At 68.2% G+C, this 230,686-nt stretch carries 193 protein-coding genes and 2 pseudogenes (2 of these 195 running past the window's edge); 101 read left to right on the plus strand and 94 right to left on the minus strand.

All coding sequences use genetic code 11. From position 1 onward, the window contains the following. From ACQ3HB_RS01755 to ACQ3HB_RS01765, 3 genes are all read left to right on the plus strand, one after another. Positions 1–680, plus strand: partial view of an ABC transporter ATP-binding protein gene (locus ACQ3HB_RS01755; protein WP_430917167.1) — the 3' portion only. Its footprint begins 301 nt before the window's first position; 680 of the gene's 981 nt are visible here — the last part of the coding sequence; its start codon lies beyond the left edge, outside the window; its stop codon occupies positions 678–680. Beyond that, on the plus strand, positions 677–1,513 hold the full coding sequence (locus ACQ3HB_RS01760; RefSeq protein WP_430917169.1) for an ABC transporter permease: 837 nt from the start codon (positions 677–679) through the stop codon (positions 1,511–1,513). Before ACQ3HB_RS01755 ends, ACQ3HB_RS01760 begins: the two co-directional genes overlap by 4 nt. Before the next feature lie 83 nt (positions 1,514–1,596). Then, positions 1,597–2,598: an MDR family oxidoreductase gene (locus tag ACQ3HB_RS01765; protein WP_430917171.1), complete on the plus strand. Its 1,002-nt coding sequence runs from the start codon at positions 1,597–1,599 to the stop codon at positions 2,596–2,598. 84 nt (positions 2,599–2,682) lie between these two features. Here the strand turns inward: ACQ3HB_RS01765 and ACQ3HB_RS01770 are convergent, their stop codons facing one another. The 8 genes from ACQ3HB_RS01770 to hemQ form a co-directional block, all read right to left on the minus strand. After that, positions 2,683–2,973 carry a hypothetical protein gene (locus ACQ3HB_RS01770; protein WP_430917172.1) on the minus strand — a complete coding sequence of 97 codons (291 nt, stop codon included), beginning with the start codon at positions 2,971–2,973 and terminating at the stop codon, positions 2,683–2,685. A 352-nt stretch (positions 2,974–3,325) separates the two neighbouring features. Further along, a complete protein-coding gene (locus tag ACQ3HB_RS01775; protein ID WP_430917174.1) occupies positions 3,326–3,673 on the minus strand; it encodes a hypothetical protein in 348 nt (115 codons plus the stop codon). 256 nt (positions 3,674–3,929) lie between these two features. Then, on the minus strand, positions 3,930–5,327 hold the full coding sequence (locus ACQ3HB_RS01780) for a glutamate-1-semialdehyde 2,1-aminomutase (protein WP_430917175.1): 1,398 nt from the start codon (positions 5,325–5,327) through the stop codon (positions 3,930–3,932). Beyond that, positions 5,324–6,337, minus strand: a complete 1,014-nt coding sequence (gene hemB / locus ACQ3HB_RS01785) for a porphobilinogen synthase (RefSeq protein WP_430917177.1) — start codon at positions 6,335–6,337, stop codon at positions 5,324–5,326. Before hemB ends, ACQ3HB_RS01780 begins: the two co-directional genes overlap by 4 nt. Before the next feature lie 224 nt (positions 6,338–6,561). Next, complete coding sequence (locus ACQ3HB_RS01790) at positions 6,562–7,356, minus strand: uroporphyrinogen-III synthase (RefSeq protein ID WP_430917179.1); 795 nt, start codon at positions 7,354–7,356, stop codon at positions 6,562–6,564. Then, a complete protein-coding gene (gene hemC / locus ACQ3HB_RS01795; protein ID WP_430917181.1) occupies positions 7,353–8,303 on the minus strand; it encodes a hydroxymethylbilane synthase in 951 nt (316 codons plus the stop codon). The genes ACQ3HB_RS01790 and hemC overlap by 4 nt, the downstream gene beginning before the upstream one ends. Continuing rightward, positions 8,300–9,553, minus strand: a complete 1,254-nt coding sequence (locus tag ACQ3HB_RS01800) for a ferrochelatase (protein WP_430917183.1) — start codon at positions 9,551–9,553, stop codon at positions 8,300–8,302. The genes hemC and ACQ3HB_RS01800 overlap by 4 nt, the downstream gene beginning before the upstream one ends. Beyond that, positions 9,553–10,287, minus strand: a complete 735-nt coding sequence (gene hemQ / locus ACQ3HB_RS01805; RefSeq protein WP_430917184.1) for a hydrogen peroxide-dependent heme synthase — start codon at positions 10,285–10,287, stop codon at positions 9,553–9,555. Before hemQ ends, ACQ3HB_RS01800 begins: the two co-directional genes overlap by 1 nt. A gap of 104 nt (positions 10,288–10,391) precedes the next feature. Here hemQ and ACQ3HB_RS01810 point away from each other — a divergent pair, with 104 nt between their 5' ends. Then, positions 10,392–10,844: a GNAT family N-acetyltransferase gene (locus ACQ3HB_RS01810; protein ID WP_430917186.1), complete on the plus strand. Its 453-nt coding sequence runs from the start codon at positions 10,392–10,394 to the stop codon at positions 10,842–10,844. Positions 10,845–10,903: 59 nt separating this feature from the next. On the opposite strand, the gene ACQ3HB_RS01815 is transcribed toward ACQ3HB_RS01810, so the two are convergent. The 9 genes and pseudogenes from ACQ3HB_RS01815 to ACQ3HB_RS01855 form a co-directional block, all read right to left on the minus strand. Beyond that, positions 10,904–11,260, minus strand: coding sequence for a DUF5655 domain-containing protein (locus tag ACQ3HB_RS01815; protein ID WP_430917187.1), 357 nt, complete (start codon positions 11,258–11,260; stop codon positions 10,904–10,906). A gap of 200 nt (positions 11,261–11,460) precedes the next feature. Beyond that, positions 11,461–11,706, minus strand: coding sequence for a DUF3618 domain-containing protein (locus ACQ3HB_RS01820; protein WP_430917189.1), 246 nt, complete (start codon positions 11,704–11,706; stop codon positions 11,461–11,463). Continuing rightward, positions 11,696–12,106 (minus strand): phage holin family protein, encoded by a 411-nt coding sequence (locus tag ACQ3HB_RS01825; RefSeq protein ID WP_430917191.1) that lies wholly within the window; start codon positions 12,104–12,106, stop codon positions 11,696–11,698. The genes ACQ3HB_RS01820 and ACQ3HB_RS01825 overlap by 11 nt, the downstream gene beginning before the upstream one ends. A gap of 13 nt (positions 12,107–12,119) precedes the next feature. Next, a complete protein-coding gene (locus ACQ3HB_RS01830) occupies positions 12,120–12,557 on the minus strand; it encodes a hypothetical protein (protein ID WP_430917193.1) in 438 nt (145 codons plus the stop codon). A gap of 233 nt (positions 12,558–12,790) precedes the next feature. Further along, positions 12,791–14,506 (minus strand): annotated as a pseudogene (locus ACQ3HB_RS01835) (protoporphyrinogen/coproporphyrinogen oxidase); the annotation flags it as partial. Continuing rightward, on the minus strand, positions 14,488–15,579 hold the full coding sequence (gene hemE, locus ACQ3HB_RS01840; RefSeq protein ID WP_430917195.1) for a uroporphyrinogen decarboxylase: 1,092 nt from the start codon (positions 15,577–15,579) through the stop codon (positions 14,488–14,490). The pseudogene ACQ3HB_RS01835 and the gene hemE, both read right to left, overlap by 19 nt. A 159-nt stretch (positions 15,580–15,738) precedes the next feature. Further along, positions 15,739–16,359, minus strand: a complete 621-nt coding sequence (locus tag ACQ3HB_RS01845; protein ID WP_430917197.1) for a hypothetical protein — start codon at positions 16,357–16,359, stop codon at positions 15,739–15,741. A 309-nt stretch (positions 16,360–16,668) separates the two neighbouring features. Next, on the minus strand, positions 16,669–23,004 hold the full coding sequence (locus ACQ3HB_RS01850) for a ThuA domain-containing protein (protein ID WP_430917199.1): 6,336 nt from the start codon (positions 23,002–23,004) through the stop codon (positions 16,669–16,671). A gap of 535 nt (positions 23,005–23,539) precedes the next feature. Continuing rightward, complete coding sequence (locus tag ACQ3HB_RS01855) at positions 23,540–24,898, minus strand: ROK family protein (RefSeq protein ID WP_430917201.1); 1,359 nt, start codon at positions 24,896–24,898, stop codon at positions 23,540–23,542. A 392-nt stretch (positions 24,899–25,290) separates the two neighbouring features. Here ACQ3HB_RS01855 and ACQ3HB_RS01860 point away from each other — a divergent pair, with 392 nt between their 5' ends. After that, entirely contained in the window at positions 25,291–26,739 is a 1,449-nt protein-coding gene (locus tag ACQ3HB_RS01860; RefSeq protein ID WP_430917203.1) for a glutamyl-tRNA reductase, read from the plus strand. 288 nt (positions 26,740–27,027) lie between these two features. Here ACQ3HB_RS01860 and ACQ3HB_RS01865 read toward each other — a convergent pair whose 3' ends face one another. Beyond that, the gene (locus ACQ3HB_RS01865; protein ID WP_430917205.1) at positions 27,028–27,606 is read right to left on the minus strand and encodes a DUF4190 domain-containing protein; all 579 of its coding nucleotides are present in this window, start codon (positions 27,604–27,606) and stop codon (positions 27,028–27,030) included. Between the two features lie 185 nt (positions 27,607–27,791). Between ACQ3HB_RS01865 and ACQ3HB_RS01870 the strand changes: the two genes are divergently transcribed. From ACQ3HB_RS01870 to ACQ3HB_RS01880, 3 genes are all read left to right on the plus strand, one after another. Next, positions 27,792–28,541, plus strand: coding sequence for an alpha/beta fold hydrolase (locus ACQ3HB_RS01870; protein ID WP_430917207.1), 750 nt, complete (start codon positions 27,792–27,794; stop codon positions 28,539–28,541). A 100-nt stretch (positions 28,542–28,641) separates the two neighbouring features. Then, entirely contained in the window at positions 28,642–29,406 is a 765-nt protein-coding gene (locus tag ACQ3HB_RS01875; protein ID WP_430917208.1) for a lipase family protein, read from the plus strand. Between the two features lie 138 nt (positions 29,407–29,544). Then, positions 29,545–29,988: an NUDIX hydrolase gene (locus ACQ3HB_RS01880; protein ID WP_430917210.1), complete on the plus strand. Its 444-nt coding sequence runs from the start codon at positions 29,545–29,547 to the stop codon at positions 29,986–29,988. Between the two features lie 214 nt (positions 29,989–30,202). On the opposite strand, the gene ACQ3HB_RS01885 is transcribed toward ACQ3HB_RS01880, so the two are convergent. Then, positions 30,203–31,108 (minus strand): serine hydrolase, encoded by a 906-nt coding sequence (locus ACQ3HB_RS01885; protein WP_430917212.1) that lies wholly within the window; start codon positions 31,106–31,108, stop codon positions 30,203–30,205. A 408-nt stretch (positions 31,109–31,516) separates the two neighbouring features. Here ACQ3HB_RS01885 and ACQ3HB_RS01890 point away from each other — a divergent pair, with 408 nt between their 5' ends. The 13 genes from ACQ3HB_RS01890 (at position 31,517) to ACQ3HB_RS01950 (ending at position 46,033) form a co-directional block, all read left to right on the plus strand. Continuing rightward, positions 31,517–32,806: a sugar ABC transporter substrate-binding protein gene (locus ACQ3HB_RS01890; protein WP_430917214.1), complete on the plus strand. Its 1,290-nt coding sequence runs from the start codon at positions 31,517–31,519 to the stop codon at positions 32,804–32,806. A 6-nt stretch (positions 32,807–32,812) separates the two neighbouring features. Further along, positions 32,813–33,790, plus strand: a complete 978-nt coding sequence (locus ACQ3HB_RS01895; RefSeq protein ID WP_430917216.1) for a carbohydrate ABC transporter permease — start codon at positions 32,813–32,815, stop codon at positions 33,788–33,790. A gap of 92 nt (positions 33,791–33,882) precedes the next feature. Beyond that, positions 33,883–34,725, plus strand: coding sequence for a carbohydrate ABC transporter permease (locus ACQ3HB_RS01900; protein WP_430917751.1), 843 nt, complete (start codon positions 33,883–33,885; stop codon positions 34,723–34,725). A gap of 5 nt (positions 34,726–34,730) precedes the next feature. Then, entirely contained in the window at positions 34,731–36,335 is a 1,605-nt protein-coding gene (locus ACQ3HB_RS01905; protein ID WP_430917218.1) for a glycoside hydrolase family 3 protein, read from the plus strand. 131 nt (positions 36,336–36,466) lie between these two features. Continuing rightward, on the plus strand, positions 36,467–37,408 hold the full coding sequence (locus ACQ3HB_RS01910) for an N-acetylglucosamine kinase (protein WP_430917219.1): 942 nt from the start codon (positions 36,467–36,469) through the stop codon (positions 37,406–37,408). Between the two features lie 52 nt (positions 37,409–37,460). Continuing rightward, positions 37,461–38,456 carry an N-acetylmuramic acid 6-phosphate etherase gene (gene murQ, locus ACQ3HB_RS01915; protein WP_430917221.1) on the plus strand — a complete coding sequence of 332 codons (996 nt, stop codon included), beginning with the start codon at positions 37,461–37,463 and terminating at the stop codon, positions 38,454–38,456. After that, a complete protein-coding gene (locus ACQ3HB_RS01920) occupies positions 38,446–39,339 on the plus strand; it encodes a MurR/RpiR family transcriptional regulator (protein ID WP_430917223.1) in 894 nt (297 codons plus the stop codon). Before murQ ends, ACQ3HB_RS01920 begins: the two co-directional genes overlap by 11 nt. Before the next feature lie 373 nt (positions 39,340–39,712). Then, complete coding sequence (locus ACQ3HB_RS01925) at positions 39,713–40,069, plus strand: hypothetical protein (protein ID WP_430917225.1); 357 nt, start codon at positions 39,713–39,715, stop codon at positions 40,067–40,069. Positions 40,070–40,263: 194 nt separating this feature from the next. Beyond that, a complete protein-coding gene (locus ACQ3HB_RS01930) occupies positions 40,264–41,907 on the plus strand; it encodes a beta-N-acetylhexosaminidase (RefSeq protein ID WP_430917227.1) in 1,644 nt (547 codons plus the stop codon). A 224-nt stretch (positions 41,908–42,131) separates the two neighbouring features. Then, positions 42,132–43,364 carry a rhamnosyltransferase WsaF family glycosyltransferase gene (locus ACQ3HB_RS01935; RefSeq protein WP_430917229.1) on the plus strand — a complete coding sequence of 411 codons (1,233 nt, stop codon included), beginning with the start codon at positions 42,132–42,134 and terminating at the stop codon, positions 43,362–43,364. A 93-nt stretch (positions 43,365–43,457) separates the two neighbouring features. Continuing rightward, entirely contained in the window at positions 43,458–44,330 is an 873-nt protein-coding gene (locus ACQ3HB_RS01940) for a polysaccharide deacetylase family protein (protein WP_430917231.1), read from the plus strand. A gap of 80 nt (positions 44,331–44,410) precedes the next feature. Further along, positions 44,411–45,154: a dienelactone hydrolase family protein gene (locus ACQ3HB_RS01945; protein ID WP_430917233.1), complete on the plus strand. Its 744-nt coding sequence runs from the start codon at positions 44,411–44,413 to the stop codon at positions 45,152–45,154. A gap of 267 nt (positions 45,155–45,421) precedes the next feature. Then, a complete protein-coding gene (locus ACQ3HB_RS01950; RefSeq protein WP_430917235.1) occupies positions 45,422–46,033 on the plus strand; it encodes a dihydrofolate reductase family protein in 612 nt (203 codons plus the stop codon). Positions 46,034–46,322: 289 nt separating this feature from the next. Here the strand turns inward: ACQ3HB_RS01950 and ACQ3HB_RS01955 are convergent, their stop codons facing one another. After that, the gene (locus ACQ3HB_RS01955; protein WP_430917237.1) at positions 46,323–47,714 is read right to left on the minus strand and encodes a glycine--tRNA ligase; all 1,392 of its coding nucleotides are present in this window, start codon (positions 47,712–47,714) and stop codon (positions 46,323–46,325) included. Between the two features lie 213 nt (positions 47,715–47,927). Between ACQ3HB_RS01955 and ACQ3HB_RS01960 the strand changes: the two genes are divergently transcribed. Beyond that, a complete protein-coding gene (locus ACQ3HB_RS01960) occupies positions 47,928–49,241 on the plus strand; it encodes an alpha/beta hydrolase (RefSeq protein ID WP_430917239.1) in 1,314 nt (437 codons plus the stop codon). 75 nt (positions 49,242–49,316) lie between these two features. Further along, complete coding sequence (locus ACQ3HB_RS01965) at positions 49,317–50,063, plus strand: YoaK family protein (RefSeq protein WP_430917240.1); 747 nt, start codon at positions 49,317–49,319, stop codon at positions 50,061–50,063. A 69-nt stretch (positions 50,064–50,132) separates the two neighbouring features. Here ACQ3HB_RS01965 and ACQ3HB_RS01970 read toward each other — a convergent pair whose 3' ends face one another. Beyond that, on the minus strand, positions 50,133–51,092 hold the full coding sequence (locus ACQ3HB_RS01970) for a helix-turn-helix transcriptional regulator (protein WP_430917242.1): 960 nt from the start codon (positions 51,090–51,092) through the stop codon (positions 50,133–50,135). Between the two features lie 394 nt (positions 51,093–51,486). On the opposite strand from ACQ3HB_RS01970, the gene ACQ3HB_RS01975 reads away from it, so the two are divergent. From ACQ3HB_RS01975 to ACQ3HB_RS01985, 3 genes are all read left to right on the plus strand, one after another. Next, the gene (locus ACQ3HB_RS01975; protein ID WP_430917244.1) at positions 51,487–51,864 is read left to right on the plus strand and encodes a PLDc N-terminal domain-containing protein; all 378 of its coding nucleotides are present in this window, start codon (positions 51,487–51,489) and stop codon (positions 51,862–51,864) included. A 280-nt stretch (positions 51,865–52,144) separates the two neighbouring features. Then, positions 52,145–53,812: an MFS transporter gene (locus tag ACQ3HB_RS01980; protein WP_430917245.1), complete on the plus strand. Its 1,668-nt coding sequence runs from the start codon at positions 52,145–52,147 to the stop codon at positions 53,810–53,812. A gap of 109 nt (positions 53,813–53,921) precedes the next feature. After that, complete coding sequence (locus ACQ3HB_RS01985) at positions 53,922–55,454, plus strand: leucyl aminopeptidase (RefSeq protein ID WP_430917246.1); 1,533 nt, start codon at positions 53,922–53,924, stop codon at positions 55,452–55,454. Between the two features lie 101 nt (positions 55,455–55,555). Here ACQ3HB_RS01985 and argG read toward each other — a convergent pair whose 3' ends face one another. Beyond that, entirely contained in the window at positions 55,556–56,995 is a 1,440-nt protein-coding gene (gene argG / locus ACQ3HB_RS01990; RefSeq protein ID WP_430917248.1) for an argininosuccinate synthase, read from the minus strand. 241 nt (positions 56,996–57,236) lie between these two features. On the opposite strand from argG, the gene ACQ3HB_RS01995 reads away from it, so the two are divergent. Next, a complete protein-coding gene (locus tag ACQ3HB_RS01995; RefSeq protein WP_430917250.1) occupies positions 57,237–59,045 on the plus strand; it encodes a carboxylesterase/lipase family protein in 1,809 nt (602 codons plus the stop codon). Positions 59,046–59,353: 308 nt separating this feature from the next. Here the strand turns inward: ACQ3HB_RS01995 and ACQ3HB_RS02000 are convergent, their stop codons facing one another. Then, positions 59,354–61,333, minus strand: a complete 1,980-nt coding sequence (locus ACQ3HB_RS02000; RefSeq protein ID WP_430917252.1) for a M13 family metallopeptidase — start codon at positions 61,331–61,333, stop codon at positions 59,354–59,356. Positions 61,334–61,427: 94 nt separating this feature from the next. On the opposite strand from ACQ3HB_RS02000, the gene ACQ3HB_RS02005 reads away from it, so the two are divergent. The 7 genes from ACQ3HB_RS02005 to ACQ3HB_RS02035 all read left to right on the plus strand — a co-directional run bounded on the left by ACQ3HB_RS02005 (position 61,428) and on the right by ACQ3HB_RS02035 (position 71,071). Further along, on the plus strand, positions 61,428–61,859 hold the full coding sequence (locus ACQ3HB_RS02005; RefSeq protein ID WP_430917254.1) for a DUF1801 domain-containing protein: 432 nt from the start codon (positions 61,428–61,430) through the stop codon (positions 61,857–61,859). 107 nt (positions 61,860–61,966) lie between these two features. Continuing rightward, on the plus strand, positions 61,967–65,056 hold the full coding sequence (locus ACQ3HB_RS02010; protein WP_430917256.1) for a VTT domain-containing protein: 3,090 nt from the start codon (positions 61,967–61,969) through the stop codon (positions 65,054–65,056). A gap of 150 nt (positions 65,057–65,206) precedes the next feature. Continuing rightward, positions 65,207–66,520, plus strand: coding sequence for an MATE family efflux transporter (locus ACQ3HB_RS02015; RefSeq protein WP_430917258.1), 1,314 nt, complete (start codon positions 65,207–65,209; stop codon positions 66,518–66,520). Between the two features lie 176 nt (positions 66,521–66,696). Then, entirely contained in the window at positions 66,697–67,701 is a 1,005-nt protein-coding gene (locus ACQ3HB_RS02020) for an ABC transporter ATP-binding protein (RefSeq protein ID WP_430917260.1), read from the plus strand. Beyond that, positions 67,698–68,573 (plus strand): ABC transporter permease, encoded by an 876-nt coding sequence (locus ACQ3HB_RS02025; RefSeq protein ID WP_430917261.1) that lies wholly within the window; start codon positions 67,698–67,700, stop codon positions 68,571–68,573. The genes ACQ3HB_RS02020 and ACQ3HB_RS02025 overlap by 4 nt, the downstream gene beginning before the upstream one ends. Positions 68,574–68,726: 153 nt before the next feature. Next, a complete protein-coding gene (locus ACQ3HB_RS02030) occupies positions 68,727–70,358 on the plus strand; it encodes a histidine kinase (protein WP_430917263.1) in 1,632 nt (543 codons plus the stop codon). Then, positions 70,355–71,071: a response regulator gene (locus ACQ3HB_RS02035; RefSeq protein ID WP_430917264.1), complete on the plus strand. Its 717-nt coding sequence runs from the start codon at positions 70,355–70,357 to the stop codon at positions 71,069–71,071. The genes ACQ3HB_RS02030 and ACQ3HB_RS02035 overlap by 4 nt, the downstream gene beginning before the upstream one ends. Positions 71,072–71,159: 88 nt before the next feature. Here ACQ3HB_RS02035 and ACQ3HB_RS02040 read toward each other — a convergent pair whose 3' ends face one another. Both ACQ3HB_RS02040 and ACQ3HB_RS02045 read right to left on the minus strand, forming a co-directional pair. Then, complete coding sequence (locus ACQ3HB_RS02040) at positions 71,160–72,431, minus strand: amidohydrolase (RefSeq protein WP_430917266.1); 1,272 nt, start codon at positions 72,429–72,431, stop codon at positions 71,160–71,162. 212 nt (positions 72,432–72,643) lie between these two features. Continuing rightward, positions 72,644–73,705, minus strand: coding sequence for a LacI family DNA-binding transcriptional regulator (locus ACQ3HB_RS02045; RefSeq protein WP_430917752.1), 1,062 nt, complete (start codon positions 73,703–73,705; stop codon positions 72,644–72,646). A 75-nt stretch (positions 73,706–73,780) separates the two neighbouring features. On the opposite strand from ACQ3HB_RS02045, the gene ACQ3HB_RS02050 reads away from it, so the two are divergent. Together ACQ3HB_RS02050 and nucS are read left to right on the plus strand one after the other, a co-directional pair. Further along, positions 73,781–75,037 (plus strand): MFS transporter, encoded by a 1,257-nt coding sequence (locus tag ACQ3HB_RS02050; protein ID WP_430917268.1) that lies wholly within the window; start codon positions 73,781–73,783, stop codon positions 75,035–75,037. Between the two features lie 318 nt (positions 75,038–75,355). Beyond that, complete coding sequence (gene nucS / locus ACQ3HB_RS02055) at positions 75,356–76,051, plus strand: endonuclease NucS (protein ID WP_430917269.1); 696 nt, start codon at positions 75,356–75,358, stop codon at positions 76,049–76,051. A 426-nt stretch (positions 76,052–76,477) separates the two neighbouring features. On the opposite strand, the gene ACQ3HB_RS02060 is transcribed toward nucS, so the two are convergent. From ACQ3HB_RS02060 to ACQ3HB_RS02070, 3 genes are all read right to left on the minus strand, one after another. Beyond that, positions 76,478–78,154 carry an N-acyl-D-amino-acid deacylase family protein gene (locus tag ACQ3HB_RS02060; protein ID WP_430917271.1) on the minus strand — a complete coding sequence of 559 codons (1,677 nt, stop codon included), beginning with the start codon at positions 78,152–78,154 and terminating at the stop codon, positions 76,478–76,480. After that, entirely contained in the window at positions 78,151–78,831 is a 681-nt protein-coding gene (locus ACQ3HB_RS02065; RefSeq protein ID WP_430917272.1) for a bifunctional 4-hydroxy-2-oxoglutarate aldolase/2-dehydro-3-deoxy-phosphogluconate aldolase, read from the minus strand. The genes ACQ3HB_RS02060 and ACQ3HB_RS02065 overlap by 4 nt, the downstream gene beginning before the upstream one ends. 142 nt (positions 78,832–78,973) lie before the next feature. Next, a complete protein-coding gene (locus ACQ3HB_RS02070; protein ID WP_430917273.1) occupies positions 78,974–80,275 on the minus strand; it encodes an alanine racemase in 1,302 nt (433 codons plus the stop codon). 246 nt (positions 80,276–80,521) lie between these two features. Between ACQ3HB_RS02070 and ACQ3HB_RS02075 the strand changes: the two genes are divergently transcribed. The 3 genes from ACQ3HB_RS02075 (at position 80,522) to ACQ3HB_RS02085 (ending at position 83,019) form a co-directional block, all read left to right on the plus strand. Beyond that, positions 80,522–81,616: a sugar kinase gene (locus ACQ3HB_RS02075; RefSeq protein ID WP_430917274.1), complete on the plus strand. Its 1,095-nt coding sequence runs from the start codon at positions 80,522–80,524 to the stop codon at positions 81,614–81,616. Then, a complete protein-coding gene (locus ACQ3HB_RS02080; protein ID WP_430917275.1) occupies positions 81,613–82,440 on the plus strand; it encodes an IclR family transcriptional regulator in 828 nt (275 codons plus the stop codon). The genes ACQ3HB_RS02075 and ACQ3HB_RS02080 overlap by 4 nt, the downstream gene beginning before the upstream one ends. Before the next feature lie 174 nt (positions 82,441–82,614). Next, positions 82,615–83,019 carry a RidA family protein gene (locus ACQ3HB_RS02085; protein ID WP_430917276.1) on the plus strand — a complete coding sequence of 135 codons (405 nt, stop codon included), beginning with the start codon at positions 82,615–82,617 and terminating at the stop codon, positions 83,017–83,019. Between the two features lie 233 nt (positions 83,020–83,252). On the opposite strand, the gene ACQ3HB_RS02090 is transcribed toward ACQ3HB_RS02085, so the two are convergent. Then, positions 83,253–90,419 (minus strand): DUF5979 domain-containing protein, encoded by a 7,167-nt coding sequence (locus tag ACQ3HB_RS02090; RefSeq protein ID WP_430917277.1) that lies wholly within the window; start codon positions 90,417–90,419, stop codon positions 83,253–83,255. Between the two features lie 474 nt (positions 90,420–90,893). Here ACQ3HB_RS02090 and ACQ3HB_RS02095 point away from each other — a divergent pair, with 474 nt between their 5' ends. Further along, positions 90,894–91,583, plus strand: coding sequence for an HAD hydrolase-like protein (locus ACQ3HB_RS02095; RefSeq protein ID WP_430917279.1), 690 nt, complete (start codon positions 90,894–90,896; stop codon positions 91,581–91,583). Positions 91,584–91,690: 107 nt separating this feature from the next. Here ACQ3HB_RS02095 and ACQ3HB_RS02100 read toward each other — a convergent pair whose 3' ends face one another. From ACQ3HB_RS02100 to ACQ3HB_RS02110, 3 genes are all read right to left on the minus strand, one after another. Then, a complete protein-coding gene (locus ACQ3HB_RS02100; RefSeq protein WP_430917281.1) occupies positions 91,691–92,776 on the minus strand; it encodes a hypothetical protein in 1,086 nt (361 codons plus the stop codon). Between the two features lie 128 nt (positions 92,777–92,904). Continuing rightward, positions 92,905–93,438 (minus strand): NUDIX hydrolase, encoded by a 534-nt coding sequence (locus tag ACQ3HB_RS02105; protein ID WP_430917282.1) that lies wholly within the window; start codon positions 93,436–93,438, stop codon positions 92,905–92,907. Between the two features lie 184 nt (positions 93,439–93,622). Next, positions 93,623–97,171, minus strand: a complete 3,549-nt coding sequence (locus ACQ3HB_RS02110) for a bifunctional proline dehydrogenase/L-glutamate gamma-semialdehyde dehydrogenase (RefSeq protein WP_430917283.1) — start codon at positions 97,169–97,171, stop codon at positions 93,623–93,625. Positions 97,172–97,310: 139 nt separating this feature from the next. Between ACQ3HB_RS02110 and ACQ3HB_RS02115 the strand changes: the two genes are divergently transcribed. Then, on the plus strand, positions 97,311–98,219 hold the full coding sequence (locus ACQ3HB_RS02115; protein ID WP_430917285.1) for a LysR substrate-binding domain-containing protein: 909 nt from the start codon (positions 97,311–97,313) through the stop codon (positions 98,217–98,219). 163 nt (positions 98,220–98,382) lie between these two features. Beyond that, entirely contained in the window at positions 98,383–98,637 is a 255-nt protein-coding gene (locus tag ACQ3HB_RS02120; RefSeq protein ID WP_430917287.1) for a hypothetical protein, read from the plus strand. A gap of 84 nt (positions 98,638–98,721) precedes the next feature. Here the strand turns inward: ACQ3HB_RS02120 and ACQ3HB_RS02125 are convergent, their stop codons facing one another. The 3 genes from ACQ3HB_RS02125 to ACQ3HB_RS02135 form a co-directional block, all read right to left on the minus strand. After that, entirely contained in the window at positions 98,722–99,246 is a 525-nt protein-coding gene (locus tag ACQ3HB_RS02125; RefSeq protein ID WP_430917288.1) for an NUDIX hydrolase, read from the minus strand. A 142-nt stretch (positions 99,247–99,388) separates the two neighbouring features. Further along, positions 99,389–101,893 (minus strand): glycoside hydrolase family 2 protein, encoded by a 2,505-nt coding sequence (locus ACQ3HB_RS02130; protein WP_430917289.1) that lies wholly within the window; start codon positions 101,891–101,893, stop codon positions 99,389–99,391. Positions 101,894–101,987: 94 nt separating this feature from the next. Continuing rightward, a complete protein-coding gene (locus ACQ3HB_RS02135) occupies positions 101,988–103,085 on the minus strand; it encodes a LacI family DNA-binding transcriptional regulator (RefSeq protein WP_430917291.1) in 1,098 nt (365 codons plus the stop codon). 200 nt (positions 103,086–103,285) lie between these two features. Here ACQ3HB_RS02135 and ACQ3HB_RS02140 point away from each other — a divergent pair, with 200 nt between their 5' ends. After that, on the plus strand, positions 103,286–104,086 hold the full coding sequence (locus tag ACQ3HB_RS02140; protein WP_430917293.1) for a DeoR/GlpR family DNA-binding transcription regulator: 801 nt from the start codon (positions 103,286–103,288) through the stop codon (positions 104,084–104,086). 480 nt (positions 104,087–104,566) lie between these two features. Here the strand turns inward: ACQ3HB_RS02140 and ACQ3HB_RS02145 are convergent, their stop codons facing one another. The 5 genes from ACQ3HB_RS02145 to ACQ3HB_RS02165 all read right to left on the minus strand — a co-directional run bounded on the left by ACQ3HB_RS02145 (position 104,567) and on the right by ACQ3HB_RS02165 (position 110,916). After that, positions 104,567–106,747: a DUF2264 domain-containing protein gene (locus ACQ3HB_RS02145; protein WP_430917294.1), complete on the minus strand. Its 2,181-nt coding sequence runs from the start codon at positions 106,745–106,747 to the stop codon at positions 104,567–104,569. Next, positions 106,744–107,640, minus strand: a complete 897-nt coding sequence (locus tag ACQ3HB_RS02150; protein WP_430917296.1) for a sugar phosphate isomerase/epimerase family protein — start codon at positions 107,638–107,640, stop codon at positions 106,744–106,746. The genes ACQ3HB_RS02145 and ACQ3HB_RS02150 overlap by 4 nt, the downstream gene beginning before the upstream one ends. Beyond that, positions 107,637–108,590, minus strand: coding sequence for a carbohydrate ABC transporter permease (locus ACQ3HB_RS02155; RefSeq protein WP_430917298.1), 954 nt, complete (start codon positions 108,588–108,590; stop codon positions 107,637–107,639). Before ACQ3HB_RS02155 ends, ACQ3HB_RS02150 begins: the two co-directional genes overlap by 4 nt. Continuing rightward, the gene (locus ACQ3HB_RS02160) at positions 108,590–109,522 is read right to left on the minus strand and encodes a carbohydrate ABC transporter permease (RefSeq protein WP_430917300.1); all 933 of its coding nucleotides are present in this window, start codon (positions 109,520–109,522) and stop codon (positions 108,590–108,592) included. Before ACQ3HB_RS02160 ends, ACQ3HB_RS02155 begins: the two co-directional genes overlap by 1 nt. 119 nt (positions 109,523–109,641) lie before the next feature. Continuing rightward, complete coding sequence (locus ACQ3HB_RS02165; protein ID WP_430917302.1) at positions 109,642–110,916, minus strand: extracellular solute-binding protein; 1,275 nt, start codon at positions 110,914–110,916, stop codon at positions 109,642–109,644. 228 nt (positions 110,917–111,144) lie between these two features. On the opposite strand from ACQ3HB_RS02165, the gene ACQ3HB_RS02170 reads away from it, so the two are divergent. Further along, positions 111,145–111,726, plus strand: a complete 582-nt coding sequence (locus ACQ3HB_RS02170) for a hypothetical protein (RefSeq protein ID WP_430917304.1) — start codon at positions 111,145–111,147, stop codon at positions 111,724–111,726. A 206-nt stretch (positions 111,727–111,932) separates the two neighbouring features. Here ACQ3HB_RS02170 and ACQ3HB_RS02175 read toward each other — a convergent pair whose 3' ends face one another. Next, on the minus strand, positions 111,933–112,916 hold the full coding sequence (locus ACQ3HB_RS02175; RefSeq protein ID WP_430917306.1) for a hydroxyacid dehydrogenase: 984 nt from the start codon (positions 112,914–112,916) through the stop codon (positions 111,933–111,935). A gap of 266 nt (positions 112,917–113,182) precedes the next feature. Here ACQ3HB_RS02175 and ACQ3HB_RS02180 point away from each other — a divergent pair, with 266 nt between their 5' ends. After that, positions 113,183–113,872: an NUDIX domain-containing protein gene (locus tag ACQ3HB_RS02180; protein ID WP_430917308.1), complete on the plus strand. Its 690-nt coding sequence runs from the start codon at positions 113,183–113,185 to the stop codon at positions 113,870–113,872. A gap of 106 nt (positions 113,873–113,978) precedes the next feature. Then, the gene (locus ACQ3HB_RS02185) at positions 113,979–115,334 is read left to right on the plus strand and encodes an FAD-binding oxidoreductase (RefSeq protein WP_430917310.1); all 1,356 of its coding nucleotides are present in this window, start codon (positions 113,979–113,981) and stop codon (positions 115,332–115,334) included. 229 nt (positions 115,335–115,563) lie between these two features. Here ACQ3HB_RS02185 and ACQ3HB_RS02190 read toward each other — a convergent pair whose 3' ends face one another. The 3 genes from ACQ3HB_RS02190 to ACQ3HB_RS02200 form a co-directional block, all read right to left on the minus strand. Next, a complete protein-coding gene (locus ACQ3HB_RS02190; RefSeq protein WP_430917312.1) occupies positions 115,564–115,941 on the minus strand; it encodes a YciI family protein in 378 nt (125 codons plus the stop codon). Positions 115,942–116,227: 286 nt separating this feature from the next. After that, positions 116,228–116,614 carry a GntR family transcriptional regulator gene (locus tag ACQ3HB_RS02195; RefSeq protein WP_430917314.1) on the minus strand — a complete coding sequence of 129 codons (387 nt, stop codon included), beginning with the start codon at positions 116,612–116,614 and terminating at the stop codon, positions 116,228–116,230. Then, positions 116,611–117,564 (minus strand): hypothetical protein, encoded by a 954-nt coding sequence (locus ACQ3HB_RS02200; RefSeq protein ID WP_430917316.1) that lies wholly within the window; start codon positions 117,562–117,564, stop codon positions 116,611–116,613. The genes ACQ3HB_RS02195 and ACQ3HB_RS02200 overlap by 4 nt, the downstream gene beginning before the upstream one ends. A 244-nt stretch (positions 117,565–117,808) precedes the next feature. Between ACQ3HB_RS02200 and ACQ3HB_RS02205 the strand changes: the two genes are divergently transcribed. Beyond that, complete coding sequence (locus tag ACQ3HB_RS02205) at positions 117,809–118,642, plus strand: hypothetical protein (RefSeq protein WP_430917318.1); 834 nt, start codon at positions 117,809–117,811, stop codon at positions 118,640–118,642. 164 nt (positions 118,643–118,806) lie between these two features. Here ACQ3HB_RS02205 and ACQ3HB_RS02210 read toward each other — a convergent pair whose 3' ends face one another. Continuing rightward, on the minus strand, positions 118,807–119,265 hold the full coding sequence (locus ACQ3HB_RS02210) for a MarR family winged helix-turn-helix transcriptional regulator (RefSeq protein WP_430917320.1): 459 nt from the start codon (positions 119,263–119,265) through the stop codon (positions 118,807–118,809). 316 nt (positions 119,266–119,581) lie between these two features. On the opposite strand from ACQ3HB_RS02210, the gene ACQ3HB_RS02215 reads away from it, so the two are divergent. The 3 genes from ACQ3HB_RS02215 to ACQ3HB_RS02225 all read left to right on the plus strand — a co-directional run bounded on the left by ACQ3HB_RS02215 (position 119,582) and on the right by ACQ3HB_RS02225 (position 123,829). Next, on the plus strand, positions 119,582–120,841 hold the full coding sequence (locus ACQ3HB_RS02215) for an MFS transporter (protein ID WP_430917321.1): 1,260 nt from the start codon (positions 119,582–119,584) through the stop codon (positions 120,839–120,841). A gap of 127 nt (positions 120,842–120,968) precedes the next feature. Further along, positions 120,969–121,889, plus strand: a complete 921-nt coding sequence (locus ACQ3HB_RS02220) for an aldo/keto reductase (RefSeq protein WP_430917323.1) — start codon at positions 120,969–120,971, stop codon at positions 121,887–121,889. A 251-nt stretch (positions 121,890–122,140) separates the two neighbouring features. Then, entirely contained in the window at positions 122,141–123,829 is a 1,689-nt protein-coding gene (locus tag ACQ3HB_RS02225; protein ID WP_430917325.1) for an ABC-F family ATP-binding cassette domain-containing protein, read from the plus strand. Between the two features lie 126 nt (positions 123,830–123,955). Here the strand turns inward: ACQ3HB_RS02225 and ACQ3HB_RS02230 are convergent, their stop codons facing one another. From ACQ3HB_RS02230 to ACQ3HB_RS02245, 4 genes are all read right to left on the minus strand, one after another. Beyond that, on the minus strand, positions 123,956–125,200 hold the full coding sequence (locus tag ACQ3HB_RS02230; protein ID WP_430917327.1) for an ROK family transcriptional regulator: 1,245 nt from the start codon (positions 125,198–125,200) through the stop codon (positions 123,956–123,958). 91 nt (positions 125,201–125,291) lie between these two features. Further along, positions 125,292–126,632 (minus strand): ABC transporter substrate-binding protein, encoded by a 1,341-nt coding sequence (locus ACQ3HB_RS02235; protein WP_430917328.1) that lies wholly within the window; start codon positions 126,630–126,632, stop codon positions 125,292–125,294. A gap of 157 nt (positions 126,633–126,789) precedes the next feature. After that, positions 126,790–127,755: a carbohydrate ABC transporter permease gene (locus ACQ3HB_RS02240; protein ID WP_430917330.1), complete on the minus strand. Its 966-nt coding sequence runs from the start codon at positions 127,753–127,755 to the stop codon at positions 126,790–126,792. Then, complete coding sequence (locus ACQ3HB_RS02245; protein WP_430917332.1) at positions 127,755–128,717, minus strand: carbohydrate ABC transporter permease; 963 nt, start codon at positions 128,715–128,717, stop codon at positions 127,755–127,757. Before ACQ3HB_RS02245 ends, ACQ3HB_RS02240 begins: the two co-directional genes overlap by 1 nt. 204 nt (positions 128,718–128,921) lie before the next feature. Here ACQ3HB_RS02245 and ACQ3HB_RS02250 point away from each other — a divergent pair, with 204 nt between their 5' ends. Then, positions 128,922–129,569: an SGNH/GDSL hydrolase family protein gene (locus tag ACQ3HB_RS02250; RefSeq protein WP_430917334.1), complete on the plus strand. Its 648-nt coding sequence runs from the start codon at positions 128,922–128,924 to the stop codon at positions 129,567–129,569. A gap of 109 nt (positions 129,570–129,678) precedes the next feature. Further along, positions 129,679–130,128, plus strand: a complete 450-nt coding sequence (locus ACQ3HB_RS02255) for a hypothetical protein (protein ID WP_430917336.1) — start codon at positions 129,679–129,681, stop codon at positions 130,126–130,128. Between the two features lie 92 nt (positions 130,129–130,220). On the opposite strand, the gene ACQ3HB_RS02260 is transcribed toward ACQ3HB_RS02255, so the two are convergent. Then, positions 130,221–131,219: a hypothetical protein gene (locus tag ACQ3HB_RS02260; protein ID WP_430917338.1), complete on the minus strand. Its 999-nt coding sequence runs from the start codon at positions 131,217–131,219 to the stop codon at positions 130,221–130,223. Between the two features lie 262 nt (positions 131,220–131,481). On the opposite strand from ACQ3HB_RS02260, the gene ACQ3HB_RS02265 reads away from it, so the two are divergent. Continuing rightward, positions 131,482–132,546 (plus strand): patatin-like phospholipase family protein, encoded by a 1,065-nt coding sequence (locus ACQ3HB_RS02265; protein WP_430917340.1) that lies wholly within the window; start codon positions 131,482–131,484, stop codon positions 132,544–132,546. Between the two features lie 82 nt (positions 132,547–132,628). Here the strand turns inward: ACQ3HB_RS02265 and ACQ3HB_RS02270 are convergent, their stop codons facing one another. The 3 genes from ACQ3HB_RS02270 to pdhA are packed head-to-tail and all read right to left on the minus strand — an operon-like array spanning position 132,629 to position 136,223. Further along, positions 132,629–134,074: a dihydrolipoamide acetyltransferase family protein gene (locus tag ACQ3HB_RS02270; protein WP_430917342.1), complete on the minus strand. Its 1,446-nt coding sequence runs from the start codon at positions 134,072–134,074 to the stop codon at positions 132,629–132,631. Next, a complete protein-coding gene (locus ACQ3HB_RS02275; protein WP_430917343.1) occupies positions 134,071–135,084 on the minus strand; it encodes an alpha-ketoacid dehydrogenase subunit beta in 1,014 nt (337 codons plus the stop codon). Before ACQ3HB_RS02275 ends, ACQ3HB_RS02270 begins: the two co-directional genes overlap by 4 nt. After that, positions 135,081–136,223, minus strand: a complete 1,143-nt coding sequence (pdhA, locus tag ACQ3HB_RS02280; RefSeq protein WP_430917345.1) for a pyruvate dehydrogenase (acetyl-transferring) E1 component subunit alpha — start codon at positions 136,221–136,223, stop codon at positions 135,081–135,083. Before pdhA ends, ACQ3HB_RS02275 begins: the two co-directional genes overlap by 4 nt. 128 nt (positions 136,224–136,351) lie before the next feature. Here pdhA and ACQ3HB_RS02285 point away from each other — a divergent pair, with 128 nt between their 5' ends. Then, on the plus strand, positions 136,352–137,044 hold the full coding sequence (locus tag ACQ3HB_RS02285) for a TetR/AcrR family transcriptional regulator (RefSeq protein ID WP_430917347.1): 693 nt from the start codon (positions 136,352–136,354) through the stop codon (positions 137,042–137,044). Positions 137,045–137,200: 156 nt separating this feature from the next. On the opposite strand, the gene ACQ3HB_RS02290 is transcribed toward ACQ3HB_RS02285, so the two are convergent. Beyond that, complete coding sequence (locus tag ACQ3HB_RS02290; RefSeq protein WP_430917349.1) at positions 137,201–137,524, minus strand: helix-turn-helix transcriptional regulator; 324 nt, start codon at positions 137,522–137,524, stop codon at positions 137,201–137,203. 66 nt (positions 137,525–137,590) lie between these two features. Here ACQ3HB_RS02290 and map point away from each other — a divergent pair, with 66 nt between their 5' ends. Beyond that, a complete protein-coding gene (gene map / locus ACQ3HB_RS02295) occupies positions 137,591–138,361 on the plus strand; it encodes a type I methionyl aminopeptidase (protein ID WP_430917350.1) in 771 nt (256 codons plus the stop codon). A gap of 119 nt (positions 138,362–138,480) precedes the next feature. Here map and ACQ3HB_RS02300 read toward each other — a convergent pair whose 3' ends face one another. Beyond that, complete coding sequence (locus ACQ3HB_RS02300) at positions 138,481–139,059, minus strand: TetR family transcriptional regulator (protein WP_430917352.1); 579 nt, start codon at positions 139,057–139,059, stop codon at positions 138,481–138,483. A gap of 103 nt (positions 139,060–139,162) precedes the next feature. Between ACQ3HB_RS02300 and ACQ3HB_RS02305 the strand changes: the two genes are divergently transcribed. Next, positions 139,163–140,194 carry an NAD(P)-dependent alcohol dehydrogenase gene (locus ACQ3HB_RS02305; RefSeq protein ID WP_430917353.1) on the plus strand — a complete coding sequence of 344 codons (1,032 nt, stop codon included), beginning with the start codon at positions 139,163–139,165 and terminating at the stop codon, positions 140,192–140,194. Positions 140,195–140,355: 161 nt separating this feature from the next. Here the strand turns inward: ACQ3HB_RS02305 and ACQ3HB_RS02310 are convergent, their stop codons facing one another. Together ACQ3HB_RS02310 and ACQ3HB_RS02315 are read right to left on the minus strand one after the other, a co-directional pair. Then, complete coding sequence (locus ACQ3HB_RS02310; protein ID WP_430917355.1) at positions 140,356–141,672, minus strand: LLM class flavin-dependent oxidoreductase; 1,317 nt, start codon at positions 141,670–141,672, stop codon at positions 140,356–140,358. Next, positions 141,669–143,159: an O-acetylhomoserine aminocarboxypropyltransferase/cysteine synthase family protein gene (locus ACQ3HB_RS02315; protein ID WP_430917357.1), complete on the minus strand. Its 1,491-nt coding sequence runs from the start codon at positions 143,157–143,159 to the stop codon at positions 141,669–141,671. Before ACQ3HB_RS02315 ends, ACQ3HB_RS02310 begins: the two co-directional genes overlap by 4 nt. A 323-nt stretch (positions 143,160–143,482) precedes the next feature. Between ACQ3HB_RS02315 and ACQ3HB_RS02320 the strand changes: the two genes are divergently transcribed. Both ACQ3HB_RS02320 and ACQ3HB_RS02325 read left to right on the plus strand, forming a co-directional pair. Then, positions 143,483–144,721: a hypothetical protein gene (locus ACQ3HB_RS02320; protein ID WP_430917358.1), complete on the plus strand. Its 1,239-nt coding sequence runs from the start codon at positions 143,483–143,485 to the stop codon at positions 144,719–144,721. Positions 144,722–144,873: 152 nt separating this feature from the next. Further along, the gene (locus tag ACQ3HB_RS02325) at positions 144,874–145,443 is read left to right on the plus strand and encodes an NUDIX hydrolase (RefSeq protein ID WP_430917360.1); all 570 of its coding nucleotides are present in this window, start codon (positions 144,874–144,876) and stop codon (positions 145,441–145,443) included. An 88-nt stretch (positions 145,444–145,531) separates the two neighbouring features. Here the strand turns inward: ACQ3HB_RS02325 and ACQ3HB_RS02330 are convergent, their stop codons facing one another. After that, positions 145,532–146,722 carry an MFS transporter gene (locus ACQ3HB_RS02330; RefSeq protein WP_430917362.1) on the minus strand — a complete coding sequence of 397 codons (1,191 nt, stop codon included), beginning with the start codon at positions 146,720–146,722 and terminating at the stop codon, positions 145,532–145,534. Positions 146,723–146,830: 108 nt separating this feature from the next. Here ACQ3HB_RS02330 and ACQ3HB_RS02335 point away from each other — a divergent pair, with 108 nt between their 5' ends. Beyond that, positions 146,831–147,424 carry a TetR/AcrR family transcriptional regulator gene (locus ACQ3HB_RS02335; RefSeq protein WP_430917363.1) on the plus strand — a complete coding sequence of 198 codons (594 nt, stop codon included), beginning with the start codon at positions 146,831–146,833 and terminating at the stop codon, positions 147,422–147,424. Here ACQ3HB_RS02335 and ACQ3HB_RS02340 read toward each other — a convergent pair. The 7 genes from ACQ3HB_RS02340 to ACQ3HB_RS02370 all read right to left on the minus strand — a co-directional run bounded on the left by ACQ3HB_RS02340 (position 147,390) and on the right by ACQ3HB_RS02370 (position 156,162). Continuing rightward, positions 147,390–148,088, minus strand: a complete 699-nt coding sequence (locus tag ACQ3HB_RS02340) for a DUF624 domain-containing protein (protein WP_430917365.1) — start codon at positions 148,086–148,088, stop codon at positions 147,390–147,392. The two genes, ACQ3HB_RS02335 and ACQ3HB_RS02340, sit on opposite strands and share 35 nt — an antisense overlap. 5 nt (positions 148,089–148,093) lie before the next feature. Then, complete coding sequence (locus ACQ3HB_RS02345) at positions 148,094–150,133, minus strand: DUF4962 domain-containing protein (protein ID WP_430917367.1); 2,040 nt, start codon at positions 150,131–150,133, stop codon at positions 148,094–148,096. Further along, positions 150,130–152,103, minus strand: coding sequence for a heparinase II/III domain-containing protein (locus tag ACQ3HB_RS02350; protein WP_430917369.1), 1,974 nt, complete (start codon positions 152,101–152,103; stop codon positions 150,130–150,132). Before ACQ3HB_RS02350 ends, ACQ3HB_RS02345 begins: the two co-directional genes overlap by 4 nt. Next, the gene (locus ACQ3HB_RS02355) at positions 152,100–152,864 is read right to left on the minus strand and encodes an SDR family NAD(P)-dependent oxidoreductase (protein WP_430917371.1); all 765 of its coding nucleotides are present in this window, start codon (positions 152,862–152,864) and stop codon (positions 152,100–152,102) included. Before ACQ3HB_RS02355 ends, ACQ3HB_RS02350 begins: the two co-directional genes overlap by 4 nt. Before the next feature lie 93 nt (positions 152,865–152,957). Next, positions 152,958–153,911 carry a carbohydrate ABC transporter permease gene (locus ACQ3HB_RS02360; RefSeq protein ID WP_430917373.1) on the minus strand — a complete coding sequence of 318 codons (954 nt, stop codon included), beginning with the start codon at positions 153,909–153,911 and terminating at the stop codon, positions 152,958–152,960. Then, positions 153,908–154,849, minus strand: a complete 942-nt coding sequence (locus tag ACQ3HB_RS02365) for a carbohydrate ABC transporter permease (protein WP_430917375.1) — start codon at positions 154,847–154,849, stop codon at positions 153,908–153,910. The genes ACQ3HB_RS02360 and ACQ3HB_RS02365 overlap by 4 nt, the downstream gene beginning before the upstream one ends. Positions 154,850–154,851: 2 nt before the next feature. Further along, entirely contained in the window at positions 154,852–156,162 is a 1,311-nt protein-coding gene (locus tag ACQ3HB_RS02370; RefSeq protein ID WP_430917377.1) for an extracellular solute-binding protein, read from the minus strand. 278 nt (positions 156,163–156,440) lie between these two features. On the opposite strand from ACQ3HB_RS02370, the gene ACQ3HB_RS02375 reads away from it, so the two are divergent. Both ACQ3HB_RS02375 and ACQ3HB_RS02380 read left to right on the plus strand, forming a co-directional pair. After that, entirely contained in the window at positions 156,441–157,517 is a 1,077-nt protein-coding gene (locus ACQ3HB_RS02375) for a LacI family DNA-binding transcriptional regulator (RefSeq protein WP_430917379.1), read from the plus strand. A gap of 342 nt (positions 157,518–157,859) precedes the next feature. Then, positions 157,860–160,529, plus strand: coding sequence for a X2-like carbohydrate binding domain-containing protein (locus ACQ3HB_RS02380; RefSeq protein WP_430917381.1), 2,670 nt, complete (start codon positions 157,860–157,862; stop codon positions 160,527–160,529). 123 nt (positions 160,530–160,652) lie between these two features. On the opposite strand, the gene ACQ3HB_RS02385 is transcribed toward ACQ3HB_RS02380, so the two are convergent. Then, entirely contained in the window at positions 160,653–161,792 is a 1,140-nt protein-coding gene (locus ACQ3HB_RS02385) for a PrsW family intramembrane metalloprotease (protein WP_430917382.1), read from the minus strand. A gap of 205 nt (positions 161,793–161,997) precedes the next feature. On the opposite strand from ACQ3HB_RS02385, the gene ACQ3HB_RS02390 reads away from it, so the two are divergent. Continuing rightward, positions 161,998–162,723: a MerR family transcriptional regulator gene (locus tag ACQ3HB_RS02390; RefSeq protein ID WP_430917384.1), complete on the plus strand. Its 726-nt coding sequence runs from the start codon at positions 161,998–162,000 to the stop codon at positions 162,721–162,723. Between the two features lie 71 nt (positions 162,724–162,794). Here the strand turns inward: ACQ3HB_RS02390 and ACQ3HB_RS02395 are convergent, their stop codons facing one another. From ACQ3HB_RS02395 to ACQ3HB_RS02410, 4 genes are read right to left on the minus strand one after another with little or no spacing between them, the layout of a single operon-like run. Next, positions 162,795–163,724, minus strand: coding sequence for a carbohydrate ABC transporter permease (locus tag ACQ3HB_RS02395; protein ID WP_430917386.1), 930 nt, complete (start codon positions 163,722–163,724; stop codon positions 162,795–162,797). Continuing rightward, positions 163,717–164,661, minus strand: a complete 945-nt coding sequence (locus ACQ3HB_RS02400) for a carbohydrate ABC transporter permease (protein WP_430917388.1) — start codon at positions 164,659–164,661, stop codon at positions 163,717–163,719. Before ACQ3HB_RS02400 ends, ACQ3HB_RS02395 begins: the two co-directional genes overlap by 8 nt. Next, positions 164,661–165,977 (minus strand): ABC transporter substrate-binding protein, encoded by a 1,317-nt coding sequence (locus tag ACQ3HB_RS02405; protein ID WP_430917390.1) that lies wholly within the window; start codon positions 165,975–165,977, stop codon positions 164,661–164,663. Before ACQ3HB_RS02405 ends, ACQ3HB_RS02400 begins: the two co-directional genes overlap by 1 nt. 19 nt (positions 165,978–165,996) lie before the next feature. Beyond that, a complete protein-coding gene (locus ACQ3HB_RS02410) occupies positions 165,997–167,319 on the minus strand; it encodes a Gfo/Idh/MocA family protein (RefSeq protein WP_430917392.1) in 1,323 nt (440 codons plus the stop codon). Between the two features lie 369 nt (positions 167,320–167,688). Here ACQ3HB_RS02410 and ACQ3HB_RS02415 point away from each other — a divergent pair, with 369 nt between their 5' ends. Beyond that, positions 167,689–168,009 carry a ribbon-helix-helix protein, CopG family gene (locus ACQ3HB_RS02415; RefSeq protein ID WP_430917393.1) on the plus strand — a complete coding sequence of 107 codons (321 nt, stop codon included), beginning with the start codon at positions 167,689–167,691 and terminating at the stop codon, positions 168,007–168,009. Between the two features lie 90 nt (positions 168,010–168,099). Here the strand turns inward: ACQ3HB_RS02415 and ACQ3HB_RS02420 are convergent, their stop codons facing one another. Continuing rightward, the gene (locus ACQ3HB_RS02420) at positions 168,100–168,993 is read right to left on the minus strand and encodes a LysR family transcriptional regulator (protein WP_430917394.1); all 894 of its coding nucleotides are present in this window, start codon (positions 168,991–168,993) and stop codon (positions 168,100–168,102) included. Between the two features lie 105 nt (positions 168,994–169,098). Between ACQ3HB_RS02420 and ACQ3HB_RS02425 the strand changes: the two genes are divergently transcribed. Further along, complete coding sequence (locus ACQ3HB_RS02425) at positions 169,099–169,932, plus strand: inositol monophosphatase family protein (RefSeq protein WP_430917395.1); 834 nt, start codon at positions 169,099–169,101, stop codon at positions 169,930–169,932. A 25-nt stretch (positions 169,933–169,957) separates the two neighbouring features. On the opposite strand, the gene ACQ3HB_RS02430 is transcribed toward ACQ3HB_RS02425, so the two are convergent. Continuing rightward, positions 169,958–170,743: a DeoR/GlpR family DNA-binding transcription regulator gene (locus ACQ3HB_RS02430; protein WP_430917397.1), complete on the minus strand. Its 786-nt coding sequence runs from the start codon at positions 170,741–170,743 to the stop codon at positions 169,958–169,960. A 164-nt stretch (positions 170,744–170,907) separates the two neighbouring features. Here ACQ3HB_RS02430 and ACQ3HB_RS02435 point away from each other — a divergent pair, with 164 nt between their 5' ends. The 6 genes from ACQ3HB_RS02435 to ACQ3HB_RS02460 all read left to right on the plus strand — a co-directional run bounded on the left by ACQ3HB_RS02435 (position 170,908) and on the right by ACQ3HB_RS02460 (position 175,431). Then, positions 170,908–171,789: an SIS domain-containing protein gene (locus ACQ3HB_RS02435; protein ID WP_430917398.1), complete on the plus strand. Its 882-nt coding sequence runs from the start codon at positions 170,908–170,910 to the stop codon at positions 171,787–171,789. After that, complete coding sequence (locus ACQ3HB_RS02440) at positions 171,786–172,709, plus strand: ROK family protein (protein ID WP_430917399.1); 924 nt, start codon at positions 171,786–171,788, stop codon at positions 172,707–172,709. The genes ACQ3HB_RS02435 and ACQ3HB_RS02440 overlap by 4 nt, the downstream gene beginning before the upstream one ends. Next, positions 172,706–173,755 carry a 1-phosphofructokinase family hexose kinase gene (locus ACQ3HB_RS02445; protein WP_430917401.1) on the plus strand — a complete coding sequence of 350 codons (1,050 nt, stop codon included), beginning with the start codon at positions 172,706–172,708 and terminating at the stop codon, positions 173,753–173,755. The genes ACQ3HB_RS02440 and ACQ3HB_RS02445 overlap by 4 nt, the downstream gene beginning before the upstream one ends. Next, a complete protein-coding gene (locus ACQ3HB_RS02450; protein ID WP_430917403.1) occupies positions 173,752–174,588 on the plus strand; it encodes a class II fructose-bisphosphate aldolase in 837 nt (278 codons plus the stop codon). The genes ACQ3HB_RS02445 and ACQ3HB_RS02450 overlap by 4 nt, the downstream gene beginning before the upstream one ends. Before the next feature lie 226 nt (positions 174,589–174,814). Then, positions 174,815–175,027: a hypothetical protein gene (locus tag ACQ3HB_RS02455; RefSeq protein ID WP_430917405.1), complete on the plus strand. Its 213-nt coding sequence runs from the start codon at positions 174,815–174,817 to the stop codon at positions 175,025–175,027. Then, entirely contained in the window at positions 175,024–175,431 is a 408-nt protein-coding gene (locus ACQ3HB_RS02460; protein WP_430917407.1) for a ribbon-helix-helix protein, CopG family, read from the plus strand. The genes ACQ3HB_RS02455 and ACQ3HB_RS02460 overlap by 4 nt, the downstream gene beginning before the upstream one ends. A gap of 80 nt (positions 175,432–175,511) precedes the next feature. On the opposite strand, the gene ACQ3HB_RS02465 is transcribed toward ACQ3HB_RS02460, so the two are convergent. From ACQ3HB_RS02465 to melA, 5 genes are all read right to left on the minus strand, one after another. Then, positions 175,512–176,456 carry a carbohydrate kinase family protein gene (locus ACQ3HB_RS02465; protein ID WP_430917409.1) on the minus strand — a complete coding sequence of 315 codons (945 nt, stop codon included), beginning with the start codon at positions 176,454–176,456 and terminating at the stop codon, positions 175,512–175,514. Next, a complete protein-coding gene (locus ACQ3HB_RS02470) occupies positions 176,453–177,346 on the minus strand; it encodes a carbohydrate ABC transporter permease (RefSeq protein WP_430917411.1) in 894 nt (297 codons plus the stop codon). Before ACQ3HB_RS02470 ends, ACQ3HB_RS02465 begins: the two co-directional genes overlap by 4 nt. Next, complete coding sequence (locus ACQ3HB_RS02475) at positions 177,346–178,380, minus strand: carbohydrate ABC transporter permease (RefSeq protein WP_430917413.1); 1,035 nt, start codon at positions 178,378–178,380, stop codon at positions 177,346–177,348. The genes ACQ3HB_RS02470 and ACQ3HB_RS02475 overlap by 1 nt, the downstream gene beginning before the upstream one ends. Before the next feature lie 9 nt (positions 178,381–178,389). Further along, complete coding sequence (locus ACQ3HB_RS02480) at positions 178,390–179,706, minus strand: ABC transporter substrate-binding protein (protein ID WP_430917415.1); 1,317 nt, start codon at positions 179,704–179,706, stop codon at positions 178,390–178,392. Between the two features lie 178 nt (positions 179,707–179,884). Then, positions 179,885–181,225 carry an alpha-glucosidase/alpha-galactosidase gene (gene melA, locus ACQ3HB_RS02485; protein ID WP_430917417.1) on the minus strand — a complete coding sequence of 447 codons (1,341 nt, stop codon included), beginning with the start codon at positions 181,223–181,225 and terminating at the stop codon, positions 179,885–179,887. Positions 181,226–181,343: 118 nt separating this feature from the next. Here melA and ACQ3HB_RS02490 point away from each other — a divergent pair, with 118 nt between their 5' ends. Next, the gene (locus ACQ3HB_RS02490; protein WP_430917419.1) at positions 181,344–182,168 is read left to right on the plus strand and encodes a DeoR/GlpR family DNA-binding transcription regulator; all 825 of its coding nucleotides are present in this window, start codon (positions 181,344–181,346) and stop codon (positions 182,166–182,168) included. A gap of 121 nt (positions 182,169–182,289) precedes the next feature. On the opposite strand, the gene ACQ3HB_RS02495 is transcribed toward ACQ3HB_RS02490, so the two are convergent. Beyond that, positions 182,290–182,667, minus strand: a complete 378-nt coding sequence (locus ACQ3HB_RS02495; RefSeq protein ID WP_430917421.1) for a VOC family protein — start codon at positions 182,665–182,667, stop codon at positions 182,290–182,292. Between the two features lie 156 nt (positions 182,668–182,823). Then, the gene (locus ACQ3HB_RS02500) at positions 182,824–183,573 is read right to left on the minus strand and encodes a helix-turn-helix transcriptional regulator (RefSeq protein WP_430917423.1); all 750 of its coding nucleotides are present in this window, start codon (positions 183,571–183,573) and stop codon (positions 182,824–182,826) included. A 236-nt stretch (positions 183,574–183,809) separates the two neighbouring features. Between ACQ3HB_RS02500 and ACQ3HB_RS02505 the strand changes: the two genes are divergently transcribed. Beyond that, complete coding sequence (locus tag ACQ3HB_RS02505) at positions 183,810–185,576, plus strand: sigma-70 family RNA polymerase sigma factor (protein WP_430917424.1); 1,767 nt, start codon at positions 183,810–183,812, stop codon at positions 185,574–185,576. Positions 185,577–185,757: 181 nt separating this feature from the next. On the opposite strand, the gene ACQ3HB_RS02510 is transcribed toward ACQ3HB_RS02505, so the two are convergent. Continuing rightward, positions 185,758–185,979 (minus strand): hypothetical protein, encoded by a 222-nt coding sequence (locus ACQ3HB_RS02510; RefSeq protein WP_430917426.1) that lies wholly within the window; start codon positions 185,977–185,979, stop codon positions 185,758–185,760. A 325-nt stretch (positions 185,980–186,304) separates the two neighbouring features. Here ACQ3HB_RS02510 and ACQ3HB_RS02515 point away from each other — a divergent pair, with 325 nt between their 5' ends. From ACQ3HB_RS02515 to ACQ3HB_RS02530, 4 genes are all read left to right on the plus strand, one after another. Then, entirely contained in the window at positions 186,305–187,861 is a 1,557-nt protein-coding gene (locus tag ACQ3HB_RS02515; protein WP_430917754.1) for an Ig-like domain-containing protein, read from the plus strand. 216 nt (positions 187,862–188,077) lie between these two features. Continuing rightward, positions 188,078–188,995 (plus strand): hypothetical protein, encoded by a 918-nt coding sequence (locus ACQ3HB_RS02520; protein WP_430917428.1) that lies wholly within the window; start codon positions 188,078–188,080, stop codon positions 188,993–188,995. Further along, entirely contained in the window at positions 188,992–189,411 is a 420-nt protein-coding gene (locus ACQ3HB_RS02525) for a GntR family transcriptional regulator (RefSeq protein ID WP_430917430.1), read from the plus strand. Before ACQ3HB_RS02520 ends, ACQ3HB_RS02525 begins: the two co-directional genes overlap by 4 nt. A gap of 122 nt (positions 189,412–189,533) precedes the next feature. After that, a complete protein-coding gene (locus tag ACQ3HB_RS02530; RefSeq protein WP_430917432.1) occupies positions 189,534–190,337 on the plus strand; it encodes a tyrosine-protein phosphatase in 804 nt (267 codons plus the stop codon). Positions 190,338–190,435: 98 nt separating this feature from the next. Here ACQ3HB_RS02530 and ACQ3HB_RS02535 read toward each other — a convergent pair whose 3' ends face one another. Both ACQ3HB_RS02535 and ACQ3HB_RS02540 read right to left on the minus strand, forming a co-directional pair. Continuing rightward, positions 190,436–191,938 (minus strand): DUF4127 family protein, encoded by a 1,503-nt coding sequence (locus ACQ3HB_RS02535; protein WP_430917434.1) that lies wholly within the window; start codon positions 191,936–191,938, stop codon positions 190,436–190,438. Between the two features lie 42 nt (positions 191,939–191,980). After that, complete coding sequence (locus ACQ3HB_RS02540; protein WP_430917436.1) at positions 191,981–192,694, minus strand: GntR family transcriptional regulator; 714 nt, start codon at positions 192,692–192,694, stop codon at positions 191,981–191,983. Between the two features lie 172 nt (positions 192,695–192,866). Between ACQ3HB_RS02540 and ACQ3HB_RS02545 the strand changes: the two genes are divergently transcribed. Genes ACQ3HB_RS02545 through ACQ3HB_RS02565 form a run of 5 tightly spaced genes read left to right on the plus strand, consistent with a single transcriptional unit; the run spans position 192,867 to position 197,644 of the window. Then, positions 192,867–194,162, plus strand: coding sequence for an ABC transporter substrate-binding protein (locus tag ACQ3HB_RS02545; protein WP_430917437.1), 1,296 nt, complete (start codon positions 192,867–192,869; stop codon positions 194,160–194,162). Continuing rightward, on the plus strand, positions 194,152–195,075 hold the full coding sequence (locus ACQ3HB_RS02550) for a carbohydrate ABC transporter permease (RefSeq protein WP_430917439.1): 924 nt from the start codon (positions 194,152–194,154) through the stop codon (positions 195,073–195,075). The genes ACQ3HB_RS02545 and ACQ3HB_RS02550 overlap by 11 nt, the downstream gene beginning before the upstream one ends. After that, entirely contained in the window at positions 195,056–195,967 is a 912-nt protein-coding gene (locus tag ACQ3HB_RS02555; RefSeq protein WP_430917441.1) for a carbohydrate ABC transporter permease, read from the plus strand. The genes ACQ3HB_RS02550 and ACQ3HB_RS02555 overlap by 20 nt, the downstream gene beginning before the upstream one ends. After that, positions 195,948–196,655 (plus strand): N-acetylmannosamine-6-phosphate 2-epimerase, encoded by a 708-nt coding sequence (locus ACQ3HB_RS02560; protein ID WP_430917443.1) that lies wholly within the window; start codon positions 195,948–195,950, stop codon positions 196,653–196,655. Before ACQ3HB_RS02555 ends, ACQ3HB_RS02560 begins: the two co-directional genes overlap by 20 nt. Positions 196,656–196,678: 23 nt before the next feature. Further along, the gene (locus ACQ3HB_RS02565; protein WP_430917445.1) at positions 196,679–197,644 is read left to right on the plus strand and encodes an ROK family protein; all 966 of its coding nucleotides are present in this window, start codon (positions 196,679–196,681) and stop codon (positions 197,642–197,644) included. A gap of 163 nt (positions 197,645–197,807) precedes the next feature. Here the strand turns inward: ACQ3HB_RS02565 and ACQ3HB_RS02570 are convergent, their stop codons facing one another. Together ACQ3HB_RS02570 and ACQ3HB_RS02575 are read right to left on the minus strand one after the other, a co-directional pair. Further along, positions 197,808–198,611, minus strand: coding sequence for a zeta toxin family protein (locus ACQ3HB_RS02570; protein WP_430917446.1), 804 nt, complete (start codon positions 198,609–198,611; stop codon positions 197,808–197,810). Continuing rightward, positions 198,608–199,387, minus strand: a complete 780-nt coding sequence (locus tag ACQ3HB_RS02575) for a hypothetical protein (protein WP_430917448.1) — start codon at positions 199,385–199,387, stop codon at positions 198,608–198,610. The genes ACQ3HB_RS02570 and ACQ3HB_RS02575 overlap by 4 nt, the downstream gene beginning before the upstream one ends. A gap of 170 nt (positions 199,388–199,557) precedes the next feature. Here ACQ3HB_RS02575 and ACQ3HB_RS02580 point away from each other — a divergent pair, with 170 nt between their 5' ends. Further along, positions 199,558–200,427 (plus strand): HEAT repeat domain-containing protein, encoded by an 870-nt coding sequence (locus tag ACQ3HB_RS02580; protein WP_430917450.1) that lies wholly within the window; start codon positions 199,558–199,560, stop codon positions 200,425–200,427. Positions 200,428–200,580: 153 nt separating this feature from the next. On the opposite strand, the gene ACQ3HB_RS02585 is transcribed toward ACQ3HB_RS02580, so the two are convergent. The 3 genes from ACQ3HB_RS02585 to ACQ3HB_RS02595 form a co-directional block, all read right to left on the minus strand. Further along, the gene (locus ACQ3HB_RS02585) at positions 200,581–201,123 is read right to left on the minus strand and encodes an HAAS signaling domain-containing protein (RefSeq protein ID WP_430917452.1); all 543 of its coding nucleotides are present in this window, start codon (positions 201,121–201,123) and stop codon (positions 200,581–200,583) included. Further along, positions 201,120–201,470 carry a PadR family transcriptional regulator gene (locus tag ACQ3HB_RS02590; RefSeq protein WP_430917454.1) on the minus strand — a complete coding sequence of 117 codons (351 nt, stop codon included), beginning with the start codon at positions 201,468–201,470 and terminating at the stop codon, positions 201,120–201,122. The genes ACQ3HB_RS02585 and ACQ3HB_RS02590 overlap by 4 nt, the downstream gene beginning before the upstream one ends. A 314-nt stretch (positions 201,471–201,784) precedes the next feature. Beyond that, positions 201,785–203,149, minus strand: a complete 1,365-nt coding sequence (locus tag ACQ3HB_RS02595; protein WP_430917456.1) for an LLM class flavin-dependent oxidoreductase — start codon at positions 203,147–203,149, stop codon at positions 201,785–201,787. A gap of 90 nt (positions 203,150–203,239) precedes the next feature. Between ACQ3HB_RS02595 and ACQ3HB_RS02600 the strand changes: the two genes are divergently transcribed. The 5 genes from ACQ3HB_RS02600 to ACQ3HB_RS02620 all read left to right on the plus strand — a co-directional run bounded on the left by ACQ3HB_RS02600 (position 203,240) and on the right by ACQ3HB_RS02620 (position 208,075). Next, positions 203,240–204,133, plus strand: coding sequence for a LysR family transcriptional regulator (locus ACQ3HB_RS02600; RefSeq protein ID WP_430917458.1), 894 nt, complete (start codon positions 203,240–203,242; stop codon positions 204,131–204,133). Between the two features lie 71 nt (positions 204,134–204,204). Continuing rightward, a complete protein-coding gene (locus ACQ3HB_RS02605; protein ID WP_430917460.1) occupies positions 204,205–204,927 on the plus strand; it encodes an SDR family oxidoreductase in 723 nt (240 codons plus the stop codon). Between the two features lie 222 nt (positions 204,928–205,149). After that, the gene (locus tag ACQ3HB_RS02610; protein ID WP_430917462.1) at positions 205,150–205,719 is read left to right on the plus strand and encodes a TetR/AcrR family transcriptional regulator; all 570 of its coding nucleotides are present in this window, start codon (positions 205,150–205,152) and stop codon (positions 205,717–205,719) included. A 46-nt stretch (positions 205,720–205,765) separates the two neighbouring features. Next, positions 205,766–206,947, plus strand: a complete 1,182-nt coding sequence (locus ACQ3HB_RS02615) for an SGNH/GDSL hydrolase family protein (protein ID WP_430917464.1) — start codon at positions 205,766–205,768, stop codon at positions 206,945–206,947. Between the two features lie 249 nt (positions 206,948–207,196). Then, positions 207,197–208,075 (plus strand): CPBP family intramembrane glutamic endopeptidase, encoded by an 879-nt coding sequence (locus ACQ3HB_RS02620; protein ID WP_430917465.1) that lies wholly within the window; start codon positions 207,197–207,199, stop codon positions 208,073–208,075. Positions 208,076–208,313: 238 nt separating this feature from the next. Here ACQ3HB_RS02620 and ACQ3HB_RS02625 read toward each other — a convergent pair whose 3' ends face one another. Continuing rightward, positions 208,314–209,468, minus strand: coding sequence for an LPXTG cell wall anchor domain-containing protein (locus ACQ3HB_RS02625; RefSeq protein WP_430917467.1), 1,155 nt, complete (start codon positions 209,466–209,468; stop codon positions 208,314–208,316). 496 nt (positions 209,469–209,964) lie between these two features. Between ACQ3HB_RS02625 and ACQ3HB_RS02630 the strand changes: the two genes are divergently transcribed. From ACQ3HB_RS02630 to ACQ3HB_RS02670, 9 genes and pseudogenes are all read left to right on the plus strand, one after another. After that, positions 209,965–211,761, plus strand: coding sequence for an FG-GAP and VCBS repeat-containing protein (locus ACQ3HB_RS02630; protein ID WP_430917469.1), 1,797 nt, complete (start codon positions 209,965–209,967; stop codon positions 211,759–211,761). A 177-nt stretch (positions 211,762–211,938) separates the two neighbouring features. Continuing rightward, a complete protein-coding gene (gene fdxA, locus ACQ3HB_RS02635) occupies positions 211,939–212,265 on the plus strand; it encodes a ferredoxin (protein ID WP_430917471.1) in 327 nt (108 codons plus the stop codon). A gap of 753 nt (positions 212,266–213,018) precedes the next feature. Then, positions 213,019–214,803, plus strand: coding sequence for an AIPR family protein (locus tag ACQ3HB_RS02640; RefSeq protein WP_430917472.1), 1,785 nt, complete (start codon positions 213,019–213,021; stop codon positions 214,801–214,803). A 272-nt stretch (positions 214,804–215,075) separates the two neighbouring features. Beyond that, a pseudogene (locus ACQ3HB_RS02645) lies at positions 215,076–215,684 on the plus strand (recombinase family protein). Between the two features lie 425 nt (positions 215,685–216,109). Then, positions 216,110–216,418 carry a lactococcin 972 family bacteriocin gene (locus tag ACQ3HB_RS02650; RefSeq protein WP_430917474.1) on the plus strand — a complete coding sequence of 103 codons (309 nt, stop codon included), beginning with the start codon at positions 216,110–216,112 and terminating at the stop codon, positions 216,416–216,418. Between the two features lie 102 nt (positions 216,419–216,520). Next, positions 216,521–217,141, plus strand: coding sequence for a hypothetical protein (locus tag ACQ3HB_RS02655; protein ID WP_430917476.1), 621 nt, complete (start codon positions 216,521–216,523; stop codon positions 217,139–217,141). Positions 217,142–217,495: 354 nt separating this feature from the next. Then, complete coding sequence (locus ACQ3HB_RS02660) at positions 217,496–218,218, plus strand: peptidoglycan-binding domain-containing protein (RefSeq protein WP_430917478.1); 723 nt, start codon at positions 217,496–217,498, stop codon at positions 218,216–218,218. Further along, positions 218,209–218,817 (plus strand): ATP-binding cassette domain-containing protein, encoded by a 609-nt coding sequence (locus tag ACQ3HB_RS02665; protein WP_430917479.1) that lies wholly within the window; start codon positions 218,209–218,211, stop codon positions 218,815–218,817. Before ACQ3HB_RS02660 ends, ACQ3HB_RS02665 begins: the two co-directional genes overlap by 10 nt. Then, positions 218,814–219,887 (plus strand): hypothetical protein, encoded by a 1,074-nt coding sequence (locus ACQ3HB_RS02670; RefSeq protein WP_430917481.1) that lies wholly within the window; start codon positions 218,814–218,816, stop codon positions 219,885–219,887. Before ACQ3HB_RS02665 ends, ACQ3HB_RS02670 begins: the two co-directional genes overlap by 4 nt. A 515-nt stretch (positions 219,888–220,402) precedes the next feature. Here the strand turns inward: ACQ3HB_RS02670 and ACQ3HB_RS02675 are convergent. Continuing rightward, the gene (locus tag ACQ3HB_RS02675) at positions 220,403–221,290 is read right to left on the minus strand and encodes a hypothetical protein (protein WP_430917483.1); all 888 of its coding nucleotides are present in this window, start codon (positions 221,288–221,290) and stop codon (positions 220,403–220,405) included. A gap of 141 nt (positions 221,291–221,431) precedes the next feature. Next, positions 221,432–222,067: a hypothetical protein gene (locus ACQ3HB_RS02680; RefSeq protein WP_430917485.1), complete on the minus strand. Its 636-nt coding sequence runs from the start codon at positions 222,065–222,067 to the stop codon at positions 221,432–221,434. A 957-nt stretch (positions 222,068–223,024) separates the two neighbouring features. On the opposite strand from ACQ3HB_RS02680, the gene ACQ3HB_RS02685 reads away from it, so the two are divergent. The 3 genes from ACQ3HB_RS02685 (at position 223,025) to ACQ3HB_RS02695 (ending at position 224,779) form a co-directional block, all read left to right on the plus strand. After that, positions 223,025–223,396, plus strand: coding sequence for a hypothetical protein (locus ACQ3HB_RS02685; RefSeq protein WP_430917487.1), 372 nt, complete (start codon positions 223,025–223,027; stop codon positions 223,394–223,396). Between the two features lie 221 nt (positions 223,397–223,617). After that, the gene (locus ACQ3HB_RS02690) at positions 223,618–223,917 is read left to right on the plus strand and encodes a hypothetical protein (protein ID WP_430917488.1); all 300 of its coding nucleotides are present in this window, start codon (positions 223,618–223,620) and stop codon (positions 223,915–223,917) included. A 433-nt stretch (positions 223,918–224,350) separates the two neighbouring features. Further along, complete coding sequence (locus tag ACQ3HB_RS02695) at positions 224,351–224,779, plus strand: GNAT family N-acetyltransferase (protein ID WP_430917490.1); 429 nt, start codon at positions 224,351–224,353, stop codon at positions 224,777–224,779. Between the two features lie 107 nt (positions 224,780–224,886). On the opposite strand, the gene ACQ3HB_RS02700 is transcribed toward ACQ3HB_RS02695, so the two are convergent. The 4 genes from ACQ3HB_RS02700 to ACQ3HB_RS02715 form a co-directional block, all read right to left on the minus strand. Next, a complete protein-coding gene (locus ACQ3HB_RS02700; protein WP_430917492.1) occupies positions 224,887–225,117 on the minus strand; it encodes a hypothetical protein in 231 nt (76 codons plus the stop codon). Between the two features lie 439 nt (positions 225,118–225,556). Next, complete coding sequence (gene guaB / locus ACQ3HB_RS02705) at positions 225,557–226,747, minus strand: IMP dehydrogenase (RefSeq protein ID WP_430917493.1); 1,191 nt, start codon at positions 226,745–226,747, stop codon at positions 225,557–225,559. A 56-nt stretch (positions 226,748–226,803) separates the two neighbouring features. Further along, positions 226,804–227,226 (minus strand): MarR family winged helix-turn-helix transcriptional regulator, encoded by a 423-nt coding sequence (locus ACQ3HB_RS02710; RefSeq protein WP_430917495.1) that lies wholly within the window; start codon positions 227,224–227,226, stop codon positions 226,804–226,806. 132 nt (positions 227,227–227,358) lie between these two features. Further along, positions 227,359–228,612 carry an amidohydrolase family protein gene (locus ACQ3HB_RS02715; RefSeq protein ID WP_430917497.1) on the minus strand — a complete coding sequence of 418 codons (1,254 nt, stop codon included), beginning with the start codon at positions 228,610–228,612 and terminating at the stop codon, positions 227,359–227,361. Between the two features lie 118 nt (positions 228,613–228,730). Between ACQ3HB_RS02715 and ACQ3HB_RS02720 the strand changes: the two genes are divergently transcribed. Together ACQ3HB_RS02720 and ACQ3HB_RS02725 are read left to right on the plus strand one after the other, a co-directional pair. Then, positions 228,731–229,297 carry a TetR/AcrR family transcriptional regulator gene (locus ACQ3HB_RS02720; RefSeq protein ID WP_430917499.1) on the plus strand — a complete coding sequence of 189 codons (567 nt, stop codon included), beginning with the start codon at positions 228,731–228,733 and terminating at the stop codon, positions 229,295–229,297. Positions 229,298–229,721: 424 nt separating this feature from the next. After that, positions 229,722–230,686, plus strand: partial view of a sulfatase-like hydrolase/transferase gene (locus ACQ3HB_RS02725; protein WP_430917501.1) — the 5' portion only. Its footprint extends 1,396 nt past the window's final position; 965 of the gene's 2,361 nt are visible here — the first part of the coding sequence; its start codon is at positions 229,722–229,724; its stop codon lies off the right edge, out of view.

A 230,686-nucleotide genomic window follows, 5' to 3' on the forward strand; every position in this document is an offset into this window, starting at 1 on the left:
TGCACGCGACCGCGGCCCGCCTCCCCCTCGAACGCGTCGATGTCGCCCTCGCGCAGGTCGGTCTGACCGAGGTCGCGGACCGCAGGGTCAGCGGGTTCTCGATGGGGATGCGCCAGCGCCTCGGCCTCGCCACGGCCCTCCTCGGCGATCCCGGCGTGCTCGTCCTCGACGAACCGATCAACGGCCTGGACCCCGAGGGCATCAAGTGGATCCGCGGCTTCCTCACGGCCCTCGCGGCCGAGGGGCGAACGATCCTCATCAGCTCGCACCTCCTGAGCGAGGTGCAGCAGTCGGTCGACGAGGTGGTCATCATCGCCGGCGGCAAGCTCGCGCATGTCGGCACGCTCGCGAGCCTCGACGCCGCCGACACGCTGCGGGTCGTCGTGAACTCTCCCGAGGACGGACCGCTCGCCGACGCGCTCACCGCGGCCGGGTACACCTTCGAACGGATGCGGTCCGGACTCGTCGTCCACGACGTCGAACCGATCGCCATCGGGCGGGTCGCCCTCGCCGCCGGCATCCCGCTGAGCGCGTTGACCAGGCATCGATCCGGACTCGAGGAGTCGTTCCTCGCCCTCGTGAGCGGTGATCCGACGCACGATGCGGGGCACGACCCGGCCGCGGCATCGGCTCAGTCGCAGCCCTTGCCCCCGACGACACGAGCGGAGGGCACCCGATGAGTTCCTTCCTCGCCGCCGTCCGATCCGAGTTCCTCAAGGTCTTCACCACGCGCGTGTGGTGGGGGCTCGCGATCATCCTGTTCGGCTACGTCGCCTTCACTGCCGTCGGCGCCGTCTTCCTCTTCTCGAACCTGCCGACGAGCGGCTCGGACGGCTCCGCTGGCTCGGGCGGCTCCGGTGCCGGAGCCGGCTCGCTCCTCGCCTCCCCGGAGCTCGTCTACGGCTTCGCGACGAGCATCGGCTACGTCTTCCCCGTCCTCCTCGGCGCGCTCGCGACCACGGGCGAGTTCCGACACCAGAGCCTCACCCCCACGTTCCTCGCCAACCCCCGCCGCGGCCAGGTGCTCGCCGGGAAGGTCATCGCGCTCACGGGCGTCGGCGCGCTCTACGGCGTGATCGGGCTCATCGCCTCCGCCGGGCTCGGCGGCGCAGCGCTCGCGATCAACGACGTGAACCCGGCGTTCGACGACTCCGGAACGTGGGCGCTCCTCGGACGCGCGGTCATCGCGATGGCGTTGTGGGGCGCCATCGGTGTCGGCCTCGGCGCGATCCTCCCGAGCCAGGTGGGCGCCATCATCGTCGTCCTCGCGTTCACCCAGTTCGTCGAACCGCTCCTGCGCCTGGCCGCGGGCCTCTCCGAGGTGACGGCGAGCATCGCGCGGTTTCTCCCCGGCTCCGCCACCGACGCGCTCGTCGGGCCGAGCTTCTATTCCGCCGCCACACCGAACGCGCAGATCCTCGACTGGTGGCAGGGCGGCCTCGTACTCCTCGCCATCGCACTCCTCGTCGCGTTCATCGGCTTCGCGACCACCTGGCGCCGCGACGTCACCTGAACTCACCCGGCCTGAGCATCCCCAACCCCGAAAGCCCGCTTCCTGAGCATCGAGCCAACGACCACCACCCGAACGGAGCCACCATGCCACGTGCATACGTCATCGAACAGGCCGAGCAGGCCGACGGGAAGAAGTCACGAACGGTCGAGTTGCGCGACATCGAGGACGACTTCCTGCAACCGGGTGCCGTGACGGTCGACGTCGAGTACTCGAGCATCAACTACAAGGACGCGCTCGCGCTCTCCGGCCGGGCCGGGATCGTTCGCGAGTTCCCGATGATCGCCGGCATCGATCTCGTGGGAACCGTTGCGGCGTCGGACGATCCGGCGTGGCAGCAGGGGGATCGGGTCGCACTCTTCGGGGACGGCCTGAGCGAGACCAGGTTCGGCGGGTTGGCCGAGCGCGCACGGGTTCGGCCGGACGCGCTCGTCCGGATCCCCCACGACGTCACGGCGGAGCGCGCGGCGGCGATCGGGACGGCGGGCTTCACGGCATCACTGTGCGTGCTCGCCCTCGAACGGAACGGCGTCGTCCCCGGTGGCCTGCCCATCCTCGTGACGGGTGCGGGCGGCGGAGTCGGGTCGATCGTCATCGCCCTGCTCTCGGCTGCGGGCTACGAGGTCACGGCGTCGACGGGTCGGGTGGACGAACTCGGCGACGAACTCCGACGCCTCGGGGCGAGCGATGTGGTCGACCGGGCGCAGTTCTCCGAAGCGGGCAAGCCGCTCGAAACGCAGCGATGGGCCGGCGCTGTCGACTCCGTGGGCGGGCAGACCCTCGCGACCGTCCTCTCCCAGATCGAGTACGGCGGCGCCGTGGCCGCCTGCGGGCTCGCGGGTGGTGCGGACCTCCCGGCGACCGTGATGCCCTTCATCCTCCGGGCGGTCACACTCGCCGGCGTCAACTCGGTGGAAGCGCCGCACGAGCTGCGCGAGGAGGCGTGGCGACGGGTGACGGTCGGACTCGATCCGGACCTGCTCGACTCCATCACGGAGACCGTGCCGTTGGCCGACGCGGTCGATGCTGCGGGCCGGGTGCTCGCGGGCGGCGTCCACGGGCGCATCGTGGTGGACGTCAGGGCCTGAGCGGTCAGGGCGTTCGGAGCGCCCCGGAGACGGCGAACGCCCGCCCACCCTGCATCGGGTGGACGGGCGTTCGAGCGGAACGACTCAGTAGCTGGTGATTCCGGACGAAGCTGCACCGATACCGATGACGATCGAGATGATGACCGAGATGATGCCGAGCGCGGTGAGGATCGCACCGATGATGACGCCGACCTTGGCGAGGGTGTTCGGGACGCCGGCCTTCTTGGACTGCGACTGGGCGACGAGGCTCAGGATGAGGCCGACGAGCGGGAGGATGATCGCGAGGATGAGGCCGACGAGGCCGAGCGTCTTGCCGGGGTAGTCGGCGGGCGCTGCGGGCTGGTACTGGGGTTGCTGCGGTGCGGGGTTGGTCATAGTGGTGTTCCTCTCGAAAGGGTTGGTACGAGTCGATGCGACGTGGCGCTAGCCCACAGTAGTGGGATAGTCGGCACTCCGACATGGGGAGGACTCCCCAAGTCCGTCTCGATCGGCCGGACTCATGTACGGACGAATGGAGCGGACCCAGAATACCGGTGTGTCAGTATTTCGCAACCACTGTGACGAGTGAATTCTTGGGGGTGGACAGACCGTCCACGGACCGGCAAGACTGGTCGATTCGCACAGCATCGCCGCAGATCAGCGCGAAAAACGCGCGGATGAGCATCACCTGCTCCTCTGAGCGCATCGGCCGATTCCGGAGCGATGCAGTTTCGAGTCGGTCTCCGACTCAGGAGAGCTTGAGCGCCTCGATGAGATCCGCCCCGTGACGCGTCGTGACGATGAGCCTGGAGAACTCGGCGCCCTCGAGGTCGATGACGACGGACGGCTTCGTTCCCTTGATGACGAGGAAGTCCTTGCCGCCGTGGAACTTCCATGCGCCGAGCGCGAGTGTGAGCGGGATGGCTGCGCCGGGAGCCCGGATGCCACGCACCCAGATCCACGGGTCCTCGGTGATCGTTGCCGACCGGATGCTATCGCGCGGGACCACGACGTTGTCCTTGCGGAGCGCCAGCGCCTTCTCGGCCGTGGTCAGCCTGATCTCCAAACGGTCGGGGTGCACGTGGAGAGAAGCCATGCCCCTAGTCTGCCAAGCCCCGCTGACGTTCGCCTGGACTGAACCTCACAAAGCCGTAACGCCTCCCTTGTGCGGTGTGATCATCGACCCGGTCCGCGTCCGGTCACTGAGCCCGTCGAAGTGCCACACGACCCGGTCACTGAGCCTGTCGAAGTGCCACACGACCCGGTCACTGAGCCTGTCGAAGTGCCCTTCGACAGGCTCAGGGACCGGCGGTGCACTCAGGGACCGGAGGTGCACTCAGGGAGCGGAGGACTCAGGGGACGGCGGCAGCGGCAGCGCGGGCCGCAGCCGGGAGTGCGTCGATGATCCGCCCGATGACGGCATCGTCGAAGGCGGCTGAGACGAACCACGACTCGAAGACGCTCGGCGGCAACGAGACGCCCGCGTCGAGCATCGTGTGGAAGAACGCCGGGTAGCGGAACGCCTCCTGGTCGAGGACCTCGGCGTAGTCGAGCGGCGACTGCTCGCGGAAGGCGAAGCTGAACAGGTTGCCGGCGCGCTGGACGACGTGCGTCACACCGGCCTGCGTGAACGCTTCCGAAACGGCCTCGGACACGGTCGTCGCTGCGGCGTCGACCGCGCGGTACACGGACTGGTCCGCGAGGCGCAGGGTCTCGATGCCGGCTGCGAGGGCGACCGGGTTCCCCGAGAGCGTGCCGGCCTGGTAGACCGGGCCGGTGGGTGCGAGGAGGTCCATGAGCTCGGCACTGCCGCCGAGCGCCGCGAGCGGCATGCCGCCGCCGATGACCTTGCCGAAGGTGAAGAGGTCCGGCTGGTAGACGCCGCGCGGGATGCTGATCGCGCCCGTCGAGGTGGCGACGGCGTGGTTGTCGGCCTCCCAGTCCTGCTCCCCGATGGTCGTCTGCCCGAGTCCGCGGTTCTCAAGGCCCCACCAACCTGCCGAGGACACCCGGAAGCCCGTGAGGACCTCGTCCATGATCACGAGCGCGCCGTGCTCGTGCGCGAGCCGGACGAGCGCCGCATTGAACCCGGTCGCCGGCGCGACGACGCCCATGTTCGCTGCGGCGGCCTCGGTGATGACCGCGGCGATGTCCGCACCGCGTTCGGCGAACACCGCACGGAGCGCACGCAGATCGTTGTACGGGACGACGATCGTCTGCGCCGCGGTCTCCGGCGTGACGCCCGCCGAACCGGGCAGGGCGAGGGTCGCGACGCCGGAACCCGCCTCGGCGAGGAGGCCGTCGGAGTGCCCGTGGTAGTGGCCGGCGAACTTCACGATGAGGCTGCGCCCCGTCGCGCCGCGTGCCAGACGGATGGCCGTCATCGTCGCCTCGGTGCCCGTGGACACCATCCGGACCTTCTCGACGGGGGCGACGCCTGAAGCCTGGACGCGTTCCTTCACGCGCTCGGCGAGTTCCGTCTCGGCGGGCGTGGACGCCCCGAACGACAGCCCGCGAGCCGCCGCGGCCTGAACGGCTTCGACGACCTCCGGGTGCGCGTGGCCGAGGAGTGCGGGACCCCACGCGTTCACGAGGTCGACGTACTCGAAGCCCTCGGAGTCCGTGATGAAGGCGCCGCGCGCGGACACCATGAAGCGAGGCGTGCCGCCGACGGATCGGAAGGCGCGGACGGGCGAGTTGACGCCGCCCGGGATGGAGCGCTGAGCGCGGGCGAAAGCGGCGTCGTTCATCGTGTGGTCCCGTTTCGGTCGGTGCGGTTTCGGTCGGTCTGCAGCCAGTCGGCGAGTTCGACCGCCCAGTAGGTGAGGACGGCTTCTGCGCCCGCCCGCTTGATGGCCAAGACCGATTCCTCGATGGCCCGGCGGCGGTCGATCCAGCCCTGTTGCGCGGCCGCTTCGATCATCGCGTACTCGCCCGACACCTGATATGCCCACACGGGAATGTTCACCGATGCGGAGACGTCGGCGAGGACGTCGAGGTAGCTGCCGGCCGGCTTCACCATGACGATGTCGGCGCCCTCGGCCTCATCGATGAGCGCCTCACGGACGCCTTCGCGACGGTTCCCCGCGTCGAGCTGGTACGTTCGGCGGTCGCCCTGGAGCTGCGAGTCGACGGCCTCGCGGAACGGGCCGTAGAAGGCGGAGGCGTACTTCGCGGAGTAGGCGAGGACGATGGTGTCCTCGAACCCCGCACCGTCGAGCGTCTCGCGCACTGCGGCGACCTGACCGTCCATCATGCCTGACAGACCCACCATCGCGGATCCGGCCTGCGCCTGCGCGAGCGCCATGTCACGGTAGCGGACCAGGGTGGCGTCGTTGTCGACGCGGCCCTTCGCGTCGAGCACGCCGCAGTGGCCGTGGTCGGTGAACTCGTCGAGGCAGAGGTCGGTCTGGACCACGAGGGCGTCGCCCACCTCGGCGACGAGCTCACGAGTGGCGACGTTGAGGATGCCGTCCGGGTCCGTCGCTCCGGATCCGACGGCATCGCGGGTGGTGGGGACGCCGAAGAGCATCACACCGCCGATGCCCGCTGCGGCGGCTTCCGCGGCCGCGCGCCTCGCGCTGTCCAGCGAGTGCTGGACGACGCCGGGCATCGAGGAGATCGGCACCGGTTCCGTCACGCCCTCGCGCACGAACATCGGCAGCACGAGCTCCGCCGGGTCGAGTCGCGTCTCAGCGACGAGTCGGCGGATGGCCGGATTCTGTCGAAGACGGCGGGGACGGGTCTCTGGAATGCTCACCAGTCCAGCCTACGCGCGCCCGGCCGGTCGTCGGGCCTGCGGCGGTCCGGGCGCCGGTCACCGAGCCCGACCACCGGTCACCGAACCCGACCACCGGTCACTGAGCCTGTCGAAGTGCCATCGCCGAACACACCCTTCGACAAGCTCAGGGACCGGGGAACCGAAGTCCGACCATCACCGAACCACACCCATCGACAAGCTCAGGGGCCGAAGGGTGCGAAACGCTACGCGCGCTCCTGGGCGACGCGCACGATCGCATCGATGAGCGAGTCCACCGTCTGCTGCTCGGCGACGACATCGACCCGGAGGCCGTATCCGCGCGCGTCACGTGCGGTCCGGGGACCGATCGCGGCGATGACGGTGTCGTCGGGGATCTCGGGGAACTGGGTGCGGACCTGCTCCGCGACGCTGCCCGAGGTGACGAGGATGGCGCGGACCTTGCCGCTCGCGACATCCGCGACGATCTTGTCCGTGACGGCGACGCCGACGGTCCGGTACGCGACGACGGACTGCACGTCGTGGCCGGCGGTGATGAGGCCCTGCGTGAGGAGGGGCTTGGCGATCGCGGAACGGAGCGTGAGGAAGCGGCGCGGCTCCGGCTCGAGCGCGGTGAGCTCCTGGACCATGCCCTTGGCCGAGTTGTCCTTCGCAGGGACGAGGTCGACCTGGTAGCCGACGGCGATGAGCGCCGCCGCGGTCGTCTCGCCGACGGCTGCGACCTTCGTGTTCTCGGGGATGCGGATGCGCTGCGAGGAGAGGACGTCGACCGTCGTGGCGCTCGTGACGGTGAGCCAGTCGAACTCGCCCGCTTCGAGTGCTGTGAGAGCGGCCGTGAGCGATTCGGGGTCGTCGGTGTTCGCGAAGTTGATCATGGGCGCGACGACGGGCGAGCCGCCCTTGCCACGAACGGTTCCGGCGACGCTGTCGCCCCAGGGGCCGCCGCGCGGCACGAGGACGCGCCACCCGCCGAGCGGCTTGGCCGCGGTGGGGATGTTGATGGGCGTCGTCCAGTCGTTCACTTCGCGCCTCCCAGTGGTGCGAGTTCTGCTGCTCCGGCTTCGAGGAGTTCGTCCGCGAGGGCGACGCCGAGGGCGTCGGCGGCGTGCAGGAGTTCGCGGCCGTGTCCGTCGCCGTCGAAGCCCTCCGCTCGGCTCTCCTTGCGGATGGAGGTGGTGCCGTCGAGCGAGTAGACGGCGCTCTGCAGGACGAGGACGTCGCCGTCGAGCCATGCCGCTGCACCGACGGGAGCCGCGCATCCGGCTTCGAGGCGGCGAAGGACGGCCCGCTCGGCCGAGATCTGCCAGCGGCTCGGAGCGTGTTCGAGCGTTGAGACTGCTCCGACGACCGACGAGTCCTCACGGTCGAGGCACTCGATCGCGAGCGCGCCCTGGCCGGGGGCGGTGGGCCACGAGTCGATGTCGAACAGGCCGGTGACCGCGTCGAGGCGGTCGATGCGGGTGAGGCCGGCCGCGGCGAGGACGATCGCGTCGAGCTCGCCCTCCTCCACCCGACGGAGACGCGAATCGATGTTGCCGCGCAGGTCCACGACGTCGAGATCCGGTCGGGCGGCACGCAACTGGGCGATGCGTCGCGGGGATCCGGTGCCGACGCGGGCGCCGATCGGCAGCTCGTCGATGCCGCGGCCGTCCGAAGCGCACAGGGCGTCGCGCGGGTCCTCGCGCGGCGGGACCGCGGCGATCGTGAAGCCTTCGAGCGGAGCGGTGGGGAGGTCCTTCAGGGAGTGGACGACGAGGTCGCACACGTCATCGAGGAGGGCGTCGCGAAGGGCGTTGACGAACACGCCGGTGCCGCCGATCGTCGACAACGATTCACGGCTCGTGTCGCCGTGCGTCGTGATGGTGATGAGCTCGACGCCCTCACCCGTCGCGGCCGACAGGGCGTCGGCCACGTGACCGGTCTGTGCGAGCGCGAGGGTGCTGCCGCGGGTTCCGATGCGAAGGGTCACGGTGCCAACCCGGCCAGCGCGGGTTTGAACCCGAGCCTCGCGTTCTCGCAGCAACCCGGTCGACACACGTCGTACCAGGGGCCGAGGTCGGTCATGGCGGGGCGGTCCTCGACGGGCACGCCGTCACGACGCTCGAGGACGAGGTCGACGAGGCCCTTCACGTACGCGGCGGCCGTTCCCGGCGTCGGCACGCGGACCGCGGACAGACCGTGCTCGCCAGCCGTCTCGATCGCTTCGTTGTCGAGGTCCCACATGACTTCCATGTGGTCGCTCACGAATCCGAGCGGGACGATCACGATGGCCTTGCGGCCCTTCGCGGGGAGCTCGGCGATCGCATCGTTGATGTCCGGTTCGAGCCACGGCATGCTGGGCGGGCCGGAACGGGACTGGTAGACGAGCTGCCACGGGACCGTGACATCGCTGCCGAGCCCGAGGTCGCGGACGGCCGCCTCCATGACGACCTCTGCGACGGCGAGGTGCTGAGCCTCGTACGCGCCGTGATCGCCGAATCCGCGGAAGTCGGGACCCGACTTGGCGGCATCGCCCGTCGGGATCGAGTGCGTCGCGAACAGCACCTCGATCTCGGTGGCCGCGTCGAGCTCGGGCTGCTCGCGGAGGTAGGTGGCGATGGCGTCGCGGACACCGTCGATGAACGGCGTCACGAATCCGGGGTGGTCGAAGAACTGACGCACCTTGTCGATCTGGATCTTGCCCGCGAGGCCCGTCTCGTCGAGCGCGATCGCGAAGTCCTCGCGGTACTGACGGCAGCTCGAATAGGAGGAGTACGCGCTCGTGGCGATCGCGATGAGCTTCGTGTATCCGGCCTCGTCCGCCTCGCGCAGGGCATCGCGGAGGTACGGGTCCCAGTTGCGGTTGCCCCAGAGGACGGGCAGGTCGATGCCGCGCGAGGCGAGCTCGAGTTCCAGTGCGGCCTTGAGGGCACGGTTCTGGTCATTGATGGGGCTCACGCCGCCGAAGTGGCGGTAGTGGTGAGCGACCTCTTCGAGGCGTTCCTCGGGGATGCCTCGGCCACGCGTGACGTTGCGGAGGAAGGGGATGACATCGTCCTGACCCTCCGGTCCGCCGAAGCCTGCGAGCAGGATGGCGTCGTACGCGACGGGCTCGGTGACGTGCGCGGCGCCGGACGCTGCGGCATCGGTCGCGCCACGGACGACGCGGTCGGCGCTCGGGACGCGATCAGCGCTCGTCGCGCCGTCGATGCCGGTCGAACCCAAATTCATCGCCGCCATCAGCGGACCACCTCGATCGCTTCTGCTGCTGTGATGCGGCGGCCCGTGAAGAACGGGACCTCCTCACGGACGTGACGGCGCGCCTCCGTGTTGCGGAGTTCGCGCATGAGGTCGACGAGGTCCACGACGTCGTCGGCTTCGAGCGGAAGCATCCACTCGTAGTCGCCGAGCGCGAACGACGCGACCGTGTTGGCGAGGACGCCCGTGAACGCCGCGCCCTTCCGACCGTGGTCGGCGAGCATCGCACGACGCTCCGCCTCGGGGAGCAGGTACCACTCGTAGCTGCGCACGAAGGGGTACAGGCAGAGCCAGCCCTTCGGCTCGATGCCGCGGAGGAAACCGGGCACGTGCTGGCGGTTGAACTCGGCGTCGCGGTGCACGGCCATCGCGTTCCACGTGGGCAGCAGGCCGCGCAGGGCGGTCGTGCGGCGCAGTTCGCGGAGGGCGGCCTGGAGGCCTTCGGCGGTGTCGCCGTGGATCCAGATCATGAGGTCGGCGTCGGCGCGCATGCCGGACACGTCGTAGAGGCCGCGGAGGGTCACGCCCTGCGCGGTGATGGAGGCGATCGAGGCCTCGAGCTCCGTCGTCAGCTCGTCCGGCGGCGACACCCCCGGGCTCGCTGCTGCAACCGGGTCGCGGCGCAGAACAGCCCACAGGGTGAAACCTGACGGGCCAGTCGAGTTGTCGGGTTCGGACGAATGGTGCGATGCCTCGGCAGAGGCCGGGTGAGTCATACCTTCTATCCTCTCCCACTCCTGGCAAGAGAGCAAAAGCGCGGAGCGGGGTTGACCTCCCAGGAACGGGATCCGAGGGGTCCGCGCGGCGCTACAGTCGGAGGATGAGCACCGGTTCCGACACGATCAGCTACCACGAGGCGCCGGCACGGGACATCGACCCGATCACGCTCTACCGGATCCTGCGACTGCGCGTCGACACCTTCGTCATCGAGCAGACCGCCCTGTTCTCCGACCTCGACGGTCGTGACATCGAGGACGAGACCCTGCTCGCGTGGGCGGACGAGGCCGGCGAGGTCGTCGCGACCCTCCGCGTGCTCACCGATCCCGATGTCATCGTCATCGGTCGTGTCGCGACGGCGCCTTCCGCGCGTGGCCGCGGCATCGGCGGGTCCCTCATGCAGCGGGCGGTCGATGCGAACCGTGACCGTCCGATCCGCATCGAGGCGCAGGAGCGCCTGTCCGGTTGGTACGCGGGATTCGGCTTCGAGCCGTGCGGCCCCACCTACGTTGAGGACGACATCCTGCACGTGCCGATGCTCCGTCCCGCGGGCTGACGCGGCCCCTGCGCCCGGTCCCTGAACCCCGCCCGGTCCCTGAGCCTGTCGAAGGGCGCTCAGCGCGTACCGGGGCCGACCGTCGCCCATGCCTCGTCGAGGAGAGCTGCGATCGAGTCGTCCAACTGATCCGGATCACTGATCGTCAACCGATGCGTGACGACCTTCTTCGTCGTGGGGAACGCCTGCAGGAGGAGCGGATGCGAGGCCTCCCGCAGGAGGTCGATCGCGATCTCCAGTCGACCGGACTTCAGGAACGCCGCCGCGAACACGCGTCTGCGCGCCCATGCGACCTCGGTCGGATGCACGCGTTCCTCGGATTCGCCAGCGGCCAGGACCAGGTCACGGAACCCGCGGAACATCGCGACGGCACCCTGGGGCTCGCCGCTGAGGAACTCCTCGAGCGTCATCGTCATCCGCCCATGATGCTCCTGCGTCCCTCGTATTTCCACAATTCAGGAACATCGGCACAATTCAGGACGATGCCACCCGAAACGCCGCACAGGCGTCCTGAATTCTGGAAATGATCCTGAATTCTGAAACGCCTGTGGGGATGGTACGAGGCCGCGCGGGCGGTGCCGGCGGGCGGGCTGCGCGGGGTGCGCGAGGCGCGGGACTAGCGCGTGAAGGAACGGACGATGCCCCATACGGCGAGGCCGACGAGCGCCGCAGCACCCGCGACACCGGCGATGAACACGGCCGGCTGCTCCTCCTTGACGGTCTGCACCTTCGCGGTCACCTTGTCGGTGGCGCGACGCACCTGCTTGGGCACGTTGAGCTTGTCCTCGATGGCGTTGAGCGTCGCAACGAGCTCGGCACGAGCCTCTTCAGGCGTCGGGACGCCGTTCGAATCAGCGGTCATACTCGCCAACCCCCTTCACCGCTTTGATGTCTTCCTTCACGTTGTCGATCGGGCTCGGATCTTCGTTGATCTTCTTGAAGAACCGAAGACCGATGAGGACCAGGATGCCCGCGATCACGACGAACAGGACGAAGACGATGAGCGCCGCGAGCCACGCGGGCAGCACGAGCGCAAGAGCCAGGATGGCGACGGCGACGAGGACGCCGACCGCGAAGAACAGGAACACGGCGGCGCCGGCGACGAACGCCGCACCGATGCCCGCGTATTTGCCCTTGTGGGCGAGCTGCGTCTTCGCGTTGGCGATCTCCGCCTTGACGAGGTTGCTCAGGATGCCCGGCAGCTGACCGACGAGCGTCAGAAGCGACTCGTCGTTCTTGTCCGTTGGTCTGCGATCTCTCACGAGGATGCTCCGCCTACTGTTCGTTCTTCGGCTTGGCAGCCGCGCTCGGCTTCCGCGCAGCAGGCTTCTTCGCTGCAGCGGAGGACGAAGACGACTTCGTGGAAGCGGCCGGCTTCGACTTCTCGGCGACCGCGTCGTCGATGGCGTCCTGGACGTCCTCGACCGTGCTCTCGGCCTTGTCGATGGCGCGATCCAGCTTCTGACCGGGGGTGCCGGAGGGCTGCGCGACGATGTTCGCGACACCCTTGACGCCGGTCCAGAGCGCTGCCGGGATCTCGCTGACGCGGGCCTTCGCGAAGTCTTCGACCTTGCTCACCTGAGCCTGGACGGGCTTCGCGTTCCACACCTTCAGCCACTGCTTCTTGATCTGCTCGTACCGCTCACGCCCGGCCCTCGTCCCGAGCACATAGCCCGTGAGTCCGCCGACGACGAAAAGGATCTTGCCCTTCATGGAGCCTCCATCCGTTCATGATGCATCGGAACGTTGCAACTGTTCCAGCGTAGTCCGCGATGCGTTTCGCGCCACCTTCTGTGTCCGGGGTTGACAGAAATGCATGTCGCGCACGGCATATGATGCACGTTCCCTCCCCTCTTTCCGCCGAGGTGAGGCTTCCGGTCGTTCAGAACGATCTGGAACAACCGGAAGCCTCACCTCGGCAGCCCAGGCACGCGGGGCCGGTCGAGTCAGAGGGTCAGGGCGGCGTGACGGATGCGCTTCGCCGCGACGTGCGCATCGGGCACGACCGATGCGAGCCCCGTCCCGGACAGCCACCCACCCGTCACGGCGAGGTCCGGGACCTCGTCGACGAGGGCGCGGACGGCCTCAGCACGTTCCTTCTGACCACGAGCGGCCGCCGGCTGGGTCCCGGTCCACGACACACGATCGAAGCCCTGGACGCTCTCACGACGGAGCTCGAGCCCGAGCATCGCGGAGGCATCCGCGAGCGCGATCGTGAGGAGTTCCTCATCGCCGAGCGCACCCGTCGCGTTGGCCTCGCCCTGACGGCCGAACGACACCCGGACGACGTGCCGATGCGGGCCGGCCTGCTCGGCGAGCCACGACCACTTGGCCGTCGCATGCGTGAGCGCTTTCGCGTGCAGCTGCGACCCGGGGACCACGAGCAGCCCGGAACCGCGGGGAGCACTGTCGAGCGCGGGCTCGTCGATGACGATGGTGACGAGTTCGACGGGCGCGGGTTCCGGGGCTGGAGCGATGGCCGCGAGGTCCGCGGCGCCGAGCGCGACGTCATCGGCTCCCGAAGCGGCAACCTGGCGAACAGCCGCCGACTGCGATCCGGCGCCGTGCTCATCGTCCGCCGCGAGGAGGGCGAGGGACGGATCCGCGTCGGCGAGCAGATTGCGGGCGAGCGGTTCCGGCGTCGCGACGATCACGAGATCCGCCTCGAGGATGCGACCGTCGGTGAGCGCGACGTACCAGGCCGGGCCGTTCCCGGCAGACGAAGCAGACGAAGCGGACGAAGCGGCCGACGGTGCTGACGGCGCCGACGGAGCTGACGGAGTCCCTGCGACACGCGATGCAGCGCGCTCAGCCATCGACGGCAGACCGACATCGCCTTCACCCACGCCTTCGCCGTCCGCGTCGATGTCGAATGGCGTGCGCGAGATCCCGGTGACCGCGACGCCCGTGACGAGCGTCGCGCCCTTCTCGGTGAGCGCTTCGGCGAGCGCGTCGACGAGGACCGTCATCCCGCCGCGGAGGCCGCCGACGGCCGCACCAGCGGGAACGTTCTCACGCAGATCGGCGACCGCGAGCGACAACGCGCCCGTTCTCGTCATCGCCGCGTTCAGGCCGGGGGCTGCGCGTTCGACGTCGAGGTCGTCCGGCATCGCCGAATACACGCCGGAGGTGACGGGCGCGACGAGCAGGTCGTGCACCGCATCGCCCATCCGTTTGCGGACGAGTGCACCCAGATTGCGTTCCGTGCCGATCGTCAGAACCGGACGGACACGGTCCATGTACGCGCGGACGGCTCCGCCCCAGCCGATGATGCGGCGCACGTCATCGGCGAGCGGGTTGCTCGGGATGCCGAGGATGCCGGCCTTCGGGAGCGGCAGGGTGCGCGGCGTCTCGCCTGGACGGGCCGAGTGCAGCCACGCGCCGGACGGGTTCGGGCGGACCACCCGATCGCTGAGCCCCAATTGTTCGATGAGTTCCGCGACGGAACCGCCGCGGGTCGCGAAGCTCTCGGCGCCGACGTCGACCTTCAGGCCGGCGATCTCGGCGCTCGAGACGGCGCCTCCGAGGCGGGGACGGGCCTCCACCACGGTGACATCGATGCCGACGGATGCGCAATCGAAGGCGGCGACGAGCCCGCCGATGCCGCCGCCGATGACGACGAGACGCTTCGCGGGAGCCATCGTCAGCGCCAGTCCCACTCGTGGACGAGTTCGACGATGCGTGTGAGCACTGTCGGATCCGTCTCCGGGGGGACGCCGTGACCGAGGTTCAGCACGTGTGACGGGGCCGCCTTGCCGCGTTCGAGGACGTCGAGGACGTGCGCTTCGAGGATCGGCCACGGTGCGGCGAGGAGGGCGGGATCGACGTTGCCCTGCACCGGAACGTTCCCACCGAGACGGCGGATGCCCTCATCGAGGCCGAGCCGATAGTCGATGCCGACCACGTCGGCGCCGATGCCGTGCATCGCACCGAGGAGCTCGCCCGTTCCGACACCGAAGTGGACCTTCGGGACCGGCAGATCGGCGACGTGCGCGAGGGCACGAGCGGAGGCGGGAGCGACGTAGCGCTCGTAGTCCTCGAGCGAGAGCGCACCGGCCCACGAGTCGAACAGCTGAGCCGCGGAAGCCCCCGCGAGGACCTGTGCTCGAAGGAATCGGCCCGTCACATCGGCGGTCCACTCCATGAGCTTCGCCCAGGACGCCGGGTCGGAGTGCATGAGCGTGCGAGCGGCGAGGTGGTCCTTGGACGGACCGCCCTCGACGAGGTACGCGGCGAGGGTGAACGGCGCCCCGGCGAACCCGATGAGCGGTGTGCGGCCGTCACCGATCTCGCGGAGGCCTGCGACCGTGAGGGCGACGCCTTCACGGATGGATGCGAGACCGTCGTCGAGGGCTGCGGGGTCGAGGGCGGTGAGCGCGTCGACCTCGGCGGCTGTGCGGACGGCGGTTCCCATGACGGGGCCGCGGCCGGGGACGATCTCGACCTCGACGCCGACCTGCTTGAGGGGGACGACGATGTCGCTGAAGAAGATGGCGGCGTCAACGCCGTGACGGCGGACCGGCTGCAGGGTGATCTCGCTCGCCATGGCCGGGTCGAGGCAGGCGTCGAGCATCGCGGTGCCGATGCGCAGCTCACGGTACTCGGGGAGCGAACGGCCTGCCTGGCGCATGAACCAGACGGGGGTCACATCGGGGCGCGTGCCGCGGTAGGCGGTGATGAGGCGGGTGTCGGCGGTCAGGCCGGACTGGAGCGGGTGTTCGGTGGGGAGGGTCACCCCTCCATCCTTCCAGACCCCGCTGAGCACTCCCCTCCCCTGCTTCCTCCCTCCCCCTTTCACAATTCCGGAAGTCCTGTGACAGGAGTGACGTGGCAACCGCTATCCGGACACACCAAGCGCTTTCCGGCCCAAGAGTTCCGGAATTGTGAAAACGGGTCAGGAGGCGGGGGTGGCCGGGACGCGACGGAGGGCGCGGACGACGACGGCGGCGAGCACCGACAGGGCGACGGCGATCGCGGCGATCCACAACCACATCGTGAGCGCGGAGCCGGACGCGGCGGCGGCATCGGCGGTGGAAGCGATCGTCTCCCCCGGCTCGATCGGCGCGGCGAGTGCCGTGACGGTCATGTCCACGGTGACGGTTGCGGAGCTCGGAAGGGTCGTGGCGACGGTGACCGCCCACTGGCCCTCCGGCAGGAAGGGTTCGGCGGAGACCCACAGTCCCTCGCCCTCCGCCGAGGAGATGAGCGGAACGGGACCGACGGTGGTGCCGTCGGGCGAGACGGCCGTCGCGACCGGATCGATGATCTCGGTCACGGCGTGGTGATCAGCGATGTACGCGGCACTCACGACGACGCCGCCGGCACCGTCCGGAGCGACGTCGAGTTGGAACGGACCGCCGTGGGCCGATGCCGCGCCGGCGGCCCCGAACACCCCGCCGAAGACGACGACGAGGCCGAAGAGCATCGCGAGGAGTATCCGGACGGCGCGCGCCGGGACGCGAATGGATGGAAGGAGCGCCGATGAGACGGCGAGGGATGCGGAGGTGCCGGACATGATGCGCCTTTCCGAAGGGGTGCTCCGGGGCCGTCGCCGACCCCGGAACACCGGAGATTCAGGTGGAATAGGTTCTGATGGAGCTGGGTCGAGCTGGTGGAACCGTGGATCCGATGCTGCCGACTGTTCACAACTCAGGAGAGGTGCGGCGTGTCGTGCCGCTCAGGCGGCGTGTCGTGAGCGACTCGCCGGAGGCGTCCTGAGTTGTGAACGCCCGCCCTTCGACAGGCTCAGGGACCGGGAGCCGGCCACCGGGCCACCGGGAGGTGACCCAGCGGCCCAGCGGCCCGGTGGCCCGAGGCCCGAGGCCTACTCGACGGAACCGGCCGCGTCGACTCCGTCCTCCCGACGACGACGGACGAGGAGGAGACCTCCGAGCCCGCCGAACAGCAGGATGATCGCGAGCGGCACGAGGGTGTCGACCCCGTTCGCTCCCGTCACGGAGAGCGAACCGGAGCCCGATCCGCCGGAACCGGAGCCCGAGCCCGATCCGGAACCGGAACCGGAGCCCCCGTTCCCCGTACCAGGACCGGGATCCACCGCGGCTGCGGTGATCGTGATGGCCTGGCTCTCGGCGAGCACGACGTCACCGTCGCGCACCACCACATGGTGTTCACCCGGGGTGAAGCCGATCGGGACCTGCACGGCGGTCTGGAACCCGCCCTGCTCGCCGACGGTCACGGTCGCGAGCTGCGTCGGGTCGGAGTAGAGCCAGACGCTGAGCGTCTTGCCCGCTTCGAACCCGGTGCCGCTCACCTGGATGAGCCCGCCCTGGACCACGTTCGTGGCGTTGACCACGATCGTGGGCACGGGTTCCGGCTGCTCCGTCGCGGTGATCGCGACGGTTCCGGTGGCGCCGATGTTGCCGGCGACGTCGACCGCGCGGTAGCTGACGGTCTCCGCTGCGGTTCCTCCGACGGTGAAGACGTCGGCGTAGGTGCGCCAGACGTCCGGTGCGTCGCCGCTCAGCCGGTACTCGATGCGGTCGAGGCCGCTCGAGGCGTCCTCACCGGTGATCGAGACCGTCCGGTCGGTTGCGGATCCGGTCGCGGTGGGGACGACCGTGTCGATCCTGAGCGTCCGTTCGGCGACGGGCGAGACGTGCCCGTCGTCGTCGATCGCTCGGACCCGCACCGTCGACTCGCCCTCGGTCGAGATGACCGTGGACGTTCCGAGCGGCGCCCAGGTGGTGCCGTCGGTCGAGACCTCGACCGTCACGACGCCGTCCTCGTCGGTGGTGGCACCGGTCGCGGTCACGGCGACCGCTTTCGTGTACCAGCCGCCGAGGCCGTTGGGCAGCGCGGGGTCGAGGGCGACCGACACCGTGAGCGTCGGTTCCTCTGGGTCGACGGGAGCTGCCGGGACCTCGAGGGCTCCGACGGCGCTCACGTTGCCGGCGCCGTCGGTGGCCCGGTAGGACACCGTCTGCGCCGTGCCGTCGACGGTGATCGCTGCCGTGTAGGCCAGCCATTCGCCATCGCCGATGCGGTATTCGATGCCGGCGACCGTGCTCGTCGCATCGCTCGCGGTGACGGTCACCGTGCGCTCCGCTCCGTTCACGGCGAGCGCGGCGTTCGCCAGCGGCACCGTCTTGTCGATCTTGAACGACACCGAGTCCGTGTCCGTCGTCTGGCCGGGAGCGGATGCACGGTACTGGACCGTGTGCTCGCCGTCGGTCGTGACGATGACGGGGCTCGTGTACTCGAGCCACCCTGCGCCGTCGAGGTTGAACTCGCGGTACACGGTGCTCGTGCCGCCACCCTCGTACGTCACCGCGACGGTGACGTTCTGGGTGTACCAGGAGCCGGTGCCGTTCGGGGTGACGGGTGCGACGGTCGCACCCACCGAGATCGGCGTCTCCGGTTCCTCCGCGCCGACCACGTGGAAGTAGTCGAACGCGGCGGTGTTGGAGACCTGGCCCTGCGCGGAGTTGCCGAGTGCGTACAGGCCCACCCGTGCTCCGCCGAGACCCGCGTTGGTCACTGTTTCAGTGATCTGGGTCCAGACGGTGCCGTCGGCCGAGTACCAGCCCGTGTAGGTGTTCCCCGACTTCGCGAGGCGCAGCCACACCTTGCCGTCGGCCGGGGCCGGGGCGTTGGGTTGCGGGTTCTGCACGGTTCCACCGATCTCGTTGCGGAGTTCGAGGTTGCGTGCGATCGGCGATCCTGCCTGGTTGGTGGCGACGAGGTCGAGCTTCACGTAGTTGTCGTCGTCTCCGTAGAGGATGAGCCCGCCCTGCTGGTACTGGCGGTCGAACTCGGAAGCGTCGAGCTTCGTCTCGATGACCCACTCGTCACCCTCGGGCTGCGCCTGCACGATGAAGTTCGGCACTCCGGTGTCGCCACCGTAGATGTCGCTCGGGGTCGTGTCGATGCGCAGGGCGCCGTCGGAGACGCGGTAGCCGGCTGGCTGCTCGTTGACGACGGACCAACGGCAGGCGTTGAGCGCCGTCCCGGTGAATTCGTCGTTGGGAGAGTCGGCCACGGCCGTGTCGTCCGGCGTGATCTGGAACCAGTCGAACTTCGCGTCGATCACCGGTGCCGGGGATCCGTCGTTGGCGAATGCCAGGAGACCGATCTTCGGGTTGGTGATGCCGGCGAGCTGCTTCGTCTCCGGCATCGACATGTAGGTGCTGCCGTCAGCCGAGTACGAGGCGTTGAGGTTGGTTCCGTCGCTCGTCATGCGGACGAAGAAGGTGTCCGGGAACGCCGCGCCGAGGTTGGCGGTGTTCGACGCCGCGACCTCGTTCGGTGTGCCGCCTTCTTCGCGGATGAACTGGAAGATGCGTTGTGCGGCGTCCGAACCGGTTCCCCGACCCTGGAGGACGAACTTCGCGTAGTTGTCGTCATCGCCGTACACGACGAGACCGGCCTGCTGGTACTGCGTGCGGGCTTCGAAGGTCACCTTGGTGGTGGCCTGCCAAGCGCCGTTCGGCAGGTCCTGCAGGGTGATGTTCGGCACGGTGCCGGGTCCACCACCGTAGATGTCGGTCTTCGACGCCGGGATCACGAGGCTGCCGCCCTGGACGCGTGCGTCCTGCGACGGGCGCACGATGCGGTTCCAGCGACCCGTGTCGAGCACGGTGCCGTCGAAGCCGTCGGAACGGCCGTTCAGGCACATCGAGTCGCCGGGGATCGTGACCGTGATGGTCTGGCGCTGCTCCGTGTAGGCCCCTTGGGCGTCCGCGACCCTGACGCGCAGCTCGTAGCTGCCCGGCTGGGTGTAGGTCACCTGCTGGGTGGAGGTCCCGTCGACGAATCCGCCGCCGAGTCCCGTGTCCCACTTGTAGCTGAGCGCTTCGCCTTCCGGGTCCGTCGCATCGACCGTGGCGTCCACGACGAGTGGGGCGGTTCCGGTCTTCGGGGTCGCCGTCAGTTTCACGACGGGCGGCGAGTTGGAGTCGACTCCGGTGCCGTTCCAGTTCATGTAGTTGACGTTGACGCCGCCGGAGGTGAGCACGAAGTAGACCGTGCCCGTCTCAGCGGGGAGCGGCTTGTCGAACTCGACGGTGAAGTCGGAGTACGTCTGCCAGTCAGGCGAACCGTTCTTGAGCGTCGGTGTGAAGGGCAGGTTGCCGAGGAGCTGGCCCGTCGCCGGGTCGTTCCACCTGACAGCGATGTTGCCGGGTCCGGCGAAGCCCTTCGCGAGCCGCATCGTGACGCTGTCCATCCCCTTCAGGTTGACGGGCGAGTAGGACCACCAGTCGTTCGTCTCGATGTTGCCGATGTTCTTGCCACCGCCGGCGACGTCGCTCGTGTTCTCGATCTTCACACCGTCGTCGGGTCCGCCCGTGCCGCCGACTCGACCGGTCTGGTCGAAGTACTCGGCCTCCATGTGCGTGGAGTTGAGGACGGTCGTCGCGTAGCCGGTCTGCGGCACGCCGACGGCTCCACCGTCGTCGGTGTAGTTGGCGTTGACGACCCAGAAGAGGTTCGCTTCGAGGCCGTGTCCGGCGTCACGCGCGGTCGGGAAGGAGCCCTCGCACCCGTGGATCTCACCGAAGTCGTGGTTGTGGGAGTCGTGTCCGAGCGCCGGGATGAGCTTGACGTTTTCGCAGTCGATCGGCCCGGACGCGTCCGGGTCGTTCACGGTGACCTTGTAGGCGACGTCGTCACCCCAGGTGAAGAAGCCACCGTTCTCGGGGAAGTCGATCGTGACCGTCGGGGTGGCGTTGCCGACGACGATGCGCACGTTCGCGATCGCCGTCTTGCCGTCCTCGTCGGTCACGGTCAGCCGTGCCGTGTAGTCGCCGTTCGTGGCGTAGGTGTGCGCCGGGTTGGGCGTCGTGGTGGTCGCCGATCCGTCGCCGAAGTCCCACTCGATCGTGAACGGCTTGGCGATGGGGTGACGGGTGCCCTCCGAGGAGAACTGCACGTCGAGACTCGGGCCGGGGCCGTTCGTCACATCGGCCGATGCCCGCGCGATGGGCGAGGGGTTGGCCTGCACGTAGTCGACGCGGTAGACGCCGGAGTCGGCGGTGTTGCCGCCGAAGTCGGAGCCCCAGTCGATGACGTACAGCGCACCGTCCGGACCGAACTCGAAGTCCATGGACTTCGAGAAGCCCTTCGCCGGGTCGAAGATGTCCGGGAGGATGCGGTTGATGTCCTGGATCTTCGAGTGGCGCGGGGTGTTGTCATCGGTGTCCTCGTTGAGTTGGAACGAGAACATGCGTCCCGTGTTCCACTCGGCGAAGATCGCCTTGCCGTCCCAGTAGGCCGGCCACTTCGTCTCGGACGGGTTGTCCTTGTCGTACTGGTACACCGGACCGCCCATGGGCGCGCCGCTGTTGCCGATCTCCTTGTAGATGGCCTCGGTGCCGTTCTCGGTCCACCATTCTGGGACGATGACGGGCGGGAGGTTCGTGAGTCCCGTGTTGTTGGGGCTCGTGTTTTGCAGGGAGGCCGGGTCGAATGCCGCACCGGACTGCTGCGTGCTGAAGTTGTAGTCCTTGTAGCACTTGATGCCAACGCAGTACGGCCAGCCGTAGTTGCCCGGCTTCTTCAGGATGTTCCACTCCACCGTGCCGCCGGGGCCGCGCTCGGCTTTCGCCTGGCCGGCGTCCGGGCCGTAGTCCGCGACGAGCAGGTTGTTCGTGTACGGGTCGAGGCCGATGCGGAACGGGTTGCGGAAGCCCATCGCGAAGATCTCCGGACGGGTCTTGCCGCTCTGGTCGTTCGCCGGGAACAGGTTGCCCTCCGGGATCGTGTACGAGCCGTCGGCGGTGGGCTTGATCTTGAGGACCTTGCCGCGGAGGTCGTTGGTGTTCGCGGAGCTGCGCTGGGCGTCGTAGTCCTGACGTCCGGCCCGCTCGTCGATGGGTGCGTAGCCGTCGGACTCGAACGGGTTCGTGTTGTCGCCGAGGGCGAGCACGAGGTTGCCGTCGTTGTCGAACAGCATGTCGCCGCCCGCGTGGCAGCAGGTGTTGCGCTGCGTGGTGACCTTCAGGAGGTCCTTCTCACTCGACGGGTCGAAGGTCTTCGTTCCCGGGTTGTAGGTGAAGCGCGAGATGCGGTTGTGCGGTCCGTCCGAGCCGACGTTCGCCGGAGCCCAGTAGGTGTAGACCCAGTTGTTCGTGGCGAAGTCCGGATCGAGCACGATGCCGAGGAGGCCGTCCTCGTTCGCCTGCGTCACGTTCAGCGAGAGGGCCGTTGTGGTCTCCTGCGACGCGGGGTCGATGCGCTGGACGCGACCGTTGCGCTCGGCGTAGAAGACCGTCGAGTCCGGCGCGATGTCCATCGCCATCGGGTTGCCCGTGTTGGTGTCGAGCGGGACGAGTTCGTAGCTGTCGCTCTGGGTGGCGTTGCAATCGGCGTTCTCGGCGCCGGCCGCGGTCGTGATGCCGCCGAGGAGGTGCTTCAGGAACGTCGGGTCCGTGTACGAGGCGTCGGTGTGCCCACCGCCGGTGTACCAGGAGCGTCCGCCGTCGTAGTTCTGGCACCACGAGGTGGGGTGGTCGATGCCCATGGTGCCGCCCGTGTACGACTTCTCGTCGAGGGACATGAGCACGTGGACGTCGTTCCGCGGGTTGGTCTTGAAGTTGTACCACTCGTCGTACCGGTCCCACGTGTCGTTCAGGAACTCGGAGGCGGGGTGGGCGTGATCCTCGACCTTGATCGTGGCGTTCTGCTCCTGCGGGTGTCCGCTGAAGTAGGCGCCGACGAGCTCGCCGTACCAGGGCCAGTCGTATTCGGTGTCGGATGCAGCGTGGACGCCTGCGTAGCCGCCGCCGTTCTCGATGTACTTCTCGAAGGCGGCCTGCTGCTCCTCATTGAGCACGTCACCTGTGGTGGACATCCAGACGACGACGTCGTATTGGGCGAGGTTCTCCTCGGTGAACGAGGAGCCGTCCTCTGTCGTGTCGACGGAGAAGTCGTTCTCGAGGCCGAGCTTCTCGACGGCTGCGATGCCCGCGGGGATCGCGCCGTGCCTGAAGCCTGCGGTCTTGGAGAACACGAGGACTTTGAAGTCCGGTTCGGGCGCAGCTTGCACCACAGGTGCGGCTTGCGCTTGGGCTGGCGCTTGGCCAGGGCTGGCGAACGCTGGTCCCGCCGAAGCCAGAACGCCCGTGGCGATCATGGCAACGGCGGCGAAGGAGGCGACGATGCGCTTCCTCAGCGTTCGTTGGGGTTGGAGAGCTTGGTTCAACGTGGTTCCACTCCTCGATACCGAGCGCGTCTGCGACACGCGGATGTGATTGCTCCGCCTGATCGGACCCTCGGACGCACGCGAGGCGTGCATCGGTCGACGCTGACCAGACAACTGCCGCCGATCGTATGGTGCCGGTTTGTTGCAAGTCAAGCGAAAAGGACGAATCGATATCAATCGCGATGCCCCCTGCTGCGCTGGCTCTGGCTAATCCGATCGATGTGCCCGCAAAATCAGGGGAATCAGGGACATCTCGGCAAAGTCGGTGGCGCGACCGGGTTTGTTGACCGAAAAGAAATACCGGCACGGGAGTACTCTCCGGATCCTGTGCAACCTGACCTAGGTCACTTCAGTCGGATCTTCGGCTTTATCTGGGAAAACGCATCCCTGGTGCGCCTGGAGGTGGTTGCCGTCGGGAATAGGTGCGCGTATCGCGATTCCGCGCTGTCGCCCGAATCGCCCCGAGACCGCCCAGGACACTGGCCGAGAGGCAGGCGGCGACAGGAGCAGGGCAGCTCACCGAAGAGCCGGGCGCTCAGGCGACGGGCACCATCGATCCAGCGGGATCCCGCAGCACGGGGGCGAACGCGAGCTCTGCGGCGCCCACGACGAGCAGGTCCGCGCCGAGCGACGAACGCGCGATGCGCACGGGCTCCCGCGAACCGAACATGACCGATCGGCTCACCGCCTGCTCCAGTCGATCCGACACGACCGCCGACACCGACCCGAGGAAACCGCCGAGCACGATGAGCGACGGGTTGAAGACGTTGACGGCGTTCCGGATCGTGATCGCGAGGAAATCGGCCTGTGCCTCCACGAGCTCCCGCAGCGCCGGGTCGAGGTGCTCCGGATCGGCGAACCGCTCGAGGAGGACGGCGTCGAGCTCCTCGGCGCGGGCATCGGTCAGGCCGACGGCGTCGAGCAGCGGGCCGCGCCGCACCTCGGTCTCCAAACACCCGGAGGAGCCGCAATGACAGCGCGCACCGTTCGTGTTGACGAGCGTGTGCCCGAGCTCCCCCGCATACCCGTTCTCCCCGGTCAGCAGGGTGCCGTTGCTGACGACTCCCCCGCCGATGCCGCTCGCACCGCCGTTCAGGTAGACGAGGTTCCGGATCCCGGCGCCCGCACCGAAGATGTGCTCCGCCAGAGCTCCGGCGGCCGCGTCGTTCGCCGCGAACACGGGCATCCCGAGCGCCTGCTGCAGCATCTCGGCGAGCGGTTCATCGCGCCAGTCGAGGTGCGGGGCGAGTTGGACGAGGCCGTCCGATGCCCGCACGAGACCGGGCACGGCGAGGCCGACGCCGACCGTCCGATAGGAGGCGTCGAGTTCGTCGCGCATGCCGGCGACGACGGCCGACACGATGTTCACGACCTCCTCCGCCGACGGCACGCGGAGGGTCTCGAAGCGGATGCGCTTGATGACCTGGCCACCGAGAGCGACGAGGCCGATCGTCACCGCGTCGAGCTCCGGGTTCACGGCGAGCGACACGACCTTGCGACCCGGGACGATCACGAGGCTGGGACGGCCGACGTGCCCGGCGGTGTCCGGCTCCGCCTCATCGACCAGTTCCAGCGCGACGAGTTCGCCCACCAGGGCGCCGATCGTCGACCGGTTGAGTCCGGTCTCCGCGGTCAGCTGCGCACGGCTGATGGAACCACGCGTGTGCACGAGTCGGAGCACCGCGGAGAGGTTGTTGCGGCGGACGTCGTCGAGGTTGTTGCCCCGAGTGCTCGTGCGCTGCGATGGCAGCTGCTGCGACTGCCGCTTCGACTGCGGTTGCGGTGGCTGCGGTTGCGGTTGCGGTTGCTGCGGTTGCGGTTGCGGTTGCTGCGGTGATTCCGGAGTTCGGGGAGCCTTCGACGGCTGCGGGTCGGAGACGCTGGTCTCGAGCACGCTGCACCACCTCCACCGGTTTCCGCTGCCGATGACGAGCATCGGGATCGTCGAGGTCGACGAACGATCGATATTATCAGCGGACCCACAACAAATTCGGCGGCTGCTCATCTGTGCAGCGAGCGCACAGGAAACCGGCAGCCTTCGGTCTGCTTCCCCGCCCCGTCGCATCGGGCCACTGCGCCCTACCCCTCTGCACCCGCCCCTCCTCGCCCCACCGGGGTGTGCACAATTCAGGACGATTTTCACAATTCAGGATGAACCGGCGGCGAGTCGCGCCGAAACCTCCTGAATTGTGCGGAAGTTCCTGAATTGTGGAAGTGATTCGGGCAGGGGCGGGCGAGGAATGGGCGGAGGGCATTCCGACAGTTGTCGGCGGGTAGACTCGACAGGTGCTCATGTGTGTGACGGCGAGCCATAAGAACGCCAGTTTCGACCTCCTCGAACGACTCTCTGTCGGCGCGGAGGGCGTTGCCGCGCGCCTGATCGAGCACCACGAGTGCATCTCCGGCGCAGTCGTCGTCGCGACCTGCAACCGCTTCGAGGCGTACATCGACCTCGACGACCCCGTCACGGCAGCAGCATCCGTCGCCTTCGAAGCGGCAGCCGATGCGATCAGCGAGACCACCGGCATCCCGTCGGCTGAACTCCGCGACGTCTTCGGCCTCTCCATCGGAACCGATGCGGCAGAGCACCTCTTCTCCGTCTCCGCCGGGCTCGAATCCGTCGTCGTCGGCGAGGGCGAGATCGCCGGTCAGGTGCGCCGCTCACTCGAAGCGGCCCGCGCGAACGGCACGACGAGCTCGGAGCTCGAACGGCTCTTCCAGCGCGCATCCCAAACCTCCCGCGGCGTCAAGAACCGTACGCCCCTCGGCCGGGCGGGCCGCTCCATCGTCCGCCTCGCACTCGATCTCGCCGAGAGTCGCGTGAACGACTGGGCCGAACAGCGCGTCCTCCTCGTCGGCACCGGCGCCTACGCGGGCGCGAGCCTGGCAGCCCTCCGCGACCGCGGCGTGACCGACGTCCGCGTCTTCTCACCGTCGGGCCGCGCAGAGCGCTTCGCCCGCTCGCACGACCTGTCGTGGGTCGATGCCGCGGAGTTCGCAGGCGAGACGGCGCGCGCCGACCTCATCGTCACGTGCACCACGGCCGACCACCACGTCGTCGATGCCGCGATCCTCCAGGCAGGCCGCGACCAGTTCGCCGCGCACGGTGCAGCGATCGCCGCATCACGGGCAATCGATGCTGCGGCGACGGCTGCCGAGGCGGCCCCGCTCTCCGCGGAGGAACGTCTCGCGGCGGTGCCGCACCCCGCGGTCGAGTGCCCCGTGGACCACACGTCATCGCAGCTCGTCATCGACCTCGGCCTCCCCCGTAACGTCGATCCGGACGTCGCGAGCGTCGCAGGCATCGAACTCCTCGATCTCGAGACCATCCGCATCCACGCACCGCTCGAAGAGCTCCAGGCCACGGAGGTCGCACGCTCCATCGTGAGCAACGCCGCCCGGAAGTTCGCGGCCGTCGCCGAAGAGCGCAGCCTGGAGCCGGCGGTCGTCGCGCTCCGGAGCCACGTGCACGCGATCGTCGACGCCGAGATCAGCCGCGCCGCAGCTCGCGGGGACGACGGCACGACCGCTCAGGCCCTCCGCCACCTCGCGGGCGTCCTCCTCCACGAGCCGACCGTGCGCGCACGCGAACTCGCCCGCAACGGCGATCAGATCGCGTACACCTCCGCGCTCTCCGCACTCTTCGGCATCGACGTCGATCCCGCCGCGGGTTCCGTCGCATCGGCCGATGCCTCCGACGACGTCGACGCGGCTGCGGGCTCCGCGGCCTCCTGATCCGCCCGGCCCTCCCGCGTCGTAGCGCAGCATCGCCGCGCACCCCCCCGCCCCTGGTGTGTTCACAACTCAGGACGGCCCCGGCGTGTCACGCCCGACTCGCCGTGGGCGAGGGCCGACACGCCGCGTCGCTCCTGAGTTGTGAACACCCGAGGGTGGACGGGCAGGCAGGGGCAGGCGGACAGCGGCAGGCGGCAAGGCTCAAGCGGCAAGGCTCAGGCACAACACAGAAGGGCACCGGCCGAAGCCGATGCCCTCCCGTCACGGCCGCGTGAACGGCCCTGGAACTCAGAAGTCGCTGTAGTACGAGCCGCTGCTCGCGAGCGACGCGACGAAGATGATCCAGAAGATCACGGCGATGATGCTGAGCAGCACGAACACACCGCTCACGATCGTGCCGGCGAGGGCGAGGCCGCGGCCCTGCTCACCCGTCTTCTTGATCTGGTTGAGGCCGATGATGCCGAGCACGAGGCCGACGAGCGAGAAACCGACGAACGGAGCGATGATCGACAGGATCGCCATCAGGTTCGTCTTCTGCGTCGCGGGCTGCGCGTAGCCGTAGGGCTGCTGGCCGTACGGGGCTGCGGGCTGTCCGTAGGCGGCGGGCTGACCGTACGGTGCGGCGGGCTGACCGTAGGGGTCTGCGGGCTGCTGGCCGTACGGAGCTGCGGGCTGGCCGTACTGGTCCTGCTGCGGAGCCTGCGCGGGCTGCTCGCCGTACTGCGGAGCCTGGGGCGCCTGCTCACCGTACTGGGGCGCGGGCGGAACCGGCGCCTCGTACGGAGCCGAGGGCGCTGCCGGCGGCTGCTGGCCGTAGGTCTCGTCGGGTTGGCCGGGGTTCTGCTGGCCGGAGTTGGGATCGGTCATTCTGGGCACCTCTGCACGTCTGGAGTCGTCGATTCGGGACTCATGGTCGCAACCGCTGAGCCATCATGTCAACTCACCCTACTCCGCATGACCAGCGGCTGACCGGGAGAACTCGGGGAGCGGCGCCGTCCTGCGTCCCCAGGCCGCCCAGCGGCACGTCCACAGCCGCCGATACACTGGCCCCCATGGCAGCTTCCGCGACCCGTGAATACCACGACCAGCAGCGGGTGACCATCATCACGGAGAGCGGCCTGCACACCGGGCCCGGCTTCGTGCTCGTCCACGGCATCGGGATGGGCCATCGCTACTGGTCGGAGCTCGCCGACGAACTCGACAAGCACGGCCGCGTCTACGCCCTCGACCTCCCCGGCTTCGGGGACGCCCCCGAACCGGCCGAAGCACTCGACATGCCTGCATCCGGCGATCTCCTCGCGAGACTCGTCCAGCATGAGCGCATCGCCCGCCCCATCCTCATCGGGCACTCGATGGGCACGCAGATCGTCGCGGAGGCGCTCGCCCGCCACCCGGACCTGTTCGACTGCGCCGTCCTCATCGCGCCGACCGTGAACGCCGATGAACGGTCACTCCACATGCAGGCGTGGCGGATGATTCAGGACCTCATGCACGCGAAACCGAAGGTCTGGTTCGTCGGCGCGGTCTACTACGTGAAGACGGGACCGCGCTGGTATCTGAAGAAGCTGCGCACGATGCTCGACCATCACATCGAACGGGTGCTCCCCCGCATCCGCGCGAACGTGCTCGTCATCCGCGGCGCGAACGACCGCGTCTGCCCGGAGGGCTGGACGAAACGGGTGGCGACGATCATCCCGCACTCGCGCTACGTGGAGGTGCAGGGTCGCGGGCACGAGACGATGATCACCGCCGCGTCGGATGTCGCCGGGTACATCGTGCGGCACGTGTCCGGCCGGCTGTGACGGGGCCGGCCCGGCGATCGACGAGGCAGACCGTTCCTAGTCCGCTCACGGCCGCGAACGACCCGGCGAGGTGCACAATGGACGAGGTGGAGGGGGATGCATGGACGAGCAGCCGTTGATCGAGGCCGATGACGTCACCACGACGGAGGAACCGCCCGTCGGCACCCGTCCGTCGCCGCTCACGATCGCGTGGGTCGTCATCGCCGACTACGCGTACGCGGCCGTCTGGCACGCTCGTGCCCTGTTCACGCGGGAGACGCCGAAAGCCTACGCTCGCGGCGATCGCGACAAGCCGTCGATCATCCTCATCCCCGGCGTGTACGAGACGTGGATGTTCCTGAAACCCGTCGCAGACCGACTCAACGCGGACGGCTACCGCATCAAGGTCGCTCGAGGCCTCGGCTACAACCGTCGTCCCATCCGCGACACCTCCGCGAGGCTCGCTCGCGCCCTCGCCCGCCTGTCCGCGAACCCGGCCGGCAGCATCGTCGTCGCCCACAGCAAGGGCGGACTCATCGGCAAGGACCTCCTCGTCACGGGCCGGGGGCACTCAGGCATCCGAGGCGTCGTGGCCGTGTGCTCGCCGTTCTCCGGCTCGCGTCTCGCACGCTATGTGCTGCTCGACCGCAGCCTGCGCGAGTTCGACCCGCAGGACGAGACGATCGTCGCCCTCAGCAGTGAGAACGGCGTGAACGGCGACATCGTCTCCATCTACGGCGAATTCGATCCTCATGTGCCGGACGGCAGCGTCCTCCACGGAGCGACGAACGTGCTCCTCCCCGTGTCCGGACACTTCCGGATCCTCGGCAGCCCCGAGCTCGTCGACGCCGTGCAGCACGCGGTCGACGGCTTCGCCGCAGAGTGACGACGAAGAGGCCACTCGGCTCGGCCGCCGAGGGCCGGAGCCTGTGGGCGCCGAGCGCGCGGGCGCCGAGCGCGCGGGCGCCGAGCTGATGGGCACGCGCCGGGTCGTGGAACGCGAGATGATCAAGGGGTGAGCACCATGCCAGACCAGCCCCTTCCGGATCAGCCCGTTCCGTCCACCGCGCTGCCGGACATCGAGGTGTCCGCGCTCGCATCGATCCGAGACCGTCGTGTGCTCATGGTGACGGCTCGCGGTCGCGACGTCCTCTACATGCCCGGCGGCAAGATCGATGCGGGTGAGACGCCCGCGGAGGCCGTCATCCGCGAGTCGCGCGAGGAGATCGCGGTCGAACTCGAGCCGGCGAGCCTCGAGGAGCTGTTCACAGTCGTGACGCAGGCGCACGGCGAGCCGGACGGACGGCTCGTGCGCATGCGGGTGTTCAGCGGGACGACCGCCGACGAGCCGATGCCGTCGGCCGAGGTGAGCGAGCTGCACTGGGCGTCGACCGCGGACCTGCACCGCTGCCCGCCCGCCGGTGGCGAGGTGCTGCGGCGTCTGGCTGCCGCGGGCCTCATCGACTGACCCGTGCCGTTTCACAATTCCGGAACTCCTCGTCCGGAAGGCGTGAAGGCCGAGCGGGATGTTCACAACTCAGGAGCAGTACGGCGTGTCGAGGCGGGGACGCGGCGTGTCGAGCGCGACACGCCGGGACGCTCCTGAGTTGTGAACAGGCACACCCGCCGAGAGGCCCAGGGACCGGGCCGGCGGGCTGGCGGGGCGGCGCCGCGGAACTCGACTAGTGGACGTACTCGAGGAGGTCCTGGCCGAGGACACGGAGCGCATCGACGACGCCGAGGCGCGTGCCGAGCTCCGTGTCGTCGAAGGTCGTGCACACGGCGTAGCTGACGGCGCCGCGCGGACCGCGGAGGATGCCGGCCTCGGCACGCACGCCCGCGCTCGCACCGGTCTTGTTGAACAGCTGGATGCCGTGATCCGGTTCACGATGCGCGAGCGGGTCGAGCCCGAAGCCGGAGGCGACGAGCGACAGGTCGGTGTTGAGCGACAGCCAGCCGAGGACGCGTCGGCTCGTCGTGGAGTCGACGATGTCGCCCGTCGCGAGCTGCTGGAAGAGCCAGGCGAGCTCCCGGGCGGAACCGACGGAGAGCTGCGGGGCGTCGTCGAGGCCGCGGTTGTCGCGAACGATGTCGAGGAGGGCGGTGCGCTTGAGGCCGATGGCTTCCGCACGCTCCCGAACGGCGTCGAGGCCGACGAGACGGAGCAGGACGTTGGTGGCGAGGTTGTCACTCGTGGCGCCGATGAGCGCGGCGAGGTCGGCGACGGGGAGCGCGGGGGCCTGGAGGTGCTGCCAGATGCCGGAGTCGGCGACGGCGTCGAGCGGTTCGCGGTCGAGGACGGTGAGGCCGCTGAAGTCGGGGTCGCCGAGACGGGCGGCGACCTCGATGAGGAGGAGCACCTTGCCGACGGAGGCCGTGGGGACGACGACGTGGTCGTCGACGGACATGAGGGCTTCGTCCGTGGTGATGTCGTTGATGCGGAGTGAGACCTGGACTCCGCCGGCGGCGAGTTCGCCGAGTGCGGAGAATCCGCGTGTGAACGGTTCGAGCTGCTCAGCAGCGCGATGACGCCCTCGGCGCGCGTTGCGCGACCGCCGACGCTCTGACTCTTGAACGCGTGATGCCACGGGTCGACCGAGCTCCTCTGCCTGTGGTGGTGTGCAGTGAGCTCACCCCCGGGACGCCCACCTGACGCTGCTGAGCGGACCCGTTTGCGAGGGCCCGATCCGTCGTCTCCACGGTATCGTAAGCGCCCTTCGAGCTTCCTGCCAATTCGGCCTGAGCGACACCCCGGGACACCCCGAATACCCCACGAATGACGGGCTTTTTCGGCGTTACTGATGGCCCCCTGATGACCCCCTGTGGGGTTCCTGTGGCGGCTCCCGTGAAACGGCCGGAGGTCCGGGAAGTAACAGCCATGTTTCGTTTCTGGAAAAAATTTGCACAGATCCCTAACTTATTGAATACTGTTTTCACAATCACCCATCAGGAAGCCAATGACGGTTCCTGACCATCCCCCATCGAGGAGACGCACCATGCAGAAGCGCACCCTCCCGCTCGCCATCCTGGCCACCGCAGCACTCGGGCTCACCGCCTGTGCCGGTGGAGGGACCGCAGGCGGGGACACCGTTGACGGCAAGGGCCAGACACTGAACGTCTGGATCATGCAGGGCACCAACCCCGACTCGGAGAAGTTCTTCTCCCAGGTCGGCGACGACTTCAAGAAAGAGACCGGCGCAACGCTCAAGGTCGAATACGTGCAGTGGGCCGACGCCCACGACCGCTTCGTGACCTCGATCGCCGGTGGCACCACCCCCGACGTCGCAGAGACCGGCACCACCTGGACCGCCGAGTTCGCCGACGCCGGCGCGCTCGCCCCCATCGGCGACCTCGTCGACAAGGCCGGCCTCAGCAAGGACCTCGTCAAGGGCCTCGTCCAGTCGGGCACCTACGACGGAGAGATGTACGGCATGCCCTGGTACGCCGGCGTCCGCTCCATCATCTACCGCACCGACGTGTTCGACGAGCTCGGCCTCAAGGCGCCGACCAACTGGGACGAGATCGTCGCGGACGTCGCGGCCATCAAGGCGGCCAAGCCCGACATGATCCCCTTCCCCGTTCCCGGCGACGCCGAGTTCGACACCTACCCGTGGGTGTGGGGCGCCGGTGGAGAGATCTCCGAGAAGAAGGGCGACAAGTGGGTCTCGCAGCTCGCGAGCGACAAGTCGCGCGCCGGCCTGCAGTGGTGGACCGACCTCGCCCTGAAGCACAACTCCTCCTCCGCAGGTGCGACCACCTGGAAGGAGACGGACGTCATGGACAACTTCCTCCAGGGCAACGTCGCCATGGCCGTCATGGGTTCCTGGACCCCCGCGACCATCGACCAGAAGGCTCCGGACCTCAAGGGCAAGTTCGCCGCCATCCCGATCCCCGGCGAGACGGGCGGCATCTCGCCCTCCGTCCTCGGCGGTTCGCACCTGTCGATGTTCGAGACCGCGAAGAACAAGGACCTCGCGTTCAAGTTCATCGAGCTCATGACCACGGGCAAGTACGCCAGCCAGTGGGCTGACGAGACCGGGTACTTCCCCGGCCAGACCTCGCTCCTCGACGAAGCCGTGAAGAGCGACGACCCGCTGGTCCAGCCCTTCGCGAAGCAGATGGTCGACGGCGGCGCCTCCGTGCCGGTCACGCCGAAGTTCGGTGCGGTCCAGGCGAAGAAGACCACCAACGCGATGATCCAGGCCATTCTCTCCGGAGCGAAGTCGGTCGACGAGGCGACGACCGACGCCGCCAAGGAGATGGACTCCATCATGAACGGCAAGTAGTCACCCGTGACCAAGTTGAACACCCCTGTTGCCACCCGCGAAGCTCCGGCTTCGCGGGTGGCCGCGGGCCCCTCCCCCTCAGCCAAGCGGCTCACGGTGCTCATCCGCACCCGGCCGTGGCTGCTGCTCGCGCCGGCGCTCGTCATCCTCGCGGTCCTCCTCCTGTGGCCGCTCCTCCGTGTCGTTCTCTTCTCTCTGCAGGACTACGGCCTGCGCCAGATCGTCAGCGGCAAACCCAACTTCATCGGCTTCGGCAACTACGCAGAGGTCTTCGGCAATGCGACGCTGTGGACCACGGTCCTCCCCAACACCGTCATCTTCGCCGCAGCGTCCGTCATCGGCACCGTCGTCCTGGGCACGCTCGTCGCCCTCCTGATGGCGTCCCTCGGCAACTTCTGGCGCACGATCGTCGGCAGCGCCATCATGGTCGCGTGGGCCATGCCCGCCGTCACCGGCACCTACGTCTGGGTGTGGATCTTCGACGCCGACCGCGGCATCGTGAACCAGACCCTCATGGGCCTCGGCCTCATGGACGAGCCGTACAACTGGTTCACGAACCAGTTCTCCTTCTACGGCATCGCCCTCATCAACGTCATCCACCACGGCTTCCCGTTCGTGGCGATCACCGTCCTCGCCGGTCTGCTGGGCGTCTCCAAGGAGATGCTCGAAGCCGCCGAGATGGACGGGGCCGGCGCGTTCCGCCGCTTCTTCCAGATCACCTTCCCGTCGCTCAAGCAGGTCTTCTCGGTCGTCATCATCCTGTCGATCATCTGGGACTTCAAAGTGTTCGCGCAGGTCTACCTGATGCCTGGCGGCGCAGGGTCCAACCGCGACGTCCTGAACCTCGGCGTGTGGTCGTACGTGGAGTCGTTCGGTCAGAACCGCTACGGCTTCGGCTCGGCGATCGCGGTCCTCCTGACCCTGCTCCTGCTCGTCGTCACCATCATCTACATCCGTGTCCTGATGAAGGAGGAGAAGCTGTGAGCGCCCCCACCCAGAACGGCACCGCACCGGCAGACGCCACCCGCACCATCACCACGAAGGCGTCGTCGGCCACCGACAAGCCGCTCGTGCCGATGCACCGCAAGGCGAGTGCACGGACCAAGCGGATCAACACGGGCAAGGCGATCGCGGTCGTCTTCCTCCTCGTCTTCACGCTCTTCCCCGCGTACTGGATGATCTCGAGCGCGTTCGATGCGAAGGCGTCGAGCGGCGGTCAGTCCTTCATCCCGAAGGAGTTCTCGTTCAAGAACTTCGAGTACGTCCTCACCACGGGCGGATTCGACATCTTCCTGCGGAACTCGGCCATCGTGGCCGGCGCGACGGTCCTCCTGTCCGCGATCGTCGCACTGCTCGCCTCGGTCGCCGTGGCGCGGTTCAAGTTCAAGTTCCGCACGACGGTGCTCCTGATGATCCTCGTGGTCCAGATGGTGCCGCTCGAAGCCCTCGTGATCCCGCTGTTTGTCCAGGTGCGCGACCTGCAGCTCCTCAACACGCTGCTCGGCCTCATCGTCGTCTACGTGGCGCTCTCCCTCCCGTTCGGGATCTGGATGCTGCGCGGCTTCGTCGCCGCCGTCCCGGTCGAACTCGAGGAGGCCGCGTTCATCGACGGCGCCAGCTGGTGGCGCATGTTCCGTTCGGTGCTCCTGCCCCTCGTGGCGCCCGGACTCGTCGCGACGAGCGTGTTCAGCTTCATCACAGCGTGGAACGAGTTCATCTTCGCGATGACGCTCCTCGGCGGTTCGACGGAGAACTACACGGTGGCGATCGGCCTCAAGCAGTTCTTCGGGCTCCACTCGAACGACTGGGGCTCGGTCATGGCCGCGTCCACGATCATCACCATCCCGGTCATGATCTTCTTCATCCTCGTGCAGCGTCGCCTCTCGGGCGGCCTCGTGGCCGGAGCGGTCAAGGGATGAGCGCCGTGGACGAGAACACCCTTGTGGACGACAGCACGCTCGATCCGGACGTCGCGCGTCTCGTGCGCGGAGTGCTGTGGCCGGGGTTCCTCGGCCGCAGCGCCCCCGAGTGGCTGCTGCGCGAGCTCGACGGCGGCCTGGCCGGCGTCGTGTACTTCGGCCAGAACATCGGGCCGGACGCCGCTGAGACGGCTGCCCTGTCGGCGACGCTCCGCGAGCACCGCCCCGGCATCCTCATCGGCGTCGACGAGGAGGGCGGCAACGTCACCCGCCTCGAGACCCGGACGGGTTCGACGCTGCCAGGGCACGCGCAGCTCGGCGCGCTCGACGACGTCGAGGTCACGAAGGCCGTCGGAGTGGAGATCGCTCGCCGACTCCGCGAGGTCGGCACGAACGTGGCGCTCGCACCCGTCGCCGACGTCAACACGAACGCGCTGAACCCCGTCATCGGGAACCGCTCGTTCGGGTCGACGGGCGCACTCGTCGCGCGGCACACGGCCGCCCTCGTCGAGGGCCTGCAGTCGGCCGGCGTCGCGGCGTGCGTGAAGCACTACCCCGGCCACGGTGACACCGCGAGCGACTCGCACCTGTCGCTGCCGCGCATCGAACTGCCGCTCGAGGACATCGAACGCGAGCACCAGCCGCCGTTCCAGGCCGCGATCGATGCGGGCGTGGCGAGCGTCATGACCGCGCACATCGTGGTTCCCGCCCTTCGACAGGCTCAGGGACCGGACGAATCGGTCACTGAGCTTGTCGCCCTTCGACAGGCTCAGGGACCGGACGAATCGGTCACTGAGCTTGTCGAAGTGCCGGCCACGCTCAACCCGGTCGCCCTCGACCGCCTCCGCGCGAGCGGCTTCGACGGCGCGATCATCTCCGACGCACTCGACATGGCCGCCATCCGCAGCACCGTCGGTTCCGGTCACGGCGGCGTCCTCGCCCTGCGCGCCGGCGTCGACCTGCTCTGCATCGGCAATCCGTCGAACCTCGGACCCAAGATGGGTGCGACGACCGATGAGGACGACTACCGCGAGGTCTTCGACGCCGTCTACGAGGCGATCCTGGACGGGTCGCTCGACCGGGCGATCGTCGAGCGGGCGGCTGACCGCGTCCGGGTCCTCTCCGCAGGCCTCGCCGACGTGCCGCTGCCGGAGGCGCAGTCGTTCTCGGGAACGATCGACGACGTCATCACGGTCACGGGCGATGTCACGATCGACGCGGATTCCGTGACGCTCCTCGATCTCCGCAACCGGCCGACCTTCGCGGTCGCCTCGGCCGCGGATCCGTTCGTCGACGCGCTCTCCGAACGGTTCACGGTCATCCGCGTCCCCGTCGGCGAATCGCTCGCGGACGGTGTAGCCACCGCCCTCGACTCCGCACTCGATGCGCTGGACGCGGCCGACGGCCTCGTCGTCGTGACGGACCAGCGCAGCATCGCCGGACCCCAGGGCGACGCGGTCGGTCGCATCGCCGAACGTCGCCCTGACGCAGTGCTCGTCGGCGTCGGGCTCCCGGCGACCCTCCCCACCGAGCTCGCCTCGATCGACTGCCTCGCCGCTTCCCGGCTCTCCGCCGATCGGGTCCGCGACCTCGTCGGCGGCACGGCGTGAACACCATCGTGACCGCTCCGGTCCTCCGGTCCGTCGCACCGTCGACGGACCGGACGACGGCGGCAGGGAACACAGGCCTTGACGGGGCCACCGGAACTACAGCACCATCAGCACCACAGACGGAACGGAACATGACGAACGACGAACTCGCGGTACTGGCCATCGACCTGGGGAAGACCTCCTGTCGGGCCCGGGTGACGATCGGAACGGGTGAAGCCGCGACGGTCCTCGCCGAAGCGCACGGCGCCGGCGCCCCCGGCCTCGCCGATCACGAGGGCGCAGAGCTCTCCGCGCGTGCCGTCCTCGACACGGTCGCCCACATCCCCGCCGACGTGCTCGCACGCGTCCGGCGCGTCGGCATCGGCGCTGCCGGCGTCGAAGCCGCACCGGAGGAGGTGGCCGCGTTCACCGCGGAACTCCACCGTGAGCTCGATGCGACGATCGCCGTCGTCAACGACGCCCTCGCCGCGCATGCCGGAGCATTCGCCGGCGGACCCGGCACCGTCCTCATCGCGGGCACCGGCGCCGTCGTCTTCGACGTCGATCGGCTCGGCGGCGTCCGCCAGATCGACGGCTGGGGCCCCTGGCTCGGCGACGAGGGAAGCGGCCGTTGGATCGGCCAGCAGGGCCTCGAAGCGGCGCTGCGTGCTGCGGACGGCCGCGGACCGGCCACACTGCTCGCGGCCGATGCGGAAGCCCTCGCCGGCTCCTTCGCCGCCCTCCCCCTGTGGGTCTCGCAGACGGGCGCCCCCGCCCGCCAGCTCGGCACCTTCGCCCCCACCGTCATCGCACGCGCCGAACAGGGCGATGCGGTCGCGGCGGACATCATCGACCAGGCGTGCACGCACCTCGCCGTGAGCGCCAACGCGGCATCGACGGGCTCCGTGTGCGTCGTGGGCGGCATCGCCTCCCAGCCGTACTTCGCCGCACACCTCCGCACGGCGATGGAGCGCATCGGCGTGGAACTCGTCGCACCGCTCGGAGACGCCCTCGACGGCGCACGGCTCGTGGCACTCGACCACGGCATCACCTACGACGGAAGGGTCGTCCGCGATGACGTCCGAGCGGCCTGAGCGCCAGTCGCTGCCCGAAAGCGCAGCGCGGCCTGAGCGGCCTGAGCACTCTGTGCTGCCCGAACACACTGCTCGGCCTGAAAGCCCAGCGCAGCCCGATCGCACGGCCCTCCGCGCCGAGCTCGCCACGCTCTCCACCGAGCAGGTCGGCGAGCAGTACCCCGACCTCGACGCGCTCGACACCGCGGAGCTCGTCGCGGCGATGAACGACGGCAACCGGTCCGTGCCAGACGCCATCGCTGCGGTCGAACCACAGATCAGCGCGGCGATCGACGGCATCGTCGAACGCCTCCGCCGCGGCGGACGACTCATCTACATCGGCGCGGGCACCGCGGGTCGCATGGGCATCCTCGACGCGAGCGAGGCCCCGCCGACCTTCGGTACCGACCCCGGCCTCATCGTCGGCATCATCGCGGGCGGCCCCGGAGCCATCCAGCAGGCCGTCGAGGACGCGGAGGACCACGCGCACGTCGGCCGCAGCGACCTCGAAGCGATCGGCGTCGGCCCGGACGACTGCGTCGTGGGCGTCTCCGCCTCCGGCCGCACCCCGTACGTCCTCGGCGCGATCGAGTACGCGAAGAGCGTCGGCGCCCTCACCGTCGGCATGTCCTGCAACGGCGGCTCGCCGCTCGGCTCTGGCGCGGACATCGGCATCGAGACCGTCGTCGGACCGGAACTCCTGACGGGCTCCACCCGCCTCAAGGCCGGAACCGCCCAGAAGCTCGTCCTCAACATGCTCTCCACCATCTCGATGGTGCGCCTCGGCAAGACCTACCGGAACCTCATGGTCGACCTCCGTGCGACCAACGAGAAACTCCGAGCCAGGTCCGAACGAACCGTTATGCTGGCGACGGGCACCGACGCCACGACGGCGTCGAGGGTCCTCGATGAGGTCGGAGGCTGGGTGAAAGCGGCGATCCTCGTGCTGTCCACCGGGCTGAGCGCCGCCGATGCGGTCACCACGCTCCGCGAGGGCGACGGCTCGCTGCGCACCGCCATCGAACACGCGACCGGCACCACCCCAGGCACCGGCGGTCATGTCGACTGACGCGCTCCTCGCGCTCCGGCAGGCCCTCCCCCGGCTGAGCGCAGCGGAGACGAGGGTGGCCGAGACGATCATCGAGACGCCGTCGCTCGTCGTCGAACTCACCATCACGGAGCTCGCGAAGGCGTGCGGCACGTCCCAGGCGACCGTCGCACGGTTCTGCCAGACCGTCGGTTACACCGGCTACCGCGAGTTCCGCGTCGCTATCGCCACCTCGACGAGCCGGGAACAGGCGGAGCGCGATCGGTTCGACGTGCACGAAGCCGACATCGACCCGGACGACAGCGTCGAAGCGGTCGTGGCGAAGGTCGCGTACCAGGAGGTGCAGGCGATCGAGCTGACCGCGAAGTCGCTCGACCTCACGGCGCTCGACGCCGTCGTGGACGCGGTCATCGCGGCGCCGCGCATCGACCTCGTCGGCTTCGGCTCGTCCGGTCTCACGGCCCAGGACCTGCACCAGAAGTTGTACCGCATCGGCATGGTGGCCAACTGCTTCACCGACGTGCACTTCGCGCTGCCCTCGGCCGCATTGCTCGGCGAGGGCGGCGTCGCGATCGGGTTCTCCCACTCCGGCGAGACGATCGAGACGGCGCACGCCCTCGAGGTCGCGAAGTCGTCCGGCGCGACGACCGTCTGCATCACGAACTTCCCCGACTCCCCCATCGCGCACGCCTGCGACCTCGTGCTCACGACGCAGGCGCGCGAGAGCCGATACCGGTCGGGGGCGATGTCCAGTCGCATCGCGCAGCTCGCGCTCGTCGACCTCCTGTTCATCCGGGTGGCGCAGCGGCGCTTCGACGCCGTCGCCGAGCCGCTCCGAGTGACGTTCGACGCCGTGCAGTCGCACCGCATCACGCCGGAGCCGCGGCGCGCCCACCGAGCGTAGGCGCCCGGCCTCTCCGCCGTACCCGTTCCCTGAGCATGTCGAAGCGCCCTGGTCACGGAGCCGCACCCGGTCACTGAGCCTGTCGAAGTGCCTGGTCACGGGGCCGGACCCGGTCACTGAGCCTGTCGAAGTGCCACCCATCGCGCATAACTCCTTCGATTCGCACCGGAGGCATCGCCGCGGCCGCAGAATTCCGGGCTTTCGGATTCGCCGACGTCCGAATCGAAGGAGTTGCGCGCAACGAGCGGAGGGACCGGCGGAGCGCACGTTGACAGTGCCCCCGCGCCAGGATTACTGTGAGTGCGGGGATTTGCAACGGGCGTTGCGTAGTTTGCAACCTGAGGCGAAACGCAGGGTGATGAGAGCAGCAACGATGAGCATGCACGCCGGTGGATCCGACCACGCCACGACGCATCCGTTCCGTGACGGCCGCCATGCCCCCGCGACCCTCGCATCGCTCCTCCCGGCCTGGATCCGCGACGAGGACGACAGCACGATGCTCGACCGTCTCCGCGACCAGCGCACCACGACGCGTCTCGAACTCGAGCACACGACCGTCGACTGGTCCGGGGTCTGGATCGCCGCCGTCTCCCATCCAGATCTCGCGGAACTCGTCGGCCGGAACGTCGCCGAACTCGCGAGCGAAGCCGGTCAGACGGCCGCCGAGGTCGTGACCGACACGCTCATCGCTGACCGGCTCTCGACGAAAGTACTCACCGAGCTCCACTGAGCACGTCGCCCTCGATCTGCGACTGTCGGGGCCCTTCGACAGGCTCAGGGACCGGGCCACCGCTCCCAGAGCGTCCGGACCCAGAGCGTCTGGTCCCTGAGCCTGTCGAAGGGCACGACACCGCCCCACCCGAACCACCCGCCCCACCCGAACCGCAAGCCCCACCCGCATCCACCACTCGAGGAAGACTCCGCATGCTCCCCCAGCCAACCTCCGTCCGACCGCTCGACGGATCGTTCACCCTCGCCGAGGAGACCGCCCTGGGCGGCGACGTCCGCTTCACTTCGGCGATGCGCTGGCTTCGCGGCGTCCTGCAGGCGTCGACCGGCTTCGAGTTCGCAGCACCCGATGCGGGCAGCACCCCCACGGGGACCGCACCTGCCGGCATCGACTTCGCGTTCGAGGACGGCCTCGACGCCGAGGAGTACCGCATCAGGGTCGACGCGTCCGGCGTGCACATCACGGCCTCCGAGCCCGCCGGCGCGTTCTGCGCGGCCGTGACCGTGACCCAGCTGCTCCCGGCGGCGGTCAACCGCCGCGGACGCATCGGCGTCCAGGACTGGCGCATCGAGGGCGTTTCGATCGAGGACGCCCCGCGCTTCGGCTGGCGCGGCGTGATGCTCGACGTCGCCCGCCACTTCATGCCGAAGTCCGACGTGATGCGCTTCATCGACCTCGCCGCCCGCCACAAGCTCAACGTGCTCCACTTCCACCTGACCGACGATCAGGGCTGGCGCATCGAGATCAAGCGCTACCCGCGGCTCACCGAGGTCGGCGGATGGCGCACCGAGAGCCAGGACGGCGCAGCGCGCGAGGTCGGCGGAGACGGGCGCCCGCACGGCGGCTTCTACACGCAGGACGACCTCCGCGAGATCGTCGCCTACGCCGCCGACCGCTTCGTCACGGTCGTCCCGGAGATCGACATCCCCGGCCACGCGCGCGCCATCGTCACCGCCTACCCGGAACTCGCCGTCTCGGACGTCGAGGACGAGGAGCACGCCGTCTGGACCCGCTGGGGCATCAACGAGACAGTCCTCAACATCGAGGAGTCGACGGTCCAGTTCTTCCGGAACGTGTTCGACGAGGTCATGGACGTCTTCCCCGCCGCATACATCGGCGTCGGCGGCGACGAGGCGAAGAAGGTCCAGTGGGAGCAGAGCGCCTCCACGGCCGCGCGGATGACCGAGCTGGGGCTCGCGAACGCCGACGAGGTGCAGTCCTGGTTCATCCACCAGCTGGACGACCACCTGACGGCCGCCGGACGCCGACTGTTCGGCTGGGACGAGATCCTCGAGGGCGGGCTCGCTCCCGGCGCCACGATCGCGTCCTGGCGCGGCCTGCGCGGTGCGGTCGCCGCTGCGAAGTCGGGTCACGACGTGGTCGCCTGCCCGGACGACAAGGTGTACCTCGACTACCGCGAGTCCGAGCACCCGGGCGAGCCGACCCCCGTCGGCCCGGTCCTGACGGTCGAGGACGTCTATGCGTTCGAGCCCGTCCCCGAATCGCTCACCCCCGAGGAGGCGCTCCACGTCATCGGCGGTCAGGCGAACATCTGGACCGAGCACATGGACACCGCCCGCGTCGTCGACTACCACGCGTTCCCGCGCCTGTGCGCCCTCGCCGAGGTCGTCTGGCATCGGGGGGAGCGCGACTTCACTGCGTTCTCGGAGCGCCTCGAAGCCCACCTGCCGGTCCTTGAGGCGCTCGGCGTCGAGTACCGACGCGCCGACGGCCCCCGCCCGTGGCAGGAACGCCCGGACGCCCCCGGCCGCCCGACGACGCTCGAAGCCCGCCTCGCCCTCGTCGCCGCGATGACCGAGAACATCGCCGTCGAGTAGCGTCCGCGCCCTCCCGTCAGCATCGCCCGTCCAGCCCGCGGACTGCGGTCGTCGCTGCGCCGGTTCCGTCCCGGCCAGCAGCGACCGACAGTTCGCGGGCTGTTCAGATATGGTCCTTCCGGTTGACGTTTTCGTTATCCGCCGGGCGCTATCGTTGCGATGACATTGGATATCGCGCGGTCTCCCCCGAAGGGGCCGTGTGTGCGAATCACGGGGGAATCACCATGGGTGCACTCAACGACGGCCTGCGCGCGGTCAAGGCGGAGGGCATCCGCTCAACGCTCTGGCGCACCGGGAACTATCTCAACGGCCGGTTCAATCCGATGCGGAAGAACCACGTCGACCTGTATCCGAGCGATGCGATCGCCGCCGACTGGACGATCCCCCGGAACTTCAACGCGGAAGCGTTGCCGGCTCGCCCGTACGACATCGCCTGGTTGATCTCACCGCCCAGCCGCACCTCGGGCGGGCACCAGAACGCGTTCCGGTTCATGGAGTTCCTCGAGCAGGCCGGGCACCGGCTGACGGTGTACCTGTACCAGGCGTCGCCGATGCCGGCGGTGGACATCGACGGCATCCGGGCGATGATGCGCGCCTCGAGCGCCTACCCGGACCTGCAGGCCGAGTTCGTCCGCTACGACCCGGCCACGGGCATCGCCCCGGGCGCGGACGTCGTGGTGTCCTCGGACTGGCAGACCGCGTACCCGGCCTACCGCTACGCGGGTCCCGCGAAGCGGTTCTCGTTCGTGCAGGACTTCGAGCCCTGGTTCTATCCCGCGAGCAGCCAGTACGTCCTCTCGGAGAACACCTACCGGTTCGGCTTCCACGGGTTCTCCGCCGGGCGCTGGCTGGCGCAGAAGGTCACCGACGAGTACGGGATGAGCTGCGACCACTACGACTACTCCGTCGACAAACAGCACTACTCCCACACCAACGATGCACCCCGCACGGAGATCCTCTTCTACGCGCGCCCGCCGACCCCGCGCCGCGGGTGGGAGATCGGTGAGCTCGCGCTGACCGAGTTCCACCGGCTCCGCCCGGACGTGACGATCAACCTCGTCGGCTGGGACATGTCCGGGTACGACGTGGCCTTCCCGTTCGTGAACCGGTCGGCCATGGACATCGATCAGCTCAATGCCGTCTACAACCGGTGCGCGGCCGGCCTCGTCCTGTCCCTGACCGACATGTCCCTGCTGCCGCTGGAAGTCATGTCCTCCGGGGTCGTGCCCGTCGTGAACGACAGCGAGAACACCCGCGGCGTCCTCGACAGCGAACACATCGAGTACGTTCCCCTCTCCCCCGCCGCGATCGCCCGGAAACTCGTCGAGATCATCGAACGACCAGATGCCGTCGAGCACTCCCGCACGATCGCCGCATCGATCACCGCGAAGGACTGGTCCGACCCGGGTCGGGTCTTCGTCGAGCGCTTCGAACACGCGATGCAGACCTCCCTCTGAGCCGGGACAGACGAGCGAGGCGACATGGGGGCGCATCATCCGGGGCCACGGCACGCGCGGCAGGACCGGCAGGGCGTTCGCAGACGTGTGTTCATGGGCGCCGCGTTCGGTGCGTTGGGTGTCGCCGCCCTCGGAGCCGGGGCTGCGGCACTCACCGACGACGGCCTGACCACGCTGCTCGGAGGTGCCGCCCCGACGAGCACCGCCGCAGCAGGGGGACGACCGGCGCCAACGGGCCCGGCGTCGGCGCCTCCGTCCGAGACGCCGGTTCCCACGCCGACGCCGACGCCCACGCCCACGCCGACCGGCGTCAGGTCCGTCGCGCCCGCCATCGAGCGGGTGGCGCTCCCCGGCCCCGGGCACGGCATCTCCAGCCTGCCGGTCGCCGGCCCCTACATCGCCTGGACGGTGGACGACGGAGCCGACGCGAACGTCATCCACGCCTACGCGACGTTCGCCAAGGAGACAGGCACCAGACTGACGTTCTTCCCCAACGCCAAGTACGAGGGGTGGACGACGCACGCCGGGCTCATCCGGCCGCTCGTCGAATCCGGCCAGATCACGATCGGCAACCACACCTACGACCACACCGACCTCACCTCGCTGAGCGATCAAGGCATCATCGACGAACTCACCCGCAACGAGGCGGCGCTCGTCGCGCTCTACGGGGCGGACCCGAAACCGTTCTACCGGCCACCGTTCGGGTACCGGAACGACCGGACGGACGCCGTCGCAGCCAGCATCGGCTACACGACACCGGTCATGTGGTACGGATCGATCGCGGACTCCAGCTTGATCTCCCCCGACCAGCTCCTCGGCTTCGCGGACACGTGGTTCCAGCCCGGGAGCATCGTCATCGGCCACGCGAACTTCCCAACGGTCACGACCGTGTTCCCGCAACTGCGCAAACTGCTCCTCGACCGAGGCCTGCAGACGGTGACCCTCCGGGACGTCTTCCTCACCTGACGCCCCGCCACGCGGCCCGTCCCGAGTCGCGCACCGGACGGGTTCAGCGAACCGGGAGCCGGCGCTGAAACACTGGCGACATGACGACCATCACGCTGTCCAGGGACCTCACCGCCTATCGCGCCGACCCGCCGAAGGGCGTCGAGCTCCGCGGCGCCATCGTGCTCATCCACGAGATCTGGGGGCTCGTCCCGCACATCACCGATGTCGCGGACCGCCTGGCTGCGGAAGGGTACCTGGTCGTCGCACCCGACCTGCTGAGCGGCGTCGGCGTGACCCCGGACGTCGGCGAGGAGCTGCAGGCGGTGCTGTTCAGCGGCGATGAGGCGACGCGCACCGCCGCCCAGCCGCGACTCCGCGAGCTGACCGCACCCGTCCACGCTCCCGAGTTCGCCGCCGAGGCCGTCCCCGCCCTCGGGAAGGTCGTCGACCTGCTGTTCGACGAGCCTGGCGTGGACGGTCGCATCGCCGTCATGGGCTTCTGCTTCGGTGGCGGCTACAGTTTCGCCCTCGCCGCGGCGGATCGTCGCATCCGCGCCGCCGTCCCGTTCTACGGCTACCCGCCCGAACCGGCCGCTGTCACCGCAATCGCCTGCCCTGTCCTCGCGTTCTACGGCGATGAGGACGAACGCCTCATGAAGACGCTCCCCGAGCTCACCGAGACGATGGAGGATGCGCGCGTCGAGTTCACCGCGACGGTCTACCCCGGCGCAGGACACGCGTTCTTCAACGACTCGAACTCCATCACCTACCGGGAGGACGCTGCGGCCGACGCCTGGGCGAAGACCCTGGCCTTCCTCGACGGGGCGCTCGGCAACGCCTGAGGTCCCTTGCCGTCGACTCATTCCGGCGTCTGGCCGTTCACAACTCAGGAGCGTCCCGGCGTGACGCGGCGGTCGGACGGCGTGTCGCGCGCGACACGCCGCGGCCGTCCTGAGTTGTGAACAGGGAGCCGGGCTCGGAGGTGGGCGGATGGTGCCGGCAACGAGGGCAGCAGCGGGCACGATGGCGGCGGACGCACGTCGGCCTGGCGGGGAGCGGACGGCATCGATACGCTCTCCGCATCGGCGATGCCACGAGGAGGCACGGCAATGAAGCTCACACTGACGGAGTTCGTCTCGCTCGACGGCGTCGCCCAGGGCCCAGGATCACCGGACGAGGACACGAGCGACGGGTTCAGTCGCGGCGGCTGGTTCGTCCCGTACATCGACGAGTCCTTCATCGGCATCGTCACCGGATGGTTGGAGGAGGCCGACGGGCTCCTGCTCGGCCGCCGCACGTACACGGCGTTCGCTCGCGACTGGCCGCCGATGCTCGACCCGGACGACCCCGTCTCCGTGATGATGAACGGACTGCCGAAGTACGTCGCGACGAACACGCTCATCGAGGCCGGCTGGGCGCCGTCGACGATCCTGTCGGGCGATGTGGTCGCACAGGTCGCAGAGCTGAAGAAGCGGCCAGGACGCGAACTGCAGATCCACGGCAGCGCGCGGCTCGCCCACTCGTTGCTCACCGCGGGCCTCGTCGACGAGGTGCGGCTCGTCATCGCACCGGTCGTCGTCGGAGCGGGTCGACGGCTGTTCCCGGACGGCGCGGCACCCGTCGGCTTCGAACCGCTCAGCAGCCGGACGACCCCTGGCGGCTTCACGATCCTGCACCTGGCGGCGACCGGGGAACCCGCGTTCGACACCTACGGGACGTGAGCATCCGGCCCTGCGATCCCGGAGTTCCTGTTCACAACTCAGGAGCGCCGCGGCGTGGCGGGATGATCGCGCGGCGTGTCACGGCCGACACGCCGCAGTGCTCCTGAGTTCTGAACACGTGCACTTCGACAGGCTCAGCGAACGGGTGCAGGCCCAGCGAACGGGTGCAGGCCCAGCGAACGGGTGCAGGCCCAGCGAACGGGCGCAGGCCCAGCGAACGGGGCGCGGACGACGACGGCCCACGGGAGCACCGTGGGCCGTCGTCGTGCGGGATGCGTCGTGCGCGGGGCTAGGCGCCCTTGAGGCGTTCCGCGAGGTACGCGCTCAGTTCGTCGATCGGGACGCGCTCCTGGAGCATCGTGTCGCGGTCGCGGACGGTGACCGCGTTGTCCTCGAGCGAGTCGAAGTCGACCGTGACGCAGTACGGCGTACCGATCTCGTCCTGGCGGCGGTAGCGGCGGCCGATCGCGCCCGAGTCGTCGAAGTCGATGTTCCACTGCTTGCGGAGGTCGTCACCGATCTGACGAGCGAGCGGCGACAGGGCCTCGTTGCGCGACAGCGGCAGCACGGCGGCCTTGACCGGAGCCAGACGCGGGTCGAGGTGCAGGACCGTGCGGGTCTCGACCTTGCCCTTGGCGTTCGGCGGGAGCTCCTGCTCCTCGTACGCGTCGACGAGGAACGCCATGAGCGCACGCGTCAGACCGAACGACGGCTCGATGACATACGGCACCCAGCGTTCGTTCTTGGCCTGGTCGAAGAAGGAGAGGTCCTTGCCGGAGTTCTCGGCGTGGGTCGCGAGGTCGTAGTCGGTGCGGTTCGCGACGCCCATGAGCTCGCCCCACTCACTGCCTGCGAACCCGAACTGGTACTCGATGTCGACGGTGCGCTTGGAGTAGTGGGCGAGCTTCTCCTGCGGGTGCTCGAACCAGCGGATGTGCTCCGGCGTCATCCCGAGATCGATGAACCACTCCCAGCACAGGTCCATCCAGGTCTGCTGCCACTCGTCGTCCGTGCCCGGCTCGACGAAGAACTCGATCTCCATCTGCTCGAACTCGCGCGTGCGGAAGATGAAGTTGCCCGGCGTGATCTCGTTGCGGAACGCCTTACCGATCTGGCCGATGCCGAACGGCGGCTTCTTGCGTGACGTCTGGAGGACGTTCGCGAAGTTCGTGAAGATGCCCTGCGCGGTCTCCGGACGGAGGTAGTGCAGTCCGGTCTCGTCATCGACGACGCCGAGGAATGTCTTCAGCAGACCCGACATCTGACGGATCTCGGTCCACTGACCGACCTTCTCGGGGTGCTCGGGGTCCGGGATGTCGGCGAGCCCGTTGACGGGCGGGTGTCCGTGCTCGGCCTCATACGCTTCGAAGAGGTGATCGGCACGGTAGCGCTTGTGCGTGATGAGGGACTCGGTGAGCGGGTCGCTGAACACCTTGACGTGACCGGACGCCTCCCAGACGGGCGTCGGCAGGATGACGGCGGAGTCGAGGCCCACCATGTCGCCGCGGCCGCGCACGAACGCGTTCCACCACTGCTTCTTGATGTTCTCCTTGAGCTCGACGCCGAGCGGCCCGTAGTCCCACGCCGACCTCGTACCGCCGTAGATGTCTCCGGACGGGAAGACGAAACCTCGGTGCTGGGCCAGGGTGATGACCGAATCGAGGCGGGACTGCTCTGCCATGGTGCTCCTCTGCGCCGCTGGGGATGCGGCTTGTGCTGCGTGGTGCTGACGCCTGGCTGGCGCCCGCTCCCAAACGCCTCTCATCCTACGGGCGCGTGGGCGGAGGATGCGAAACGAGCGCCCGCCGCCGAATCACGCCGATCCACGGCTCATCTTCAGGATTGAATGACCCTCCTGTGTGATTCTCATGAAGGCCTTTCTGAACGGAGTCGGATGAACTGGTTGTGGCGCATCGATGTGGTGGACGGTCCCGTGGTCTGGGGACTGCGGATCGCCAGCATCGCGGCACTCGCGTACGTGTTCTTCCGGCGGCGGGGTGGTCGCGTCTGGTACCTCAGCGCGATCGGAGCGCTGGCGGTCGGCGCGCTCATCGGCCTGGGGGTCGTGTGGCTGCTCTTCGACGTGTTGAACACCTTCAACAGCCCGCTCATCAGCGGGGTCAGGCGATGGGCGGTACTCACGTTCGCCGGTGTCGCACTCGCCCTGCTCGGGGTGTTCTGGCGCGGACGGTGGTGGAGGCGCCTGCTCTCGGCGCTCGCGATCATCGTGTTCCTGCTCACGGGGTTCGTGGGGATCAACCGTGCGTACGGGCTGCAGACGACGATCGGGGCCGTGTTCCACATCAACACCGATGAGACGGTGAACGTCATCCATCCTCCGAAGGAAAGTGCATCCGTCGAACCGAAGTCACCCCTCTACACGAGGTGGAAACCGCCGGCAGACATGCCGTCCGTCGGGCAGCACGGACCGTTGCCCATCGACCAACAGGTGCCGAACACCGCCTCAGGGTTCCCCGCCAGGCCTGCGGAGGTCTACTACCCGCCTGCCGCGCTGGTGCAGAATCCTCCAGCCCTGCCGTTCGTCCTGATGATGATGGGCCAGCCGGGCGATCCGGACTCCAAGTGGATCGGCGCCGCCCTCGACAAGATCTCCGCCGAGCACGACGGGCTCGCCCCGATCGTCCTCGTGGTGGACCAATTGGGCGACCCGGCCCAGGACCCGCTGTGCATCGATGGGAAGCTCGGCAACGTCGAGACGTACGTGATGCAGGACGTGGTGCCGTGGGTGCAACAGAACCTGCACGTGATGAAGCATCGGGATGCCTGGACCGTCGCGGGGTATTCGGCCGGCGGCGGCTGCGCCCTTTATTTCGGCGCGAAGTACCCGAAGACGTTCGGCAACATCGTCAGCATCTCCGGTGAGGTCTACTCCGGTGCTGAATCGGCTGAGGCCAACCTGCAGTCGATGTTCGACGGCGACCAGGCAGCGTACGACGCGATCAAACCGACGACGATCTACCAGACCACGTCCTACCCGGACACGCATGCGTACTTCTCGGCGGGGTCGGCGGATCCCGCGTACGTCGAGTACATGAACGAGGCCGCTGCATCCGCCTCGACAGCCGGCATCCACGCGGAGACGTTCGTGGTCCCGGGAGGCGACCACGTCATCGGCGGCCTGACCGGCGGTCTCGACCTGACCCTCCGCGCCCTCTATCCCCGGCTCGGCCTCGCCCCTCCTCCCTAACCCGCCCTTCCCGAGGCACGTGTGAGAATGGGCGATGCCGCGGCGGCGGCAGGCGCGAGCGGGAGGCAGGACCGGATGGCAGAACCGAACGCAGGAACCCGCGCATCGCTGCGGCTGCTCGCCGGGTCGAAGCACGGTGCGGCGCTCCCCTACCTGCTGCTCGCGCTGACCTTCGTGACCGGACTCGTCGACGCCGTGAGCGTCCTCGAACTCGGCCGGGTCTTCGTCGCGAACATGACGGGCAACGTCGTCTCGATCGGCTTCGCGATCGCCGGCGCTCCCGGCTTCTCGCTCTGGGGCTCTGCGCTCGCGTTGGCAGGCTTCGTTGCCGGGGCGACGATCGGAGGCGGGATCGTCGCTCGGGTGTCCGTACCGCGCCGGACGATGCTCCGGAACGTCCTCCTGATCGTCGTGCTCTTCTTCATCGCGTCGACCGTCATCGCGTGGACGACCGATGACGCCGCGGGGCCGCTCGCGCAGAACGCGATCGTCGTCCTCACGTCATTCGCACTCGGCCTGCAGAACGCCGCCGTCCGACACCTCGCGGTCCCCGACCTCACCACGACGGTGCTGACCATGACGATCACGGGCATCGCGGCCGACATCCGTTCCGGTGATCGCATCGCCGTCACGCGACGTGCGTTCGCCATCGTGTCGATGCTCCTCGGCGCGACCGCGGGCGGCTTCATCGTGCTGCACCTCGGTGTGACGGTCGCCCTCGCCGTCATCGTCGTCGTCCAGCTCGTGGTGGCGGCGTTCCTCGCGTTCCTCCCACCCGACCCCGGCGCTCCCGCTGCCGAGGGGTCGCGAACTGCGGGTTGAGGACGCCGGCACCCACACGATGGGACCCCTCGGCAGAGATGGGTGGGCACGGGGCCGGGGAGACAGAAGCTAGGGACGGGCTGGGGACGACGCGGCGGCGCGGTAGGCGCTGGGGAGCATGCCGTAGCGGGACTTGAACGCGGTGCGGAGCTCGAACGCGGACCCGAAGCCCGCACGGGCGGCGAGCTCGCCCATCGTGATCGTCGCAGCGCCGGGGCCCGCGAGGTAGAGGGCGGCGGTCTCGGCACGACGCGCGGCGATCTCCCCGGCGATCGACGTCTCGCTGTCCTGGAACGCGCGCTGCAGATGCCGCAGCGACACCCCGAGCGGAGCGGCCACGGTCTTCGGCGACAACGCGGGATCCCGATGCCGTTCGGCGATGTACGTCATCGCCCGGCTGCGCAATCCCACGCGCAGGTCCTCGCTGTCCATCGCGTACCCGCCCGCTTCGAGCAGCATCCCGACGACGAGGTCCTCGACCGCACGGCCCGCGACGAGCAGTCCTGGTTTCGTCGGATTCCACGCGGCGTCCGCGATGGCGAGTCCCAACTCCCGCAGCGGCGCACCGAGCGATGTCGGCGGCCCGCCGAACCGGAATCGATGCGCACTCAGCTGGATGCCGCGCTCGCGAAGGCGACTCTCCGGCATCCGGATGTTCAGCGCCCGGGTGCTCTCGAGCGCTGACAGGTTGTAGCCGGAGAGGTCGGTCGCGACGAAGACACCGCCGCGGTTGAGCGTCGCCTCGGTGCCGCCGTTGGGGCCGAAGTCGCACGTGCCGTCGAGCACGAATCCCACGTGCACGGTACCGGTGGACTGCGCATCCTCACCACGGATGCGGATGGCGGACTGTGTGGTCCGCATCACAACCGTGTCGCCGAGGATGCGAGACTGAGCGGAGAAGTGGAAGACGGAGTCGGAGCGGGTCCAGAAGCCCCTCGCGACCCGCTCGACCCGCTCCTCGGGAACCGGGAACGGCGAGGTCTGCTCGATGATGTGGCGCATCGCGCGTTTCGAGATGGGCTTCCACATGGGTTGGTCCTTGCTCGGCGTCCCTGGGCGGTTCGACCCGGCCGCCGAGTCGCGCTCAGGCCGTCCTGAATTCCGTTGCGGGATCGTCATGAACCGCGATCCCTCCCGGAGCGTACCGCGAGCGAACGGGTCCGGGTGAAATCCCTCGGAGAGCCGGGAGGCGTGTCGCAGAACTGCTTCGGACGAGCGATGCAGGTTCTCGCGCCACCGTCACAGCACTTCTGCGTCACAACACGTGGCGGATATCTGAGACGGTCCTACAGTCGAGCCAACAGACGACGCAGACTGCCCGAGTCCGGCCGTCACGCACGGGGCGACCCGGGCTGATGCGCCGCCTCTCCTCCGATGCCGGCATCCCGGCCGGCTCTGCAGCGCTCGAAAGGCGATAACGCACGTGAACTTCCTCGACGCCCTCTGGCTCATCATCGTGGCCTTTTTCTTCATCTCCTACATCGGCATCCTCTTCGCGATCATCCGCGACCTCTTCCGCGACGGCAGCCACAACGGCTGGTGGAAGGCCGTCTGGATCGTCTTCCTCCTCTTCGTCCCGCTCCTCACCTCGCTCGTGTACCTCATCGTGAACTCGCGCGGCATGGCCGAACGCGAGGCCGCCTCCGTGCAGCACCACCGCGCCGAAGCAGAGACCTACCTCAAGGACGTCGTCGGCCGCAGCGCCGCAACCGAGATCGCGGACGCCGCAGCACTCCTGCAGGCCGGAACGATCACCGAGGCCGAGTTCCAGACGCTCAAGGCGAAGGCCATCGCGGCCTGACCAGCGCTCCGGGCAGCCGGTCGTTCGCCTCCTGAACGGCCGGCCCCGGAATCACCCTCCCACCGGGGAAACAGCTCCGCTACGGTGATCTCAGATCAGCACCACAGCACCACAGGCACCACAGCACCACAGCACCACAGCACCACAGCACCACAGCACCACAGCACCACAGCGCCACCGGCACCACAGCGCCGCACCGCCGAAAGCGCCACCGGCGTCACAGCAGTACGCGGGCCCTGAGCACACAGGACCTGAGCAGACAGAGCACAAGGAGCGGTCGATGAGCGCGAGCACAGTCCCAGCCGGAATCCAGACCACCGAGAAGGCCTCGTGGCTTCCGCTCATCGTTGTGGTCCTCACCCAGATCCAGGCATCGTTCGCAGTCAACGCGCTCACGGTGTCGATGGGCGGCATCACGACCGACCTCGACACCCCGGCGACGACGATCGGCACCGCCATCACGGCAGGCACCTTCGCCATGGCGGCGTTCATCCTGCTCGGCGCGAAGATCGGCGCCAAGTTCGGTACGCGACGGGTCTTCCAGATCGCGGTGGTCATCCACGGCGTCGCGATGGCGCTCGTCGCACTGAGCGTCAGCCCCGCCATGCTCTTCATCGCGCAGGCCGCGTCCGGCGCCGTCATCGCCCTCATCGCACCCGCGCTCACGGTGTTCATCGCCTCGAACTTCCGCGGTGAGCAGCAGGGCAAGGCAATCGGCTTCCTCGCGGCGGCCATCCCCGCGGCGGGTGTGCTCGCCCTCCTCATCGCCGGCACCTTCGCGTCGACGATCGGGTGGCGGTACTCCTTCGCGCTCGTCGCCGCCCTCGCCGTCGTCAACCTGCTGCTGAGCTTCAAACTCAACGTCGTCCCTGCACACCCCGCCCTCACGATCGACTGGGTCGGCGCGATGCTCGCAGCAGTGACGATCATCCTGTTGAGCTTCGGCTTCAGCGGCCTCGGCTCCTGGGGGCTCTGGCTCGCCGAGCCCGGCGCGCCGTTCTCCATCCTCGGCGTCTCGCCTGCCCCGATCCTCATCATCCTGGGCGTCATCGGCGGCCAGGTCTTCTTCTCCTGGCTCAGGAAAGGCAAGGCGCAGGGCGCCCCGCGCATCTTCGACCTCGACGTCCTGAAGACCGGAGCAGAACGGGCGGTCACGCTGTGCATGGCGATCATGCTCTTCGTCGGCACCGCAGGGAACTTCCTGATCCCGCTCTACATCCAGGTCGTGCAAGGCCGGTCGAGCTTCGAGACGTCGATCGCGATCATCCCCTACACGCTCTCCATCTTCATCGCGAGCACCGTCGTCGCGACCCTCTACACACGGTTCAGCCCGCGACAGATCGCACGCTTCGGATTCATCGTCGTGGCGCTCGGGCTCATCATCCTCGCGCTCACGATCCGCAACGAGTGGGAGCAGGCCCTCGTCATCATCGGTCTCATCACGCTCGGCCTCGGCCAGGGCTCGATCGTCGCGCTCGTCTTCAACACGCTGCTCTCCGCCGCCCCCAACCGTCTCGCGGGCGACGTCGGCGCCTGGCGCGGTCTCGTGCACAATCTCTCGGGCAGCGTCGGCATCGCAGTCGCGTCCGTCTTCGCGGTCGGCCTCCTCAGCTCGATGGTCCTCACGGGCGTGTCCGACAGCCCGGAGCTGAACGAGGAGCTCACCTCGCAGGTCAACCTCTACGACATCAACTTCGTCTCCAACGACCACCTCCACGACGTGCTCGCCGGAACGGACGCGACGCCGTCGCAGGTCGACGCCGCGGTCGCCCTGAACGAGGAATCGCGCCTCCGAGCACTGCACCTCTCACTCCTAGCCCTCGCCTCCCTGTCGCTGCTCGCGATCATCCCCGCGGGGCGCATGCCTGGCCGGATGACCGGGGAACTGCCCGAGGACATCGATGCGCCCGCCGCCGGTGGGGTTGATACGGTCGATACCGTCGAGTGACCAGAGCCGCCGGAGACGAGCAGCTTCGACATGCCCCTCGCGTTCTTCGCCTGCTCGCCTCCAGCGCCTCCCCTCCACACACCGACATCGACAGGAAAGCAGTCAGACGATGAACCCTCGGCCACACAAGCTGATCCCACCGAGCTTCAGCCCGACCCCATCCCGCGCACCCGAGAACGCCGTCGGCATCCTCGTGGTGAACGCGCTCTCGACGAGCCTCGACGTGGTCGGCGTCGCCGTCGAACCGGACGGCTCCGTTCCAGCAGCGGTGGGCGTCGACTTCGCGACGCTCGCGGCAGCCGGGTTCCACGGCGAAGTGGGCCAGACCTTCCTCCTGCCGCAGCAGAACGGGCCCGCGCACCTCGTGTTCGGAGTCGGGGCAGCCGATGCTCGCTCCGCTTCCGTCCTCCGCGACGTCTCCGCGTCGTTCGCGCGCGGGGCCGGCGCGTACGCACGCATCGGGATCGACCTGCGCGAGACGTTCGCCCTCGGTCCAGCCGTCATCGGCCAGATGGTCGCCGAGGGAGCGCTCCTCGCCCGCTACCGCTACACGCCGCTCAAGGCCGACCCGAAGCACGTGCCCCTCGTCTCGCTCGATGTCCTCGCGGCCGCCGGCGACGCCCAGGAGGTGACCGCGGGCACCCGTCGCGGCGAGATCCTCGCCCGCGCCACCAACCTCGCGCGCGACCTCGCAAACACGCCCCCCGGACACCTGACGGCAACAGACATGGGCGACGTCGCGCTCGAGGTCGGCGAGGCGCACGGCCTCGACGTCGAAGTGTTCGACAAGCAGCAGCTCATCGAACTCGGCTGCGGCGGCCTGCTCGGCGTCAACGCCGGCAGCGTCGAGGAACCGCGCATGATCCAGCTGCGCTACACGCCGAAAGCGGAGAACGGAGCCACGATCGAGCCGACGGGTCACCTCGCCCTCGTCGGCAAGGGCATCATGTACGACTCTGGCGGCATCTCCCTCAAGCCGTCCGATCCCATGCACCTGGCCATGAAGATGGACATGGCCGGCGCAGCTGCGGTTCTCGGAGCGATGACGGCCCTCGCGGACCTCTCCTGCCCCACTGCGGTCACGGCGTTCCTCATGTGCACCGACAACATGCCGTCCGGCTCGGCGACCGTCCTCGGCGACGTCCTCACCCTGCGCGGCGGAACGACCGTCGAGGTCAAGAACACCGATGCGGAAGGTCGGCTCGTCCTGTCCGACGCGCTCGTCCTCGCGAGCGAGGAGCACCCGGACGCGATCGTCGACATCGCGACCCTCACAGGGGCGGCGCTCATGGCGCTCGGCACGAAGACCGCGGCCGTCATCGGCAACGACCAGGGTGTCATCGACCGCGCCGTCGCCTCCTCGAAGACGACCGACGAGGGCATCTGGCAGCTACCGCTCGAACGCAGCTACCGGAAGCAGCTCGACTCGGACGTCGCCGACATCTCGAACATGGGCGGCAAGTACGCGGGCGCGACGATCGCCGCCCTCTTCCTCGCCGACTTCGTGGGCGACACCCCCTGGGCACACCTCGACATCGCCGGCACGATGCAGGTCGAAGCCGACGAGTCGTGGCGTCCCAAGGGTGCGACGGGCTTCGGCACGCGCCTGCTCGTCGACCTCGCGGAGACCTTCACGAAGTAGCTCGTGGTCGGCGCACCACGCACCGCAGCGACGTGAAACGGCTCCGACCCTGCTGGGTCGGAGCCGTTTCACATGACGCAGAGCGCCGAGCAGAGCAACCGTCAGTCGGTGCCGGAGTCGAACGCAGCACCCTCGGACGCCAGGTCCGTCGCGCGGTCGAGGGCGTCGGTGGAAGCATCGATCGCCTCGCCGCCGAGGATCTCCTCGGCCTCGCCGACCTGCAGCTCACCGACGAGCTCGGCCGTCGGACCACCGACGAGACCTGCCGCAGCGTACTGCTCCAGGCGCGAACGCGAATCCGCGATGTCCAGGTTCCGCATCGTGAGCTGACCGATCCGGTCGTCCGGGCCGAACGCCGCATCGCCGACGCGCTCCATCGAGAGCTTGTCGGGGTGGTAGCTGAGGCTCGGACCCGTGGTGTCGAGGATCGTGTAGTCGTCGCCGCGACGCAGACGGATCGTGACCTCGCCGGTGACGGCGGAACCGACCCAGCGCTGGATGGACTCGCGCAGCATGAGCGACTGCGGGTCGAGCCAACGGCCCTCGTACATCAGGCGGCCGAGACGGCGACCCTCGTTGTGGTAATTCGCGACCGTGTCCTCATTGTGGATCGCGTTGATGAGCCGCTCGTACGCGATGTGGAGGAGCGCCATGCCGGGAGCCTCGTAGATGCCGCGGCTCTTCGCCTCGATGATGCGGTTCTCGATCTGGTCGGACATGCCGAGCCCGTGACGGCCGCCGATCGCGTTCGCTTCCAGGACGAGCGCGACGGCATCGGTGTATTCGACGCCATTGAGGGCGACGGGACGGCCGCCTTCGAAGCGGACCGTGACGACCTCGGAGGCGATCGCGACGTCTTCACGCCAGAACGGGACGCCCATGATCGGTTCGACGATCTCGATGCCGGAGCTGAGCTCCTCGAGGCGCTTGGCCTCGTGCGTCGCGCCCCAGATGTTGGCGTCGGTGCTGTACGCCTTCTCCGTGGAGTCGCGGTACGGGAAGTCGCGGGCGACGAGCCACTCGCTCATCTCCTTGCGGCCGCCGAGCTCGTTCACGAAGTCGACGTCGAGCCACGGCTTGTAGATGCGCAGGCGCGGGTTGGCGAGCAGTCCGTAGCGGTAGAAGCGCTCGATGTCGTTGCCCTTGTAGGTGGATCCGTCGCCCCAGATGTCGACGCCGTCCTCCTTCATGGCGCGCACGAGGAGGGTGCCGGTGACGGCGCGGCCGAGCGGCGTGGTGTTGAAGTACGTCTTGCCGGCGTTGCGGATGTGGAATGCACCGCACTGGAGGGCGACGAGGCCCTCTTCGACGAGTGCGCTCTTCGCGTCGACGAGGCGGGCGATCTCCGCACCGTACTCTTTCGCGCGGTCCGGAACGGCGCCGATGTTGGGCTCGTCGGCCTGCCCGATGTCGGCGGTGTAGGTGCACGGAACGGCACCCTTCTCGCGCATCCAGGCGACGGCGACGGAGGTGTCGAGGCCTCCGGAGAAGGCGATGCCGACACGCTCGCCGACGGGGAGACTGCTCAAGACTTTGGACATAAGGAAAACTCTACGGTTTCCGGGCGATCCCCACGAATCTGGGGTGGTTCCGATCGGGTGGGGCAGCGCGATGCGCTCGCGCCGGCGCGGGTCTCCGCCGCGAGCGCGGGGTGGGTACGGCCCGCGCTCACGGCACCGGGTAGCGGGTGCGCGAGCGCATCGCTCTGACCGAGCAGGCAGGCGGCTGGCTGGCTGGCGCAAGCCCCTTCCGCGAAGAGGCGTGACGGCGCACGCTGACAGCATGACGGATCGAGGGGCGGCGAACGGCGAACGCCGCCTCACGCTCCCGGCACGGTTCCGCCGAACCGAACCGACGGGCGACGGCCTCGAGGTCCGCGTCACCGGGGGGCGCATCCGCGGAGTGCGCGAAGGCCCGATGCGCGTCTGGCGCGGCGTCCCGTACGCGGCGCCACCGATCGGACCATTGCGGTTCAGGGCGCCGCAACCGGTCGTCCGCTGGAACGGCGTCCGCGACGCCGGCTCGTACGGCGACATCGCGACCCAAGCACTCCACGGCCAGTTCCGCGGCATCGGCCCGGGCGTCCCGTCAGGAGAGGACTGCCTCACGGTCAACGTCGTCTCCGCGGCGAAGCCGAGCAGGCGCGGGCGCCGACCCGTTCTGGTCTTCATCCACGGCGGCGGCTACAGCGCGGGATCGTCGCGCGACTTCTCGGGGCAGGGCCGCGGATTCGTCCGCACGGGCGACGTCGTCTACGTGAGCTTCAACTACCGGCTCGGCGCCCTCGGCTACCTCGACCTCTCCCGCTACTCGACCTCGCGGAGGCCGATCGACAGCAACCTCGGCCTCCGCGACCAGGTCGCGCTCCTCCGTTGGGTGCGCGCCAACATCGCTGCGTTCGGCGGCGACCCGCACAACGTCACGCTCTTCGGGGAGTCCGCGGGAGGCAACGCCGTGACGACCCTCATGACGCTCCCGTCCACGCGGCATCTGTTCGCCAGGGCGATCGCGCAGAGCGCTCCCCCGAACGCCGTGTACCCGGCGGCGCTCACGGCGGAGTGGGCGGAGGAGTTCGTCGAACTCGTGCGGGAGCAGGCGCACGGCGGGCGCAGGCGGTTCGGCACCGGGAGGGCGGGTGGCGGCGATGCGCGGGCGGGTGCGGTCGATGGGCGGACAGGCGACACCACTGCGCGGCGGAGCGACGGCAGGAGTGGCTCCGACGGCAACGCACGCGCCGGAGACGGTGCCGGAACCGCTGCTGGAGCCAGTGCTGGGGCCAGTGCACCCACGCGCGAGGATCGCTCCGAGGACATCGCCGCGATGCTCGATCGCACCTCTGCGACCGACCTCGTGACCGCTTGCCTCACCCTCCAGGAGCGGACTCCCGACCGATTCCCGGGCACGTTCCCGCTCGCCCCCGTCGTCGACGGCTCGTTCGTGCGAGAGCATCCGATGCGTGCGTTCGCGGCCGGGCGGGCGCATCGCATCCCGCTCATCATCGGCACGAACGATCGCGAGGGCACCCTGTTCCGTGGGCGGATCGACATCCTGCCCCGGTCCGCCGGACGGATCAGGGCCGTGTTCGAGAACGCGCCGGAGGCCGCACGATCGCCGATGCGGGACGCGTACCCCAGCCTGCCGGCACGCGCGGCGGCCGCGGACTTCGCCGGCGACTACGCGTTCTGGTACCCGAGCGTCCGCGTCGCAGACCTCCACTCACGCTATGCGCCCGTCCATGCCTACCGCTTCGATGTCGCACCGCGCCTGTTGCGGATCGTGGGACTCGATGCGACTCACGGCATCGAGATGCACGCCCTCTTCGACGAGGTCGACAGCACCTTCGGGCGCACGATGACCGCGCTCGGCGGACGTGAGTCGTACTCGGCGGCGGGGAGCCGGATGCGCGATGCGTGGCTGCGCTTCGCTGTGGGACGGCCGCCGGCGGACGACTGGCCGAGGTACACGGAGGACGAACGGCGGACGCTCATCATCGGCGCGGTCGACCGGGTCGAGGCCGATCCGCGGAGCGGCCGCCGGCGCGCCTGGTCCGCCTTCCTGCCGCTGCCGGCTCCGGGCGGCACCGGTCCCTGAGGCCGTCGGCACCCGGTCCCTGAGATCGTCGGCACCCGGTCCCTGAGATCGTCGGCACCCGGTCCCTGAGCCTGTCGAAGGGCGCACTTCGACGGGCTCAGTAGCCGGGAAAGCGCCCTTCGACAGGCCAAGCGACCGAGCACAACTCCTTCGATCGGCACGGTCACCGCCGTCGAAACCCCGGTTTTCTGCGGAAGTCGACGGCGGGCCTGTCCGGATCGAAGGAGTTGTGCTCGATGACGCTTCGACAGGCTCAGCGACCGGGACACAGGCTCAGTGACCGGCCGGGGCTCAGCGACCGGAACGGGCTACCAGATGGTGACGCGGTCCTCCTCGGGGAGCCACAGCGCATCGGTCTCGGTCACATCGAACGCCTCGTAGAAGGCATCGATGTTGCGCACGATCTGGTTGCATCGGAACTCGTTCGGCGAGTGCGGATCGATCGACAGGAGACGGATGACCTCCTCGTCGCGGCCCTTCTGCTGCCACGCCTGCGCCCAGGAGATGAAGAACCGCTCAGCGCCCGTCAGGCCGTCGACGACCGGCGGCTCCTCACCGTCCAGCGAGATCAGGTACGCCTTCCACGCGATGCCGAGTCCGCCGAGGTCGCCGATGTTCTCGCCGATCGTGAGCGCACCGTTCACGTGATGGTCGGGCGTCTGCTCGGGGGCGAGCGCGTCGTACTGCTCGATGAGCGAGGCGGTCCGTGCCTCGAACGCCGCACGGTCCGCTTCCGTCCACCAGTCCGTGAGACGACCGTCGCCGTCGAACTTGGAACCCTGGTCGTCGAAGCCGTGCCCGATCTCATGACCGATGACCGCGCCGATCGCACCGTAGTTGGCGGCATCGTCACGCGTCGCCTCGAAGAACGGGAACTGCAGGATCGCAGCGGGGAACACGATCTCGTTGAATCCGGGGTTGTAGTACGCGTTGATGGTCTGCGGCGTCATGAACCATTCGTCGCGGTCGAGCGGCTTGCCGATCTTGCCGAGCTCACGGTTGAGCTCGAACCGGCTGGCCCGACGCAGGTTGCCCGTGAGGTCGTCTGCCGAGAGTTCGAGCGCTGAGTAGTCGCGCCACTTCGCCGGGAAGCCGATCTTGGGCGTGAACTTGTCGAGCTTGTCAAGGGCGCGCGTGCGGGTCTCCGGGCTCATCCACTCGAGCTTCTCGATGCTCTGGCGGTACGCCTCGACGAGGTTCGCGACGAGCACGTCCATCGAGTCCTTCGCGGCCGGCGGGAAGTGGCGCTCCACATAGACACGGCCGACGGCCTCGCCGAGGAGGCCCTCGACGAGCGAAACGCCGCGCTTCCACCGTTCGCGCTGCTGCGGCGTGCCCGTGAGGGTCTTGCCGTAGAAGTCGAAGTTCGCGGCGCTGAACGCCTCGGACAGGTACGGAGCTGCGCCGTGGACGACCTTCCAGAACAGCCAGTCCTTCCAGTCCGCGAGGCGCTCCTCCGTGAGGAGCTCGCCGAGGCCCTCGATGAAGCTCGGCTCACGCACCACGATCTCGTCGAACGCTCCTGCGGGGGCGCCGACGGCGTCGCGCCACACGTTGAGGTCCGGACCGCTGCCGTCCTCACCGGCGGCGAGCGCCGCGGCATCGGCCCAGCTGTAGAGGTTGTAGGTCTTCTCGCTGTCGCGCGTGGCGACCTTGTCCCAGTGCTTCGAGGCGATGTCGGTCTCGAGGGCGAACACCCGATCGGCGCGGGCGGCGGCATCGTCGATGCCGGCGAGTTCGAAGATCGTCTGGATGTGCGCGCGGTACGCCTCACGGATGGCTGCGAAGGAGTCCTCGCGGAAGTAGCTCTCGTCGGGGAGGGTGATGCCGCCCTGCTCCGCGAACACGAGGTAGCGCTCCGGGTTGCCGGGGTCGTTGTCGACGAAGAGCTGCAGGAACCCGCCGACGCCCTCAGCCTCGAACTCGCCGGACAGCTGCAGGAACTCCTCGACCGAGCCGACCGCGGCGACGCGTTCGAGCTGCTCCGCGAGCGGCTGGGCGCCGAGGCTGTTGGCGCGGTCGACGTCCATGAAGCTCGCGTAGAGCGCACCGATCTGGCGGCCTTCGAGGCCGTCTGGCGAGGACTGCGACTCCTCGATGATCGTGCGGACGTTGTTCTCCGCTTCCTCCGCGAGCTGGTGGAACGAACCCCATCGCGCCTTGTCGTCGGGGATCTCGGTGCGAGCCATCCACTTGCCCGTCACATGGCGGAAGAGGTCGTCCTGGGGACGCACCGCCTCGTCCAGTTCGTCGATTCGGATGCCGGATTCGAGAGGGGCGTCAGTCATGCAGTTCAGCCTAATCCCCGCGTCCCCGGGAGCGGCCTGAACATGTCCTGAAAGGTCTCGGACGGTCGCCGGAAGGACGCTGGGATACTGGAGCATGGACATCGATGCCGGCGTCGCGGAGCTGCTCGCCACCGTCACCCACCGCGGACGCAGACGGGACGCGGACACGCTCCTCGAGCTGTTCGGGCGGGTCACGGGCGAGGAACCGCGGATCTGGTACAAGACGATCATCGGGTACGGCCAGTACCACTACCGGTACGCCAGCGGGCGCGAGGGCGATGCCGGAGCCGCGGGATTCTCACCGCGGAAAGCGGCGACGTCGATCTACCTCCCGGACGGCGTCGGCGCGCACACGGGACGGCTCGCGAAGCTCGGCCCGCACACGACCGGCGTCGGCTGCCTCTACCTCAAGAACCTCGAACAGAACGACGTCGCTGTGCTCGAACGGATCGTGACCGACAGCTATCGGACGGTCACCTCGGGCGTCTACGAGCTCCGCGCCCGCGACGGCGGAACAGGCGAGTAAGGACGAGCCGAAGGCGTTCCGACCACCTCCTGGCGGATTCCGGTGCCCGCACCCCGCCAGGAGGACTAGCGTTGAGCCACCATCGTCGGGTACGGAAGGGGTGACGCTTGGACTGGTTGGCCGCCATCCCGCCCGCCGCGCTCCTCGGCGTCGTCTTCGTCGTCGTCGCCGTCGAAAGCCTCGGAGTCCCACTTCCCGGCGAAACCGTCCTCATCACGACGACCCTCCTCGCGGCGACGAGCGGACTCAGCCCCGTGTGGGTCGCAGCAGCGGCGGCTGCGGGAGCGATCATCGGCGATTCCGTCGGGTACTTCATCGGCAGTCGGTACGGGAGACGCATCATCTCCGTCCTCAACCGGAAGTTCCCCAAACACGTCGGCCCGAAACGCCTCGGGGTGGCCGTGCACCTCATGCGGCGATGGGGGCCGTGGGCCGTGTTCTTCGGCCGGTTCGTCGCCGTCCTCCGCATCTTCTCCGGGCCGCTCGCGGGCATGTTCCGGATGCCGTACCCGATCTTCCTCGCGGCGAACGCGGCCGGCGGCATCATCTGGGCTTCCCTCGTCGTGACCGTCGTCACCCTCCTCGGCAAAGCCGCGACCGAGATCCTGCACCGCTTCTCCTGGGCGGCGCTCGCCATCGCGGGAGTCGTCGCCATCGTCATCGCGATCGTCGTCGTCTACCGGGCGAGACGCCGTGCCGCCAGCGGTCAGGCCCCTGAACCCGTCGTCTCACTCACCAAGGAAGAGCTCGACGAGCTGCTGTCGCCAGAAGGCGCGGTCTCGCTCCGAGCCGCCTCGGACGAACGGGTGCGCGATGTCGCGGGTGCGGCGGACGCCGTCGCGGGCAGCGGCGTGATCGCGCGCGGCGGGTCCACAGCGCCAGGCAGCACGTCCGGATCCGTCAGCGGCACCACGCCGACGAGCGGCATCGAGATCGGCGTCCCTGTACCACCCGCACGACCGGCCGCCGATCTGCGAGCCGCCGTCCGCTACGTCTTCACCCCGCTCCGTTGGGCGTTCACGAACGCCCCCGCGACCTCCGGCTTCCTCATCGTCTTCATCGCTCTCGGCGTCGTCACGGAGGGCCTCTGGCGTCCGATCCACATCGCGAGCTGGTACTCGTCGGTCGCCTTCGGCGTGCCGAGCTTCCAGGACGGCCACTGGTGGACGATCTTCACGGGCATGTTCCTGACGACCGGGCCGGCCGCGTACGTCATCGCGATCCTCGGCATCGGCGTCTTCGGCGGCTGGGTCGAGGTCCGGTTCGGCACGCTGCGGGCGGCGGCGATCTTCGTCGGCGGGCACCTCATCGGCATCCTCGGCGCCGTCGGATTCGCGCTCCTCTTCGCGCCGACCGGCTGGGAGTGGGCACAGACGCTCACCACGACCCTCGACGTGGGACCCAGCTGCGGCATCCTCGCGTGCATCGCCACCGCGACGGCGTTCATGCGCTCCCCGTACCGCCTCCGCTGGCGGCTGCTCCTCATCGCGTGGGTGTCGATCGCGGTCCTCTACGTCGGCCACATCAGCGACCTCGAGCACTTCATCAGCGTCATCGTGTTCGTCATCGTCGCCCGGGTGATGGTCCGCGAGCACCGCAGCACGAGCCGGCCGACGGAACGCGACTGGCGGCTGTACGCGGTGGCCGGCCTCGTCATCCTCGGCGTCGTCCAGATCCTCATCACCCTCGTTCCGCTCGAAGGCCCGCTCGGCCCGACGACGCTCACGCAGGGCACCTGGACAGACGTCCTGTTCGACACGATCGCGATCATCGTCATCGTCAACTGGCTGCGCCGCGGGCACCGCTGGGCGTGGTGGGCGGCGATGGCGCTGACGGTCGTGAACCTGCTCGTGACGGCGCTGCTCGTGACGCTCATCCTGGTCGCCGGCGTGACCCTCGACTTCGCCGCGGTGTGGCTGTCGACGACCGTGCTGTGGATCGCGGAAGCGGCCCTCCTCATCGGCTCGCGGCACGCGTTCCGGGTGAGTTCGAACCAGACGCGGCGGAGGCTCCCCGATGCCATCGGGCCGGGCGCGCGCCGCTCCCGTCGCATCGCTTCCGGCCTCCTCGCCGAGCACGGTGGCGGGCCCCTCGCGACCGTCGCCCTCCGGCCCCAGAACCGCGTGTTCCTGACGCCAGACGAGCAGCACGCGATCGGCTACCAGCAGCACGGCGGGGTCGCGTTGGCGATCGGTGATCCGATCGGCGCTGCGGCGGGTCGGGCCGAGGCGATCGCAGCATTCGCGGATGCGGCGGAGCGCGTGGGGCTCACGCCGTCGGTGTTCGCCGCGACCGACCCCGCCGATGCGCCGGAAGGATGGCGGGTGTCGCCGCTCGGACGGGATCTCGTGGTTCGGCCCGCCGACATCGACGGCTCCGGCATCAGCTCTGACTCGGGCTCTGGCTCGGGCTCCGGCTCGGGCTCCGGCTCGGGCTCCGGCTCGGGCTCCGGCTCGGGCTCCGGAATCAGCTCCAGCTCCGCAGTGCGTGCGCTTGATGCGGCCGTGCGGGACTACGGGCTGCGCACGGTGGTGCGACCGCTCGCCGACCAGACGTGGGAGATCCGCAGCCAGGCTCGCGCGCTCGACTCCGTCTGGACGACGGACAAGCACGTGCCGGAACTCGGTCTGACGGTCGGCGGGAGCAGCGGGAGTCTGCGCGAGGTCGCACGGACGTCAGCCGTTCTCGACCGCACCGGGACACTGCTCGCCGCCGTGACGTGGTTGCCCGTCGACGGTCCTGGAGGAGTCGTGACCGGGTGGTCGCTCGATCTCGTGGTTCGGGCGATCGACGGTGGCGATGAGCACTCCGGGGCGGCAGCCGGGGACCTCGTCGGTCGCCCGTCTCTGGACGACGCGGTTCGGATCGCCGTGCTCGCGGCCTGTCGTGCCTTCGCGGCCGAGGGCGCGCAGACCGTGTCGCTCGCCCCGTCGGGACTCGGACAGGACCACACGGAACCCGATGGCGTCGCCGTCCGGGCGATCGCCGGCATCGCATCGAGGGTGGAACCGCGGTACGGCGCAGAGGATCTCGCAGCGTTCGCTGCAGAGCTCGGCGCCGAGACCGTGCCGCTGTACCTGTTCTGCCGTGAGGACACCGATCAGCCGCGCGTCTCCTACGCGATCGCGCGAGGGTTCCTCCCCGCAAGTCGGCTCGGTGATCTCGCGAACCTGAGCGGCGCCCTCCTGACGAGGTAGTCGGCCCCCGTGCGCGTTCTGCGGGCAGCGCGATGCGCTCGCGCGTCCGCGGTGCGGCGCCGTGAGCGCGGGTCGGATCCGGCCCGCGCTCACGGCGGAGGCTCGCGCTCACGTCAGCGCGATGCGGGCGGCTGCCCCTAGGCTCGACGGGTGACTGCTGTGGACCGCGACATCCTCCGGCTGGCGGTGCCCGCGCTCGGGGCACTCGTGGCGGAACCGTTGTTCCTCCTCGCGGACTCGGCCATGATCGGCCACCTCGGCGTCGTGCCCCTCGCTGGACTCGGCGTCGCGAGCGCCGTCCTGCAGACGATCATCGGCCTCATGATCTTCCTCGCCTACGCGACGACGCCCGCGGTCGCACGACGCCTCGGCCACGGCGACGAACGGGGAGCCGTCTCCGTCGGCGTCGACGGCCTGTGGCTCTCACTGAGCCTCGGAGCCGTCATCGCCGCCGCCGGCTGGTTCCTCTCACCCACACTCGTCGGGCTCTTCGGAGCATCCGATGCCGTCGCTCACCAGGCCGACGCGTATCTGGGCATCTCGATGCTCGGCATCCCCGCCATGCTCTTCGTCTTCGCCGCAACCGGTCTCCTCCGCGGCCTGCAGGACACGAAGACGCCGCTGTACGTTGCCGGCGCGGGTTTCGCGGCGAACATCGGGCTCAACTTCCTGTTCATCTACGGCCTGGGGCTCGGCATCGCGGGATCCGCCGTCGGCACCGTCATCGCGCAGTGGGGCATGGTCGTCGCGTACATCGTGGTGATCCTGCGGCACGTCGCGCGCACCGGGGCGAGTCTGCGGCCGCATCGCGCCGGCATCGGCGGGGCTGCCCGATCCGGCATCTGGCTGTTCTTCCGGACGGCGTGGATGCGGGTCGCGATGCTGCTCGCGGTCTTCGTCGCGACGTCGCTCGGCACCGACGAACTCGCCGGATTCCAGGTCGTCATGACGCTCTTCGCGACCCTCGCATTCGCCCTCGACGCACTCGCGATCGCGGCTCAAGCGCTCGTCGGGAAAGGCCTCGGCGCGGGCGATGTCGTAGGCGTGCGCGCCGTCCTCGTCCGCTGCCTCCAGTGGGGCGTCGGCGCCGGCATCGTGCTCGGGGCGGTCGTGGCCGCGACGAGCGGGGTGGTCGGCCTGCTGTTCACGAGCGACCCGGCCATCGCATCGCTCATCCTCCCGAGCGTCCTCGTCCTCGCCGTCTCGACGCCGCTCGCCGGGTTCGTCTTCGTGCTCGACGGGGTGCTCATCGGCGCAGGCGATGCGAGGTACCTCGCGATCACGGGTTTCCTCAACATGGCCGTCTTCATCCCGATGGCCCTCGCCGTCCTCACCTGGGCATCACCCGATGCCGCGGGCCTGGCGTGGCTGAGCGTGGCGTTCCTCTTCGGCTACATCGGCGCCCGTGCCCTGACCCTCGGCCTCCGCGCCCGCACGACGGCCTGGATGCGCACCGGCGTCTAGTCTCACCCTCCCCTTCCCCGCCATCTTCTGCCGAGGGGTCGCAAACTGCGGGTGTCAGACCGCCGGACCCGCAATTTGGGGCCCCTCGGCAGAGGAGAAGGGTCAACCGATCGGTTGATGGGGGATCGGCCGGATGGAGGCTACCGGGGACGGGGCTGGCGGACGACGATAGGGGCATGAGCACAGCACCCATCGTCGAGGTCAGAGACCTCCGCAAGATCTACGCCGGAACACCGGCCGTCGACGGCGTCAGCTTCGACATCGAAGCGGGCGAGACGTTCGCCCTCCTCGGGCCCAACGGCGCCGGCAAGAGCACCACGATCGAGATCCTCGAGGGCTACCGAAGCCGCGACGGCGGCGACGTCCACGTCCTCGGCGTCGATCCGGCCCACGGGGGCCTCGCATGGAAAGCACAGCTCGGCATCGTCCTCCAGTCGAGCGCGGAGGCCGCCAACGTCACCGTCCACGAACAGCTGACCCAGTTCGCCCGCTACTACGCCGACCCCCGCAACGTCGACGAGGTCATCGATGCCGTCGGCCTCACTGCCAAAGCTGGGACCCGCATCGGCAAGCTGTCGGGTGGGCAACGCCGACGCGTCGACGTGGCGCTCGGCGTCATCGGCCGACCGAAACTCCTCTTCCTCGACGAACCGACCACGGGATTCGACCCCGAAGCACGCCGCCAGTTCTGGGACCTCATCCGCGACCTCAAACACCACGGGACCGCGATCCTCCTCACCACCCATTACCTCGACGAGGCCGCGCAACTCGCCGACCGCGCCGGCGTGATCGCCGGCGGACGACTGGTGGAGATCGGAGCGGTCGACGAGATCGGCGGGTCCGATGCGCGGGTGCCGGTCGTGCGATGGCGCGATGCGGACGGCGTGCATGAGGAGCGGACGGCGGAACCCGCGTTGCGCGTTGCCGAACTGGTCCGCGAGGCGGGCGGCGAACCGCGCGACCTCGAAGTGATCCGGCCGAGCCTGGAGGACGTATACCTCGGGCTCGTCGCTCGGGCCGGCGGGGGCGCTGGCCCTTCGACAGGCTCAGGGACCGAGTCGGTCAGTCCCGATGACGGCCCTTCGACAAGCTCAGGGATCGGGTCTGGAAGCGCTGACACCGGGACGACAGACTCCGCGAGAACACCGACGAACGCACCGACCACAGGAGCACGATCATGACCACCACCCGCCCACCGGCACCGGCTCCCGGGAGCGCCACGCTCATCCCCGCGCTGCCCGCAGGTCGCACGCTCTCGCTCGGCGTCAGCCGCATCGCCTACGAGACCCGGATCTACTTCCGCTCCGGCGACCAGGTCTTCTTCACCTTCCTCTTCCCCGTCGTGATGCTCGCGATCTTCTCGACGGCGTTCAGCGCGGTCGGCAAGGTCGGCGCAGCACCCGACGGCACCGGAGGCATCACCCAGGCCGCCTACTACCTGCCCGGGATGATCGCCGCGGGCATCCTCCTCTCCGGCGTCCAGAACCTGGCGACCGACATCGCAACGGAGAAGAGCGACGGCACGCTCAAACGGCTCGGCGGCAGCCCACTGCCCGTCTTCAGCTACTTCCTCGGCAAGATGGGTCAGGTCTTCGTGACGTCGATCCTGCAGATCGCCCTGCTACTGCTCGTCGCGCACGTCGCGTTCGACGTCGCTCTGCCGACAGAACCCGAGAAATGGCTGACGTTCGCGTGGATCTACCTGCTGAGCATCGTGACGTCGGCGGTCCTCGGCATCGCCCTCTCCTCGCTCCCCCGCAGCGGCAAGAGCGCGACGGCCGTGGTGATCCCGATCGTCCTCGTCCTGCAATTCATCTCGGGCGTCTACCTGTCGTTCACGATGCTGCCGACGTGGCTGCAGAACGTGGCAAGCGTGTTCCCGCTCAAGTGGATCGCCCAGGGCATGCGGTCGGTGTTCCTGCCGGAGACCTTCGCGGCTCAGGAGCAGAACGGCGTGTGGGACCTCGGCTGGGTCGGGCTCGTCCTCGCGGTCTGGTGCGTTGCCGGCCTGGTCCTCTGCCGTCTCACCTTCCGCTGGATCCGTCGCCAGTAACGGTCCCATCCCCCATCCCCCATCCCCCATCCTTCTGCCGAGGGGTCGAAAAGTGTGGGTATGGAGCGGGCGACACCCACACTTTGCGACCCCTCGGCAGAAGTGGGTGAGAGAGTGGGGGCGGCAATGACGGCAGTGAAGGGTGCGTGCAGGATGGACGGACGACGATGGTGGGACGCCGCGTTCGGCGGAACAGCGATCGTGGTGGGCGTGGTCGTCTGGCTGAGCGAAGCCGATGACTCCGCCGGGACGATCGGCCGCCTCGGCGCGTGGGCCGTCCTCCTGCTCCTGTGCGCCTGCTACTACACCTTCGGCCGCCGCCAACTCGAGCGCGCATCGTCCGGTTACCTCTTCCAGATCGTCCTCATCGTCGGCGTGGCCGTCGGGGCAGCGTTCTCCCCCAACATGCTCACGATGCAGGTCGTGATGATCCCGCTCCTCTGGGTGCTCACGCATGACACCCGCACCGCGGTGATCCTCAACATCGTGAGCGCCGTCGCCCTCGCGATCGGCTTCACCGTCGGCATCCACGGGTATGAGGGCGCGCTCGCCCAGGCCGCGTTCATCCAGGGCATCAGCCTGGTGTTCAGCATCGCACTCGGCCTCTGGATCTCGCGCATACACGACTACGGCGCGGAGCGGGCACGACTGCTGCAACAGCTGCAGAACGCTCAAGCAGAGACGGAACGGGCCAGTCGCGATGCCGGCGCCGCGGCTGAACGGGAACGCATGGCCCTCGACATCCACGACACGATCGCGCAGAGCTTGACGAGCGTCGTGATGCTGGCGCAACGGGCTCGAGCCGAGTCGCCGGTCGCCCCGGACACGATCGACCTCATCGAGACCACTGCACGCGAGGCCCTCGGGGAGGCCAGGGCGCTCGTCGCGACGAACGCAGGTTTCCCCGCGTCGGATGTCGGACTGCGCGACAGTCTGCTGCGCCTCGCCACACGCTTCCAACGAGAGACGGGCATCGCCGTCACGGTGGAGGCGGGCACGACGCCGCTCCCCCGTCCGATAGAGGTCGTCCTGCTCCGCACCGCGCAAGAGGGGCTGGCGAACGTTCGGAAGCATGCCCGCGCTGCTCGTGTCGTGGTCACGCTGAGCGTCGGATCGGTATATGCCGCTGCCGGAATGTCGGCGATGGACCCGGAGCGAGCAGCGCTGCCCAACGGTGGGAAGGCGAACGATCGTCCGAGCGATGCGCGATCGATGGTGTCGCTCACCGTGCGCGATGACGGCGTCGGGTTCCCGGCGGACGGCGCGACAGGCCGTGGCTTCGGCATCGAGGGGATGCAGAGCCGCGTGGAACTCCTCGGCGGTGGGGTCACGACATCGAATCCGGCAGAAGGAGGTGCGCTCCTGCGGGTGGACGTCCCGTTGATCGGCCACGACGGGACCGCCGCCGGCGCACCGAGCGACGACCGTTCCATCGCCGTGCCCATGCCCATGCCCGTGCCTGTGTCCATGCCCGTGCCCGTGCCGAACGGCAGCGCTCCACCGATCGGATCGGTAAGCGGGCGGGCTGAGGCCGAGACCAGCGATCGGACGAACGCGCGGCTGCTCGCCGCGTCGGTCGCCGAGCACCTCCGCACGGCGCGGTCGACCCGTGTTCCCCACGAACCAGACCCACGCGGTCCCGCCATCGATCCCGGTCCCCTCGGACGCCTCGGGCGCATCTCAGATCCGAACGGGCGAGTGGATCCAGCACCGAACGTCCACGCGGAACCCGCGTCGACACCCGGCGACGCCCACATCCCCGACCCTGAAAGCACCACACCATGAGCGACATCGGCAGGCCGTCGACAGCGGCAGACGCGGCGATCGATCCGTCCGGGGCGCCTGACCCCGCCCCCATCCGCGTCCTCGTGGCGGACGACCACCCCATCGTGCGGGGCGGGATCGTCGGCCTTCTGGGCCGGGCGGACGACATCGACGTGATCGCCGAGGCATCGGACGGCGCAGAAGCGGTCCGGCTCGCGACCGAGCTCCGACCCGACCTCGTCCTCATGGATCTGCGGATGCCGCTGCTGTCGGGCGCCGAGGCGACCGCGCGCATCATCGCATCGCTGCCCGACGTTCGCGTCCTGATCCTCACGACGTACGAGACGGACGATGACATCCTCGGCGCGATCGAAGCGGGTGCGAGCGGCTATCTGTTAAAGGCGGCGCCGCAGGAGGAGATCCTCGCGGGCATCCGGTCCGTCGTCGGCGGTCGGACCGTCCTGGCGCCGGAGATCGCGGCGAAGCTCGTCGACCGAATGCGCTCCGGAGCCGGAAGCGCGGCCTCTGCGACGCCCGAGCGACCGCTGCTGAGCGCGCGGGAGCTGGAAGTCCTCCGGCTCGTCGCCGCGGGGACGAGCAACCCGAAGATCGCCCGGGCGCTGTTCATCTCGGAGGCGACCGTGAAGACGCATCTGCTGCACGTCTTCGAGAAGCTGGGCGTCAACGATCGCACCCGCGCCGTCACCCTCGCGCTCGAGCGAGGCATCCTGTAGTCCTGCTCTTCTGCCGAGGTGTCGCAACGTGCGGGTGCTGTCGGCGCTGACCCACACGTTGCGCCCCCTCGGCAGAAGAGTGGTGGAGTCAGGAAGCTGCGAGGGCGGCTGGGGTGAGGTGCTCCAGGGCGGCGACGGCGAGCGCGGCGATGCCCGTGTCGAGCGTCGGGCGGATGAGCGGCGCGAACTTCGAGGAGTGGTTGCCCGGGATGTCCTGCTCCATCCGACCGGACGCGAACGCACGCTCGAAGACGACGGGATCGGCGCCACCGAGGATCCAGTAGACGAGCGGCGCGCCGGCCGCGGTCGACAGGTTCCCGACGTCCTCACTGCCCGTCACGAGACCGGGATCGACGATGCGCTGCGTACCGAACTCGGTGACGAACGCCGCGGTCACACTCGCGGTCGCCTCCGGATCGTTCACGAGCACGGGATACGACTCGACCGACACGATCTCCGGTTCCCGCTCCGCCCCCGACGCCTCAGCCTCAGCACGCACGATCCGCTCGACCGACCCCATGACGCGATCACGCACATGCGTCTCGTAGCTGCGGATGCTGAGACCGAGGACGGCGGTGTCCGCGATGATGTTGCTCTTCGTGCCCGCGTGCAGCGTGCCGACGCTCACGACGGCGGTGTCCGTCCCGGCGACCTCTCGCGACACGATCGTCTGCAAGCGCATGACGGTCGCGGCCGCCATCACGATCGGATCGATCGTCGACTGCGGACGCGAACCGTGCCCGCCCTTGCCGTGCAGGGTGATCTCAAGGGCGTCTGCCGCCGCGAACGACGGACCCGAGTGGGTCCCGATGACACCGGCCGGGAGCGGCCCGACATGCTGGCCGAGCACGATGTCCGGCTTCGGGATACGGCCGTAGAGACCGTCATCGACCATCTCCTGCGCCCCGCCGCCGTGCTCCTCGGCCGGCTGGAAGAGCACGACGAGGGTTCCGGACCAGGTGTCGGCGCGCTCCACGAGCAGTCGAGCCGCGCCGATCAGACAGGTCACGTGGACGTCGTGTCCGCACGCGTGCATCACCCCGACGTCGTTGCCGTCCGGATCGATGCCGCGAACGACACTCGCGTAGTCGAGCCCCGTGTCCTCGACGACGGGCAGGCCGTCCATGTCGGCGCGCAGCAGGACCGTCGGCCCCTCACCGTTCTCGAGGACGCCGACGACACCCGTGCGACCGATCCCGGTGGTGACCGTGTAGCCGAGGGCGCCGATGCGGTCCGCGACGATGCCGGCGGTCCGATGCTCCTCGAACGACAACTCCGGATTGGCGTGCAGATCTCGGTACAGCGCTTCGACATCGGTAGCGATCGCGGATGCGGCGGCTGAGACGGACTGGGACGGCATTGATCCTCCTTGCGACGGTTCGACCAGCTTAGGCCGGGCGTCCGCGGAAGTCTCGGGTGGGCGTGGTCCGTCGTCCCCGCCCTCCCTGGGTGCACAATTCCGGAGAAGGTGTGACAGGAGTGACGATTGAGGCCGAATTCGGCCGATTTCGTCACTCGTGTCACACGAATTCCGGAATTGTGCTCAATCGAGGGAGGTAGACCGGGGCAGGATCAGCGGGCGGGCGGAGCCGTCGTCGCGCCACGGTGGAATCGCACGCCGAAGGACTCTGGAGCGGGATCGCGGCCGTCGAGCATCGCGATGACCGCACGGCCCGCCGCAGCGCCCTTCTCGCGGGACGGCTGCCAGACGGTCGTGAGGTCGTCGTCCAAGCCGTCGACGCGGATCCCGTCGAACCCGACGACGCTCAACTCCTCCGGGATCGCGATGCCGAGCTCCCCGGCAGCGCGGATCACGCCAGCGGCGAGCAGGTCGCTCTGCGCGATGATCGCCGTGGGTCGCAGATCCGGGGCGACGTCGAGCAGTTCGTGGGCGGCCGTCCGCCCCTCCTCGAGGGAGCTCCCGGCGGTCACGAAAACGGGGACGTCCGGGTAGACGTCGCGCGCACCGGCCAGGCGGTCGATCGTGGGGACGGTCGTGGCGGTGGCCTCACCCTCCGCCGTGATCGGCCCGCGGATGCGCGACTCGTCCAGGTGCAGCGCGACGACCGCGACGTCACGATGGCCGAGGTCGGCCAGATGCTGCGCGATCTCGCGTGATCCGCCCCGGTTGTCGACGCCGACGTCCGGCACCCCGAGCCCCTCGTGCCCCTCGATCGAGACGACGGGCATGCCGCGGCGGGTGAGGATGTGGACGGTCGTGTCGAGGACCGGACTGCACCCGATGAGGACGACGCCGTCCATGGGTGCGTTGGACAGCTTCGCGACGCCGTCCTCGGCATCGTTCAGGAGGAGGAGTCCTGCGCCGGCCTCACCGAGCTCTTCGGCCAGGCCGTCGAGCAGTTGGACCATCACGGGATCACGGAACGAGTCGCGGATGCGGCCACCGACGACGGCGCCGACGATGCCGCTGCGCCCGCGCCTCAGCGAGGCCGCCCGGGGATCGGGGCCCGCGTAGTCCAGCTCGGCGGCGGCGGCGAGCACCCGCTCGCGCGTCGCATCGGACACGGGACCGGAGCCGCTGAAGGCGAGCGACGCCGTCGATGGCGAGACGCCTGCGCGTTCGGCGACATCGGCCAGCGTCGGGCGTCCTGCACGTGTTTCCGGGTCCACGATCTGCTAGCTTAGTCGACGGAATCGAATCGATTCGATTCCGCCTCCACCCTCCCGAACCCGAGCGCCAGGATCCACGTGTCAGAGCCGACTCCCACCAGCCCGACCACCGTGCGACCACGCCGCGAACTCATCGCGTGGCGCAACGCCGTCTTCGTGGTGTTCACGCTCAGCGGGCTGAGCATCGCGACCTGGGTGTCCCGGCTCCCCGCCATCCGCGACAGCCTCGGATTCAGCACCGGCGAGATCGGCCTCCTCATCCTCGGGATGTCGATCGGTTCCATCCTCGGTCTCATCGCATCCCCGCCGCTCCTCGCGCGCCTCGGCCCGCGCCGCGGCATGGCGACGGCACTCTGCATCGTCGCGGTCGGGCTCCTCTTCATCGGCTTCGGGTCCTCCGTGATCCCCGCCGCAGGTGTCGTCCTCATCGGCCTGATCCTCTTCGGCTTCGGCAACGGCAGCGTCGACGTCATGATGAACGTCGAAGGCGCCGCCGCCGAGAAGGAACTCGGCAAGACCGTCATGCCGCTCATGCACGCGTGCTTCAGCCTCGGCACGGTCATCGGCGCCGGCATCGGCGCGTTCGCCGCGGCGATCGCCCTGCCCGTCTTCTGGCACACGGTCGTGATGGCCGCGCTCATCGCCGGAACGGTCATCGTCACCGTGCGGTTCGTCCCGATCCGCGAAGGCCTCGGCGACGAGGACCGCGAGCACTCGCACCGCAGCGACTGGAAGCAGCGGCTGAAGGCGAACCTCGCCGTGTGGGCGGACGTCCGCCTCATCTTCATCGGCGTGATCATGCTCGGGATGGCGTTTGCCGAAGGCAGCGCGAACGACTGGATGACGCTCGCCGTCGTCGACGGTCACGACCAGGCCGATGCCGTCGGCGCCCTCGTGTTCGGAGCATTCGTGAGTGCGATGACCGCTGGTCGCGTGCTCGGCGGACCGCTCATCGACCGGTTCGGGCGCGTCATCGTGCTGCAGGTGTCGGCGGGAACGGCGATCGTCGGCCTCCTCATGTTCATCCTCGCCGAACCGACCTGGCTCATGATCGTCGGCGCCGTCCTCTGGGGCGTCGGCTGCTCGCTCGGGTTCCCGGTGGGCATGTCGGCCGCGGCCGACGACTCGCGCAACGCTGCCGCTCGGGTCAGCGCCGTCGCGATGATCGGCTACTGCGCGTTCCTCGTCGGCCCGCCGCTCATCGGCATGCTCGGCGACCACATCGGCATCCTCAACGCGCTGTTCGTCGTGCTCGGACTCATCGTGCTCGCCGGGCTCGCGTCCCCCGCCGCGCGTGAGGCGTCCCGTCGGCGTTCCGCCGCCCCCACCTCCTAGCCTGCTTCCCGGACCGGGCTCTCGGTGATTGCACAATTCAGGAACTTCTGCACAATTCAGGATGATCCAGCCCGACACGCCGATCGATCGTCCTGAATCCTGCAATTCCTCCTGAATTGTGCAACCGCCGAGGGGCGGGTCGGTCCGGGGGCGGTCGGGGTGCGCGAAGGCAGACACGATCGACCGATGGGACGACGGGCGTCGAGCACCGAACAACGGATGACGGATCGCAAGCATCGAACGCAAGACGACGGATGACGGATCGCGCTGCGGCAGTGGACGGAACGCGCGGCGAGCACGGGACGGTAGGCTCGACGCGTGCGTTTGGTGATTGCAGAGTGCTCGGTCGATTACGCGGGACGGCTCAGCGCCCACCTCCCGCTGGCGCGTCGACTCCTGATGGTGAAGAACGACGGCAGCCTGCTCGTCCACTCCGACGGCGGCTCCTACAAGCCACTCAACTGGATGAGCCCGCCCTGCACCCTCACCGAGCTCGAGCCGGACGATGACCAGGCCGCCGCGGGCATCACGCAGCTGTGGAAGGTCACGCACAAGAAGACCGGCGATGCGCTCGTCGTCTCCATCCACGAAGTGCACCACGACAGCGCGCACGAACTCGGCGTCGACCCCGGTCTCCAGAAGGACGGCGTCGAAGCGCACCTGCAGAAGCTCCTCGCCGAGCAGATCGAACTCCTCGGCGACGGCTACCGGCTGATCCGCCGTGAGTACATGACGGCGATCGGGCCCGTCGACATCCTCGCGACCGACGAGAACGGCGCATCGGTCGCCGTCGAGCTGAAGCGCCGAGGCGACATCGACGGCGTCGAACAGCTGACGCGGTACCTCGAGCTCATGAACCGCGATCCGCTGCTCGCGCCCGTCCAGGGCGTCTTCGCAGCGCAGGAGATCAAGCCGCAGGCGCGCACGCTCGCGAAGGATCGCGGCATCCGATGCGTCACGCTCGACTACGACGCGATGCGCGGCCTCGACGACAGCGAGTCCCGACTCTTCTAGCGCCGCGGGGCGATCGAGCCCCGTCGCCGTCGGGCTGCTGCACGCCCGGCCCCGGTGTGCACAATTCCGGAAAACGTGTGACAGGAGTGACGATTTCGGCGGTTTTCGGCCGTTTTCGTCACATCAGCCCCACCTTCTCCGGAATTCCGAACAACGGGGCGTGCAGAATTCAGGAGGATTTGCAGAATTCAGGATCGATGGACGGCGCGCCGCCCGAGATCATCCTGAATTGTGCAGAAGTTCCTGAATTGTGAAAGCAAGCGGGGCGGGTGCGCAGTGCGGGTACTGGCCGGCGGAGCAGGCCCGGGCAGGACAGGACAGACGGGGCAGACGGGGCAGACGGGGCAGACGGGGCAGGACAGGACAGACGGGGCAGACGGGACAGACGGGTCAGACGGGACAGACGGGTCAGACGGGTCAGACGGGTCAAGAGGCGACCGGGCGATGCCGGAGGGCGCGTCCGGGCGTCGCCGCGGTACGGACGCCGTTCGCGATGACGGGCACGCCACCGACGAACACCCACGGAATACCGGCCGCCTGTTGGCGAGGTTCGGCGAACGTCGCACGATCGGCAACGGTTGACGGGTCGAACAGCACGAGGTCCGCGACTGCACCGACGCGCAGGACCCCACGATCGGCCAGGCCGAGACGCGCGGCCGGACGCGACGTGAAGTGCGCCACGGCGTCCTCCAGCCCGAGCACCCCCTCCTCGCGGACGTAGTGCCCGAGGAACCGCGGGAACGTGCCCCACGAACGCGGATGCGGCTTCGCGCCGACGAGGATGCCGTCACTGCCGCCCGTGTGCCGAGGGTGGTCCATCATCGTCCGCACGTTCGCCTCGTCGCCCACGTGCTGCAGGATGCCCGTCGCCAGGCGGTCCTGCTGGAGGATCGCGAAGAAGACACCGGTCGGATCGTCGATGGGCCACGACGACGCGACCGATGCAGAGACGCCAGCAGGCACGGAAGCGGCGAGGTCCGCGATGGTCCGACCCACGATGCCGGCGAGCGCAGGAGTCTGCACGCCGGAGATCTCGATCGTCGCCCAGTCGGTCACGACGCCGTGGCAGCCGTCGGTGCCGGTGACCTCGAGTTCGTGCCGGACGAGCGCCTGGATCGCGGGGTCGCGGAGGCGTTCGAGGGTCGCGTCGGGCCCGTCGGCGGCAGCCCAGCTGGGCAGCAGCGCGGAGAGCGTCGTGGAGCCGGGGAGGTAGGGGTAGGTGTCGAAGGTGATGTCGATGCCGTCGGCGGCCGCGTCATCGATCAACCGCACGAGTTCCGCCGCGCGGCCGGCATTGACCCCGAAGTTCATGGTCGCGTGCGTGAGGTGGAGGGCCGCGCCCGAACGGCGACTGACCTCCACCATCTCCGCGTACGCCTCGAGCGCGCCGCGACCGTACGAGCGCTGATGCGGCGCGTAGAAGCCGTCGAACTCGGCGACCGTCTCGCACAGCGCGACGAGCTCGGCCGTGTCGGCGAACATCCCGGGCACGTAGGTGAGCCCGGACGACATGCCGAACGCGCCCTCTCGCATCCCATCGGCGACGAGGCCGCGCATCCGTTCGATCTCGTCCGGCGTCGCGGCCCGATCCTCGTTGCCGACGACCGCCATCCGCACACTGCCCTGCGGCACGAGGTACGCGACGTTGAGCGCGGCCCCGCGGTCGATGCGGTCGAGGTACTCGCCGACGCTCCGCCACGCGAAGTCGACATCGTCCGGAGCGCCGTTCCATCCGGTGATCTGGCGGCGGAGGACCGCCATCGTCTCGTCCGTCGTCGGCGCGTAGGACAGCCCGTCCTGCCCGAGGACCTCGGTCGTGATCCCCTGTGAGACCTTGGCGATGTGGGCGGGATCACGCAGAACGGCGAGGTCCGAGTGGGCGTGCATGTCGATGAACCCGGGCGCGATCGCGAGACCGGCCGCGTCGAGCACGAGGATGTCGGCACCGGCGGCACGCGCGTCGGCACGCTCCACCGGCACGTCGATCCGGCCTCCGATCGCGGTGATGCGCCCGTCCTCCACGAGCACGTCGCCCACGGTGCTCGGCGCGCCCGTGCCGTCGATGATGCTGGCGTCGCGGATGAGCACCGTGTGCGTGGTCATCGTGCTGTCGAACCGGTCCCGACGGACCGCCCCGTCCCGACGGCCTGTTCTGACCCCAGCGCCGCAGCGGTGAACTCGGCGGCGGCGGCGCGGATGCCGTCCCAGTCCGCGGCGGCGACCGCTGCGGCCCCGACGACACTGGACCCGGCCGTCACGGCGGAGGCGCCGGCATCGATGTACTCACGGGCGTTGCCGGCGTGCAGGCCTCCCGACGGGACGAGTGTGACGTTCGGGAACGGCCCGCGCAGGTCCTTCAGGAACCCGGATCCCATCGTGCCGGCGGGGAAGATCTTGACGGCCTCAGAACCGAGGTCGAGTGCCTGCATGAGTTCACTCGGCGTCATCGCACCGAGGAGGAACGGGATCCCGGCGGCCGTAGCGACATCAGCGACCGCGGCGCTCAGGCCAGGCGTCACGATGAACTGGGCGCCTGCGTCGATGGCGCGGCGGGCGGTGTCCGCATCGGTCACGGTCCCCGCTCCGATGATCGCGCCGTGCTCGGACGCAGCATCGGCCGCTTCCCGGATGAGCGCTTCGACGCCGGGCGTCGTGAAGGTGAACTCGACGCTGCGGATGCCGCCCTCGGCGAGCGCCCGGCAGAGCTCCACCGGGCTGGGGATCTGCGGGACGCGCACGACGGCGATCGCGCGGTCTTCGTACAGTTCGCTGAGGGTCACGGTGTTCTCCTGGTTTCCAGCCCGATGCGATGGGGCGGACGGTTGGCGGGGCGGTCGGGGTGGAGCGGGCGAGGCGGGATGGAGCGGGTCGGGTCGACGGAGCGGGTTGCCGGGATGGAGCGGGCGGTCGGGCACGACCCCGCTAGCCGAAGGTGGTCGTGAGCGCGTCGACCGCGCTCGGCGACGGCAGGCGGACGTCGTCGATCACGATGAGCGCACGCCACTTGTCGAACGTCGTGCAGGGGTGCGAGAGGCCGAGGCGGACGACATCGCCCACCTGGAGCTCGCTGTCGGCGGGGAGGGCGACGAAGCTGTGCTGGTCGTTCATCGCCGTGATGGTCGCGCCGTCGAGGGGTTCGAGGTCAGCGCTGCCGAAGCGGCGGAAGCCCTGCACCTCCGGCAGTCCTTCGTCGAACGGGAAGTCGCGCTTGCCTCCGTCGACGAGGGCGAGCCCCGGTTCTGGACGCGAGACGACGGTCGCCCAGCCGTGGATCGCGGACCGGAATTCGCCTCTGCCGTCGCGGCCGAGCGGCGTGATCCCGCGGTAGAAGCCGTCGTCGTGGGTGATGTACGCGCCGGAGCGGAGGATGACGTCGGTTGCGATGCCACGTGCGCCGGCCAGGTCGCGGCGGGGTGCGAGGACCTCCGCGACGACGTCGAAGTACGCGCTGCCGCCGGCTGTGACGATGACGGTTCCGACGCGCTGGTCGTAGAGTCCCTCGGCACGGAGGGTGTCGTCGAAGTCGCCGAGTGCGATGAGGTACTCGCGGACGATCTGGAGGGATGCGTCGTCGCCGTGGTGCGCGAGGGCTCCCTCGTAGCCGCTGACGCCGGCCAGCGCGAGCGACGGCCGGGCAGCGACGGCCCGAGCGATCTCGAGAGCCGCTTCCTGGGTGCGGGCGCCGGTCCGTCCGCCGGTCGCGCCGAGCTCGACGAGCACGTGGAGCGGGCGGCGGTGTGCGCCGGCCTCCAGCACGGACGCCGTGATCTCGACCGCACGGAGGGAGTCCGCCCACACGACGATCTCGGCGTCACCTGCGTCGAGCGCTGCGCCGACGAGCCGCAGGTACTCGGGCTGGACGAGCGCATTCGCGAGCATGATGCGCGGGATGCCCCAGTCGAGCGCGATGCTCAGCTGCCACGGCGTCGCGACCGTGATCCCCCACGCGCCCGCATCGAGCTGCCGCTGCCAGAGCGCGCGGTTCATCGTCGTCTTGCCGTGGGGCGCGATGCCGACGCCCGCCTGCGCGCACCAGGCCCGCATCGTCTCCACGTTGTCCGTCACGGCGGCGCGGTCGACGGTCACGAGCGGCGTCGTGAAGGTCGCGAGCGCCGGCTGCTCGGCGAGGAACTCGGCCGCGTCGCGCGCGAAGGCGACCGGAGGGAAGCCTTTGAGGGATCCGCCGGTGACGCCGAGGGCTGCTGCATCGAATGCTTCGGTCATGATCTCCTCGAGCTGGTCCTCGGGCCGGGTCGCCCTCGGTGAACGGGACCCCTCCGTGGGTTCGGGGACCGATTCACGCATGTTGCGCTATTCGCAACGCATGTTGCGCTTGATGCTACGTATGTTCTAGCATCGTGGGCGGAAGCCGTCAACCTGCCGGCGACCGGAGCGCGACGGACTCGCGCCGCAGAACGACAGGTGAGTACAGTGCCGTCCACCCCCGCTCAGCCGACACACGTCGCCACCGTGAGCACCATCGGGGAAGCCATGGTCGTGCTCCTCCCCGAAGGCCAACGGCCCCTCGTCGAGACGCGCCGCTTCGACACGGCCATCGGCGGCGCCGAATTCAACGTCGCCTCCAGCCTGGCACGCCTCGGCGCCCCCGCACACTGGTTGTCGAGACTCGGCGATGACGGCTTCGGCGAGTACATCCTCGAAGTCGCCAGAGAGGCCGGAGTCGCCGTCGACGCCGTCGAGATCGATGCGGCCCGCTCCACCGGGATCTACGTGAAGGAGACCGTCACCGACGCGGACGGCTCCCGCAGCCCGCGCATGCACTACTACCGGACCGGCTCCGCGGCGTCGGTCATCACCAGCGGGTACTTCGATCGGGCGGAGTCACGCGCCGTCTTCGCCGCCTCGGCGATCGTCCACACCTCCGGCATCACCCCTGCGCTCTCCGACGACACCGCCGAAGCCGTCCGGGACCTCCGCGCGCACCTCGCCCCGCAGAGTTCCCTGAGCGTCGACCTCAACTACCGCCCGCGACTCTGGACGGACCAGTCCACGGATCCCCTCCTCCGTCTCATCGGACAGGCCGACCTCCTCTTCCTCGGCGTCGACGAATCCGAGGCGTTCTTCGGACACGCCGACGCCGCACGCCTGTTCGCCGACTACCCGCGACTCACCCGCATCGTCTTCAAGAACGATGCGACGAGCGCGATCACCGTCCACCGGGACGGCCCGACCCACGAGGTGCCGTGCCTCACGGTCGACGTCGTCGAGACGGTCGGAGCGGGCGATGCGTTCGCGGCCGGCTACCTCTACGGGGTGGCGGCGGGGCTCGACGACGTGGCGGCAACTCGTATCGGCCATGCGACCGCCGCCAGCACCCTCATCTGCCACGGCGACCGTCCGGACCACGTCCCGGCCCCCCACGAGCTGCGGACCGTCATCGCCGCCTCCGACGACGAGTGGGCGGGATGGCGCGTGTCCGCGGACCGACCGTTCCCGTGGGCCGCGGGCGGGGCAGGCGAGGCCGACGGCAGCGTCCGGGGATCCAACGACGGCGCCGCCGGACGCGGGACAATCGCGGTGGAGCAGAGGACAATGGGCGCATGAGCCAGTCCCTCTCTCGCGCCCTCGACCTCCTCGGCGAGATCGTCTCGGGCAACAACTCGCTCGACGGCATGTCGACGGTCGCCGGCGTGCACAAGACCACGGTCCTGCGTCTGCTCAACACGCTCGAGGAGCACGGCTTCGTGACGCGCGACGGCTCGTTCCGCTACCACCTCGGGCGCGCGATGTTCGACCTGACGCAGACGGCGCTCGAGGACCAGGACGTCCGCCGGGTCGCCTCACCACACCTCCGTGCGCTCGGCGGGACGACCGGCCAGACCGTGCACCTCGCCGCCTACGACGGCGGGTCCGTCTTCTACATCGACAAGGTCGAGTCCCGTCAGCCGTTGCGCATGTACTCGCGCGTCGGGCTCCCCGCATCGCTCTACGCGACGGGTGTGGCCAAGGTCCTGCTCGGCGGGCTCGATCCGGTCGAGCGTCGGCGCATCGTCGACGGCATCACCTTCGAGGCGTACACGGAGAAGACGATCGTGACCGCCGAGGACCTCCTCGCCGAGATCGATCGCTCCGCAGCACGCGGATGGGCGGAGGACCACGAGGAGCACGAGAGCTTCATGAACTGCATCGCCGCTCCCGTGTTCGGGCCGGACGGGCGCATCGCTGCAGCCGTGTCGATCTCCGTGCCGACCGCTGTCCTCCCCCACAGCGGCGTACGTGCGCTCCTGCCGCAACTGTTGGAGGCGACCGCGGCGATCTCCGCCGACCTCGGGTACTCGCCTGCGCCCGTCGCGTCGCCCACCCCGCTCGCGTCGCCCAACCCGCTGGCGTCGCCCACCCGTGCCGCATCGCCGACTTCCGCCCACTGAGCCCGTACCCGGTCACTGAGCCTGTCGCCCTTCGACAAGCTCAGGAACCGGCTCCCAGAGCTTCATCACCCGGACACTGAGCCTGTCGAAGTGCCCTTCGACTCACCCAGGGTCCGGCCCGCACCTGCATCACGACCCAGATCCATCGCAACCCAACGTCCCGAAAGGACCCCCATGTCAGAACGTATCGCCATCTCGACGACCGACGCCCCGGCCCCCGCCCACACCTTCTCGCAGGGCGTGCGCAAGGGTTCGTTCGTGCAGGTCTCCGGTCAGGGCCCGGTCGACCCGGCGACCAACGAGTACCTCTTCCCCGGTGACGTCGCGGCGCAGACCACGCGCACGCTGCAGAACGTCGAGGCGATCCTGAAGGCCGGCGGCGCGACGTTCGACGACGTCATGATGCTGCGCGTGTACCTCACGAAGCGCGAGGACTTCCCGATCATGAACGACGCGTACGGCGAGTTCGTCTCCGCGCGCGTCACCTCCGGCGTGCTGCCTTCGCGTACCACGGTCTTCACGGGCCTGCCGCGTGAGGAGATGCTCGTCGAGATCGACGCGATCGCCATCGTCGACTAGTCCTCTCCGCCCCTCCCTCCTCCACCTGCCTGTTCACAATTCCGGAGAAGGTGTGACAGGAGTGACGAAGGAAGCGCTTACCGGCGCGACCAAGCGCTTTCCGGTGGAAGAGTTCCGGAATTGTGCACCACCCAGGGGCGGTGGAGCAGGAGCGCGAGAGGCCCGGCACTCGAATGAGTGCCGGGCCTCTCCGCGTCAGCCTGGCCGGTCAGCGACCGGCCTCCCCCACAGCCCTACGCGGAAGCCGACCGACGACGCAGCCACAGGGCAACGCCCAGCAGCAGCGCACCCAGCGCGGCGAGCCCGCCACCGAGCGTCCACGGCAGCATCGCGTCGACACCCGTGCTCGTCAGGCCACCGGACTTCGGCGGGATCGGCGTGGGATCGAAGTCGTTCACGACCGTGATCGCCACGGCCTCACCGGACGCGACCGTCACGGAACCGACCTGGGCGTCGCCCGCGTTCGGCGTGATCGTCGTCCGCGCGGCACCGCCCTTCGCCGTCTCCACGAGCTCGCACTCGGCGCCGACCGGCAGCTGCTCGAACGTCGCCGTCAGCCCATCGGCCTTCGACAGCTTCCGCTCGCCGCCGCCGGGGACGACGACCGAGACCCGCTCGCCGTCGATGTCCGCAGCACACGTCAGCAGGACGGTGAACGTCTTGTCGGCGTTGTCGCCGGCGCCGAGGCCGATGATCTGCTTCGTGACCGTGATCGAACCGACCGCGAAGGTGTTCGTGAGCGAGACCGTGACGGTGTCGCCGGCCGCGACCGCGAGGTCGATGCCGTCGGTGCCGATGCCGGTCACCGCGTTCTCGCCGTCGCCGGAGGAGATGACGGAGGTCGTCGCTCCACCGGTCTCCGACTCGAGGATGCGGCACTCGGCGCGGGCCGGGAGGCCCTCGTAGTCGGCGGCGTAGCCGTTCTCGGCGGTGAGGGCGCGTGTGGCGCCGCCCGGCACGTCGAACGCGACCGATTCGCCATCGATGTCACGCACACAGCTGAGGGCGACCTGGAAGGGGCCGGCGCCGTACAGCTCCGCACCCTCACCGTCGATCGTCTTCTGCACGTGCAGTGCGCCGAGGAGGAACTCGTTGACCACGGAGACCTCCGCGGTCGTGCCGTCGCCGACCGTCACCGTTCCCGGCGTCACGGTCGAACCGTCCGCGCCACCGGTCTTCGTCTCGGTCACCTCGCACGTGGCATCGGCCGCGATGTGCTCGATGGTCGCGGTGAGCGAGGCTTCGCCGCCCAGGACGACATCGCCGTCCCAGACGATGCGCGTGCCGCTCGGGTCGGTGAGCGTGCAGGTCGCGTGGACCGTGAACGGCCCTGTGCCCCACGCCTCCGCCCCGTCACCTGTGAGGGTCTTCGCGATCTCGACCGAGCCGTCGGCGAAACGGTTCTCGATGACGGCGCCGTTGGTCGCGTCCCCGTCCTCGTCGTCGGCGGCCAGCTGGATCGATGCGACGGTGCCGTCGACGACCGCGGCCGGAGCCGGAGCCGGAGCCGGAGCCGCGAGCTTGTCGAGTTCCGGCTCGCCGCCCGTGTCCGTGCCGGTCGTCGTGATGCTCGTCGACACGGCGCCCTTCGCGTCGGTCTCGGTGATCGTGCAGGCGGCACGTGCCGGCAGACCGGTCAGCGTGACGCTCTCACCGTCGGCGAGGGTGAGGGCCATCGGGTCCTCAGCGGAGAACCCGTCTGCGTAGACGTCCTTGCCGAGGAACGTGCAGCTGACGGCCACATCGAAGGGACCGTAGGAGACGGGCGTTCCGGAAGCGTCCACCGCGCCGGACACGACGCGCTTCGTCAGCTCGAGGCCGGCGAGCGAGTACACGTTCGTCAGGATGACGACGGGAACGGTCTGCTCCTCGGAGACGATCGTGACGGTGTTCGCCGTCTCCGACGTCTGTCCGTTGTCGTCTTCGGAGATCGTGCACTCGGCGCCCCACGGGAGGTTCGGGACCGTCGTCGGCGTTCCGTCACCGAGGAGCGTGATCGGGACCGGCGGGATGTCCTCGCCCGCCGAGACGCAGGTCACGTGACCCGTGTAGCTGGCCGGCGCGTAGCGATCCGCTCCGGCACCGGTCAGTTCCTTGACGGCCTGCAGGGGTCCCGTGGCGAGCGAGACGCCCACCTTGTTGCCCTCGGTCGTCGGCGTCGTGCCGAGCGTGGTGCCGTTGACGGTGCGTCCGGCGACGGCGATCGTGTTCCACGCCACCGTGTTGGTTCCGGCCGTCGGCGAGTACGCGGGCGTCTTCGTGGTCAGGTCGATCTTGACCACGCCGGCGGGCTGGATGGGCGTCGCGAAGTCCACGACGAACTTGAGGCCCTTGACCGTGGCCGGATCGATGCCTGCGGCAGGATCCCAGATCGCCCACGACCCTGCGGCGCAGCCGGATCCCGTCGTGTTGAGGTCGGCCGTGCAGGGTGCCGCGGCGGTCGTGTAGTACGTCGTCAGCACGGAGCCGGCCGGGGCGCCTGCAAGCGCGACGGTGCCCTCGAACGTCGGCGTGAACTGCGAGCCGCGCGGGAGCGGGGTGCTCGCACCGGTGTCGCCGAGCGCGGGCAGCTTGTCGATGGCGACGAAGCGGTTCATCGGCAGCGTGCCGGTGTTCGTGAAGGTGTTGCGCCACACTTCGAGCCCGCCGGGTTTCGTGATGGGCACGCAACCACCGGTGAAGAAGCCGGCGTCGTCGGGGACGCAGAGCTTCTGTCCACCGACGAAGTTGATGCCGAGTTCGTCGTCGACGGCCTTGACCGACTTGATGCCGCGGATGGCGCCGGCGAGCTGCACGGTCACCGTGGTGCTCGTGACGCACTCGCCCGTTGCCGGGTCGAGGGTGCCGGAGCACGCGTCCCACTCACGGTCCGCGACGACGCCCATCGAGTTCGTCACCCGCGTGTTGGCGGTGAGGCCGGGGCGGAACATGAGCTGCACGGAGATCTTGTAGCTCTGTCCCACCTCGAGGACGCTGCCCGTGGGGAAGGAGAAGCGGATGCCGTCGGCCGCGGAATTGACCGTGGCCGTCACATCGGCGACCGAGGTCGGAAGCTGCGTGCCGTTCGGCTGCAGCGGCGGCGCGCCCGTCACCGCGTAGGAGAACGGCGACGATGCGGGGTCGGCAGCGGGATCGAAGATGAGCTGCGGTCCGCCGGCGTCGCGCGGCAGACGGTCGGTGACGACGGGGTTGATGATCGGCGTGTTGCCGTTGTTCGTGATCGTCAGCCCGTAGGTGAACACGCGTCCTGGAGGCTGCACGCCGGTCGGCGTCTTCTGGACGACGACCGAGTTGAGCGAGTGCACGTACTGGATCTGCGCGGTCTTGCTGTTCGTCGCGGTGAGCGGCGGCGTGCCCTCTCCCCCGTTCAGCGCGCCCGTGACATCGGCCACGACCGTGTTCGTGAAGGTTCCCGCCACGGTCTCGCCCGGTGCGGGCTGGTTGCCGGCGAGCGTCGAGGGGACTTCGCCTCCCGAACGGAGCTCGGTACGGCGCTGCACGGAGAGCGGCACCTGCTGGAGCGGGTTGGCCGGGTTCTCCCAGAACGCGCCGTCCGCACGGGTGAAGGTGAAGCGGACGCCTTCGACGTCGGCTGCGTTCACGCCGTCGGGGAGCGGCTTGCTGTTGAACTGCGAGGCGGTGAGCGGCGAGCCGAGGACCCAGTGCCCGCCCGATGCTTCACAGCCGAGCGTGACGTCGGTGAAGTCGCGGTCGACGCACACGTCCGCCTGAACGCGGTTGATGGGCGCCGTGAGCGTCAGCTGACCGGCGAGTCCCACGACATCGAACGCGTTCCAGAACGTGCCGGCGTCATCGGTCAGCACCATCGTGGTCGTGCGGACGCTGCCCCCGGGACGACCGCTGAGGGTCATCGCGACGGGTGCGCGGTTCGGCTCCTGCTGCGAAGCGACGTTGAACGACTTGCCCGCGACGACGCTGATGTTCGCTTCCGCGAGGGTGATCGAGGCGTCCTTCGTCGCGATCGGGTTGTCGTCGGCGTTGCCGCCGAGGTCGGTGACGAGCGCACGGGCGTCGTTCGGGACGGTCGGGAACGATGCCGCGGAGACGCGTTCGTCGGTACCTCGGACGGTCGCACGGAGGCGGGTGTCGAAGGTCACGGTCGTCGTCGCGTTCGACTCGATGCGGCCGGTGTGCGCAACCGTGATGCCGACGACCTCGGTGAGCGCGGACTCGGCGAGGCCGAGGGCCTGCTCACGTGTGATCGTCTCCGTCGTCCCATCCGCCTTCGTGAGCGTGACGCTCGTGCCGGTGGCGCCTGCGGGAACCGTGATGGACACGATCCTCTTGACGTTGAAGACGTCGAACGGCTTCGTCGTCGAGTCCGGTGCGGGGTCGGAGACCGTGAGGCCGTCGACTCGTGCGGCGGTGACGTTGGTCCCGGTGATCGACACGCGACCGGACGGGAAGTACGCGGCGTCGGTGCCGAGCGGCGGGATGCCGAGCGGGCCGCCCGACCACTCCTTCGTGACCTGCACGTTGAGCGGGACGTCGATGATCGCAGCGGTGTCCGCGGCTTCATCGGTCACGACCTGGGCGCCGGCGGCGTCGAAGCCGGTCGCGCGCGCCGTGTTGACGACGTCGCCAGGACGGTCGGCGTTGTACATGCGCGAGCCCGTGGCGGGGTCCGGGTTCGTGACCGGGACGCGGACGAGGTCGCGGACCGCGAAGTCGAGGACGATGCTGCGGTCGTTGCCGATCGAACGGCTCACGCCGCTGCCGACCTGCGGTGCCGTCGGGTCGTCGCCGATCGTCGCGGCGCGCGTGGGGCTCTCGGCGTAAACGAGACGGACGCCCGTGGTGGAGGTCTGCTCGGCGCCGGTCAGCTTCAGACCGGGGAACGTGCCGTCGCACGCCCCGGGGCACGGGTCGTTCGTCGCGGTCACCCAGTCGGTGCCGTTGTACAGCTCGACGCGGAGGATCTGGTCGTACTTCAGCCACGGATCGTCCGCCTGGGAGATCGCGTGGATCCCGGTCAGGTCGAAGGCGTTGAAGACGGTCTCGGCGACGGGCTTCGTCACATCGGCCGTGTCGGAGACGACGACCGTGTCGAGGTTGCCGTAGCCGCCTGTCGACCAGGTGATGCGGGCGGGGAGCACGTCGCCGGAGCGGGCGATGACCGTCTTGCCGGTCGCTTCGCCGCTCTCGAGCCAGGTCTTGTCGATGAGGTCGCCCGTGCCGGGGAGGGTCGGGACGAGCTCGATCGTGGGACACGGCGCCGCGGTCACAGCGGAGGCCGGATCGATGTTCGGAGCAGATGCACCCGCGGAGGCGCAGTTCTCGATGAGGTTGGCCGGGTCGCCCTTCGGGCCGCCGATGGCGCTGCCGTCATCGCGGTGGCCGGGACGGAGCGCTGCACCGAAGTTCGGCTGCACCTTCGTGCCCGGCGCGAAGCCGATCGAGGAATCGAAGGTGAACTTGAGGCCCTGGATCTGATCGCGGAGCCCTGCGGGGATGTTCATCGAGAACACCTTGGAACCGGCGATGCCGACGGCGCCCGGGAGGTCGATGAAGGTCGTGCCGTTCCAGTACTGGACGGTGAGCGTCGAGCCTGCGGGGATCGCCGTCTGCGTGATGCTCGTCGCGTTGAACGAGTTCCACCACGTGTCCGGGCCCGGCACGACGGGCAGCGTCTGCGGGTCCTGGACGACGATCTGGCGAGCATCCGTCGTGGATCCGGGGGCGTTGACGGCCGGGTCCGGGAACGGGAGCAGCTGCGCGGGGAGCTGCACGGTGACGGGCTGGCCGGGGATCGAGAGGATCGCCGACGGGCTGATCTTCTTGTCGAGTTTCACGGCGAGGTGCTCGTCGTAGACGGTGAGCGTGTCCTTCGAGGTCGACGTGCCGATCGTGCCGTCGGTCGCGACCGCGCGGCCCTCGATCGTGTTGTCCCACACGAGCGGCGTGGGGGTGACGTTCGGCCGGGACACGACCGTGAACGGGATGCGCGCTTCGGCGCCCGACTCGATCGCACCGGTGAAGGTCGCTGAGAACCGGGCGACCTCGCGGGCAGCGTCGGGGGCAGGCAGGGTGTCGGTGGAACCGGCGGCGACCGTCTCGGTCGTGCCGTCGCGGTAGGTCCACGTGACGCTGGCGGCGGTGGCGCCGTTCGGCCACATGACGTTCGTGAACGCGTCGAAGTCGATTCCGACGGGGATGCCGGAGTCGAGCGGGTCTGCCACATCGGCGACGGCGGGCTCGGTGAGGGTGAGGCTCGCGACCGCGTTGTCGCTGTCGTTCGTGACCGAGGTCGTGACCGTGCTCGAATCGCCGGCGACGATGCCCTTCGGGTCGAACGACTTCGACGTGCCGACGCCGACGACGGTCGGGGTGATGACGTAGTTCGCCGGGTCCGCGTCCGATGCGGAGTCCGCGCCGTTGGTCACGGTCGCCGTGAGCTCGTTGACGATCGTCGTCGGGCCGGTGATGGCCGAGACCGTCTCCCGCTGGGTGAGGGAGACGGGGATCGTCGCGGTCGCGCCCTGCGGGAGCTGCGCGCCGGTGCTGTTCGTGAAGGTGAATCGGAGGCCGGAGATCGATGCGGGATCGACGGTCGACGGCAGTTCCGCGAGGCCGGCGGGCGTCCCGGAGACCCATTCGAAGCCGTCCCACACGTCCACCTGAACGAGATCGGCGCCGTCGGGGAACGTGACGGAGCCGAGGCCGGTGACGCCGAGGTGCTGGAACGGGTTGGGCGCTGCGGCCGGGTCGATCGGGTCGGTCAGGACGAGGCTGTCGACGCCCGCGTTGGACGTGTTCGCGCCGGAGAGCGTCGCGGTGACCGCCGTGCCGGGGCTGACCGCGCCGCCCGTCGGGTCGAAGGACTTCTGTGCGTCGGCGTGCAGGGTGCGTGTGACCGTCGGGGTCACGGTCGCGTCATCGACGGCCGGTGCGAGACCGTTGCTGGCGGTGAGCGTCGCCGTGTTCACGATCGGGATGCCGCTGCGGGCGAAGGGGAAGTCGTCGCGGACGCGGACGGTCACCGTCACGACGCCCGTCGAGGACGGCTTGAGGCCGACCGCACCGGCCGGGAGGGTGAGCGGTTCGGTAAAGGTCACCGTGACGGTGTTGCCGTCGATCTTCGGCGCCGCCGCCTGGAGACCGTCACCGACGTCGACCTGCACGACGTCGAACCCCTCGGGGATCGGGTCGACGAGCACCGCGTTCGTGCAGCCCGTGCCGACATCGATCGCCGTGCAGCCGACCGTGAGGTCGTAGCTGAACGTCTCGCCGGGAACCACGTTCGGCGTCGACGCCTCCTTGACGAGGCTCACCGAGCTCGCCCCCTCCGCGAACGCGGCGGGCGCGGTCAGGGTCATCACACCCGTCGCGACCACGACGGACATCAGGAGTGCGAGCAAGCGGGAACGGCGGCGCATCATGAGGGTGCTCTCGTACGGTCCGGGCGCACGTCAGTACGGCTGCGCGGCGCTTCGCCGTCCCGCTCGGGTAGCGGGTGCAGAGCGACCAGGCGCGTCGGGATGGCGCGTCGGAGATTCGGGTGATCGGGTGATCGGGCGGTGCGGGTGTTCAGGGTGCGGGTGTTTCACGGTGGTCCGGACGTGTCGGGTGTCCGTTGGCATGCCACTTTCGGGCGGCGCGCCGAGTACAGGTCTTCCGAAGAGTGCGCCGATTTCGGGCGGCGCGTCGGACGGTTCCTGCGGTGTCCCCCCAACAGGTGTCGGGCAAAGCAACGTTCAGCAGTATATCGGCTGGGTTGCACGGGTCAAGAAGCCCGGAAATCCGGCACTTTCCCTCCACAATGGCAGTTCACCCGCGTGCAGGGGTGATTCGGCAAATCCACAGCTGGGCTGCGATCATCTCCCAGCACGGCCACATCCCGCACGCCGCTTAGGATGGAACGTGTGACTGATCCCTCCGGCGCCCCCGACCGCACCTGGTCCTGCATCCTCTTCGACCTCGACGGCACCATCGTCGACTCGGCTCCCGGGATCATCTCCCGGATGAAGACGACCCTCGCCAACGTCGGTGCGATCGTCCCCTCCGACGCAGACCTCCTCAAGTGGGTGGGTCCGCCCATCCTCGAGTCGTTCCGCGACTTCGCCGGCATGAACCCCGAGCAGTCGCTCGTCGCCCTCGCCGAGTACCGCAGCCAGGTCGCCACGGAAGGGGCAGAGGCCGGGACCGCCGTGTTCCCCGGAGTCGCGGGTGTACTCAGCCGCATTGCGGAGGCGGGCATCCCGCTCGCCCTCGCCACGTCCAAGCCGGAGTCGCAGGCGAACGTCATCCTCGACCACTTCGGGCTGTCGCAGTACTTCACCGTCATCTGCGGCGCTTCCGAGGACGAGACGCGCAGCCGGAAAGCCGATGTCGTGGCAGAGGCCGTCCGCCGCCTCACCGAGCAGGGCGTCGACCTCAGCCGGCCCGTCCTCGTCGGCGACCGTCACCACGACGTCCTCGGTGCCGCTGAGCACGGCATCCCCACGATCCTCGTCGAGTGGGGCTACGGGTCCCCGGCCGAGGCCGAGGGCGCCCTCGCGGTCGTCCACTCGACGGACGCGCTCTCCTCGCTCCTGCTCGGCTGAGCGCCCCCGATCCCTGAGCCTGTCGAAGGGCCCTGGTCCCTGAGCCTGTCGAAGGGCCCCGGTCCCTGAGCCTGTCGAAGGGCCAACGACCCTCGACCGGCCCTCCCTCAGCGCCGCGCGACCGTGAACCGCGACGCGACGAACCCGCCGACCGCGACGATCGCGCTGATCCCGGCGGCCGTCCACAACCCGACGAGCGGTTCCTGCATCGCTTGATCGACGATCGCCGCGACACCGTCCGCCGTCGTCGACGATCCGACATCGCCGAGCAGCATCGTCCGCCCGAGGTACAACGCTCCGACGACCACGACGGATCCCACGGCGACGGCGACCCCGCCCACCGCAAGCGCCCACGGCAGGTTCCGGTGCCCGCGCCACAGCAGCAGCACTCCGCCGAGGAGGAGTGCGGCCGCGAGCCACGGCGTCCAGGCCGCGCCGACGTCGATCGCGTGGACCACCGCGAGTGCCGGCGCCGCGTCCTCCGCGGAGACGAGCACGATGACGTGATCGGTGTCCGGGATGAGGCGCGCGAACGCGAAGCCGGCATCGACGAGCCAGCTGCGGACACCCGCGACGACCGGCTGCAACTCGATGCCGAGCTCGCCGTCCGTCCCGACCGATGCGGCCGCGCCGTCACGGCCCGCCGCGCCCGTCACGATCTCGCGGTGCGTCGCGCGGAGCGACTCCGTCCACACCGTCCGGAACGGCTGCGATGCGACGAACTCGGCGACGTTGCGGTGCAGGAGCTCGCCGAGCCCGTCGGCCGCCGACCCGCCGAGCAGCTTGAGCACGTCGGCGGCGCCGGCCGGGAGGCCGAGCGACGCGGCGACGTCGCTGACGCTGCCCGTGATGCCGTCGAGGTTCACCTGCTGTTCGACGAGATCGACGACCTGATCCGTCACGAGGTCCTGGACAGCCCGGTCGTCCGCGAGGGGAGCGAAAGTGGAGACGAACGCATCCGTGTCCTCGATCATCGTGTCGGCCCACACGGCGACGACCGCGATCGGTGCGAGCAGCCCGCCGAGGACGAGTGCGGTGATCCCGGTGACCGTCCACCATCGTGAGCGTTTGGGCGGTGCCGGTCGTCGCGACGGCGATGGGCGCGCCCCGCCCGGTGCGCCGGCTGCCGCTGCGGTTCGGGGTGACGGCTGGGCCGTCGGATCAGTCGGTCCGGTGGTCTCGCCGTTCGTCACGCGACGAGTCTACCGAGCACCCCTCCCCACCCGAGACCTCCGTTTTCGTGCAGGAAGTGCCCTCGAAAACGTGCGGATTGCACGAAAACGGAGGTTTCGGCCGGGCGGGCGGGATCAGACGCGCGGGATCAGACGCGCGTCGAGAGCGCGAGGAGGGCGGCCCGGGTCGATGCCGTGAGTACGGCCGGGAGGGCATCGAGCGGGTACCAGCCGAACGCGGCGTGCTTCTCCGGCTCGCGCAGCATCGGCGCGCCCGTGAACTCGGTGGCGAGGTGCACGGGCGAGATCCAGTGCTGCTCGAGCGCCCGCTCGAAGTGGTCGACGACGCAGAGCAGGGTGGTCGGGCCGAGGTCGATCCCGAGCTCCTCCTGCACTTCACGGCGGATGGCGTGCTCGACGGTCTCCATCCAGTCGACCTTGCCGCCAGGCAGCCCCCAGGCGCCCGCTTCCGGCTCCCGCAGTCGCTGGATCAGGAGGATGCGCCCGTCCTGCACGATCGCGGCGCCGCACCCCGATCGCGGCTGGCGTTCCCCCGCCCGCGCGGGAACGCCGCCATCGGTGCCTGATTCGGCGATGGCGGCGTCATCGGCTGAGATCGGCCCAGCGATCGCGTTCGGCTCGGCGGGAACGGCTGTGCTCGGCGCGGCGGGGGTGTTCGACATCCCTCCACGGTACCCGGCGACCTCTCTCGCCCGCGTGCCGACATCGGCCACACTGTTCACAACTCAGGACGGGTCCGGCGTGTCGCGAGAGCGCCCCGGCGTGTCGGGGTCGACACGCCGGGGCGCTCCTGAGTTGTGAACAGCACGGCACGCAGCGGCCGACACACGTCAGGGCGTCAGAGCGTCAGATGAGCGCGTCCGACAGGTGGTTCGGCGTGCCGAAGCGGTGCGCGGTGATCGACACGGCCTGCTCCTGCAGGAACGGCAGCAGTTCGATGCGGCCGGCCTCCGTCACCGGGTTCGCGTACACGGCGACGTCGGGGCTGCCTTCGGTCGCGTGCGCGATGCCCTCGGTCGACCCGCCGATGAGGCGGATGCGCGAGCCGGACTGCACACCACGCAGCGAGGCGGCGGTGACGAGCCAGCGGTCGTCGCTCTCGACCGTGACCGATGCCGCGATGCCGCCGATCGCCGAAGCGAGCGGGGCGGGGAGGGCGACCGACGAGGACACGTGCACGGTTCCGCCGGCGGCCGCAGCCGCACCCATCACGCGGACGAGGTGCGCGAGCGGAGCACCATCGGACAAGCGCACGTGGACGGTGCGCGGCACGTAGCGGAACACGTTGCGCTCCGCGGAGAGCTGCGAGACGTCCTTCGCCGTGCCGAACTCGTCGGCCCAGGCGGCGCTGTCGCTCGCGATGGCGCGGCGGACCGATGCGAAGTCGTCGGCGGTCAGGACGGCATCGGCCGCGCGGAGCAGGGCAGCGATGGTCGACGGCACGCCACGTCGTTCGGCTGCACGGCCGGCGGTGTCGAGCGCGGTGCTCTCGGCGCTCGTCCACGAGCCGAGACCGATCAGGTAGTTCGGTCCTCCGGCCTTGGTTCCGGCGCCGACGGCCGACTTCTTCCATCCGCCGAACGGCTGGCGCTGCACGATCGCACCCGTGATCCCGCGGTTGACGTAGAGGTTGCCGGCCTGGACGCCGTCCAGCCACACACCGAGTTCGTCGGCGTTGAGCGAGTGCAGACCGGAGGTGAGGCCGTAGTCGATCTCGTTCTGGATCGCGATCGCCTCCTCGAGGGTCGCGGCGGTCATGATGCCGAGGATCGGGCCGAAGTACTCGGTCAGGTGGTACTCGGATCCGCGCGCGACCCCGGTGCGCACGCCCGGGCTCCACAGTCGGCCGCTCTCGTCGAGCTGCTTGGGCGTGATGAGCCACGACTCACCGGCGCCGAGGGTCGTGAGCCCGCTGAGGAGCTTGCCGGCGGCGGGTTCGATGACGGGGCCCATCTGCGTGGTCGGGTCGACGGGGTAGCCGACCTTGAGCGATGCGACGGCGTCGACGAGCTGGTTGCGGAAGCGACGCGAGGTGGCGACGGATCCGACGAGGATCACGAGCGATGCCGCGGAGCACTTCTGGCCGGCGTGGCCGAAGGCGGAGTTGACGACGTCCTTGACGGCGAGGTCGAGGTCCGCGCTCGGGGTCACGATGATCGCGTTCTTGCCGCTCGTCTCGGCGAGCAGCGGCAGCTCGGGACGGAAGGAGCGGAACAGTTCTGCCGTCTCGTATCCGCCCGTGAGGATCACGCGTTCGACGGAGGGGTGCGAGATGAGGTGGCGGCCGAGGTCGCCTTCGTCGACCTGCACGAGGCGGAGGACGTCGCGGGGGACGCCGGCCTCCCACAGCGCTTCGACCATGACGGCGCCGCTGCGGATGGCCTGCGGGGCCGGCTTGATGATGACGGGCGACCCGGCGGCGAGCGCCGCGAGGGTCGACCCGGCGGGGATGGCGACGGGGAAGTTCCACGGCGGCGTGACGACGGTCAGCTTCGCGGGGGCGAAGACGGCTCCGTCGACGGTGTCGAGGTCGCGGCCTCGCTCGGCGTAGAAGTGGGCGAAGTCGATCGCTTCGGACACCTCGGGGTCGGACTGGTCGAGGGTCTTGCCGGTCTCGGAGGCCATGACCTCCATGAGGCGGGCGCGGTTCGCTTCGAGGACGTCGCCCGCGCGGTGCAGGATGACGGCGCGCTCGGCCCCCGTGAGGGCGCCCCAGGCCGCGCCGGCCGCGGTCGCACCGTCGATGACGGCGTCGAGCGCCTCCACCGTGGCGAGTGTGGAAGCGGCGATGGTGTCGAGCCCGAGGGTCGAGTCGGCGACGCGTTCGAGGATCTCACGACCCCACACGCGGTTGGCGGGCAGCGACGGGTCGGTGTCCGGCGTGTTCTCGAAGCGGTCGACGGGCGAGGCTTCGACGGCGCGCGTCCGGTCCTGCTGACGGTTCGGCGCGGGGATCGTCGCGTCGAGCTCGTCGAGCGAGGCGAGGAAGCGGTGCTGCTCGCGGGCGAAGAGCGTCTCGTTCTCGCTCAGTTCGAAGACGGCGGACATGAAGTTGTCCTGGCTCGCGCCCTCCTCCAGACGGCGGATGAGGTACGCGATCGCGACGTCGAATTCCTGCGGGTGCACGACGGGCGTGTAGAGGAGCAGTTCGCCGACATCTCGCTTCACCGCTTCGGCCTGACCCTGCGCCATGCCGAGGAGCATCTCGAATTCGATGCCGCGCTCCACGCCGCGCTGCTTCGCGAGCAGCCAGGCGAATGCGATGTCGAACAGGTTGTGACCGGCGACGCCGATGCGGACGTTGTCGATGCGGTCGGGGTGGAGGGCGTACTCGACGACGCGCTTGTAGTTGGTGTCGGACTCCTGCTTGGTGGACCAGGTGGCGAGCGGCCAGTCGTGCAGGGAGGACTCGACCTGCTCCATAGGCAGGTTCGCGCCCTTCACGATGCGGACCTTGACGCCGGCGCCACCGGCGGCGCGGCGACCCGCGGCCCATTCCTGGAGGCGGATCATCGCTGACAGGGCGTCCGGCAGGTACGCCTGGAGGACGATGCCGGCTTCGAGGTGCTTGAACTTCGGCAGGTCGAGGAGCTTCGTGAAGACGGCGATCGTGAGGTCGAGGTCCTTGTACTCCTCCATGTCCAGGTTGATGAACTTGGCGGGGCTGGCCTTCACAGCGCGTTCGAAGAGGGGCGTGAGGCTCGTGACGACGTGGTCGACGGCTTCGTCGAAGGCCCAGACGGAGTGCGGGCTGACGGTCGAGGAGACCTTGATCGAGACGTAGTCGACGTCGTCCCGCGCGAGGAGCTTGTGCGTTCCGTCGAGACGGCGGGCGGCTTCCTTCGTGCCGAGGACGGCCTCGCCGAGGAGGTTGACGTTGAGGCGAGTGCCCGGCGTCTTGATCTTGCCGATCGCGGGGCCGAGCTTCTTGTCGGTCGCGTCGACGACGAGGTGGCCGACCATGTTGCGGAGCACCTTGCGGGAGATGGGAATGACGATGCCGGGCAGCAGTGGCGCGAACGCACCGCCGCATCGGACGGCCGCCTTCATGTACCAGGGGAGGAACGCGGGGACCTTCGGCGCGATCGTCTGCAGGTTGCGCGCGGCGACCGAGAGGTCTTCCGGGCGCACGACGCCGTCGACGAAGCCGACCGTGAACTCGAGACCGGTCGGGTCCTTCAGGACGCCGGCGAGCTGCTGGGCGGAGGAGTCGGCGGGGATCGTCGACGCAGCCTTCAGCCAGCGGCGGACGAGCGTGATGGCTTCCGTGGCGAGCGCGTCGCGCTCGTCGGTGCTGAGACCTGCGGACGCCTCCGGTCCCTGGCCGTCCGGTCCCTGAGCCTGTCGAAGGGCATCCGTTCCCTGGGCGTCTGGGAGGGCAGTGGTGTCGGTCATGGGAGGCCTCGCTGTCGGTGGAGCGGTCACGCTGAAAAGAAGGGGGATTCGATCAGTATGGGGTGACTGTCGGATAAGGTACAGTGACGGATTTCGATGGATATTCGTAAGCAGAACCGATGATTCGAGGTGGTGTCCGATGCTCGACATCCGACGACTCCGACTCCTCCGAGAGTTGCGCATCCGAGGCACCCTCGCGGAGGTCGCCGAGGCGCTCAACTTCAGTCCGTCATCGGTCTCCCAACAGCTGTCGCTGCTCGAACAGGAGACCGGGGTCGAGCTCCTCCGGAAGGTCGGACGGCGGGTCCAGCTGACCCCGCAGGCGGAGATCCTCGTCGGCCACACGGACGCTCTCCTCGACATCCTGGAGCGCGCCGAAGCGGACCTCGGCGCGTCCCTCACGACCGTCTCCGGCACCATCCGCGTCGCCGTCTTCCAGTCCGCCGCCCTCGCCCTCATGCCCGGCGCCCTCAGCACGATGCGGCGCGAGCATCCGGAGGTGCGGGTCGAGATGGTGCAGCACGAGCCGGAGACCGCCCTGTCCGAGACGTGGGCGCGCGACTTCGACGTCGTCGTCGCCGAGCAGTACCCCGCCCACGCGGCCCCCCGCCACCCCGGCCTCGACCGGCAGGAGCTCACGACCGATGCGATCCGCCTCGCCGTGCCGCCCGTGGCGACGCAGATCCACGCCGTGCAGCGCATCGAGGATGCCCACGACCTCCCGTGGGTGATGGAGCCGCAGGGCGCCGCGTCCCGCCACTTCGCGGAGCAGCTGTGCCGTCGTGCTGGCTTCGAGCCGGACGTCCGCTACCAGACGGCCGACCTGCAGGCGCAGATCCGTCTCATCGAGTCCGGGAACGCCGTCGCGCTCATCCCCGACCTGCTGTGGGCCGGCCGCGAGACCAGCTCACGCCTGCTCGACCTGCCGGACGCGCCGCATCGCACGATCTTCACGTCTGCGCGGCAGTCGGGTGTGACCCGGCCTGCGATCGTGGCGTTCCGCGAGGCGCTCGGCGCAGAGGCGGAGCGCGTCTTCGACGCCTTGTAGCGCGGGACGCTGTCTCGCCCGCCCGGCAGAAGGAGAACCGCGCGAGAGAAGGACGCCAGGGCCGAATTCGACCTTTTCTCGCGCGGTTCTCCTCCTCCCGCGCAGACCCGGCAGTCGGGTCAGACCCGCCCCTCTTAGGATGGAGCCACCCGGGAGGCATGACATGGACGAGTTGCGGAGATCCCGCGTGCGCGAGGCGTTCACCGCGTACGGGATCGCGGCCGCCGTGGTCGTCGGAACGGTCAGCGTGATGCTCGCCCCGGCCGTCATGACGGGGATCGCCCGGATGGCCTGCGAATCGCAGGACGTCTATGACCTCGATGAGGTGAGCGGGCAGGTGGACCACGTGGCGAAGGCGCGCTTCAACCCGCGCACGGGCAGGTGCATCACGTCGCCCGCGCAGATCTTCGACCGCTGAGCCTTCCGGCCCAGATTAAGTGCGCAGTTGTGGTGGGTGTTCGCATCGCGCACCCACGACAACTGCGCACTGAACCGACTCCCGCTACTCGACCTGGCGACGGCACGCCTCAAACAGCGACAGGGCGGCGAGCGTCCCCGCATCGCGGATGGTGCCACGGCCCACCGCTGCCTGGAGTCCGTCCGCGTCGAGCAGTCGCGCGGTCCATGCCTCGCCCGGCTCCAGGCGTTGCGGGACGGAGTCGCCGATCCGGCCGGTGAACACGTGGCAGACGGCCGCGCTGATCCCGGGCGACTCGACGAAGCCGCCGATGCGACGTGGATCCGTGACGAGGACACCGGCCTCCTCTGCAGTCTCCCGCACGGCTGCGGCGGCCGGGTCCTCGCCCTCATCGACGCTCCCGCACGGAAACTCAATGCACGCGTCCGGCCCAGTCGTATCGCGGACCCCCCTGACGACCAGGATGCGACCGATGTCGTCGGTGGCGATCATCATCGCGCTGTCCGGCCGCACCACCCGGAACCAAGGTTGTCCGGCGACCTCGCGTCGCGTCACCGAGAACCAAGGGTTGGCATGCTCAACGGATGTCCCGACTTCTGCGCCGCTCATCGCAATCCCCCTCCCGCGCCTGCGGGGAGGCCGCGCGCATCGATCGTGAACCATCCAAGATAGCCCGCTACGATCCCGTGCGCAGTTGTGGTGGGTGTTCGCATCGCGCACCCACCACAACTGCGCACTGAGTCGACTCGCGCTACCGGACCACGAGCTCGTTCGCTGTACGGAGGACGGGCGATGACGTCAGCTCGCCCTCACGACCCGCGGGCACGCCACGAACCGTGAAGGTACGCGTCTCGCCGGGCAGCAGGGTGACGATGGCGTCGTCGACCTCCGCCTCGGGGGCCAAACGGTCCGGGAAGACGCACAGGTCGCGAAGCAGCGTCGCCGCCGTGACCGTGAGCAGCACGTCGCCCGCAGCGTCACGTGAGACCGATGCGGTGAACGACGGAGCCGGGTAGGCGAGGTCGCGGTCCTCGGCGAAGAACCAGAACGTCCGCACGCCCGTCCCCGTCTCGGCGACGATCAGCTCGGACGAGGCCGAACCCGAACCGGAACCCGAACCGGCGATCTCCGCCGGCAGCACGACCTGCGCCGACCCGAAGCGATCCGTCACGATGCGGGTGTCGAACGTCGCAAGGACCGTGCCGTCGAAGCGGAGGCGGCGGACGGTCACGAACTCCCGCCACTGCTCACCGCCGTCGTTCACACCGATGAGCGCGAGTCCACCGTCGACAGTGGGCTGGATCGTGAGCAGACGCGTCGACTGCGCCGAACGCAGCGCGTACCAGAGCGGCTTCTTCCGCCCGTAGCCGTCGACCGCCGCCCAGGACGTGACCGGCCAGCAGTCGTTCAACTGCCACACGATCGTCCCGAAGTTCAGCGGCCGGAGCGAACGGTAGTACTCGATGCCGAGGGTGATCGCGCGCGCCTGGTTGAGCTGCATCGCGAAGTGCCAGTCCTCCATCGCCTCCGGCAGCTCGAAGTGCGGTTCGAGGCCGCGTTCGAGCTTGCCGTTGCCACCGTCGGCCTTCTGGTGGTGGAGCATCCCGGCCGATGTCGGAGTGAGCGGTTCGTCACGGACGGAACGCTGGATCGTCGACCACGTCGGCGGCGCCTGCCAGCCGAACTCCGACACGAAGCGCGGCCGGTACTCGCGGTAGACCGTGTAGTCGACCTGGTTCCAGACGTCCCACACGTGCTTGAGCGCGTGCGCGTCATCGTTCGGATGCACGTCCATCGTGCCCGAGTACGGGGAACCCGCCCAGTACGGGCGCGACGGATCGACGGCCTCGACGACCGCCGGCAACAGCTCCAGGTAGTAGCCGAGACCCCACGTGCGGTCCCCGACGGCCTCCTGCCAGTGCCAGTCGAACCAGCCCCAGATGTTCTCGTTGTTGCCGTTCCACAGGACGAGGCTGGGGTGCGGCATCAGGCGTTCGACGTTGTCGCGCGCCTCCGCCTCGATCTCCCGCGCCAGTCGCTCGTCCTCCGGGTACGCGGCGCACGCGAAGAGGAAGTCCTGCCAGACGAGCACACCGAGCTCGTCGCAGACGCGGTAGAACTCCTCGCTCTCGAACACGCCGCCGCCCCAGACCCGCAGAAGGTTCGTGTTGGCGTCCACGGCCTGGGTGATGCGCTCCCGCACCCGCTCCTCCGTCACGCGCGGGAGGAAGCAGTCGTCCGGGATCCAGTTGGCGCCGCGGATCGGCACGGTCGCACCGTTGATGACGAAGACGAAGGGCGTGCCGTCGGCGTCGGGGGCCGTGTCGAGGCGCAGGGAGCGGAAGCCGATACGGCCCGTCCAGGAGTCGAACGCGGCCGCGGCGACGAGCGCTTCCTCGACCGACGCGTCCTCTCGGAGTTCGACGACGGCGTCGTAGAGCCGCTGCGCGCCCAGGCCGTGCGGCCACCAGAGCTCGGGCTCCGGGACGACGACCTCGAGGCGCGCGGACGTCTCCCCGGGTGCGACCTCCGCGATCGCCGTCACCCCGCCGACAGCCGCACTCACGCGGATCGTGGATTCGGCTGGCGCATCGAGTTCGACCGCGAACGAGGCGAGACCTCGCGGGCCCTCGACCGTGACCGTCGGGCTGACGCGTGCGATGCGCGGCGCGGTGGAACGAACGAGCTGCACGGTCCGCCAGATCCCGGCGGTGACGAGCATCGGGCCCCAGTCCCAGCCGAAGTTGCTCGCGGCCTTGCGGATGTAGTTGAAGGGCGCCGGGTACGCGTTCGGGAGTTCGCCGATGCGCTCCCGCTCGGCTTCCGCGAACACCCAGGCGGAGTCGAAGCGCACCGCGATCGCGTTGGCACCGTCGACGAGCTCCGCGGCGATCGGCACCTCGTAGCGGCGGTGCATGTTCTCGGTACGGGCGACGACCGTGCCGTTCACCGTGACGGTGGCGATCGTGTCGAGCCCGTCGAACGCGAGGACGACCCGTTCGCCGTCGACGACATCATGATCGAGGCTGAGCTCGTACACCCAGTCGGTGCGGCCGATCCAGTCGAGCGTCAGTTCGTTGAGTTCGAGGTACGGATCGGGGATGAGGCCCGCTGCGAGGAGGTCGGTGTGCACCGTCCCGGGGACCGTCGCGGGGATCGGCAGCGCCTCCACGACGTGCGTGGGCACGTTCGTGGCATCGGCTCCGTCGGCGAGGCGCAGGGTCCAGCCGGTGACGAGGGCGGTACGGGTGATCATCGGTGACCTTTCGACGACGCGGATGCGGATCGGGGAGTCGAGATGCGTCCGTGCAGCTCGCCCTCCCGTTCCGGAAACTATACCGGTAAAGTGATCAGGGGGCAGTTGGAGGGGCGACTGCGGTGCTGTAGGCGACTGCGGTGCTGTCCGCGATCGCCAGACGAGGTTGGGAGAAGTCGTGACCATCGGCAACGAAGCCGCCCGAACCGCCCGCGCCCGTTCCCCGCGTGTCGCCGACGTATCCTGTCGCGGCGGCGAGCAACAACTGGCGGCCCGCCTCACGCCCGAGCGCCATGACGTCCCGCTTCACACTCGTGAGCCGCGGACGCACGATCTGACTCAGGATCGAGCCGTCCCACGCGACCACCGACATCGCATCGGGAACGCTCACATCCGCGCTGCGCAGCACCTCCAGTCCCGCGACCGCCAGGAGATCACTGTCGTACACGATGGCCGTGGGCCGATCCGGCGATGCGAGGAACGCGGCCGTCGCGGTCTCGCCGAGCGCCGCCGTCGCCAACCCCTCCCGGACCTCGCCCGTCATCCCGCGTCGCTCGAGGCCGTCGAGGAAGGACCGGTTCCGGCGTTGCGTGTACTCACGGCCGGCGGATTCCGTGACGCGGGCGACCCTCGTGTGGCCGAGGCCCTGCAGATGGTCGAGGACGAGTTCGTTGGCGCCGGCGTCGTCGCTCCCGAGGGTCGGGAAGCCGCACGGCTCATCGCCGAGCACCACGGCGGGCAAGCCCAGCTCGTGCAGGAGCGGGATGCGCGGATCGCCGATGAGCACGTCGGTGAGCAGGACGGCGTCGACGCGGCGTTCCGCGGCGAGCGCCCGGTAGATCTGCGCCTCACGCTCGGGATCCTGTGCGATCTGCAGCGACAGCGCCGTCGACGTGGCGGACAGTTCGCTCTCGATGCCGGCGAGCAGCCGCAGATAGAAGGTCTCCGTCTCGAGCGAATCGGCCGAGCGGGCCAGGACGAGGCCCACCGCCCCAGCGCGGTCGACCGAGAGGGAACGCGCGGCGGAATTGGGGCGCCAGCCGAGCGAGTCGGCCGCTTCGATGACCCGTTGCCTGGTCTGCTCGGACACCCCCGGCTGGCCGTTGAGCGCGAACGACACCGCCATCTTCGAGACGCCCGCGCGAGCGGCGACGTCGGCGATCGTGGTGCGCTTGGGGCTGCGGGTCGGCATGCGCATCAGGCTACCGCGCGATCACCGCGCCGCCCCAGTGCCCGGGCCCTCCGGGGCCGTCGATCACGGAGGGGTCCTGACCGCCCGCCCGACCACGCGACCACTCACGCGCTCCCCCGCCCAGCCATCCATGGCATCGATTTCAGCGGCACGTCCCACCCGACCCCCGACCCGACCACCACCGGTACCCTGGAGGCACCATGACGACCGACGACGAAGACCGCAGCGAAGCGCGATCGGCCGCCGCACAGCACCGCCAGGCCGAACTCCTCGCGCTCGTCAGACGAGACGGACGGCTCGATGTCGGGCCGGCTGCGGCACGCCTCGGCGTCACGCAGGAGACCCTCCGGCGCGACCTTCGCGCGATGGAGCGCGCCGGTCTCGTCCGCCGCAGCTACGGCGCAGCGTTCCCCGTGGAGAGCGGCCGCTTCGAGACCCGCTTCGACCTGCGCGAATCCTCCAATCCCGAGGAGAAGAACCGGATCGCGGCCGCCGCGATCTCGCAGATCGGGAGCGCCCAGACGATCTACATCGACGAAGGGTTCCTCCCGCTGCTCGTCGCACGCGGCCTGCCGTCAGATCGGCCGCTGACGATCGTGACGGGGTCGCTGCCCGCCGCCATGGAGATCGCGACGAGACCGGAACTGGAAGTGCTCCTCATCGGCGGACGGGTCCGCGGGACGACCTTCGGGACCGTCGAGCACGGACACGATTCACTGCTCAGCCGGTTGATGATCGACATCGCGTTCCTCGGCGCGAACGGCATCTCGGCTTCGCGCGGACTCACGACCCCCGACCCGAGCGTCGCGGCTGTCAAGAGCGCGGCGATCGCGGCATCGAACCGACGGATCTTCGTCGGCGCGCACACGAAGTTCGGGGTGTCGAGCTTCGTCCGGTTCGCGGGCGTCGCCGACTTCGAAGCGCTCATCACCGGCGAGCAGCTGCCCGCGCATCGCGCCCAGCAGTTCTCGCAGCTGGGCCCGCGAGTGCTCCGCGTCTGAGGTGCCGGGTCCTGCCCCGCCTGGCCCGCCTCCGCCCTGCCCGCCCCCGAGTTTTCGCTCTCCGCCCGTCACAACTCCTTCAATCCGCGTTCAGTCGACGGACAGATCCCCGGAATTCCGCGGATCACAGACCCACGGGCGTCCGAATTGAAGGAGTTGTGCTCGATGTCGATGCGACACGACGGGGAGAGCGGGACGTCACTCAGACCGGAGGCCCTCGGTAGACCGAGCAATGAGCTGATCGATCCCGCTCCCCGCCCGGACGGCCCCTGGGCCTGTCGAAGGGCAGCCGGTCAACCCCTTCGACAGGCCGAGGCACCGCCCGGCGTCAAGCACAACTCCTTCAATTCGGCCACTGCAAACCTCCAGAAGCCCGGAATTCCGCGGTTCTACGATCCGCGATGGCCCGGATCGAAGGAGTTATGCTCATCAATGCCCTTCGACCGGGATCGGGGACCGGGGTCCAGAGGCCGGCGCGCGTCAGAGGCGGGTCGGCCAGGGCAGCGCGTCGAGGTCGATCGTGGTCGCCGCCGCGCCGTCGAGCCAGACGATCGAGATGACGGAGCCCGTGACCGAGACCGAGGCGCTGTCCGCGAGCGATGGCGCTGACGCATCACCGGTGAGTCGGGCGAGCGCGACGAGCAGCGTCGTCGGGAGCGCACCGTCGGCCGATGCCGCGGTCAGCTCAGGAACGACGGCCCACCGACCGAACGCCGTCCCGTACTGCGCGGCAGCTGTGGAAGAACCGCTCCACCCGTGGACGCCGACGACGTCGGATCGCAGCGTCTCCCCGACCGCGTCGAGACCGGAATCGAGACCGGGACCCGGTCCCTGAGCCTGTCGAAGGGCACCCCCAGCACCCGCTCCCCCGGCGAGCTCCACGGAGGCGGAGACACCACCAGCACCACCGGCCACGTCGACCGACGCAACCAACCCCTCGGGCCGCTCAGCCGCCACGGCCCACCCCGCGAGCCGCACCCGCGACTGCGGCGGGATCCCCCGCAAGCGATGGATGCGAACCTCGACCGCACCGCGCACGGCGACGACCGTCTCGATGCGCGCGGAGGGCAGGATCGGCCCGCCCACGGCATCGGGACTCGCGTCGAACGGCCCGAAGACCGTGAACCGCGGAGCATGCCAGGACGCCATCCAGCCCTCACCCGATGCGATGTGATGGATCCGGCGGCGCACGCTCCACACCCCGCGCACGTTGACCTGCACGTCGTTGTCGGTCACGTTGTGGGACGCGGTCGGGCCGGTCCGGGTCGAGTAGGCGAACCGGCCGTACAGCGGATCGGCGGCTCCGGAGTCCGGCTGGTGTGGCTTGATGTGATCACTGCCGTGGTTGTGGACGCGCACGATGCCGTCCGCCGCGGTCGACTGGATGATCATCGCCGACGCGTCGACGGCCCGCACGTAGTCGGCCGCATCGGCTTCGAGCGGTTCCTCGACAGCCGTCCAGACCGGGTGGTCGTCCGGCAGCAGGAGGGCCGCGAAGCCCTTCGACGTCCAGTACGGCGACCCGGGTCCCGAGTAGCGCTGCACGGTGGGTTCGTGTTCGCCGTGCCAGCCGAGGGAGAGGATGCCGTCGGTCGTCGCATCGCGTTCGAAGAAGTAGCGGAGATCGGCGGAGAGGATGCGGCGCGACTGACCGTGCGTGAGCGGCGTCGCTCCGGTGACCTCGCCCATCGCGACGGAGGCGAGCGTCGCCATCCGATAGGTCATCGACCGACCCACGTAGAGGGGCGCGCCATTGCGGTCGAAGGTGCGGGCGAAGGTCTCCAGGAACAGTTCGAGCCGCGGCGTGAGCTTCGCGGCGAGCGCCTCGTCACCCCGGAGCCGCGCGTGGAGCAGCGGGTACAGGTGCAGCGCCCAGCCGATGTAGTGGTCGAACGCCTCGCCGTCGCCGTCGCTGTACCAGCCATCGCCGCGGTACCACTCCTCGATGAGGGCGAGCCCACGGGCGATCACGTACGCGGTCTGCTCATCGGCCCGTCCGACGCCTTCGAGGAAGCTCGCGATCGTGAGCGGGAAGAGGTACCAGTTGTTGGAGGACGGTTCCTTGTCGATGGCGTTGCGCAGCCAGGCGACGACGCGGTCCTGCTCGTCCGCCGTGAGGGTATCCCACGATGCTTCCCGCGTCAGGTGCAGGCTGAGGGCGATCGACGCCGCCTCCACGTGCGGCTGGCCGTCGCGGCCGATGTGGTCGATGATCGGCCACGAGTCGGCGTCGTCGACGCCCACGTGCTTCGTGCCGGCGACGACGCCTCGCACGTAGCGGTCGAGGTGCCCGTGCGGATCGACGCCGCGGTTGCCGACGTGAAGGAACGCGGCCAGGAGGAAGGTGCGCGCGAAGCCCTCGATGCCGTCGGTCCGGACGCCCTGCTGGGAGGGCTTGCCCGGGAGGTCGATGCGGGCGCCGCCCGGGGAGGCGTAGCGGGCGGCGGACAGGAGGAGGTCGTCGGCCGCCGCGACCCAGTGGGCGCGCGTGAGTCCGGTGTACGGGCTGAGCGCCCGGTCCTCGGCTGGGACCTCGACGCGCGTGAAGGCGGCGGCGAAGCGGTCGATCGGGCCGTGGACGGGCGAGTGCTGCGCAGCGGGCGACTGCTGAGCGGCGACCGAGTCGGGGGCGGATGCTGTTTCGGTGGCGAGGTCGGTCACGAGGATGCTCCTTGGTCGAAGAGGTCGGCGGCCCAGGCGCGGGTGGCGCCGAGGGCGGTGTCGAGCGGGGTGAGGTCGGGGTGCCAGGCGCGCTCCCATTCGAGGACCGCCCAGCCGTTCCAGTCCTGGTCGGCGAGCGCCTCCGCGAGCTCGGCGACGGGATAGCTCCCCGCACCCGGTTCCGACGGGACGGGATCGGCGACGGATCGCACGTCCTTGATCTGCAGGTGGCTGAGCCAGGGCATGAGCAGCTCGAGGCTCTCGGCAGGGGTCTCGCCGTGGGTCCAGCTGTGCGCGGTATCCCAGATCACTGCGACGTGGCCGCCGGGCTGGATGCCGGACAGGCGGAGGAACCGGGCGACGCTCGCCGCCGTCGAGTGGGAGTCGTGCGTTTCGATGAGCACCCGCACCCCCGTTTCGGCGCAGAGCGGGGCGATGGCGCCGAGCCGGGCGATGCCGCGCAGCTCGCCGGCGGAGGGAGGAGACGAATCCGGAGCGCCCGGGGCCGACGCTCGGGGACCGCCGACCGCCTCGGGGTCCTTCATGAACACGCGGACGCCGCCTGCGCCGACGGCCGCGGCCAGACGGATGTGCGCAGCGAGATCGGCGAGAACGGAATCATCGGCATCGGCGTGCTCTGATCTGCGCCTCGCCGCATCCCCCGCAGCGCACAGCCCGACGTAGGACGACAGCCCGAGCACCACGACTCCGCCCTCGGCGAGCGCCGCCCCCACGGCAGCGCCCGCCGACGACGTCGTGCCGGGGTCGAGGACCTCGCCGGCCGCCACCCGGAGTTCGACCCCGAGCGCATCGTTCGCCCGCGCGAGCTCCACGATCCGCGGGACGCCGATCCCCGGTTCGCCGAGCGTCGAGAACCCGTATCGCGCGGTCATCCCTTGATCCCCGTGCTCGCGAGGCCCGCGATGAAGTACCGCTGCCCGAAGACGAACAGGGCGATCATCGGCAGCACGGCAAGCGTCGAGATGGCCATGAGGAACGGCCACTGCGGTTGCCCGGAACTCGATTGCGCGAACGTCGCCAACCCGAACTGCAGCGGCCTGAGGTCTTCGGAGCTCGTCGCGACGAGCGGCCAGATGAACCCGTTCCACGCCGATTCGACGTTGAACAGCGCGATCGTGACGAACGCTGGCTTCGCGAGCGGCGCCATGATCCGGAAGAAGATGCCCACCTCCGAGAGGCCGTCCATGCGGGCGGCATCAGCCAGGTCGGCGGGCAGCGAGACGAAGAACTGCCTGGCGAGGAACACGTACAGCGGTGCCGAGATGAACGGCACGATGAGCGCAGCCCATGTGTTGATCCAGCCCGTTCCGCCCTGCCCCAGCAGGTCGTTCCCTCCGGCCAGCGGGATGCTCCGCACCACGATGAACAGCGGCACGATGATGACCTGGAACGGGACGCCGAGCAGCAGGATGAAGTAAGAGAGGATCGTGCCCTTCCCCTTCACGGGCAGCTGGGCGAGCGCGTATCCGGCGGCCGTGGCGATGAGCAGCAACGGGATCGTCTGCCCGATGACCACGATGAAGCTGTTCCGGAAGTAGATGAGGAACGGTGCCGCGTCGAACGCCTCCACATAGTTCTGCCAGTGGATCGACTTCGGCAGCCACGAGAACGAGTTGACCTCGTCGAGCGTCTTGAGCGAGGTGAGCACCATCCAGATAAACGGCACGACCATGAGCAGACCGCCCACGATGAGGACCGCGTAGAGGACGACGAGCGCCGGACCGAGCTTCTTGCGAGGCCGGTCGCCGCCGGTCCCCCGCTTGCCCTCCGGAACGGTGATGGACCGCGTGGTCTGCGGATCGGGGGCGGTGAGCGTCGACATCAGAGTTCCTTCCGTTCGCGCTGGGTCAAGCGGCCGAGGTAGATCATGACGCCCACGAAGATGAACATGATCACGGTCTCCGCGGACGCGTACCCGATGTGGAGGCGCGCGAAGGCGTTCGTGAAGATGTCGAAGGTGAGCACGTTGGTCGCGTTCGCGGGCCCGCCCTGCGTCATCACGTAGACGAGGTCGAAGACCTGGAACGAGCCGGCGATCGACGTCACGAGGACGAAGAACTGCACGGGGCGGAGCGCGGGCCAGGTGACGTTCCAGAACAGCTGCCAGCGGTTGGCGCCGTCGAGGCGGGCGGCCTCCACGAGTTCCTGCGAGACGCCCTGCAGGGCTGCCAGGTAGATGATCATCTTCGAGCCGAGGCCCTGCCACACGCCGATGAGCATGAGCGCGGGGAGGGCGACGTTCGGGTCGGTCAGCCAGCCGGAGCGGGCGATGCCGAAGAACGCGAGGACCTCGTTGGCGAGACCGCTCGACGGGTTGTAGATCCACAACCACACGGCGGACACGGCGACGGCAGACGTCACGACGGGGATGTAGAAGAGGGTGCGGAAGACGCCGCGCGCCTTGATCTGCTGATTCAGACCGACGGCGATGAGGAGGGCCACTCCCATCCCGATCGGCACGACGACGATCGTGTAGAGGAGCGTGTTGAGGAACGCCTGTTTGAACGAGGCGTCCTGGAAGAGCTTCACGTAGTTCTCGAAGCCGATGAAGTCGCCCTGGCCCGCGATCCTCGCATCGGTGAAGCCGAGGAGCACCACGATGATCGTGGGCACGGCCATGAAGATGACGGAGTGCAGGAGGGCCGGGGCGAGGAGGATCCAGCCGGCACGGGCTTTCGCGCGCTCGACCCCCGAGGCTCTGGCGCGCGGGCGCTGCGGCACCGTCCGCGTTCGCGGTTCGCTGATCGTGGTCACGAGTTGTCTCTCCTTCGAGTGTCCCGGGGACGTGCGGTGCGGAGGCGGCTGTCGCCAGCTCCGCGAGTGGGGCGAGCGGTGCGGCGGCCCGAGTCGTGCCGAGCCGCCGCACCGGAGGATCAGCCGGCCGCCACGGCCTTGAGGTTGTCGAGCGTCTCCTTGGCCGTCGTCTGGCCGAGGATCACCTGGTCGAGCGCCGGACCGAACTTGGCCCGGAAGTCGAGGAACGAAGCGCCGCCGTACTCGAAGACGCCCTTGTCGAGGTTCTCCCAGGCGAACTTCGCCGCCGGGTTCGACTCCACGAACTCGCTCTTGCCGGCGTTCTTGTTGACGGGCACGCCGACGTCGATCTTGGAGATCGCTTCCTGGATCGCATCGTTCTGGAAGGCCTTCACCATGCCGAGCGCGGCATCGGTGTTCTTCGATCCCTCACCGACGCCGACGACGCGGCCGCCGACGTACTGGACCTCCTCCTTGTCCTTCAGGTTGAAGTAGACGAGGTCGTCGCACTTGGCGCCGATGCCGGCGTCCGAGCAGTCGACGTACGGTCCGGTGAAGCCCATCGCTGCTTCACCCGTGGTGACGAGAGAGGTCTTGGCCGAGTTCTGGTAGCCGTAGGTGGACGATTTGTCCTCGGAGATCATGTCGTGGATGAGCGTCAACGCGTCGACGCCTGCCGCGCCCGCGAACGTCGGCTCGCCCTTCGTGAACTCGTTGGCGCCCTTCGCACCCATGAACGCGACGAACTGCTGCCGATAGTTGCTCGGCGGCGCCCAGAAGTCGAAACCGGTCTGCGTGATGTTGCCGGCGGCATCGCGGATCGTGAGCTTCTTCGCGTCCTCGCGGAGCTCGTCGAGGGACTGCGGCGGCTTGGTCGGGTCGAGGCCGGCCGCTTCGAACGCGCTCTTGCTGTAGGCGACGAGACGCGGGTTCGCGACGACGGGAACGGCGTAGACCTCCTTGTCGAAGAGCATCGGGTCGACGAAGCTCGGGTACACCGAATCCTTCAGGTCGTCCTCCGTGATGCCGAGCTTGGTGAGGCTCTGGAGGGCGCCGATGTCCGCGAGGGGCTGCACCCAGCCGACACCCGCGCTGATCACGTCGTAGCTCTGCCCGGAGGCGAGCGACGTGGAGATCTTCTGGTTGAGGCTGTCGTAGGGGACGAAGTCCGATTCGACCTTCACCTTGGGGAACTTCTTGTGGAACTCGGCCACGATCTGGTCGAACACCCCTTGGCCCACGTTGTTGGCGGGGAAGTTGGCGACGAGGACGCGGATCGTGCCGCTGTCCCCACCGCTGCCCGCGGTGTCGCCTCCGCCGCCGCCTGCCGAGCACCCCGTCAACGCGACGACGGCAGCCAGTCCGACCGCTCCGATTGCGTGTTTCTTCTTCATGCTGTGTGACCTCCTTGTCAGACGCCCGAGCCGAAGCGTGGGCGGCGCCCGGACCCTGCGGGAAAGCGCTTATCCCATTGTTTGCAGCGGTCTGAACGGGGAGCAATGATCGGTGCGCCCCGTGGAGTGTCCGCTTCGCGCCCGGTTCGATTCGTTTCGACGCCCGGAGTCCTGCGCTGCCCGTACGCTGTCGAAACGGACGCACGCGCACGCGCAGGAGGCTGAACGATGAAGATCATCCGCGGGTTGGACACGATCGGGAACGCACTGATCCTGCAACTGCTGTTCGTCGTGTTCTCGATCCCCGTCGTCACGGCGGCTCCTGCGGCGATCGCCCTCCAACGCCAGTGGGCGGCCTCCCGGGCGGGCGAGAAGACGACGATGCGCGGGTTCGCGCGGGAGTTCGCCACGGCCTGGCGAGGCTCCTGGGGCGTGGGGATCCTGTTCCCGATCATCATCGTCGGGTACGTCGTCTCACTGCTGTTCTGGCGCGCGACGGAAGGATTCGTGGGAGCGGTCGCGTTCGGGCTGCTGCTGGGGCTCGGACTCGCCGCATCGGCCTACTACCTGGCGCTCCTCGTGACGGTGGCGCGCGTCCGCGACGAACGGTGGCCGGTCCTGCTGCGCCTCGCGATGCGGGAACTGCTCGTGAATGTGCCCCGCTACATCGCGGCGCTCGTCGTCCTCATCGTTTGGTTCGTGCTCGTGTGGCTGTCGCTTGCGCTGCTGCTCGTCGGATCGGGCATCGTGCCGGCCGCGACCGCGCACGCCGCGGGCGGCTCCTGGCGGCGGCGCGCCCCCGTCAGCTGAGCTCGTCCCCGTCCGCTCAGTGAGCCGCCTTCGGGCGCCGAGCCCACACCCCGGTCACTGAGGCTGCACACCCCGGTCACTGAGCCTGTCGAAGTGCGGTCACTGAGCCCGTCGAAGTGCGCTCACCCAGCCCACACACCGGTCACTGAGCCCACCCCCCGGTCACTGAGCTTGTCGAAGTGCGGTCACTGAGCCTGTCGAAGTGCTCACGCCAACCGGTCGTACGTCTCCGGCCGCACCTCGAACACGAGGTCCGCGTGGTGCACGAATCGGTCGATCTCATCGACGACCACATCGCCCTGCATCTGCCGGGAGTGCGTCGTCACCGCTCCGATGTGCGGCGTCAGGATCACGTTCGGCATCGACCACAGCGGGTCGTCGACGGGCAGCGGTTCCACATCGAACACGTCGAGTGCGGCGCTCAACCGGCCGGTCCGCAGCTCTGCGACGAGCGCGGGCATGTCCACGATGGCGGACCGAGCGGTGTTGACGAAGATGCCGCCGTCCGGGATGAGCGCGAGGCGGTCCGCGTGCAGCATCCCGCGCGTCTCATCGGTCACGGGGGCGTGCAGCGCGACGACGGAGCAGGTCGTGAGGAGTTCGTCGAGGGACGCGAGCTGCACGCCCATCTCGTCGGCGTCGCGGCGCGACAGGTACGGGTCCGAGACGACGACGTCACCGCCCATCGCCGTCAGGTACTCGATGTACGCGCGGCCCACCCGGCTCGCGCCGATGACGCCGATGCGGGTGCCCGCGATGGTCCGGCCGAGCCCGTAGGACAGCGCGCCGTTCCAGTCCTTGCGCTGCATCCGTCGGTCGACGTCGTTGAGGTTCCGCATGAGCGATTGGGTGAAGTAGAGGGCCAGTTCCGCGACGGACACTGCCATCCCGGACGCAGCCTGGGTGACCCGCACGCCCTCCGTGAGGAGCTGCTTGGGGACGATCTTGCGGATCGTGCCGGCGCTGTGGGCGACGAGGCGGAGCCGATCGTCGTCGTGCCGCGCGACCTGGAACGGCGCCGAACCCCACCCGGTGACCACGATGTCGTACTCGAGGCGATCCTCCGGGTGCAGGCGGATCGACGGGCGATCCACGGAACCGAGTTCGGACAATCGTTCGTACCGTTCGACATCGAACAGTTCGTCCCCGAGTTCGGGCGTGAGATCGAGGAGAATGCGCGGGCGCGCCATCTGACTACCTTTCATGAAGCCCGGGAAACGGCGATGTTCGAACAGTCGGGCTTGCAGTACGGCTAGCTTAAAGACGGAATCGGGTGCCAACAACGAAAACTGATTCCGGGCTCGTGCCCGGTTCATCTGCGTTTGCCCGGGTCGTTGTGCGCGTTTCGATGCGCACTTGGTGTGGGTGCTGGGCCCTCCCACTGGCAGAAACTGCGCACTGGATCGTGGGGAAATCCCGCTGGCCGGCTGTCAGCGGGTGCTCGTACACTCGGGCCATGACGACCGACTCGCACACCCGTCCCGCCGGCCGCCCGGGAGTCGACGTGCCGGACACCCGAGGGCGCACCGGGCTCCACCGGACGGGCCTCGACCTCACCGGCAATCCGCGGGTGCAGGTGCGCGACGTCGAGGTCATCGCCTCCCCCTGGCACGTCCTCCGGCGCACCACACTCGACGTCCAGAACCGCGACGGCACCTGGACCACGCAGCAACGGGAGACGTACGACCGAGGCAACGGCGCGACCGTCCTGCTCTACAACCGCCCGTCGCGCACGGTCCTCCTCACGAAGCAGTTCCGCTACCCGGCCTACGTCAACGGGCACCCCACGGGGGACCTCATCGAGACCGCCGCGGGGCTCCTGGACGACGACGACCCCGAGACGGCCGTCGCCAGGGAGGCCTACGAGGAGACCGGGTACCGGATCGATGCGCTCGAGCACGTCTTCGACGTCTACATGAGTCCCGGGTCGGTCACCGAACGACTCCACTTCTACGCGGCCGAGTACGACCCGTCGGACCGCGCGGGCGAGGGCGGTGGACTCGCCGACGAAGGCGAGGAGATCGACCTCCTTGAACTCGACATCGACGACGCGATCCGTCGCATCGGTGTCGACATCATCGACGCCAAGACCATCATGCTGCTGCAGTGGGCCAAGCTGTCCGGTCCGTTCGCGGTCGTGCGCTGAGCGCGCGGCTCCGGTCCCTGAGCCCGTCGAAGGGCCCCGCAACACCCGCTTCACCCACCCCGTCCCACCCACCCCAGCCCGCCTCGATCCCGGAAGGACCGCGACCATGAGCTCCACCTCGTCCGTCCCGACCCCAGACCTCACAGAACTCTCGGCAGCGCTGCCGGGCGTCATCACCCTCCCCACCGACTCCGGCTGGGATGCGGCCCGCGTCGCCTGGAACCTCGCCATCGATCAGCGGCCAGCCGCCGTCGCCGTCCCGCGTTCGGTCGCGGACGTGCAGGAGATCGTCGCCTTCGCTTCGCACACCGGCCTCCAGGTAACCGTTCAGGCGTCCGGACACGGAGCGAGCAGCGCGATCGAGGGCGCGATCCTCGTCCGGCTGACGGCGTTCAGGGAAGTATCGGTCGACGCCGAAGCCAAGATCCTCCGCGTCGGCGCTGGCGTCAAGTGGGGCGAGGTCGTGCCGCATCTGGACGGCACGGGCCTCATCGCGATGGCCGGCAGCAACGCGAACGTGAGCGTCGCCGGCTACATCCTCGGCGGCGGCCACTCGTGGTTCACTCGCCGGCACGGCATCGCGGCGCACTCCATCCGCGCGGTGGAACTCGTCGACGCGAGCGGCGCGGTCCGCCACGTCGACGCAGACAGCGATTCCGAGCTGCTGTGGGCCCTCCGCGGCGGCACGGGCGACGTCGGCGTGGTCCTCTCCCTCGAACTCGAGCTCTACGACGCCCCTGAGCTGTACGGCGGCAAGCTCCTCTTCGACGGTTCGCTCGCGAAGCGGTTGCTCACCACAACTGCCGAGGTCGCACGGGACTCAGGGCCGGACCTCTCCCTCGCCTCCGGTGTGCTGCGGATGCCCGACATCGAACAGGTGCCGCCGCCGTTGCGCGGACTCGTCGTCACGTACGTGGACGCCGTCTTCGTCGGATCCGCGGAGGAGGGCGCATCGCTCCTCGCCCCGTTCCTGGCGCTCGGCGAGCCGATGATGAACACGCTCGCGCCGTTCACGATCGGCGCGTTGGCGGCGGTGTCGGCCGAGCCGGTCGAGCCGGCCGCGAGCCGGGGATGGGCCGGTTTCGCTCCAGAAGCGAGCGAGGCGCTCATCGACGGGATGATCGCGCTCGTCGAACCCGCCGACGGCACGGGCGCCACGTTTGCACAGCTGCGGGTGCTCGGCGGCGCGCTGCAGACGGGCGACTGGTCTGGCGGCGTCGCGGGCAGTGTGGACGAGGACTTCCTCGTCTACGCGCTGTGGGAGGGCGGTGAGGAGGCGGGATCGATCGACGTCTCACCGATCAGCACGCACGCGAACGACCGCGCGTTCGCGACGTTCCTCATGCCGGGAGACACGCTCGCGCGGGCGTATCCCGCCGATGCACTGGAGCGGCTCGCCGCCATCACGGCAGCCGCGGATCCCACGGACCTCTTCCTCGGCAACCGCGCGCCTCGCCCCTGACCTCCGCCCCTTCGTTGCGCCTCTCCGCCGCGCAACTGCTGCCCGTGGTGGTTCACAACTCAGGAGCACCTCGGCGGGTCGCTCCCGAACCGCGGCGTGTCGCCTCCGACACGCCGCACCGCTCCTGAGTTGTGAACAGTACGGGCGGGGTGCGGGGGTGGTCAGGGTAGGCGCGCAGCCTCCCTGCGGTGCGCTGTGAGTGGCGAGCTGCGGGCTGCGTGCCCGCGAGTCAGGACTGGTGCCAGCCGTGCTCGCGATCCCAGACCAGAGCGCTCGGCCGGACTTCGACCGTGCCCCATGAGACGGACGGCGCTCTCCCCGCCCAGCTGGCTGCAGCATCGGCATCGGGGACGTCGATGATGAACACGCCGGAGACGGGTTCGGGAGTGTCGATGGCGGGACCGTCGCGTCGGTCGAGGACTCCGTCGCGGCTTGTCACGGTCGTCGTCGCGGTCGTCGATTGGAGGACGTCGGCGGATCGCAATACTCCGGCGCCGTCGAGCGCGGCCGTGTACTCCGCGAAGGCGGTCTGCGCGGCGGCCATGTCCTCATCGGAGATCTGGCCCTCCCCGGGTTCGCCGTAGTTGAGGAACAACGTGTATCGCATCGTGTGGTCCTTTCGTCTGATCGGCGGCGATGCGATGTGCCGGCTGGCGTGTCCGCATCGACCTCCACCCCGATCCTGTCACTCACGCCTCCTCCCGGCACCCTGTTCCTGCGACTGCTCCATCAGCGTGACTGTTCACAACTCAGGAGCCTCGCGGCGCGTCGCGGCCGCCGGACGGCGTGTCGCGTCCGACACGCCGGGACGCTCCTGAGTTGTGAACACACTCGACGGGCTCGTGCACCGGAGACGACCTGGCAGGCACCTCAGTCCGGTCGCAGAGCACCGGTCAGGGAGTGCGGGGCTCCGCCTCCGTGGACCCGTCGACGTCGAGATGGCGGAGGAGCGCGATGGCCCCGTCGGCTGAGATACCGAGGCTGCGCATCCGCTCGAGGAACACGGCGGCAGCCTGGGCCGCTTGGCTCTGTACGGGGTCGGGGTCGCCCGATACGAAAGTCCCGTGTCGGCCGCGCGTCTGGACGATGCCGTCGCGTTCGAGTTCCTTGTACGTGCGGGCGACCGTGTTGGGGGCCACCCCGAGGTCGCTTGCGAGTTTGCGGACCGTGGGCAGCCGATCGTCGGGCCGCAGCTCTCCCGCTCGGATCAGCTCGATGAGCTGCAGCCGCACCTGCTCGAACGGCGGAACGGCGGAGCGCGCATCGACCAGCAGCATCATGCCTGTGCCACGGGCTCTGTCCGAGGGGATGCTTCCAGGACCTGGGGCCACAACCGGCGCAGGTAGTACTGCTGAGAACCTCTGGTGCTGAAGACGAGCATCACGGCGATGTATCCCCAGGTCAGGAGCTGCAATCCGACGCCGGTGCTCCAGGTGGTGCCGTCGATCGCATCGATCCCGGCAAGGATTCCGACGCCGCCGCACGCAACCGCGATCCACATCACGACGCCCACGGCGAGACGAACGTTCCGGAGCGTGTCGCCGATGAACGCGTCGCTCCACGCGAGTTCGGCGGGATCGGTCGCCGGTTGCGGTGTCCTGAGGACGAGGCGGTCCGCGATGATTCCGGCCGCGAACACGACGACTCCCACGACGAGGAGAGGGAGAGCGGCACTCGTGACGTACGCGAGCGCATCGATCACACCGTTCCAGGCGAGGATCACAGCCACCGCGTTCACGAGGAAGGCCGCCGCCAGGAGAACAGGCGCGATGAGCCGTCGCCAGCCCGAGATGTAGTCGTCGAGGCCAGTCGCGCGGGGGCGGGCGACGCGCGGGGAGTCTGCGCGCTGGCGGAACAGGGTTTCACGCAGAGCGACCGACATCTGCCCGACCACCGTCAGACTCAATGCGAGCGGCACCACGACGATCCAGAGAAAGTTCGTCGCGTTCGTCTGCGGATTGGCGAACAGAACGATGGCCGAGATGAGAATGGCGACAGTGGAGCCGACGATGCCGGCGACCGCAGTCGCGAATGCGCGGCGCTGTACCGCTGCGAACGTCGCATCGTTGCCGACCTGCAGCCCCACCCGCATCATGAACGCGTAGGTGATGCGATCCCGGTAACGCTGTGTCGACAGCAGGACCCCCGTCACCAGACAGACGACGAGCAGCGCCCCGAGGCCCGCCCAGACGAGTCCGTGCTCGAAAAAGGAATTGACCGATTCGCGCATCCGTTGACCTCGCCCTCACATCGTTCGTGCTGAACTTTGTCTGCCGACTGTAGCAATGTATCAATACAAAGTCGAGCGATGCGGCACGTGACGGTTCACAACTCAGGAGCGGTGCGGCGTGTCGGCCGCGACACGCCGCCCGGCAGCCCCGACACGCCAGGACGCTCCTGAGTTGTGAACACACCCGGCGACGGGGCACAGGGAGCCGGCGGACTCCCCAACCCGTCGGGGTATACCGTGAGGCATGGACTGGGTGGGGGCCGAGGCGGCGCGCGGCGAGTGGATTCGTGACCGGCTGCAGACGCCATTCGCCAACATGCACCAATTCGTACCGCACGGTTTCGAGGCGTACGCGCGCATCTTCCACCCGCTGGATCGCGACCGACCGGTGGGCGACGGGAGTTGGCGGGACGTGCCGGAACTTGAGCCCATCGAGCTGGACAGCGAATCCACCACGTGGACGGTCCTCGCCGAAGCCTTCGGGCGCACGATGCATCCGCTCGCCCAATTCCGGCAACTCGTGGAACGACGGTTCCAACGGCTCGGCGAGTTCGGTGAGACGCTCTGGACCGGGCCGGTGATCGACGCCGACGGCTGGCGCTATGACGAACCGCACGAGGGTGATCTCGGCATCGGGACGCTCGCAACGCTCGCCCGAATCCTGTCGGCACACACGGCGACCCCTGATGTCGGCGTCGTCGCGGTCTGGGATGGGTACAACGAAATCGATGTGCATGCGGAGGGTGCCGGCAGGTTCGAACTTCCCTGGCGGAGCTATGGAATCTACGCGAGCGGCATCCGGACCTTCATTCCGCACACCTGGATCATGGATGCGCCATGGACGAAGGACACGGTCTTTCCACGGACACCGAACATCATCTGGCCGGAGGACCACGCCTGGATCGTCGCAAGCGAGATCGACCTGGATTCGACGGTCGTCGGCGGTTCGCGTGCGCTTGTCGATGCGATCATCGCGAGTCCGGATCTGGAGGCGTTCGAGATCCCGGAGGGTGCCGATCTGACGAGCCTCGGCGATCGCATCAACCCGCGACCGTCGCCGCCTGCTCCATCAGCGTGACTGTTCACAACTCAGGAGCCTTGCGGCGCGTCGCGGCCACCGGACGGCGTTTCGCGTCCGACACGCCGGGACGCTCCTGAGTTGTGAACACACTCGACGGGACGAAGCACGGAGCACAGAGGACAGGGCGGGCGGGGCGGGCCGGGGCGGGCCGGGCCGGCCGCTCACGCAGGGGCGGCGACGGGCTCCAGCCGGTGCAGGGCCTCGACGAGCGGCGCGAGCTCCGGGAGCGCCTCAGCCGACTCGAGCGATGCGGCGAGCGCACGATCATGGACCGGCCGCGCCGCTTCGAGCAACGCGTGTCCGGCGGCGGTGAGCTCCGTGTAGATGCCGCGGCGGTCGTCGGCGCACAGGATGCGCGTCAGCAGCGCGCGGTCCTCCAGCCGGTTGACCAAGCGCGTCGTCGCACTGCTCGACAGAGCCGCCGCGCGCGCGAGCTGCTGCATCCGCATGTGCCATCCGTCCTGCCGGTTGAGCGCGTCGAGAACGGTGTATTCGATGACGGACAGCTGCGCTTCCGCCTGCAGCGCGCGTTCCAGATCGGTTTCGATCGCTCCGTAGAGGGCGGCGAGCGTCCGCCAACCCTGCGCTCGGATCTCGACGGCGTCGTCTGCGATGCCCATGGTTCCTCCTCGTTCAGCGCGGCTGCGCTCACTTCGCGAACGCGTCGCGCACCGTGCACAAAGTAGTTGCTTGCGCGTTTACCTAGCGTGTGCAACTATATATATCGCGCGTCTGCAACTAACAGCGTACGCGTACTTCCCTGAAAGCACCAGATTCCCGGCGATGGAGCCCGCACGATGCCGCAGGAGCTCGCCGCTCACAGCCATCGCGCAGATCCCGGATCGCCCGGATCCCACCGCAGCGGCACCACACGCTCGCGGTCCCAAACGTCCACACCCCATCCACCAGATCCATCGATCCAACAGGAGTTCAGCAATGCCCATCGGTCTCATCGCACTCGCCATCGGCGGGTTCGGCATCGGCCTCACCGAGTTCGTGATCATGGGCCTCCTGCCCGAGGTCGCGGCGGACTTCGGCGTGACCGAGGCCGCTGCAGGCTGGTTCATCTCCGGCTACGCACTCAGCGTCGTCGTGGGCGCCCTCGCGCTCACCGCCGCCGTCACGCGCCTCCCGCGGAAGCCCGTCCTGCTCGCCCTCATGGTCCTCTTCATCGCCGGCAACCTCGTCTCCGCCCTCGCGCCGACGTACGAGGTCATGATGCTCGGACGCATCATCGCGGCCCTCTGCCACGGCGCGTTCTTCGGCATCGGCTCGGTCCTCGCAGCCGACATGGTCGCCGAGAACAAACGCGCGGGCGCCATCGCCATCATGTTCACCGGCCTCACCGCCGCCAACGTCCTCGGCGTCCCCTTCGGCACCCTCGTCGGTCAGCAGTTCGGCTGGCGCGCGACCTTCTGGGCCATCACCGTCATCGGCGTGATCGCCTTCATCGGCATCGCTGCGCTCGTCCCGAAGCCCGCTCACGGCGCATCGGCCGCCGGATCGCTCCGCAGCGAACTGGGCGCGTTCCGCTCGGCGCAGGTGTGGCTCTCGATCCTCGTCACGATCCTCGGCTTCGGCGGCATGTTCGGCGCGTTCACCTACATCGCCTACACGCTCACGGAGGTCAGCGGCTTCGCGGCGGCATCGATCCCGTGGCTCCTGGTCCTGTTCGGCGCCGGCCTGTTCGTCGGCAACATCCTCGGCGGGAAGGCGGCGGACCGGAACCTCGATCGCACGCTCCTCATCCTCCTCGTCGGCCTCACGGTCGTCCTCGTCGGATTCGCGCTCACCGCACAGTTCCCGATCGTGACCCTCGCATCGCTGTTCCTGATGGGCGGCTTCGGATTCGGCGCGGTCCCCGGCATCCAGATGCGGGTGATGCGGTACGCGTCGTCCGCTCCGACGCTCGCTTCCGGCGCCAACATCGGCGCGTTCAACCTCGGCAACGCGCTCGGCGCCTGGCTCGGCGGTGTCACGATCACGGTCGGCCTCGGCTACACCTCGCCGATCTGGGTCGGTGCAGCGATCACCGTCCTCGCCGTCATCGTCATGGTGATCGCCGCGACGACCGCGAAGCGTCGCCCCGTCGCCTCCGACACCCCTGTCGTGTCCGTCACCCCTGTCGCCTCTGTCGCGTCTGCGCAGCCCGACACCGCCTCAGACACCGCTTCAGCCTCAGCCCCACTCTCGTAACTCCTTCGATTCGCGCATGCCGACTACAGGTGCCCCCGGAATTCCGGGGATCGGACGGATTCGGACCGCGAATCGAAGGAGTTATGAACATCCACCGCACCAGAACCAATCGCACCAAGGAGCACCGATGAACACCCCGAACACCCCCAGCACCCCGAACACCCCAGCCACCCCCGCCACCCCCCCCCCCCCCGCCACCCCGAACTCTCCCACCACCACCAGCACCCCCGACGTCCCTACCCTGACCCTCAACAACGGCGTCACGATCCCCCAGCTCGGTTTCGGCGTGTTCCAGGTCCCGGACGACGAGACCACGGCGGCCGTCGCATCGGCCCTCGACGCCGGCTACCGCAGCATCGACACGGCCGCGATCTACGGCAACGAGCGGGGCACGGGCCGCGCCATCGCCGAGTCCGGGATCGCCCGCGACGAGCTGTTCGTGACGACGAAGCTGTGGAACGATGCGCAGGGCTACGACAGCACGCTCCGCGCGTTCGACGAGAGCGCGGAGAAGCTCGGCCTCGACACGATCGACCTGTACCTGATCCACTGGCCGGCCCCCGCGAAGGACCTGTACCTCGACACCTGGCGAGCATTCGAGCGCCTGTACGCCGACGGCCGGGTCCGCGCCATCGGCGTCTCGAACTTCGAGCCCGAGCACCTGCAGCGGATCCTCGATCTCGGTGGCACCGTCCCCGCCGTCAACCAGGTGGAGGCGCACCCGAACCTGCAGCAGCGAGCCGTCCAGGCGTTCGGCGCTGAACACGGCGTCCTCACCGAGGCGTGGAGCCCGCTCGCGCAGGGCGGCCTGCTCCACGATGCGACGATCACGGGCATCGCGAATCGTGTCGGCGCCACCCCAGCGCAGGTCATCCTGCGCTGGCACCTCGACCACGGCCGCATCGTCATCCCGAAGTCGGTCACGCCCGCCCGGATCCGCGAGAACCTCGCATCGGTCGACGTGCGCCTGACCGCCGATGACATCGCCGCGATCGACGCACTCGACAACGACGGCCGCGTGGGCCCGCACCCCACCGACGTCAACTAGGCGCGCCGGGCCGGCACGCGCGCCGGGGTCGCGTGTCCGCACCGCACGACAGCAGGAGAACCGCGCGAGAGGAGGACGTTTCACCACGAATCGTCCTTCTCTCGCGCGGTTCTCCGCTTCTCGGGCGGCGGCGGCGCGGACGCGGGAGACACCTGCCGCCTCGCGCACGCGTACGTTCTGTGTAAGCTGGTCGGCTCGCCATGCGGTGGGCGGCAGCCTTCGACGACTGCCCTCGACGGCAAGGATCAGCAATGGGCTACATCGACGTGAGCGACGTCACCTACACCCTCAACGACGGGCGGGTGCTCCTCGACGAGGTCTCGTTCCGGGTGGGCGAGGGTGTCACGGCGGCCCTCATCGGCGCGAACGGCGCCGGCAAGACCACTCTCATGCGACTCCTGCGCGGCGAGATCAAGCCGGATTCCGGAGTCATCGCGATCGACGGCGGCCTCGCGGTCATGGACCAGTTCGTCGGCCATGTGCGCGACGACTCGACCGTCCGCGACCTCCTCGTCTCCGTCAGTCCGCTCCGTGTGAAGCACGCTGCACTGGCGGTCGATGCGGCGGAGCTGGCACTCATGGAGAACGACGTCGAGGCGACGCAGATGGCGTACGCGACGGCCCTCGCCGACTACGCCGACGCCGGCGGGTACGACCAGGAAGTCCTGTGGGACAACTGTTGCGAGGCGGCGATCGGCACCTCGTACGACCGAGCGCAGTGGCGGACGGTGAGCACCCTCTCCGGCGGCGAGCAGAAGCGGCTCGTCCTCGAAGCGCTCTTCCGCGGCCCGGAGCAGGTCCTCCTCCTCGACGAACCCGACAACTACCTCGACGTCCCGACGAAGCGATGGCTCGAATCGACCCTCCGCGAGAGCCAGAAGACGGTCCTCCTCATCTCGCACGACCGTGAGCTGCTCGCGGAGGCCGCGAAACGGCTCATCACGCTCGAGGTCGGCGCCGCCGGCAGTACCTCGTGGACGCACGGCGGCGGCTTCGCGACGTATCACGAGGCCAGGAACGACCGCATGGACCGCCTCGACGAGCTCCGCCGCCGCTGGGACGAGGAGCGGGTCAAGCTGCGCGCGCTCGTGCTGCGCCTCAAGGAGCAGTCGAAGTTCAACGACTCGATGGCGTCGCGCTACCGGGCCGCGCAGACGCGCCTCGCGAAGTTCGAGGAGGTCGGCCCTCCGCAGGAACGACCGAAGGAGCAGGAGGTCACGATGCGGCTCACCGGTTCGCGCACGGGCCGTCGCGCCGTCGTGTGCACGGGCTTGGAGCTCACGGGCCTCATGAAACCGTTCGATGCGGAGATCTGGTTCGGCGAGCGCATCGGCGTGCTCGGGTCGAATGGTTCGGGGAAGTCGCACTTCCTGCGGCTGCTCGCCGGCGGCGGGACGGACCCGGACCCGTCTGCTGGCCATCTCGCATCGGCCGATCAGATCCTCGTCCCCGTGGAGCACAACGGAGTCGCCAAGCTCGGCGCCCGCGTGCAGCCCGGGTGGTTCGCTCAGGCGCACGAGCACCCGGAACTGCTCGGCCGGACCCTCCTCGACATCCTGCACCGGGGCGACGACCACCGGTCCGGCATGGCGCGGGAGGCGGCGAGCCGCGCGCTCGACCGGTACGGCCTCGCGTCATCGGCGGAGCAGGTCTTCGAGACGCTGTCGGGCGGGCAGCAGGCGCGCTTGCAGATCCTGCTGTTGGAGCTGTCGGGGGCGACGCTGCTCCTCCTCGACGAGCCGACCGACAACCTCGACCTCGTCTCCGCGGAAGCGCTCGAGGACGGCTTGGCCCGCTTCGAGGGGACCGTGATGGCGGTCACGCACGATCGCTGGTTCGCGCGCGGCTTCGACCGGTTCCTCGTGTTCGGCTCGGACGGCGAGGTCTACGCGTCGGACGAGCCCGTGTGGGACGAGCGGCGGGTCACGCGCAAGCGCTGAGTGCGGAGCGTCTCGCCAGCACCGCAGGAGGAGAACCGCCCGGGAGCAGGACGGATCGCCGGATCAGTCCTCACCTCGGGCGGTTCTCCTGCGCTCAGGCGGGTGCAGAGCCGGAGGAGCCCGCGCCTACGCGGTCTGCCGCTTGGTGACGAGCGCCCGGATCACGGTCGCCGCCGCGCCCCGCGCCCAGTCGTCGAAGGTGTGCGGGCGGGTGACGATGCGGCACGATGCGGCTGCGCCGAACGCGTGCTCGGCGAACGCGGCGCGGATCCGCTCGTCGTAGAGGTCGTAGTCGGACACGGCCTCGCCCGAGATCAGGACGAGTTCCGGGCCGGTGAGGTTGACCATGGTGGCGATGGCGGTGCCGATGACGGTCCCAGCCTCGTCGAACGCCGCGCGCGCGACGGCATCGCCCGTGTGCGCGAGGTCGATCGCCTCGGCGAAGCTCAGTTCGCGGCCGCCGTGCCCACGGGACACCGCGGCGGCGATCGCCCCGGAGGAGGCGACCGCTTCGACGCACCCGCGTCGCCCGCACGAGCACACGTGGTCCCGCGAGGTGAGCGGCAGGTGCCCGATCTCCCCCGCGACCCCGTACGCGCCCTCGACGACCTCGCCGTTGACGTGCAGCCCGCTGCCGATCCCGGCGCCGATCGTGACGATCGCGAACGACTCCGTGCCCACGCCCACCCCGAACCAGTGCTCGGCGATCGTGAGGGCGCGCACGTCGTTCTCGACGACGACCGTGGTCCCGAGGCGTGCCTGCAGGACTTCGCCGAGCGCGAGCCCGTTCCAGCCGAGCAGCGCGGATTCACGGACGAACCCCGTGGAGCTGTCGACGTCGCCGGAGACGGTCACGCCGATGCCCGCGAGCCGTTCCACGTCCTGGCCCAGCTCGTCGCGCAACCGGTCCGCGACCGACACGATGCCCTCGACGATCGTGTCGAACCGCGTGTCGGGGATGGTCTGGTGGGTCGTGGTGCGGACGTCGGCCGAGAGCCCGGTGGCGACGCCGATGATGTCGTTCGCGTTGACCTTGATGCCGAGGACGACGAGCGCGTCCGAGTTGACCCGCAACGGGTTCACGGGACGTCCCGGGATGCCGGAGCGCGGCAGATCGCTCTCCTCGCTCACGAGCCCTGCGGCGATGAGGGGCGAGACCGACTTCGTGACGGCCGCTTGCGAGAGGCCGGTGAGCTTGGCGATCTCGATGCGGGCGATGCGCCCCCGCGTGAGGATGCAGGTCAGCACGTCGATCGCCGCCGGGGTGGCCGACCGCAACAGCGCGAGTGCATCGTGCGCGGCCTGCGCCCTCTGCGCGTCCTGCGTCTGCACGTGCGTCTCGTCCGCCGTCTGCGTCGTGTCCACGGTCACCCTGTCTCCTCCACGCCCTCGTCCGCGAGTGGTGATCCACTCGAGTGGAGCGCCGGGGAGACGCGATATCGCCCTCCCCGACGCACCGATCCTACTTCTCGGAGAGAACCGTCTCCGACTTCTTCGACATCTCGGCGAAGATCTCGTCGCCGGCGGTTCCCGCGAAGAACGACTCGATCATGGGCTTCAGCGTGTCGACGAGCTCCTGACCGTTGACGGTCGGCGGGGCCGGGTAGAGGTCCTTGTTCTCGAGCGCGTTGGTGAACACGGAGAAGTCGACGCCGTCCTTGGCCTGTGCGTCCTCGGCGACCTTCATCGATGCGCCGATGGAGGGGAGGAAGTTGCCGTCCACGCCCGCGACGGACTGGCACGCCTCGGAGCCCATGTAGGAGACCCACTTCCAGGTGCCCTCCACGTTCTTCGTGCCGGAGAAGATGTTGTTGGCGTTCGAGTTGCTGATGACCGCGCGGCCCTTGGGGCCTTCGACGGTGGGGGCGATGCCGACCTTCACGCCGGGCAGCTTCGCGAAGGACGTCGCGACCCACGAGCCGTCCTGGACCATGGCGACCTTGCCGGAGCCGATCTGTTCGCTCGAGGAGACGGTGAACGCGCCGAAGGCAGGCGCGAAGCCGCGATCGGAGAGGGACTGCACGTAGTTGGCGGTCTTCTCGAAGCGCGGGTCATCGAACTCGAGGCGGGTGGGCCACGTGTCCTTGTCGCCGAGGCGCCAGCCGGTCGTCGAGGCGAAGGAGTTCCACGACGTCTGGCCGTTGAAGTCGCTCGATGCGAGGCTGCCGACGCCGTAGGTGGCGACCTTGGTCTTGTCGAAGCCGGCCTCGTCGCCGCGGACGCCGTTCTGGTCGATCGTGAGGTGGGCGACGATCTTGTCGAAGGTGCCGCCGTCATCCGGGTTCCACGTCATCGTCTTGATCGCGTCGTCCGTGAGGCCCGCCTTCGCGACGAGGTCCTGGTTGAAGTAGAACGCTGCGGAGGCCCAGTCGAGCGGGAGGCCGTACTGCTTGCCGTCGGTGAACTTCCAGGAGTCGACGCCGACGTCGAACTTCCCGAGGTCGAAGTCGTGCTTCTTGATGAGGTCGTCGAGCGGCATGATCTGCCCCTGCGCGGCATAGGCGCCGAGGAGCGGCACCGAGTTCTGGAACGCGTCGGGCGCGGAGCCGGAGACGAAGCCGGCCGTGAGCTTCGTGAAGTAGTCGCCGACGGCGTACTGGGAGATCTTCACCGTGACGTCCGGGTTCTCCTTCTCGAAGCCAGGGAGGCACTTCTTGTAGGACGCGGCCTGCTTCTCGTCCCACGTCCACCAGTTGACGGTGGACGCGCCGGAGGCGGAGTCGCCGCCGGACGTGGAACAGGCGCTCACGCCGAGGGCCATCGTCGCCACGGCTGCCGCCGCGATGATCGTCTTGATTCTCATTGCTCTCTCTTCTCTCTCAGGAGGCGGCGATCCGGGGCCGAGCGACGCTGCGCGGGACGGTTCCGGGATCGCCGATCACGGGTGTGGTGCTGTGGGGTGAAGCGGAAGGGTGGTGCTGGTCAGGGGCGGTGCAGCGTGGCCGTCTCGGCCCGCACGATCACTTGATGCCGGTGAAGCCGATGGAGTTGACGATGCGTTTGCCGAACACCATGAACAGCACGAGCATCGGGGCGGCGGCGACGAGGGTCGCGGCCATGAGGCCGGCCCAGTCGGGCACGGACTGCGGCGAGGACTGCTTGAACACGGCGAGCGCGAGGGTCAACGGCTGAACCGAGTCGTCGTTCGTCACGAGCAGCGGCCAGAAGTAGTCGTTCCAGGTGGCGATGAACCCGAGGATCGAGAGGGTGATGATCGGCCCTGTGCTCATGGGGAGCGTGATCTGGAAGAAGACCCGCATCCGGCCGGCGCCGTCGAGGAGCGCCGCCTCCTCCGTCTCCGTGCTGAGCCCGATCATGAACTGCCGCAGGAAGAAGATGTTGAAGGCGGAGAACAGGGCGGTCGGGAGGATCATGCCGGCGAAGGAGTTGAGGAGCCCGAGGTCCTTCACGAGGACGAAGTTGGGCAGGAGCGTCAGGATCCCCGGCACCATGAGCGCCGTGAGGAAGAGGCTGAACATGAACTCGCGCCCCTTCCACTGCAGGCGGGAGAACGCATAGGCGGCGAGCGCCGAGAACAGGACCACGAGGAACGTCTGCACGCTCGCGTAGATGACCGAGTTCATGAGGAAGTGGCCGAGCTGGAGCGATGCGCCGGAGCCGCCCTCCGCGATCGCCTCGTCGACGGTCGCGAGGCCGAGGACGCGCTTGAACGCGCCGAGGGTGAAGCCGACGGGGAGGAGCGACGCCGGGTCGGTGGAGAGCGCGTAGTTGTTGGAGAACGCGGTCCGGAGGATCCAGTAGAAGGGGAAGATCGTGAAGAGGAGCACGACGCCGATGTAGATCCAGGAGACGAGGCGGCCGATGCTGAAGCGGTTGCCGGGGTGGCGGGGCTTCCGGACGAGGACCGGCTTCCCGGGCTGTTCCGGCGCGGCGATCGTCGGCGGTGTCATCGTTGCGGTTCCCATCAGTTCGTGTCCGATTCGCTCGCCCGCATGAGTCTCATCTGCAGGAAGGTGATGACGATGAGGATGGCGAAGAGCGCCAGGGACATCGTCGATGCGTAGCCGAAGTCGAACTGCCCGAAGGCCTTGCTGTAGATGTACATCTGCAGCACGTTCGACGCATTGGCGGGGCCGCCCTTCGTCGCGACCTGGACGATGTCGAAGACCTGGAACGCGCCGATGACGTTCAGGACGACGACGAGCGCGAGGATCGGTCGGAGGAGCGGGAGGGTGAGGCGGCGGAACATCTGGAACTCGTTGGCGCCGTCGATGCGGCCGGCTTCGTAGATGGTCGGCGGGATCGTCTGGAGGCCGGCGAAGATGATGATCGCCGTGTACCCGAAGGACTTCCAGACGCTGATGAGCGCGATCGCGGGGATCGCCCACTGTTGGGAGGTCAGGAACATGATGCTGTGGCCGCCGAGTTTCTCGAGGGCGATGTTCACGATGCCGAGCTGCGCGTCGAGCATCCAGGACCAGACGGTCGCGGCGACGACGCCGGAGATGAGGAACGGCAGGATGATGAGGCCGCGGGCGACCGTGGAGGCGGTGAGCCTGTGGAGGACGACCGCGGTGATGATGGAGAGCGCGAGGCCGAGGGTGACGGACAGCACCACGAAGTAGACGGTGACGCCGAATGCGCTCCAGAACACGTCGTCCTGGAAGAGCTTGACGAAGTTGTCGAGGCCGATCCAGGTCGGGGGTGTGAGGACCTTGAAGTCGGTGAAGCTGAGGTAGACGCCGCGGATGGTGGGGTAGGCGGCGAACACGATGAAGCCGAGGAGTGCCGGGCCGATGAGGACCCAGGCGAGTTTCGCGTCGCCGCGGTGCGCCGGGGAGTGCGCGTTGATGGTCCCGCTGATCCGTTTCCGGCGTGGTGCGCGCGCCGTCACGACCGCTCGGGTTTGATTGGGGATGATCGCCATTGATGTACCTTGTCCGTCGTCTTCGTTGACGCCGGAATCCGCTGACGGGGGTGTTGTGGCTCCGGCCCTGCTCTTGCCAGCACAGCGTATTCATGCTTTATTCACTATGTCAAGTAATGTTCTTGCACGACATCAAGTAATTCGGGTGAACGCCTCGAACCCTCGTTGCCGAGGGGCGGGCGCGCCCGGAAGGGACAGCAGCACGTGACTCGGATCGCACACTTCACCGGCGACAGCGTGACCGATGCGGAACGCCGCACGAGCGAGGACGGATTGGGCGACGGCTACGTCCGCGTCCTCTCGCGCCGCCCGGAGCTCCAGGGCTGGTCGATCGAGAACAGCGGCGTCAGCGGCAATCGCACGAGCGACCTGCAGGCGCGATGGGACGCCGACGTCCTCGATCACGCACCGGACGTGCTCAGCATCCTCGTCGGCGTCAACGACATGTGGCGCCGCTACGACAACGACGACCCGACCGATGCGGCCGTCTTCGAAGAGCGGTACCGCGCCCTGCTGACGGCGGCTGTCGCGGCATCCGTTTCGGAGTCGACCGCGGGATCGACCGCGGGTTCCGGCACCCACGCGCTGCACTTCGTCCTCGTCGAACCATTCCTCCTGCCGGTCCGCCCTGAGCAGGAGACGTGGCTCGAGGACCTCGACCCCAAGCGCGAGGTCGTCAAGCGCCTCGCAGACGAGTTCAGCGCCGCCTTCGTGCCGTTGCACGTCGAATTGACCCGGCTCGCGGCATCGGTCGGGCCGGCGACGCTCGCCGACGACGGCGTCCACCCGACGCCCGCCGGCCACGAGGCCCTCGCCGACATCTGGCTCGCGCACGCGTCGTTGCCCGTGTGAGACGTCGCATCGGCCTCATCACGGGGTCGACGGGAACGGCCGTGACATACAATCGCGGTGCAAGCGGAGCGCCGACCGAGAGGCCGGCACGGTCTGAGAGAGGGCGCGGATGTTCGGTTCGAAGAAGAAGCTCGACGTCACCGATCTGATGGAGCAGCTGAGGCCCGATCTGAGTCGGGAAGCGCTCGGCGTCGGGCCCGCTTTCCCCGGCATCGCCCCGAACCCGCTCCTGAGCGGCGCCGCACGGAGGCGCACAGCCGAACTGCGGGCCGGGGTGCTCGCGCTCGGCGTCCTCGTCGACTGGCGTGAGGTCAGCAGCGACGGCAGTCCACGCGTGGTCCTGATGCTCGACGTGGAGACCGCCGACGGCATCTCGTTCCGGGGCATCGCAGACGAAAACCTCACGATCACCGAGCTCGTCCGACTTTCCGCAGGGCAGACGCTGCCCGTGCGCTACCGACCGGCCGTCCAGGACCACTACGTCGCCCTCGCCCGGGACGCCGACCCCGCGCAGGTGCAGTACCTCGCCGACGAGATCGCGCGCCGCAAGCGAGGCTGATCCGCAACAGGTGATGGCAGGGAGCTCCCGCTACCGACGGTACGCATGGAATGTCCTCGACGTGTCGGAGAAGCGGCCGTCGCGACCCGCCCTCAGGGTCTCTGCGAGGCGGAAGCGCCGACGCGTGCCCGCGTGATCGACCAGCTCCGTTCGCCGTCCTCGGCGTCCGCATTCCAGATCCAGAACACACCGTCGGCATGCTCGATGATCCGCGCGTGCGTGCCGGTCCCGGAAGGCAGCCCCACCTCGACGACCTCACCGGTGTCCGACCGGAGCAGGCGCTGCTTGCCCTTCCACTCGCCGCTCGCGAAGTGGGGGGTGAGCACGGCGAACTCGTCGGACGAGGTGAACGACACGTGCACGCCGCGCTTCTTCTCATCGTCGGGCGTCGCCTCGCCGCCCCAGGGGATCGACACGAGCTGGCCGTTCAGCTGCAGTTCGAGCAACGCCCAAGAGTCCATCCCCCACTTGTTCACGGAGGTCGTCCGCCCGCCCGTGGTCGAGACGAGGAGCCGATCCCCACGGCAGGCCAGCGCTTCGACCTTCGGCGGATCCGTCGAGCGGTAGTGCTCGAGACGCTGCGGGTCGAGCGCGGCCCAATTAGTCCAGGCCGCGCGACCTCTGGCCACATCGAGTTCGAGAACCGCCCAGTGGCGGGGCTGTTCAGCACGCACGGGGCCGAGCTCGAACGAGATCGGATACCGCGACGAGTCGCTGAGCCCACTCGACAGGGACATGACCCGCGCATCGACCGGAACGACGTCTCGCAGCAGGCGGCGATTCTTGATCTGAATGCGCCTGGCCGACCCGCCGACCACGGGATGGTGCAGCACCAGATCCCGATCGGCCACGATCGCGATGCCGCCGTCGGCGGTGGACAGGAGCGCCGGCCGACTGCCGTGCTCGTGGGGCGAGAGGTCTTCGAGCTCGACCGTCCGCGGATCCCCCACGTCGGAGACCACAACGAGTCGGTAGCGCCAGTCATCCGTGGACAGCACGAGGCAGACGAGGCCGACCCCGTCGACGACGACGGAACTGAGCGGGCTGCCCTCCTGAACGAACCGGTGCGTCGCCAGGCGTTCGAGTTTCACGTCGACTCCATCGATCGGGCCCCTCCGGTCGAGAAGGCGCGTTCGCCCACGCTACAAGGCGGGAGCATTGCCGCGGGACATTTCGCGGACTAGTGTTCAAGCTGAGTTCGTTCACGAGCGCTGACGCAGCGCACGATGCAAGGAGGTGAGTCCGATTCTTCACGTACACAGTCGGGTGCTCACCCGTGGACGTCGGAGCCGCTAGCTTCGTCGACATCGGTCCTCTGGCACCCGCATCACGGATGCCCTGAAAGGGACCACCATGTCTGAACTTCCTGAATCGACCGCCGCGCCCGATACGGCGCAGCCTCCCTCCCGCCCACAGACCGCTCACGCCGTCACGCTCGTCATCGGCGGGGGCGGCGCCGCCGGAAACGCCTGGGCCGTCGGCGTCATCGCAGGACTCGCCGCCGGCGGGATCGACCTGACCCGGCTCGCCGAGCTGGTGATCGGCACCTCCGCCGGAGCCACCGCCGCCGCGCTCGTCCGCAGCGGAAAGACGCCCGCCGAGTTGTACGCCTCCATCCTCCGTGAAGCGGACGGCGCTGTCGGGCGAGCCGGGACGGGCCGGCCTGCCGGATCGGGAGCGCCGGCCGCCGCGAGCAGCCCGCAGCACCGGCGGGGAGCGCCCTCGGCGCCGTCGACCTCGACCGCACCCGGTTCGCAGATGTCCGCGGTGTTCGAGCGGATGCGGGCGATCTCCGCCGCCGCGACCTCACCGCTCGACCTCCAACGCGCCATGGGTGCGTACGGCCTGGAGAGCGATGCCGCGTTCGCATCGGGAACCGCGGCCGAACACCGGCGAGCGATCGTCGCATCGCGGCTGCCGCATCCCGAGTGGCCGGAGCGGCCGATGATCGCAGTGGCGGTCGACGCGCATACGGGCGAGGCGGTCCTGCTCGACCGCGACTCGGGCGTGGACCTCGTCGACGCCGTCGTGGCGAGCACCTCCCTGCCCGGCGCCGGCCCGACGCTCCGGGCGAACGGCACGAACTACGTCTCGGGCGGGGTGCGCTCGCCAGACAACGCCGATCTCGCCGCGGGAGCCACGAACGTCGTGGTGATCTCGCCGCTGGGAGGACGGACGGGACCACTCCCCGAGGGCCAGTTCGAGGGCCTGCAGCGGCCGTCGGAGTGGGGATTCGACCTCGTCGGCCAGGTCGCGGCGTTGCGCGAGCAGGGCACTCACGTCGAGGTGTTCACGCCAGACGACGAGTCCCGGGACGCGATGGGGATCAACCAGATGGACCCGGCGACCCGCATCCCCTCGGCTCGTGCCGGATTCGCGCAGGCGGAGCGGATGGCGAAGCACGTGCGGCTCGTCTGAGACCGTCCTGAAGGCTCCGGTCGTGCGTTGCGCAGCGCACGGCCGGAGCCACCACGAGGGCGAAACCCGTCGGATCGCTCGCTCAGGCGAGGATGTCGAGCGGCCGTTCGAGCAGGGCGGTGAGCGTCTGCAGGAATCGTGCGGCGAGCGCCCCATCGATGATGCGGTGGTCCGCGGACAGGGTCAACCGCATCCGATGCCGCGGCACGATCGCGCCGTCGACGACCGCCGGTTCCTGTACGGTCGCGCCCACGGCGAGGATCGCGCCCTCCGGCGGATTGATGACGGCCGTGAACTGCTCCACGCCGAACATCCCGAGGTTACTGACCGTGAACGTGCCGCCGGAGAGGTCGGCCGCCGTGAGCTTCCTGTCGCCCGCCGCCGCGACGAACCGTTTGGTCTCCGAGCCGATGTGGGACACCGTCTTCTGATCGGCGTCGCAGATGACGGGGACGACGAGCCCGGATGCCGCAGCGATCGCGACGCCCACGTTCACCCGATCGTGGAGGAGCGTGCTGCCACTGCCGTCCTCCGAGTACGACGCGTTCACACCGGGATGGCTGCGCAGCGCGATCGCGACTGCGCGGACGACGAGGTCGTTGACGCTGAGCTTGGGGCGATCGCCGACAGCACCCCCGTCGCCTGCACCTGCACCGCCGGCGCCGCCCCCGGCACCTGCACCACCGCCGCCACCGCTGGTGCCGCCGCTGGTGCCCCCGACCGCTCCGCGATCCGCGTTCACCCGCTGCCGCAGACCGACGAGCTCCTCGACATCGGCGACCGCTGTCACGAAGAAGTGCGGCGCCGTCCTGGTGCTCTCCGCGAGTCGTTTCGCGATGATGCGGCGACTCGCATCGAAGGGGACGGCCGTGGAGTCCCGCGGGTCGTCTGCTGGTCGAGGCGATGCCGGCGACTCGGCCGCCCGTCTCGAGCACGCCGCGGCCGCGGGCTGCGCATCGTGGATCAGGGTCGGGTCCGAGTTCGCATCGGGGATCGCGTCGAGCACGTCGGCCCGCACGATGCGCCCGCCGGGTCCCGTGCCGGTCACGCGGTCGAGGTCCACGCCGTGCTCCCGCGCGACCTTGCGGGCGAGCGGCGAGGAGAAGACCCGTTCCGTGCGGGACGAGCCGCCGTCGACCGCTGCGGGACGCTCCCCCATCGGCTCCGCGACGCCTGACTCCGCGACGACCGATCCCGCAACGACCGCATCCACCGCGACCGGCTCAGCGTCGACCGGCCCCGGTGCCGCAACCGCATCGCCGCCACCGAGCCCGTCCCCAGCCCCTGCCGACGACCCGTCGTCGAGCACGGCGATGCGGGTCCCGATCGCCGCGAGCTCCCCCTCCCCCACGACGATGTCACGGAGCACACCGGCCTCGTACGCCTCGTACTCCATCGTCGCCTTGTCGGTCTCGATCTCGACGAGGATGTCGCCCACGTCCACGCGATCGCCCGGCCGCTTGTGCCAGACGGCGATCGCGCCCTCCTCCATCGTGTCGGAGAGGCGTGGCATCAGGATGTCGATCATGCGGGCTGTCCTTGTCCGGTGCGGCGCGCGACGGCGTCGAGGGTCTGACGGATGGCGGCGATAGCGTCCTCGGCGGACGGGAGCGCGGCCGTTTCGAGCGGTTTCGCGTACGGGAGCGGGACCTCCGCCATCGCCACCCGCCGCACGGGCGCATCGAGCCAGTCGAACGCGCCGTCGGAGATGGTGGCGGCGATCTCCGCACCGATCCCGTAGGTGAGCCAGTCGTCTTCGAGGACGACGGCGCAGTGCGTCTTCTGCACGGACGCGACGATCGTGTCGCGATCGAGCGGGCGGATGCTCCTGAGGTCGACGACCTCGACGTCGATGCCGTCCGTGCGAGCGAGGGCCTCCGCCACCTCGAGCGCCACAGCGGCCATCCGCGAGTAGGCGACGACCGTGATGTCGGCACCCTTCCGCGTCACGGCCGCTCGACCGATCTCGGCCGGGGTGTCATCGTCCGGCACCTCGCCCTTCGTGTTGTACAGCGCGAGGTTCTCGAGGAACAGCACGGGATCGTCATCGCGGATCGCGGCGAGGAGGAGCGCTTTCGCATCGGCCGGGCTGCTCGGCGCGACGACCTTCATCCCGGGGACGAACGCGTAGTACAACTCGATGTTCTGCGAGTGCGTCGCTCCGAGCTGCTGCCCTCCACCGCCCGGCGTGCGGATCACGAGCGGGACCCGCGCCTGACCGCCGAACATGCCGTAGATCTTCGCCGCGTGGTTCACGATCTGATCGAGGGCGAGGAGCGAGAAGTTGATCGTCATGAGTTCGACGACCGGCCGGAGCCCGAGCATCGCGGCACCGATCGCAGCACCCGTGAAGCCCTCCTCGGCGATCGGGGTGTCACGGACGCGCTTCTCCCCGAACTCGTCGAGCAGGCCGGCCGTGATCTTGTACGACCCCTCGAAGATCCCGATCTCCTCGCCGATCAGGAGGACGTCCTCGGTGCGGCGCATCTCGTCGCGGAGGGTGTCGTGGAGGGCTTGGCGGTAGGTCATGATCGTCATGCCGATGCTCCGATCCGGGTGGGTGCGGCCGCGAAGAGCGGTTCTCCTGGGAGCCGCCGCGAGTCGTTGGGCACGGGGGTGGCGTAGGTGTAGTCGAAGAGGGTGTCGACGGACGGATGCGGACTCGCCTCCGCGAACGCGACGGCCTCGGCCACCCGGCGCATCGCATCGGCGTCGATCTCGGTGATCGCGTCATCGCTCAGGACACCCGCTCCACCCAGGCGGGCGGCGAACGCGGCGATGGGGTCGGCCGTCTTCAGCGCTTCGGCGTCCTCCCGCGTGCGGTACTTCGCCGGGTCGACGACGGAGTGGCCGCGCAGGCGCTCGCTCACCGCTTCGAGGAGGAACGGCTTGCCGGCACGGGCACTCGCGAGGGCTGCGAGCGCCGCTTCGCGAACCGCAACCGGGTCGTTGCCGTCGACGCGCGCGGACGCCATCCGATACGAGGCGGCGCGCTTGTAGAGCTCCGGCTCCCCCGAGGACTTCTCCACGGTCGTCCCCATCCCGAGCCCATTGTTGACGACGACGAACACGACCGGCAGCTTCCAGATCGAGGCGAGGTTCAGGGATTCGTGGAACGCGCCGATGTTGGTGGTCCCGTCGCCCATGACGCACACGACCGCCTCGGTGCCGCCGCGATAGTCGATGGCGAGGGCAGCGCCCGTGGCGAGCGGTATCTGCCCGCCGACGATCCCGTATCCGCCGAGCAGACGCGCGTCGAGGTCGAAGAGGTGCATCGAGCCGCCCCAGCCCTTCGAGACGCCGTCGCTCCGGCCGTAGAGCTCCGCCATGATGCGGCCCGGAGCGATGTCGCGTCCGAGCGCGTAGCCGTGCTCGCGGTAGTTGGTGAAGAGGTAGTCGGTGGTCTCGAGCGCCGACATCAGGCCGACGACCGTCGCCTCCTCCCCCAGATTGAGATGGCAGTAGCCGCCGATCTGCGCCTGCGTGTACGAGCGCGCGGCCCGCTCCTCGAAGCGGCGGATGAGGACCATCCGGCGGTAGAAGTCGAGGAGGAGTGCCGGGTCGGTCGTCTCGGCGGAGGTGCCGGGGGCGTGCTCGGCGTGCGCTCCGGCTTGCGGGTCGGCCTGCGCTCCGGTGGCCTTGCGAGGCCGGGGTGGCGCGGTGGTTCTGGGGGTCATGCTCTGCTCCTTGCCGCGCTCTCGTGGAGCGACCGACTCGTTCCCGCGGAGATCACCGTGGAAATAATGATACGAACGAGTTTCATTATAGGATGGATCCTGCACACAGACTCCCGGAAGGCGCGATCATGAGCAGCGAACCCGCAAGCGACGCTCGTCGACGAGGCCGGCCCCGGGACAGCGAGCGCGACGGACGCCGCAGCCAGATCCTCGACGCCGCTGTCGCACGTTTCATCGCATCGGGCTTCGGACGCACCTCGATCGACGACATCGCAGCCGACGCCCGCGTCACCAAACGGACGATCTACACATCGTTCGGCGACAAGGCGGAACTGTTCACGGCCGCGATCGAACGTTTCCGCATCGAAACGCTCGCGGCCGCCTCACCCGACGAGACGCTCGAAGCACTCGCCGCGCGCATCGTCCACACCCTGCACTCGGACGAGGCCGTGGGGTTGCACCGCCTCATGATCGCGGAGTCGCCGCAGTTCCCGGAGCTCGCGGCCGCCTTCTACGCGGGCGGCCCCCAGGGCTGGATCGACGTCATCACGGCGCGGCTCGGCGGTCGGGACGCGCGAGCGGGTTTCGACTCGGGCGTCGACTCCGGCACCCACTCCTCCTCCGGCCCCTCCTCATACTCAGACTCCGACTCCGACGATCGGGCCGTCGCGGAAGCGCTCGTCGGACTCCTCCTCGGCGAGGCGCACCGCAAGCGCCTCCTCGGCCTGACCACGGCGCCGTCGCGCGCGGACGCTCGCACTCACGCCGATCGCGCACTCGAACTCCTCGGGGTAACCGGCCTCGACGGGCCCCGCTCCTAGCCAGGCAGAATTCCCGCGGTGCGCAGGCGCACAGACGCGCAGGCGCACGACAGCAGGAGCGCAGCCCCACAGCAGGAAGCGATCCCGCGGACCATCCGCTCCTCGCGCAGTCCTCCTCACCCCGGGCCGGTCGCCCGCGAATGACGAGTGCGCAGCCTAGGAGACCAGTCGCACGCCCACCCCACGAGCGGCACCCACGGCATCGGCATCGAGCCCACCCGGCTCCACACCGCGTTCGGGGTGCGTCATCGCGGCCCACACGACGTCGAGCGAGAGCCCGAGGACGTCGGCGATCGCTGCGATCGTGGGGAATGCGGGGGTGGCGATGCGCCCCGTCTCGATCTTCCGCAGGGTCTCGGGCGAGACGCGCGCTTCGAGCGCGACCTCGAGCATCGACCTGCCCCCTCGCGCCTCACGCAGCAGGGCGCCGAGGCGCCGGCCGCGCTCGACGTCGGTGGGGGTGAGCGGCAGTCTGACCATGACTCCGATTCTAGTACCGGTATTCTTTGGCCGGTATAGTTATCTGGTCCATGAGAAAGGCGTCGCATGATCGAGATCCTCACCCCCACCGAAGTGACCAGAGCACGGGAGACCGGCGCACTCGTCGCCACCATCCTGCACACGCTGAAGCGCCGCGCGACCGTCGGCACCAACCTCCTCGACATCGACCGGTGGGCGAAGGCCATGATCCTCGAAGCAGGCGCCGTGTCCTGCTACGTCGACTACGCGCCGTCCTTCGGGAGCGGCCCGTTCGGCCACTACATCTGCACGGCTGTCAACGATGCAGTCCTCCACGGGCTCCCGCACGACTACCGCCTCGCCGACGGCGACCTCCTGACCCTCGACCTGGCCGTCCTCCTGGACGGTGTCGCGGCGGACTCCGCCATCAGCTTCGTCGTCGGCCCCACACAACCGGCGGAGAGCCTCGCGATGATCGATGCCACCGAACGCGCGCTGGCCGCCGGCATCGCCGCCGCTCGTCCCGGAGCGCGCATCGGCGACCTGTCGCACGCCATCGGCACGGTCCTCAGCGATGCCGGGTACCCGATCAACCTCGAATTCGGCGGCCACGGCATCGGCTCGACCATGCACCAGGATCCGCACGTCTCGAACGACGGACGCCCCGGACGCGGCTACAAGCTGCGCCCCGGACTCCTGCTCGCGCTGGAGCCGTGGGTCATGGCGGACACCGACGTGCTCGTCACGGACGCCGACGGCTGGACGCTCCGCAGCGCCACGGGCTGCCGCACCGCGCACAGCGAGCACACGATCGCGATCACCGAGACCGGTGCCGAGATCCTCACGCTCCCGCGCTGACCGCCTCTGCGCACTGCCGCTCGGGGGCGCCTGAGACCAGGAGAACCTCCCCACAGAAGGACGGATTCCGCAGAATCGTCCTTTTCCCGCGCGGTTACCCTCCCGTCAGGAGGTCGCCCTCACTCCGAGACGGGCGCAAACGCACGTCCGACGAGCGTTCGCAGAACGGCCCGTCGTCGCTCATGGGTCGCCTCGGCCTCGCTCGCGTCGGCCGCGTACGTCGCACTCGCCGGGGACCAGGTCATCGACATCGCGATCACGGTGGTCAGCACCTCGAACGGGTCGAGTCCGGGGTCGATGATGCCGACGGCTTGAGCTTGGGCGATGGCAGCCAACTTGCCCGCGTCGAGCCGTTCAGCCTCCAGCACGAGATGCCCGACCGAGGACCGCTCGAGGCGCGCCCACGTTGAGAGCCGCACGAGTTCCGGATGCTCCAGGTACTCGTCGTAGAGGCGCACCGCGTATCCGGGCAGGTCGGTCGCATCGATGGGCACGGCATTCATGATGTCGTCGAACGATGCCTGAAGAACAGCTTCGAAGAGTCCGTCCTTGCTTCCGTAGAACGCGTAGAGCTGAGCCTTGTTCGCTTGCGCATTCGCCGAGATCCGATCGACTCGCGCGCCGGCGAAGCCATGGCGCGCGAACTCCGCGTACGCCGCCGTCAGGATCCGGGTCCGAGTGTCTTCTCGTTCAGCCATGCCTCAAAGGTAACAAACTAGTTGGTTTGACAACACCGGAGTTGTCGCGTACGTTCATCGGACATCACAAACTAACTAGTTTGTTTCGACGAAGGAGCGCACCATGAGACTCACCCCCGGGTATTCGGCCGAGACGCGGACCAGCCCGCTCATCCTTCGCGAGATCGAGCGGCGCGAGCTGCGCGACGACGACGTCGCGATCACCGTCCTCTACTGCGGGGTGTGCTACTCCGATGTCGGCGCCGTTCATGACGGCGGAGTCCACCCGATCGTGCCCGGCCACGAGTTCGTCGGAACCGTCTCGGCCGTAGGACCGGCAGTGACCCGATTTCGGGTGGGCGACGGCGTCGCGGTCGGGAACATCGTCGACTCATGCGGCGCCTGCGTCATGTGCCTGGCCGGTCAGGAGAATTACTGTGTCGAATTCCCCACCCTCACGTACGGGGGCACGGACCGCCACGACGGCTCCACCACGCAGGGCGCGTACTCCCAGGAGTACGTCAGCGCGGAACGATTCGTCTATCGGCTGCCCGAAGGGCTCGACCCGGCGGCCGTCGCGCCACTCATGTGCGCCGGCGTGACCGTCTGGGAACCTCTCGCGCGTTGGCGCGTCGGCCCGGGGATGACGGTCGGTGTCGTCGGACTCGGCGGACTCGGACACCTCGCCGTCAAGTTCGCACACGCTCTCGGAGCACACGTCGTGCTCTTCACCACCTCCGCGAGCAAAGCAGCGGGCGCGCTTGCACTCGGCGCGGATGACGTCGTCCTCTCCAGCGACGAGGAGGCGATGGCGAGCCAAGCGAATCGGTTCGATTTCATCCTTGACACCGCATCCGCACCCCACGATCTGACCCCGTATCTCCGCGCGTTGGCCCTCGATGGAACGCTCTGCTCCTTGGGAGCACTCGGATCCATGGAGTTCGATCCGATGGCGCTCCTCATCGGCAGGAAGAGCATCGCGTCGGCCGGAAGCGGCGGGATTCCAGGCACCCAGGCGATGCTCGATTTCTGCCAGGAGCACCGCATCAGCGCCGACGTGGAAGTCCTCCCGGCCAGGGAGGTCAACACTGCGTTCGAACGATTGGCACGCAACGACGTGACGTACCGCTTCGTGCTGGACATGACCCAGATGTGACGCCGGGACCGGTGCTTCACACACGAGCGCAGGAGAACTGCCCGGCAGAAGGATGATTCGCGCGGAATCGTCCTTCTCCCGCGCGGTTTTCCTTCTGCGGGGCGGGATCGGCCTAGCAGGAGGCTGCAGCACGAGCAGCAGTCGGCGCCGCGCGGCTGCCCCTAGAAGTCGCTGAGGTTGCCCCGCAGACCGCCGCCGCCGAACTCGCGACGCAGGATGCCGCGGCGACGCAGGATCGGCACGAGCTCGTCGAGCGTCCGGTGCACGGTGACCGGGTGCAGGTCGCCCGCGAAGATGAGCCCGTCGTTGTCCGCCTCGTCGCCCAACAGCTCGATGAAGTCGGCGACCTCGTCAGCCGTGCCGACGAGCCCCTCGCCCTTCGAGATGCGACCGAGCTTCGTCTTCGGGATCAGGAGTTCGCGCAGCGTCGAGGTCGCGAAGTCGGACCCGGCGAGGAACGCGTTGATGCTCCCGCGGGAGACGTGGTCGCCGAAGATCGCCGGGTCCACGTGACTGTCCAGATCGATGCCGGTGAGGTCGGTCTCGAGGTCGCTCGACCAGCCGAGCGCGACGGTCAGCAATTGCTCATCGGTCGGGTGGGCGGATGCGGCGACGAGGCGGTCCGCTTCCTCCGCGCTGCCCACGATGATCGGCTTGAACACGAAGAGGATCTTCGGCGGCGGCGCGGTGCGACCGGTCGCCGCTGCGGCCGTGAGGACGCGTTCGCGGTAGGCGCGGATGCTCGCGACGTCGAGCGGGGCGAGCGCGAGCTGGATCTCCGAGTGCCGACCGGTGAAAGCGAGCCCGCGAGGCGACGATCCCGGCGAGACGACGATCGGATCGCCCTCACTGAACGGCAGTGCGCTGAGCGGGCCGTCGAAGTCGTAGTAGGTGCCGCGATGGTGGTTCGGTTCGAGTTTCGTGCCGTCGGCGAAGATCCCGGTCTGCCGGTCCTCGATGAGCGCGCCAGGACCCCAGCTGTGCCAGAGGTCACGGACGCCGCCGAGCCACTCCTCCGCACGGTCGTACGCGCCGTCGTGCTGGAGCGCCGGGACACCGAAGTGGCGACTGCTGCCGACATCGGTCACGACGTTCAGCCCCAGACGGTTCTTGCTCAAGTGGTGGAGCGATGCGAACTGGCGGGCCGCCTGGTACGGCGGGAACTGCAGCGGGTTCACGGTCGGCACGACGCCCAGCTCGTTCGTCGCCTGGAAGATGAACGGCGTGAGGCTCAGTGGATCGTGCTTCGGACCGCCGTACGCGCCACGCACACGCAGGTCGAGCGTCTGCTCGTTGCCGAGCGAGAGGGCGTCCTCGATGATGAGGAGGTCGAGGCCGGCCTGCTCGAGTTCACGCGCGGACTGCTGGTAGAGGTCGGGCTCCTGCCAGCGGTAATCCCAGTCGAGGTACGGGTGGCCCCAGCCGTGCGGGCCGAAACCGCGGGACAGGAACCAGCCGAAATGCTGCTGCTTCGTCATCGGAGACCTCCTGCGGGGGCGAATGCTTCGGTGCGGGGCGCGGATGCGGGGACCGCTGCGGATACGGGGACCGCGGTCTGCGGGATGATGACCGGCGCCGAGGTGCCTGCGTGCGCGACGTCGGTCTGCGCGGCATCGGCTTCCACCGCCTCCACCCGAACCGCTGGCGGGAGCGCGGCATCGGCGACGGCCTGGAACGCCTGGTCGAGGTCGGCGAGCAGATCCTCGATGTCCTCGATCCCCACCGACAGACGGATGAGGCCGTCCGTGATGCCAGCGGCGGCCAACTGTTCCGGTGTGCGGAGGATGTGGGTCGTCGAACCGGGGTGCAGGATGAGCGAGCGCACGTCCCCGAGGTTCGTCATGCGCGTGAACACGTCGACGGCGTTGATGAACGTGCGCGCAGCATCGAGTCCACCGCGGAGGGTGAAGGAGAACACCGAGCCCTGGCCGCGCGGCAGGTAGGTCTGCGCGAGCCCGTGGTAGGCGTTCGACGGCAGGCCGGAGTAGTCGACGCTCGTCACTTCCGGACGGGCTTCGAGCCAAGCGGCGATGGCGAGTGCGTTGGCGCTCTGCCGTTCCACGCGGAGCGAGAGGGTCTCGATGCCCTGCTGCAGGAGGAACGCGTTGAACGGGGAGGGCGTCGGGCCGAAGCGGGCTGTGACGACGCGACGTGCGTACGCCGCGTAGGCGGCGGCCCCAGCGAGGTCCACGTAGCTGCGATCGCCGAGACCCGCGTTCGGTTCGGTGAGGTGCGCGTACCGGCCGGGCACCGTGTTCCAGTCGAAGGCGCCGCCGTCGATCACCACACCGCCGAGGACCGTTCCGTGGCCGGAGAGGAACTTGCTCGCCGAGTGCACGACGATGTCCGCACCGTGCTCGAGCGGTCGCAGGAGGTACGGGGTCGCGAAGGTGTTGTCGACGATGAGCGGGATGCCGTGTCGGTGCGCGACGTCGGCGACCAGACGGATGTCGACGAGATCATTGCGGGGATTCGGGATCGACTCGATGAAGATCGCCCGCGTGTTCGGGAGGATCGCACGATCCCAGGCGTCGGCATCGGCTGCGTCGGACACCTCGTGCGTGGTGATGCCGAGGCGGGAGAAGTTGTCGGTGAAGAGGCCGCGCGAGCCCTCGTAGATGCTCGGGGCGATGAGGAGGTCGTCGCCGGCCTGCAGGATGGCGAGGAGGGCGACGCTCACGGCGGCCTGGCCGGTGCCGAGGAGGATGGCGTCGACACCGCCTTCGAGGACGGCGAGGCGACGCTCGACGGCATCGGTCGTCGGGTTGCCCATGCGCGTGTAGCTGTAGCCGGGGTCGTCGGCGCCGAAGCGATCGCTCGCCTGGTCGAAGTCGTCGAAGACGAAGCCAGCGCTCAGGTAGATGGGGAGCGCGCGCGGCTGGTGACCGTCGACCGCCTCCGCTCCCGCGTGCACCTGCTGGGTGGTGAATCCGCGGCGGTGATCGGTGTCGTGACCGTGTGACACTGGTGCCGTCCTCTCCTCGTGCTGCTTGCGTTCCTCGTGCTGCTCGCGCTGGGTGTGCTGTTCGCCCCTCGCGACGACGCGTCGATGCGCAGGGGCTTCGTCCAGTGAACCTCCGAGTGGCGTCCACGTCGAGCGCCGTCGACACATCGCGCAACATGCGCGGAGCGCTTCGCGGTGGTTCCGGTCTCCACGACGCCCGCCCCGCAGCAGGAGAACCGCACGAGAGAAGGACGTTTCGCGCCATCCGGTCCTCCTCTCGCGCGGTTCTCCTTCTCTTGTGCAGGTGCTTGCCTGCCGCACGTCGGCCTGTGTGACCATGGAGGATGGAACCGACGACTCCGCAGACCGACCGGAACGCGACGCGCGAGGAGAGCCCGAGCAGGGCACTCGTCCTCGCCTCATGGCTGTCGACCGTCGCGCTCGCGCTCTCGGCTGTCGCCGCGGTCATCTGGGTCGTCGTCATCACGGACGGTGCCTGGGCGTGGACCTGGGTGCTCCCGCTCATCTCGGTGGCGGTCGCCCCGGCCCTGCTCTCCATCGCCGTCGCGGCGCTCCTTCGGCACATCGGCACGCTCACCACCCGTGCTGCCGTGTGGGTCGGCGTGGTCGGCTCGATCGCCTGGACGCTCGGAGCGCTGACCGTCGCATCGTGGTCGACGGGATTCGACGAAGCCGATGCGGGACTCCCCCGATCGACGTTCGGCGGACTATTCCTCCCGCTCGCACTCGCGTCATGGGCCGCCGCGACGGCAGCGACCACCCCGGTGATGGAAGCGCTCCTGGTTCCCGCGCGGAGGAGGTGGATCGCCTGGATGGGCGCCGCGATCCTCTGCGCGATCGCAGTCGTTCCGGCGGGATTCGCGGTGATCACGCCGGCTCCCGGGGTGGTCGTCGCCCTCGTCGTCTCGATCGCGGTCCTGACCATCGTGCAGCGGTTGCGTCGCGCGCCTCGATCGTCCGACACCGTGGACGGGGCCCGGGCGCCCCTCTCACGACGGCCCGTTCCCGAACCCCTACGACGCGAACAGTGGCGACTCGTCGCGACCTTCGCCGGCGTGAGCGGCATCGCCGGGCTGGCGTGTGCGGCATTCGCACTGAGCGGGACGTTCTGGCCGGGCGTCTCGCTCGACGGCACGCAGGCGATGAACGCGGGCTTGTCGGCGGGAGCAGTCGCGGCAGTTCCGCTCGTCCTCGCGCTCGGGATCATCGTCGCGAACCGGTTCGGCGCATGGATGTGGGTCGCGGCCGGCTCGGGGCTCCTGGCGCTCGGCTTCGTCGCCGCAGCGCAGGGTGTGGGGGCGGGGAACTCGATGCAGTGGCCGCTCAACATCGGCGCGGCCGTGGGTATCGGCCTCGTCACCGCGGTCGTCCTGACGCGCGCCCTGCCGCCCCGAGGGCTGCCCCGCGTCCTGCTCGGGATCGGCGTGGGTGTCGGGACGGCGGGGACGCTCGGTCTGATGGCTGCGATGCTGCTGCCACTCGCTGCGCCGATCGTCGCGGTGTGGCTGCTCGTGTGGGCGTTGCGCGCGGGCCGGTCCGTGGGAGCTGGGCGTATCGCCTGAGCCCGGACCGCCGCACGGCTTGAGTCCACCTCGCAGAAGGAGAACCGCGCGAGGGAAGGACGTTTCGCGCCATCTTGTCCTTCTCTCGCGCGGTTCTCCTTCCCTCGTGCTGATGCTTGCCTGCCGCACGTTGGCCTGTGTGACGATGGAGGATGCGCGCGACGACGGCCACCGACCTGCCCGAAGACCACTGGACGACGATCAACGAGACGCTCGTCCACGATGGGCGCGTGAAGATCGTCGATCATGAGGTCGCGTTGCCGGATGGAACCCGCACCAGGTACGAGGTCGACGCAAGCGTCTCCTTCGCAGTCGCCGTCCTCCTCGTCCTCCCCGGTGACGAGATCGTCCTGACCAGGCAGTACCGCTACCCGATCGACCAGTGGATCCTCGATCTTCCAGCCGGCGGAGGCAATGCCGGAGAGGACCCTCGCGATGCCGCGATTCGCGAGTGCGAGGAGGAGACGGGACTCGTGCCGATCCGCATCGAGCCCCTGCACACGTTCTTCCCGAACCCCGGACGGTCGTCGTGGCCGGTGCACCTGTTCATCGGATTCGGCGCCGAGCCCGGATCGCCCGACCTGAGTGATCCCTCCGAGCAGGTCCGGGTGGTCCGCATGCCGGTCGCGGACCTCGACGAACGCATCCGTGCAGGCGAGATCGTCGATCCGACGCTCCTCATCGCGCGCCTGATGGCGGGGGCGCGAGGCTACCTGCCCTGAGGTCGCGCCCCCTTCTTCTGCCGAGGGGTCGCAACTTGCGGGTGCCGCGCACGCACACCCGCAATTTGCGACCCCTCGGCAGAAGTGGTTAGGGGGTGGGGACGAGCCGAGGCGACCGCGCGGCAGGCGCGACGAAGACAGCGACGGCGAGGAGCGCCAGCACGGCCAGCATCGCCGAACGCAGCCCGAAGTGCTCGCCGAGGAAGCCGAGGAGCGGCGGCCCGACGAGGAACGCGAAGTAGCCGGCGGTCGCAGCGATGCCGACGCGACGCGCTGAATCGGGGCCGGAGTCGCCCGCGGCCGACAGGCTGACCGGGAACCCGAGGCTCGCGCCGAGCCCCCAGAGCACCACGGCGAGCCCCGCGAAGATCGGGTTGTCGGCGAAGATCACGACCACGACACCCGCACCGCCGAGCACGGCGCTGCCCCGCAGGACCCAGACCCGACCGAACCGCTCGATGATCGGGCCGCCGAAGAAGCGGCCGATCGTCATCGATGCGGCGAAGGCCGCGTACACGAGCGATCCGGACGTGGCCGTGAAGCCGTGACCGTCCACCATGAGCAGTGGCAGCCAGTCACTCGCGGACCCCTCGGCGAACGCCATCGCGAGCACGATGACGCCGATGAAGAGCAGGCGTCGGTCCTTCAGGAGCGAGGCGGTCGAGGCGGCGGCGATTCCCTGGTTGGTCTCCTCGTCGTTCGACGCCAGACCCTCACCGGACGGGATGTGACGGATCGCCCACACGACGGCGGGCAACGCGATCACGGCGATCATGGCGAGATGCCACTCGACGGGGAAGGCGATGGCGGTGAATCCGATGCCGATGAGCGCGCCGATGACCGTTCCGAAGCTGTAGCAGCCGTGCAGCGCGGGCAGCACGGGCCGGCCCAGGAGACGCTCGACGGCGGCGCCCTCGACATTCACGGCGATCTCCTCTGCACCCATGCCGAGGCCGAAGAGGATGAGGCCGACGAAGACGACCGGTGCCGACGCCATCGCCCCGCCGAGCGCGACGACCGCGGTGCCCACGAGGACCAGCGAGGCGCCGACCGCGATGACGGGACGCGTGCTGAAGCGGCGGAGGAGCGGCGTCGCCGAGAGGACGCCGGTCATCGAGCCGATCGAGAGACCGAGCAGGACGAGGCCCATCTGCGCGGTCGACGAGTCGGTGAGGTCGCGGATCGCGGGCGTCCTGGTGACCCAGGACGCCATCGCGATGCCGGGGACGAAGAAGCAGATGTAGAGGGCGAACCGTCGAAGACGGACGGCTGGGTTCACGGGCGGGCTCTCACTCTCGAAGGATGAACATGTACGTCTGTACATGCAACTCGACGAGTCTACGTGTACGTTCGTACATGTGCCATACCGGCCGACACGAGGAGTCCCATGACCCGCAGCACCACCCCGAGCGCGAGCAGGAGAACACCCCGCCCACCGGACCCCGATCGCCGCAACGTCATCCTCGAGGCGACGCTCGACGTCGTCGCGGAACGCGGCACGGCCGGAACGACGATGCGCCGCGTCGCCGAGCGGGCCGACGTGCCGCTCGGCTCCATGACCTACTACTTCGAGGGCAAGCAGCCGCTCCTCATCGAAGCCTTCACCCTCCTCGCCGAGCGCTTCTCGCGCGCGTTCCGTGAGCAGCTGTCCGCCGCGACGACCGCCGACGAGGCGCGCGATGCGGTCACCGACATCATCTGCGGACCGTTCGGGGATGCAGGCACGCAGGTCCTCAACTTCGAGCTGTACTCCTTCGCGAGCTGCGACGAGGCCGTGCGAACCGTGGTGCGCGGCTGGATGGCGGAGAGCCGTGCGGCGCTCCAGCTCCACTTCGACGCCGTGACCGCGCGCGGCATCGACGCGCTCATCGAAGGGCTCATGATCCGCAACTCGTTCGACGAGAACCCGGCCACGCGGGAGCAGATCGCCGAACTCGTCGGCCGACTCACTGCGAGCGCGGCACCGGCAGTCGCCAAGTGACGAGCGCGAGGTACACCGGGAGCGATGCCCCGAAGAACGGCGCGAACGCGGGCAACAGGTAGCAGGTGAGCGCGAGCGCCACCACGATCGCGAGCAGGAACACCGATCGGAACGGCCGCCACGCGACGAGCGCTCCGGCCCCGACCAGCCAGTCGCGCAGCCCCGCATCGGGCAGCCGCGACGCAGCCACCGGGATCGCGAGGAGCAGCAACGCGAGGGCGATGGCGACGGGCACGGTCGCGGCGAGCAGCACGATCGCGATCGAGGACCCCTGCGCGAGCTGATCGGTGAGGAAGGCGGCGTCCACGACGAGCAGCGCGCCGGCGAGCGCCGCGAGCACCCCGCCGAGCCACGAGCGCTTCCACGTCCTCGCGAACTCACGGAAGGTGCGGGTGAACACGGCCGTCTCGCCGTCGACCTGCCAGGCGTTCAGCGCGCGGGCCGCAGCGATGGCGGCGGGGAGTGCCGTGACGACGAGGAGCGAGAGCAGGAAGGCCGCGATGCCGGCAGCGGCGAGGTTCGTCGGGTAGACGAGCGCTGCGAGGAGTCGACTCTCCCAGCCGCCCGGTCGGCCACCCGGCCGACCAGCCTGTCCGCCACTCGGACGCCCGTCCGCCGGACCCCGGCGACCGCCGCCGGACGGGGCGCTGCGCTGCCTGGTCACGGTGCTCATCCTCGCAGCCCCGCGAACCCGGCGCCGACCGTCCAACCACCGGACCCTGCGGCATCGACGTCCGGCCGCTCGCCGTCGAACCGGATCCGCACCTCCTCGGTCACTGCGTCCCGTTCGATGCGGATCGTCGCGCCGTCGAGATCGGAGGCTCCAGGAGCCGCGTCCAATCGGACCGAGACCGACGACGCATCGTCCGCTCCCCAGCCGAGCGGCTCCAGCACGGTCACGAAGTGCGCGGCACGCCTCGGCTCGGTCGTCCGCCGCAGCGTGTGCTGCACGTGCTCGATCGAGAGGCCCGGCGTCGACGAGGTCGGGTTCGCCTGCACGATCGTCGGATGCACGCTGTGCGTCGTCGCCTGCGCGTCGAAGGCGGCGACGCGGAGCGATGCGGTTCCCGCGGGCGCGATCCAGTCCGAGCGGGTGAGGCCGACGCCCTGCGCACCGGGCTCCGCACCGGGGCGCCCCTCCACGGCCACCGCCGGATTGTCGGTCTGCAGCAACCACGTCCACGTGCGCGGACCATCGGCTCGCAGTTCGTCGACGATCACGAGCACCCCGTCCGGCGCGCGGACGAGGTGCCGACGCACGCGCTCGATCCCGAGTGCGGGATCGAACATCGCCCCGATCTCGCTGACCGCGTGCACCCAGCCGTCCTCGAGCGTCACGTGGAGCATCCGCGCCGTGCGGTCCACGTCGAGGCTCGCGTACACGTCGTAGTGGCCCTCACGGCCGAAACCCGCGCCGTCGATGAGGATCCCGTTGTGGTGCTCGACCCGCTTGTGATTGGAGTAGCCCTCGTCGATCGCGAGGTACTCCCCCGCGCCGATCAGGACGAACGATCCGGCGTCCGGGTGGTAGTGGCCCGTGTTGAGCGTCGTCCAGCCGCGCTCCGCGTCGAGGCGATGCGACGCCTCCCATGCGCGGTGACCGCCGCCGGGAGCAGCCTTGAAGGACACGAGGACGGCATCAGGGTCCCACGACGTCCGCCCGGCGACGAGGCCGAGGTCGGGGAAGTATCGGCTCGTCGGCACCTCGTCGAGCCCTCGCGGTTCGACGGTCGGGTCGTACCAGAGCAGCTCCTGGTACGCCTCCGGTCGCACGCCGGGGCGCACACCGCTGTCCGATGCCTCGCGCCAGAAGAAGTCGGCGCTCACGAGGTCCGCGAACCACTGCGCCTCGGGGATCCGGTACTCGGCTGCGAGTTTCCGATACAGCGCGACGGAGTGCCCACTGCGCCGATCGTGGCAGTCGCCGTGGTCGACGATCCGTTCGAGGTCCGGCGCGGACTGGTGGAGCCGGAACCAGAACGTCTCGCGCAGGTGATCGCTTCGCGGGAACCAGTCGACGCCCTCCGCCGCTCGCAACACGTCGAGGTAGGTCACGAGCCACGGTTCGCCGTAGCGCCAGTACACGACCCCTTCGTGGTTGGAGCCGTCGGTCGGGAGGAGGTCGAGCACGGTGTCGAAGTTGGCCTTCGCGAGGGCCGTCCAGGCCGATGCCGCCCGATGCTCGTCGCCGAGCACGTACCCGGCCGTTGCGAGGCCGGCGAAGCAGATCCAGTTGTGGTTCTGCCAGTACGACGACGCCCACCACTCGCCTTCGCTCGCGACGGCGAACTCGTGCATCCGCGTGCCCTGGAGCACCAGTCGGTCACGGAGCGCCGCACGTTCCGCGGGCGGCAGCGCATCGCCCGCCCACGCGAACGCGAGGGACAGCCCGTGGAGCAGCCAACCGGCATCGAGGTCGTGATCCGGCATGTGCGCCTTGCCCCAGTGCGGGAACGCGAGCGGTGGGGTGAGCCAGCGGCGGAGCTCGGCGAGGTACTGCGGCTGGCGCGTGAGCCGGAACGCGAGTGCGAGGTTCGCGGACGCAGGTCCGAAGTACGTGATCGACGCGGACGGATGCTCGACCGGCAGCGGCACATGCTTCAGCCGTTCGCATTCCTCGAGCAGCCGTCGGAGCTGCGGCGAACGCACCCCGCCGAGGTCCGCGCGCAGTGCGTCCTCGCGGCCTTCCAACAGGAGCGGGCGGGTCACGAGGGTGAACCGCCCTCGAGGATCCGGCCGTCGGTGAGGATGACGCGCACGAGTCCGGCAGCGTTCTCGGCGTCCTCCCACACCTCGACGGAGGCGATGGGCGAGGCGTCGGCATCCGCAGTCGCGTAGACAGAGACGAAGGTGACGTCCGAGGCGATGGCGGTCCAGTCGCCGACGAGCTGCAGCGCGGCGGGGTCGTCGGAGGGGCCGCGGCCGGGTGAGGCGAGCAGCGTCGCCGGGCTGCTCGTGCGGTGCACGCCGTGCAGGGTCGGACCGTGGTCCGCCGCACCGCCGCCGCTCCACCGCGTGCGCCAGCCTTCGTCCACCGCGGTGACCGCGAACGGGACGGCCGGACGCAGCGCGAGGGTGATGCGGCGTTCGATCCCGTCGAGGACGACCGCGCGGAACACGTCGACGACGATTCCGCCGTCGAGGATCTCGACGAAGCGGCGCAGCTCGACACCCGGGATCGCGGCATCGGACGAGGCGACGACGCGCGTGGTGATGCCGTCAGCACGCCACGACTCGACGACGCCCGTGCTCTCCAGCTGGTCGAGCTCGTCGACGCGGATGGTGGGATGGGCGAGGGTCCGCCGGTAGTGGCCGTGGCGCAGCGCGTTGCCGTAGGGCGGGACGCCGGGCGCCGGCTGCCAGGCGACGCCGTCGCCAGTGAGGTAGAGCGCCAGGGTGTCGAGATGGCCGTGGGACCCGCCGTGCGGTCCTGCGTCGAGGACGGCCTGGAGGGCGTCGTCGGCGTCGCGCAGGACGGCGTACCCGACGTCGGCGAAGAGCGTGGATGCTCGAGCATCGGATGCGCGCGGAGAGGATGTGTGCGCATCGACCGCTCCGCCGCCGAACCATCCGCCCAACAGGTCTTCGAGGCCGTCGAAGGTCTCGCCGAGGAGCTCACGCACCCGCGCTTCCACACCGTCGAGCGCAGGATCCGACCAGAACTGTCCGGCGAGCACACAGATCTCGAGCACTTCGAGGTGCACGCCGACGCGGTCGCATGGTCCGTCGTGGAGCATCGGGAGCGTGCCGTCCGGGCCGGCGAACCGGGCGAGCACGTCGACCATCGACCGGAGTCGCGTGACGGTCTCGGTGGGCACGGCGGCCGGGTCGACATCGGCGAGCGCGAGCAGATACGCGCGCAGCACGAACAGGTGGTAATAGGTGGAGCCCTCCCACTCCCAGCCGTCGTCGCGCACAGCGATGGCGGCGTGCGCACCGACCCGGTCGAGCCACACACCCCGCTCGGCGTCTGCCGGGATCAGGGAGGTGCGGCCGAGGTCGTCGAGCGCACGGACGAGGAGGCTGCCCGCCGCATCGAGCCAGGCGACGTAGTTGCTCGTCGGGTCGCCGCGGTCCTCGACGAGCACCTGGCGGGCCGCGATGATCGTGTCGAGCAGGGAGCCGAGCATCGAGACGACGGGTGCCCCGAACGAGACGCCGGAGCGGCCGAGGACGCTCACGGCGTCGGCGAGCTGCACCGCCCAGATCGCTTCCGTGAGCGCCTGCTTGAAGAGCTTGCCCTGCAGCATCCAGGCTTCCGCGCCCGCGTTCCAGCCGTCACCGACGAGCGATGCGTACACGCTCGCGAACTCCGCGACGATCGCGGCGGCCTCGTCACGATCCGCCGGAGAACCGGTGGCGACGGATCGATGCGCGAGCAGCCGTGCCCGACGCGCTGCGGCCTGGTGCTCGTACACGACCCACGCCGAGGCGAACGGCTCGCCCTGCAGCTCGCAGCCGTACTCGCACGGGAAGACCTCGCCCCGCGCGGCGAGGAGTTCCGTGCCGTGCGTCGGGCAGGCGTAGTCGTGCCACCAGCCGCCGCGCAGAGCGGTCACGAGCGCGTCGACGCGAGCGACGGCATCAGCACCGGTCCCGCCACGAGTACCGACGCCAGCGCCGACGTCGGCCCCGATCCCAGCCCCGGCCCTACGAGCACCAGCCGCAGCGACGATCATCGGAAGTTCGTCCCGCCGTTGATGTCGATGACCTGTCCGGTGACGAACGACGAGAGGTCGGAGGCGAGGAACGCGGTCACGTTGGCGACGTCCTCAACCGTCCCAGCACGCTGCAGCGGGATCCCGGCGATCATGTTCTTCTGCGCCTCCGGCGGCGTGAAGGTGTTGTGGAACGCGGTGTCCTCGATGAAGCCGGGCGCGACCGCGTTGACGGTCACGCCGTCCGGCGCGAACTCCTTCGCCAGAGCTCGCGTGAATCCCACGGCCCCGGCCTTGGCCGTTGCGTAGGCGACCGATCCCTGACCGCCGCCGTTCTCCGCGGCGAGCGACGACATCACGACGACACGGCCGTGCTCGGAGGCGGCGAGGTGCGGAGCGGCCGCCCGCGAGACGGCGAACGCGCTCGTGAGGTTGACGTCGATCACCCGGTGCCAGTGCTCGTCGCTCATCTCCGCGACGGTCGCCCGGCCGACGAGGTGGCCGGCGTTGTTCACGACGATGTCGAGTCCACCGAGCGCCTCCACGGCTCCCGCGACGACGCGATCGGCATCGGCCGTGACCGTCAGGTCGCCCTGCAGCGCGACCGAGGCCCGGCCCGCCGCGGTGAGCTCTCCGACGAGTTGCTCGGCCCCTTCAGCGCTCGAGGCGTAGTGGACGGCGACGTCGGCGCCGCGAGCACCCAGCTCGCGGGCGATGGCCGCGCCGATGCCGCTGCCGCCTCCGGTGACGAGGGCACGGCGTCCGGTGAGGTCGATCTGCATGGTGGTGGTCCTTTGCTTCTGTGGTGCGGTGGATGGTCGGTCGGTCAGCTGGGATCGGGGCTGCGGCACACGGGCCGGGGCGGGGTCATGGGGTCACTTGATCCCGGCGTTCGTGAAGCCCTGGATGAAGTACTTCTGGCAGAAGACGAAGAGCAGGACCATGGGGATCGTCGCCATCGTCGTCCCCGCCATGAGGTACTGCCACTGAGTGCCGTCGAGCTGTTGGAAGACGGCGAGCCCGACTTGAATCACCCGGAGATCGTCCCGCGTGGTCACGAGCAGCGGCCAGAGGAAGTTGTTCCAGCTCTCCTGGAAGGTGAGGAGGGCGACGGTCGCGACGGCCGGCTTGATGAGCGGCGTGTAGATCTGCGAATAGATGCGGAACTCGCCCAGGCCGTCGATGCGCGCGGCTTCCGCGAGCTCCGTCGGCATCGACAGGTAGAACTGGCGGAAGAGGAAGATCGCCGTCGCACTCAGCCCGCCGGGGATGATGAGCGCCCACCAGGTGTTGAGCCAGCCGGAGCCGCCCTGCCCGAGGATGTCGTTGCCGCCGAAGAGCGGCATGAACTTCACGAGGAGGAACTGCGGGACGATCTTCGTGTACGTGGGGATCATGAGCATCGCCACGAAGCCGAGGAACACGAGCTCCCGACCCCGGAAGCGCACCCGGGCGAGCGAGTAGCCGGCCATCGAGGCGAAGACGAGGGTGATGATCGTGTGCGCGGCCGAGATGACGAAGCTGTTGCGGAAGTACGTTGCGAAGGGCGCCGCCTGCAGCGCTTCGGCGTAGTTGCTCCACTGCCACACCTTCGGCAGGAACGACGGCGGGAACTCGGCGAGCTCCGCCGGCGACTTGAGCGAGGTCATGATCATCCATACGAACGGGATGACCATCGTGAGCGCACCGATCGTGAGCACGACGTTGAGCACGAGCCTCCCGACCCAGCGGCGCGGACTGCGCTGCTGCCGCCCGACGTGCGTGGGCGGGAAGTCCTCGTGGGCCCCGGTCACGAGCGACCGGGTGCTCAGGTTCTGCTGCGCGGTCATTCGTCGTCGCCCTTCGTTGCGCGGCGGCCGGCGATGGTCATCACGAGCAGCATCAGGAACAGGAGGACGGACTGGGCCGAGGCCATGCCCATCTCGAAGTTCTGGAACGCCGAGCGGTAGACCTCGTAGGTCATCATCGTCGTCGAGTTCGCGGGCCCACCGTCGGTGAGCACGTAGATCTGGTCGAACACCTGGAACGCGCCGATGATCGAGATGATGAGGACGAAGAACGTGGCGGGCTTCAGCATCGGCACGGTGATCGCGAAGAACTTCCGGATCGGTCCGGCGCCGTCGACCGCGGCCGCTTCGTAGAGCGACGGGTCGACGTTCTGGAGGGCTGCGATGTAGATGAGCATCTTGATGCCGATGCCCTGCCACGCGCCCACCAGGATGACGGACGGCAGCGCCCACTCCGGATCGGCGAGCCACGCCTGCCCCGGGATGCCGATGACCGCGAGCACTCCGTTCAGGAGGCCCTGCTGCGGGTTGAAGATCCACAGCCACACCATGGCGATGGCGACCGTGGCCGTGACCTGCGGCAGGAAGAACGCTGTGCGGAACCAGGTGCGGAGCCGCAGGTTCTGGTTCAGTGCGACAGCGATGACCATGGCGATCGCCATCGATGCCGGAACCGTCCAGAACGTGTAGACGAGCGTGTTCCAGGTGGCCTGGCCGAACACGGGGTCCTGGAAGATCTCGACGTAATTGTCGAGACCGATCCAGGCCGGGGCATCGAAGATGTCGTAGTCGGTGAAGCTCAGGGCGATGGTCGCGAGCACGGGGATCGCCGTCCACAGGCCGATGTGGAACACGGCCGGGGCGACCATCAACCAGCCGAAGAGGCCGGAGCGACGCTGCTTGCGACGGGGAGCCGGGGTCAGTGGGACCCGGCCGGGGAGGAGCGTGACGGGCGCGTCAGGAGTGCGCAGTGCGGTCATGATCAGCGGTCCAACTTCTTCTGGAAGGTATCGGCGAGGTCCGAGAGCGCCGCCTTCGGCGTCTTCTTGCGGAGGATGGCGTTCTCGATGGCCGGAGCGACGTCGCCGCGCAGTCCCAACCACTTCGGCGGGCCGCCCTCGCGTTTCGCGACGGGGAGGTTCTCCATCGCGAACTGGACGAGCCGGTTGTCGCTCACGTAGTCGCTGTCGAGCAGTTCCGTGAGCGCAGGGACGTTGCCGCGCTGCTGATTGGCGGCGAGGGCCGGGCCGGGGCTGGCGAGGAACTCGACGAGCTTCTGCGCGGCCTTCTCGTGCTTGCTCGTGGCGGAGACGGCCGCCATCGTTCCGCCGACGAACATGCTCGGAGCATCGCCGGGGATCAGGAAGGGCTCGAGGTACTGGACGATCTCGGGATCCGCGGCCTGCGCCTGCGTCCACACGTTGTTGTGGGCGATCGCCATGGCCGCGCGACCGTTGATGAGCGGGTTCACGGTCGCGTTCGGAGCGGAGAAGCCCGTGTCCTCGACCTTGTCGGTGTGGAAGAGATCGACGATGCGGGCGAGCGCTTCGACGCCCTCCTTCGAGTCGAACGCGGGCGAGGAGTTGTCGTCGGTGAAGAGGTCGGCGCCGTTGGAGAACATCGTGGTCTCGAACATCTGCCGTGGTTCGATCGTGAGCATGTCGAAGCCGGTGCGCGTCAGCTTGCCCTTCGCGTCGCGCTCCGTGAGCGCCTTCGACATCTCCACGAGTTCGTCCCACGTCTTCGGCGGGGCGTCGTAGCCGGCTTCGCGGAGGAGGTCCATGCGAGCGACGCCGAAGCGCGCATCGAGCATGATCGGGACGCCGTAGACGTCACCCTTCCAGAGGCCCGCTTCGACGATCTGGGGCGTCATGGTCGCTTCGAGCGATTCGGGCGTCAGGCCGCCGTCGGTGAGGTTGGCGAGGACGCCGCGGTCGGCGAACGCCTCGATCCAGCCGACGCCCATCATCATCACGTCCGGCACGAGCCCGGCCACGACGCCCGTCGTGAGCTTCTCGTTGAGGCGGGCGTAGTTCGTGTAGTCGACGGAGACGTGCACGTCCGGGTACATCGCGGTGAACTGCGGGAGGAGCTCGTCCTCCAGCAGCTTCTGCCCGGCCGAACCCTCGAAGATCGGCGTGAGCATCGTGAGGTCGCCGCTGATGGCGTTCGGGTCGGCGTTCTCGTCGCCGGCATCGCTCGCACAGGCGCCGAGGGCGAGTGTCAGGGCGGCGGCGATGCCGAGAGCCGCGGCTCGACGGAGATGGGTTCTCCGGTCGGTCCAGGTGGTCATACGAATGTTCCTCCAGGTGACGTCGTTGTCGTCGTCGACCGGTTCACTTCCATCCGGTGTAACGATGCACCGACCATAACCGGCATGTGTGGCAGCGTCAACGCATCGCGGTACCGCCGGGCACTGGATGCGTGCAGGAACCGCGTGATTCCGGGGCGAAATCGATCTCAAGAATTTCCTGCTCTTGGCGCGAGCGTGGTAGATCGATACACTGAGCGCGTACCATTCGGCGCCCACCTCGGGTGCCCGTATCGACCGCACACGCCAGGAGGACGCCGGTGTCCGAGAAAGCCACCATCCAGCAGGTCGCCCTCGCAGCCGGCGTGTCCACGAGCACCGTCTCGAACGTGCTCAACGGCCGCACCAACCGGATGCTGCCCGAGACGCGGGAACGCGTGGCGGAAGCGATGCGACGACTCGACTACCGCCCCAACCGCGCCGCCCGCCAGCTCCGCACGGGACAGACGAAGACCGTCGGACTCATCGTGCCGTCGGTCAGCAACCCGTTCTGGGGCGCCTTCGCCCGCGAGCTCGAGCACGCAGCCCTCGCCGCCGGCTACAACGTCCTCCTCTGCAACAGCGAACGCGACCCCGATCGCGAGCGCGGGTACGTCGAGGAACTGTGGGACAACGGCGTGCGCGACATCGTGCTCTGCACCTCACTGCCGTCGCTCCAGCACCTCGCCGGCGCCGTGGAGCAGGGCCTCCGCATCGTCCTGTTCGACCGACCGATCCAGCCGGACGACCCGCCCGTCGTCGCGAGCGTCGGCATCAACAACTTCATCGGCGGCAACCTCGCCGCATCCCATCTGACGGGCCTCGGGCACAAGCGGCTGAGCTTCGTGTCCGGGTCGCTCCTCTCCGTGAACCGCGCCGGCCGCTACGACGGGTTCGTCGCGGCGGTCGAAGCGGCCGGGCTCGAGGTCGCGGACATGCCCGTCTGGCCGCTCGCCGACGCCGAGGGCTTCGCGGCCGTCGAAGCCTCCGAGGTCGGTCGTCGCGCGGCGCTCGACCTGTTCGCGCAGGACGACCCGCCCACCGGCATCGTGACGATCAACGACATGACCGCGCTCGGCTTCTGTCGCGGACTCCGCGATCTGGGCCTGCGCGTCGGCGTGGACGTGTCCGTCGTCGGATTCGACGACGTCCTCCTCGCCGAACTCGTCGACCCGGCGCTCACCACGGTCCGCCAGCCGATCTCGCGGATGGCGCACCTCGCCATCGAGCAGATCGTCGCCCGGGAGGCCGATCCGGAGCGCGATCCCGACCACTCCGTGCTCCTGCGTCCGGAGCTCATCGTCCGCGGCTCGACCGGCAGTCCCGTGGGCGCCCCCCTCTCGGCGCGGGCGCGGTAACCCCGCGCCGGCCACCTGCGCCGGCCACCCCTCACCGCCCGGCAGAAGGAGAACCGCGCGAGGGAAGGACCGATGCGCCGGAAACGTCCTTCTCTCGCGCGGTTCTCCTCCTCTCGCGCAGTGACATCCGCAGCCCTGACCCCCGACCGAGGGGTCTTTTTTGCGCCCGCCCCTTGTGGTCTGTCCACACCCTGTGGTTTATTAACGTCGTCAAGTATTTGACGCGCCGAGAGCAATGATGCTCCACAGACATCGATGCTCCTTGCGACACCCGTCGCCGACGCCGGACGGACACTGCGGTCCCGATGCGCCCAGAGCGCCAGCGACCGCTGGAAGGAACGGATGAACACCGCCAGAAGCGTCAGGCGCGGAGGCCTGACCATCGCCGCACTCACCGCGGCGGCCGCACTCGCGCTCGGGATGACCGGGCCCGCAGCGGCGACGCCCACACCCGACCCGACATCGACCGCCACCGCAACACCGGCGCCGGATCCCGTCGGCACGACGGACCCGGCCGACAGCACGGACCCGGCGACGACGCCGACGCCCACCACCGAACCCACCGCCACCGCCGAGCCGACGCCGAGCAACACCGAGCAGCCCACCGACACGAAACCGGCCGACACCGCGAAGCAGCCCAACGCGAAGCCCGCGGACAAGCGGACCCCGCCGAAGCAGGCGCCGACCCCGGCCCCGAAGATCGGCCCGGACGACCTCGCGACCAAGCCGTACATGGGCTGGAGCAGCTACAGCATGCAGGTCTACTCCGGCAACGGGAAGTGGATCAACGAGGACCAGATCATCGCCCAGTCCGATGCGATGCACGCGAAACTGCAGTCTGCGGGCTACGACCACATCAACGTCGACGCGAGCTGGAACGGCGGCGTCGACAAGTACGGCCGCCCCACACCCAGCACCGAGCTGTACCCGAGCGGGTTCCAGTCGGTCATCGACCATGTGCACGGCAACGGCCAGAAGTTCGGCGTCTACATGATCCCGGGCATCTCTCCCGACGTGTACAACGCAGCCCTCCCGATCTACAACGCTCCCGGCTGCACGACCCACGACATCGTGAAGCAGCCCATCCAGCAGGCCGACTACTGGAACATCGGCTACCGCATCGACTTCTCGAACCCGTGCTCGCAGAAGTACATCGACTCGATCGCCGACCTGCTCGGTTCGTGGGGCGTCAACTTCGTGAAGTTCGACAGCGTCACGCCCGGTTCCGGTATCAGCGACCTCTCACTCGATGCCCGCGACGACGTCGCCGCCTGGTCCTCCGCCCTGCACCGCAACAAGATCTGGTTCGAGCTGTCCTGGGCGCTCGACATCAACTACGCGGACCTCTGGAAGGAGCAGGCCGACGGCTGGCGGGTCGACTGGGACGTCGAGTGCTACTGCGGATCCGATGCGCTCACGACGTGGGACAACATCGCCCGCCTATTCCCGCGCGCTGCCGACTGGTGGAGGCACGCCGGTCCCGGAGGCTTCCAGGACTTCGACTCGCTCAACGTGGGCAACGGCCAGATGGACGGCCTCACGCGTGACGAGCGCCGCACGGCGACGACGCTCTGGGCGATCTCGGCCGCACCGATGTACACCGGCAACGACATGACGAAACTCGACCAGTACGGCATCGACCTCCTCACGAACAAGGAAGTCGTGGCCGTGAACCAGGCCGCCGTTCCCGCGCAGCCCGTCTCGACGGCGACGAAGCAGCAGGTCTGGTACTCGCCGAACGCCGACGGCTCCTACACGGTGGCGCTGTTCAACCTGGGTCGCACGGACGCAGACGTGTCCGTCAACTGGTCCGACCTCGGTCTGACCGGGGGTGCATCCGTCCGCGACCTGTGGGCCGGCAAGAACCTCGGGAAGTTCGACACGGCGTTCACGGGCAAGGACGTCCCGATCCACGGAACGAGACTCCTCACGGTCACGCCGGCGAAGAACTCGACGATCGCGATCAACGACGACGCCCTCCAGGTCAGCTACGACGGATCGTGGACGCGCAACGGCAACCAGGAGGTCGCCTCGACGTCCCAGCCGCTCACCGTTTCCGTCATCGATTCGTCGACGGGCGAGGGCACGCCTGCGGTTCCGTCGGACGGCCGTAAGATCGCCGTCAACGACACCGACCCGGCCATCAGCTACAGCGGTTCGTGGGGCCAGAGCTCCGGTCGGGGCTTCGGCGACTACAACGACGACGTGCATTTCACGGAAGCGAACGACGCCTCCTTCCAGTACACGTTCCAGGGCACCGGCATCGACTACGTGACCGAGACCCACGAGTCCCAGGGCGACGTGGACGTGTACCTCGACGGCGCGCTCGTGCAGACCGTGAGCACCCACCGCGATCCGGCGGACGGGCGCGGCGTGCAGCAGGTCGTGTACAGCGCGAACGGTCTCGCGAACGGTTCGCACACCCTCAAGGTCGTCAAGAAATCGGGCTCGTACATGCTGCTCGACAAGCTCGACGTCACGATCGAGAGCCTGCTGAGCACGAGTACGGCGACGTTCGACAAGGCCGCGGCGGCCGATGTCGCGGTGGACGTGCTCCGCGATCCGAGCGAGCTGACCGGCATCCGTCACGGCGCCGACACGCTCGTGAAGGGCACGGACTACGAGCTCACCGGATCGACGGTCACGGTCAGCGCCGCGTACCTCCAGACGCTGCCGATCGGCGACACCGCGCTCGACGTCGTCTTCACGGGCGACTGGCACAACGACATCCACTCCACGGCGACGAACGGCGACTTCGTGACGTTCGCGTTCACAGGCACGGGCGTCTCGTGGCTCACCGCGACGGGTCCGGACCAGGGCGCGGTCGACGTCTACGTGGACGGGAAGTTCCGGAAGACGGTCGACACGCGGACCGATGCCAGGAGGTCGGGTCAGCAGGTCTTCGAGGTCTCGGGGCTGAAGAACGGCGACCACACGATCACGGCGGTGAAGGTGTCCGGCGACGTCATGCGATCGGACGTCTTCACGTACACGATCAAGAAGGTGAAGTAAGGCTGGCACCCGCCGCGTCCGCCTGACCGCCCGCCTGACAGGAGGAGAACCGCGCCGCAGAAGGATCGTTTCAGCCGAAACGTCCTTCCCTCGCGCGGTTCTCCTTCTGCCGTGCTGCGTGTCCTAACCGCGCGCGTCCGCCTCCAGCATCACCGCCCGCGCGTCGGCGACCACCCGCGTCTGCTCGACGAGCCCATCGCGCGTTCCCGATGCCAGTGATCGCGTCGTCCGGATCGCGAGCGCACTCGCCTCCGCCTGGTACCGGCCGGTCGCGCGCGCCGCGGCCCGCCCGGATCGCCGCCGGACGTCCCGACGCCACCGCCGACGCTCGCCGAGGTTCGCGAGCGCGCCGACCTCGTGCTCACCGATGCGCCCTTCGCGAGCGAGCGAGGGGAGCGCGGCGGCGATCGCCTTCCCCTCGCGACGCCGCAGAATGAGGGCGAGGATCAGCATCGCCAGGAACAGCGGCACCATCACGGCGCCGTAGATCTTGTAGATCAGGAACGGGTCGCGGGTGCCGGAGAGTCCCGCCCAGTCCCACACGCCGTGGAGGACGATCGCCACGAGCAGGCCGGCTCCTGCGAGTCCGAATCGTGCGCCGCGAGAGCGAGTCCCGGCGGCCGCGGCGATGCCCAGCCCGAAGATCGCGACGAGGAACGAGTGCATGAACGGGACCATCACCATCCGCAACGCGAAGCTGAGGATCAGGGTGACGAGCGCACCGCCGTCGGACGGGTCGCTCGCGGCGAAGGTCGTGACGATGCGGCCGAAATAGAGGATCTGCTCGGTGAACGCGAACCCGGCGCCGACGAGACCGCCGTACACGATGCCGTCGAGCAGGCCGGTGATCCGGCGGCGACGGTAGACGAGCAGCCAGATCAGGAACAGGCCCTTGAAGACCTCCTCCGTCACGGGCGTGATCACGAGCGGACGGAACCAGGCGGTCACATCGGTGCCGACCGTGGCGTCGAAGAACGCCTGCAACCCCTCCTGCGACCAGATCGAGCACAGCGCCGCGAACGAGGCGCCCCACGCGAACGCGGACAGCAGCCGGCGCGGCTGCTCGCGCTCCCACCGGTCGAGCCAGAGGAACACTCCCACCATCGGCAGAGTGACGACGATCGACAGCGGGAGGCCGGCGACCACCCCGTCCACGCGGATCTGCGTGATGATCCAACTCACGTTCGCCAACCACGCCGCGACCGCCAGTATCGGCCAGACGGCCAGGAACCGGCTGCGGCCGGGTCTCGGTGAGGTGTCCATGTTCGTTCCTGCTTCCTCGGCAGCGTGTGCGCCGGATGTCGTGGATGCGATGCGGTGAATCCCCCATCGCCCGACCATCAGACACCGTGCCGTTGCGGCATACTCAAGTCGGGTGCTGCGCTGGACCCCGAGTGCGACGGCCCGCGACGTGACGGACGCCGCTCCGGGCGGTCCGCGCAGCCGCGACATCGCGAGAGGAGTCGACATGGGATGGAGCACCCGCGAGGTCGCGCAACTCGCCGGGACGAGCTTGCGGACTGTGCGGCACTATCACGAGATCGGTCTGCTCGACGAGCCGGAGCGGCTCTCGAACGGCTACAAGATGTACCGCACGGAACATCTCATCCGGCTCATCGAGATCCGGCGCCTGACCGGTCTCGGATTCTCGCTCGGGCAGATCGCGGAGATGGACGACGACCCCGCGCACCTCGATGAGACGCTGCAGGAGGTCGATGCGGAACTCGCGTCGACGATCGCTCGACTGGAGGAGGCGAGGCGCGAGCTCGCCGAGTTGCGGCTGGCGCCGGTGCAGACGGACATGCCGCTCGGGCTGTCCGCTGCGGCGACCGAGGCGAAGCTGTCGCGTGCCGACCGTTCGCTGTTCGCCGTGTTGTCGCAGGTGCTGGGGACGGACACCTCCGAGCACTGGCAGGGGATGCTCGAGGGGTACGAGCGCGACGATGCGGACGCCGCGTTCGATGCACTCCCCGCGGATGCCGACGAGGCGACGCGCGAGGCGTTGGCGCAGCGGCTCGCCCCGCGGATGCAGGCGCTGAACGACAAGCACGGCTCGCCGTCGCGAACGCTCGAGCACGCGGCGGTCGGCGGGCGCATCGCCACGAACGCCCTGGTCGAGGCCCTCTTCGACCTCTATAACCCGGCCCAGCTCGACGTCTTCGCGCGCATCTGGCGCACCGCCGGCCTCATCTAGCCCCAACTCGCGAGGGGTCGCAAACTGCGGGTGAGTGGCGGCAACACCCGCAGTTTGCGACCCCTCGCGGGCTACTTCAGGCCGGAGAAGGCGAGGCCGTCGATGACGCGCCGCTGCAGCACGATGAACAGGATGAGCACGGGCGCCATCGCGAGGATCGACGCCGCCATCATGACCGGGTAGTCGGTCGTCTTGTCGCTCGACAGGGTCGCGAGCCCGGCCGCGAGCGGCATCGAGTTCGCGTACGTCGAGACGACGAGCGGCCACAGCAGTTCGTTCCACGACCACAGCACCGTCGTGATCGCGAGCACGCTGATGCTCGGTTTCGCGAGCGGCAGCATGATCTTCCAGAAGATCTGGAACGGGCTGGCCCCATCGATGCGCGCGGCCTCCTCGAGCTCGTTCGGCAAATTCAGGAACGCCGTCCGCATGAGGAAGGTGCCGAACGCGCTGAACAGCCCCGGCGCGACGATGCCGAGGATCGTGTTCAGCCAGCCGAATCCCTGCACGATCTGATACTGCGAGATCAGGTACGCCTGCGACGGGACCATGAGGATCGAGAGCGTGATGGCGAGCAGCACGGCCCGCCCGCGGAACCGCATCCTCGCGAACGCGTACCCCGCCATCGTGCACAGGATGATCTGCGCGATCGTCCGGATCACGGTGATGAGGATCGACGTCCACAACTGGTCGAGGAACGGCAACCGCTCGAAGACCGTGGCGTAGTTCTGCCACTGCAGCACGGCGGGCCAGAAGGTCGGGACGACGCTCTGCACCTCCGCGTTCGTCGACAGCGACATGATGATCTGCCAGAGGAACGGGAATGCCATGATGAACCCGCCGATGCCGAGCACGAGGTGCGCGACGACGTGCGAGCCGCCACGCCGACCCGGTCGCCCCCGGTCGCGTCTCGCCGCGGCGGCAGCGGATCGACTCGGCGAACGCGGCACGGTGAGCGTCCGCGTCGTGAGCGGGGCGGGGGCCGTCAGTTGCTCAGTCATTGTTGACCCATCGTTTCTGGAGGCGGAACTGCGCGAGCGTCACGAGCCCGATGACCACGAAGATGACGATCGCGATGGCCGCCGCGTACCCCTTGTCGTTGGCGACGAAGCCCTGGTTGTAGAAGAAGTAGACGAGCGACATGCTCTTCGGCAGGACCGGGTTGGTGCTCCCGAGGATCGCGTACAGCAGGTCGAAGAGCTGGAAGCTGGAGATGACCGTGATGATCGTGACGAAGAAGATGCTCGGGGTGAGGAGCGGCACGGTCACGGAACGGAACTGCCGCCACGGGGTCGCGCCGTCGAGTTCGGCCGCTTCGTACAGTTCCGGCGGGATGTTCTTCAAGCCGGAGGCCAGGATGATCATCGAGAAGCCGAGGGAGGACCAGAGGCCCACGAGAGCGACCGCGAACATCGCCGTGCCCGGCGTGCTGATCCAGTACGGTCCGTCGATGCCGATGAGCGAGAGCGCGTAGTTGAGGACGCCGAAGTCGCCGTTGAAGATGATGCGCCAGACGATCGCGACGGCCGTCGGCATCGCCACGTACGGCAGGAAGAACAGGACCCGGTAGAAGCTCGCGAACCGGAGGCCGGGCAGGTTCAGGAGGCTGGCGAGGTACACGGCGATGGGGATGCCGAGCAGCACGACGGCCGTGTAGATGAGGGTGTTGCCGAGCGAGGAGTACAGCCGCGGGTCCGTGAACAGGCGGGCGTAGTTCTCGATGCCGATGAAGGTCGATCCGCCGAACACGCCCCACTTCGTGAAGGAGAAGTAGGCGGTCTGGATGATCGGCCAGATGAAGAAGAGGCCGACGCCGGTGAGGAGCGGGAGGACGAAGAGCCACGGCCATGCTCCGTCGTTCCGGGAGGCGGCACCCCGTCGGACGCGCTTGGGGGCGAGCTCGTCCGACGGGGTGCGTGACGCGGTGACGGCGGTCATTACTTCGCCAGGACCGCGTTCATCTGATCTGCGAGATCCTTCGCGACGTCCTTCACCGGCTTGTCACCGGAGAACGCGTCGGGCAGGAGCTCGGTCTCGAGGGCGTTCCATGCCGCGGTGTCCTTCGACACGGGGAGCGGTTTGGCGTAGTCGAGCGCGTCGAGGAACACCTGCAGATTCATGTTGGGGTACGAGTCGACGAACGACTGCTGCGTTCCCGTGTACGCGGGGATGATGGCGCCGAGGTCGCCCTGCTCCTGCTGGGCCTTCTTGCTGGCGAGGAACACCTGGAGCGCCTGCGCGGCCTGCTTGTTCTTGCTCGCCGATGCGACGACGTTGGACACGCCGTGGATCACGGTCGCCTGCTCCTTGCCGATGGGCAGCGGCACGGCCTTCGTGGTGTCGGCGACGGGTGACTCGCCGACGAGCGGCCGGACCCAGCTGCCGCCCCAGTACATCGCGAGCTTGCCGGAGGTGAACCACTGGTCGGCGGGGGTGTCGGTCAGCTGCTGCATGCTGGGTGAGGAGCCGTTCGCGATGAGGTCGGTCCAGAACTGCAGGCCGTCCTGCGATTCGGGGCTGTCGTAGCCGGACTTCGTCTGGTCGGCGTTGATGACCTCGCCACCGGCCTGGAGGATCGTGTTGTAGTAGGTCGTCTGGCCGTCCATGCCGCCCGCGGCGCCGTAGATGCCCTGGTCCTTGAGGTTGGTGGAGATGGTCTGCGCGGCCGTCTCGAAGTCCTTCCAGGTCCAGCCGTCGGCGGGGAGCGCGACGCCGGCCTGGTCGAAGAGCGCGGTGTTGATCCACACGCCGATCGTGTCGAAGTCCTTCGGCACGCCGTACTGCACGCCGTCGAGCGAGTAGAGGTCGTTGAGCGCGCTCGGGTAGTTCTTCGGGTCGATCGCGTCGGCCTTCACCTCACCGGTGATGGGTTCGACCTTGCCGTTGGAGGCGTAGATCTGGAAGTTGGGGCCGTTCAGCCAGAACAGGTCCGGCAGGGTGTCGCTCGAGGCCTGGGTCTGCAGTTTCGACCAGTAGGACGCCCACGGGGTCACGTTCACGTTGACCGTGATGTTCGGGTACTCCTTGTTGAACTGCTTGATGTTGGCGTCGATCGCGGCGACCTGCGCCTGGTCCCAGAGGCCGTAGGTGATCTCGGCCTTGAGGTCCTTGTCGGCTGGGGTGTAGTCGCCGCTCGGCGCGCCGCCGCCGGAGCCCCCGCTGCTGCAGCCGGCAACGAGGACGGCGGCGCCGAGGAAACCGACGAGGCTGAGGGTCACGCGACGTGCGCGTCGACCTGAGGGGGTGAAGGGCATGCTGGATCCTTTCGGAACGCTACCGGTGGGTGGCGTCGGGTGCGGTGGTGGGGGTGGGTGCTGCTGTGGGGTGGAGAGCTGTGGGTGGGTCGGTGACCGGCGCGGCCTGGTCGGTCGCCCCCGTTGTGGCGGACGCCGTTCCGGCGACGGTCCGCGCCGCGAAGTAGGCGACGAGGTCCGGCTCGAGCGGCGGGATGTCGATCGGCACAGAGCCGGAGCGGAGCGAACGGGTGGCGAGCGCGCCGGCTGCGACGGCTTCGCGGGCGGCGACGGGCGAGAGCGTGGTGGGTTTTCCATCGGCCACGAAGGCGAGGAATTCGAGCATCGTGTCGACGTCGGCGTCCTCATGGCCGAGCTCGACGCCTTCGATGGGGTACTCCACGTCGCCTTCGACGGACCAGTTCCGGCGCGTGTTCCACACCTTGACCACGCCGCCGGCCGTGTCGCCCACGTTCTCGAGGCGTCCTTCCGTGCCGATCACGGTGTAGTTGCGCCAGTAGTCCGGGGTGAAGTGGCACTGTTCGTAGCTCGCGGAGATGCCGCCTTCGAGGGTCATGAGCACCATCGACACGTCTTCGACGTCGACCACGGGGTTCAGGCCGGTCTGCGATGCCGGCGGCCAGTTGTCGTAGGAGAACCAGTCGCTCATCATCTCGCCGCTGCGGTCACGGCGGTCCTCGATGTCGCCGTAGACGGCGAGCGACCCCATCCCGACGACGCGACGCGTGTACGCCCCGGCGAGCATGTGGATGACGTCGAGGTCGTGGCTGGCCTTCTGCAGGAGGAGCGAGTTCACCCGGCTGCGATCCGCGTGCCAGTCCTTGAAATAGTAGTCGCCGCCGTTGCCGACGAAGTGGCGCACCCACACGGCTTTGACCTCGCCGATCTCTCCCCGCTCGATGATGCCGTGCATCAGCCGGACGACCGCCGCGTGACGGAAGTTGTGGCCGATGTAGAGCGGCGTCCCCGTCTCGTACGCGGTGCGGAGGACGGCGTCGGCGCCTTCGACATCGATCGCGAGGGGCTTCTCGAGGTACACCGCGATGCCGGCCCTGAGCAGGTCGATCGCGAGGTCGACGTGGGTCCAGTCCGGGGTCGTGACGATGGCCGCGTCGACTGCGCCGGCCTCGATCATCGAGGTGTGGGAGTCGTAGACGGCGATGTCGTCCCCGAACTCGGCGCGTGCGCGTCCCCGGCCGGCCTCGGTGGTGTCCGCGGCCGCCACGAGACGTGCGCCCGTGGGGCTCAACGCGATGTGATGGGCGATGTAGGCGCGCTGGCCGGTGCCGATGACGCCGACCCGGAGGGCCTTCGTCGTGTCGCTCGATGGGGTGGGGTTCACTCGATCACATCCGCTTCCTTGCGTGAAGTTGATTCATATGATGCCAAAACGATCATGAAATGACAATAGTGGCTGATCGAATGAGCACAAACGTCGCCGCGAAGAGTTCACACCGCCGAAACATCCGGGGCGGAGTCCCCACCCCACCCCGCCTCTCGGAACGTCGCAGGGGCGATGATGGACCCCCGGGGCGTCATTGCGTCTTGCATGATTGACATTTGTGGTACTATTTCTGTGGTACCATTTTTGATGGCAATTCGATGGAGCGACAGCTCACAGAAACACGGCGTTCCGCGCGAAGATGCCATATATGCGATGACGCATGCAGAAGGATCCGATGAACTCGACGGAGCACGAAGGAGAGACGACATGACCGACTACGACGAACTCGCCCGGCGCGCCGAGCAGGGTGGACTGCTCCCGAAGGGCACTGCACTCCGGGGCACTGACGCCGCTGAATCGGCTCAGAGGCTCCTCATCGATGCCACCGGAGCAGACACCTTGGAGGCCGCGGTCACGATTGCACGCGGACGACCGCGTCTCGAAGCCGCTGCCCCGTCCGCTGTCACCTGGAAGGTTCGCACCACCTCCGTACTCGATGAGGAAGCACGGAAGGCGGCGAAGGCGCGAGGTGTAACCGTGTCGCAGCTCGTCCGCGACGCGGTCGCGTCCTACCTCCGGGCCGGCTGACGCAGCTCTCGGCTCCCAGCGGCCGGGCTCCCGGACGCGCTACACCAAGACCGACAACCGCTTATCGGCCTTCGCCGCCGACCGCAGCGTTCAAGCGGTGCCGAGCTCGGCAGCCACGAGGGACCGCAACCACCGGTGCGCGGCGTCATCGTTGTGGCGCACGTGCCAGTTCATGACGACCGCCACATCCGGCATCTCGAACGGAAGCGGCTTCGCGACGAGGCCGTATGCAGCGACGTCCGCCGCGCAGACCGACTCCGGGACGATCACGAGGGCGTCCGTCCCACTCGCGATGCGGAGGGCCGCCGTGCTCGTCGGCGCGGATGCCACCACACGACGGGACTCCCCCGCCTCGGCGAGCAGCGCATCGATCGGGTCGTCGAGGCGGCCACGCCGGGAGACGATGACGTGGTCCGCGCGAGCGAATCGGCGCACGGTCATCGACTCTGCCGCCAGCGGATGCTCCGGCCGCATGACGACCACCATGCCACCGCTGCCGATCGTGGTCGAAGCGATGTCCGCCGTGGCACCCGGCGCCGAGCCGATCTCGACGTCGGTGCGCCCCGATCGCAGGCCGTCCTCGTCCGACTCCGATTCCGCGAGGAACCGGAGCCGGACGTTCGGCGCCTCTCGCTGCACGCGCGCGATGAGGCGGGGCGCGAGCGCGTTCGTCAGCGCATCGTGGCAGCGGAGGGTGAAGGTCGCGTCGAGCTCGTCGAGGTGTAACTCGCGTTCCGGCGACAGCACCGCCCGCGCCTGTTCGACGAGCGCATGGACCCGGTCCCGGACGGCGACCGCATAGGGCGTGGGAACCATGGAACGACCCGAGCGGACGAGGATGCCGTCGCCGGTCTCCACTCTGATCCGCGCGAGTGTCCGACTCATCGCCGGCTGCGAGAGGTGCAGCCGTTCAGCGGCTCCGCCGACGCTTCCTTCTTCGAGAAGGGCGTCGAGCGCTGTCAGCAGATTGAGATCGATGTGCACGGAGGTAATAGTACAGCTGCAAAACATGCATTTGATGTTATATCCAGCGAGGCGTTGACTGGTCTCACCGGACACCCGGTCCGGCCCAGTCGAAAGGAACGGCTCATGCCGAACACGCTCATCTCCAGCACCGTCAACCCGCAGCTCGCCGAGGACACGGCTCTGCTCGCCGACATCACCAGCGCGCTCGTCGCCGCGGGCGAGGTCCTGACGGATCGGTTCCCGCAGGTCCCTGCTCTCGCCACTGGCGAGGACGTCGTGCGTGCCATCCATGCCAATGACGAGGCTTCCCTGACCGCATTCCGCCCGCGGCTTGAAGCCCTCCGACCCGGTGCCGGCTGGGCGGAGGACGAACTCGAGAGCGGCCCGCTTCCGGAGGGCGAATGGTGGGTCACCGACCCGGTCGAAGGCAACATCAACCACATCCACGGCATGACCGACTGGGGCGTCACCGCAACGCTCGTCCGCGACCAGGTCCCCGTCGTCACCGTCGTCCACCTGCCCCTCGCGCACGAGACCTACACGGCGGTCCTCGGCGGCGGCGCATTCCTGAACGGCGCAGCCATCAACGCCTCGATGAAGCAGCACCTGAACGCTGCGCTCGTCGGCACGGGGCAGGCCTCACCCCTGGAGACGAGCGACACCTTCGCGCGGATCGGCCGCTCCGTCACCGCGATGCTGGATGCCGCCCTCGTACTCCGCGTCTCCGTGCCGGCGACCCTGCAGTTGATCCACGTCGCGACCGGACGGATGGATGCGTTCTGGCAGCACAGCGCCGTCCGTTCCGGTCTCGTCTCCGGCGCACTGCTCGTCGCGGAGGCCGGCGGCGTGATCAGTGATCTGGACGGTGGACCGTGGTCGCTGGGGAGCACGGACTTCCTCGCCTCCGCCCCGGCGATCCACGCCGAGGCCGTGCGCGTCCTCGGCCCGCTGGCCTGATCCGGCAACGACGACGGTGCAGCGCCTACGCGACGATGACCTCGACACCGGCTGCGGCGAGCGCATCGGCCAGCTCGCCCTCGACCGGCGCATCGGTGATGAGCACGTCGAGTGCGGACAGCGGGCAGATGCGCGCGAACGTGGTCTTCATGAGCTTCGTGCTGTCGGCGACGACGATGACGCGCTTCGCGACCTTCGCGAACTCCTGACTGACCTCCGCCTCGCCCTCGTGGAGGGTCGTGGCGCCGAACTGGGGACTGAGGCCGTCGACGCCGAGGATCGCGACGTCGAGGGCGAGCTCGGAGAGCGTGTTCGATACGAGGGAGCCGACGAGCTCGTAGGACTGGCGGCGAGCGACACCGCCCGTGACGACGATCTTCACGTGCGACCGCACCGACAGTTCGTACGCGATGTTGAGCGCGTTGGTCACGATCGTGATCGCGAACTCGCCGTCGGGGCGCACGAGGTGCTCGCTGCGGCCGAGGACCCTGGCCACCTCGCTCGTGGTCGTTCCGCCGTTCAGCCCGACGGAATCGCCGACCGAGATGAGCTTCGCCGCAGCGGTGGCGATGGCGACCTTCGCCTCGGCCTGCCGCGCGATCTTGTACTGCAGCGGCAACTCGTAGCCGGTGCCGAGCGCGGAGGCGCCGCCGTGGGTGCGCGTGACCAGCCGCTGTTCGGCGAGCGCCGTGAGATCGCGGCGCGCCGTCGCGTCCGAGACGCCGAGCGCAGCGCCGATCTCGGCGATGGAGACGTTGCCCCGTTCACTCACGAGTTCGAGGAGGGCGTTCAGTCGCTGTTGCTGCGTCATGGGTCCAGCGCAATCGGGTCGGTGGGCGTTCTCACCATCATATGGCGATCATTGAACACTCACGTTTGATTGAAATTGACGTTTTAGGCTAGTAATGAGCATTAAACGTCCCGTACACTCGTCGCGACGCCATATCTCACGCCAGCCGCACCGAAAGGCACCTCATGACCACCACCTTCGTCGCCGCGGAGCTGGCCTCCCAGCCCGAAACCTGGCGCACCGCCGCCGCACTCGCACCGGAGGTCGCCGATGTCCTCCCCCAGCCGGGCGAACGCGTCGCCGTCGTCGGCTGCGGCACGAGCTGGTTCATCGCCATGAGCTACGCCGTCCTCCGCGAGCAGGCCGGACTCGGCGTCACCGACGCCTTCGCCGGATCAGAGTTCCCCGGCGTGCGCGACTACGACCGCATCGTCGCCATCTCCCGCTCCGGAACCACCACCGAGATCATCGCGCTGCTGAACGCCGTCGACTCCGTCACGACCGTCCTCATCACAGGCGTCCCCGACTCCCCCGGCGCAGCCGCCGCCGACCACGTGGTCTCCCTGCCGTTCGCCGACGAGCAGTCGGTCGTGCAGACGCGATTCGCGACGAGCACCCTCGCGCTGCTCCGTGCGACGCTCGGCCACGACGTCGAAGCGCTCGCCCGTCAGGCGGAGACCGCACTCACCATCCCCATCGACGAGTACCTCGATGCGGACCAGGTGAGCTTCGTCGGTGTCGGCGACGCAGTCGGCATCGCCGCGGAAGCCGCTCTCAAGACGCGTGAGGCCGCGCAGTTCTGGGCTGAGTCCTACCCCGCCATGGACTACCGTCACGGACCGATCGCCATCGCGCAGCCCGGACGCCTGGTCTGGGTCTTCGGCGAAGCCCCCGTCGGTCTGGCCGAAGAGGTCGAGGCGACCGGCGCCACGTTCGTCCGGCACGAGCTCGACCCCATCGCCGGCCTCATCGTCGCCCAGCGCTTCGCCATCGCCCTCGCCGAGCGCCGCGGACTCGACCCCGACCACCCCCGCTCGCTCACGCGCTCCGTCATCCTCACGCCGTGACCGGAGGCCCCACTGCTCGAAACGCTGCCGGCGCCACCGTCGGCGGGAGCACCGTCGTCGGCATCGACGTCGGCGGCACGAGCATCAAAGCGAGCCTGTTCCGTGGCGGCGATCGGCTCGGCCACTGGCGTGAGGCGACACCGCAGGGCGACCCGACCGGCCTCACCCTGCGCGACGCCGTCCTGCGTCTCGTCGAGCAGGCACGGACGGTCGCGCCGGTCGACGCCGTCGGCCTCGTCGTCCCCGGCGTCGTCGACGAGGAGCGCGGCGTCTGCGTCCAGGCGATCAATCTCGGCTGGATCGATCTGGACGTCACCTCGCAGTTCACGGACGTGATCGACGTGCCGCTCGCCTTCGGGCAGGACGTCCGAGCGGGCGCCCTCGCCGAAGCGGTCTCCGGCGCTGCCCGCGACGCCGACGGCTCCGTCGTGTTCATCCCGGTCGGCACCGGACTCGCGAGCGCTCTCGTGCTCGACGGCGTCCCGCTCGCCGCCGGAGGCTGGGCCGGCGAGATCGGCCAGTTCGTCCTGCCGAGCGGTCCCTTCGCCGGGCTGCGAGTCGAGGAGATCGCCTCCGCATCCGCCGTCGCCAGACGATCCGGGCTGCCCGATGCGAGAACGGCCGCCGAACGCGTCGCTGCGGGCGATGCCGAGGTCGTCGCGATTTGGACGGACGCCGTCGAGGTGCTGGCGGACGCCATCGCCTGGACCGCCGCCGTCGTCGCCCCGTCCGTCGTGGTGATCGGCGGTGGGCTCGCCCTCGCGGGACCGCTGCTCCTCGATCCCTTGCGAACCGCGGTCGACGCGCGACTCGGCATCCTCCGCTCGCCGTCCATCGTGCAGGCGGCCCACGGAGATGAAGCCGGGGTCATCGGCGCCGGCCTCCTCGCCGAACGAGCCCTCCTCGGACGACGATCGTGAACTCGCGCATCCGACCCGTCGTGGTCATCACCCCCAATCCTGCGATCGACGTGAGCTACCTCGTCGAAACGCTCGCGCTCGGCGAGACGAACCGCGTCGCCGGCGTCCGGAAACGACCCGGTGGCAAGGGCGTGAACGTCGCGCTGGCGCTCCAGGCCATCGGCGTGCCGACCCGCTCGGTCCTGCCCCTCGGCGGCGGAGCAGGCGACTGGATGATCGCGTCACTCGCCGAGGCGGGTCTCGACGCCGTCGCCGTCCCCATCGCCGCCGAGACGCGCACGACCGTCGCCGTCATCGAGGACCACCGCCACCCCACACTCCTCAACGAGGCCGGGCCGGTGCTGACTCCCGACGAGTGGGACGCCGTGATCGATCGGCTCCGCGAGACGCTCACCGACGCATCGATGCTCATCGTCTCCGGTTCACTCCCGCCCGACGCCCCTGCGAACACGGTCGGCCGGTTCGTCGCCGCGGCGCACGACGCCGGTGTGCCGGTGCTCGTGGATGCGAGCGGCCCGGCACTCCTCGCCGCAGCCCGTGCAGGTGCGGACATCCTGAAGCCCAATGAGCACGAGCTCACCGAGGCCGTCGGGATCGCGGAGCCGTCCGAGGCTGCGGCGGCACTGCTGGCGATGGCGAGGTCTGGCGGGGCCGGCCCGTTGTCGAATGCGTCTGCGGATGCTGCTCTCGTCTCGCTCCCCCAGCTCACCGGCCGTCTCGTCGTCGTCTCGCGCGGCGCCGACGGCATCGTCGCCTTCGACGACACCGACCGCATCGAGATCCCTGCGGTCCGTGGTGTGTCCGGCAATCCGACGGGTGCCGGCGACGCTGCCACGGCTGGCCTGGCGGCAGCCCTCCTCGACGGCGACGCAATCGCCGTCGCCCTCCGCCGTGCCGCCGCGCTCGGCGCCGCCGCCGTGCTGCGCCCGGTCGCAGGTGAGGTCGACGTGGACGCCTACCGTGCCTTCCTCGCTCGTCCGGACTCGTCACCCACCCCATCCCGAACCACTCAGCACCACGCGATCACTGGAGACGCACTCTCATGACCTCGACCGCATTCGCCACCCTCCTCGACAGCGCCGCGAGCGCCGGCACCGGTGTCGGCGCGTTCAACGTGGTGCTCCTCGAGCACGCAGAAGCCATCGTCCGAGGCGCCGAGGAGGCCGGTACGCCGGTCATCCTGCAGATCAGTGAGAACTGCATCGCGTATCACGGAGGCCTCGCCCCCATCACGCTCGCCTCCCTCGAGCTCGCGAATCGCGCGAGCGTCGACGTGCTCGTCCACCTCGATCACATCGAGGACGCCGCGCTCATCCGCGCTGGCGTCGAGCTCGGTGTGGACAGTGTGATGTTCGATGCGTCCAAGCTCGCGTACGCCGATAACGTGAACGCGACCCGCGACATCGTCTCGCTCTGCCACGACCGCGGTGTCGCCGTGGAGGCCGAGCTCGGTGAGGTCGGCGGCAAGGACGGCGTGCACGCGCCCGGCGCCCGCACCGATCCGCATGAGGCTGCGGCGTTCGTCGAGGCGACGGGCGTCGATGCTCTGGCGGTCGCGGTCGGCACATCGCACGCGATGACGAGCCGGGTGGCATCGGTCGACCACGACCTCGTCCGGGCGCTGCGTACGAGCGTTCCGGTCCCCCTCGTCCTCCACGGTTCCTCGGGGCTCCCCGATGACGAGCTGCAGGCCGCCGTTCGGAGCGGGATGACGAAGATCAACATCTCGACGCACCTGAACGGACTCTTCACCGCTGCCGTCCGCGACGTCCTGTCGGACCAGCCCGACCTCGTCGACCCGCGGAAGTACGTCCGTGCCGGCCGCGACGCGATCACTGCCGAGACCGCGCGCATCCTGCGTCTCCTCGCCGAAGCCTGAACCCTTCGATGGGCTCAGGGACCAGATCCAGTCGCCGAGCGAGACTCCGGTCGCCGGGCCAGACTCCGGTCGCTGAGCCTGTCGAAGCGCCCCGAGCCCGCGCCCTGTGATTTGTACTACAGAAGTCGTCGCTTTCAGAGTACCCTCGGACACGGGATTCGACTGGGCGGACAGTGCGGAGAAGCACTATCCGATCGCGGATGGAACACACGCGATCACGAACAGAGTGCTGCTGCTCGAGCGATTCGATATCTCCCCCGATGGGGAAATCGTGGATCTCGTCACCGGCCCGGCCCGCGACGGCCAGCTGTTGGAGGTGTTCCTGCACCGTCACACTCCGAGAACCATCTCCCTGTTTCACGTGCTGCATCTCCGCCCCAAGTCGTGGAACCGTGCGCAGGACGTCATACGCACTCGCAAGAAGGAGGCACTCCCGTGAGCACGAACATCTCGCCGAGCCAGCAGGCACGCTACGCCGAGCTGGCCGCCCGCATGGAAGCAGGGGGCTTCGGCCCGATCCCGACGGCACCCGTCTCGACCGAGGTCGAGGCGGGCGCAGAGTTTGACGAGCTGCTGGCGCAGCTGGATGATCGTCGCATCGATCAGAGCGCCCCGACTCCGGCCCCGCCCGCGTCATCGGAGACGGTCGATGCGGCGGAGGTTCGGAAGGTGCTGGGCCGCCCGAGCCTCAGCAGGACCAACGGCGCCGGATTGTCGCCCAAACGACAGGTCCGTCTTCCCGCCGACCTGAATGCGCTGCTCGATGCGCGTGCCGCGGCAGAACACCGCAACGCCAGTGAAATCATGCGCGATGCACTCGTCATGTACCTGCACGCTTCCTAGCAACGACTTCGCCTGGGCTCTCGCCCCGGTCGCCGGGCCAGAGTCCGGTCGCTGAGCCTGTCGAAGTGCCCCGACCCCCTTCACACGAGGGCGCCGACGAGCTCCTCCACGGTCGCCTGCGCCGCCGTCCCACCGAAGCCGCGCACCGAGAGCGATCCGGCCACAGCAGCCCATCGCAGGCGCTCCTCCTCTGCACCGATGCCACGGACGATCGATGCCAGGTAGCCGGCGTCGAAGCTGTCGCCGGCGCCCGTCGTGTCGACCACGTCGAGCACGAGTCCCGCACCGGAAGCGGTGTGCGTGCCGCCGTCGTACGCAACTCCGCCATCGGCCCCGGACTTCACGACGACTCGGCAGCCCGTCGCGGAGAGACTCACGGCCGCCTCGTCGAGGTCAGTGATCGGCCGCCCCGCGAGCACGGTCGCGACAGCGAGCGCCTCCTCTCGGTTCGGCAGGAACACGTCCACGCGCGGCAGCACCTCCTCGAGGCCCGCCCAGTGCTCGGCGGGGTCCCAATTGGTGTCGAGACTCACGGTCACGCCGCGATCCGCGAGCCACTCGAGGAAGCCTGGCAACCCGGCGGCGAGCGTCGGCTGCAGGAAATAGGACGCGATGTGGACGTGCCGCGGCACCAGGCGCTCGACGGCGTCCCGAACCGCATCGAGCCCGAGCAGCGGGATCGTCCCCGGCAGCGTCAGGATGGCACGGTCGCGCGGTTCCGACAGGACCACGGACAGCCCGGTCGGCACCGTCGGGTGCGTCATCACCGCGGAGTCATCGACACCGCGCTCCTGCAGGCACCCGCGCACGAACGCGCCGAACTGGTCGTCGCCCACCACGGACACGAGCGCCGTGCGCACCCCCAGCCTCGCCAGACCGCACGCGACGATCGCCGCGCTCCCGCCGAGCACGAGATCCGCCGAGTCGAGCAACTGCTCCGCCTGGCCGAAGCGCGGCACCGTGTCACCCGTCAACAGCAGATCCGGGTTCGCGTCGCCCACCACGAGCACGTCGACGCCGCTCATCCCTTGAGTCCTGAGAACGTCATCGTCGCGATGAACTGCCGCTGCGCGAACAGGAAGAAGAGGATGAGCGGGAGCGTCGCGATGACATTGCCGGCCATGATCAGGCTCCAATCGGTCTGGTGTGCGCCCTGGAAGTTCGCGATGCCCAACTGCAGCGTAAACGCACTCTGGTCGTTGATCGCGATGAGCGGCCAGACGAGGTCGTTCCAGGCGCTGAGCAGCGTGAAGATCGCGAGCGTCGCCAGCGCCGGCTTCGCGAGCGGGAGCACGATGCGGAAGAAGATCTGCCAGCGATTGCAGCCGTCGATCGCCCCCGCCTCCTCCAGTTCCGCGGGGAGGGAGAGGAAGAACTGCCGCATCAGGAAGATCCCGAACGCGGTCGCGAGCCACGGGACGATCGCCGCGCCCAGGCCGTTGAGGAGGCCGAGGGTCGCGAACAGGATGTACGTCGGGATCATGAGGAGCTGCGTCGGGATCATGATCGTGGCGAGGATCATGAGGAAGCCGAAGCTGCGGCCGGCGAACTTGAGCCGCGCGAACCCGTAGCCCGCGAGCGAGCAGAGGACGAGGTTCGACACGACCGCGGTCGCGGAGACGATGACGGTGTTGCCGAGCCACAGCAGGATGTCGGTCTGCCCGAACAGTTTCACGTAGCCGTCGATCGTGAAGTGCGAGGGGATGAACGGCGGTGGGAACGCCACGAGCTCCTTCGCCGGCGAGAACGACGCGAGCGCCATCTGCAGGAACGGGACGAGGAAGAGGATCGCGATGGGGAACAGCACGAAGTGCCATCCGCTCATGCGCCGCCTGCGTTGGATGCGGCCGTCGGTGATGCGGTCCGCCACCTGTTCGGACGACGTGACCGCCCTGGACAGAACAGTGTTGGTCATCAGAAGACCTCCGAACCCTTGCGCCGCGAGAACACGACGACACCGATGGTGATGAGGAGCGTCGCCGCGAACAGGACGTAGGCGGCGGCGGAGCCGTAGCCGAACTGCAGCGCGTGGAACGCCTTGTCGTACAGGAAGTAGACGATCGTCTTCGTCGAGTCGAGCGGGCCGCCGCGCGTCGTCGTGTAGACGAGGTCGAACAGTTGGATGGCCTGGATCGTCTGCCAGATCGCGACGAAGACGGTGACGGGGGCGAGCTGCGGCCAGACGATCCGCCAGAAGGTCTGCCATCGGTTCGCGCCGTCGATGCGTGCCGCTTCGATGAGGTCGCCCGGGACGTCCTGCAGCGCCGCCAGATAGATGACCGTCGTGAAGGCGGCCGATCCCCACAACGACATGATCGCGATGACGAGCATCGCCTGGCGAGGGTCGTCCAACCAGCCCTGCTGCGGGAGGTTGAGCACCCGCAGCACATTGTTCACGAGCCCGAACTGCGGGCTGAACAGGTAGGTGGAGAGGATGCCGGTCGATGCCGCGGAGGCGACGAACGGGACGAAGATCGCCGTTCGGTAGAAGCCCATCCAGCGGATTCGACGATTGAGCGAAACCGCGAGGAAGAGGCCGAGCAGGACCGATGCCGGTACGAACAGCAGCGTGAAGCCGACGGTGTTGAGCACGGCGTTGCCGAAGTCCTCGTCGGACAGCAGCTTGGAGTAGTTGTCCCCGCCGACCCACGTCGCCTCACTGAACCCGTCCCAGTTCTGGAAGGAGAGGACGAACGCCCACAGCGCCGGGAAGATCGACAGGCCGAGGATGATGATGGTCGCGGGGGCGACGAAGCCCCACCCGGTGAGCGCCGAGACGACGCCCTTGCGGTTCCCGCCGCGCGTGCGTGCGCGGCGGGGACCGGGGGTCGAGCCGGAACCGGAATCGGGCCCTGAACCGGAGCCGGGGCCGTTGGGTCCCTGGTCCGACGGAGGGGTCGATCCCCGCGCCGACCTCGGCGTGATCGGTGGAGCGGTCGTGTTCGCCATGACCGCCTCCTACTCGCCCAGGTCGGCGTCGGCGGTCTTCGCGGCCTGCTCGAGGGCTTCCTTGGGTTCGCCCTTGCCCTGGAGCACCTGCGAGATCGCCTTGCCGATCGCCACGGACAGGGCCGCGTAGCCCTTCGTCGTCGGACGGGTCTGCTTCACGTTCTCGGAGTTGGCGACGAACACCTCGTAGCCGGGGAACTCGGCGGCTTCGGCGGCGACCGCATCGGACGACGCCTCCGAGGACCGCAACGGCAGGTTGCCGATCGCGACGTTGAAGCGTTCGTCCTGTTCGGCCGAGGTGAGCCACTTCGCGAACTCGGTCGCCCAGTGCGCCCGGTTGGCGTCCTTGTGGTCGAACAGCGCCCAGATGTCCGGGCCGGAGACCGTCTGGTGGTCTCCGTCGGTTCCGGGGAGCGGTGAGACGCCGTAGCTGGTGCCGCCGATCTTCAGGTCCGAGAGCTGCCAGGGGCCGGAGGTGATCATGCCGATGCGGTCGCTCACGAACAGCTGCCCGAACTTCGTGTCCGTCTGGTCGAGGTAGACGCTCTTGTCATCGATCGCCATCGACTGCAGGAAGGTGAGTGCGTCGACGCCTTCGTCGGATGCGAACTCGGCCTTGGTCCCGGCCGTGTCGAGGATCGATCCGCCGTTCTGCCAGAGGTGGGGCCAGAACTGCCAGGTCGTCTCCTCGCTGCCGGACACCGAGTAACCGTAGCCATAGATGTGGTTGGCGGGGTCGGTGAGCGTCTTGGCCGCGGATCGGAAGTCGTCCCAGGTCCAGTCGGCGGTCGGGTAGGCGAGGCCGGCCTTGTCGAAGAGGGTCTTGTTGTAGAGCAGACCGATGTTGTCCACGACCGCGGGGAAACCGATGACCTTCTTCCCCGTCGGCTGGGCGGTGCCGCGGGCGGCCGCCGTGAACTCGTCCCACTTCACGTCCGGCTGCTTCACCACGTCGGAGATGTCGAGGGTCCGACCCGATGCCTCGAGCTGCCCGGCCCACGATCCGAAGGAGTAGGACATGTCCGGGTACTGGTTGCCCGCGAAGCCTGCTGAGAGCTTCTGCAGGAGCTGGTCGGTCGACGATGCGCCGGGCGAGATGTCGATCGTGACGTTGGGGTTCGCCTGCTCGAACTCGTCGGCGAGGGCTTCGATCTTCTTCTCGGCGGCGTCCGTCTGCCCGGACCACACCGTGATCTTGACGTTGGCTGACGTGTCGAGGGTGGTCGAGCCCTGCGATCCGCTGCACCCGGACAGTGCGGCGGCGACGGCGGTTGCCACCAGCGCGCCCGTTATGCGGAGCACGCGCTTGCTACGTGGAGTCATCATCGTTGGTTCCTCTCGTGGATGGTGGTGGGCCGGATCGCTCAGCTGAGGACGATCGGCCGGGGTCGGGTCGGGCAGGGTCAGGGCGGGGCGAGGCTGGTACAGGTGCAGGTTCACTGAGCGATCGATGACGGAACTGCGTCAATCGCTCAGTTCTGGTGCGCGTTCGTGGCGGCGAGGGTCAGAGTGCGAGTGCCGACGCCGGCACGGTCGCGGGCACGTCGAGAGTGCCGCCGAGGGCGACGGGCAGGAGCGCCGCGTGACGGGCGGTGAGCTCGTCGCACAGCGCCCAGATCTGCTCGGGCGTGAGCGAGGAGCTGGCATTGGGATCGGTCAGGACGGCACGGCGGACGAGTTCCGGATCTCCCGTCCGAGCGGCTTCGATCGCGAGCTGCGCGACCGACAGATACGTGCGGTTGAGCGCAGCGCCCTGCACGGGGATGTCTCCGAACGGCAGCGGGTGCACGCCCGTCGCATCGACCCGGCTCGGCACCTCGACGACCGCCCCCTCCGGAAGGTTCGAGATGAGCCCCTGGTTGACGACGTTCGCGTGGATGATCCGCTCGGTTCCGGTGAGGATCGAGTGGATGACCTGTGGCGCGTACTCGGCGGCGCCGTCCTCCAGCTCGAGGGCTTCACCCTTGGCGAGGGCGGCGCGTGCGTGCTCGAATTCGGCGACGTTCTCCTCGGAGATGCCGATGTACTCGAGCGGCTGCAGCCGGAATCGCTCGATTTGCTCCGGGGAGCGGAGGAACCACGACAGGTACTCGGACGAGTGCTCGCTCGTCTCCGTCGGGTAGTAGCCGATGCGGCTGAAGATCTCAACGCGCACGCGGCGACGCAGTTCCGGATCGCGTTCGATCGCCTCGCGCAGCCGCGGGTACAGGTCCTCGCCGTCGCGCGACCACTCGACGAGCCACGCCTGGTGGTTGACGCCGGCGGCGCGGTAGTGCGTGCCCTCCATCGGGACGCCGATGAGCGCACAGAGGTCGTGGACCGTCCAGTAGACGCTGTGGCACAGGCCGACCGTCTTGATGCCGGGCGCGACGACCGACATCCACCACACGTTCATCGCCATCGGGTTCGTGTAGTTGAGGAACCAGGCGTCCGGGCACAGTTCGAGCATGTCGGCGGCGATGCCGGACAGGACCGGGAACGTGCGCAGCGCCCGGAAGACGCCGCCGACACCGGTCGTGTCGCCGATGGTCTGCAGCAGGCCGGCCGCGGCAGGCACTTCGAGGTCGATGCGAGTCGCGTCGATGCCGCCCACCTGAATCATGTTGATCACGAAGTCGGCGCCGGTGAGCGCTTCACGGCGGTCGAGGGTCGCGACGATCCGGGCGCTGCGACCGAAGCGCTCCGCGACCTGTTCTGCGGTGCCGCGGGCCACCTCGAGACGTTCCGCGTCGATGTCGTGGAGCACGATCCGCAGCGGCGGGAGGTCGTCGAATCGGAAGATGTCGGCGAGCAGTTGGCGGGTGAAGACGACGCTCCCCGCTCCGAGGAAAACAATCTGAGGCATGCAGCGATCATGCGATAGCGTGTCCGTACCACGCAAGAAAATGAGCGAATCAGGCCCAAAGTGCTCAAGAGTAGTGATCACTTCGCGCCAAATGAGCGCAATCGACGATGGGACACCGATGGCAGCACCGACCGCAGAGACTCTGATCGAACGCGTCACCTCTGGTCGTCGCGCGCGCCGGATGGTGCAGATCCTGGAGCTCGTCTCGGAGCGCGGGACCGTCGGTCTCGCAGAGCTCTCCGACGGCCTGTCCGTGTCCGCGGCGACGGTCAGGCGCGACCTCTCCGACCTGGCCGACCAGAACCTGCTGTTGCGCACGCACGGCGGCGCGGCGGCGGTCGACCGCGGTCGGGAGATCCCGGTGGCCCTCCGCAACACGCGGTTCCAGGAGGCGAAGCGCGCCATCGCGAAGACCCTCGTCAGCCGGCTTCCGTCCGAGCGATACGTCATCGCCCTCTGCGGCGGCACCACGACAGCCAGCGTCGCCCGCGAACTCGCGCACCACCACAACATCACGGTCGTCACGAACTCGTTGACGATCGCCGGGCTGCTCTCGGAGTTCGCGGGCGTTCGCGTCGTCATGACGGGCGGTTTCCTGCGGCCGCAGTCGCTCGAGTTGGTGGGTGCCCTCGCGGAGAACACGTTCACGGCCGTCAACGTCGGGACCGCGATCCTCGGCGCCGACGGCATCAGCGCTTCTGCCGGCGTGACGACCCACGACGAGACCGAGGCCCGCACGAACCTCGCGATGGTGACGAAGGCGCAGCGGACGGTGGTCGTCGCGGACGGTTCCAAGGTCGGTCGTGCGGCACTCGCCCAGGTGTGCGGCATCGAACAGGTGCGGATGCTCATCACGGACAGCACCGCCGATCCCGCCGAGCTGGAGCGGCTGCGCGCTGCCGGTGTCGAGGTCGTCGTGGCCGACGCGCCGGAGCGCTCGTGACCGCCTGAGGAGAGGAGAACCGCACGAGGGAAGGACCGATTCGCGCGAATCGTCCTCCTCTCGCGCGGTTCTCCTTCTCTCGTGCGGCAGCGCAGCGCAGGAGCGCAGGAGGGCGGGCGGGCTAGGCGGCAGGAGGCCGCGTGAACAGGTTGACGAGGTTCCCGTCGGGGTCGCGGAACATCGCCGAGCGGTTGCCCCACGGCATCGTGGTCGGTTCGAGGACGATGTCGTCCAGCGCCTCCCGAAGCCGGGCGAACTCCGCGTCGACGTCCGCGACGAGGAACTCGATGATCACCGAGGCGTTGCGGCCGGACTGCGGGGCACGGTCGCCGAGCATGGCGACGGTCGCCGTGCTGCCGATCGCGAGGGCGCCTGCGGCCGTTCGGAACTCGGCGAACACGGGTGCGGGACGGACCGCGGTCGCGCCGGTCACGAGTTCGTAGAAGGCGGCGAGGCGGTCGACGTCCTCGGTGATGATGCGGATCGATGCGAAGTCCATGGGGGTCCTTTCGAGCAGACGGAGAGCGGGCGGAGGGCCAGTCTCAGCGCGAAACGCAGGGCGGGACAGAGCCCATCAGGCGAGACGCGCCGAACGGATCGACCGACCCGATGCCTCCATGGTGCGCCGTATCCGCGACACCGTCATGTCGGTGTTTCAGAACGTCTCGGACGTGACCCCGACCGAGCGCAGCGTGCCGTAGGCGATGTCCAGGTCTGCGGCGCGGAGTGGTCGGCGAGGCGCCCGCTCCCCCGTCGGTTCCGCGGACAGGACGCGATCGCCCCGGAACGCTCGGATGCGGTCCCGGAGCCGACACCAGCCGATCAGGTACCAGTCCCGCCCCTTGCCCACGTAGCCGAGCGGCTCGACGTCGCGGATCGTGTCGGCGCCGTCCCGGTCCCGGTAGGTGATCCGCAGCACCTTCCCGGCGCCGAGCGCACCAGCGAGCACGTCGGTCGCACCTGGATCCGCGGCCCCCGGGACCGCCCCGGCCGAGCCCGTCGCTCCCCCGGGGCTGTCATCGAGGAGGTGGATGCGCGATGCCAGTTCCGCCGTCTCGTGGAGCGTGCTCTGGTCCATCACAGCGACGACCTTGCGCAACGCGGTGGTCGCGGCGGCGCGGAACGGGCTGGTGGAGAGCATGCCGAGGCCGATGGTGACGGCGAGCGCCTCGTCGACCGTGAAGCCGAGCGGGGCGAGCGTGTGCGCGACATCGATGGAGTAGCCGCCGGTCCTGCCGGGCTCCGCCCAGATGGGCACGCCCGCCTGCTGGAGCGCCGACAGATCACGTTCGATCGTGCGGGTGCTCACCTCGAACCGCCCCGCGAGACGTCTGGCACTGACGGGTCGCGGCGCGGCCGCCCGGAGCTCTTCGACCAGTGCGTACAACCGGTCGGTGCGATTCATACGTCGATGCTAGTCGCGTGTCGCGACGACCCCGGCAGCCGTTGATCGGGAGGCAATCCTCCCGCGATCGGGGCGCATTTCACCCGTGCTCAGTAGATATCACCGCACCGATATGTGAATCCCGATGGAATTCTTCCCCCCATTCGCGTCACGTACTAGCTTGTGGGCTGTCAACACCTGTACAGCGCGATCATTGTTGTCCCGAAAACCGGTCGCGCGCGGCATCCCGGAGCCCAATGACACACCCGAACGAAGCACCGTACCCGAATACCGACGCAGAACTCGTCGAGCGCACCCGCAGGGGCGACGTCTCGGCCTATGCAGAACTCTGGCATCGACACGCCTCCTCAGGCAGAGCCGCCGCGCGTTCCTTCACCGGAACGTTCGACCCGGACGACCTCGTCTCGGAGGCGTTCACGCGCATCTTCCGGTCGATCCGGGCGGGCGGCGGTCCGACGACCGCCTTTCGCGCGTATCTCGTGCGCACCATCCAGAACGTCGCGGTGACGTGGAGCCGGAGAAAACGACCGGACTCGCTCGAGCACGCGGAATCGCTCGCCGATCCGAACACGGACGAAACGGCCGCGTCAGCGGGAGTCGACCGTCAGCTGGTCGCGCGGGCATTCGAGTTGTTGCCGGAGCGATGGCGGCAAGTGCTCTGGTACACCGAAGTCGAGGGGATGAATCCGCGCGACATCGCACCGATTCTCGGCATGTCCGCGAATTCGGTTTCCGCATTGGCATATCGCGCGAAAGAGGGGTTGCGGCAGGCGTGGATCCAAGCGCACCTGTCATCGACAGCCTTAGAGCACGAGCACCGCTGGACCATCGAACGTCTCGGCCAGTACATGCGGAAGAAGATCGCGAAACGCGAGCGGGAGAAGGTCGAAGCGCACCTCGACGAGTGCGATTCGTGTTCGCGGGCCGCCGCGGAGGCACGACGGGTCGAAGCCGTGCTCCCTTGGGCGCTGCTGCCGCTCATCGGTTCGGTCGGGGCGTCGACGTATGCACTGTGGTCGGCCGATGCGAACCGCCCTGAGGCATCGCAGGCCCCCGTCGACGCGCATCCGTCGCAGCCGACCGCATCCACGAGCACGACCCCGGCCCCGGCCCCGCTCGCGGCAGGCGGCCACGGTTCCGGTTCCCTCACTCGTGGGGTTGCAGCGGCCGCCGCGGTCGTCGTCACCGGATCGGTGATCGCGATCCTGTTGACCGCCGGGCAGGGTTCGCCGGGCCCGGGAACCTACCGCGAACTGCCTGAGGCGTCCGCATCGCAGGGCCCGGACCGCCCCGAGCCGCTGCCGGAGTACACGGCGGAACCGACCGGGCAGATGCGACCTGATCCGCTCCTCACCCCTCCTCCGCGCTCCCCGCTCGTCCCGGTGTGGGCCGCCCCACCGGCGATCGACACGACCCTCTCCACCGACCATCCCGCCCCTCCATCGCGGCCCACGGATGCCCCCGTGATCTCCCACATCGACACCGGTCCCGGGAGCGCTGGCCTCTGGTACCCCGTCGCGTTCGGCATCGCCGATCCCGGAGCCGTCGTCACGGTCAGCAACGGCCGCGGCTCGCCGGTCCAGGTGATCGCCGGGCCGGACGGCGCGTGGTCGACGGGTCAACTCACCGGCTACACCCGCGGAACCCACGAGCTCACCGCGCAGCAGATGACCGCCGCAGGCGCCGCATCGCCTGTCGCCAGCTCGTCGTTCTCGCTCGCCGCCGAGCCCGAAATCGGAGCCATCGTCGAGGGGCGACTCGTCTCCTATGCGATCACCAGTTCCACGCCAGGCACGGTCCAGATCCGCATCGATGCCGACGGCGACTGGTTCGAAGCCGAACTCGGTGAAGCCGGCGAGTGGTACCGATGGGACGGCACAGCATCCTGGGGACCGCTCGCCGGCGCCTACGTCATCTCCGCCCGTTTCGGCTCCGGCGATCGATGGGGGCCGACGGTCTCGATGCGGTTCGACCTGCCGGCGGCGGAGGGAAACGACCTGTGACCACGAACGGCTCGCGAATCACCGAACGAATCACCGGGCGGATCGCGTCACGATCCGCCCACGAGCGCGTCTGAGCTGGCGAACGTCACGGTGTCCATTCGGGTGACACCGTGACGCTCCGCGCGCCGAGGCTCGCTCGGCGCGTGATGCCGGCCGGCATGGTGGGTGGCGATGATTCGGGTCAACGCCACCCACTCACCAGCGGGCGGCGGCGCTCCACCCCGACGACGGGTCGGCCCGACGTCGAACCGTCGACCGATGGACAGCCTTCATCGATCCATTCCTCGTAGGAGTGGTGCCGGCCGATGCCGCATTCGCAGTTCACGCGGATGAGTCGCCCCGATCGTTTTGATGGAAACACTTCGTAGTGCTGCTCTGCCGGGGCGTGTTCGGTGTGGTTCATGGCTCGTGCGCCTCAACTTTCTCTCACGCGCTCAGACGCGGAGCAGGCGGTTCCGTGACGCGGAGCAAAAGAATTCAGCCGATTGGCTGCATTTCGCGTCACGATCCGCGGGGGCGGGCGTCTGGGCAGGCAAGCACCAGTGATTCCCGAATCGTCCTGGGGCTTTCGTCAGCTCATTCCGCTGTCCCGACACCGTCGGCAGGCAGGGGTGGGCGCTCCCGAAGGAACACGAATGACACGCACACCAACCCGGGCCAGCACACCGCAGAGTCCCAGACCTCCGCGCCTCAGGCGGGCGTTCGGCTCACTGGCCGTCGTGACCACCATGGTCGCCGCTTCCCTCCTCGTCGCATCACCCGCGAACGCGGCCGATGTCGTCTTCACGGATCCCGGCCTGCGGGCGTGCGTGAACCAGTCGCTCGGACAGCCGGCGACCGCCTCCGTCTCGACTGCCCAGGCGGCGGGGATCACCCAGCTGTACTGCTCCGGCATCGCGAGCCTCGACGGCATTCAGGCGTTGACGTCACTCTGGGATCTGACGATCACAGGCGGTCCCCTGTCCGAGCTCGCCCCGCTCACGGGAATGACCAAGCTCACCCAGATCAACATCTCCAACGACCAGATCGCCGACCTCGGCCCGCTGGCATCACTCACGAACCTCGTCTACCTCTCCGCTGGGGGCAATTCCTACTCGGACCTCACTCCGATCAGTGGCCTCACGCAGTTGAAGTCGCTCGACGTCTCGCGCAACCAGGTCACCGATCTCACCCCACTGGCGGGTCTCTCGCAGCTCTCCGGGCTCGTGATGAACGCCAATACCGTGTCGGACCTCGCTCCGCTCGCGGGGCTGACCAACCTGGCCGCTCTCTACGCGAGCGACAACGACATCGTTGATCTCACCCCACTCTCGGGACTCACGAAGATCTTCCAGCTGTTCCTGGACGGCAACGACATCAGTGATGTCGCCCCCCTGTCGACGATCGCAGCGCTCGACAATGTCCGGCTTCAGGGGAACCACATCACGGATCTCAGCCCGCTCGGCGGCCTCCCGCTCCTCGCACAGGTGTTTGCGCAGGACCAGACGGTGACGCTGCCCGCCGTGACCGTGGGCCAGAGCACGGCGAACCCGCTCCGACTCCCCCACGGTGAGACGCAGACCGCCGTCTGGGGCGACAGCGGCAACTTCGTCCTCGCGGCCGACGGCGCTTCGTGGAGCTTCAGTTCGTCCGCCTCGAACACCGTCTCGTGGGACATGGCGTACCCGGGCCCGATCTGGCCCGCGTGGAACTTCTCCGGAACGTTCCTGCAGCGTTCCACCTCGGACATCGACGTTCTCCGGACGACGACGCTCGTCGATGACACCGCGACCACGCCGAACACGCAGCCGGTCACGATCGACGTCCTCGCGAACGACGGTCTGCCAGGCGAACCGCTCGTCGATGCGACGACACTCACGCTCCTCGATGCGGACGGCGACCCGACCACGCAGCTGACCGTGACCGGCGGCGTCTTCACGCTGTCCAACGGCACCGTCGTGTTCACCCCGACCGCAGGCTTCGCGGGCGCCGTGGCCGATGTCTCCTACCAGGTCACGAACACCGACGGTGTCTCGGGCAAGGCGGCCATCCGGGTGACCGTCACGGCATCGTCGACGCCACAGCCCTCGCCCCAGCCGACCGTCACGCCGACGGTGACGCCCACGGGCGGCACGGGCAGCGGTTCCGGCACCGCCGCATCCGGCGGCCTCGCGTCGACCGGTTTCGATGCCGGCCCTCTCGGCCTGGCAGCGCTGCTCGCTTCGCTCCTCGGCCTCGGTGTCGTGAGCATCCTCGCGTTCCGTCGCCGTCGCACTGACGCCGTCGCGAGCGACGACATCAGCTAAGCGCAACAGGCCGCTCGGGCGCGCGACCGCTTCACCGCGGTCGCGCGCCCGAGTCGTGTCGGGACCGGATGAACGGACCGATGAGCGGGACCGATGAGCGGGACCGATGAACGGGACCCATGAACGGGACCCATTGCGTCGAATCCTTGGAAAGTGTGCCATTGCTATGACACACTGTGTCTCACTCAACTGACACACTCCGGGGGACGATCGGTGTTGCTCATACAGTTCATCCAGTACGGACCGGCGACCGTCGGCCTGCTGGTCGCACTCGTCGCGCTGTTCCTCGGGAGACGGGGGCACGTGGATCTCCCGCGGCCCGTCCGCCTCTGGACGGCAATCGGGATGGCGATCGCCCTCGCGCTCATGGTCAGCTACACGGCGTGGAGCGTGTGGCCGACGTGGGTGGCGCCGCTCGGCGAGGACGCCTTCCTCATCATGCAACTCGCCCGGCACCTCGCGCCGCTCGTCCTGTGCGTCGTCGCGTTGGCGTTCCTGATCGCGCCGCGTCCCGCCCCTGGGCCGCCCGGTGCTGCTGCGCTCGAGCCCCGCACGATCCTGACCTTCGCCTCGCGACCATGGCTCTGGACCGTCGGCGTCGCGGTCGCGGTCTCCGTCGTGCTCGCCCTCCTTGCAGGGTTCGCCTCGCACGCCGATGACGCGGGCAGGTACGTGAATTTCGAGGTGCGGCTCTCGGCCTCGACGAGCGCGGGTTCGACGATCTACGGGTGGTGGTTCTCGGTCCCGTGCCTGCTCGCGATCGCACTGATCCTGGCGATCACCCTGCTCGCACTGCATCTGATCTCGCGGCCGGCGCCCGGGGCAGATGCGGAAGGCGATGCCGCGGAGCGGTCCGCGCGAATCCGCAGCGTCCTGCGAGTGGCGACCGGCGGGTTGCTCCTCCACATCGGCACGGTTCTGCAGTCGCTCGCGAGCGCCGCCTCCCTCCGAGGCGGGTTCGAGGGCGGGGCGATCGGTTGGATCGAGATCAGCCCCTCCTTCGCTGCACTCGGCCCGGCCCTGTACTGGTCCGCGGCGATCGCTGTCGTCGCCGGGTTCACGATGTGGTGGTTCACACTGGCGTCCGTCGTGCTGGTCCGCTCGCGGCGACTCACCGCACCCGTGCCCGCATGATCATCAGCCTCACCGAGCACGGCGCCGCACTCGTCGACCAGATCCAGGATCAGATCCGCGGATTCATCACGACGGGCATCCTCGCCGCGAATCAGCGGTTGCCCTCCGTTCGCCAGCTCGCGAGCGACCTCGGCATCGCGCCCGGAACCGTCGCGAAGGCGTACCGATCGCTCGAGGCCGAGGGCTTCCTGGTCACCCGGATCGGCAGTGGCACCCGCGTCAGCACGACGGCGTCGGCCACCCCTCGCGACGTCCTCGCCGCCGCACGGCAGCTCGCGGCGGCCGGCAAGCGCGAGTCGGTCGACCTCGACGAGGCGATCCGCGTCCTGCGTGCCGTGTGGCGGGACCGGCCGACACCTGCGGGACCGGGGGCGGAGCACGGCGACTTCGAGCGTCCGAGACCTGCCGACGGGTGATCCGTCGCCGCTACTCTGATGCTGACATGGGAATCGGACCGGTGAACCAGCGGGGACACACCTCGGCGACCGGTCCCGCATCCGCCCCGCGAACCGCATCAGCCCCGCCCAGAGGAGTCAGTATGTCCACCGAACCGTTCGACCGCCGTGTCCTCCTGCAGACCGCCCCGAATCTGCGCGACCTCGGTGGCATCCCCGTCGTGGGCGGGGTCGTCCGGCCCGGCGAGCTGTACCGGTCGGCGACGCTGGCCAAGCTCGCGGGAGACGACGTCGCGACCTTCGCGGAGCTCGACGTCGAGACGGTGTACGACTTCCGCACCGAGGCCGAACGCGAAGGCGCCCTCGACAACGTCCCGGAGGCGACGCGCGTGCTCTGGCTCGACGTCCTCGCGGACAACGCCGACAACGCGGCCGCGACCGGTCTGTTGCTCAAGGACCCCGCCGCGTACGCCGCGACGGTGACCCAGGGTCAGGTCATCGCACAGTTGGAGGAGGCCAACCGCAACTTCATCAGCCTGCCCTCCGCCCTCGCCGCCTACCGTGCCTTCTACCTGGACCTCATCGACGAGAACCGCACGGGCGCGGCCCTGTTCCACTGCACCACGGGCAAGGACCGCACCGGCTGGGCCGCCGCATCGTTCCTCCTGCTCCTCGGAGCAGACGAAGCCGACATCCGCGCCGACTATCTCCAGACCAACGTGGACCTCGCGCCGATGACGGATCCGATCCTCGCGTTCATCGCGAGCAAGGGCGTGGATCCTGAGCTGATCCGCCCGCTCCTCGGTGTGCGCGACAACTACTTGGATGCCGCGCTCGACGAGCTGCGTGCCTGCTACGGCACCATCGAGGACTACGCGCGCGACGGCCTGGGCCTCGCCGACGAGCAACTCGTGACGCTCCGGGCACGGTTCACGCGGGCGGGCTGAAGGCGAATCGCGCGACAAGAGGACGCTCAGCTCAGAGCGTCCTTTTGCGAAGCGGTTCTCCTCCTGCGATGCCACTGCGCGGATCAATGCAGCACCAATCAGGGGCGTTCAAGGTCCAGCCCGATCTCGAAACTCCGACCCCAGGGCAGCGTCACCTCGGTGATCCGCCACGGTTCCGCGTCGCGGGTGACCCAGTCGAGATACGCCTGGAGCTCTCGACGGATCCGAGTGATGGCCGCTTGCTGCGCATCCGGAGCGACCGGAGCGATGCTGCCGCCGAACTCGTCGGTACTCATCGCGAGACGGGTCCCGCTCTGGTAGGCACGGTCGTCGAGCACGCGCACGAGCAGCGCCCTCCTGGCCTCGTTCTCATCGAAGCGGCCGACCCTCCTGCCGAGCCACTGTGCCGCCGCCTGCGCGACGGCGCCGCCGATGGAGTTCCCCGCCGTGTTCCAGCCACCGTATGACCAGAGTCGCAGCAGCAACCCCTCCTCGGCCAAGCGGTCGACGAGATCGGGGTCGCCGCCATTGCTGAAGCGCACATCCGCGAGCGCGACGCCGGCACCGGAGTCGAGCGCCGAGCGCACCGCCGCAACAGTGCCTGCGACCGCATCCGGGTCGGAATACGGTGCGGCGCCGAAGAAGTCACCCCGTGCAGGGTCCGGCGCGTGCACGACCATCACCAGGTCAGCCGCCCCGTCGACCCGCGACACCGCTCCGCCCGAAGCGACGATCTGACGGGTCACGCTGTCGAGGACGGGCGCGTTCTCGAAGTTCGGGACGCGGTCGAGTCCTCCGGCCTCAGCACAGACGATGCTCCACCTCGGCGCCTCCGAACCGGCGGAGATCGCTCTCGCGACGAGCACCGCACCCACCTCGTCCGCCCCTGGGTACATCATCACGGCACGCCCGCGCGGAAGCGCCCGCGCCCAGTGCCGAAGCCACAGCTGCTCGGCCGAGCCCGCCGAGTGCGGCGCCGTGTCGTCGGCGGTGAGCGCCAGCGTCTCGATCGTGCCCTCCTCATGGAGTGCGAGTGCGGCGAGGTTGATGGTGTGATTGCGCAGACGACGCAGCTCGAAGTCGCTGCGAACGGCATCCGGCACGGTCACGGACGGAGCGGACTCGGCATGCGCCCGGCCTGCTGCATCCGCCTCGACCAGCCGGTGCAGGTCGCCACCCAGCGCGTGGAGTTCGCGCCCGTGCGCCGACCAGTAGCCCGGCTCCTCCACGTTCGAGTACGAGTCGCTCGCCCGCATGATCAAGGAGGCAGCGGTCACCACGAGGTCGGGGGACGCGACGGTCAGCTCACGCAGGATGTCGAGGCGCCGCAGCACCGATGCCGTCGAGTCATCGGTGATCCGCGCCGGGATGATGCCGCCGTGAACGAGCGTGTCGACGCACACCACCAGGTGATCGATCCCGGGACCGGCGACGATCTCACGGAGCCACTCGTGCAGGAGACCGATGTCGGCCGGCTCTCGGAACCTGGGCATGGCCTCCACGGGCGGGAGCAACAGTTCGATGCCGGCGATCGCGGCGACCTCCCGCGGGAGTTCGACGTTGACGGGGCGTTCGTCGAGGGGCACTAGGGCGATTCGCATGGAACTTTCCTGGAACGGGTGGAGGGAATCGATCGGCTGGGCTCAGCGCGAGCGGTGGATCTGGAGCTCGTAGTGGTACCGGTCGCCGCGGTACGTCGACTCCGCGTACTCCACGGCGCGATCCTTCGCATCGAAGCTGGTACGGGTCACGTAGAACGCCGGCGAGAACGCCGGCGCGCGCAGGATGGTCGCCTCCTCGGGTTCGAGCACGCTCGCGTGGATGGACTGCTCGGCCCACTCGATGCGCATGCCGTACTCGGTTTCGAGGATCTGGTAGAGGGATTCCTCGCCGACGTTGTCGATCAGGCCGGGGAAGAGCTTGGGGTTCAGATACGAGTCCTCGAGCGCCATCGGCTCTCCATCAGCCGTGCGCGCCCGCCTGATGTGGAAGACCTCGTCGGAGGGACTGACCTGCAGTTTGGCGCCGAGTCGCGCCCCGGCCTGCATCGTCTCGCTCACGAGGATGGACGACCCAGGCACCAGCCCGCGGGCCCGCATGTCCTCGCTGAACGAGGTGAGCTCGACCGACTTCGTGATGCGCGGAGCGGCGACGAACGTACCGGCGCCCTGCACCCGGTAGACCAGCCCGTCGTGCTCCAGCCGGTCGAGGGCACGCCGCACGGTGAGTCGACTCACGTCGAACTCGGTGGCGAGCTCCCGCTCGGCGGGAAGTTTGGAGTGCGGCTCGAGCCCACGATCGATCACGTCGACCAAGTGTTGTCTGAGCCGTTCCGACTTGGTGTGCTGTTCCGCCATGCCGACCGCATCCTTTCACTGAATTGGTAACAACCATTTTACGGACATCGGGTCAGGTATTCGCAAGCACTGCGCTCATTTCGCGAAATCTGTTGACATGATCAGGCCAAGTGGAGTACACCAATCTACAAGCACCTTCACACCCGAGCCTTCACTCACCCAAAGGACCACCATGAAAACCAGCAGCACTGCACGACGGCCCGCGCTGCGCGTCATCGCTCTGACGAGCGTCGCGGCCGCCGCGATCGCCCTCACCGGATGTTCGGGCGCGGCCGACGCCGGGCCGACGAAGATCACGTTCTCCTACCTCTGGGGCGGAGAAGAAGCGAAGACGCTCGAGAAGGTCATCGCCGACTTCAACGCGAGCCAGAACGAGATCACCGTGGTCGGCGTCTCCAGCCCGGACGCACAGAAGCAGCTCACCTCGATGTCGTCGAGCAACGGCAGCTTCGACATCTCCGACAACTTCGGCAATACCGTCGGCTCGTGGGCGTCGAAGGGCATCCTCGCGCCGCTCGACGACTACCTGAAGACCGAGAAGGTCGACCTCGGCGACTTCGCGCCTGCCTCGATGAATCAGATGAGCTACAACGGCAAGACCTACGCACTCCCGATCGCCGTACACACGCAGCAGCTCATGTACAACAAGGACCTGTTCGCAGCGGCCGGTGTCGAACCGCCGACCACGATGGACGAGCTGGCCACGGCCATCCAGAAACTCACCATCACCGACGCGTCCGGAACGATCACCCAGATCGGACTCGGCAACCCGTCGACCTCCACCCTGTTGACCACGCTCGGCTACGCGTTCGGCGGCACCTGGGACGGCGAGGACGGTAAGACGCCGTCACCGACGGACCCCAAGAACATCGCGGCCCTCGACTGGTACACGTCAACGCTGACGGACACCTACGGCGCCGACAAGATCGCCTCGTTCACGAGCGGTCTCGGCCAGTACATGTCCGCCCAGGATCCGTTCTACACCGGCAAGGAAGCCATGGTGATCGACGGCGAATGGCAGGCGGTGAACATCCCGAAGGTCGCCCCGAACCTCAACTGCGGCGTGATCGACATCCCCGCGGTGAACGACGCACTGGCGGCCACCACTCAGGTGTCCACGAGCACCCTGTTCATCCCGAGCAACTCGAAGCACAAGGCGGAAGCCGCGAAGTTCCTCGCCTACATGGTCGACGACAAACCGATGACCACGTTCACCCTCGCGCTCGGAAACTTGCCGTCGAAGACGTCGTTGCTCACCGATCCGGCCTACCAGGCGATCCCGAACTTCGACTCGTGGCTCACAGCACTCACGAGCAAGAATGCCCAGTCGCTCGCGAGCCGCCCGTACAGCGCCCAGTACGCGACCGACCTGGGCACCGCCTTCGACGACGTCGTCCGCGGAGTGGCCACCCCGAAGGATGCGATGTCGTCGGTCGCGGACAAGGCCAAGTCCTACGATGTCGGCTAAACCCGTCAACCGCAGTACGCGGCGCCAGACCCGCCTGGGTCTGGCGTTCGCGTCGCCGTTCATCGTGGGCGCGGCGGTGTTCATCATCTGGCCCGTCCTCGCCTCCGCCGGCTACAGCTTCACGAACTTCAACCTGTTCCAGGCGCCGGAGTGGGTGGGGCTCGACAACTACGCGCAGATGCTGCAGGACACCACGTTCTGGAAAGCGCTGTGGAACACGTTGTTCCTCACCGTCTTCGGTGTTCCGCTCACCATCCTCATCTCGATCGCCGGAGCGCACTTCCTCAACCTGCCGGTACGCGGGCAGCCGCTCTACCGCGCACTGGTCTACCTGCCGACGATCGTCCCCGTGGTCGTGGGCGGCTACCTCTGGCGGTGGCTGCTGAACACGCAGTACGGCTTCGTCAACTACTTCCTCGGCCTGCTCCACCTGCCGCAGCCAGAGTGGCTGGAGCAACCGGACTGGGGCAAGCCGGCCATCCTGCTCATGTGCCTGTGGACCATCGGCGGAACGATGATCATCTATCTCGCCGCCATCAAGGACGTGCCGGCCGAACTCTTCGAAGCCGCCGAGCTCGACGGCGCCGGATGGTTCAAACGGTTTCGGTACATCACCTGGCCGACGATCTCACCGGTGACCCTGTTCCAGGTGATCGTCACGGTGATCGCCTACCTGCAGATCTTCACGCAGCCCTACCTGCTCACCCAGACCAGGCTCAACGAGGCGAGCGGAGGGCCGGGCCAATCGATGATCAGCTACGCGATGTATCTGTACCAGAACGCGTTCGTCTTCCTCAAGATGGGCTATGCGTCCGCGATGGCCTGGGTGCTGTTCCTGATCACCCTGGTGATCACGCTGCTGTTGCTCTGGTCCTCCAAGAAATGGGTTCACTATGGTTCTGAACGCAACTGAGATACGCAACGGCAGCGGAGACGGATTCACGACGGGATCCCCTGAGAGCCCGCGGGAGAAACGGACGGTTCGACGCCGTCCCGGCCGCACCACCGGTCGGTACGTGCTCGTCTGGGTGCTGACGCTCGTCTTCGTCTTCCCGTTCCTCGCCATGCTGAGCACAGCATTCAAGATGCCGGACGACATCTTCAGCGTGCCGCCGAATCTCTGGCCGAAGGAATGGACGCTCGTGAACTTCGCGGCGGTCTTCGATCAGATCCCGTTCTGGCAGTACCTCTGGAACACCATCCTCATCGCCGCGATCTCCGTACTCGGCATGCTCATCGCTTCTCCGCTCGTGGCCTACTCCCTGGCGAAGATCGGTTGGCGGGGAAGACGTCCGCTCCTGATCATCGTCATGGCGACCATGATGCTGCCGCCGCAGGTGACGATGATCCCGCTGTTCCTGCTCTGGAACGGGCTCGGCGCGACCAACAGCATCATCCCGCTGGTGGCGCCCGCCTTCTTCGGGACGCCGTTCCTCATCTTCATGATCCGGCAGTTCCTGATGTCGGTGCCGGACGAGCTGCTGCAAGCGGCACGGATCGATAGTGCGTCCGAGTTGCGCATCTACTGGTCGATCGTGCTTCCGCAAGCGCGGCCCGCCCTCATCACGGCGACCATCTTCCAGTTCGTGTGGGCGTGGACAGACTTCCTGAACCCACTGATCTATCTCAACGACCCATCGAAGTACACGCTGTCGATCGGCCTGTACTCCTTCTTCGGCGAGCACAACGTCGAGTGGGGGCCGTTGATGGCTGCGTCCGTTCTCTTCACCATTCCCGCTCTCGCACTCTTCGTGGTGTTCCAGCGTTATTTCGTAGGAGGTATCAGTGCTGGGGCACTCAAGTAGCGACGAACGGACGGATGCTCTGGCCCGACTCCTCGACACGCTCGAGGGCGGCCTGATCGTTTCGTGCCAGGCGTCTTCCGGCTCGCCGATGCGGGACACTCGGACCATCGCGCGGCTCGCGGTGAGCGCGCTGCAAGGCGGCGCCGTCGCGCTGCGGGTGAATTCACCTGCGGACGTCGAAGCGGTCAGGGCCGTCACCACGGTCCCCATCATCGGCCTCCACAAACAGCAAGGGGAACGGCGTAGCGTGATCACGGTGACCGACGAACAGGTTCTGGGACTCGCCGTGGCCGGAGCGGACATCGTGGCGGTCGACGCGACGCGCGAAGTGTTCGATGACATCGCCGGTCGTCTCGCGCGAGCCGCGGGGGTGTCACCCGTCCCGCTGATGGCCGACGTCTCGACGCTCGACGAGGGCGTGCAGTCGTGGGAGGCCGGCGTGCCGTTCGTCGGCACCACCCTCTCCGGATACACCCCGTACTCCAGCGGGGGTCTCGCGCCGGACGTGCGGTTGGTGTCGGAGTTGGCGTCGCGCGGCGTTCGCGTCCTGGCGGAAGGGCGCTACGCGAAACCCGATGACGTTGCCCGCGCGTTCGACGCGGGAGCGTTCGCCGTCGTGGTGGGCGGGGCGATCACCGACCCGGTGGCGATCACCCGTCGGTTCGCGGCCGCGACGCCACACCGATGAGCGGCGAGACGCGGATGCATGGCGTGGAGCGACCGGATGGCGCGGCGCTGCGCTCGGATGCGACCGTCGGGATCGACATCGGCGGCACCAAGATCTCGGCAGCAGTCGTCGACCGCGGCGGCAAGATCACCGGGAGGGCGGAGGTGCCCACCCCGGCTTCCGAGGGCCCGGAGGCCATCCTTGATCGCGCGTCGGAGTTGGCCGTGCGAGTCGCATCGTCTGCGGGCATCACTCCCGAGCACTACGGAGTGGGCAGCGCCGGCGCGTTCGACGAGCGCGGCCGCGTCGTGCACGCGACGGACCATCTCGCACACTGGGCGGGAACCGACGTGTCGAGGGGGTTCGAGAGGCGGCTCGGTGCTCCGGTCGTCGTCGTGAACGACGTTCACGCTGCGGCGCTTGGAGAACGGTGGTCGGATGGTGCCGCGGAGCTCGATCGGTTCCTCTTCGTCGCTGTGGGCACCGGCATCGCGGGAGCCGTCGTCGCCGGAGGGAGAGTGCTGCGCGGCGCGTCCGGCTTGGGCGGATCGATCGGGCACGTCCGGATCCCTTCGGATCGGCGACGCGTGTGCTCATGCGGAGGCGTCGACCACATCGAGGCGTTCGCGAGCGGTCCGGGCATCGAACGCAGCTATCTCGAGTTCACCGGCGAACCTCGCAGCCTTCGCGAGGTCGCCCGGTTGGCGGGCGCCGGTGACATCGTCTCCGCTGCAGTGATCCGGATGGCCGCGGAGGAGCTCGGTGACTCCCTGGCCGCGGCGGTCACAGTGTTCGACCCGGGTGTCGTGGTGCTCGGGGGCGGAGTGGCCGACATCGGCGAGCTCTTCCTGTCCCCGCTCAGCGCGCGCCTGGCGGCTGCACTGCGTACGCCGTTCGCCGACGTCGTGGTGCGCCGAGCCGACTACGGCAGCGACGCTGCTCTTCTGGGCGCCGGTGGGTTGGCGCTGCGCCTGCAGGCGGGAGGCGCTCTCGCGGACCACTTCGCCTGAGGTGCGCGGACGATCGCCAAAGCCCGGCAAGGGCGCCCGGGGCTCCGCGTCCGGGTCGGAAGCTCTCGCATCATCTCCACCATCGACGACGGAGTGCTCGTGATCGTCGTCGTCGCACTCGCGCACCGGCAGGACTTCTCCAGCTGACAACCGGGTGGAGCGCCTACAACCGATTCAGCTCCACCGTCCACCCGAGCCCCTCGGCCACCCCGCGCAACGCGTCGGCGTTCGCGGCACAGTTCGAGACAGGCGCGCCCGGCGCGTACTGCTTACGGATCGTGTCCGGCGAGACGAACCGACCGCCCATCCCATCGCGATCCGCCTCCCGGTCCGCCCACCAACGGCCGAGCGCCTGCTCGATCGCCTGCTCCGCGGTGGTCTCCACGTCGTAGATCACGAGCCGTCGATACTGGTGCTGGTCCAACTGCGATAGGAGCTCCGTCGTATGATCCGTGCTCGACAACGTGCCGTGGATGATGATGTTCTCGCCATTCGCCAGGCACCGTTCGCGCATCGTGCTCGCGATCGTCGTCGACTCCGCATGCACAAACCCCGCCAGCTCCCGCAGGGCCACCGGTCGCCCATCGGCCAGGGTGTACTCGAGCAGCTCCGCCAACACGTCCCGCTCCCCCATGAGCAACGGGTCCTTGAACGCGTCCGCATCGATGTGCCGATAGGTCGCCAACGCGGGATCCGCGGAGAGCGCCGTCGACTTCCCCGCACCGGGAGGCCCCGCCGTGACCACGATGCCGAGGCTGTTCTGCTGCGACACCGCAGGCTGCTTCGCCAGCTCGTCCGCGATCAGCTCCAGGTGTAACTCCAGGCGGTCCGCGTCGTACAGCTCACCGTCGTCCGAGTAGAGCCAGCGGGTCGACGCGTCGGGCTCATCCGACCAGGGATCGTCGAGCCCGTTCCGGCTCAGGAACGCGGCGAGGTCCTCCGCGACCCGGTCACGCGCCGACGTCATGCCGTGCCGTCGCCGCGCGCAGGATCGCCAGGACCATCAGGACCGCCAGGACCATCGGCAGACCCATCGGCAGACCCAGGCCCGCCCGGACCGTCGGCGCCGTCGACACCGCCGCGACCGAAGCCGCCGCGACCGGGCCCACCCCGACCGGACCTCTCCTGTCGCGCCTGGCGGGGTTGACGTGACGGCCGTTCCCCGCGACCGGGCCGCGTCGGCGTGATCGACTTCCGCAGCGCCTCGTATTCGTCCTTCGAGAGCAGCCCCTCCTGGAACGACGACGCGAGCTCCTTCGCCGTACCGGTACTCGTCGCGGACCCGTCGAATCGCGCTTCCGGCTTCGGCGGCTGCGAGGTCAGCGCCATGTGGGTGAGCGCCTCCATCATCGCCTCGGTCGAGAGGATGCCGGTGGCGCGACGCAGGATGATCTCGCGCGGCGAGGGCTCCGCCTCCGTCAGTTCGCGACGTTTGAGCCGACGATGAACCTCCGGCTGGGACAGCTCGACGAGCTTCGCGATCTCCCGCTGCGACATGCCTCGGTCAGCGAGCGCGAAGATGCTGCGGCGAACGTCCAGATCGGCGAGTTGCCGGAGATCGCGGGACCGGACGGCCTTGGCGATCTCGTCCTCGTACTCGGCTGGCGTCACATCACCACGTCGCCTGGTCCGTTGAGCGTCCCGCAATCCCTCCAGGATGCGTTTGGCCTCCGCAGCGTGTGCGGCGCGCGCGGCGGCCTGCGCAGCACGATCGGCGGCCTGTGCGGCGCGGTCGGGCGGCATGCCTCCCGCTCGACGGGGGTCCCTCGGCTCTGGTCTCATGTCCACGCCCTTCTGATACCAAACGTATCAAGAGGTCAGGAGTCCGTGAAGGGTCCGGACGGCGAATACCTGCGACATACAGGACCGGAATGCCGAAACACGCGCTTGGATGGAACGTGGAGGTGGTCACGATGACCCAAACGGACACGAACGAAGCAGCAGGTCGACTGCGCGCCGCGCTGGAAGCACCCGCATCGTCGGCGCGGTTGCAGGCTGCGCTCACCGCGGGGAGCACGCCGGCGCCCGCCTACATCGACGTGCTCGTCGAGCGATGTGCGATCGAACCGGACTTCTACGTCCGCGACATGCTCACCTGGGCCCTCATCCGCAACGACACGACGGCCGTCGCCGAGCGCCTCCGGCCCGAACTCACCTCCGACATCGCACAAGCGCGTGCGCAAGCGCTCCACACCCTGTCGAAGATCGGCGAGCCCACCACCTGGCCGCTCATCACGCTCGACCATCTGCGTGACGAGGACGACGCCGTCGCCCGCACCGCCTGGCGCGCCGCCGCCCGTCTCGTCCCTGCCGGCGAAGCGGTGGACTTGGCAGAGGTCCTGGTGACGCAGTTCAATCGCGGCGATCGGGAGACGCAACTGAGCCTGAGTCGCGCGTTCAGCGCGCTCGTCGCGCTCGGAGCCGATACGGCCTCAGGACCGGTCAGTGCTGGCGCTGGCGCCGCCGATGGCGCCGCCGCCGCCACTGCTGCTACGACCGCTGCTACTGCTGCTGCCATCGCCTCCGTCGTCGAACGGGCGAAGGCCGACCCCGACCCAGCCGTGCGCATCCACGCCGCCGCGACCGAACGACTCATGCACGACCCCGATGAGGGCTTCGATGCAGCGATGTCGGAAGCACGAAGGACCGCCGCGGGGAGCGGCGCGCCGCAAGGCGACGTACCACGGGACGCTGCGCCGCAGATTGCCGGCCAGGACCACCGGCTGCACGATGACGACCGGCACGACGCGACGGACGAGCAGGACACCTCGGACGAGTCGTAGGACGCGCGCCTTCGCCCCATCCTTGCCCTCTGTTCACAACTCAGGAGAAGCTCGGCGTGTCGACCTCCCCGTGCGGTGTTCCGGCCTCAACACGCCGCGGCGCTCCTGAGTTGTGAACATCCGGGGGGCAGTCCAGCCCCTGGCCCAGCCCGACTACCGCCAGGTGCGCCGCAGGTGGTCGCTGACGAACGCGTTCACGATGATCGGCACGGCGAGGAAGATGATCACGCCGATCAACCACACATCGGTTCCGCGGAAGATCATGATGCCGGCGACCGAGACGAGCGCCGCGCCGATCGAGATCAGGATCGACCTCCGGCGGATCTGGGGTGTCCAGTGGTCGCCGATGCCGATCATCACGAGGCCGGCGATCCAGCCGAGGACGGGGACGAGGTACCAGCCGGCGGTGAGCACGATGCCGGTGGCGGTCGCGTAGCCCTTCGTCACCGGTTGCTTCGCGGGTGTCGAAGGGCTGGCTACGTTCGAGTCGTCGACCGTCGCGTCGGCGGCGATCACGTGTGGGTCGCCGAGTTCGGCGATGCGTGCGCGGGTCTCTTCGTCGGTCAATCCGTCGAAGCCGCCAGCGACATCGGCGAGGATCTCCGCCTGCAGCGCCGCGGGCGCTCCGGCGAGCGCCGCGCGGAGTTCGTTCAGGTAGTCCTCTGCCAGCTTGCTCTGGGAGTTGTTGCTGCTCATCGAAGTGTTCCTTCCTGGTGCGGCTTCGGGGCTGTGATGCTCTGGACGGCGGCGGCGAACGGCTGCCACTGCTCGCGGAACTGGCGGAGCTGATCGCGTCCGTCGGAGGTGATGGCGTAGTACTTGCGGGGACGCGCAGAGTCGGCTGCGTCGGCGTGAGCGACGATCAGCCCTTGTTCGCGCAGTCGCGACAGGAGCGGGTAGAGGGTGCCGATACTGCCGATAAGCCCCTTCGCGATGAGCTGCTGCGAGATGTGCCAACCGTAGGCGGGCGACTCCTGGAGCAGTCCGAGGACGCAGTACTCGACCACGCCCTTGCGGAGCTGCGCACCAACGTCACTTGTCATGCATTGCAGCATATGCTGCATCGCAAGGTTTCGCTACCCGCACTGACTCGCGAGGGGTCGCACATGGCCCGTTCGGGCCCGTCCGCACGAGCCAGATGCGCCCCCTCGCGGGCCAACTCGGTACGCGGGCCAACCGATAGGTCCGCACCGCCGCACGGCAGAAGGAGAACCGCTCGAGGGAAGGATCGATTCGCCGATCACGTCCTTCTCTCGTGCGGTTCTCCTCCTCTCAGGCAGCGCGCACCGAACCCGGACCCCGCTCCCGAACCCGCTCCCGGACCCCGCTCCCGCTCAACGAACGCGGACCCCGAACTTCAGACCCGGTACTGAGCCCCGAGGTGCTCGGCGGGCAGGCGGTCGCCGCGTCCGTGGAGCTTGTTGCGCAGCGTGCCGTCGGCGTACTCCGTCGGGTAGGCGCCGCGAGCCTGCAGCTCCGGGATGATGAACTCCACGACGTCCTCGAAGGTGCCGGGCGTGATCGCGTACGCGAGATTGAAGCCATCGACGTCCGTCTCCTCGACCCACTCCTGCAGATGATCGGCGACCTCCGCGGGCGACCCGACGATGAACGGCCCGAGACCGCCGATCGCCCCGAGTTTGGCGATGTCGCGCACCTTCCACTCGCCGCCGTCCTCGTTCGCGCCCTGGAAGTTCGCGACCGCGGACTGGATGGCGTTGCTCTTGACGTTGCCGATGGGTTCGTCGAGGTCGTACTGCGACAGGTCGATGCCCATCCACCCCGACATGAAGACGAGCGCGCCCTCCTCGCTCGCGTACCGCAGGTAGTCCTCGTGCTTGGCCTTCGCGAGCTCGCTCGTCTCGTCGGTGATGATCGTGAGGAGCGTGTAGATCTTCGCGGAGTAACGGTCACGTCCGGCGGCCTCGAGCGCGTCGCGGATGTTCTTCACCGTTGACGTCAGGAGAGCTTTCGTGGGCGATGCGACGAAGATCGCTTCGGCGTTCCCGGCGGCGAATCGGATGCCGCGAGGCGATGCTCCCGCCTGGTAGATCACGGGCGTGCGCTGCAGCGACGGCTCGGACAGGTGGATGCCGGGGACCGTAAAGTGCTTGCCCCGGTGGCCGATCTCGTGCACCTTCGTGGGATCCGTGAAGACACCCGTCTCACGATCGCGGATGACGGCGTCGTCCTCCCATGACCCCTCCCACAGCTTGTAGAGCACCTCGAGGTACTCGTCCGCGAGGTCGTAGCGGTCGTCGTGTTCGAGCTGGTCGTCGTGCCCCATGTTGCGGGCGGCGCTCGGCAGGTACCCCGTGACAACGTTCCAGCCGACACGTCCTTGCGTGAGGTGGTCGAGCGTGGACATGCGCCGCGCGAACGGGTACGGGTGCTCGTAGGCGGTGCCCGCAGTGATGCCGAACCCGAGGTGCTCGGTGGCGGCGGCCATCGCCGAGACGAGCAGGATCGGGTCGTTCACGGGCACTTGGGCGCCATGCCGGATGGCCGCTTCGTTGGATCCGCCGTACACGTCGTAGGTGCCGAGGACGTCCGCGATGAAGATGCCGTCGAACCGGCCGCGCTCCAGCAGCTTGGCCAGTTCGGTCCAGTAGGACAGTTCCTTGTAGCGCCAGGACTGGTCCTCGGGATGACGCCACATGCCGGACGACTGGTGGGCGACGCAGTTCATGTCGAACGCGTTGAAACGGATCTGACGGGTCATGCGCTCCATCCTCCGCGTCGACCCTGCGCGCGGCCCGAATCTCGTCACATTCCGTCACAGAGGAAGAGGGGACGGGGTTAGGATCCGAGCATGCCCGATCTGGACCTCCGCAAACTGCGGTACTTCCTCGCGGTCGCCGAGGAGCTCAACTACGGTCGCGCGGCTGAACGCCTCCACATTGCGCAACCCGTCCTGAGCCGCCAGATCACGGCACTCGAACGGGAGCTCGGCGTTGCCCTCTTCGACCGCTCCAAGCGTGGGACGACCCTGACCGATGTCGGCACGCTGCTCGTCGAGGACGCCAGAGCGCTCCTCAACACGGGCGGTGCCCTGCAGCGACGAGCGCGGGCGGCAGGACGATCCGACGACCGCATCGCCATCGGCTTCATGCCCGGCATCATCGTCACCCCGGTCGTTCGTGAACTCCGATCGCGGTTCCCAAGCCTCGTCGTCGACGTCATCCGCACCGGTTGGGACACGCAGGTCGAGCTCCTCCACGACGGCACGGTCGATGCGAGTTTCGTGCGTCTGCCCGTCGCGCAGCGAGGCCTCCGGGTCACGCCGCTCTTCACGGAGCCGCGGGTCGCCGTCCTGCCGGTCGGGCACCCGCTCCTCGAACACGTCTCGGTCACGATGACCGATCTCGCGACACTCGATCTCCTCCAGGACCCCGATGCGGTCCCCGAATGGCGCGATGCCGCCACACGCGTCAAACCGACGGCTCTCGCCATCGACCACGCGGGTCTGCCCGCCCTGCACACGGTCGAGGAGAAGCTGGAACACGTCGCGGGCGGCGCCGGGCTCGTCATCCTGCCGGAGTCGACGGCGCGGTTCTACACCCGGCCCGATGTCGCGTATCGCGCGATCGACGATCTGCCGGGCGGCGCGGTCGCGATCGCGATCGAGGCCACTCGCCGCTCATCGAGCCTGGATGCGCTGGTGGAGATCGCGACGGAGCAGTTCTCCCCGGCGACGACCCCCTGATACCCCCAGGGCATCACAGGCGTCTCGACAGGTCTTGGACGGCCCTGCACCGCCCGGCGCACACTGGCGTCATGACCATCACCACAGACACACGAATCGTCCTCCTCGGCGGAACCTCCGGCATCGGACTCGCCACCGCGCGCGCAGCCGCAGCCGCCGGCGCGACCGTCTTCATCGGCTCCCGCAACGCGTCCTCGGTCGAGCGCGCCCTCGCCGAACTCCCCCCGACCGTCACCGGCGCCGTCGTCGACGCGTCGTCGAGCGAGGACGTCGGCCGCTTCTTCGACGGCATCGGCGAGTTCGATCACTTCGCGTACACGGCCGCCGACAACCTGCGCTCCGTGACGATCCAGGACTTCACGGTCGAGCAGGGACTCTCCTTCCTCGGGCTGCGCCTCGTGCACGCGCTCGACGCCGTCCGCCTCGCCGTCCCGCACCTCCGCGCCGGCGGATCGATCACCCTCACGAGCGGGACCGCCGCGTTCAAGGGCGGCGCGGGCTGGGTGCTCGGATCGGCCGCGTCCGGCGCGACGATCTCCGCCGCCAAGTCACTTGCGGTGGAGCTCGCACCACTGCGGGTCAATGCGGTCGCACCCGGCGTCGTGCGATCACCGCTCTGGTCACAGCTGAGAGATGCCGACCGCGAGGCCATGTATCAGGCGACGGGCGCGAGCCTGCCGGTCGGTCGTGTCGCCGAACCCGAAGACGTCGCAAAGGCGTTCCTCGCCCTCATGGATCAGGACTACGTGACCGGCACCGTCTCGGTCGTCGACGGCGGGACGCTCGTCGCCTGAGTCTGAGGCCGCGTCGCACCCGCTCACCCCGGCAGCCGCGCGTCGCACCATCTGAGAGGAGTCGCGCCGCCTGAGGGAAGGAGAACCGCGAGAGGGAAGGACGATTCAGGTCGTTCCGTCCTCCTCTCGCGCGGTTCTCCTCCTCTCATGCAACGCACCACTTGCGCGCTCTACCTATGTCCTTTAGGCTGAAACCTAATAGCTATAGGAAATGGAGTAACGATGGCCCGCGCCGGCATCACCAGAGAGCGGCTCGCGCTAGCGGGCGCAGAGCTCGCGGACGAGATCGGCTTCGAGCGGGTCACGGTCGCCGAGGTCGCACGCCGCTTCGACGTCAAGACCGCGAGTCTGTACTCCCACGTCGCCGGAACCGCGGACCTGAACACGAGCATCACGCTCCTCGCCCTCGAAGAGTCGGCCGATCGTGTTGCCGATGCGACGGCCGGCAGATCACAGAAGGACGCCCTCGCGGGTCTGGCGAACGCCTACCGCGACTACGCCCGCGAGCACCCGGGCCGCTTCGCCGCGACCCTCGCGACGGTCGATGCCGCGACCGCAGCGGGGAGCGCGGGCCCACGTCACGCTCGCCTCATGGAAGCCGTCCTCCGGGGCTACGGCCTCGAACCGGCGGCACAGGTCCACGCCATCCGCCTCATCGGCAGCACGGTCCGCGGCTTCATCACTCTCGAGATGAGTGGTGGTTTCGATCACAGCGCGCCTGCATCGGGTGAGAGCTGGACCGAGATCATCGATGCGCTCGACGCGCTCCTCCGCAGCTGGCCTGCGCGCTGATCAACACGCTTCACCCATCCCTCCACCAGAGAAACGACCCTCCACCATGTCCTCCCACGATCTCCAGACCGTCCCCCTCACGTCGACCCTGATCCGCGGCGCCGCCGAACTCGAGCACACCGCGAACGGCGTCCTCCCGCACCGCCTCCCTGGCTGGGCGCGAGCGCAATGCGCGGACCCGCAGCTGGCGATGGTCGAGGCCCAGCCATCCGGTGTACGGCTCGCGTTCCGGACAGCCGCGACCGTGATCGAACTCGACGTCCACCGGTCGAGAACCGCGTACGCCGGCCTTCCGGCGCGTCCTGACGGCATCATCGAACTCGTCATCGACGGTGGGCTCGCCGCGCACTCGGTCACATCGGGCGGCACGACGGTCACGATCGACATGGCGACCGGGGTCAGCACCACGGACATCGGTTCCGTGCACACCGCGCGGTTCGCCGATCTCCCAGCCGAGCAGAAGGACGTCGAGATCTGGTTGCCGCACAACGAGCAGATCGAGGTCGTCGAGCTCCGCACGAACGCTGCGGTGGACGCCGGCCCGTCCACTCGGAGGCCGGTGTGGGTGCACCACGGCAGCTCGATCAGCCACGGCTCCAACGCGGTGCGCCCGACCGGGATCTGGCCTGTCGTCGCGTCGCAGCTGACCGGTGTCGAGCTCGTCAATCTCGGCTTCGGCGGCAGTGCGCTCCTCGACCCGTTCACCGCTCGGACCATCCGCGATGCTCCGGCCGACGTCATCAGCGTGAAGCTCGGCATCAACCTCGTGAACACCGATCTGATGCGATTGCGCGCGTTCGGCCCGGCCGTCCACGGGTTCCTCGACACGATCCGCGACGGACATCCGACGACGCCGCTCCTCGTGATCTCGCCCGTCTTCTGCGGCATCCACGAGGACACCCCCGGCCCGGGCGCCTTCGACCTCGACGCGTTGAGGCACGGACAGCTGCGATTCCGAGCGACGGGTGATCCCGCCGAACGCGCCGCCGGCAAGCTCACCCTCTCGGTCATCCGTGACGAGCTGACGCGCATCGTCCGCGAGCGCCAGGCGGCAGACACGAACCTGCACTACCTCGACGGCCGCGAGCTGTACGGCGAGCGCGATGCCAGCACGCACCCGCTGCCCGACGCACTCCACCCGGATGCGGAATCCCACCGATTCATGGGTGAGCGATTCGCACGGCTCGGCCTCGCAGAGACGTTGCTGCTCGCGGAGTCCACCAGCTGACGCCTGTGCCGCCGGCTCCCCCGCGCCGCGGCACCGCCTGCACACCTGTACACCTGCACCACAGCAGGAGAACCGCACGGGGTGAGGACCCGTCCACGGATGTGCCCTCACCCCATGCGGTTCTCCTCCGCTCAGGCGCTCGGAACCCGGCCCGCCCGGGTCGCCGCAACGGCTTTCCCCGACAACTCCCAGCCCACTACTGTGGGGCAAAAGGCCCCCGCTCGGGAGGGTCGCGGGGAGGAGACGCCGGTGGAACCGGTCGCAGCGCTCGGACAGATTTCGCCATGGCACCGATTCTGGAACCGGGGCGGCTGGTGGAAGGCGTTGCTCGTCGCCGCCGTCTACTACGGGCTCTACCAGCTGTTCGGCCTCATCATCAATACGCTCTTCGGGCACCTCGTGAACACGGGCAATCCCTTCACCGATGGGGTGAGCGTGTTCATCGCGTTGGCCGCGCCGATCCTCGTCATCGGGATCGTCCTGGTGATCTTCGCGAGCTCCATCGGGTGGCTCAAGGAGCTCTTCGCCCGTCAGCCGATCCGCGGCGCCTGGTGGATGTGGATCGGCGTCGGCATCGTGCTGTTCTTCAACATCCTCCGGTTCGCCAGTGTCGACTACGGCGGCTGGAACGTCGGCGCGATCTTCTCCGTGCTCTTCGCGGGGCTCTGCATCGGCTTCGTCGAAGAGCTCGTGACGCGCGGGTTCGCCGTGAACCTGCTCCGCCGCGGCGGGTACGGCGAGCGATCGGTGATGCTGTTGTCCTCGCTCATCTTCGCCGCGATGCACGCGGGCAACATCTTCGGCGGCCAGAACCCGCTCGTCGTCATCATCACGGTCGTGTACACCTTCGCGTTCGGCATCCTGATGTACACCGCGCTGCGTGTGACCGGGAACCTCATCTGGCCGATCCTGCTTCACGCCTCCACGGACCCCGGACTCATCCTGCTGACGGGTGCGGTCGATGCGACGAGCGGCACGCTCCACCCGGGTCCCCTCGCGGGTATCGCCGGGCTGGCCAACTACGCGGTGATGCTGTTCGCGATCGTGCCCCTCATCTTCGTGCGCGGTCGTGTGGACCGACCGGCCGCATACGGCATGACGCCGTCCGTGCCGGCGCCTGCCGCCTGACCCCACTCTCCGCTCTCCGCTCTCCACGCCACCCGGGCTCCACAATTCAGGACCGTTTGCACGATTCAGGACGATCGATCGGCGCGCCGTCTCGAGTCGTCCCGAATTCTGCGGATGTTCCTGAATTCTGCAACCCGGGTTCGGGGCGAGTGCGGTGCGAACGGTGCAGGAACGCGGTCGTGCCCGTGACGACGAGGCGTCACGGGCACGACGGCACAGCAGCGGAAGAGCGACGTTCCTAGAAGCTGCTGCTCAATCGACGCTTGCGCACAATCAGCAGTGCAGCGCCACCGAGAGCGAGGAGCGAACCGAGGCCGAGGAAGGCATTCGTGTCGACCCCTGTCGCAGCGAGGGTCGTGCCGGATGCCGTGGGCGTCGTTCCCGGAGCGACTGCAGCGGGTGCGGCTGCGAGGATGAAGTTCACTGGCGCGGACGGAGCGGACACCGATCCGGCCCCGGTCGGATCATCCGCCTGGAATGCGATGACCGTGTACGCATCGGGAGCGAGGGCGACCGTGACGCTCCACGTGCCGTCTGCGCCGACCGGGATGTCGTCGGAGGGGTCTGCCGGAGCGGCGGCTTCGGCTGCCGCTGCCCGCCGGTTGGGGTCCGACTCCTGGAGGAGCCTGGTCGGGACGACGAACACTCCGATATAGTCGCCGGCGATGCCGGTGCCGGTGATGGTCACCTGACCGCCGAGGACGGTCTGCCCTTCGGTCGGGCTCGTGATCACGGGAGCCGCGAGGAGGACAGCTGCGGGCAGCTGGAAGTTGACCGTCGCCTCTCCGCGACCCGCGCCACCGGTGACCTGGTTGACGTTGACCGTCTGACCGAGGGGCGCATCCGCTGAGTAGGTTCCCGTCGTGGTCCACACACCGTCCGTGACGACCGCGGCGGTGGTCCCCGGAACACGGTCGCCGGCGGCGTCGAGCACGTTGACCGTGGATCCGTCGGTTCCCGTTCCGACGAAGACGACCGTGCGGGAGTCGACGGTTTCACCTTCGGTCGGGCTGGTGACGGAGAAGACGGGCGCGACGGTGGGAAGCGTGAAGTCGACCGGAACCTGCGGGATTCCGCTCGCTCCGAAGAGGCCGCCGACCTTGATCGACTGGGCTCGTGGCGCGTCGTCGGCGTAGGCCGGCAGCTGCACCGAGTAGTCGATCGGCTCCCCGAAGGTGCCGCCGACGTTCGTTCGGGCGAGCGGTGTGGTGCCGTCTGCCGCGTACACGATGACGGTCGAGCCGCCGAAGACGGAGCCGGTGACGGTGACGTCGCGGCTCTCGAGGGTGGAGTTCTGGGCGGGAGCGGTGACCGTGAGGCCGGCCTCCGCAGCCGAAGCGGGTGCCGCGGTGAGGACGGCGCCCCCGAGAGCGAGGGCGAGAGCGGCGGGCACGGCAAGTGCCTTCCGCCAGGACAGGTGTCGTGACAAGGAAAATCCCCCATGGATAGTGGTGCGTGGAACCGCGGTCCCGAGCCCGATCGACCCCGATGGAGGTCGATGCAGTGGGAGCGGCTGAGAGCGCCCCACCGCGTGATGGGACACAACACGCCCGAAGATATCGGTCACCTGTCGGCTAGCCCAGGCCTTGTGCCGAACCAACTTTCCCGCTAGGTGTTCTTCGGAAAAACCCCAGATCAGGGAACGCTACGCCAACGTATCGTCAACCCGAATCGATGCGCCCGCTGAGACTCGGACCGCGCCGGAGTAGGCAAATCGACTCAGGAGACGACGATGCACGCGGAATCATCCCTGCCTCACGCCATTCCCCTCCTCCGGCGCAGGCGGTCGCATAGCTGATTCACAGGTGTTGGTTAGGTTACGCTACCCTTACTCTTCGGCGCCGGTTCGGCTCCACGCGCGTCCCCCGCAGTGATTGGAAGCTCCACCCGTGTCGAAGTACTCCCGCCCCTTACTCACCGCTGCCGTCCTGAGCGCGGTCGCGATCGGCTTCACCGGCCTCGCCGGATCGTCGCTCGCAGCCTCGGCAGCCTCGGCCGCTCCCGTCTCGAACGACGCCACTGTGACCGGCCCGGACTCGTCGGCGTTCGGCAGCTCCATCTCCCAGATGCGATGCGATGTGAACGGCAACGGCATTCCGGACCTCGGTATCGGCACCTACGCGACGTTCGACTTCACACCAGGCGCCACGGGAGGCTACGTCCTGCTCGACGCGGGCGATGACGTCCCGTCCGGCGACATCGAGACCCTCGATCCCGTCCGCATCATCGACACGGCCGGCACCCGCATGGGCGGCGTCGACGTGCGATGCGCGGGCGACACCAACGCGGACGGATTCGACGACCTCGTGATCGTCTCGCAGAACGCCGGCGTGTTCATCGTCTTCGGATCGGCCGATTTCGGCACGGTCGTGCTGGACGACCTCGGATCGCGAGGGCGCGCGCTCACCGGTTCCGTCACTCGGGCGATGGGGGTCGGCGATGTCGACGGCGACGGACGCGACGAGGTCGGCGTCACCGACACGTCCGGCGACGTGACCATCCTCAGTCCGGACGTCCTCCCGGAACGTGGCGAGCTCGCCACGGCGCCGGGACCGCGGATCACAGGCAAGGGCATCGACCTCGTCTCCGTGGTCGCGGCGGGCGACGTGAACGGCGACGGACGCGACGACCTCTACGTCGGCGCAGCATCGTGGACCGTCCCCGGTTCGAAGGGCTTCGCCACCGGTGCCGGTTGGGTGCTCACCGATGTGACCGGCGACGTCGAAGTGGGTGCGGTCGATGTCCCCGGCTTCCGGATCGAGGGCCCGAAGCGCGGCTACGACCTGCTGGGCGGCTCCGCCGTCGGCATCGGCGACATCAATGGTGACGGTTTCGACGACATCATGATGGGCGGCGACTCGGATGCGCCGAAGAGCGGGAGCGCCGTCATCGTGCTCGGCTCCGACCAGCGCACGACGGTGACGACCGACCCCGCCGCGACCGACGTCCCCGCAGTGAGCTCGGTCGGCACGGACGGTTCCGTGGTCCCGCGCGGCTGGTGGATCAACGGCGTCGCCTCCGACGACCACTTCGGCCACGCGGTCGGCGCAGTGCGCATGAACGGCTGGTCGATGGCGCTCGTCGGCGCGATGGACGGCTCACCGAACCCCGAGAACCCGGGCTCCGGCTATGTCGTCGCGCTCGACTCCCGCGCCCTCGTGGCCGGCAAGCTCCCGACGTCGGCATCCGGCGTCCTCAACGCTGCCGACCTGCTCGGCCAGGCGGTCGTCGGTGCGAACCTGATCGCCGGTACGGCCGAGGATCAGCACCTCGGTCGCGCGTTCGCAGACCTCACCACCGATGCGAACGGCACCGCGGTGCGATTCGCTGCCGGTGCCCCGGCCATCTTCAGCGAAGAGCTGCCGTCGGTTCGGCTCATCACCATCCAGGCCGAGCCGAACGTGCCGCCGACGACGACGCCTCCCACCGTGCCGCCGACCACTCCCCCGACGACCGAGCCTCCGACCACGGTCCCGCCCACGACGACGGCGCCCGTGGCCCCGATCGATCCGTCGGATCCGTCCGCAGGCGCGTCGGGCACCTCCGGCCGGTCCGGGCCCAACGGTCTGGCGACGTCCGGTGTCGAGCCGTGGGTCGGCACGGCGCTCATCGGCGGGCTCCTCGCGGTCGTCCTCGGTGCGGGCGTCGCCTTCGTCGCGCGTCGACGCACCTCAGGCGCGGAGTAAGCGGAGTAAGTAAGGAACAGCACCTCGGGAGGGGAACCGCACGACAGAAGGACCGTTCACTCGAACGCGTCCTCCGGTCGCGCGGTTCCCCTTCTCTCGCGCGGGCACGCCACGATTTGACCTCAAGTCGACGTGAGGTTTTACCGTGGAGGGCATGACCCGAACGAGAGAGTGCCGATGACCTACGTGATCGCCCTGCCGTGCGTCGATCTCAAGGACCGCGCGTGCATCGACGAATGTCCCGTCGACTGCATCTACGAGGGTGAACGCTCGCTCTACATCCACCCCGACGAATGCGTCGACTGCGGTGCGTGCGAGCCGGTCTGCCCCGTCGAAGCCATCTACTACGAGGATGACCTCCCCGAGGAATGGGCCGACTACTACAAGGCCAACGTGGAGTTCTTCGACGAGATCGGATCACCCGGCGGCGCGGCGCGGACGGGTGTCATCCAGCGCGACCACCCGCTCATCGCGGCGCTCCCGCCCCAGGAACACGACCTCTAGCCCGAGCTTCGAGTAGTCCGGGCTTCGATGCCGCCGAGTCGAGAACGCGCCAGGCGACGCAGCACACCCCTACAACGCAGAAGGCCCCCGATTCCTCGGGGGCCTTCTGTTCACATCCGGTGGGGAGATCGCGAAACTCATCTGGGCTCTACTTTCCGCGGGTCTCAGACCGCCGGTTTTCCGCAGATCCTCCGCTAAGGATCGAGAATTCCTCTCGAGACAAATGCATGTACGCGACTAGGTTCCTCACAGCGCCTATCGAGTGGATAGCGTGCAGGCGCCCACGCGTGCTCCAGTCACCTCGTCTCGGGTAACGTGGCTCGTCGCCGAAGGGTCGCGCGGCCGCACTGCCGTCGGGCGAGTAGCGCCACTAAAGTTGCCTACCAGACCGGCAGAGTGGGATACGGAGGAGGTTTTCGGACGTCCCTCGAATCTCAGCGAAATGAGGAAGTCCGTCGCGCCGTCGATTGCTCAAGGACGCTCTCGCGACCCTCGACACTGTGGTGCCGCCAGCCGTCGCGCACGGCGCAGGCTACGGAGAACGTCTGGCAGGCGACATACACGTCTCGTAGCCAATCGCATATGAGACGGTTGGGTTACGAGACCCTCGTGGCGCGCCCGGCCACCATTCCTTGCCTTCTCCGTCGTGGCGTGCACAAGGTCCAGCGTGCGGTTCGCTCAACCGTAAAGAGAGCGATAGGGTGCTCACTGTACTGTCGACCAGCGGAGGCGCCACGCTCAAGGGGATGACGAATGCACACGTTGACGGGGAAACGAGTAGCCAAGTTCGCGAGGGACTTCGGATTCGACGGCAGCGAGCCGGAGCAGTTCGAGCGCTATGTCGCTGCCAACTACCTCTTCCCGTATGTGCGTGACAATGTCGAGCAGATCGAGCGATCCGTTCTTGGAGGAGGCAGCGACGAGGGCATCGATATCGCGGTCGTCGTGGTCAATGGGCAGATCGTCTTCGAGCCCTCTGAGATTGATGACCTAATAGTCGATCAGGCTTCAAATTCCGCCCGGGTGATCTTCATCCAAGCGAAGACTAGCGAGTCCTACGACTCTAAGCTGATCGCGAAGTTCCTCCACGGTATCGAGACTGTAACCAAGTACGCAATCAAGCCGAAAAGCCTCAATCTTCCGGCGCCGCTAGTCGACCTCGCCAACCTCATCGACCGAATCGCGGAGAGCGGTGACAAGTTCCAGGACACGCGGATTCCATGCGAGTTGTACTACGTGACGACCAGCTCGAACGACGGCGAGAGCGCGCGCAAGGAACTGCAGGTTTCACAAGCGATCGCCCGCATTCAAGACCTCGGTATCTACTCGGAGAACCTGCAACTTCGGACGCACGGTCACGATGCTCTGGCCGCCAAGCTCAAAGAGCGCCATGGGCCGCAGAATGTTCGATTCACCTTCGAGAAGCGGCAGACCATACCTGCCACGGACCGAGTAAGCGAGGCGTACATTGGTCTAATTTCTGGTGCTGAGGCAATGAAGTTACTGGCAGACGACGTCGGCAACATGCGCCCCGGCATCTTCGATGACAACGTTCGCCTTGACCTCGGCAACCACAACCCCGTCAACACCCGAATCATCGGCACACTTCAAAGCGCCGACCGAGAGCATTTCCCTTTCCTGAACAACGGCCTGACCATCATCGCCACCGCACTGCGCGGTTCTGGAGACAGGTTCTTCATTTCTGGCTACCAGGTCGTCAACGGAGGTCAGACAAGTCATCAGTTGGTTCGTTGGGCGGCGAGCGATGCGGTGAAGTCTGATCCGAAGTTACTGGAAGAGCTTTGGATTCCAGTCAAGATCGTTAGCTCGAGCGACCCGGGAGTGCGCACCAGCGTGGCCATCGCAACCAACTTGCAAACACCCATCGGCTCGGCCGATATCCAAGCAAGTTCGCAAGTGGCTAAGAATGTCGAAGAGTATTTTGGGCAGTCGGGCATCGATGGCCTCCGGTACCTGCGGCAGAATCAGGGGTCCGCTCTCGACTTCCCCCGGACCAGGGTTGTGACCACTCCAGAACTCAACCGCGCCGTCGCCGCAGTCTTGTTCGGAGATTCATCGCGCGCCATCGGCTCACCCAAGGAACTCGAAGCCGAAGGCTCGTTCGTGTGGGGCGATTACCCCGTCGAAGCATTCTATTACGCGGCTTGGATCCTCTACCGCGTCGATCGCTTTTTCGCTCGAACGCCCGAGTCGAGCACTCTAAAGGCTGCAAAATACCATATCGCCATGATGGTTTCTGCGCTGGTCAACTCGGAAATTGTCCCGATCTTCGAAAGTGCGGACCTTGATGATGCGAGTAGGCGATTGAAGATGCCCAAGAAGCTGAGCTATAAAGTTTCTGTCCAAGTCTTCGCCGACAAAATCGAGTCAGCGATCGTGACGGCCGTTGAACTCGCAGCCGAGCAATTTCAGGCAGTCCTAGATGAGGGCAGAAGCCTGCGGAAGGACGATGTACGCAGCCGCCGCAGCCAGGAGGCGTTGCTCCAGAGAGCGATGGCCTCGAGCGCGAATTCGTGAAGATGCGCGTCGACTACGCCGTTCCAGATCCTCACAACACGTTCGGCTGGCGCTGGCCGGGAACAGCCAACACCCGGCCCGCGTAGATGCATGATGTGGGCGACGGATGCCTCTCGTATCTCTAGGGATACGAGTCATCTCGTCGGGCCATTCCCCCGTGGCTCTCAACTAGCACGATTCCGCCGACACGCGATTCTCACAACCATGTGTCGCAACTGGTGGTGCGCCGTCGACTCATCACCGTTAGTTGCGAGACACATTTGGTAGAAGGCATGTCCAAGCTCATCGGGTACGCACGCGTCTCCGCCACCCGGCAAACCACCGACCGGCAAGAAGCCGACCTGCTCGCCGTCGGCGTCCGCCGCGACGACCTCTACGTCGGCCGCGAGGCCTCCGGCGTCTGCGCCTCCCGACCCGAGTTCGACCGGCCCATCAGCGCCCTCGAGCACGGCGACACCCTGGTGATCGCGACCCTGGATCGGTTGGGCCGGTCGACGCAGAACATGCTCGCCTTCGCCGAGACCCTCCGCACCTGCGGCGCCGGCCTGCGCGTACTGAACGTCGGCGGCGGGGACGTCGACACCACCACACCGATGGGATCCATGGTGTTCACCGTCATGGCAGCGCTGGCACAAATGGAACTCGACATCAGCCGCGAACGCATCACCGACTCTGTCAACAAACGCCGCGCCTAAGGTCTGGACCTCGGCAGCCGCCGTCAAGCATTCACCGACGGTCAAATCCGCAACGCAATCAGACTCATCGACGCCGGCCAACCAGCCGCGCACGTCGCGAGGGATCTCGGCATGTCACGCGCGACCCTCTACCGACGCATCCGCGCCACCCAAACAAGAGCACGTGTCGCATCAACGACACGCTGACGCCGTCACATGCGGGTCGTTGGTGATCAAATGACGACTCAAAGCCTAGCTGTCTGAGAGAACGGAAGCATACAGTCTCCGCTTCACTTAAGCGCTCCCAGCTCGACAACGCCGGATTCTCCGGTGTCCTACGTCATTTTCCACGTCCGCATAATGGCCGACTTTCGAGATCGCGGTCGCGCCTACTATGCTGTTGTGCATCGCTCTTGATCCAGTGGTTTCGCTGGTCGCAGCATTGAAGCGAAGTATTGGGACTTCTGGGGGGATATCCAAAATCGCGGTCACGATCGGCTCCTAGCCGCGCTGAGGAACGTATGCTTTTTGCGTAGTTCTTTGGCGCACCTGCATCACGCGCTCGCGGCCAGAGCGTGACGCGTCGGGCCATTCGTGTGCCGTTTCACATTATGAACACATATAGGGGAATGATGAAGTTCAAAAACAAAGCACTTGCTGGGGTTCTACTCGCGGGCGTGTTGTCGGTCGGCGCCCTAGCCGTCGCGGCTCCCGCAAACGCGACCAACGTCAACGTGGAGGGGGGCAACTGGGACTACGGCGTCGCGGGCTACCCTGGCACGACGTGGTCGAACTACCTGCACCCGTCCAAGACGCACCGCGCGACCGCGTGCAACTCGAGCTTCTGCGACAGGTCGCCAGACGCTCGCGGCGGTGTCCGCGCGTACTCCTCGGTCGCTGCGAGCATCAACGGCAACGCAGCCTACTACTACAACTACTAGGCCAACGCGGGCGTGTGGGGGCACTGAAGTGCCGCCCACGCGCCCGCTCTTCAGGGCGGCCAAGGCAAACGGAAGACAGTCGTGAAACAAAGAACAACCACCATGCGTTCGTCGGCTCTCATCGCAGCAGCTGCGATCCTGCTCGTGGGATGCGCGTCCGCCACACCGCCATCACCTACCGGCTCGACCGACACAGCAAATGAGAACATCGTTGTTCCGAACTTCGATGGTCCTTGGGCCGAGGACTTCGCGTCAGCATATCGTGATTCGAGATCAGACTTTGAGCGCAAGGCGCTCTCTGACGGCAGCATATCCGATGCCGAATTCGCTGAAATGGAGAACCGCTTCAAGACATGTCTAGAGTCAAAAGGAATACCTTTTTCCGGGTTCAAGCCTGGCGGTGGATACAAGTTCCAGTATCCATCTGGAATGGACTCGAAAAAGGCCAATACGATCGCGGATGAATGCTCAGCGGACTCAGGCTTGAACACTCTCGGTTCGCTGTACTTTGCAATGCAGAGGAACCCTCAGAATCTTGACGAACCATCGATTATTTCTGCGTGTCTCGTTGAAAGGCAGGTCGTACCCAAGGGTTACGGCGCGAGCGACTACAACAAAGATGCAGCCGAGATGACATTCCCGTTCACTGATGAAAAGCGCGGACAGGAAGAACTCGAGGCGTGCACAGCCGACCCACTCGGCATGCTGGACCCGACACAGTAGATGCAAGCCTCACTCCCAAAAATCGGCGTCGCTGCACTCCTGGCGTGTGCGGTGTTTGCGGCTGGAGTCGCCTCTGCGTGGCTCTGGCTCAACCCGGTCTCACCTGAATCCCTCGAGGCCGCAACATCTGCGCGAAGCGCTGAGGTCGTGTTTCAAGATTTCAGTGATCCACGAACCGTTCCTCTCACGTTCACTCCCGGTCCCAATACAACGCTCAAGGCCGGATTCGGAGGCAGAGTGACGTCCAGCACGTGCACTCCTGGAGCGACTGTCTCATCAGGTACATCCGTAGCCGCGATCAATGAACGCCCACTGATCGCGCTGTCAACGACAGTTCCTCTGTGGCGCGACATCGTGACAGGTGACAAAGGGGAAGACGTTCGAGCTCTGCAAGTCGAGTTGGTTCGGCTCGGATATCACGTGACGGCCGATGGTACCGCCGGCCCTGTGACGCTGTCCTCAGTAGCAGACTTATTCAAAACTGCCGGCGATACCAGCGCAAGTTCAAACAGCGTCCCGGCCGACCGGATCGTGTGGATCCCTGCCTCGAGCACGGTTGTAGCCACCTGCGCCGCGCCTCTGGGCAACCTGATCTCGGCAGGCGATACGCTGGCGACGCTCTCCGGAGGCCTCACGAGCGTCTCGATTCAACAAGTGCCCGCTGACCTCGTGCCAGGCGATCGCGTGCTGAGGATCGAGTCGCTTGAAGTGCCTGTCAACGCTGAGGGCGTCGTGGCAGACCCTGCAGCGCTCGCTCAGATTGCTGCTTCACCGTCTCTCGAGCACCAGACCACCAAGTCCTCTGGTCCTGCAGAACCGGACGCTGATACCAACGACCTCGCCAAGCAAGCAATAACTGGCCGTTTCACACTTGCCACGCCAATCTCCGTAGGCGTTGTCCCGCCGACAGCCGTTTACTCAATAGAGCAGGATCACGGCTGTGTGTCCTCCGCCGGTAAGCCGCAGCAAGTTGTGATCGTCGGCTCACAGCTGGGCCAGACGTACATCTTGCCCAGCGATGAAGCTTCATTGAAGCGTGTGGACCTTGCCCCCAACAGCAGGAACTCATGCCGGTAAACCTCGAGAACGTGGGACACCGCTTCGACCACGGTCCCTGGCTCTTCAGAAACCTGAGCTTCAGATTCAACCCCGGTGAAGTGTACGCGCTCATCGGACCATCGGGCTCAGGAAAAAGCACCCTCCTGTCATTGCTCGCTCGACTCGAGCAACCGAAGGAGGGCATCATCCATTTTGACGGAGTCGGCAGAATTAGCTGGGTCTTTCAAAACCCATTCGGCTCCCCTCGACGGACAACCCTTGATCATGTAACCCTTCCGCTGTTGGCATCAGGCATCTCCGTTCCCGAAGCAGAACGACAAGGTAGAGAGTTGCTGTCGCGTTTCCGACTTGACGCGGTCGCCGACCAAACGTTTAGAGCGCTCTCTGGCGGAGAAGCGCAACGCCTCATGCTCGCGCGTGGCCTCGCGGCCAAACCAGGACTCCTTCTCGTCGACGAGCCGACCGCGCAGCTTGATCGTCACACAGCGGCCGTCGTCGACGAGGTGATCGGCTCAACGTCGGATCCAAACACCATAGTTGTCGTCGCGACTCATGACCCACACACGCGTGATGCGTGCACGGCTCACCTCGATCTCTCAGAGGCGTTCGGACGATGAGGCTCTCGTCTCTACTCCGAGAAACTCTCCGCGACATCACGAGCGGCACAACCCGGTTCACCCTTTTCGGTCTTCTCCTCGGCGGGCTGATCTGCGGCCTGGTTTTCGCAGACTCGACGCTCATCCTCCAGCAGGTCACAGCCGCGCATACCTTCCGGAACGCCGGCGGCGCAACACTGGTCCTCTCCGCCCCTGGCCAAGTAGACGGACAGGCTTGCGAGGACCTCAACCACACTTCGGGGGTCAGCGCTGCCGGCGCGTTGCGCGAATCAACCCGCAAGGTCACCATAAGTGCGTTGCCCGATGCTCCGGTTCCTGAGTACGAGGTGACTCTCGACTTCCCTCAGCTGCTCACGAATTCGACTACCCTGGAAGCCGGAGTTGTGCTGTCCGATGAAGTCGCTGACGCGCTCGGGGTCAGCGCAGGCGGAGCCATCGCAACCGACATCGGAAGCCTGCCGATAGCAGGTACATTCGCTTATCCGGCCGATGGGAGAAGGCCCGGATTTGGATACGCGGTGCTCTCACCAACAGCTAGTCGGCTCACCTTCGACGAGTGCTGGTTGGCCTCCTGGCCGCCGATCACCAACGGTCGAGCACTCCTCTTCACAACGCTTCTGCCAGGGTCTATCGATCCGGAGAACCGGCCCACCGTTACACAGCTCAACACCTCCCTCGGCACCGCTTTTGCTGGCAGCACAGCCTACGATTCCCGCGTAACCCGCAACGCGACACCCGTTGCATTCCTACTCGCAGGCCTGATTGGATACATCGCCGTGCGCGCCCGTCGCCTCCAACTCGCCTCAGCACTCCATTCGGGGCTCGCTCGCCGCGACTTGATCCTCCTCCAACTCTGCCAAACGAGCTCATGGGCGCTCATATCAACCGTGATCGGCACTGGCACAGCTGTGACGATGACACTCGCCCTCTCTGGAGGCGACGCCATCCCTATTTTTCTCACTACCGCCGGGATAGCACTCGCCGGCTTCAGTGGCGCTCTAATAGGCGCAATACTGGCCGCCATATGCGTAACAGAGAAGCACCTGTTTCGCTACTTCAAAGATCGCTAACCGTGTCGATAATTGCGGCTGCCGTCGCCGCGAAACTGCTGCGGATGGATCCCGGAGTGGGCAGTTCCAAACGGCACGACCGATACACTCCGTTCTTTGGGGCCCGATCGCTAGACGGCCACATCGTTTGCTGCGCATCCACGCGCGTTAGCAGACGAGTCCGGTGGTAGAGCCGCACTGACTCGACCGGATGGGGCGTTGGAACTAGCTGGGCTCGTGGCTGGGCTCAGCGACGAGCTGCACCCGCTGAGCGTCACGGCCACCATGGCAACACTGCGAGTTCCGCGACGAGACATAGTTGCGAGCAACCCCATCACTTGTCCCAGCGCCTACGGTGCAGAGCCGATCATTGCTTCTCCGTTCATCACGCCAACAGCAACTAGGGCGTGTCTGTTAATGCTGCTGTCCAGTGGATGACGGCATTAACAGACACGCCCTAGTTGAGATCAAGGAGACGCTTGAACTGCCGTCCTTCTGCGGTCGAGGTCAAGGGTGCCGCTAGCGGCTGAGGTCGACTACTCGCTCGATACAGCCGAGAGCCACCGCGTTGCCATCCCAGCGATGTGCACATGGACTCGCGCAAGATGCCGAGCCTCGGCATACGATTCGACAGCGAGCCGCCCAGTATGCGCCACCTGGTTCCTCGACTCGAACAGCTTCGCGAGCTTTCTGTAGTGCGCAAGGTGGTCAAGCTTATAGCTGCGATCGAGAATCGACATGGCCACTTTATCGTAGAGATCCGCGGCAGAGGACGTCGATGGAGAGGGTTTTCCGAACAGGACGGCGGCGAGCTTTGCATCACCGCGTTGGGTGAGGCTGCTCGTGAGCACGCTTTTCGCGTGAGACTCAACAGCTATTGCGGCAAGGAGCACCGCGGTCTCGGCGTCGTTGGACTCTGCATGCTGTGCCCAGAACTTAGCTTGACCGAGCAGGCGCTCCGTCAATCCAATCCCGTTCTCAAGCGCCAGCTGAGCGGCGGCGGAAGTGACCGGCTGGTAGATGATCGTTGCTTCCGCGGGTGGCCAGTGGTTGAGTCCGACCCAGGCTCCGTCCTTGATGCGTTTCTCGAACGACACAAACGCGGGACGCTGACCGACCAAGCCGGCAGCGGGATAGCCAGATCGAATAGCATCAGAGAGCCTGGTCGCGGCCACGAGCATCGCCTCGGCTGCCCGGTCGATTTCGCTCGCGTCAGCGACGGTGGCTTCGACCGTTATGAGACCAGGCGCTCCGACGCTCGCGCCGGCCAGGGCCTCTCCTATTCTCCCGAGCGAAACCCCGATCAACACTCCTTCCACAGTGGTTGCCAAGACCCGATCGAAGAGCGAGACCTCCACCATCGGAGTGGATTTCAGTCGCTTGTCAGGAGCCGGATCAAGCGTTCCGCGCAAACTGATCGTCATGTGGCGAGCCTATTCGCGATCGGAGGGAGCAGCAGTCCTCACACTGCCCGACTCATTCATAGCAAGGCGACCCGCTGGTAGGGCGTCTCCGCGAAGCGTGGGGATACCGCGTCCGGTAGACGAGCAGGTGAGTTTTCTCGTTCAGGCCTGCAGAAAGCTGTCGAGAGCGCTGACTGCTGCTTCAGGATTGCCGCCTTGCGCGAGCCAATCGACCGGCGTAGTCAAACGGCCGTCGTGACGCAACCTCTGTTGCGGTGTGGCCATAAACCCCTGCACGCTGGCAGGATGCATGTCACTTGGGAGCGCGTTCACTAGAGCTGCCAAATTCGGGAGAAGAAACCGGGCCGGGTCGTCGGTGAACTGCCAGAGCGGATAGCGACGTTCCCTTCCAGCGATGAAGCTGTAGAGGGCCCCGTCTGACTGGAGCTCGCCAACCTTGGAGACGTCGACGCCGAGCCCCACCGCAACCTCCGCCTCACTCAGCGAGTCGACAATCGCCCCGAGTCGTGTCGCTCGCACCGTTTCGGCAAGCTCACCTCGCCGGACGGAAGCCTCAGTCTCAGCGAGCTCGTCGGGTGAGAACGCGCCAGACTCAATCAGGTACGCAGCCTGATCGACGGAGAGTGTACCGCCGAGGGGCTGTCGCTGATCGATGATTCCAGTCATCTCGCGAAGGAGGGCGACAGCGAGATCATGGCCATTGTCGTGCGACAAGGCGGCATCGACAAATTCCTGGACACTCGTCTGCAGTTCCTGTTGAGCCGTTGTGTCGGACATGCCGCCTCCCGAGTACCGGCGTCGAGAACCGGAACTCTTTTCCATGGTACGAGGGAGGGAGTGCATGCTCAACGGCTCCATGGCTGGTTTCGCGGCTATGCAGAGCGGGAGTCGAACTCGTGTGCCGCCGTGCAAGTCAGGCGGTGACCCGCATCGGAGATGTGGACCGCCGCAGCGAAATCCTTCAATCGCTGCCCGACGCGCACAGATCGCCACAACACCCGTCCCGCCATCGTTCGACTCGATGGCTCCGCTCTCGCTCCAGGACGCCACTGCGGTTGCCATCGGACTAGCAGCCAGCGTTGCTAAAACCTAGTCGGACGTCTTATTATTTTTCTACGTTTCAAATGATTGCCCGCTCTCAGGCCAGGAGCAGCTCGTAATTCACCGCTGGCCAGAGGTCAGCGTCAACGGCAGGAAAGGACACGGTTTGGAAACGTCATGGGAGATGTGGGTCAGAGCAGCGAAAACGTTTGCGGCATTGGCGCAGAGCGCGAAGCTTCCAATCGGTCGGCTTGACCCTGCCGGCAGACACACCCACCCTGCGGAAGACGAGCACGGTTGGGCCGTCCCTGTTGTCTATCGATGGATGCCCGGCGCCGAGCCATTGCGAAAAGTCATCATGGTCACAACGGACGGCCGCCTCCACGCAGTGCGACACACTGCCGGATTTGCCACACTCGGAGAGGTGACGGCAGCAAGCGCGTGGGGCCAGGCCGAGGTAACACCCATGGAAGGTGAAACGTTCTCGGCTGCACTGGCCTCGTACGTCACAGCCCACGCGCTGCCGGCCCACTGATGTGCCGAACCTCACGAACTAGACGACGGCCGGCAGCTCTCTCGAGATCGAAAGCCTCCTCGTCGCAGTCAGAGGGCGAGATCCATCGCGCCCAGATCGATGCAGTCAGAGCGCAACGAGAACGCGTCCAGAAGGCGCATGCGCATCTGACTGTGAAGATGGCGGCGATGCTCGCGTTCGTCGGTGTTGCTCTGTTGGCTGTTATCGACCCGAACGGGTTCCTTGCCCGCGACGAGGTGAGTGTTGGCGCGCGGTATTGGGCGATTTTCGCGGTCGGGTTCGCGCTGCTCGTCGGGTTCATTGCGCTCACCTTGGGTGACTTCCCTGGGCGCAAAGGAATGGCGGCGCTCGAGTCCGCGATCCTCAGCGGCAGCCCGGAGGACCTACTCATCACGGAGCTGGCACAGGCTCGATATGAGGCGCGCATGTTCGCTCATCGAACGACCGCCGTGATCGTGTCGTACACGGTGACGCTGACGGCCGTGGTCGTGGTGATGCTGTTGGGCATGTTCAGCGACCGCGTTTCTTGAGACGCCGGGGCGCTCGGCGGGCTGTTGAGCACTGACAGCAGCGGTAGTTCCTTCCCGCACCCGTTGGACGGTCGATCGCCTCCCCGGGTGTTCGCCGTCACCAGCGACATCAACGTCGCAATCGAAGTGCGTTGAGTCAAACGCTCAGGTCGGCGAGGACCGGAGTATGCCCCGGCTACGCTGCACGAATGAAAGTACGAGCGCGCGCATTGACTGGGCTGATGACCATTCCCACCGAGGACCGGCTCCCGGTGATCGCCGACGGCCTGCGGCTGTTGGTCGAGCACATCACGGAGCTGCAGGCGAGCGCTCAGGTGTTGAGAGGTGCAGGCCGAGATCGCTCGGCGAACATCATCGATGGCGTGCTCGCGGAAGAGTGCGCAAAAGTCTTGATCCTTCTCGAGCGAAACGACGCAAGACCACACTCGCCGACTACTCCGGCCTCCCACCGAGCACAACAGAACGATCCAGCGGCCCACCCCGCTGACCTGGCCCACTCGTACTTTCTACCTCTCCTATAGAAGAGGTACCGCACCACCGAACAGACCGTCGCGCCCGAAACCACGGCGCGGCGGTCTTCTGCACGCCAGAACGCTGCCACCAGACGACTCCAGACCACTTGGCAACGCAAAAGGCCCCCGATTCCTCGGGGGCCTTTCGTTTTCGGAGAGTTTCGCGAACTGATTCACTCAGTTTCGCAAACTCCCCTCCGGTGGGGACTTTGCGAATCTCATCTGGGTTCTACTTTCCGCGGGTCTCAGACCGCCGGTTTTCCGCGGATCCTCCGCTAAGGTTCGAGAATTCCTCTCGATACAAATGCATGTACGCGGCAGCACCCTTGCTTGCTTGCTCGGTTGGTTGCCTGCGGGCGGGCTAGTCGCGCTGAAAGAGGGCATTGGTGGAAACGTTTGACGGTCTCTCTGCGCGCCGTCGGCGGAGCGTCTGCATGCGACCATGGCCGCCATCCGCAACGACGTTCAAATGGACTCAACTTCGCTTGCTGACATCGCTGTCGCCCATCGGAGCGCAACGAGTCCTGAGTCGCTTGCCCAACTCGCATCGGTGATCACATTGGCCAAGAAACACCGGCAGACGCTTGGCTTCCTTCCCGACGCGGCATTCTCTGCCGCAGCTGAAAGCGGCAACCTGGTTGTCGCCCACGCATCAGACGTACTCGTCGGGTACGCGCTGTACCGGATCACTCGGTCGACGATCAAGCTGACTCACGTGTGTGTGGACCACAGCGCGCGTGGGCGACAGCTCGGCCAGGCACTGATCTGGCAGGTTGTGTCTGCGCACCCTCACTCGACCGGCGTCATGGAGAGCGCTGGCCTGTCTCCGTTGTCGGAGGCGGCTGGGCGCAGCGCGAAGGGCCTCCCTTAAACCCTGTGGTTCCAGCAGCTGGGTGGGCTCGACCTGTGGTATCAGTTCCCAAACACCGCTCGCTTTGGCCAAATGCCGCTGCGATCAGCAGCTCCCTCCCTCTCTCCTCAGTCGCTGGCCAACCTCGCGGCGAATTCGTTCTCCACGTCGATGTAGTGGTCGTTCGCGACGTCGTACACGACCTCGTGGATCGTACCGCCGGCGAAGGCGAATCGGCCCAGCTGGGTGCGGATGCGCGCGGTGTTGACGGCCTGATCGTCGATGTATGACGTGAGTTCGCCGAGCGCCTCGCCGTGCTCACCGTTGCCGTCCTTGACGAATCCGACACCGCCGACCATCGGCGGGGACTCGTGAGTTCTTCCGGCCTTGGCCGAGGCGCAGCTCACAAACGTCGTTGCGCCGGTTGAGACAGATTCGGTTTCGGTGGTGAGCTCTGAGCCGTCGTCGAGCGCAAGTGTCAGTGGGAGCGCCTGGTAGAGCGATCGACCAGCTCAGAATCGATCGTTTGTGGCGTTGCCTTTGGGCAAAGCGAAGTCCAACGACGCGCCGCTGCGCCTACCCAAGCCCCTAGATAGAGCGATTCGAGTCGGTGGGGCGTTGACCGATTGAGACCGTCCTGCAGCTTTCGGGACGCTCGGCCTTCCGGCGCTTTGGCACCCGAAAATGATCGGTTTTTAGAGCGATCCACGTCGAGCATCGACGTCGAATCGGCCGACGGCCAGTATTGCCCGCGTCTAACTGTTCCCAGGCGGCGGTTCGGCTTCGAAGGTGCCGGCGCTATGCACGATAGTTGGGGGCTTCAATCACAGCTTCGAGATGATGTGGATGGGACTCTGTGAGTCCCGCAGCGGTGATCCGTATGAATCGCGCGCGAGATTTGAGGTCGCTGACGTCGCGGGCGCCGACATAGAACATCGACTGCCGAAGTCCTCCGACGAGCTGGTGAAGGACGTCGCGAAGCGCTCCGCTATACGGTATCCGCCCCTCGATACCCTCGGGGATGAGCTTGTCGTCCGATCCGACATCGGCCTGGAAGTAGCGGTCTTTCGAGTACGAGGTGCGTGCACCACGGGTCTGCAACGCACCGAGCGACCCCATGCCGCGATAGCTCTTGTACATTCTGCCGTCTACCGTTAGGCGCTCGCCCGGACTCTCCTCCGTGCCAGCCAGAAGCGAACCGAGCATCACGGTATCGGCGCCCGCGACGAGAGCTTTCGCGATGTCACCCGAGTACTGCAGGCCCCCATCAGCGATGATGGGCACTCCCGCCTGCCGCGTGGCCAGAAAAGCCTCGTATACGGCGGTGATCTGCGGAACGCCCACACCCGCGACGATGCGCGTTGTGCAGATGGATCCGGGACCGACGCCGACCTTGACGGCATCGGCCCCCGCCTCGATGAGCGCTCTCGCACCGTCGCGGGTCGCAGCCTGCCCCCCGATCACGTCGACACCGTCGAAGGCGGGATCCTCCTTGATCTTTCGGACCATGTCGATCACACCCTGGCTCTGTCCGTTGGCGGTGTCGACGACGATGACATCTACACCCGCTTCGAGAAGAGCACCAGCCCGCGCCCAGCCATCGCCGAAGAACCCGATGGCGGCGCCGACGCGCAAACGCCCGACATCGTCCGTGGTCGCTCGGGTATCCGCGCCACCCTCTGAACAGGGTTCCGCCTGCTTGACCTGGTCGACCATCGACGCCTGGTCGGAGATCGAGAGATTTCGATGCAGAATTCCGAGTCCGCCGAGCCTGGCCATCGCGATCGCCATCGTGGCCTCCGTGACCGTGTCCATCGCCGCCGAGAGCAGTGGGACGCCAAGGGAGACCCGCCTGGTCAATCGGGACCGGGTATCGACCTCACTCGGAATCACATCGGTATGCCCCGGGAGGAGCATCACGTCGTCATAGGTGAGCCCAATCGGGCCAAAGGGCTCGTGATCAACCGAAGGATCGGTCTCTCGGTTCATGATGCGCTTCTTTCACAGGGGTCGGAGGGGACGAACGTGCCGGGCGGGGCGGTCTGCTATCCGGAGGTCGCGATCCGCAGGAGGAGACGGTGGAGCGTCTCCCGCTGTGGCATGGACAGAGCGTGCAGCAGCTCGTCCTCGATGCCGGCCAACCGCTCGAAGGTGGTGTCAAGCACGACAGTGCCTTCGGGTGTGAGCGCGACGATGTGACGCCGCCGGTCTGCATGGTCTCGGCGTCGGAGCACGAGGCCGCGCTCCTCCAGCTCGTTGAGGAGTCCCACGACGTTGCTGGCATCCAGTCCGAACACGCGCGTGATGTCCTGTTGCGCCAAATCTCCGCGCTCCTGCAGGAGCGTGAGCACCAGGAGCTGTCGGTGGGTGATGTCGCCGGGTTGCGCCGACGCATCCAAAGCTCGCCAGCCGGCTCGCGCCAGATAGCTGACGAGCGGAAGCGTGCGGCCGTTTGCCATCCATGTCATATCGTTGGTCTACCGTCAATCATTTGCTGTCCACAAACTATCACGACCGCCATGCTGAGAAGCGGGGGTCATGTCCCGTCTGCGCTGGCTACCCACCCGTCTGGACGCGGCGCGCAACATCTCCGGGTGCGCTCACACTCGCTTGAGCGCTGTGCCGCGGCGCCAGATCTGGCGGATGTTGAGCGTGTCGGAGATGTCCGTGGTGGGGTCGCCGTCGACGAGGAGGAGGTCGGCGCGCAATCCCTCCTGGATCCGTCCGCGGTCAGTGAGCCCGAAGCGGCGAGCGGGTGTCGCGGTGGCCGCGCGAAGCGCTTCCACCGGCGTGAGGCCGGCCTGGACGAGCATCTGAAGTTCGTGATGGACGCTCGCGCCATGAGCCATGCCGCCGAGCGCAGGTAGCGGGAAGGAGACGTCTGTGCCGACGAGGATGTCGACACCTGCCGCGTGTAGCGCCTTGATCGACGCGAACACGTCATCGAGATCGCCCTGGGGGTAGCAGTTGTAGCTGCCGTTCAAGGTCGCGATCCAGGATTCGTCGAGCGATGAGTTCACACGGGGGTCCGCGGCGAACTCGGTTGCCGTGATGCCCATCATGGAGGCGTTCAACACCAGGCACGGAACGATGAAAGCACCGGACGCTGCAACCTGGTCGATGACCGCCTCGGAGTGGGGCCCGTCCATGAACAGGTGCACCAATCCGTCGATGCCAGCGTTCACCGCCGTCATCGTTGCATCAATGGTCAGGGTGTGTGCGACGGTGAGGAGCTGGAGGCGATGCGCCTCCGCGACGCCCGCCATGACGACGTCGTCTCCAAGGAGCGGAAGCCCCGGCGCTCCCTCGACCGTTCCATCGTCGATCATGAACTTGATGTAGTCCGACCCGGTTGCAGCGAGCTGGGGGATGAACGCGACGGCTTCTTCCGGAGTCGTGGAGAACGGCATCACGATGTCCTGCCAGGCATTCGCGCCGTCAGCGTCGTCGGCGTCCGCCCAGGGGGCGTCGTCACCCTCTTCCCCGTGGTCGCTACCCATCAGTTCGCTCGGGTGACCGCCGGGAGGGGTGATGCCGAATCCCGCGGAACGGACGTCGGCGAGGCGGTCGTCGTCCGTGATGCGGGCTCGATTGTCCCGGGTGAACATGCCCTGCATCTCCAACTCGGTGGTCACGCCGAACGACAGCGCGAGTTCGAGCCCCTCGACGGACGTGTGGACGTGAGAGTCAATGAGCCCGGGAACCAGCGTGCCCCCATCGGCGTCGACGACCCGCGCGTCGCTCGGCACGGCATCGCCGACGTCGACGATGCGTCGATCCTCGATCACGACGGTGGTCGCGTCGAGGATCCGTTCGCCGTCGAACACTCGGGCGTTGATGATTGCGGTCTGCACAGTGGTTCCTTGTCTCTCGGGAATGTCTCGCTCGGCAGTCTATACAAAAAAGTAGTGACTACGTATTTTGAGTGAGTTTAATTTCGAGACTGATACGCGTATGCCGTAGGCTGGCACCATGGCGGAGACGGGTGGATTGCGGGAGCGCAAGCGTGCACAGACGAGACGCGCTTTGCAGCAGGCGGCGATCACGCTCTTCCTCAAGCGCGGCTTCGATCAGGTCACGGTCGCCGAGATCGCCGATAAGGCGAACGTCGCCCTGACGACGCTCTTCACGTACTACCCGGCCGGGAAGGTCGCCCTCGTCTTCGACCGCGAGGAGGACCGGGGAGCGGCACTCACCCAGGCCATCGAGCATCGTCCCGCCGGCACCGATCCGTTGAGCGCAGTGGAGGCGTTCATGGCCAGCCGTCTACCATTCGCGGGCGACCACGGCGAACGAAGCGAGCTCCTGGACCTCATTTACTCCACCCCGCAGCTGCGCGCCCACGTCCGCCAGAACTGGATCGATTGCGAAGACATCCTGGCGACAGAGCTCACCGCGAACGACGGGCTCGACCAGTCGGAGGCCCGGGCACTGGCCCGATTCATCCTGGAGAGCCCGGACATCGCCGCACGAGAACCGTCACCGGGTGCAGCACTGCAGACGACCTTCACCAACCTCCGTCGCGGCTGGGGCCTCTGAACCAGCGACCCGCCTCGCCTGCTCCGAACCGTCAAACCAAGCCTTCGACCCCAGATTCAGGTCGCGGAATGGGGCTCATCGACGCCTCATTTCTAGCCGAATTCATGTTGCGTCGGTCTGGTCATCCCTACTGAGGACCATGCACAATTTGGACATCGGGATTGTGCTGATCGTTGCACTCATGCCCGTCTCGGCGTTCCCTCTGCTTATTACAACGGAGGGTACCGAGGGAACCTCATCCAAGGGGGCCCGTGGGCAAAGTGGGCTGTCCCGACCAAGCACAGGTTGGTCGCCCGGACGTGAGTGCCGCTGCGGGTCCAGGGGCATCTCACCCGGATCGGGTCTACCCGGCAGTCCGCTACCTTCCTTGACTGGTGGGGACGGCTTCGCGGTTGGCGCGAACGATGTTGGAGAGGGGTATCGCATGGTTGAGGTGCAGCGTCAGGTCCTACCGATCGCAGATGCGAAGCAGATCGGACTCACGACCTACACGACGACCGACCCGGACACGAGCTTCCCGCCGATCGTCCCGCTCCGCCCGCCGAAAGACGCCCCCAACGTGCTCGTCATCCTGCTCGATGACGTCGGCTTCGGGGCGTCGAGTGCGTTCGGCGGACCGTGCGCGACACCGACGGCCGAACGCCTCGCGGCGTCAGGTTTGAAGTACAACCGCTTCCACACCACCGCACTGTGCTCGCCGACCAGGGCGGCATTGCTCTCCGGTCGCAACCATCACGCGGTCGGCATGGGAGCGATTACCGAGATGGCTACATCTGCTCCGGGCTACAACTCGCTCCGCCCGAACACGTGCGCGCCGCTCGCTGAGATCCTTCGTCTGAATGGGTACTCGACTGCTCAGTTCGGCAAATGCCATGAGGTGCCGGTCTTCGAGTCGAGCCCCATCGGGCCGTTCGACCATTGGCCGCACCCTGGCGGCGGATTCGAGCACTTCTATGGCTTCATCGGAGGCGAGAACAACCAGTGGCACCCAGCGCTGTACGAGCAAACGACGCCCGTCGAACCGTGGGGGACGCCGGAGGAGGGCTACCACCTGATGAGCGACCTCGCCGATCACACGATCCTTTGGATCAAGCAGCAGAAGTCAATGGCGCCCGACAAGCCGTTCTTTACCTACCTCGCGCCGGGCGCGACGCACGCCCCGCATCACGTCCCGCAGGAGTGGATCGCGAAGTACAAGGGACGGTTCGACGGCGGTTGGGATGCCCTCCGCGAGGAGATGTTCGCCAGGCAGAAGTCGCTCGGCGTCGTCCCGCAAGACGCCGAATTGACGGCGAGGCCGTCGGAGATTTCCGCCTGGGAGGACCAGCCGGAAGCGCTCAAGCCTGTGCTGGCTCGCGAGATGGAGGTCTACGCGGCCTTCCTCGAGTA

Origin of the sequence: Plantibacter lichenum (assembly GCF_050587525.1) — a bacterium.
Classification (GTDB): domain Bacteria; phylum Actinomycetota; class Actinomycetes; order Actinomycetales; family Microbacteriaceae; genus Plantibacter.

Coding starts and splice junctions, on each gene's coding strand:
- ACQ3HB_RS01965 (WP_430917240.1), top strand. CDS start 49,317: ATGGCAGAACCGAACGCAGGAACCCGCGCATCGCTGCGGCTGCTCGCC.
- ACQ3HB_RS02585 (WP_430917452.1), bottom strand. CDS start 201,123: ATGAGCAGCAACAACTCCCAGAGCAAGCTGGCAGAGGACTACCTGAAC.
- ACQ3HB_RS02105 (WP_430917282.1), bottom strand. CDS start 93,438: ATGTCGAACACCCCCGCCGCGCCGAGCACAGCCGTTCCCGCCGAGCCG.
- ACQ3HB_RS01930 (WP_430917227.1), top strand. CDS start 40,264: ATGCTCCCCCAGCCAACCTCCGTCCGACCGCTCGACGGATCGTTCACC.
- ACQ3HB_RS02190 (WP_430917312.1), bottom strand. CDS start 115,941: ATGCGATACACGTTGTTCCTCAACTACGGCGAACCCGGGGAGGGCCAG.
- ACQ3HB_RS02395 (WP_430917386.1), bottom strand. CDS start 163,724: ATGACTGAGCAACTGACGGCCCCCGCCCCGCTCACGACGCGGACGCTC.
- ACQ3HB_RS02240 (WP_430917330.1), bottom strand. CDS start 127,755: ATGGGAACCGCAACGATGACACCGCCGACGATCGCCGCGCCGGAACAG.
- ACQ3HB_RS02195 (WP_430917314.1), bottom strand. CDS start 116,614: ATGATGCTGCTGGTCGATGCGCGCTCCGCCGTTCCGCCGTTCGAGCAG.
- ACQ3HB_RS02665 (WP_430917479.1), top strand. CDS start 218,209: ATGCCGGTAAACCTCGAGAACGTGGGACACCGCTTCGACCACGGTCCC.
- ACQ3HB_RS02490 (WP_430917419.1), top strand. CDS start 181,344: ATGGCAGCACCGACCGCAGAGACTCTGATCGAACGCGTCACCTCTGGT.
- ACQ3HB_RS02615 (WP_430917464.1), top strand. CDS start 205,766: ATGTCCTCCCACGATCTCCAGACCGTCCCCCTCACGTCGACCCTGATC.
- ACQ3HB_RS02555 (WP_430917441.1), top strand. CDS start 195,056: ATGGTTCTGAACGCAACTGAGATACGCAACGGCAGCGGAGACGGATTC.
- ACQ3HB_RS02110 (WP_430917283.1), bottom strand. CDS start 97,171: ATGACCGACACCACTGCCCTCCCAGACGCCCAGGGAACGGATGCCCTT.
- ACQ3HB_RS02185 (WP_430917310.1), top strand. CDS start 113,979: ATGAGCTCCACCTCGTCCGTCCCGACCCCAGACCTCACAGAACTCTCG.
- ACQ3HB_RS01980 (WP_430917245.1), top strand. CDS start 52,145: ATGAGCGCGAGCACAGTCCCAGCCGGAATCCAGACCACCGAGAAGGCC.
- ACQ3HB_RS01780 (WP_430917175.1), bottom strand. CDS start 5,327: ATGAACGACGCCGCTTTCGCCCGCGCTCAGCGCTCCATCCCGGGCGGC.
- ACQ3HB_RS01960 (WP_430917239.1), top strand. CDS start 47,928: ATGAACTGGTTGTGGCGCATCGATGTGGTGGACGGTCCCGTGGTCTGG.
- ACQ3HB_RS02335 (WP_430917363.1), top strand. CDS start 146,831: ATGACCCGCAGCACCACCCCGAGCGCGAGCAGGAGAACACCCCGCCCA.
- ACQ3HB_RS02550 (WP_430917439.1), top strand. CDS start 194,152: ATGTCGGCTAAACCCGTCAACCGCAGTACGCGGCGCCAGACCCGCCTG.
- ACQ3HB_RS02500 (WP_430917423.1), bottom strand. CDS start 183,573: ATGAATCGCACCGACCGGTTGTACGCACTGGTCGAAGAGCTCCGGGCG.
- ACQ3HB_RS02305 (WP_430917353.1), top strand. CDS start 139,163: ATGAGACTCACCCCCGGGTATTCGGCCGAGACGCGGACCAGCCCGCTC.
- ACQ3HB_RS01925 (WP_430917225.1), top strand. CDS start 39,713: ATGAGCATGCACGCCGGTGGATCCGACCACGCCACGACGCATCCGTTC.
- ACQ3HB_RS02265 (WP_430917340.1), top strand. CDS start 131,482: ATGTCTGAACTTCCTGAATCGACCGCCGCGCCCGATACGGCGCAGCCT.
- ACQ3HB_RS02320 (WP_430917358.1), top strand. CDS start 143,483: ATGGAACCGACGACTCCGCAGACCGACCGGAACGCGACGCGCGAGGAG.
- ACQ3HB_RS02365 (WP_430917375.1), bottom strand. CDS start 154,849: ATGACCGCACTGCGCACTCCTGACGCGCCCGTCACGCTCCTCCCCGGC.
- ACQ3HB_RS01870 (WP_430917207.1), top strand. CDS start 27,792: ATGGCAGCTTCCGCGACCCGTGAATACCACGACCAGCAGCGGGTGACC.
- ACQ3HB_RS02370 (WP_430917377.1), bottom strand. CDS start 156,162: ATGACCACCTGGACCGACCGGAGAACCCATCTCCGTCGAGCCGCGGCT.
- ACQ3HB_RS02245 (WP_430917332.1), bottom strand. CDS start 128,717: ATGGCGATCATCCCCAATCAAACCCGAGCGGTCGTGACGGCGCGCGCA.
- ACQ3HB_RS02040 (WP_430917266.1), bottom strand. CDS start 72,431: ATGCCGTCCCAGTCCGTCTCAGCCGCCGCATCCGCGATCGCTACCGAT.
- ACQ3HB_RS02510 (WP_430917426.1), bottom strand. CDS start 185,979: ATGAACCACACCGAACACGCCCCGGCAGAGCAGCACTACGAAGTGTTT.
- ACQ3HB_RS02430 (WP_430917397.1), bottom strand. CDS start 170,743: ATGACGCAGCAACAGCGACTGAACGCCCTCCTCGAACTCGTGAGTGAA.
- hemQ (WP_430917184.1), bottom strand. CDS start 10,287: ATGACTCACCCGGCCTCTGCCGAGGCATCGCACCATTCGTCCGAACCC.
- ACQ3HB_RS01985 (WP_430917246.1), top strand. CDS start 53,922: ATGAACCCTCGGCCACACAAGCTGATCCCACCGAGCTTCAGCCCGACC.
- ACQ3HB_RS02405 (WP_430917390.1), bottom strand. CDS start 165,977: ATGCCCTTCACCCCCTCAGGTCGACGCGCACGTCGCGTGACCCTCAGC.
- ACQ3HB_RS01920 (WP_430917223.1), top strand. CDS start 38,446: ATGTCGACTGACGCGCTCCTCGCGCTCCGGCAGGCCCTCCCCCGGCTG.
- ACQ3HB_RS01820 (WP_430917189.1), bottom strand. CDS start 11,706: ATGACCGCTGATTCGAACGGCGTCCCGACGCCTGAAGAGGCTCGTGCC.
- ACQ3HB_RS02415 (WP_430917393.1), top strand. CDS start 167,689: ATGACCGACTACGACGAACTCGCCCGGCGCGCCGAGCAGGGTGGACTG.
- ACQ3HB_RS01890 (WP_430917214.1), top strand. CDS start 31,517: ATGCAGAAGCGCACCCTCCCGCTCGCCATCCTGGCCACCGCAGCACTC.
- melA (WP_430917417.1), bottom strand. CDS start 181,225: ATGCCTCAGATTGTTTTCCTCGGAGCGGGGAGCGTCGTCTTCACCCGC.
- ACQ3HB_RS02115 (WP_430917285.1), top strand. CDS start 97,311: ATGCTCGACATCCGACGACTCCGACTCCTCCGAGAGTTGCGCATCCGA.
- ACQ3HB_RS02035 (WP_430917264.1), top strand. CDS start 70,355: ATGAGCGACATCGGCAGGCCGTCGACAGCGGCAGACGCGGCGATCGAT.
- ACQ3HB_RS01775 (WP_430917174.1), bottom strand. CDS start 3,673: ATGGCTTCTCTCCACGTGCACCCCGACCGTTTGGAGATCAGGCTGACC.
- ACQ3HB_RS02535 (WP_430917434.1), bottom strand. CDS start 191,938: ATGCGAATCGCCCTAGTGCCCCTCGACGAACGCCCCGTCAACGTCGAA.
- ACQ3HB_RS02060 (WP_430917271.1), bottom strand. CDS start 78,154: ATGACCACGCACACGGTGCTCATCCGCGACGCCAGCATCATCGACGGC.
- ACQ3HB_RS02465 (WP_430917409.1), bottom strand. CDS start 176,456: ATGAGCGGCGTCGACGTGCTCGTGGTGGGCGACGCGAACCCGGATCTG.
- ACQ3HB_RS01810 (WP_430917186.1), top strand. CDS start 10,392: ATGAGCACCGGTTCCGACACGATCAGCTACCACGAGGCGCCGGCACGG.
- ACQ3HB_RS02435 (WP_430917398.1), top strand. CDS start 170,908: ATGACCACCACCTTCGTCGCCGCGGAGCTGGCCTCCCAGCCCGAAACC.
- ACQ3HB_RS01815 (WP_430917187.1), bottom strand. CDS start 11,260: ATGACGATGACGCTCGAGGAGTTCCTCAGCGGCGAGCCCCAGGGTGCC.
- ACQ3HB_RS02605 (WP_430917460.1), top strand. CDS start 204,205: ATGACCATCACCACAGACACACGAATCGTCCTCCTCGGCGGAACCTCC.
- ACQ3HB_RS02690 (WP_430917488.1), top strand. CDS start 223,618: ATGACCATTCCCACCGAGGACCGGCTCCCGGTGATCGCCGACGGCCTG.
- ACQ3HB_RS02325 (WP_430917360.1), top strand. CDS start 144,874: ATGCGCGCGACGACGGCCACCGACCTGCCCGAAGACCACTGGACGACG.
- ACQ3HB_RS01935 (WP_430917229.1), top strand. CDS start 42,132: ATGGGTGCACTCAACGACGGCCTGCGCGCGGTCAAGGCGGAGGGCATC.
- ACQ3HB_RS02525 (WP_430917430.1), top strand. CDS start 188,992: ATGATCATCAGCCTCACCGAGCACGGCGCCGCACTCGTCGACCAGATC.
- ACQ3HB_RS02700 (WP_430917492.1), bottom strand. CDS start 225,117: ATGGTCGGCGGTGTCGGATTCGTCAAGGACGGCAACGGTGAGCACGGC.
- ACQ3HB_RS02595 (WP_430917456.1), bottom strand. CDS start 203,149: ATGACCCGTCAGATCCGTTTCAACGCGTTCGACATGAACTGCGTCGCC.
- ACQ3HB_RS02285 (WP_430917347.1), top strand. CDS start 136,352: ATGAGCAGCGAACCCGCAAGCGACGCTCGTCGACGAGGCCGGCCCCGG.
- ACQ3HB_RS02530 (WP_430917432.1), top strand. CDS start 189,534: ATGTCCACCGAACCGTTCGACCGCCGTGTCCTCCTGCAGACCGCCCCG.
- ACQ3HB_RS02480 (WP_430917415.1), bottom strand. CDS start 179,706: ATGATGACTCCACGTAGCAAGCGCGTGCTCCGCATAACGGGCGCGCTG.
- ACQ3HB_RS02580 (WP_430917450.1), top strand. CDS start 199,558: ATGACCCAAACGGACACGAACGAAGCAGCAGGTCGACTGCGCGCCGCG.
- ACQ3HB_RS02720 (WP_430917499.1), top strand. CDS start 228,731: ATGGCGGAGACGGGTGGATTGCGGGAGCGCAAGCGTGCACAGACGAGA.
- ACQ3HB_RS02080 (WP_430917275.1), top strand. CDS start 81,613: ATGAGCCAGTCCCTCTCTCGCGCCCTCGACCTCCTCGGCGAGATCGTC.
- ACQ3HB_RS01865 (WP_430917205.1), bottom strand. CDS start 27,606: ATGACCGATCCCAACTCCGGCCAGCAGAACCCCGGCCAACCCGACGAG.
- ACQ3HB_RS02640 (WP_430917472.1), top strand. CDS start 213,019: ATGCACACGTTGACGGGGAAACGAGTAGCCAAGTTCGCGAGGGACTTC.
- ACQ3HB_RS02270 (WP_430917342.1), bottom strand. CDS start 134,074: ATGATCGACATCCTGATGCCACGCCTCTCCGACACGATGGAGGAGGGC.
- ACQ3HB_RS02400 (WP_430917388.1), bottom strand. CDS start 164,661: ATGACCGCCGTCACCGCGTCACGCACCCCGTCGGACGAGCTCGCCCCC.
- ACQ3HB_RS02200 (WP_430917316.1), bottom strand. CDS start 117,564: ATGCGCGAATCGGTCAATTCCTTTTTCGAGCACGGACTCGTCTGGGCG.
- ACQ3HB_RS01830 (WP_430917193.1), bottom strand. CDS start 12,557: ATGAAGGGCAAGATCCTTTTCGTCGTCGGCGGACTCACGGGCTATGTG.
- ACQ3HB_RS02685 (WP_430917487.1), top strand. CDS start 223,025: ATGGCGGCGATGCTCGCGTTCGTCGGTGTTGCTCTGTTGGCTGTTATC.
- ACQ3HB_RS02180 (WP_430917308.1), top strand. CDS start 113,183: ATGACGACCGACTCGCACACCCGTCCCGCCGGCCGCCCGGGAGTCGAC.
- ACQ3HB_RS02450 (WP_430917403.1), top strand. CDS start 173,752: ATGACCTCGACCGCATTCGCCACCCTCCTCGACAGCGCCGCGAGCGCC.
- ACQ3HB_RS02130 (WP_430917289.1), bottom strand. CDS start 101,893: ATGATCACCCGTACCGCCCTCGTCACCGGCTGGACCCTGCGCCTCGCC.
- ACQ3HB_RS02650 (WP_430917474.1), top strand. CDS start 216,110: ATGAAGTTCAAAAACAAAGCACTTGCTGGGGTTCTACTCGCGGGCGTG.
- ACQ3HB_RS02140 (WP_430917293.1), top strand. CDS start 103,286: ATGACGACCGACGACGAAGACCGCAGCGAAGCGCGATCGGCCGCCGCA.
- ACQ3HB_RS02425 (WP_430917395.1), top strand. CDS start 169,099: ATGCCGAACACGCTCATCTCCAGCACCGTCAACCCGCAGCTCGCCGAG.
- guaB (WP_430917493.1), bottom strand. CDS start 226,747: ATGAACCGAGAGACCGATCCTTCGGTTGATCACGAGCCCTTTGGCCCG.
- ACQ3HB_RS02380 (WP_430917381.1), top strand. CDS start 157,860: ATGAACACCGCCAGAAGCGTCAGGCGCGGAGGCCTGACCATCGCCGCA.
- ACQ3HB_RS01945 (WP_430917233.1), top strand. CDS start 44,411: ATGACGACCATCACGCTGTCCAGGGACCTCACCGCCTATCGCGCCGAC.
- ACQ3HB_RS01765 (WP_430917171.1), top strand. CDS start 1,597: ATGCCACGTGCATACGTCATCGAACAGGCCGAGCAGGCCGACGGGAAG.
- ACQ3HB_RS02005 (WP_430917254.1), top strand. CDS start 61,428: ATGGACATCGATGCCGGCGTCGCGGAGCTGCTCGCCACCGTCACCCAC.
- ACQ3HB_RS02515 (WP_430917754.1), top strand. CDS start 186,305: ATGGTCGCCGCTTCCCTCCTCGTCGCATCACCCGCGAACGCGGCCGAT.
- ACQ3HB_RS02540 (WP_430917436.1), bottom strand. CDS start 192,694: ATGGCGGAACAGCACACCAAGTCGGAACGGCTCAGACAACACTTGGTC.
- ACQ3HB_RS02235 (WP_430917328.1), bottom strand. CDS start 126,632: ATGAGAATCAAGACGATCATCGCGGCGGCAGCCGTGGCGACGATGGCC.
- ACQ3HB_RS02150 (WP_430917296.1), bottom strand. CDS start 107,640: ATGACCGCGCGATACGGGTTCTCGACGCTCGGCGAACCGGGGATCGGC.
- ACQ3HB_RS02710 (WP_430917495.1), bottom strand. CDS start 227,226: ATGACATGGATGGCAAACGGCCGCACGCTTCCGCTCGTCAGCTATCTG.
- ACQ3HB_RS02670 (WP_430917481.1), top strand. CDS start 218,814: ATGAGGCTCTCGTCTCTACTCCGAGAAACTCTCCGCGACATCACGAGC.
- ACQ3HB_RS02590 (WP_430917454.1), bottom strand. CDS start 201,470: ATGACAAGTGACGTTGGTGCGCAGCTCCGCAAGGGCGTGGTCGAGTAC.
- ACQ3HB_RS02355 (WP_430917371.1), bottom strand. CDS start 152,864: ATGCAGATCGACCTCACCGGACGCCGTGCCCTCGTCACCGGAGGCGGC.
- ACQ3HB_RS02175 (WP_430917306.1), bottom strand. CDS start 112,916: ATGGCGCGCCCGCGCATTCTCCTCGATCTCACGCCCGAACTCGGGGAC.
- ACQ3HB_RS02210 (WP_430917320.1), bottom strand. CDS start 119,265: ATGGGCATCGCAGACGACGCCGTCGAGATCCGAGCGCAGGGTTGGCGG.
- ACQ3HB_RS02225 (WP_430917325.1), top strand. CDS start 122,141: ATGGGCTACATCGACGTGAGCGACGTCACCTACACCCTCAACGACGGG.
- ACQ3HB_RS02125 (WP_430917288.1), bottom strand. CDS start 99,246: ATGAGCGGCGCAGAAGTCGGGACATCCGTTGAGCATGCCAACCCTTGG.
- pdhA (WP_430917345.1), bottom strand. CDS start 136,223: ATGACCCCCAGAACCACCGCGCCACCCCGGCCTCGCAAGGCCACCGGA.
- ACQ3HB_RS02655 (WP_430917476.1), top strand. CDS start 216,521: ATGCGTTCGTCGGCTCTCATCGCAGCAGCTGCGATCCTGCTCGTGGGA.
- ACQ3HB_RS02170 (WP_430917304.1), top strand. CDS start 111,145: ATGAAGATCATCCGCGGGTTGGACACGATCGGGAACGCACTGATCCTG.
- ACQ3HB_RS02070 (WP_430917273.1), bottom strand. CDS start 80,275: ATGACCGAAGCATTCGATGCAGCAGCCCTCGGCGTCACCGGCGGATCC.
- ACQ3HB_RS02360 (WP_430917373.1), bottom strand. CDS start 153,911: ATGACCGCGCAGCAGAACCTGAGCACCCGGTCGCTCGTGACCGGGGCC.
- ACQ3HB_RS02505 (WP_430917424.1), top strand. CDS start 183,810: ATGACACACCCGAACGAAGCACCGTACCCGAATACCGACGCAGAACTC.
- ACQ3HB_RS01875 (WP_430917208.1), top strand. CDS start 28,642: ATGGACGAGCAGCCGTTGATCGAGGCCGATGACGTCACCACGACGGAG.
- ACQ3HB_RS02155 (WP_430917298.1), bottom strand. CDS start 108,590: ATGTCGACGCTCACCGCCCCCGATCCGCAGACCACGCGGTCCATCACC.
- argG (WP_430917248.1), bottom strand. CDS start 56,995: ATGTCCAAAGTCTTGAGCAGTCTCCCCGTCGGCGAGCGTGTCGGCATC.
- ACQ3HB_RS01955 (WP_430917237.1), bottom strand. CDS start 47,714: ATGGCAGAGCAGTCCCGCCTCGATTCGGTCATCACCCTGGCCCAGCAC.
- ACQ3HB_RS02600 (WP_430917458.1), top strand. CDS start 203,240: ATGCCCGATCTGGACCTCCGCAAACTGCGGTACTTCCTCGCGGTCGCC.
- ACQ3HB_RS02095 (WP_430917279.1), top strand. CDS start 90,894: ATGGAACGTGTGACTGATCCCTCCGGCGCCCCCGACCGCACCTGGTCC.
- ACQ3HB_RS02025 (WP_430917261.1), top strand. CDS start 67,698: ATGACCACCACCCGCCCACCGGCACCGGCTCCCGGGAGCGCCACGCTC.
- ACQ3HB_RS02675 (WP_430917483.1), bottom strand. CDS start 221,290: ATGACGATCAGTTTGCGCGGAACGCTTGATCCGGCTCCTGACAAGCGA.
- ACQ3HB_RS02350 (WP_430917369.1), bottom strand. CDS start 152,103: ATGATCGTCGCTGCGGCTGGTGCTCGTAGGGCCGGGGCTGGGATCGGG.
- ACQ3HB_RS02275 (WP_430917343.1), bottom strand. CDS start 135,084: ATGACGATCATGACCTACCGCCAAGCCCTCCACGACACCCTCCGCGAC.
- ACQ3HB_RS02570 (WP_430917446.1), bottom strand. CDS start 198,611: ATGACGTCGGCGCGTGACCGGGTCGCGGAGGACCTCGCCGCGTTCCTG.
- ACQ3HB_RS01970 (WP_430917242.1), bottom strand. CDS start 51,092: ATGTGGAAGCCCATCTCGAAACGCGCGATGCGCCACATCATCGAGCAG.
- ACQ3HB_RS02215 (WP_430917321.1), top strand. CDS start 119,582: ATGCCCATCGGTCTCATCGCACTCGCCATCGGCGGGTTCGGCATCGGC.
- ACQ3HB_RS02000 (WP_430917252.1), bottom strand. CDS start 61,333: ATGACTGACGCCCCTCTCGAATCCGGCATCCGAATCGACGAACTGGAC.
- ACQ3HB_RS02255 (WP_430917336.1), top strand. CDS start 129,679: ATGTTCGGTTCGAAGAAGAAGCTCGACGTCACCGATCTGATGGAGCAG.
- ACQ3HB_RS02220 (WP_430917323.1), top strand. CDS start 120,969: ATGAACACCCCGAACACCCCCAGCACCCCGAACACCCCAGCCACCCCC.
- fdxA (WP_430917471.1), top strand. CDS start 211,939: ATGACCTACGTGATCGCCCTGCCGTGCGTCGATCTCAAGGACCGCGCG.
- ACQ3HB_RS02205 (WP_430917318.1), top strand. CDS start 117,809: ATGGACTGGGTGGGGGCCGAGGCGGCGCGCGGCGAGTGGATTCGTGAC.
- ACQ3HB_RS02695 (WP_430917490.1), top strand. CDS start 224,351: ATGGCCGCCATCCGCAACGACGTTCAAATGGACTCAACTTCGCTTGCT.
- ACQ3HB_RS02290 (WP_430917349.1), bottom strand. CDS start 137,524: ATGGTCAGACTGCCGCTCACCCCCACCGACGTCGAGCGCGGCCGGCGC.
- ACQ3HB_RS01880 (WP_430917210.1), top strand. CDS start 29,545: ATGCCAGACCAGCCCCTTCCGGATCAGCCCGTTCCGTCCACCGCGCTG.
- ACQ3HB_RS01995 (WP_430917250.1), top strand. CDS start 57,237: ATGACGGATCGAGGGGCGGCGAACGGCGAACGCCGCCTCACGCTCCCG.
- ACQ3HB_RS01760 (WP_430917169.1), top strand. CDS start 677: ATGAGTTCCTTCCTCGCCGCCGTCCGATCCGAGTTCCTCAAGGTCTTC.
- ACQ3HB_RS01940 (WP_430917231.1), top strand. CDS start 43,458: ATGGGCGCCGCGTTCGGTGCGTTGGGTGTCGCCGCCCTCGGAGCCGGG.
- ACQ3HB_RS02085 (WP_430917276.1), top strand. CDS start 82,615: ATGTCAGAACGTATCGCCATCTCGACGACCGACGCCCCGGCCCCCGCC.
- ACQ3HB_RS02385 (WP_430917382.1), bottom strand. CDS start 161,792: ATGGACACCTCACCGAGACCCGGCCGCAGCCGGTTCCTGGCCGTCTGG.
- ACQ3HB_RS02090 (WP_430917277.1), bottom strand. CDS start 90,419: ATGATGCGCCGCCGTTCCCGCTTGCTCGCACTCCTGATGTCCGTCGTG.
- ACQ3HB_RS01845 (WP_430917197.1), bottom strand. CDS start 16,359: ATGTCCGGCACCTCCGCATCCCTCGCCGTCTCATCGGCGCTCCTTCCA.
- ACQ3HB_RS01770 (WP_430917172.1), bottom strand. CDS start 2,973: ATGACCAACCCCGCACCGCAGCAACCCCAGTACCAGCCCGCAGCGCCC.
- ACQ3HB_RS01900 (WP_430917751.1), top strand. CDS start 33,883: ATGCACCGCAAGGCGAGTGCACGGACCAAGCGGATCAACACGGGCAAG.
- ACQ3HB_RS02545 (WP_430917437.1), top strand. CDS start 192,867: ATGAAAACCAGCAGCACTGCACGACGGCCCGCGCTGCGCGTCATCGCT.
- ACQ3HB_RS02030 (WP_430917263.1), top strand. CDS start 68,727: ATGGACGGACGACGATGGTGGGACGCCGCGTTCGGCGGAACAGCGATC.
- ACQ3HB_RS02610 (WP_430917462.1), top strand. CDS start 205,150: ATGGCCCGCGCCGGCATCACCAGAGAGCGGCTCGCGCTAGCGGGCGCA.
- ACQ3HB_RS02300 (WP_430917352.1), bottom strand. CDS start 139,059: ATGGCTGAACGAGAAGACACTCGGACCCGGATCCTGACGGCGGCGTAC.
- ACQ3HB_RS02495 (WP_430917421.1), bottom strand. CDS start 182,667: ATGGACTTCGCATCGATCCGCATCATCACCGAGGACGTCGACCGCCTC.
- ACQ3HB_RS01950 (WP_430917235.1), top strand. CDS start 45,422: ATGAAGCTCACACTGACGGAGTTCGTCTCGCTCGACGGCGTCGCCCAG.
- ACQ3HB_RS02135 (WP_430917291.1), bottom strand. CDS start 103,085: ATGCCGACCCGCAGCCCCAAGCGCACCACGATCGCCGACGTCGCCGCT.
- ACQ3HB_RS02165 (WP_430917302.1), bottom strand. CDS start 110,916: ATGAAGAAGAAACACGCAATCGGAGCGGTCGGACTGGCTGCCGTCGTC.
- ACQ3HB_RS02120 (WP_430917287.1), top strand. CDS start 98,383: ATGGACGAGTTGCGGAGATCCCGCGTGCGCGAGGCGTTCACCGCGTAC.
- ACQ3HB_RS01910 (WP_430917219.1), top strand. CDS start 36,467: ATGACGAACGACGAACTCGCGGTACTGGCCATCGACCTGGGGAAGACC.
- ACQ3HB_RS02310 (WP_430917355.1), bottom strand. CDS start 141,672: ATGACGAAGCAGCAGCATTTCGGCTGGTTCCTGTCCCGCGGTTTCGGC.
- ACQ3HB_RS02575 (WP_430917448.1), bottom strand. CDS start 199,387: ATGCCGCCCGACCGCGCCGCACAGGCCGCCGATCGTGCTGCGCAGGCC.
- ACQ3HB_RS02680 (WP_430917485.1), bottom strand. CDS start 222,067: ATGTCCGACACAACGGCTCAACAGGAACTGCAGACGAGTGTCCAGGAA.
- map (WP_430917350.1), top strand. CDS start 137,591: ATGATCGAGATCCTCACCCCCACCGAAGTGACCAGAGCACGGGAGACC.
- ACQ3HB_RS02020 (WP_430917260.1), top strand. CDS start 66,697: ATGAGCACAGCACCCATCGTCGAGGTCAGAGACCTCCGCAAGATCTAC.
- ACQ3HB_RS01800 (WP_430917183.1), bottom strand. CDS start 9,553: ATGGCGGCGATGAATTTGGGTTCGACCGGCATCGACGGCGCGACGAGC.
- ACQ3HB_RS02470 (WP_430917411.1), bottom strand. CDS start 177,346: ATGACCAACACTGTTCTGTCCAGGGCGGTCACGTCGTCCGAACAGGTG.
- ACQ3HB_RS02475 (WP_430917413.1), bottom strand. CDS start 178,380: ATGGCGAACACGACCGCTCCACCGATCACGCCGAGGTCGGCGCGGGGA.
- ACQ3HB_RS02390 (WP_430917384.1), top strand. CDS start 161,998: ATGGGATGGAGCACCCGCGAGGTCGCGCAACTCGCCGGGACGAGCTTG.